At 62.1% G+C, this 221,977-nt stretch carries 226 protein-coding genes, 1 tRNA gene, 10 pseudogenes and 1 riboswitch; of the genes and pseudogenes, 109 read left to right on the top strand and 128 right to left on the bottom strand.

All coding sequences use genetic code 11. The annotated features are described in order from the left end of the window. Positions 1-223, bottom strand: a 223-nt coding sequence (locus ACWTU7_RS10810) for a hypothetical protein (protein WP_455846514.1), incomplete at its 3' end; no start/stop codon positions are given. Positions 224-898: 675 nt separating this feature from the next. Here ACWTU7_RS10810 and ACWTU7_RS10815 point away from each other — a divergent pair. Beyond that, positions 899-1,006: pseudogene (locus tag ACWTU7_RS10815) on the top strand (TniQ family protein); the annotation flags it as partial. A gap of 256 nt (positions 1,007-1,262) precedes the next feature. Here the strand turns inward: ACWTU7_RS10815 and scpB are convergent. The 3 pseudogenes from scpB to ACWTU7_RS10830 form a co-directional block, all read right to left on the bottom strand. After that, positions 1,263-1,937: pseudogene (gene scpB, locus ACWTU7_RS10820) on the bottom strand (SMC-Scp complex subunit ScpB); the annotation flags it as partial. 5 nt (positions 1,938-1,942) lie between these two features. After that, positions 1,943-2,976: pseudogene (locus tag ACWTU7_RS10825) on the bottom strand (DUF1403 family protein). A 123-nt stretch (positions 2,977-3,099) separates the two neighbouring features. Continuing rightward, positions 3,100-3,206, bottom strand: a pseudogene (locus ACWTU7_RS10830) (helix-turn-helix domain-containing protein); the annotation flags it as partial. 771 nt (positions 3,207-3,977) lie between these two features. On the opposite strand from ACWTU7_RS10830, the gene ACWTU7_RS10835 reads away from it, so the two are divergent. Together ACWTU7_RS10835 and ACWTU7_RS10840 are read left to right on the top strand one after the other, a co-directional pair. After that, positions 3,978-4,556 (top strand): hypothetical protein, encoded by a 579-nt coding sequence (locus ACWTU7_RS10835; protein ID WP_455838708.1) that lies wholly within the window; start codon positions 3,978-3,980, stop codon positions 4,554-4,556. A 65-nt stretch (positions 4,557-4,621) separates the two neighbouring features. Then, positions 4,622-5,575, top strand: a complete 954-nt coding sequence (locus ACWTU7_RS10840; RefSeq protein WP_455838707.1) for a S8/S53 family peptidase — start codon at positions 4,622-4,624, stop codon at positions 5,573-5,575. A gap of 70 nt (positions 5,576-5,645) precedes the next feature. Here ACWTU7_RS10840 and ACWTU7_RS10845 read toward each other — a convergent pair. The 3 genes and pseudogenes from ACWTU7_RS10845 to ACWTU7_RS10855 form a co-directional block, all read right to left on the bottom strand. Next, positions 5,646-5,869: pseudogene (locus ACWTU7_RS10845) on the bottom strand (Tn3 family transposase); the annotation flags it as partial. Further along, positions 5,863-6,074, bottom strand: a pseudogene (locus tag ACWTU7_RS10850) (leucine zipper domain-containing protein); the annotation flags it as partial. The pseudogenes ACWTU7_RS10850 and ACWTU7_RS10845, both read right to left, overlap by 7 nt. Positions 6,075-6,328: 254 nt before the next feature. Continuing rightward, positions 6,329-6,988, bottom strand: a complete 660-nt coding sequence (locus tag ACWTU7_RS10855; RefSeq protein ID WP_455846515.1) for a class I SAM-dependent methyltransferase — start codon at positions 6,986-6,988, stop codon at positions 6,329-6,331. Between the two features lie 195 nt (positions 6,989-7,183). On the opposite strand from ACWTU7_RS10855, the gene ACWTU7_RS10860 reads away from it, so the two are divergent. Further along, entirely contained in the window at positions 7,184-7,507 is a 324-nt protein-coding gene (locus ACWTU7_RS10860; protein ID WP_455838705.1) for a hypothetical protein, read from the top strand. Between the two features lie 287 nt (positions 7,508-7,794). Here the strand turns inward: ACWTU7_RS10860 and ACWTU7_RS10865 are convergent, their stop codons facing one another. Then, the gene (locus ACWTU7_RS10865) at positions 7,795-8,685 is read right to left on the bottom strand and encodes a host specificity protein (protein ID WP_455838704.1); all 891 of its coding nucleotides are present in this window, start codon (positions 8,683-8,685) and stop codon (positions 7,795-7,797) included. A gap of 189 nt (positions 8,686-8,874) precedes the next feature. Here ACWTU7_RS10865 and ACWTU7_RS10870 point away from each other — a divergent pair, with 189 nt between their 5' ends. Further along, entirely contained in the window at positions 8,875-9,150 is a 276-nt protein-coding gene (locus ACWTU7_RS10870) for a hypothetical protein (protein ID WP_455838703.1), read from the top strand. Continuing rightward, positions 9,095-9,493 (top strand): annotated as a pseudogene (locus ACWTU7_RS10875) (Mu transposase C-terminal domain-containing protein); the annotation flags it as partial. The gene ACWTU7_RS10870 and the pseudogene ACWTU7_RS10875, both read left to right, overlap by 56 nt. Before the next feature lie 606 nt (positions 9,494-10,099). On the opposite strand, the gene ACWTU7_RS10880 reads toward ACWTU7_RS10875, so the two are convergent. Continuing rightward, a complete protein-coding gene (locus ACWTU7_RS10880) occupies positions 10,100-10,651 on the bottom strand; it encodes an RES family NAD+ phosphorylase (protein ID WP_455846519.1) in 552 nt (183 codons plus the stop codon). Positions 10,652-10,708: 57 nt separating this feature from the next. After that, entirely contained in the window at positions 10,709-11,374 is a 666-nt protein-coding gene (locus ACWTU7_RS10885) for an XRE family transcriptional regulator (RefSeq protein WP_455846516.1), read from the bottom strand. A 453-nt stretch (positions 11,375-11,827) separates the two neighbouring features. Here ACWTU7_RS10885 and ACWTU7_RS10890 point away from each other — a divergent pair, with 453 nt between their 5' ends. The 3 genes from ACWTU7_RS10890 to ACWTU7_RS10900 all read left to right on the top strand — a co-directional run bounded on the left by ACWTU7_RS10890 (position 11,828) and on the right by ACWTU7_RS10900 (position 14,357). Beyond that, a complete protein-coding gene (locus ACWTU7_RS10890; RefSeq protein WP_455838701.1) occupies positions 11,828-12,043 on the top strand; it encodes a hypothetical protein in 216 nt (71 codons plus the stop codon). Between the two features lie 60 nt (positions 12,044-12,103). Further along, entirely contained in the window at positions 12,104-13,249 is a 1,146-nt protein-coding gene (locus tag ACWTU7_RS10895) for an acyltransferase family protein (RefSeq protein WP_455838700.1), read from the top strand. 409 nt (positions 13,250-13,658) lie between these two features. Next, positions 13,659-14,357, top strand: coding sequence for a hypothetical protein (locus tag ACWTU7_RS10900; RefSeq protein WP_455838699.1), 699 nt, complete (start codon positions 13,659-13,661; stop codon positions 14,355-14,357). A 117-nt stretch (positions 14,358-14,474) separates the two neighbouring features. Here the strand turns inward: ACWTU7_RS10900 and ACWTU7_RS10905 are convergent, their stop codons facing one another. Beyond that, a complete protein-coding gene (locus tag ACWTU7_RS10905) occupies positions 14,475-14,750 on the bottom strand; it encodes a DUF5334 family protein (protein WP_455838698.1) in 276 nt (91 codons plus the stop codon). Between the two features lie 11 nt (positions 14,751-14,761). Then, positions 14,762-15,001, bottom strand: a complete 240-nt coding sequence (locus tag ACWTU7_RS10910) for a YHYH domain-containing protein (protein ID WP_455838697.1) — start codon at positions 14,999-15,001, stop codon at positions 14,762-14,764. Between the two features lie 159 nt (positions 15,002-15,160). On the opposite strand from ACWTU7_RS10910, the gene ACWTU7_RS10915 reads away from it, so the two are divergent. Beyond that, positions 15,161-15,697 carry a hypothetical protein gene (locus ACWTU7_RS10915; RefSeq protein ID WP_455838696.1) on the top strand — a complete coding sequence of 179 codons (537 nt, stop codon included), beginning with the start codon at positions 15,161-15,163 and terminating at the stop codon, positions 15,695-15,697. A gap of 323 nt (positions 15,698-16,020) precedes the next feature. Here ACWTU7_RS10915 and ACWTU7_RS10920 read toward each other — a convergent pair whose 3' ends face one another. The 8 genes from ACWTU7_RS10920 to ACWTU7_RS10955 form a co-directional block, all read right to left on the bottom strand. Beyond that, a complete protein-coding gene (locus ACWTU7_RS10920) occupies positions 16,021-17,337 on the bottom strand; it encodes a tyrosine-type recombinase/integrase (protein ID WP_455838695.1) in 1,317 nt (438 codons plus the stop codon). A gap of 1,338 nt (positions 17,338-18,675) precedes the next feature. Continuing rightward, positions 18,676-19,092 (bottom strand): hypothetical protein, encoded by a 417-nt coding sequence (locus tag ACWTU7_RS10925; protein WP_455838694.1) that lies wholly within the window; start codon positions 19,090-19,092, stop codon positions 18,676-18,678. A gap of 149 nt (positions 19,093-19,241) precedes the next feature. Next, positions 19,242-19,379, bottom strand: coding sequence for a DUF6074 family protein (locus ACWTU7_RS10930; protein WP_455838693.1), 138 nt, complete (start codon positions 19,377-19,379; stop codon positions 19,242-19,244). An 86-nt stretch (positions 19,380-19,465) separates the two neighbouring features. After that, the gene (locus ACWTU7_RS10935) at positions 19,466-19,990 is read right to left on the bottom strand and encodes a prepilin peptidase (protein WP_455838692.1); all 525 of its coding nucleotides are present in this window, start codon (positions 19,988-19,990) and stop codon (positions 19,466-19,468) included. Positions 19,991-19,999: 9 nt separating this feature from the next. Continuing rightward, a complete protein-coding gene (locus ACWTU7_RS10940; RefSeq protein ID WP_029348650.1) occupies positions 20,000-20,545 on the bottom strand; it encodes a tetratricopeptide repeat protein in 546 nt (181 codons plus the stop codon). A gap of 55 nt (positions 20,546-20,600) precedes the next feature. Beyond that, on the bottom strand, positions 20,601-21,524 hold the full coding sequence (locus ACWTU7_RS10945) for a type II secretion system F family protein (protein ID WP_245316122.1): 924 nt from the start codon (positions 21,522-21,524) through the stop codon (positions 20,601-20,603). A gap of 45 nt (positions 21,525-21,569) precedes the next feature. Then, the gene (locus ACWTU7_RS10950; RefSeq protein WP_455838691.1) at positions 21,570-22,541 is read right to left on the bottom strand and encodes a type II secretion system F family protein; all 972 of its coding nucleotides are present in this window, start codon (positions 22,539-22,541) and stop codon (positions 21,570-21,572) included. Further along, the gene (locus tag ACWTU7_RS10955) at positions 22,541-23,926 is read right to left on the bottom strand and encodes a CpaF family protein (RefSeq protein WP_455838690.1); all 1,386 of its coding nucleotides are present in this window, start codon (positions 23,924-23,926) and stop codon (positions 22,541-22,543) included. The genes ACWTU7_RS10950 and ACWTU7_RS10955 overlap by 1 nt, the downstream gene beginning before the upstream one ends. A gap of 527 nt (positions 23,927-24,453) precedes the next feature. Here ACWTU7_RS10955 and ACWTU7_RS10960 point away from each other — a divergent pair. The 10 genes from ACWTU7_RS10960 (at position 24,454) to ACWTU7_RS11005 (ending at position 32,658) form a co-directional block, all read left to right on the top strand. Next, positions 24,454-24,672 carry a Flp family type IVb pilin gene (locus tag ACWTU7_RS10960; protein WP_029348654.1) on the top strand — a complete coding sequence of 73 codons (219 nt, stop codon included), beginning with the start codon at positions 24,454-24,456 and terminating at the stop codon, positions 24,670-24,672. A 103-nt stretch (positions 24,673-24,775) separates the two neighbouring features. After that, positions 24,776-25,816 carry a Flp pilus assembly protein CpaB gene (gene cpaB / locus ACWTU7_RS10965; RefSeq protein WP_455838689.1) on the top strand — a complete coding sequence of 347 codons (1,041 nt, stop codon included), beginning with the start codon at positions 24,776-24,778 and terminating at the stop codon, positions 25,814-25,816. 43 nt (positions 25,817-25,859) lie between these two features. Continuing rightward, positions 25,860-27,302 carry a type II and III secretion system protein family protein gene (locus tag ACWTU7_RS10970; RefSeq protein ID WP_455838688.1) on the top strand — a complete coding sequence of 481 codons (1,443 nt, stop codon included), beginning with the start codon at positions 25,860-25,862 and terminating at the stop codon, positions 27,300-27,302. 4 nt (positions 27,303-27,306) lie between these two features. Next, positions 27,307-27,573, top strand: coding sequence for a hypothetical protein (locus ACWTU7_RS10975; protein WP_455838687.1), 267 nt, complete (start codon positions 27,307-27,309; stop codon positions 27,571-27,573). 60 nt (positions 27,574-27,633) lie between these two features. Further along, on the top strand, positions 27,634-29,166 hold the full coding sequence (locus ACWTU7_RS10980; protein ID WP_455838686.1) for a TadE/TadG family type IV pilus assembly protein: 1,533 nt from the start codon (positions 27,634-27,636) through the stop codon (positions 29,164-29,166). Between the two features lie 5 nt (positions 29,167-29,171). Next, complete coding sequence (locus ACWTU7_RS10985; RefSeq protein WP_455846520.1) at positions 29,172-29,699, top strand: TadE/TadG family type IV pilus assembly protein; 528 nt, start codon at positions 29,172-29,174, stop codon at positions 29,697-29,699. 2 nt (positions 29,700-29,701) lie between these two features. After that, entirely contained in the window at positions 29,702-30,337 is a 636-nt protein-coding gene (locus tag ACWTU7_RS10990) for a TadE/TadG family type IV pilus assembly protein (protein WP_065007410.1), read from the top strand. After that, entirely contained in the window at positions 30,334-31,497 is a 1,164-nt protein-coding gene (locus ACWTU7_RS10995) for an AAA family ATPase (RefSeq protein WP_455838685.1), read from the top strand. Before ACWTU7_RS10990 ends, ACWTU7_RS10995 begins: the two co-directional genes overlap by 4 nt. Further along, entirely contained in the window at positions 31,481-32,071 is a 591-nt protein-coding gene (locus tag ACWTU7_RS11000) for a L,D-transpeptidase (RefSeq protein ID WP_455838684.1), read from the top strand. The genes ACWTU7_RS10995 and ACWTU7_RS11000 overlap by 17 nt, the downstream gene beginning before the upstream one ends. Continuing rightward, positions 32,068-32,658: a hypothetical protein gene (locus ACWTU7_RS11005; protein ID WP_455838683.1), complete on the top strand. Its 591-nt coding sequence runs from the start codon at positions 32,068-32,070 to the stop codon at positions 32,656-32,658. The genes ACWTU7_RS11000 and ACWTU7_RS11005 overlap by 4 nt, the downstream gene beginning before the upstream one ends. Positions 32,659-32,760: 102 nt before the next feature. Here ACWTU7_RS11005 and ACWTU7_RS11010 read toward each other — a convergent pair whose 3' ends face one another. After that, the gene (locus tag ACWTU7_RS11010) at positions 32,761-33,300 is read right to left on the bottom strand and encodes a hypothetical protein (protein ID WP_455838682.1); all 540 of its coding nucleotides are present in this window, start codon (positions 33,298-33,300) and stop codon (positions 32,761-32,763) included. 342 nt (positions 33,301-33,642) lie between these two features. Here ACWTU7_RS11010 and ACWTU7_RS11015 point away from each other — a divergent pair. Both ACWTU7_RS11015 and ACWTU7_RS11020 read left to right on the top strand, forming a co-directional pair. Beyond that, a pseudogene (locus ACWTU7_RS11015) lies at positions 33,643-33,852 on the top strand (HlyD family type I secretion periplasmic adaptor subunit); the annotation flags it as partial. After that, entirely contained in the window at positions 33,842-34,480 is a 639-nt protein-coding gene (locus tag ACWTU7_RS11020) for a ribbon-helix-helix domain-containing protein (protein ID WP_455838681.1), read from the top strand. The pseudogene ACWTU7_RS11015 and the gene ACWTU7_RS11020, both read left to right, overlap by 11 nt. Before the next feature lie 308 nt (positions 34,481-34,788). Here the strand turns inward: ACWTU7_RS11020 and ACWTU7_RS11025 are convergent, their stop codons facing one another. The 8 genes from ACWTU7_RS11025 to ACWTU7_RS11060 all read right to left on the bottom strand — a co-directional run bounded on the left by ACWTU7_RS11025 (position 34,789) and on the right by ACWTU7_RS11060 (position 43,060). Continuing rightward, positions 34,789-35,847, bottom strand: a complete 1,059-nt coding sequence (locus ACWTU7_RS11025; RefSeq protein WP_095517853.1) for an ABC transporter ATP-binding protein — start codon at positions 35,845-35,847, stop codon at positions 34,789-34,791. A gap of 42 nt (positions 35,848-35,889) precedes the next feature. Continuing rightward, entirely contained in the window at positions 35,890-36,711 is an 822-nt protein-coding gene (locus ACWTU7_RS11030; RefSeq protein ID WP_029348668.1) for a carbohydrate ABC transporter permease, read from the bottom strand. Beyond that, the gene (locus ACWTU7_RS11035; RefSeq protein ID WP_455838680.1) at positions 36,712-37,713 is read right to left on the bottom strand and encodes a carbohydrate ABC transporter permease; all 1,002 of its coding nucleotides are present in this window, start codon (positions 37,711-37,713) and stop codon (positions 36,712-36,714) included. Then, positions 37,713-39,050: an ABC transporter substrate-binding protein gene (locus ACWTU7_RS11040; protein WP_029348670.1), complete on the bottom strand. Its 1,338-nt coding sequence runs from the start codon at positions 39,048-39,050 to the stop codon at positions 37,713-37,715. The genes ACWTU7_RS11035 and ACWTU7_RS11040 overlap by 1 nt, the downstream gene beginning before the upstream one ends. A 62-nt stretch (positions 39,051-39,112) precedes the next feature. Next, positions 39,113-39,772: a GntR family transcriptional regulator gene (locus ACWTU7_RS11045; RefSeq protein WP_029348671.1), complete on the bottom strand. Its 660-nt coding sequence runs from the start codon at positions 39,770-39,772 to the stop codon at positions 39,113-39,115. A 21-nt stretch (positions 39,773-39,793) separates the two neighbouring features. Beyond that, positions 39,794-40,678, bottom strand: coding sequence for a dihydrodipicolinate synthase family protein (locus tag ACWTU7_RS11050; protein WP_455838679.1), 885 nt, complete (start codon positions 40,676-40,678; stop codon positions 39,794-39,796). 151 nt (positions 40,679-40,829) lie between these two features. Continuing rightward, on the bottom strand, positions 40,830-42,116 hold the full coding sequence (locus ACWTU7_RS11055; RefSeq protein ID WP_455838678.1) for a D-tagatose-bisphosphate aldolase, class II, non-catalytic subunit: 1,287 nt from the start codon (positions 42,114-42,116) through the stop codon (positions 40,830-40,832). Next, positions 42,113-43,060, bottom strand: a complete 948-nt coding sequence (locus ACWTU7_RS11060; protein ID WP_455838677.1) for a sugar kinase — start codon at positions 43,058-43,060, stop codon at positions 42,113-42,115. The genes ACWTU7_RS11055 and ACWTU7_RS11060 overlap by 4 nt, the downstream gene beginning before the upstream one ends. Before the next feature lie 246 nt (positions 43,061-43,306). On the opposite strand from ACWTU7_RS11060, the gene ACWTU7_RS11065 reads away from it, so the two are divergent. Further along, positions 43,307-44,329 (top strand): LacI family DNA-binding transcriptional regulator, encoded by a 1,023-nt coding sequence (locus tag ACWTU7_RS11065; protein ID WP_029348675.1) that lies wholly within the window; start codon positions 43,307-43,309, stop codon positions 44,327-44,329. Here the strand turns inward: ACWTU7_RS11065 and ACWTU7_RS11070 are convergent. Continuing rightward, positions 44,317-45,294, bottom strand: coding sequence for an alpha/beta hydrolase (locus ACWTU7_RS11070; RefSeq protein WP_455838676.1), 978 nt, complete (start codon positions 45,292-45,294; stop codon positions 44,317-44,319). The two genes, ACWTU7_RS11065 and ACWTU7_RS11070, sit on opposite strands and share 13 nt — an antisense overlap. Positions 45,295-45,310: 16 nt before the next feature. Beyond that, positions 45,311-46,459 (bottom strand): Gfo/Idh/MocA family protein, encoded by a 1,149-nt coding sequence (locus tag ACWTU7_RS11075; RefSeq protein ID WP_455838675.1) that lies wholly within the window; start codon positions 46,457-46,459, stop codon positions 45,311-45,313. A gap of 166 nt (positions 46,460-46,625) precedes the next feature. On the opposite strand from ACWTU7_RS11075, the gene ACWTU7_RS11080 reads away from it, so the two are divergent. From ACWTU7_RS11080 to ACWTU7_RS11145, 14 genes are all read left to right on the top strand, one after another. Beyond that, positions 46,626-47,972, top strand: a complete 1,347-nt coding sequence (locus ACWTU7_RS11080) for an ABC transporter substrate-binding protein (protein ID WP_287338515.1) — start codon at positions 46,626-46,628, stop codon at positions 47,970-47,972. 3 nt (positions 47,973-47,975) lie between these two features. Continuing rightward, complete coding sequence (locus ACWTU7_RS11085; RefSeq protein WP_455838674.1) at positions 47,976-48,908, top strand: carbohydrate ABC transporter permease; 933 nt, start codon at positions 47,976-47,978, stop codon at positions 48,906-48,908. Further along, positions 48,905-49,741: a carbohydrate ABC transporter permease gene (locus tag ACWTU7_RS11090; protein WP_029348679.1), complete on the top strand. Its 837-nt coding sequence runs from the start codon at positions 48,905-48,907 to the stop codon at positions 49,739-49,741. Before ACWTU7_RS11085 ends, ACWTU7_RS11090 begins: the two co-directional genes overlap by 4 nt. A 4-nt stretch (positions 49,742-49,745) precedes the next feature. Next, positions 49,746-50,567, top strand: a complete 822-nt coding sequence (locus tag ACWTU7_RS11095) for a sugar phosphate isomerase/epimerase family protein (RefSeq protein WP_455838673.1) — start codon at positions 49,746-49,748, stop codon at positions 50,565-50,567. A gap of 10 nt (positions 50,568-50,577) precedes the next feature. After that, positions 50,578-51,654: a Gfo/Idh/MocA family protein gene (locus tag ACWTU7_RS11100; protein ID WP_455838672.1), complete on the top strand. Its 1,077-nt coding sequence runs from the start codon at positions 50,578-50,580 to the stop codon at positions 51,652-51,654. Further along, positions 51,654-52,472, top strand: coding sequence for a sugar phosphate isomerase/epimerase family protein (locus tag ACWTU7_RS11105; protein WP_455838671.1), 819 nt, complete (start codon positions 51,654-51,656; stop codon positions 52,470-52,472). The genes ACWTU7_RS11100 and ACWTU7_RS11105 overlap by 1 nt, the downstream gene beginning before the upstream one ends. After that, positions 52,472-53,305, top strand: coding sequence for an alpha/beta fold hydrolase (locus ACWTU7_RS11110; protein ID WP_455838670.1), 834 nt, complete (start codon positions 52,472-52,474; stop codon positions 53,303-53,305). Before ACWTU7_RS11105 ends, ACWTU7_RS11110 begins: the two co-directional genes overlap by 1 nt. Then, positions 53,302-54,027 carry a ribulose-phosphate 3-epimerase gene (locus ACWTU7_RS11115; RefSeq protein ID WP_455838669.1) on the top strand — a complete coding sequence of 242 codons (726 nt, stop codon included), beginning with the start codon at positions 53,302-53,304 and terminating at the stop codon, positions 54,025-54,027. Before ACWTU7_RS11110 ends, ACWTU7_RS11115 begins: the two co-directional genes overlap by 4 nt. Further along, positions 54,024-55,061: an ROK family protein gene (locus tag ACWTU7_RS11120; protein WP_455838668.1), complete on the top strand. Its 1,038-nt coding sequence runs from the start codon at positions 54,024-54,026 to the stop codon at positions 55,059-55,061. The genes ACWTU7_RS11115 and ACWTU7_RS11120 overlap by 4 nt, the downstream gene beginning before the upstream one ends. Further along, a complete protein-coding gene (locus tag ACWTU7_RS11125) occupies positions 55,054-56,145 on the top strand; it encodes an ABC transporter ATP-binding protein (protein WP_455838667.1) in 1,092 nt (363 codons plus the stop codon). The genes ACWTU7_RS11120 and ACWTU7_RS11125 overlap by 8 nt, the downstream gene beginning before the upstream one ends. Positions 56,146-56,525: 380 nt before the next feature. Then, positions 56,526-57,518, top strand: coding sequence for a sugar ABC transporter substrate-binding protein (locus ACWTU7_RS11130; protein WP_455838666.1), 993 nt, complete (start codon positions 56,526-56,528; stop codon positions 57,516-57,518). Then, entirely contained in the window at positions 57,515-58,516 is a 1,002-nt protein-coding gene (locus ACWTU7_RS11135) for an ABC transporter permease (protein ID WP_455838665.1), read from the top strand. The genes ACWTU7_RS11130 and ACWTU7_RS11135 overlap by 4 nt, the downstream gene beginning before the upstream one ends. Beyond that, entirely contained in the window at positions 58,513-59,277 is a 765-nt protein-coding gene (locus tag ACWTU7_RS11140; protein ID WP_455838664.1) for an ATP-binding cassette domain-containing protein, read from the top strand. The genes ACWTU7_RS11135 and ACWTU7_RS11140 overlap by 4 nt, the downstream gene beginning before the upstream one ends. A gap of 78 nt (positions 59,278-59,355) precedes the next feature. Beyond that, positions 59,356-60,441, top strand: coding sequence for a Gfo/Idh/MocA family protein (locus ACWTU7_RS11145; protein WP_455838663.1), 1,086 nt, complete (start codon positions 59,356-59,358; stop codon positions 60,439-60,441). Between the two features lie 11 nt (positions 60,442-60,452). Here ACWTU7_RS11145 and ACWTU7_RS11150 read toward each other — a convergent pair whose 3' ends face one another. Together ACWTU7_RS11150 and ACWTU7_RS11155 are read right to left on the bottom strand one after the other, a co-directional pair. Further along, positions 60,453-60,746 (bottom strand): hypothetical protein, encoded by a 294-nt coding sequence (locus ACWTU7_RS11150; RefSeq protein WP_455838662.1) that lies wholly within the window; start codon positions 60,744-60,746, stop codon positions 60,453-60,455. A 422-nt stretch (positions 60,747-61,168) separates the two neighbouring features. Continuing rightward, entirely contained in the window at positions 61,169-61,705 is a 537-nt protein-coding gene (locus ACWTU7_RS11155; RefSeq protein ID WP_287330329.1) for a TetR/AcrR family transcriptional regulator, read from the bottom strand. 150 nt (positions 61,706-61,855) lie between these two features. Here ACWTU7_RS11155 and ACWTU7_RS11160 point away from each other — a divergent pair, with 150 nt between their 5' ends. Both ACWTU7_RS11160 and ACWTU7_RS11165 read left to right on the top strand, forming a co-directional pair. Next, complete coding sequence (locus ACWTU7_RS11160; protein ID WP_455838661.1) at positions 61,856-63,121, top strand: efflux RND transporter periplasmic adaptor subunit; 1,266 nt, start codon at positions 61,856-61,858, stop codon at positions 63,119-63,121. Then, positions 63,118-66,201, top strand: coding sequence for an efflux RND transporter permease subunit (locus ACWTU7_RS11165; RefSeq protein ID WP_455838660.1), 3,084 nt, complete (start codon positions 63,118-63,120; stop codon positions 66,199-66,201). The genes ACWTU7_RS11160 and ACWTU7_RS11165 overlap by 4 nt, the downstream gene beginning before the upstream one ends. 89 nt (positions 66,202-66,290) lie before the next feature. On the opposite strand, the gene ACWTU7_RS11170 is transcribed toward ACWTU7_RS11165, so the two are convergent. After that, positions 66,291-66,764, bottom strand: coding sequence for a L,D-transpeptidase (locus tag ACWTU7_RS11170; RefSeq protein ID WP_455838659.1), 474 nt, complete (start codon positions 66,762-66,764; stop codon positions 66,291-66,293). Between the two features lie 256 nt (positions 66,765-67,020). On the opposite strand from ACWTU7_RS11170, the gene ACWTU7_RS11175 reads away from it, so the two are divergent. Together ACWTU7_RS11175 and ACWTU7_RS11180 are read left to right on the top strand one after the other, a co-directional pair. Continuing rightward, complete coding sequence (locus tag ACWTU7_RS11175) at positions 67,021-67,560, top strand: hypothetical protein (RefSeq protein WP_455838658.1); 540 nt, start codon at positions 67,021-67,023, stop codon at positions 67,558-67,560. 18 nt (positions 67,561-67,578) lie between these two features. Next, positions 67,579-67,746: a hypothetical protein gene (locus tag ACWTU7_RS11180; RefSeq protein WP_084831313.1), complete on the top strand. Its 168-nt coding sequence runs from the start codon at positions 67,579-67,581 to the stop codon at positions 67,744-67,746. A 39-nt stretch (positions 67,747-67,785) separates the two neighbouring features. Here ACWTU7_RS11180 and ACWTU7_RS11185 read toward each other — a convergent pair whose 3' ends face one another. Then, positions 67,786-68,472, bottom strand: coding sequence for a winged helix-turn-helix domain-containing protein (locus ACWTU7_RS11185; protein ID WP_455838657.1), 687 nt, complete (start codon positions 68,470-68,472; stop codon positions 67,786-67,788). Positions 68,473-68,518: 46 nt separating this feature from the next. Here ACWTU7_RS11185 and ACWTU7_RS11190 point away from each other — a divergent pair, with 46 nt between their 5' ends. Together ACWTU7_RS11190 and ACWTU7_RS11195 are read left to right on the top strand one after the other, a co-directional pair. After that, the gene (locus ACWTU7_RS11190) at positions 68,519-69,298 is read left to right on the top strand and encodes a response regulator (RefSeq protein WP_455838712.1); all 780 of its coding nucleotides are present in this window, start codon (positions 68,519-68,521) and stop codon (positions 69,296-69,298) included. A gap of 57 nt (positions 69,299-69,355) precedes the next feature. Beyond that, entirely contained in the window at positions 69,356-71,443 is a 2,088-nt protein-coding gene (locus ACWTU7_RS11195; RefSeq protein ID WP_455838656.1) for a PAS domain S-box protein, read from the top strand. 135 nt (positions 71,444-71,578) lie between these two features. Here ACWTU7_RS11195 and ACWTU7_RS11200 read toward each other — a convergent pair whose 3' ends face one another. The 6 genes from ACWTU7_RS11200 to ACWTU7_RS11225 all read right to left on the bottom strand — a co-directional run bounded on the left by ACWTU7_RS11200 (position 71,579) and on the right by ACWTU7_RS11225 (position 76,678). Beyond that, a complete protein-coding gene (locus ACWTU7_RS11200) occupies positions 71,579-71,986 on the bottom strand; it encodes a hypothetical protein (RefSeq protein ID WP_095517879.1) in 408 nt (135 codons plus the stop codon). Between the two features lie 156 nt (positions 71,987-72,142). Further along, complete coding sequence (locus ACWTU7_RS11205) at positions 72,143-73,429, bottom strand: flavin monoamine oxidase family protein (RefSeq protein ID WP_455838655.1); 1,287 nt, start codon at positions 73,427-73,429, stop codon at positions 72,143-72,145. Between the two features lie 135 nt (positions 73,430-73,564). After that, positions 73,565-74,623, bottom strand: a complete 1,059-nt coding sequence (locus ACWTU7_RS11210; protein WP_455838654.1) for a dipeptidase — start codon at positions 74,621-74,623, stop codon at positions 73,565-73,567. 184 nt (positions 74,624-74,807) lie between these two features. Further along, positions 74,808-75,107 (bottom strand): GNAT family N-acetyltransferase, encoded by a 300-nt coding sequence (locus ACWTU7_RS11215; RefSeq protein WP_029348700.1) that lies wholly within the window; start codon positions 75,105-75,107, stop codon positions 74,808-74,810. Further along, the gene (locus ACWTU7_RS11220; RefSeq protein WP_455838653.1) at positions 75,100-75,735 is read right to left on the bottom strand and encodes an alpha/beta hydrolase; all 636 of its coding nucleotides are present in this window, start codon (positions 75,733-75,735) and stop codon (positions 75,100-75,102) included. Before ACWTU7_RS11220 ends, ACWTU7_RS11215 begins: the two co-directional genes overlap by 8 nt. A 10-nt stretch (positions 75,736-75,745) precedes the next feature. After that, entirely contained in the window at positions 75,746-76,678 is a 933-nt protein-coding gene (locus ACWTU7_RS11225) for a VOC family protein (RefSeq protein ID WP_455838652.1), read from the bottom strand. Positions 76,679-76,897: 219 nt separating this feature from the next. Between ACWTU7_RS11225 and ACWTU7_RS11230 the strand changes: the two genes are divergently transcribed. Next, positions 76,898-78,475: an alkaline phosphatase family protein gene (locus ACWTU7_RS11230; RefSeq protein ID WP_455838651.1), complete on the top strand. Its 1,578-nt coding sequence runs from the start codon at positions 76,898-76,900 to the stop codon at positions 78,473-78,475. A gap of 51 nt (positions 78,476-78,526) precedes the next feature. Here the strand turns inward: ACWTU7_RS11230 and ACWTU7_RS11235 are convergent, their stop codons facing one another. After that, positions 78,527-80,038: a PRC-barrel domain-containing protein gene (locus ACWTU7_RS11235; protein WP_455838650.1), complete on the bottom strand. Its 1,512-nt coding sequence runs from the start codon at positions 80,036-80,038 to the stop codon at positions 78,527-78,529. A gap of 283 nt (positions 80,039-80,321) precedes the next feature. On the opposite strand from ACWTU7_RS11235, the gene ACWTU7_RS11240 reads away from it, so the two are divergent. Next, entirely contained in the window at positions 80,322-81,242 is a 921-nt protein-coding gene (locus ACWTU7_RS11240) for a diacylglycerol/lipid kinase family protein (RefSeq protein ID WP_455838649.1), read from the top strand. A gap of 29 nt (positions 81,243-81,271) precedes the next feature. On the opposite strand, the gene ACWTU7_RS11245 is transcribed toward ACWTU7_RS11240, so the two are convergent. Further along, positions 81,272-81,472 carry a hypothetical protein gene (locus ACWTU7_RS11245; protein ID WP_029348704.1) on the bottom strand — a complete coding sequence of 67 codons (201 nt, stop codon included), beginning with the start codon at positions 81,470-81,472 and terminating at the stop codon, positions 81,272-81,274. 172 nt (positions 81,473-81,644) lie between these two features. Between ACWTU7_RS11245 and ACWTU7_RS11250 the strand changes: the two genes are divergently transcribed. After that, positions 81,645-83,162 (top strand): sensor histidine kinase, encoded by a 1,518-nt coding sequence (locus ACWTU7_RS11250; RefSeq protein WP_455838648.1) that lies wholly within the window; start codon positions 81,645-81,647, stop codon positions 83,160-83,162. A 97-nt stretch (positions 83,163-83,259) separates the two neighbouring features. Here ACWTU7_RS11250 and ACWTU7_RS11255 read toward each other — a convergent pair whose 3' ends face one another. The 3 genes from ACWTU7_RS11255 to ACWTU7_RS11265 form a co-directional block, all read right to left on the bottom strand. After that, positions 83,260-83,724 carry a hypothetical protein gene (locus ACWTU7_RS11255; RefSeq protein ID WP_455838647.1) on the bottom strand — a complete coding sequence of 155 codons (465 nt, stop codon included), beginning with the start codon at positions 83,722-83,724 and terminating at the stop codon, positions 83,260-83,262. Positions 83,725-83,736: 12 nt separating this feature from the next. Continuing rightward, the gene (locus tag ACWTU7_RS11260) at positions 83,737-84,063 is read right to left on the bottom strand and encodes a DUF883 family protein (RefSeq protein ID WP_029348705.1); all 327 of its coding nucleotides are present in this window, start codon (positions 84,061-84,063) and stop codon (positions 83,737-83,739) included. 126 nt (positions 84,064-84,189) lie between these two features. Then, on the bottom strand, positions 84,190-84,951 hold the full coding sequence (locus ACWTU7_RS11265) for a Crp/Fnr family transcriptional regulator (RefSeq protein WP_455838646.1): 762 nt from the start codon (positions 84,949-84,951) through the stop codon (positions 84,190-84,192). A gap of 249 nt (positions 84,952-85,200) precedes the next feature. Here ACWTU7_RS11265 and ACWTU7_RS11270 point away from each other — a divergent pair, with 249 nt between their 5' ends. Beyond that, on the top strand, positions 85,201-85,521 hold the full coding sequence (locus ACWTU7_RS11270; RefSeq protein WP_065007520.1) for a response regulator: 321 nt from the start codon (positions 85,201-85,203) through the stop codon (positions 85,519-85,521). A gap of 53 nt (positions 85,522-85,574) precedes the next feature. On the opposite strand, the gene ACWTU7_RS11275 is transcribed toward ACWTU7_RS11270, so the two are convergent. Beyond that, positions 85,575-86,126, bottom strand: coding sequence for an RNA polymerase sigma factor (locus ACWTU7_RS11275; protein ID WP_029348707.1), 552 nt, complete (start codon positions 86,124-86,126; stop codon positions 85,575-85,577). A gap of 3 nt (positions 86,127-86,129) precedes the next feature. After that, on the bottom strand, positions 86,130-86,324 hold the full coding sequence (locus tag ACWTU7_RS11280; RefSeq protein ID WP_029348708.1) for a NepR family anti-sigma factor: 195 nt from the start codon (positions 86,322-86,324) through the stop codon (positions 86,130-86,132). 235 nt (positions 86,325-86,559) lie between these two features. Between ACWTU7_RS11280 and ACWTU7_RS11285 the strand changes: the two genes are divergently transcribed. From ACWTU7_RS11285 to ACWTU7_RS11310, 6 genes are all read left to right on the top strand, one after another. Then, positions 86,560-87,354 (top strand): response regulator, encoded by a 795-nt coding sequence (locus tag ACWTU7_RS11285; RefSeq protein WP_065007451.1) that lies wholly within the window; start codon positions 86,560-86,562, stop codon positions 87,352-87,354. A gap of 226 nt (positions 87,355-87,580) precedes the next feature. Next, on the top strand, positions 87,581-87,748 hold the full coding sequence (locus ACWTU7_RS11290; protein ID WP_023797107.1) for a DUF1328 domain-containing protein: 168 nt from the start codon (positions 87,581-87,583) through the stop codon (positions 87,746-87,748). 151 nt (positions 87,749-87,899) lie between these two features. Continuing rightward, positions 87,900-88,934, top strand: a complete 1,035-nt coding sequence (locus tag ACWTU7_RS11295; RefSeq protein WP_455838645.1) for a sensor histidine kinase — start codon at positions 87,900-87,902, stop codon at positions 88,932-88,934. Positions 88,935-89,087: 153 nt separating this feature from the next. Beyond that, entirely contained in the window at positions 89,088-89,270 is a 183-nt protein-coding gene (locus tag ACWTU7_RS11300; RefSeq protein WP_455838644.1) for a hypothetical protein, read from the top strand. A gap of 132 nt (positions 89,271-89,402) precedes the next feature. After that, positions 89,403-89,729, top strand: a complete 327-nt coding sequence (locus tag ACWTU7_RS11305) for a hypothetical protein (RefSeq protein WP_455838643.1) — start codon at positions 89,403-89,405, stop codon at positions 89,727-89,729. Positions 89,730-89,808: 79 nt separating this feature from the next. Beyond that, positions 89,809-90,051 carry a YMGG-like glycine zipper-containing protein gene (locus ACWTU7_RS11310; RefSeq protein WP_065007456.1) on the top strand — a complete coding sequence of 81 codons (243 nt, stop codon included), beginning with the start codon at positions 89,809-89,811 and terminating at the stop codon, positions 90,049-90,051. A 96-nt stretch (positions 90,052-90,147) separates the two neighbouring features. Here the strand turns inward: ACWTU7_RS11310 and ACWTU7_RS11315 are convergent, their stop codons facing one another. Further along, positions 90,148-91,773, bottom strand: a complete 1,626-nt coding sequence (locus ACWTU7_RS11315) for a CHASE domain-containing protein (RefSeq protein WP_095518106.1) — start codon at positions 91,771-91,773, stop codon at positions 90,148-90,150. Between the two features lie 109 nt (positions 91,774-91,882). Continuing rightward, entirely contained in the window at positions 91,883-92,923 is a 1,041-nt protein-coding gene (gene xylF / locus ACWTU7_RS11320) for a D-xylose ABC transporter substrate-binding protein (RefSeq protein WP_455838642.1), read from the bottom strand. 250 nt (positions 92,924-93,173) lie between these two features. Between xylF and ACWTU7_RS11325 the strand changes: the two genes are divergently transcribed. Beyond that, positions 93,174-94,421: an ROK family protein gene (locus tag ACWTU7_RS11325; protein WP_455838641.1), complete on the top strand. Its 1,248-nt coding sequence runs from the start codon at positions 93,174-93,176 to the stop codon at positions 94,419-94,421. Between the two features lie 170 nt (positions 94,422-94,591). Here the strand turns inward: ACWTU7_RS11325 and phoB are convergent, their stop codons facing one another. The 6 genes from phoB to ACWTU7_RS11355 all read right to left on the bottom strand — a co-directional run bounded on the left by phoB (position 94,592) and on the right by ACWTU7_RS11355 (position 100,990). Then, positions 94,592-95,281 (bottom strand): phosphate regulon transcriptional regulator PhoB, encoded by a 690-nt coding sequence (gene phoB, locus ACWTU7_RS11330; RefSeq protein WP_031254097.1) that lies wholly within the window; start codon positions 95,279-95,281, stop codon positions 94,592-94,594. Positions 95,282-95,297: 16 nt separating this feature from the next. Beyond that, positions 95,298-96,005 (bottom strand): phosphate signaling complex protein PhoU, encoded by a 708-nt coding sequence (phoU, locus tag ACWTU7_RS11335; RefSeq protein ID WP_029348715.1) that lies wholly within the window; start codon positions 96,003-96,005, stop codon positions 95,298-95,300. A gap of 38 nt (positions 96,006-96,043) precedes the next feature. Continuing rightward, positions 96,044-96,859 (bottom strand): phosphate ABC transporter ATP-binding protein PstB, encoded by an 816-nt coding sequence (gene pstB / locus ACWTU7_RS11340; protein ID WP_455838640.1) that lies wholly within the window; start codon positions 96,857-96,859, stop codon positions 96,044-96,046. Positions 96,860-96,871: 12 nt separating this feature from the next. Further along, on the bottom strand, positions 96,872-98,485 hold the full coding sequence (pstA, locus tag ACWTU7_RS11345; RefSeq protein WP_455838639.1) for a phosphate ABC transporter permease PstA: 1,614 nt from the start codon (positions 98,483-98,485) through the stop codon (positions 96,872-96,874). Further along, positions 98,478-99,866 (bottom strand): phosphate ABC transporter permease subunit PstC, encoded by a 1,389-nt coding sequence (gene pstC, locus ACWTU7_RS11350; protein ID WP_455838638.1) that lies wholly within the window; start codon positions 99,864-99,866, stop codon positions 98,478-98,480. The genes pstA and pstC overlap by 8 nt, the downstream gene beginning before the upstream one ends. A 119-nt stretch (positions 99,867-99,985) precedes the next feature. Next, entirely contained in the window at positions 99,986-100,990 is a 1,005-nt protein-coding gene (locus ACWTU7_RS11355) for a PstS family phosphate ABC transporter substrate-binding protein (protein WP_455838637.1), read from the bottom strand. Between the two features lie 760 nt (positions 100,991-101,750). Between ACWTU7_RS11355 and ACWTU7_RS11360 the strand changes: the two genes are divergently transcribed. The 3 genes from ACWTU7_RS11360 to ACWTU7_RS11370 all read left to right on the top strand — a co-directional run bounded on the left by ACWTU7_RS11360 (position 101,751) and on the right by ACWTU7_RS11370 (position 103,970). After that, entirely contained in the window at positions 101,751-102,113 is a 363-nt protein-coding gene (locus ACWTU7_RS11360) for a hypothetical protein (protein WP_455838636.1), read from the top strand. A gap of 327 nt (positions 102,114-102,440) precedes the next feature. Beyond that, the gene (locus ACWTU7_RS11365) at positions 102,441-102,677 is read left to right on the top strand and encodes a hypothetical protein (protein ID WP_455838635.1); all 237 of its coding nucleotides are present in this window, start codon (positions 102,441-102,443) and stop codon (positions 102,675-102,677) included. Positions 102,678-103,085: 408 nt separating this feature from the next. Continuing rightward, entirely contained in the window at positions 103,086-103,970 is an 885-nt protein-coding gene (locus ACWTU7_RS11370; protein ID WP_455838634.1) for a hypothetical protein, read from the top strand. A gap of 149 nt (positions 103,971-104,119) precedes the next feature. Here ACWTU7_RS11370 and ACWTU7_RS11375 read toward each other — a convergent pair whose 3' ends face one another. From ACWTU7_RS11375 to ACWTU7_RS11395, 5 genes and pseudogenes are all read right to left on the bottom strand, one after another. Then, the gene (locus ACWTU7_RS11375; RefSeq protein ID WP_455838633.1) at positions 104,120-105,007 is read right to left on the bottom strand and encodes a glutathione S-transferase family protein; all 888 of its coding nucleotides are present in this window, start codon (positions 105,005-105,007) and stop codon (positions 104,120-104,122) included. A 26-nt stretch (positions 105,008-105,033) separates the two neighbouring features. After that, a complete protein-coding gene (locus ACWTU7_RS11380; protein ID WP_455838632.1) occupies positions 105,034-105,615 on the bottom strand; it encodes a VOC family protein in 582 nt (193 codons plus the stop codon). Positions 105,616-105,818: 203 nt separating this feature from the next. Next, positions 105,819-105,893 (bottom strand) — tRNA-Glu (locus ACWTU7_RS11385). Between the two features lie 90 nt (positions 105,894-105,983). Next, positions 105,984-106,392: pseudogene (locus ACWTU7_RS11390) on the bottom strand (VOC family protein). Next, positions 106,389-106,766, bottom strand: coding sequence for a fimbrial protein (locus tag ACWTU7_RS11395; RefSeq protein ID WP_455838631.1), 378 nt, complete (start codon positions 106,764-106,766; stop codon positions 106,389-106,391). Before ACWTU7_RS11395 ends, ACWTU7_RS11390 begins: the two are co-directional and overlap by 4 nt. Before the next feature lie 25 nt (positions 106,767-106,791). On the opposite strand from ACWTU7_RS11395, the gene ACWTU7_RS11400 reads away from it, so the two are divergent. Together ACWTU7_RS11400 and rpoH are read left to right on the top strand one after the other, a co-directional pair. After that, a complete protein-coding gene (locus tag ACWTU7_RS11400) occupies positions 106,792-107,892 on the top strand; it encodes an RluA family pseudouridine synthase (protein ID WP_455838630.1) in 1,101 nt (366 codons plus the stop codon). A 207-nt stretch (positions 107,893-108,099) separates the two neighbouring features. Beyond that, positions 108,100-109,011 (top strand): RNA polymerase sigma factor RpoH, encoded by a 912-nt coding sequence (gene rpoH / locus ACWTU7_RS11405; protein ID WP_455838629.1) that lies wholly within the window; start codon positions 108,100-108,102, stop codon positions 109,009-109,011. A gap of 102 nt (positions 109,012-109,113) precedes the next feature. On the opposite strand, the gene ACWTU7_RS11410 is transcribed toward rpoH, so the two are convergent. Next, entirely contained in the window at positions 109,114-109,335 is a 222-nt protein-coding gene (locus tag ACWTU7_RS11410; RefSeq protein ID WP_455846517.1) for a DUF2274 domain-containing protein, read from the bottom strand. A gap of 148 nt (positions 109,336-109,483) precedes the next feature. Here ACWTU7_RS11410 and ACWTU7_RS11415 point away from each other — a divergent pair, with 148 nt between their 5' ends. Then, complete coding sequence (locus ACWTU7_RS11415; RefSeq protein ID WP_455838628.1) at positions 109,484-109,909, top strand: hypothetical protein; 426 nt, start codon at positions 109,484-109,486, stop codon at positions 109,907-109,909. Positions 109,910-110,146: 237 nt separating this feature from the next. Here the strand turns inward: ACWTU7_RS11415 and ACWTU7_RS11420 are convergent, their stop codons facing one another. The 4 genes from ACWTU7_RS11420 to ACWTU7_RS11435 all read right to left on the bottom strand — a co-directional run bounded on the left by ACWTU7_RS11420 (position 110,147) and on the right by ACWTU7_RS11435 (position 112,653). After that, on the bottom strand, positions 110,147-111,019 hold the full coding sequence (locus ACWTU7_RS11420) for an MBL fold metallo-hydrolase (protein ID WP_455838627.1): 873 nt from the start codon (positions 111,017-111,019) through the stop codon (positions 110,147-110,149). 149 nt (positions 111,020-111,168) lie between these two features. Then, positions 111,169-111,828 carry a peroxiredoxin gene (locus ACWTU7_RS11425; RefSeq protein ID WP_455838626.1) on the bottom strand — a complete coding sequence of 220 codons (660 nt, stop codon included), beginning with the start codon at positions 111,826-111,828 and terminating at the stop codon, positions 111,169-111,171. 167 nt (positions 111,829-111,995) lie between these two features. After that, entirely contained in the window at positions 111,996-112,361 is a 366-nt protein-coding gene (locus ACWTU7_RS11430) for a cell division protein ZapA (RefSeq protein ID WP_023797070.1), read from the bottom strand. 19 nt (positions 112,362-112,380) lie between these two features. After that, entirely contained in the window at positions 112,381-112,653 is a 273-nt protein-coding gene (locus ACWTU7_RS11435) for a DUF4164 domain-containing protein (protein ID WP_023797069.1), read from the bottom strand. Between the two features lie 305 nt (positions 112,654-112,958). Between ACWTU7_RS11435 and tkt the strand changes: the two genes are divergently transcribed. The 7 genes from tkt (at position 112,959) to ACWTU7_RS11470 (ending at position 122,427) form a co-directional block, all read left to right on the top strand. Next, positions 112,959-114,950, top strand: a complete 1,992-nt coding sequence (gene tkt, locus ACWTU7_RS11440; protein WP_455838625.1) for a transketolase — start codon at positions 112,959-112,961, stop codon at positions 114,948-114,950. Positions 114,951-115,105: 155 nt separating this feature from the next. Then, positions 115,106-116,116, top strand: a complete 1,011-nt coding sequence (gene gap / locus ACWTU7_RS11445) for a type I glyceraldehyde-3-phosphate dehydrogenase (protein WP_127208478.1) — start codon at positions 115,106-115,108, stop codon at positions 116,114-116,116. A 253-nt stretch (positions 116,117-116,369) separates the two neighbouring features. Next, positions 116,370-118,259, top strand: coding sequence for a potassium/proton antiporter (locus ACWTU7_RS11450; RefSeq protein ID WP_455838624.1), 1,890 nt, complete (start codon positions 116,370-116,372; stop codon positions 118,257-118,259). Positions 118,260-118,368: 109 nt separating this feature from the next. After that, positions 118,369-119,565, top strand: a complete 1,197-nt coding sequence (locus ACWTU7_RS11455) for a phosphoglycerate kinase (RefSeq protein WP_455838623.1) — start codon at positions 118,369-118,371, stop codon at positions 119,563-119,565. Between the two features lie 138 nt (positions 119,566-119,703). Continuing rightward, on the top strand, positions 119,704-120,729 hold the full coding sequence (locus ACWTU7_RS11460) for a class I fructose-bisphosphate aldolase (protein ID WP_455838622.1): 1,026 nt from the start codon (positions 119,704-119,706) through the stop codon (positions 120,727-120,729). A 127-nt stretch (positions 120,730-120,856) separates the two neighbouring features. Beyond that, the gene (locus ACWTU7_RS11465; RefSeq protein ID WP_029348733.1) at positions 120,857-121,597 is read left to right on the top strand and encodes a DUF899 domain-containing protein; all 741 of its coding nucleotides are present in this window, start codon (positions 120,857-120,859) and stop codon (positions 121,595-121,597) included. Between the two features lie 98 nt (positions 121,598-121,695). Beyond that, positions 121,696-122,427, top strand: coding sequence for an SGNH/GDSL hydrolase family protein (locus ACWTU7_RS11470; RefSeq protein WP_127212172.1), 732 nt, complete (start codon positions 121,696-121,698; stop codon positions 122,425-122,427). Between the two features lie 14 nt (positions 122,428-122,441). On the opposite strand, the gene ACWTU7_RS11475 is transcribed toward ACWTU7_RS11470, so the two are convergent. Further along, a complete protein-coding gene (locus ACWTU7_RS11475) occupies positions 122,442-122,603 on the bottom strand; it encodes a hypothetical protein (RefSeq protein WP_077380491.1) in 162 nt (53 codons plus the stop codon). Positions 122,604-122,782: 179 nt separating this feature from the next. Then, positions 122,783-123,736, bottom strand: coding sequence for a ring-cleaving dioxygenase (locus ACWTU7_RS11480; protein WP_455838621.1), 954 nt, complete (start codon positions 123,734-123,736; stop codon positions 122,783-122,785). A 269-nt stretch (positions 123,737-124,005) separates the two neighbouring features. Between ACWTU7_RS11480 and ACWTU7_RS11485 the strand changes: the two genes are divergently transcribed. The 5 genes from ACWTU7_RS11485 (at position 124,006) to ACWTU7_RS11505 (ending at position 126,492) form a co-directional block, all read left to right on the top strand. Continuing rightward, positions 124,006-124,173 (top strand): hypothetical protein, encoded by a 168-nt coding sequence (locus ACWTU7_RS11485; protein WP_082982284.1) that lies wholly within the window; start codon positions 124,006-124,008, stop codon positions 124,171-124,173. Between the two features lie 86 nt (positions 124,174-124,259). After that, positions 124,260-124,862: a DJ-1/PfpI family protein gene (locus tag ACWTU7_RS11490; RefSeq protein ID WP_455838620.1), complete on the top strand. Its 603-nt coding sequence runs from the start codon at positions 124,260-124,262 to the stop codon at positions 124,860-124,862. 53 nt (positions 124,863-124,915) lie between these two features. Beyond that, complete coding sequence (locus tag ACWTU7_RS11495; protein WP_127210640.1) at positions 124,916-125,281, top strand: VOC family protein; 366 nt, start codon at positions 124,916-124,918, stop codon at positions 125,279-125,281. 7 nt (positions 125,282-125,288) lie between these two features. Then, a complete protein-coding gene (locus ACWTU7_RS11500; RefSeq protein WP_455838619.1) occupies positions 125,289-125,699 on the top strand; it encodes a hypothetical protein in 411 nt (136 codons plus the stop codon). Positions 125,700-125,772: 73 nt separating this feature from the next. After that, positions 125,773-126,492, top strand: coding sequence for a helix-turn-helix transcriptional regulator (locus ACWTU7_RS11505; RefSeq protein WP_008873880.1), 720 nt, complete (start codon positions 125,773-125,775; stop codon positions 126,490-126,492). Between the two features lie 173 nt (positions 126,493-126,665). Here ACWTU7_RS11505 and ACWTU7_RS11510 read toward each other — a convergent pair whose 3' ends face one another. The 3 genes from ACWTU7_RS11510 to ACWTU7_RS11520 form a co-directional block, all read right to left on the bottom strand. Next, on the bottom strand, positions 126,666-127,361 hold the full coding sequence (locus ACWTU7_RS11510; protein WP_029348739.1) for a DUF1013 domain-containing protein: 696 nt from the start codon (positions 127,359-127,361) through the stop codon (positions 126,666-126,668). Between the two features lie 423 nt (positions 127,362-127,784). Further along, the gene (locus ACWTU7_RS11515; protein WP_065011316.1) at positions 127,785-127,925 is read right to left on the bottom strand and encodes a DUF1127 domain-containing protein; all 141 of its coding nucleotides are present in this window, start codon (positions 127,923-127,925) and stop codon (positions 127,785-127,787) included. A 132-nt stretch (positions 127,926-128,057) separates the two neighbouring features. Further along, positions 128,058-129,071 carry an NAD(P)H-quinone oxidoreductase gene (locus ACWTU7_RS11520; RefSeq protein ID WP_455838618.1) on the bottom strand — a complete coding sequence of 338 codons (1,014 nt, stop codon included), beginning with the start codon at positions 129,069-129,071 and terminating at the stop codon, positions 128,058-128,060. A 187-nt stretch (positions 129,072-129,258) separates the two neighbouring features. Here ACWTU7_RS11520 and ACWTU7_RS11525 point away from each other — a divergent pair, with 187 nt between their 5' ends. From ACWTU7_RS11525 to ACWTU7_RS11535, 3 genes are all read left to right on the top strand, one after another. After that, a complete protein-coding gene (locus ACWTU7_RS11525) occupies positions 129,259-129,453 on the top strand; it encodes a DUF1192 domain-containing protein (protein ID WP_029348741.1) in 195 nt (64 codons plus the stop codon). A 76-nt stretch (positions 129,454-129,529) separates the two neighbouring features. After that, on the top strand, positions 129,530-130,777 hold the full coding sequence (locus tag ACWTU7_RS11530) for an MFS transporter (RefSeq protein WP_095517934.1): 1,248 nt from the start codon (positions 129,530-129,532) through the stop codon (positions 130,775-130,777). A 31-nt stretch (positions 130,778-130,808) separates the two neighbouring features. Next, on the top strand, positions 130,809-131,096 hold the full coding sequence (locus ACWTU7_RS11535; RefSeq protein WP_455838617.1) for an ArsR/SmtB family transcription factor: 288 nt from the start codon (positions 130,809-130,811) through the stop codon (positions 131,094-131,096). A 141-nt stretch (positions 131,097-131,237) separates the two neighbouring features. Here ACWTU7_RS11535 and ACWTU7_RS11540 read toward each other — a convergent pair whose 3' ends face one another. From ACWTU7_RS11540 to ACWTU7_RS11560, 5 genes are all read right to left on the bottom strand, one after another. Then, positions 131,238-131,606 carry a nuclear transport factor 2 family protein gene (locus tag ACWTU7_RS11540; protein ID WP_455838616.1) on the bottom strand — a complete coding sequence of 123 codons (369 nt, stop codon included), beginning with the start codon at positions 131,604-131,606 and terminating at the stop codon, positions 131,238-131,240. A 64-nt stretch (positions 131,607-131,670) separates the two neighbouring features. Further along, complete coding sequence (locus ACWTU7_RS11545) at positions 131,671-132,279, bottom strand: glutathione S-transferase family protein (RefSeq protein ID WP_455838615.1); 609 nt, start codon at positions 132,277-132,279, stop codon at positions 131,671-131,673. Between the two features lie 43 nt (positions 132,280-132,322). Continuing rightward, positions 132,323-132,778, bottom strand: a complete 456-nt coding sequence (locus tag ACWTU7_RS11550) for an SRPBCC family protein (protein ID WP_455838614.1) — start codon at positions 132,776-132,778, stop codon at positions 132,323-132,325. Further along, positions 132,775-133,134: an ArsR/SmtB family transcription factor gene (locus tag ACWTU7_RS11555; RefSeq protein WP_455838613.1), complete on the bottom strand. Its 360-nt coding sequence runs from the start codon at positions 133,132-133,134 to the stop codon at positions 132,775-132,777. The genes ACWTU7_RS11550 and ACWTU7_RS11555 overlap by 4 nt, the downstream gene beginning before the upstream one ends. 159 nt (positions 133,135-133,293) lie before the next feature. Next, a complete protein-coding gene (locus ACWTU7_RS11560) occupies positions 133,294-134,190 on the bottom strand; it encodes an alpha/beta fold hydrolase (RefSeq protein ID WP_455838612.1) in 897 nt (298 codons plus the stop codon). A gap of 96 nt (positions 134,191-134,286) precedes the next feature. Between ACWTU7_RS11560 and ACWTU7_RS11565 the strand changes: the two genes are divergently transcribed. Beyond that, entirely contained in the window at positions 134,287-134,814 is a 528-nt protein-coding gene (locus tag ACWTU7_RS11565; protein ID WP_029348748.1) for a winged helix-turn-helix transcriptional regulator, read from the top strand. 78 nt (positions 134,815-134,892) lie between these two features. Continuing rightward, positions 134,893-135,126: a hypothetical protein gene (locus ACWTU7_RS11570; protein ID WP_029348749.1), complete on the top strand. Its 234-nt coding sequence runs from the start codon at positions 134,893-134,895 to the stop codon at positions 135,124-135,126. A gap of 110 nt (positions 135,127-135,236) precedes the next feature. Here the strand turns inward: ACWTU7_RS11570 and ACWTU7_RS11575 are convergent, their stop codons facing one another. The 3 genes from ACWTU7_RS11575 to ACWTU7_RS11585 form a co-directional block, all read right to left on the bottom strand. Continuing rightward, positions 135,237-135,638 (bottom strand): hypothetical protein, encoded by a 402-nt coding sequence (locus ACWTU7_RS11575; RefSeq protein WP_029348750.1) that lies wholly within the window; start codon positions 135,636-135,638, stop codon positions 135,237-135,239. A 244-nt stretch (positions 135,639-135,882) separates the two neighbouring features. After that, positions 135,883-136,065 carry a 50S ribosomal protein L32 gene (gene rpmF / locus ACWTU7_RS11580; protein ID WP_029348751.1) on the bottom strand — a complete coding sequence of 61 codons (183 nt, stop codon included), beginning with the start codon at positions 136,063-136,065 and terminating at the stop codon, positions 135,883-135,885. Positions 136,066-136,203: 138 nt separating this feature from the next. Further along, a complete protein-coding gene (locus ACWTU7_RS11585) occupies positions 136,204-136,974 on the bottom strand; it encodes a biosynthetic peptidoglycan transglycosylase (RefSeq protein ID WP_455838611.1) in 771 nt (256 codons plus the stop codon). 79 nt (positions 136,975-137,053) lie between these two features. On the opposite strand from ACWTU7_RS11585, the gene ACWTU7_RS11590 reads away from it, so the two are divergent. Continuing rightward, positions 137,054-137,971 carry a polyprenyl synthetase family protein gene (locus ACWTU7_RS11590; RefSeq protein WP_287338454.1) on the top strand — a complete coding sequence of 306 codons (918 nt, stop codon included), beginning with the start codon at positions 137,054-137,056 and terminating at the stop codon, positions 137,969-137,971. A 25-nt stretch (positions 137,972-137,996) separates the two neighbouring features. On the opposite strand, the gene ACWTU7_RS11595 is transcribed toward ACWTU7_RS11590, so the two are convergent. The 6 genes from ACWTU7_RS11595 to ACWTU7_RS11620 form a co-directional block, all read right to left on the bottom strand. Further along, positions 137,997-138,905 (bottom strand): LysR family transcriptional regulator, encoded by a 909-nt coding sequence (locus tag ACWTU7_RS11595; protein WP_455838610.1) that lies wholly within the window; start codon positions 138,903-138,905, stop codon positions 137,997-137,999. Positions 138,906-139,182: 277 nt separating this feature from the next. Continuing rightward, positions 139,183-139,920 carry a class I SAM-dependent methyltransferase gene (locus tag ACWTU7_RS11600; protein WP_455838609.1) on the bottom strand — a complete coding sequence of 246 codons (738 nt, stop codon included), beginning with the start codon at positions 139,918-139,920 and terminating at the stop codon, positions 139,183-139,185. Positions 139,921-139,927: 7 nt separating this feature from the next. Then, positions 139,928-140,479 carry a chloramphenicol phosphotransferase CPT family protein gene (locus ACWTU7_RS11605; protein WP_455838608.1) on the bottom strand — a complete coding sequence of 184 codons (552 nt, stop codon included), beginning with the start codon at positions 140,477-140,479 and terminating at the stop codon, positions 139,928-139,930. A gap of 45 nt (positions 140,480-140,524) precedes the next feature. Further along, positions 140,525-141,397, bottom strand: a complete 873-nt coding sequence (locus ACWTU7_RS11610) for a lytic transglycosylase domain-containing protein (protein WP_029348756.1) — start codon at positions 141,395-141,397, stop codon at positions 140,525-140,527. Between the two features lie 4 nt (positions 141,398-141,401). Further along, positions 141,402-142,655 carry a flavodoxin-dependent (E)-4-hydroxy-3-methylbut-2-enyl-diphosphate synthase gene (gene ispG / locus ACWTU7_RS11615; RefSeq protein ID WP_455838607.1) on the bottom strand — a complete coding sequence of 418 codons (1,254 nt, stop codon included), beginning with the start codon at positions 142,653-142,655 and terminating at the stop codon, positions 141,402-141,404. Positions 142,656-143,035: 380 nt separating this feature from the next. Continuing rightward, positions 143,036-143,215 carry a YdcH family protein gene (locus ACWTU7_RS11620; protein WP_455838606.1) on the bottom strand — a complete coding sequence of 60 codons (180 nt, stop codon included), beginning with the start codon at positions 143,213-143,215 and terminating at the stop codon, positions 143,036-143,038. Between the two features lie 239 nt (positions 143,216-143,454). Between ACWTU7_RS11620 and ACWTU7_RS11625 the strand changes: the two genes are divergently transcribed. Further along, entirely contained in the window at positions 143,455-143,658 is a 204-nt protein-coding gene (locus tag ACWTU7_RS11625; protein ID WP_029348759.1) for a YdcH family protein, read from the top strand. A gap of 32 nt (positions 143,659-143,690) precedes the next feature. On the opposite strand, the gene ACWTU7_RS11630 is transcribed toward ACWTU7_RS11625, so the two are convergent. Continuing rightward, a complete protein-coding gene (locus tag ACWTU7_RS11630; RefSeq protein ID WP_455838605.1) occupies positions 143,691-144,494 on the bottom strand; it encodes an IclR family transcriptional regulator in 804 nt (267 codons plus the stop codon). 120 nt (positions 144,495-144,614) lie between these two features. On the opposite strand from ACWTU7_RS11630, the gene ACWTU7_RS11635 reads away from it, so the two are divergent. From ACWTU7_RS11635 to ACWTU7_RS11680, 10 genes are all read left to right on the top strand, one after another. After that, on the top strand, positions 144,615-145,496 hold the full coding sequence (locus ACWTU7_RS11635) for a transporter substrate-binding domain-containing protein (RefSeq protein WP_127208722.1): 882 nt from the start codon (positions 144,615-144,617) through the stop codon (positions 145,494-145,496). A gap of 70 nt (positions 145,497-145,566) precedes the next feature. Next, positions 145,567-146,232 (top strand): amino acid ABC transporter permease, encoded by a 666-nt coding sequence (locus ACWTU7_RS11640; protein WP_065011301.1) that lies wholly within the window; start codon positions 145,567-145,569, stop codon positions 146,230-146,232. Position 146,233: 1 nt separating this feature from the next. Beyond that, positions 146,234-146,884, top strand: a complete 651-nt coding sequence (locus ACWTU7_RS11645; RefSeq protein ID WP_095517947.1) for an amino acid ABC transporter permease — start codon at positions 146,234-146,236, stop codon at positions 146,882-146,884. A gap of 4 nt (positions 146,885-146,888) precedes the next feature. Then, on the top strand, positions 146,889-147,683 hold the full coding sequence (locus ACWTU7_RS11650) for an amino acid ABC transporter ATP-binding protein (protein WP_455838604.1): 795 nt from the start codon (positions 146,889-146,891) through the stop codon (positions 147,681-147,683). 38 nt (positions 147,684-147,721) lie between these two features. Continuing rightward, a complete protein-coding gene (locus tag ACWTU7_RS11655) occupies positions 147,722-148,183 on the top strand; it encodes a RidA family protein (RefSeq protein ID WP_455838603.1) in 462 nt (153 codons plus the stop codon). 25 nt (positions 148,184-148,208) lie between these two features. Next, a complete protein-coding gene (locus ACWTU7_RS11660) occupies positions 148,209-149,414 on the top strand; it encodes an aminotransferase class V-fold PLP-dependent enzyme (RefSeq protein ID WP_455838602.1) in 1,206 nt (401 codons plus the stop codon). Positions 149,415-149,517: 103 nt separating this feature from the next. Next, positions 149,518-150,015 carry a 5-(carboxyamino)imidazole ribonucleotide mutase gene (gene purE / locus ACWTU7_RS11665; protein WP_065011353.1) on the top strand — a complete coding sequence of 166 codons (498 nt, stop codon included), beginning with the start codon at positions 149,518-149,520 and terminating at the stop codon, positions 150,013-150,015. Next, positions 150,012-151,088 (top strand): 5-(carboxyamino)imidazole ribonucleotide synthase, encoded by a 1,077-nt coding sequence (locus ACWTU7_RS11670; protein WP_455838601.1) that lies wholly within the window; start codon positions 150,012-150,014, stop codon positions 151,086-151,088. The genes purE and ACWTU7_RS11670 overlap by 4 nt, the downstream gene beginning before the upstream one ends. Before the next feature lie 168 nt (positions 151,089-151,256). Then, positions 151,257-151,382, top strand: coding sequence for a type B 50S ribosomal protein L36 (gene ykgO, locus ACWTU7_RS11675; protein WP_006327841.1), 126 nt, complete (start codon positions 151,257-151,259; stop codon positions 151,380-151,382). 111 nt (positions 151,383-151,493) lie between these two features. Continuing rightward, entirely contained in the window at positions 151,494-152,078 is a 585-nt protein-coding gene (locus tag ACWTU7_RS11680) for a tetratricopeptide repeat protein (protein ID WP_455838600.1), read from the top strand. Positions 152,079-152,182: 104 nt separating this feature from the next. Here the strand turns inward: ACWTU7_RS11680 and ACWTU7_RS11685 are convergent, their stop codons facing one another. The 3 genes from ACWTU7_RS11685 to ACWTU7_RS11695 form a co-directional block, all read right to left on the bottom strand. Continuing rightward, positions 152,183-153,244, bottom strand: a complete 1,062-nt coding sequence (locus ACWTU7_RS11685) for an NAD(P)H-dependent flavin oxidoreductase (RefSeq protein WP_455838599.1) — start codon at positions 153,242-153,244, stop codon at positions 152,183-152,185. Between the two features lie 657 nt (positions 153,245-153,901). Then, a complete protein-coding gene (pyk, locus tag ACWTU7_RS11690) occupies positions 153,902-155,338 on the bottom strand; it encodes a pyruvate kinase (RefSeq protein WP_455838598.1) in 1,437 nt (478 codons plus the stop codon). Then, positions 155,335-155,781: a DUF1036 domain-containing protein gene (locus ACWTU7_RS11695; protein WP_455838710.1), complete on the bottom strand. Its 447-nt coding sequence runs from the start codon at positions 155,779-155,781 to the stop codon at positions 155,335-155,337. The genes pyk and ACWTU7_RS11695 overlap by 4 nt, the downstream gene beginning before the upstream one ends. Before the next feature lie 287 nt (positions 155,782-156,068). On the opposite strand from ACWTU7_RS11695, the gene ACWTU7_RS11700 reads away from it, so the two are divergent. The 3 genes from ACWTU7_RS11700 to ACWTU7_RS11710 all read left to right on the top strand — a co-directional run bounded on the left by ACWTU7_RS11700 (position 156,069) and on the right by ACWTU7_RS11710 (position 158,500). After that, positions 156,069-156,866, top strand: a complete 798-nt coding sequence (locus tag ACWTU7_RS11700) for an N-formylglutamate amidohydrolase (protein ID WP_455838597.1) — start codon at positions 156,069-156,071, stop codon at positions 156,864-156,866. Between the two features lie 10 nt (positions 156,867-156,876). Then, the gene (locus ACWTU7_RS11705) at positions 156,877-157,185 is read left to right on the top strand and encodes a DUF1244 domain-containing protein (RefSeq protein ID WP_065011291.1); all 309 of its coding nucleotides are present in this window, start codon (positions 156,877-156,879) and stop codon (positions 157,183-157,185) included. Positions 157,186-157,318: 133 nt separating this feature from the next. Continuing rightward, complete coding sequence (locus ACWTU7_RS11710; protein WP_455838596.1) at positions 157,319-158,500, top strand: MFS transporter; 1,182 nt, start codon at positions 157,319-157,321, stop codon at positions 158,498-158,500. Here ACWTU7_RS11710 and ACWTU7_RS11715 read toward each other — a convergent pair. Beyond that, positions 158,458-159,369, bottom strand: coding sequence for a LysR family transcriptional regulator (locus ACWTU7_RS11715; RefSeq protein ID WP_455838595.1), 912 nt, complete (start codon positions 159,367-159,369; stop codon positions 158,458-158,460). The two genes, ACWTU7_RS11710 and ACWTU7_RS11715, sit on opposite strands and share 43 nt — an antisense overlap. Positions 159,370-159,463: 94 nt before the next feature. Between ACWTU7_RS11715 and ACWTU7_RS11720 the strand changes: the two genes are divergently transcribed. After that, the gene (locus ACWTU7_RS11720) at positions 159,464-160,423 is read left to right on the top strand and encodes an SDR family oxidoreductase (protein ID WP_455838594.1); all 960 of its coding nucleotides are present in this window, start codon (positions 159,464-159,466) and stop codon (positions 160,421-160,423) included. A gap of 137 nt (positions 160,424-160,560) precedes the next feature. Here ACWTU7_RS11720 and ACWTU7_RS11725 read toward each other — a convergent pair whose 3' ends face one another. The 5 genes from ACWTU7_RS11725 to ACWTU7_RS11745 form a co-directional block, all read right to left on the bottom strand. Continuing rightward, a complete protein-coding gene (locus ACWTU7_RS11725) occupies positions 160,561-160,719 on the bottom strand; it encodes a DUF3309 family protein (protein WP_036267059.1) in 159 nt (52 codons plus the stop codon). 118 nt (positions 160,720-160,837) lie between these two features. Beyond that, entirely contained in the window at positions 160,838-164,014 is a 3,177-nt protein-coding gene (locus ACWTU7_RS11730; RefSeq protein ID WP_455838593.1) for an efflux RND transporter permease subunit, read from the bottom strand. 2 nt (positions 164,015-164,016) lie between these two features. Next, positions 164,017-165,198, bottom strand: coding sequence for an efflux RND transporter periplasmic adaptor subunit (locus tag ACWTU7_RS11735; RefSeq protein ID WP_455838592.1), 1,182 nt, complete (start codon positions 165,196-165,198; stop codon positions 164,017-164,019). A 398-nt stretch (positions 165,199-165,596) separates the two neighbouring features. Beyond that, positions 165,597-167,870, bottom strand: coding sequence for a molybdopterin cofactor-binding domain-containing protein (locus tag ACWTU7_RS11740; protein WP_455838591.1), 2,274 nt, complete (start codon positions 167,868-167,870; stop codon positions 165,597-165,599). A gap of 2 nt (positions 167,871-167,872) precedes the next feature. Next, positions 167,873-168,334 (bottom strand): (2Fe-2S)-binding protein, encoded by a 462-nt coding sequence (locus ACWTU7_RS11745; RefSeq protein WP_455838590.1) that lies wholly within the window; start codon positions 168,332-168,334, stop codon positions 167,873-167,875. A 122-nt stretch (positions 168,335-168,456) separates the two neighbouring features. On the opposite strand from ACWTU7_RS11745, the gene ACWTU7_RS11750 reads away from it, so the two are divergent. Further along, complete coding sequence (locus ACWTU7_RS11750; protein WP_455838589.1) at positions 168,457-169,053, top strand: TetR/AcrR family transcriptional regulator; 597 nt, start codon at positions 168,457-168,459, stop codon at positions 169,051-169,053. A 14-nt stretch (positions 169,054-169,067) separates the two neighbouring features. Here ACWTU7_RS11750 and ACWTU7_RS11755 read toward each other — a convergent pair whose 3' ends face one another. The 3 genes from ACWTU7_RS11755 to ACWTU7_RS11765 all read right to left on the bottom strand — a co-directional run bounded on the left by ACWTU7_RS11755 (position 169,068) and on the right by ACWTU7_RS11765 (position 171,887). Further along, positions 169,068-170,198, bottom strand: a complete 1,131-nt coding sequence (locus tag ACWTU7_RS11755) for a patatin-like phospholipase family protein (RefSeq protein ID WP_455838588.1) — start codon at positions 170,196-170,198, stop codon at positions 169,068-169,070. 46 nt (positions 170,199-170,244) lie between these two features. Next, positions 170,245-171,027, bottom strand: coding sequence for a 3-hydroxybutyrate dehydrogenase (locus tag ACWTU7_RS11760; RefSeq protein WP_455838587.1), 783 nt, complete (start codon positions 171,025-171,027; stop codon positions 170,245-170,247). Between the two features lie 170 nt (positions 171,028-171,197). Further along, positions 171,198-171,887 carry a TetR/AcrR family transcriptional regulator gene (locus tag ACWTU7_RS11765; protein ID WP_455838586.1) on the bottom strand — a complete coding sequence of 230 codons (690 nt, stop codon included), beginning with the start codon at positions 171,885-171,887 and terminating at the stop codon, positions 171,198-171,200. Between the two features lie 101 nt (positions 171,888-171,988). Here ACWTU7_RS11765 and ACWTU7_RS11770 point away from each other — a divergent pair, with 101 nt between their 5' ends. Beyond that, complete coding sequence (locus ACWTU7_RS11770; RefSeq protein WP_455838585.1) at positions 171,989-172,435, top strand: hypothetical protein; 447 nt, start codon at positions 171,989-171,991, stop codon at positions 172,433-172,435. A gap of 67 nt (positions 172,436-172,502) precedes the next feature. Here the strand turns inward: ACWTU7_RS11770 and phaR are convergent, their stop codons facing one another. Beyond that, positions 172,503-173,114, bottom strand: coding sequence for a polyhydroxyalkanoate synthesis repressor PhaR (gene phaR, locus ACWTU7_RS11775; RefSeq protein WP_455838584.1), 612 nt, complete (start codon positions 173,112-173,114; stop codon positions 172,503-172,505). A gap of 290 nt (positions 173,115-173,404) precedes the next feature. On the opposite strand from phaR, the gene ACWTU7_RS11780 reads away from it, so the two are divergent. The 6 genes from ACWTU7_RS11780 (at position 173,405) to ACWTU7_RS11805 (ending at position 181,742) form a co-directional block, all read left to right on the top strand. Then, positions 173,405-174,583, top strand: coding sequence for an acetyl-CoA C-acetyltransferase (locus ACWTU7_RS11780; RefSeq protein ID WP_455838583.1), 1,179 nt, complete (start codon positions 173,405-173,407; stop codon positions 174,581-174,583). A 133-nt stretch (positions 174,584-174,716) separates the two neighbouring features. Further along, positions 174,717-175,442 (top strand): acetoacetyl-CoA reductase, encoded by a 726-nt coding sequence (phbB, locus tag ACWTU7_RS11785; protein ID WP_029348801.1) that lies wholly within the window; start codon positions 174,717-174,719, stop codon positions 175,440-175,442. Between the two features lie 861 nt (positions 175,443-176,303). Further along, on the top strand, positions 176,304-179,723 hold the full coding sequence (locus tag ACWTU7_RS11790) for a helicase-related protein (protein ID WP_455838582.1): 3,420 nt from the start codon (positions 176,304-176,306) through the stop codon (positions 179,721-179,723). A gap of 14 nt (positions 179,724-179,737) precedes the next feature. Continuing rightward, positions 179,738-180,124, top strand: a complete 387-nt coding sequence (locus ACWTU7_RS11795; protein ID WP_029348806.1) for an RNA-binding S4 domain-containing protein — start codon at positions 179,738-179,740, stop codon at positions 180,122-180,124. 226 nt (positions 180,125-180,350) lie between these two features. Next, a complete protein-coding gene (gene fdxA, locus ACWTU7_RS11800) occupies positions 180,351-180,689 on the top strand; it encodes a ferredoxin FdxA (protein WP_023762879.1) in 339 nt (112 codons plus the stop codon). 471 nt (positions 180,690-181,160) lie between these two features. Then, positions 181,161-181,742 (top strand): CarD family transcriptional regulator, encoded by a 582-nt coding sequence (locus ACWTU7_RS11805; protein WP_027152934.1) that lies wholly within the window; start codon positions 181,161-181,163, stop codon positions 181,740-181,742. A gap of 103 nt (positions 181,743-181,845) precedes the next feature. Here ACWTU7_RS11805 and ACWTU7_RS11810 read toward each other — a convergent pair whose 3' ends face one another. The 3 genes from ACWTU7_RS11810 to ACWTU7_RS11820 form a co-directional block, all read right to left on the bottom strand. Beyond that, positions 181,846-182,619, bottom strand: a complete 774-nt coding sequence (locus tag ACWTU7_RS11810) for an amino acid ABC transporter ATP-binding protein (RefSeq protein WP_095517969.1) — start codon at positions 182,617-182,619, stop codon at positions 181,846-181,848. After that, a complete protein-coding gene (locus tag ACWTU7_RS11815; RefSeq protein ID WP_029348816.1) occupies positions 182,616-183,296 on the bottom strand; it encodes an amino acid ABC transporter permease in 681 nt (226 codons plus the stop codon). Before ACWTU7_RS11815 ends, ACWTU7_RS11810 begins: the two co-directional genes overlap by 4 nt. Positions 183,297-183,458: 162 nt before the next feature. Continuing rightward, positions 183,459-184,232 carry an amino acid ABC transporter substrate-binding protein gene (locus ACWTU7_RS11820; RefSeq protein ID WP_029348818.1) on the bottom strand — a complete coding sequence of 258 codons (774 nt, stop codon included), beginning with the start codon at positions 184,230-184,232 and terminating at the stop codon, positions 183,459-183,461. Between the two features lie 330 nt (positions 184,233-184,562). On the opposite strand from ACWTU7_RS11820, the gene ACWTU7_RS11825 reads away from it, so the two are divergent. Next, positions 184,563-185,426, top strand: a complete 864-nt coding sequence (locus ACWTU7_RS11825) for an RNA polymerase factor sigma-32 (protein ID WP_455838581.1) — start codon at positions 184,563-184,565, stop codon at positions 185,424-185,426. Between the two features lie 3 nt (positions 185,427-185,429). Here the strand turns inward: ACWTU7_RS11825 and ACWTU7_RS11830 are convergent, their stop codons facing one another. The 4 genes from ACWTU7_RS11830 to thiB all read right to left on the bottom strand — a co-directional run bounded on the left by ACWTU7_RS11830 (position 185,430) and on the right by thiB (position 190,803). Next, complete coding sequence (locus tag ACWTU7_RS11830; RefSeq protein WP_065011346.1) at positions 185,430-186,857, bottom strand: M48 family metalloprotease; 1,428 nt, start codon at positions 186,855-186,857, stop codon at positions 185,430-185,432. Between the two features lie 297 nt (positions 186,858-187,154). Continuing rightward, complete coding sequence (gene thiQ, locus ACWTU7_RS11835; RefSeq protein ID WP_455838580.1) at positions 187,155-187,925, bottom strand: thiamine ABC transporter ATP-binding protein; 771 nt, start codon at positions 187,923-187,925, stop codon at positions 187,155-187,157. Next, positions 187,922-189,541 (bottom strand): thiamine/thiamine pyrophosphate ABC transporter permease, encoded by a 1,620-nt coding sequence (gene thiP, locus ACWTU7_RS11840; protein WP_455838579.1) that lies wholly within the window; start codon positions 189,539-189,541, stop codon positions 187,922-187,924. Before thiP ends, thiQ begins: the two co-directional genes overlap by 4 nt. A gap of 248 nt (positions 189,542-189,789) precedes the next feature. Then, positions 189,790-190,803 carry a thiamine ABC transporter substrate binding subunit gene (gene thiB / locus ACWTU7_RS11845; protein ID WP_455838578.1) on the bottom strand — a complete coding sequence of 338 codons (1,014 nt, stop codon included), beginning with the start codon at positions 190,801-190,803 and terminating at the stop codon, positions 189,790-189,792. A gap of 43 nt (positions 190,804-190,846) precedes the next feature. Continuing rightward, a riboswitch (TPP riboswitch) is annotated at positions 190,847-190,961 on the bottom strand. 102 nt (positions 190,962-191,063) lie between these two features. On the opposite strand from thiB, the gene ACWTU7_RS11850 reads away from it, so the two are divergent. Genes ACWTU7_RS11850 through ACWTU7_RS11865 form a run of 4 tightly spaced genes read left to right on the top strand, consistent with a single transcriptional unit; the run spans position 191,064 to position 193,975 of the window. Further along, positions 191,064-191,708 (top strand): thiamine diphosphokinase, encoded by a 645-nt coding sequence (locus ACWTU7_RS11850; RefSeq protein ID WP_455838577.1) that lies wholly within the window; start codon positions 191,064-191,066, stop codon positions 191,706-191,708. A 1-nt stretch (position 191,709) separates the two neighbouring features. Beyond that, positions 191,710-193,533 carry an ABC-F family ATP-binding cassette domain-containing protein gene (locus ACWTU7_RS11855; RefSeq protein ID WP_455838576.1) on the top strand — a complete coding sequence of 608 codons (1,824 nt, stop codon included), beginning with the start codon at positions 191,710-191,712 and terminating at the stop codon, positions 193,531-193,533. 56 nt (positions 193,534-193,589) lie between these two features. Further along, positions 193,590-193,832: a type II toxin-antitoxin system CcdA family antitoxin gene (locus tag ACWTU7_RS11860; protein WP_455846518.1), complete on the top strand. Its 243-nt coding sequence runs from the start codon at positions 193,590-193,592 to the stop codon at positions 193,830-193,832. Further along, on the top strand, positions 193,832-193,975 hold the full coding sequence (locus ACWTU7_RS11865; RefSeq protein WP_455838574.1) for a CcdB family protein: 144 nt from the start codon (positions 193,832-193,834) through the stop codon (positions 193,973-193,975). The genes ACWTU7_RS11860 and ACWTU7_RS11865 overlap by 1 nt, the downstream gene beginning before the upstream one ends. Before the next feature lie 189 nt (positions 193,976-194,164). On the opposite strand, the gene ACWTU7_RS11870 is transcribed toward ACWTU7_RS11865, so the two are convergent. Both ACWTU7_RS11870 and ACWTU7_RS11875 read right to left on the bottom strand, forming a co-directional pair. Next, positions 194,165-195,820, bottom strand: coding sequence for a hypothetical protein (locus ACWTU7_RS11870; protein WP_455838573.1), 1,656 nt, complete (start codon positions 195,818-195,820; stop codon positions 194,165-194,167). A 74-nt stretch (positions 195,821-195,894) separates the two neighbouring features. Then, the gene (locus ACWTU7_RS11875; protein WP_455838572.1) at positions 195,895-197,193 is read right to left on the bottom strand and encodes an adenylosuccinate synthase; all 1,299 of its coding nucleotides are present in this window, start codon (positions 197,191-197,193) and stop codon (positions 195,895-195,897) included. Between the two features lie 320 nt (positions 197,194-197,513). Here ACWTU7_RS11875 and ACWTU7_RS11880 point away from each other — a divergent pair, with 320 nt between their 5' ends. Beyond that, positions 197,514-198,404 (top strand): DMT family transporter, encoded by an 891-nt coding sequence (locus tag ACWTU7_RS11880; protein WP_455838571.1) that lies wholly within the window; start codon positions 197,514-197,516, stop codon positions 198,402-198,404. A gap of 106 nt (positions 198,405-198,510) precedes the next feature. Here ACWTU7_RS11880 and serA read toward each other — a convergent pair whose 3' ends face one another. The 5 genes from serA to glmM form a co-directional block, all read right to left on the bottom strand. Next, positions 198,511-200,109, bottom strand: a complete 1,599-nt coding sequence (gene serA / locus ACWTU7_RS11885; RefSeq protein ID WP_127209862.1) for a phosphoglycerate dehydrogenase — start codon at positions 200,107-200,109, stop codon at positions 198,511-198,513. Between the two features lie 68 nt (positions 200,110-200,177). Beyond that, complete coding sequence (locus ACWTU7_RS11890) at positions 200,178-201,353, bottom strand: phosphoserine transaminase (protein WP_455838570.1); 1,176 nt, start codon at positions 201,351-201,353, stop codon at positions 200,178-200,180. Positions 201,354-201,553: 200 nt separating this feature from the next. Next, positions 201,554-202,303, bottom strand: a complete 750-nt coding sequence (locus ACWTU7_RS11895; protein WP_455838569.1) for an outer membrane protein — start codon at positions 202,301-202,303, stop codon at positions 201,554-201,556. A gap of 189 nt (positions 202,304-202,492) precedes the next feature. Then, positions 202,493-203,323, bottom strand: a complete 831-nt coding sequence (locus tag ACWTU7_RS11900) for an outer membrane protein (RefSeq protein WP_455838568.1) — start codon at positions 203,321-203,323, stop codon at positions 202,493-202,495. A 225-nt stretch (positions 203,324-203,548) separates the two neighbouring features. Continuing rightward, the gene (glmM, locus tag ACWTU7_RS11905) at positions 203,549-204,901 is read right to left on the bottom strand and encodes a phosphoglucosamine mutase (protein ID WP_287330312.1); all 1,353 of its coding nucleotides are present in this window, start codon (positions 204,899-204,901) and stop codon (positions 203,549-203,551) included. 603 nt (positions 204,902-205,504) lie between these two features. On the opposite strand from glmM, the gene ACWTU7_RS11910 reads away from it, so the two are divergent. Then, positions 205,505-206,215 carry a hypothetical protein gene (locus ACWTU7_RS11910; RefSeq protein ID WP_455838709.1) on the top strand — a complete coding sequence of 237 codons (711 nt, stop codon included), beginning with the start codon at positions 205,505-205,507 and terminating at the stop codon, positions 206,213-206,215. Positions 206,216-206,543: 328 nt separating this feature from the next. Here the strand turns inward: ACWTU7_RS11910 and ftsH are convergent, their stop codons facing one another. From ftsH to ybgC, 9 genes are all read right to left on the bottom strand, one after another. Continuing rightward, on the bottom strand, positions 206,544-208,472 hold the full coding sequence (ftsH, locus tag ACWTU7_RS11915; protein ID WP_065011263.1) for an ATP-dependent zinc metalloprotease FtsH: 1,929 nt from the start codon (positions 208,470-208,472) through the stop codon (positions 206,544-206,546). A gap of 123 nt (positions 208,473-208,595) precedes the next feature. Then, a complete protein-coding gene (tilS, locus tag ACWTU7_RS11920; RefSeq protein WP_455838567.1) occupies positions 208,596-210,005 on the bottom strand; it encodes a tRNA lysidine(34) synthetase TilS in 1,410 nt (469 codons plus the stop codon). Then, complete coding sequence (gene ybgF, locus ACWTU7_RS11925) at positions 209,999-211,111, bottom strand: tol-pal system protein YbgF (RefSeq protein ID WP_455838566.1); 1,113 nt, start codon at positions 211,109-211,111, stop codon at positions 209,999-210,001. Before ybgF ends, tilS begins: the two co-directional genes overlap by 7 nt. Positions 211,112-211,299: 188 nt before the next feature. Next, positions 211,300-211,806, bottom strand: coding sequence for a peptidoglycan-associated lipoprotein Pal (gene pal, locus ACWTU7_RS11930; protein WP_029348860.1), 507 nt, complete (start codon positions 211,804-211,806; stop codon positions 211,300-211,302). Positions 211,807-212,067: 261 nt separating this feature from the next. After that, positions 212,068-213,351 (bottom strand): Tol-Pal system beta propeller repeat protein TolB, encoded by a 1,284-nt coding sequence (tolB, locus tag ACWTU7_RS11935; RefSeq protein WP_240992820.1) that lies wholly within the window; start codon positions 213,349-213,351, stop codon positions 212,068-212,070. 67 nt (positions 213,352-213,418) lie between these two features. Beyond that, entirely contained in the window at positions 213,419-214,576 is a 1,158-nt protein-coding gene (locus ACWTU7_RS11940) for a TonB family protein (protein WP_455838565.1), read from the bottom strand. A 7-nt stretch (positions 214,577-214,583) separates the two neighbouring features. Next, on the bottom strand, positions 214,584-215,042 hold the full coding sequence (gene tolR / locus ACWTU7_RS11945; RefSeq protein ID WP_065011259.1) for a protein TolR: 459 nt from the start codon (positions 215,040-215,042) through the stop codon (positions 214,584-214,586). 9 nt (positions 215,043-215,051) lie between these two features. Beyond that, complete coding sequence (gene tolQ / locus ACWTU7_RS11950) at positions 215,052-215,762, bottom strand: protein TolQ (RefSeq protein ID WP_029348869.1); 711 nt, start codon at positions 215,760-215,762, stop codon at positions 215,052-215,054. Between the two features lie 292 nt (positions 215,763-216,054). After that, on the bottom strand, positions 216,055-216,528 hold the full coding sequence (gene ybgC, locus ACWTU7_RS11955; RefSeq protein ID WP_029348871.1) for a tol-pal system-associated acyl-CoA thioesterase: 474 nt from the start codon (positions 216,526-216,528) through the stop codon (positions 216,055-216,057). Between the two features lie 133 nt (positions 216,529-216,661). On the opposite strand from ybgC, the gene ACWTU7_RS11960 reads away from it, so the two are divergent. Beyond that, entirely contained in the window at positions 216,662-217,912 is a 1,251-nt protein-coding gene (locus tag ACWTU7_RS11960) for a glycoside hydrolase family 5 protein (RefSeq protein ID WP_455838564.1), read from the top strand. Between the two features lie 6 nt (positions 217,913-217,918). Here the strand turns inward: ACWTU7_RS11960 and ACWTU7_RS11965 are convergent. The 6 genes and pseudogenes from ACWTU7_RS11965 to ruvC all read right to left on the bottom strand — a co-directional run bounded on the left by ACWTU7_RS11965 (position 217,919) and on the right by ruvC (position 221,915). Next, a pseudogene (locus ACWTU7_RS11965) lies at positions 217,919-218,826 on the bottom strand (metallophosphoesterase). A 127-nt stretch (positions 218,827-218,953) separates the two neighbouring features. Further along, positions 218,954-219,991: a Holliday junction branch migration DNA helicase RuvB gene (ruvB, locus tag ACWTU7_RS11970; protein WP_029348874.1), complete on the bottom strand. Its 1,038-nt coding sequence runs from the start codon at positions 219,989-219,991 to the stop codon at positions 218,954-218,956. A 43-nt stretch (positions 219,992-220,034) separates the two neighbouring features. Further along, a complete protein-coding gene (gene ruvA / locus ACWTU7_RS11975) occupies positions 220,035-220,655 on the bottom strand; it encodes a Holliday junction branch migration protein RuvA (RefSeq protein ID WP_287093023.1) in 621 nt (206 codons plus the stop codon). A 27-nt stretch (positions 220,656-220,682) separates the two neighbouring features. After that, a complete protein-coding gene (locus tag ACWTU7_RS11980; RefSeq protein WP_455838563.1) occupies positions 220,683-221,102 on the bottom strand; it encodes a type II toxin-antitoxin system VapC family toxin in 420 nt (139 codons plus the stop codon). After that, a complete protein-coding gene (locus ACWTU7_RS11985) occupies positions 221,080-221,349 on the bottom strand; it encodes an AbrB/MazE/SpoVT family DNA-binding domain-containing protein (RefSeq protein ID WP_455838562.1) in 270 nt (89 codons plus the stop codon). The genes ACWTU7_RS11980 and ACWTU7_RS11985 overlap by 23 nt, the downstream gene beginning before the upstream one ends. Positions 221,350-221,405: 56 nt before the next feature. Next, positions 221,406-221,915 carry a crossover junction endodeoxyribonuclease RuvC gene (ruvC, locus tag ACWTU7_RS11990; protein WP_455838561.1) on the bottom strand — a complete coding sequence of 170 codons (510 nt, stop codon included), beginning with the start codon at positions 221,913-221,915 and terminating at the stop codon, positions 221,406-221,408. Between the last annotated feature and the right edge of the window lie 62 nt (positions 221,916-221,977).

Raw genomic sequence — 221,977 nt, forward strand, 5'->3', positions numbered from 1 at the left:
CATGCCCCTGCTGGCCCGCCTGCTCCGACAATTCGGCGGACGACAGATACTGTTGCAGTGGCATCCCGTCGGCCATGTCTTCATCCGTCGCCAGAACGTCGTCCGCAGGCAATCCGATCGTGCCAGCCATGTCCATCGGGTCGTTCGGCGACGGAGAGAGACCCGTCAGCTCCCGCACAAAAGCCCACATCTCCGGACTGATGTTAGTGTTTTCGGGGATCATGCGTCATTTCCTCTGTTTTCGATGTTCCGTGTCACGGCTTGATGTAACGCCACGGTGTAAGCGGGGTACGGTATCGCCAACCGGCGACGGATAGCGCGCAGCTCGTCGCCGGCGCCGGGCTCGACCGAGAGGCCGTTCCTCAATCAGGGATTCAGCTCAGCGCCTCTTTCAGGTCCGTGATCAGGAGTTAGTACGATTGCCACGGTGGCGCGCAGACCTTGACGAAACTCATGAGGACCAGCAGATGGTCGCATGCCGAGTTGCCGCCGCAGCTCCATGCGGGGCAGGTCCAGGCGCTGGCGTCGCCTCAACCGCCGGCGCCCGCTTGAAATGTGCAAGCGGCAGAAGGCCAAGGCACCTCGCCGTGGCTATCGCTGTCGATCTATTGGCGCAGGATCTTCATTGTCGGTGCAGTGCCGCAGCATGCTTTCGACCATAGCAGTGACCACGGAGGAGGTCCGGCACTCGTCCAGGAAATGGGTTGCATGGCTGTTTCCATCATTGCGTCGGGAAGGTGGTCATGGGTCAACCGTCGCTGAGATTGAGGGCGTGGCCCACAGGCAGGCCAGCTTGCTCCTGTCTAGCTGCGTGTTCGCGGGAGGCGGGCATGCAAAGGGGATATGCTACAATCCGCGTGCGAGTGCATCGGGCGATAAGCCCGGGACTCAGGCACGGGCGACCTGGATGCAGTTTTGTTCTCTGTGTCTCGCTGACGAGGCTCCGTATTTTCGTCGACAGTGGCGATTGGCGTCGCGTGTTTGCTGTTTCGTGCATGGCTGCAGGCGGCCATGATAGACTGATCGCTCGCCTCGCGAACTTCATGGACAAGCGCCAGGGATCGCCGAGGCCGGCGCTGTCACTCCCACCCGGCACCGACCTTGCGGCTTTGCTGGAAGCCTATTCCCGCGCCACCGGCGGGACCAGATCGAAGCGGCAGCGCGACCTCGCCGTCCTGCGTACATAGGATCGCTGGCCGCGAACCGCCGACTCCGGCGTGAGGGCGCGCGCTATTCATCACCGGCAATGCCAGCATCCACTTCTCGCCGTTGGAAAAGACCGGCATGATGTCACCCGCCAGCAGCTTCGCCTTCGACAGCAGGCCTGCATCCTCCAGCGCTTCGATGTCGGGCAGGTCGCGCAGTGTCTCGAAGCCGAACTGCAGCAGGAAAGCCTTGGTCGTGACGTAGGTGTAGGGCGCGCCGAGTTGCGGTGCGCGCGGGCCGGAGGCGATGAGGCCGAAGCCTCTGAGATTACCGATCAGGTCGCGGCTGATTTCCTTGCCGAAGAACGACGACAGTTCGGCGCGGGTGATCGGCTGAAAGTAGGCGATGCACATCAGCACTAGCACTTCCGCCTGCGCCAGGTCGCTCGCCCGGGGGCTTTCGCCGACGGCCGTGCCAAATGCACTGCGAATAGCGCCCGCATAGGCTGGGCGGGTGAGATGCTTCCAGCCGCCGGCGACCGCGACCAGGTCATAGGGGCGGCCGCGCAGTTCCTCGCGGATATCGTCGATCAAAAGATCGATGCTGCAGCTTTTTCCCAGGATGCGGGCGAGCGTTTCGCGGGAGACGGGCTCGCCGGCGGCAAAAATGGTCGCCTCGACGCGGTGCATCCATTCCCGCCAGCGCGCCGCCGGCGGCAGCTGATCCAGCTCCCGATCAAACAGATGGTCATCTGGCCGGCCCTTCCCTCGTCTGCGCGCCGCCTCAGCCATTGTCTTCACAGCCCGTAGATGCGAAAGGTCGGTCGACCGGACAGCTCGCGTACGGCGCCGAGCTCGACCAGCCGGTCGAACAGCCGGCGCAGGCCGCAGTCGCTCATGCCGGCGATTCTCTGCGAGGCCACGATCGCGTCTTCGGACATCAGCTTTTCGACAACGGCGGCCGCCGCCTTGGCCCTGAGTTTTGGCGCGACGACAAGCAGCCGATCGGCGCGGCGCTCGAGGTCGCTAAAGAGATCGATGGTGCGCAGCGCCGCACGCGCCTGAGCGGCAAGCAACAGTTTCGCCCGTTCCGAGGCGGCCGACACCGAGGCGGTAGCCGCCGGGAGACGGGTGCCGCCGGAATTTTTGCCCCCCGTTGTCTCGCTGCCCAGCAGCGGCACTGCATGGGTCCAGCCGAGCCGCTGCGCCAGCAACGCGTCGGCGAGCCACGCGCCGACGGCGCCTGGCAGGCGCAAGCGCTCCACCAGCGCATCGCTGCCGGTCAGCATCCCGAGCGCGCCTTCGGTGTTGGCCAGTTGTCGAAGCGCGTCGGCCAGATCGCTCGCCGTCTCGTCGACGCAGGCCAGGCCAAAATCGTCCAGCAATTCGGCCAGCGACGCTTTCGTCAGCAACCGCTCCACAGGCTCGACCTCCAGACGCCCGCCAGGCGAGGAGCAAAAGCCCGGCCGGACCGGGATTTGTCGATCTCGGGGGCAAAACATCGCCGGGGCGGGTCAGTAGCACGGCGTCGCGAAGGGGCTGCTTCATCCTCGACGCGCCCCGCCTGCCGCGCCGCTTGAGCGGCTGCGGCGAGCGCCAGCCGCTGCCGCCAGGCGCCGGCCCAGCGCTCTTGCCGGCGCACCAGCGCATCGGGCGCGCCCAGAGCGGCGCCGGCAGCGAGCGCGACCTCCTCAAGATCTTTTCCCGCAAGACTTTGCGCATCCGGAATGGCCCGGCGCAGCCATGCCGGCACCACGGCAACCGGCGCGGCCGAAAGGGCAGCAGCAAGCGTGCCATGGTGGCGCGGAGACGGTTTCGGTCTAAGAATCATCGCAAACAGGATGAATCATAGCGGCGCTTTTGGCAACGATAATAGGTAGAAAGCGCTGCGCCTGCCGTGGTCAAATAATGTCCGGTAAGCTTGCCTTATCGAACGTGCGAACTCGCCTAGAACGAGCGCCGCCAGCCCCTGCTTCTTGACCACAGACATGAGTTTCAGCGCCATCCCGCTCGGCCGCTTGGCGCCGGCTCCCACTTCTGCACGGTCATTCCGACAGTCGAACAGCGAGGTCTGCGCCAAAGCCGCCAGCTCCGAAAAACGCGCACGCCTACGCCAAGGACTGGCGGCACTTTACCTCCTGGTGCCGGACACCAGGGTCTCGAGCCTCTCCCCGGAGCCCAAGATCATCCGGCTCTACATCAGCGCCTTCGCCGGCGAGCCGAGGCAATAGCAGGGTCAAATCCTCACTTCGATTGACAGCCAAACGTTCCGTTCGAGCACGCCTATGAGATGGGCACTTCGGGTTGCCGCACTGGACCGGCATCACGTTGGCAGCCGCCGCGCTGACCACGGGCCGAAGCATGAACCCGGGGACGACCTTAATAGGAAGGCCGCGACACATCGGCCGCTCGATGACAGGTGCGAACGTACCCCAAAAACGAAAGAGACCCTATTCTAGAAGTGACGCCGGCCAATGTGGCCCAGCCGCGAGGCACCATATTTTCACGCACCAGACGCCTGACGTCAGGCTGTCGTCAAGAAGGTCTCCTAATCAGTTTCTGCCGCCGCTGTGCTGTTGCCCAACCCAACCGGCCTTTTGTGCGGCACGCCCTGCTCGCGTACTTCCTCCCCGCGGGCAGGGCGCCATTCAAGAGATCGCCGAAAAGGCAGCTCTGACAAATGAAGGACTGGAGATAAGTGGCTTTACCGAGAATGATCGCCTCGCCGCTTGGCGACCTGGCATTTGCAGCTGAGGCACTTGGAGAGTTTGAAGACTTTTCAAGCGACCACCGGGATCCTGCCGATCGACCGGAGTTTGGCTGCCGGCTGCAATGACGCGCGTAGCAGATGTGCATTCGGTTGGCGGCGGTTCCATCTTCTTCGTAATGGCAATGTTGGTCAGCGCGACGACTGCGAGCAGCCAGGAGACCAGCCTTGTCGACATCCATCAGGGTTCAGAACTCACCGAAGCCGCCCGCCGCCTGGGTCAGGGCGGTTACGAGTTGTCGGACGGCACCTGGGTGTCCTTCGATAAGTGGTTTCATAGCAGCTGGATCGACATGCGATTCGAAATGTTGACGCAGTTGTCGGACGATTTCGGTCTGCTGTGGGGCGCGAGCACGGGTCAACGTGCCGAAAAGGTCCGAATCGACCCGAGTGTGGAACTCGGCTTTGTCGTGCAAAAGCGACCGAGCCCGTCCACCACGCTTTCACTCACCGTCAGATCGATCTTGGGCGGGAACCTGACGGAACAACCTTGCACGGCTGACTACGGCGCGATCGGCGGCGTCCAAGCGGTAAATTGCCGCCTTGCGGCTTCACAACTCCAGCCTGCGCAAACGTTGAAACATCTAGCAAACCTCCACCCAAACCGACTGAAACTCGAACTTCGGTTCATGCATCAGTTCTAGTGATGATGAACGGCGTGGGCGGGACATTACGCCAATGAACAAAAATCCAGACAAGGAAGATGAATATGCGCAAGATCCAATCGTTGCCGGTAGCGCTCGTCGTCGGCCTCGGGCTCCTCCTCTGCCTGACGGCAAAAAATGGTTTCGCTGGTGATCTCAGCAATGGGGCCGCCGTCGCAGAGCCTCTAACCGCGGGGAGCAGTACCTCGGGCTGCCCACAAAATGCCGACGGCACCTTTTGTTGGATGAGCCCGGATATTGGCCAGGCGTGGGCATCAGGCTACACCGGTTCTGGTGTGTCGGTGACTATCGTAGATGACTTCACATTCGATGGCAGAATTGAAGCGGATCTCGGCCTGGGCCCAAAGAACCAGCCGCACGGGAAATGGAACGCCGAAATAGCTGGCATGGTGGCCCCCGGGGCAAACATGTTCGAGCATCACAATAACGACGAGACCCCGATCACCCTGCACGATGGCCTCAATGTCATCAATTTGAGCTACGGCGTTTTTCGTCCAGTAAGCTGGCATCCGCTTGAGCAGTCGATTGTCGACGTGGCCCGAGCGGGTACTGCCTTCATAGCGAAAGCTGCCGGCAACGACGGCTTGCAGATCGGTAGAAGCAAAAGGGATGTGGATTTCCTAGCTTCCGATCTGGTGGGAACGCCAACAACAGTCTTCGTCGGTGCGCTCGATCACAATGGTACTCCCGAGAACAAGGCTGAGCTGGCCATCTATTCGAATTACGCCGGCTCGAATCCGGATGTGCAGAACATGTTCCTGACTGTGGGCGTTGAAGGCGACAACACCGGCCTATACGGAACATCTTACGGGGCGCCTGTGGTTTCGGGCTATGCCGCCATCCTCGGCAGCAAATTCACATCAGCAACACCGATCCAGATCAGAAATCAGTTGCTGGATACGGCCAGGACCGACACGATCGTCAACTATGATCCGGAGACTTACGGCCGCGGCGAGGCCAGCCTCTCGAGGGCGCTGGCCCCCGTTTCGATCAGATAAAAGAGTGGGTCGATCACCGATCTGATATTGCTGCGACGCGTTGCGCGCCGCAAAAAATCGCCTCGTAGCAGAGTTCCGGTAGCGCCCTTGCGAGCCGGCTTTCCTTCGGAGCTGCGGAAAGCTTCTTTTCAGGATCGTAGACGGCGCGAGGGATCGCGTCGTGATCGACGCCGCCAGATGGAGCAGATCCTCCCAATGGTCGAGAATCAGAGTTGTGTTGATCAGCGCCCCGATGTGGTTCGACAGCGCCCGGTATGTATCGCCTTTCTCGAAGGTGTGGAATTTCCGGTGCCTTGAGGTTGCGCAGCTGGCCGCGAGGAGCGGCCGGCCATGCCTTGGCTGCCTTCGGTCTGGTAGCGCTCGACCCACCGCGCCACGATCTTAGGCGACACGCCATACGTCTCTGCCGCATGGGCTTTGGAAGGCTGCCTCCTATCACCGAAAGCGCCATCTCCTCTCGACGCAGAGGCGTGAGACGGGCATTCTTGTGGATGTTCATTCGGACCCTCCGGTGAGTGCTGAAGCGTGGTAACTCCAGTCTCCTCGGTTCGCTTCGAATGGGACAACCTCTCGAAAGCTCACATAGCGTACAGGGCTGAAGAAACTCCCACGGAGCCCCGAGCACGTCGGGCTCGGCGTCGTTCATGATGGCGGCGAGCTTCGGCACCTTGCGGCGGGTCTGACACACCAGTCCGCCTCAAGCTTCGGAGCATTGCAGGCGAAAGTCCGGGCCGGCGGCCGCAACCCCTTTACTCAAACGGCGGTAGCTTCGAAGAGGGCCACAACTCCCCTAATCTCGACTTTCACGTTGGAAAAGCGCTCGCCGAGTGCGGTTTCAAGGTCTTCAACTGTATCCGCGGCGTTCGAGAAAATGCCCTTCCTGTTGTAAAGGTTCATGAGCGCCCGGGCAGGCCGCGAACGCGGAACGCTGCCCTGCAGGATCGTCGCCCCGAACACACGAGCGCCTGGTGCCAACAGCGGGCGCAGATGGTCAAAGGCGACAGCCTTTTCCGGGATTGTCCCGGGGAGACAATGGAACAGATAGCAAAGCGCGGCCGACTTGAATGCCTCAATGGGCGGAAGCGGCGCAAGGATGTTGGCTTGAACCGTCTGCGGCGCGTACCTTCGGATGCGCTTGGCCGCAAGTCCAAGGCAGTCGGGATTGAGATCGAGAAGCGTGATGGCGGGATTGGAAACGGGCCATTTGGCTTTGTCGAGGAAGTAGCCGGTGCCAACCCCGACGTCGAGGTGGCGGGCAGTGACGTTGCGGTCGTAAAGCTTGCGCAACTCCCGCGTCGGGCAACGCCACAGAAGATGGTTTGAGAAACCCAACACAACCCAGTCGTATGTGCGCAGCACCATCGGCGAATAAATCGCGTGACCTGCATCGATCTCCACCCGTGTAGCCGTCATGCGCGCTCCAGTTCCTCAGAAAGCTTCAATCATGCGCTCCGTTGGCTTGGATGTCACACTGTAAGAGCAAGGGCCATGCCAGGGAACGCAGCAGTCGCTTCTTATTGAATTTGCTCAAGTCTCGCTGTGAGCGGTAGCGTTGCTTTTGTCCAGTTCCCCACAAATTTCACGGATCGAATACCTCCGGACAAATCGATGCGCTCGTCAATCAAGGGCATCAGGCACTTGCCGTCATCAGCCGCAACGAGGCAAGCCTCCCTTGAAACCGAACTGTGGCTCACCGCCGATTGGATGCAAACAACCGCGCCGGCGTATCCGAACAGCATGATGCTGCTGTGCATCGAAGAGGAGCGCGTCGTTGCCCGCGACAACACAGTCGCCTTCGCCCGGCTGCGATTGCAAGTCCCGCACAGCCGGATTCCACATCACTCCGTCAAAGCCGCGGTCAAGATCAGGCACTACCCCGATGGGACGCTCGCGGTCTTCTATGGCACGCCGCATTGCTCGATACATGCCTGACGCCTCCGCAACCTGGGACCGATATCAGGCTGGTCGAAACGGTCCGCCAACGCCACAGTGCCGACGACCACGATGCGACCAAAGAGACTGATATTCGACAGGGCCGCATCATGGATCGGCCCGGCCGTATTGTCCACGAACACGTCCACGCCATTCGGGCAGGCGGCGGGCGACTGCCTTGGCGCGTTCAGCCATCTCAAGCGTCGGATGAGATAGATGGAGCTTTGCTGAGAGCCGGAAACCGGTTCGGATCCACTTCCCTAGTCCTCAGCTCGGCTGTGTCGCGCTCACCTTGTATAATCATCTCGCGTCCGCAGCGCACGATCCCGCTCGATATTACGGTCCCGCTCGATATCAAGGCGTTCGAAATACCAGGACGCATCATCATCATCGGACGAGTCTGTCTCGACGCTTGCTTCCCTATGGTCGTCACCGCTCTTGGAAAGATATAGCGTAGGCTTGTCTGTCCGCCGCCATTCACCGTCCTCATTATTCCATTTTTCCGGATGCTGTGCAGGATCAAGGACCCAGTTATCTCCTCCCACATGAGCAAAACCCATCTGCATGAGACGGTCCTCTGCCCCACTAGCAGCAGGACGTGACAGGACCAATGGGCGTTCGCCGTCAAGCCGAAGTTGATGCTCAAGCAGGATATCACCGGCATTCTCGACAAGGGGGTGAGTAACCCGAAGAGCTACTTGGGAGGTGATATCACTTCGCCCGGGAAACTGGGCGTGAAACCGTCTACCCGCGACCCTCAAGCTGCCTTCTGTCTTCAGAAGGCCAACGCTTTTGTCGCCTAGCTTATAGCTGAAATATCGTGCCTCGGCCGCATCGTTGTTGGTGCTGGCGTAGCCTCTAGCAACGTTTGCCGCGCTCAAGGCCTTTAGCGACACGAAACCCGAGTACTCTTGCGGGTTATCGGCAATGTGCTTGATATCATCGCCATAGAAAGCCTTCACTTCTCTCCTGAAGGTGGACCTGTCGATCTCCTCGATCGGAGGTTGCGAAGTCAGGAAATATGACCGTGGCTCTCCCGAGGATGAACTTGGGCGAAGATCGGACGCCACGCCTGCAACATTCTCCGCAAAGCGGTCAATATCTGCTGCCCGATTTGATCCGTCGGCCTGGTTAGGACTTGGGGACCGGCTGGACGAGGCATTGATTCGGCCGTACATCAGATTCGCTCTCCTGTCGGTAGGTTTGAATGGCACCCGGGCTGATTACTCCCAAGCACTGAAGAGCACGCTAGACCGGGTAGCTGACCATAAGCTTACGCGTGGATTTGAATTCGTTGTGTTTTAAGCTAGGAGCCTGTCCGAGTAGTCACTGGTCAAGTTGGGACGAGTCTGATTCCTTGCGGACTTATGAGCAAGGAATTTCGCCGCTGGAAGATCGATGAGGCACAGCTTCTGCGGCCGAGCTTGCAGGATTACGTGCCCAAGAACCACCTCTCTCGGCTGATCGTGGCGCTGGTGAGTGTCGCTTTCACTTCCCGATTTCAATCGCGGAATAGTCATGCGCTGTTTAGGTTTGGGCGCTACGAAGGCCATGATTTTTCGCTAACGATTTCACTGACTGCTCATTTTGCCGAACCGATTGCACACCCCAAAACCGGCGTCCGCCGCGTCACACTCCGATGAAACATGGTTGGCGACACGTCGCGTTGCCCGCGAGCTGGACAGGATTCTCGACGGTTCGGGTCCGCGTCGGTCCGCAATCGCGCGCGCGGCAGCCGAACTGCGCCTTTCGACGCGGCAGGTCTACAATCTGCTCACACGCTACCGTGTCGACCGGACCGTGACCTCGCTCTTGCGCGGCGGGGATGGCACCCGGAAGAAGCGACTTCAGCAGGACATCGAGGATGTGATCGCGGCAACGCTGCGAGAGCAATGGCTGGTGCTCGAGGCTCCGCCGCTGGCTCCGGTCGTGGCGGAGATCCGTGCCCGCTGCGAGGAGACCGGACTGGCCGCTCCGTCCTATCTCATGCCGCGCCTGAGAGCAGTTATCAGCGCGCCCACGCTGCGCCATGCGGTACTGTCATCAGCGATCCGGGGTATGATGCCGACACTGGACTGCTCCTCGTAGGGGAACGGCTCTGGCGGCACGTCTACCCGTCTAAACGCGAAGGACGCCCTGGCGGTGCTGTCGGAACCGATCGCCGCGGTTCCGTTCGTGGGCGATAGTGACCGCGCCGCTGCCCTCGCGCTGCTGATCACCAGCGTTCTTCGCCCCAGCCTGAAAACCGCGCCCATGTTCGCGGGTCCGCACCATCTGCCGGCACCGGCAAGAGCCTAGTCTAGGCGCAATCTTGCGCATGCCGCGAGGCCCGGTATTGGCCGGTGCGACGCTACTCCGATGCGGTTCGGCGTCAGGTCGTATCCGTCGTGCGTCGCCACCAGTGCAAGGGTTCCTCCGGAACTACGCAGGCCCTCTGCTCATGTCGTATTCTGTCGCAATGCTGAACAACTGCGGGATGTCCGGGTCATTGACAGCAACGTCACCCGAAACCGAAGGTGGTGGCATCAAAAGCTCAGCGCGAGAGAATCGGCCTCCACCTCCATTCTCAAGCGCCTGTTCCGGCACCTAGTATTATTGCAGCCCGACCTTCAAGTCGCGCAGCACCGCCGCAAGCCCGGGTTCCTTGAGAAGGGGTCCGTGCCTGACCGTGCGCAGCTTCGGTACTGCCCGATCGTAGATCGCCAGATTTGTTTCACCGTTCAGCCGCGACGGGTAAATGATCCCATCTAGCTGCGCCGGGTGATGGTGAATCGCTATTGACCATCGACGCGACAGGCTCTGCTTCGAACCGCGTGCAACATCGCTGGGAATGCCCATTCGCAAGGGACCGTCGCCCCGCAAGTCGACGAGCGACAACGCCGCGGTAACCTCGACCAAAGCATAGCTGCGCTCCGTGAGGTCCCGTTCGTCGAGGAGCAGATTGCCTACCCGGCCATCGCCCTGATCACGCAGTACCGCCTCGACAAAACAGACCTTCGAGCTGCTGCCAAGATAGAGAACGCCGAAGCGATTAGCACTCATACGGCGACGAGGATCACTGAACCGGCTAGGACCCTTGCCGAATCTCAGCGGATTCTTGAAACGCGTAAGAAAGATGCGCCCGAACCGCGCACCAGCGTCGATCGTCGCGCTATCCAGCGCGACAGTCGTGAATTCCGATGGAGGATCTCGCCCAGGCACTCAGGCAAAGGTGCCGTCAGCAATGCTGTCGGCAACTGCGAGCGCCTCATCGGCTTTGCCGCGCCGCAACGCCTCGCGACCCGTCATGCCGTCGAGCTCTGGGTGGGCCTGGACGAGAAATCGATATACCGACCATGGGCCACCGCCGAGACGCTCGAAGAGACGCGGAAGGGCTGCAAACGGCTTTCCATCTCCGCCGACTTGCCAAGCTGGAAAGCGAAACCCGCGTTTGGCACCATCGAGACCCAACACCTGGTGGTTTTGGCGTTTGGTGTTGACGGTCATGCGACTGGTGCCTAGCAGCATGGCGAATTTATCCGCACTCAGCATGTCCTCTCGCGCGAGGATCATTGCGGCGTGCACCTTGCCGCGCGCACGTGCCTCATCGAGCGCGTCCGCCAAATCGTCAGCGGTATCAGTTCCCGGCTCGTCCATTGGAATGACGGTAGTGTCACCCGTTGGATCCACCTTGACGCAGAAACTTACCGCTCGACCCGCCGCTTGGCTTTCGGCCATCGCCTTGCCATAGCCAGCCAGTAGTGCCTTCACCTTGGCCGGCTTTGCCGAAATCACCTCGACAATGTTGCGCGGTGCGCGGAAAGTGACCCCCGCCACACCCTTAGGCAACGCGGCGCCTCCATTGGTTATGAATGCGGTCGTGAGCATTGCCTGCGAGGAATGCCTCGGCGACCGCTTGGGGCCGTGCCCGCTCGACTTGGTTTTGACGTTAGCCATATCGCACCTCTTGGGCTCCAATATGGTCTCGTTCGTCAATCTCGTCAAGTTCGTAAATCTCGTCACCTCCAGCTCCGTCAACTCTCAGCGGTTTTGGCGCCTTCCGGGCAGTGATCGACTAAAAGTCAGGCTTGTACCTCAGACGCGATCTATCAGCGGCGCCGAATATGTGCTCATTCCGCCCTATACGGACGATGCGGCGTCTATAGACTCTGCATATGGAAGCTCTCGCCGGGTGGCAGCCCCGGGGGGCATGCGCTGCTCGCCTCGAGGTGGAGAACCGGTGCGGCGAAGAACGGACGTTGGCAAAATTGCAGACATTTATCGCCTGCTCTCCTGTGCGCTTTCGGCCGCGAACAAAACGTTCTTGCGGCAAAGGCTGCGTTGGACTCAAATTCTTTTTATCGTCTTGCCGGCTTTGGCAATCCCATTCCAGGACCGCTGCTTTGTCCGGTTTCTGACAGCGGTGCAACGCCTATCGGCTTCAAAACACCAGCCGTGTCCGCGACCTTCGAATTGATCCAGCGTAATCAGAAGTTTAGTGGGCTTGAGCGGGGGTTGGCATGGCCGTTGCTGTTGAAGGGCAGCAACATTGACTGAATAGACAAACAGACAACTACCCCAGGCTGCGCACACGACGCGCATTAGCGATATGATCGGATGAATGCTTTGTCGTTGGGCAATAAGACGATCTCGGATCAATTGATCCGAGCGGAGAATCGGCCATGCGGCTTTGATTATCTTCGCTTATTTCTGTCAATTGCCGTCTTGTTGAGCCATAGCATAGGCATATGCTACGGATGGCATGCACCTTTGGTCATATGGCTGTGGCATGGTCCGCTGCATCCCATATTGTATTTTATCGTTCCAAGCTTTTTTGCCCTGAGTGGATTCCTAGTCGCCGGAAGCCTGGAACGTAACACCGTCCCGGCGTTTCTGACCCTCAGGTTTATCCGAATTTTCCCTGCCCTTTCCGTTGAAGTGCTGATTTCCGCCCTGTTCTTGGGCACGCTCTTAACCTCGCTCTCTCTGAGGGATTATTTTTCCCATCCAGAATTCTGGCGCTACCTCGGCAATATAGTAGGCTGGGTGCACTTTGACCTTCCCGGCGTCTTCGAGAACCGACCTCCCCCGAACCGTGTGAACGGATCACTTTGGACTGTTCCCTTTGAACTGAATTGCTATATTGCAATTGCAGCTTTGGGAATGGCTGGTCTCGCTAAGAGACCAATCCTTTTCACAAGCGCAGCCGTCTTTGGCATGCTCGCGCTTTCCGCAGAGGCAGCCTTCACTGGCTTCTTTATCGTTGGAGCCAACGCTCCTGGCGGGGTGCTAATCCTATCGTTTCTATTCGGAGCTGCAATCTATCTCGTCCGGAACGCATTGCCGTTCTCGCTTCCGCTGTTCGTTCTGAGCTTCGCGCTGTCCTTAGTGTGCTTCTACTTCGGGGCGATGTTCTACCTCGCTACACCATTCGTCGCCTACTCAACGGCATACATCGGGCTACTCAATCCAAGGCGAACGCTCCTGGTACGCGGCGCCGACTATTCATATGGCATCTACCTCTACGGCTACCCTTTCCAACAGGCAGCCTTTCAACTGCTTCCTGGCGGCACATTCTGGCTTTTGAACATCGTCTATGCCGTCCTCTCTTCAGGCGCAGCTGCGTATCTCTCCTGGACTTTTGTCGAGAAAAGGGTTTTGGATCGGCGCGCGGCCGCGCTGCTGCGCGTCGCAAAAGCCTTGGAGTGGCTTCAGTTGTTTTTCACGGCCTGTGCCAACGCCCTTGGCAGGTGCATCCGGTAGGGCGAGACGTCGGCGAGCCAAGCCTTCGCGGATCTATGTCGTTGAGCTTACCATTTTTATGTCGCCGGACTGTCCGTCCGTACAGGCTCGTTTTCCCAGGATGCGTCATGACCGGCATGTAATCGGCTCGACATAGTTTGTCCTGCCTTCTCTCTCAACAGCGGACGACAGGATGATTGGCGCAGAAGAGCACTTGGGCAGGTGCCGACTGCTTCGTACGCATACCAAGGCCGACTCGACTGGTTTGATTGGCGTTGCGTGTTGACACGAAGGAAGTGTCCACGAAGGCGCTAGTAGTGGTGGACGTCGCGACGGTCATGGCGACCGGTCGACGGGTCACTCCCACACCATATGAGGGCAGAACTTGAAAAAACGGATCGGCGCATGCGCTCTCGCTGGAGACCCGATCTTGAGCATCGACAACGTGACGCATATTCTGAAAAGTGACCAGCTTTGCCAAATGCTCACGCAAGACGAGATTCAGGTTCGCGTCCTAGGCTCGTCAAAGAACGTCCGCATTCCTGCGACCAGCCTCATATGCGCTACGGGCAACAACCTGACGGTCTACGGCGATCTAAACCGGCGCACGATCCAAATCCGGCTTGATGCTCGATGCGAAAGACCTGAGGAAAGGCATTTCGAGTTCGACGCAATCGACCTTGCTATGCGCAAGCATCCCGAGCTTGTTGCGGCGGCGCTGACGGTCGAGCGAGCCTATCTATCAGCCGGAACACCTAACAAGGCCTCACCAATGGGTGGTTTTGAGGATTGGAGCGACCTGGTGCGGTCTTCCCTGATCTGGCTCGGGTTGGCTGATTGTCGGGGCGACATCGCCGCTCAGCGGGCTGTGGACCCAGAGAAGGACGAACTTGCCGAAATCATCGAAGCACTGCCGAGTCGGCCATTCACGACGCGGGAAATAGCTTTCCGGGTTACCGACAGTCCGGCCCTGAAGGAAGCGCTTGGCAGCTTCATCGAGCGGAGTGGCGCGTTTTCATCAAAGAGGTTCGGGCGGTATCTAGCGCGATATGCCGGTACACGGATCGCGGTCATTGGATCGAGCAATTGCCTCGTGACAGCAACAGCAACAGCACTGTCTGGCGCGTAGCTGGCGAGGGTCATGATCATTTGTCATTAACGCCGGGCCATCCAGAAGCGGAGCCCCCAGGATGGTAAAGCGGCGTCTGCCGCATTGAACCGGCGACAGACATTTGGGGAGCGAGGATCAATCGTCTTCCATTTCAAAAGTGCGGTATTCGCCGCTTTCGTTGTCGTAGACCTCGACTTCCACTGTTGACCCGTACCGCCGAATGCTTTCGACGGTCACGTCTCGATATTCGCCAGCACCGCCGTCGAATACTTCGATGTCCCTGCCCGTTCTAACAAGATTACCCTTGCCAATCTCAACCGTCTCGCCGGTCGTCGTGTCCGTCCCGTCCCAAGCATATGTATCGGACGTGCCCAAAATAAATCCGATTGCGAGCACAGCACATTTGATCATAACAGCCTCGCCTAATGGCAGTGATAGTCGCCAGTTTTGTGGTTCATGTGGCACCCATTTGAGTCTGTACCGCCACCATGGCTCAACGCTGGGACAGCGCCATACGCACCAAAAAGAACACTAAGAACCAAAATCAAATATTTCATTTTTGCCTCCCTCAAAAACATGGTTATTCCGCGCATCGCGCGACGAAAGATAATCCCCCAAACAGGCGGCGGCAAATCAAAGACCTCTTCGACTTGCCGCGTCATTGTCATTTCTTGCTCGGAGGTGCCGGCTTAGGAGGCTGAGGCGGGGGCCGATTGACAGGAGGCGCGGGTGGTGGTGTTGGGTGTCTAACTTGACCGCCGTCGCCGCCGCCTTTTCTTCCGCTGCCTGGTTTGTCTGGATGAGCCGAAAGGTCACCTTGCATGAATAGTCCCCCCTTGTTCGAATGCATTAAGAGCGCAAATATCGAAATGCTGCAAGAGGTGCTTAGGGAGGCTGAAAGCTATCTTGACGCCCAACTCACCTCAGCTATCGCGGCAGACCAGCGGGCGTATACTTTTGCTGGTGCCGTCTCAGCGGCTTCGGTCATTCTTGTCGGGGCCGCCTATAGCCTGGTGACAAGTCACCCACCCGACACTCTTTTGGCGTTCACGGCTTGGGCCGTTGCCGTTTCACTATTTGTTGCGGCATGGATGGCGGTGATATCCGCGCGATCTGTCAGTTTCGAATTCGTAGGGAACCAGCCCAGCAAGTGGGCGGCAGACGTTGAAAACGGAAAGTCATTTGCTCACGCTATAGCGGAACAGTGCGCTCACTATGATGGAATGATCGCACAGAATAATTTTGTAATGGATAGAAATAGCAAGATATTCAATGGTGCCGTAAATTTGGCCCTCGTAGGGATTGGGGCAGGTGGCATCGCGTTCTTATTGTGGCTTGGTTCGTTCATCAGAACTTGAAATCTCTGCCGGATTTCCCGGATCGATTTCAGCCATATCCATGAATTTCGCAGTATGGCGGCTTGTATATGTCACTCTACTGCTAAATCTCCGCGTTGGGATAAAACTGATCCGGAAATCCGGAAATCCGGGGCTGCATGTTTTATTCGAAGCTCACTAATAAGTTATGTTCGGTGATCGTCATTGATGCTTGGGAAACCGACGTGCATACCTCACGTGCGGTATGCAGTCGTTTGAATTTAAATATCTTTTTGGCGCACCCGACGGATTCGAACCTGTGACCTCTGCCTTCGGAGGGCGAGTGGTCCATTTCGTTCAATCCGCTAGTCCTTCCCGCTCATCAAGTCAGAAAGCAGGCGCCTTCCTGGAAGTGCGGGCCAACAGCAACCGACGGTTTTCGTCTCGTTCCCTCGCGACCGACCCGCTTCGAGCATCCGACGTGAGATCGCCTCTTGCTGCTGGCGCAGGTGATCGCTCAATAGCTTGTTGCGTGTGATGTAGCCTGCATTCACGCCCGGGATCGAGTGGTTCATCAAAAGGTGAACGTCCAGCTCCGCAATGCCCGCAGCCTGGGCGATCGTGCGAAAAGTCTGCCGCAGGTCATTCCCCCATTTCGACAGATCGCTGCGCTTCTCTTTGTGTTCGATGATGTGACCGCTTTCGCTGTCGGCCGGGAACAGCCATTCGCGAGATTGCTCGCCATAGAGAGCCCTACCAATACGCATCACTCGAACCAGGCAGCGGATCATGGCGTTCGAAAGCGGTATGTCGAATGCCTTGACCTCACCACCCTTCGGCCTGGGTATGTGCAGGACCCGCGCGCGAAAGTCGACATGTTCGACCCGCGCCTTCCTGATCGCCTCAGGGCGGTGGCCTGAGAGCAACATGAACAGATGCAACTCCCGCCGAACAGGGTTCTTCAATGCCGCGAGTTGAGTGAACCAATCTTCGAGATCCGAAAGCCCCAGCGCGGAGTTGCGCCGATGTTCGGCATTCCAGTCTATGGCTGAGACCGGGTTGTCCGCCGGCAGCGTGCGGGCGACCTTGCGAGCATGATTGTAGACGGCGCGCAGCGTTCGCATACACCCATTAGCGATATAGGCGCCGTTCTCCTTGGTCAGTTTTTCGTGCCGAACAGTCACGAGGGAAGGATCATTGCCCAACTTGGAAAGCGGCTCGTCAAGCCAATCGGCCAGCAGCCGCTCGACGTGATCCCGATAGTTGTTGATCGTTCCATCGCTTCGGCCTTTGTTCTTCATATGCCCGTCACGGTATCGCTCCCAGGCAATGCGCAGCGTGGGATTCGCAATCGATGGCAAATCGACCGCCGCAGTGTCGTTGTCCTGCTTGCGCGTCCCCGCGCGAGGGTCAACGCCGTTGGCGATCTTCCCGAGAATGTCCTTGGCCTTCGCCCGCGCCGCGCGCGTTGTAAGTTCTCCAACTTCGGCAACTTTCATTCGGACCGAAAGACGCTGCCCTGCCTTCCTTCGCTCACCCTGGACAACGAATGTTTTCTGCCGTTTGCCGACAAGCACCATGAAGCCCGGGAGGTCGGTGTCTCGAGCAAAATATTGCCCCGAGGATGCCGGCTGGAGGCTGGCAATAGCGCGGTCGGTGAGGGTTAGTCGAAGGTCTGTCATGAAATTAGTACGGCATTAGTACGGCAATTGTGCGATGTTCGATCTGGCTCGATCTATTGGTTTGCCTACGCTGACATAGCCCCGCAGTACGAAACAACAACAACTTTAATAGGTTAGACGCATCGCAATCATACAACAGCGGGCATTGGGAAACAACAGGAAAGGCTGTATGACAAATTCCTAATCTGTAGGTCACAGGTTCGATTCCTGTCGGGATCACCAACAAAATCAAAAAATTGGTGATCATTTGGGCGGCCGCCATGTCGCGCCATGTTGCAATTGGCTACCGTTGATTTCCAAAGGTTTCCTGCGACTATCGGCGGATCCACGCGACATGGACGCGACATGGGGGAGGCTATGGGACTGGTTTGAGGCAGCGGGACGTTACAGCTGACGCCGGCGAGGCATCAGCGGGCCGGTTGACCTCCGCCTATCGCGCCTTGCCCGAATGACGTCGAGCAAGGGCTGGCGCGGAGGCCGGCGATAAGCCTCATGACGCTGCGCCCTCGATTTGCTACAGTGGCCAGCGCACTTGCCGCATCCCGTTCCAGTCCAGAATTTCTAGATTGGGTGAAGGGGATCGTCGCAGCTTTGCGTCACCAACTTAGAGGTATATCCAACCTTCGGAAATACCGTTGCACGTCCGGGTGTTCGCGGTCGTCCTGCCTGGGGCAGTTCAGCGCACAATGATCACCCTCAAGCGCCATGGCTAGTCCTGGAGCGCTGATGCGAAGCGGTGCGCCGTCTGATTGGCGAGGTGGAATTGAATTGCTTCACCAAGCGTCGCAACGTGTCCTCCGACAATCGATAGTCTTTGAACACCTCCAGCGCCTGCTTGACCGTAAGGGCCTCGGTGCCGGATATATGAAGCGGTCGAAGACGCTCGCCTGTTTTTGGCGCTGTTTTGGCAGGAAGACGAACGACGCTCGCTCTCATTCCTCGCGACCTTCTGACCAGCAACGAAACGCGCTGTTAACGCCGTTCGCGGGTGACAGGATGTAGGCCGCAGTTCGAAAGTGTAGTCTGCATTTAGCTGTCAGCCGCGGAGGCGGAAATGAAGTTGCTTGGGATTGCGCTCCTGTGCACGGCCATGATCGGCCTTGGAATGCCGCCCGTTCGAGCTGAGGATCAGCCGGCTCTGCCGAACAGCGAAGCAGCAACAGAGCAGCCGCCAGTTCATTGCGAGGGGCAAAACTGTCTCCCGCCGGCGGATAACCCTGTGCAGGAATGCACCGGACAAGATTGCATGCCAGCTCCGCCGACTGAACCGGGTCCGGAGATTGAGCAGGTCGAGTGAGCAGCAGCAGCGGACGATCTCTCTGTTGGCAGGGATACGGCTCATTGGTTCCCGCTCTTCCGGCCAGCAGCGCCACCACTGGCGTTCCAGACTGCGCCAACCAAATCGACGCCTAGGCTGCACGTTCGCGAACAGCCGGAACCAACGGCGACGACAAGCGGTTTACCGATCGAAGGGACTGCAATGGATGCAGGATAATGGAATTTCTGGATTTGGAATTGGCGAGAGCCCGACAACGGCTCAGCCGAGCGGAGCTCTCCCTTAGGCGTGCGAATGAAATGCTGGATGAAGACTGCGGTGTCGGCATCAATATCGCGTTGTGCAGCAGGATACGGGCTGCGCAACGTCGCGTGGCCGAGGCCAGATCGCGGTTGATGAAGATCGATCCAACCAGCGCTGACGGTCTTCGCACGGGTTGAACCGTCCCGCCCGTCGACGCCGCGATAGATCGGGGTCATGCGGCATTACCTCTTGGCCGCTGCCCGTGCCCACTTCGCAAGCAAAGTTCGCGCTGAACAGCGTCATGAAGCGCTCGCGGTTCGCGGTTGGTGGTATCCCGATTGAACCCGGCACGTTGCGTCTGTCCGCCCAAGGTCGCAACCTTGCTTCAGTAGTTCGTCGCAACGGCGCCGCGCTTGACCGAAAGCACCTCGGCAACACGTCGGACTTTGCCGACACGCTTCGCCATCGGGAAGGCGATCACCAGACAGGGCGGGTTCCAATCCAGAAGTTCGAGCTGCTTCATGCAACCCTCCTCTTGGCTCGCGCGTAAGCGCCTAGTTCTTCACCTTCATCGCCTGCCCCCGCAAGGGGGTCCAAAGCCGCCCTCCGTCAAACCGATAGCCCGGCTAGAACCATCATGTTGGTATAAAACTGAAACACTATCGTGCAGATCGCTGCGAGCGAGATCGGCACGCCAAACGGCACGACGCCTTTGCGGTCCAGGTGCTGAACGTAGAGTCGGAAAGCGCCTTGTGGCAGTATGAACGGATTTTTGACGACCATCGCCGTGGCGAGAGCGAAAACCAGCAGCAGCACTGAAAATACGACGAGGCCGCTGCCGCCTATCAGCAACGGCACCACCGTCATCAGCTTGACATCGCCGGCCCCGATCTTGCGCATGGCCCAGAACGGAAAGAGCGCAACAAACAGCAAAAGACCGGCAAGCGCGCTCAGGCCCATGTCCCACCACGACCCGGATTGCACCGATAGGAGCTGCAGCGAGCCCAAACCGAGGCAAAGCAGCAGCAGCACGTTCTGGTTGGATATCTTCTGGGTGGTGAAGTCGAGCCAGGCGATCCTTGCCAGCAAAGGAATGGCTAGTCCCTTCAGCAGCAGCGATGCGGCGAGCAACATGCTGTCGCCTTACCGCTCGAGATTCTTCACGCTCGACGACAGCAGCTGCAGATTGTTGGCCACGGTCGGATCGTTGGGCGCCAGCTCATAAGCCTTGAGGAAATTGCTGCGGGCGTCCTGCAGCTTGCCGCGCAGCAGATAGGAATAGCCGACATTGTTGTAATATTCGGGCGTCCCGCCGACCAGCCGGAAGGCTTGGCGATAGGCGTGGTCGGAGAGGTCGAAGCGGCGGATGCGATCGCTGCAGGCGGCCAGGCCCATCCAGGCACCACCATCATTGGGCGCCAGTTGTGTCGCCTTGTAGAACAAGGCGCCGGCATTGCCGTAATTTTCCGCGCGGAACTGGTTCTTGGCTTCGGCAACGGCCTGGTCCGAGGCATAGTACTCGACGTCGCTGACCGTCTTCAGCCCGTCGAAGGCATCGCCAAATGCCGTTACGTCACCTTTTGAGGGCTCGTTGGTGCGGACGACGCCGCTGGTATCAGCCGTCTGACAGCCGGAAAGCACGATAAGCAGCAAACCGGCTAGGGCTGCGAGGCGCATTGGCCCTATCATTTCGTCCCCCAAAAGAGTTCTCCGACTCTGTATTTCGACCAAAGCACATGATCGTCTAGAAGAAAATGCCCCTCATTCGGATGATCACCGGTAACATGATGACCATCAAGACGACCGGAAAGATGCAGAGCCCCAATGGGATCATCATCTTGACCGGCAAAGCATTGGCGCGCTCTTCGGCACTCAGGATTCTCTGGCTGCGCATTTCGTCGCTGTAGACGCGCAAGGCTTCCGTGAGACTAGTGCCAAGTTCTTCCGACTGCCTGAAAAGCACAGCGAGCGCCCGCGCCTCGTCAAGACCAATGCGATCGGCGAGTTCGCGCAAGGCCTCGCGCAATGGCTTGCCGGCGCGCAACTGCAAAGTCATGATCGAAAGCTGGATGCCGAGCCACCTGTGGGTGCCGGCTAGTTCACCGCTGACACGCTCGACGGCCGCCTCGAGGCTCATTCCTGCGTCGGCGCAGGTTATCATCATGTCCATGAAATCCGGAAAGCCACGACGATAGATCCGCTTTTGTGCCTTCTCGAAGCGATCGAGCAGGACGCTTGGAACCACGATGCAGGCGAGCCCAAACAAAGCAGAGCCGGCAAAAGCTACGAAAGCGGGCAATTCAGGCGGCAGGACGCGTGACAGCAGCGCATAGGCAGCCAGAAAGCCGACACAGACCGCGCCAAGCCGCGACAAGGTGTAAATGAGTGGAGCGCTCGACTGGTAAAAGCCGGCGCGAAAGAGCTTCGCGTCCAAGGCGCTGGGCTCGTCCCGCTCCTTTTCGATCGATCGAAAATATGCATCCACTGGCCGCTGCGCTGCGATCTTGGCCAGCTGCTCCTGTCCAACGAGCGAACGGCGATCGGCAATACCTTCGGCCATCAGGCTTTTTGCGACCAGCTTCCGCGTCTGCAGCGCCGGCAAGAAGACGAGCGCGCCGAACAGAAAAAGTGCCACCGCCGCCACGAAGACGGCGATGGAAACCAACATACTCAGGTTCTGGACGTTCGAAAACAAGTTACGCTTCGCCCCTGTTCAGAAATCGAAATTGACCATTCGATACATAATGAAATCGCCCAACAGCGCCCACGACCCGAAAATCAGGAACACCGGCAGGATGACCGGGTTGTTCCAGACCGTTCCGTAGTAGGCTGGGGCAAGTATCTGAAGGATCAGGAACATCGCGACCGGGAACAGTGAGATGATCCATGCCGACACTCGGCCCTCGGACGAAAGCGCCCTGATTTTCATTCGCAATTTCTGCCTCTCGCGCAAAACTGACGCCAAATTGTGTAGAATCTCAGTGAGGTTGCCGCCGGTCTTGGCTTGAATTGACAGCGACACCGAAAGCAGATGAAGACCTTCGAAGCCTACGCGTTGTGAAAGCTTGCGCACGGCTTGTTCAATACTGAGTCCAAAGGTGATTTCGTCGGAAACGATGCCGAATTCCGTGCCGAGCGGATCAGGCATTTCGCGGGCGACGAGACCAATCGCCACCGAGGCCGGATGTCCGGCGCGCAGTGAACGAACGATCATGTCCAGCGCATCCGGGAGCTGTTTCGCGAATTTCTGGATTCGCTTGTTGCGGGCGCGCCGCAGAACAAGAAGCGGCAGCACAAATCCGACCACCAGAAAAACGATGAGGGATGCGAAGGTCGAAAAACCCAAAAAGATCGACAACAGCGACGCCAATGCCAGGCCAGCGAGCAGGAAGGTCGCGGCGAAAGACAGCGGGTTTCCGGTGATACCGGACTGGGTATAGAGCCTGTTCAGCCCGATCAGGCCAAAGAGAAAGTCGCCCGAATCCGTCAGCCCGCGTTCGCGCAGCAATCCTTGCAAGGTCAGTTCGGCCGGAACGTCATCAACCAGACGCTTCATCCGGCGGTTAATCGTCCTGACTCGCGAGCGGCGCTTGGCAAAGGAAAAATACAGGGCCTCGCCAGCAAGAATCGTCGAGGCGGCCGCGAGCACATAAATGAAGTAGAGCAAAGTCTGGCCGGTGGGCATCAGAGCGCAACCTGCGGATTGAAGGCGTCCTTGGCAAAATGATGGCCCAGGGTCGCCGCCTCCGGGGCAAAGCGTGGACGGACGCCGGTAGCGCGGAAATCGCCAATGATTTTGCCCTCCGGCGTCACCTCCCGGCGGACAAAATGGTAAATCTCCTGAAGCTGGACGACATTGCCCTCCATGCCGGTCAGTTCGGAGATTGAAACAACGCGCCTTCCACCGTCCGAAAGACGCTGCGTCTGCACGATGATGTCGATGGCCGACGCAATCTGCGCTCGGATGGACTCGTGGGTCATCGGCATGCCGGCCATGCCGACCATCTGCTCGAGGCGGGAAATCGCGTCGCGTGGCGTGTTGGCATGGATGGTGGTCATCGAGCCTTCGTGGCCGGTGTTCATCGCCTGCAGCATGTCGAAGGCTTCCTCGCCGCGAACCTCGCCGACGATGATGCGGTCGGGCCGCATGCGCAGCGCGTTCTTCAGCAGTTCGCGCTGACGAACCTCGCCTTTGCCCTCGACATTCGGGGGGCGCGTTTCCAGGCGGCCGACATGCGGTTGCTGCAATTGCAGTTCCGCGGCATCCTCGATGGTGATCAGGCGCTCCTTGGCCGGGATGTAGCTAGACAGCGCATTGAGCAATGTCGTCTTGCCGCTGCCGGTGCCGCCCGAAACCAGGATCGACTTACGCGACTGCACCGCGATCCGCAGGAGGTCGATCATCGGCTGGCGAATGGAGTTGAGCGCCATCAGGCGCTCGAGCGAATAGGGATTCTTGGAGAATTTGCGGATCGACACCAGTGGGCCATCCACCGAGACCGGCCGCACCGCTATGTTGACGCGCGAGCCGTCTTCCAGGCGCGCATCCGCCATCGGCGCCGATTCATCGACGCGCCTGCCGATGGCCGAGACGATCTTGTTGATGACGCGCAGAAGGTGCGCCTCGTCGCGGAAGCGGATCGCCGTCTCCTCGATCACGCCGCGCCGCTCGATGAAGACGCGCTTGTGGGTATTGATCAATATGTCGGTGATCGACTCGTCCTTGAGCAGCGGCTCGATCGGCCCAAGGCCGAGCATCTCGTCGGCTGTCTCACTGGTCAGCCTGTCGAGCTCACGCGCGTTCAGCGGTACAGCGCGAGCACGAACGAACTCGCGAACGATTGGCCGGATTTCGTTCAGGATCTCATCCTTCGATGCCGTTTCAAGCGCGGCAAGATTGAACCGGTCGATCAGATGGCGGTGGAGCTCGACCTTGAGCGTCAGGAAATCGTCACCTGCCGCTTCGACGTCGGCTGCCGGGGGAAGCGCCGCGATCGGCAACGTCACGATCGGCTCAACCCTTGGCTCGACCCGCGGTTCGCCTGGCCCCTTGGTGAATCGGCCCAACATGACGCTTCTTCCCCGTTTAATCCCCACGCTGAAACTAAGCGTTAACCACGGATGGCACAAGCGCCAGCCGCATACCATGCATTTAATACTTCACACATAGTTAAGATCAAGCATCAGAAAACGCGAAGTTTATTTGGTCAGCGACGCTGTCCTAATGCAACACGATGGCTCGCCTTTCAATGCAAAGTGCCTTTTTTTGCCACAAAGGCGTCATGGAACTCACCTAAGGCCTTAGATATAAAGGAATATGCACCACCACTAATGCTGCCCCGCTTCCGCCATATCCACGGCCAAATTGTGAACGAATGGTTAAGGCGGATGAAAAATTCAGCCGAATCAATGTTTTGATCAGTGTTAGAGTGGCAATATTATTGCGCGTCCATGTACATGATAGTTAAGGATCCGTTAATCCCGTTTGACTCTGGTTTTCGCCGGGACTTAGATTCGAGATGACGGGGGATGCTCAGGTATGGATTTCATCCTTGGCTCGTCTCGTCGGGTTCAAACTCCAAAGGGGAGAGATTGGCATGAAGAAGCTCATGACGATGACCCGGCAGTTCCGCGACGACGAAAACGGCGCTGCCATGGTCGAATATTCCATTCTTGTCGGCATCATCGCCGCAGCAGCGATACTTGCTATCCTGGCGATCGGCGGTTGGGTGACCGGTCGCTTTACCGGCCTATGCGCCGCGCTGGAAGCATCGCCACTCGGCACCTGCAACGTGGGAACGGGCGTCGGAACCTGATCGCCAGATCACGCTCAGGCCCGGGTCCCATCCGATCCGGGCCTGAATCCAATCGCGACGGGCGAATTCCCGCACTTTAGGCTTGGGGCGTGGGGCTTGGGCTATGCGTGCTAACACACTTATCATGATCGTTCTTGCGGGCGTGTTCGGCGTCCTGGCGGTGGTGCTCGCCAATGTCTGGCTCGCCAGCCAGCGTAGTGCCATGGCGGAAGCAAACGGAATCCAGCGCGATACGGTTGTGGTGGCAGCGGTGGCGCTGAAATTCGGCGACACACTGTCGGCCGACAAGCTGCGTGAAATCGCCTGGCCTGCAGGTGCCATTCCGGCCGGAGCTTTCAAGACGACGAAAGAGGCGCTGGCTGGCGAAGGCACCAAGCAGGCGCTGCAGGCGATCAGCGCCAACGAGCCTGTTCTCGCCACCAAGATCACCGGTCCCGGCCAGCGTGCCACGCTCTCCGCGGTGCTCGGCGAAGGCATGAAAGCCGTCTCTATCAGGGTCAACGACGTGCTCGGCGTCGCCGGATTTGTCTTTCCCGGCGATCGTGTCGACGTACTTTTAACGCGCACGGCGCGTGGCGAAGGCGGCGCGGATAAGAGCTTTGTCGACGTGCTGCTGCAGAGCATGAAGGTGCTCGCCGTCGACCAGGTTGCCGACGAAAGCACCGACAGCCCGACGGTGGTGAAATCGGTCACGCTCGAGGCCAGCACCAGGGATGCACAGAAGCTTACCTTGGCCGCCGGTGCCGGCCAGCTGTCGCTGGCGCTTCGCCAGGCAGCCGCCAGCGAAGGCGAGACGACCGAACGCATCACGCTTTCCGACCTGACCGGCGACACGCCGGCCGACGTCGCCGCCAGGGAGGCCGAGCTCGCCAAGCAGGCAATAGCCGAAGCTGAGGCCGCGGCCGAGCGCAAGCGCGCGGACGACAAGATCAATGGGCTGACCCAGGCCGTGGAACGTGTGGGAAGCAGGCTCGACCTGTTGAGCAGCGCAAAACCTGCTCCGGCAGTGGCCTCAGCACCCCAGGTGCAAGAAGTAGTTAAGGAAGTGATCAAATATGTGCAGCCGGAGCCGCCGGCGCGTGCGACGATAGGCGTTTTCAGGGGTGTGAAGCTCGAATCCTACGACGTGCCGCGACAAAAATAACGCTAGGGTATTGCCGAACGAGTCGGCAAGGGGGGTAGTCTAGATGCGAATGTTTCGGGGACCACTGGCGGCTGCTGCGCTGGCCTGTTCGGTGATGCTATTGCCGATCGATCTTGCTGCTCATGCAGCCGACCGCAGGATCGATGTATCGAACCCCAGCGTCCACCGTATTTTCCTGCCCATGTCGCAGTCGGTGACGATCCAGGTGAATGCCACGCTGGGCGACATCGTCGTCGGCGACGAGAAGATCGCCGACGCCCAGCCAATGACCGACCGGACGCTCTATGTCATCGGCAAGAGTGCCGGCACCACCACCGTCAACCTCTTTTCCGAGGACAAGCGCTCGCTTGGCGTGATCCAGATCGAGGTCGGCGTCGACGTGAGCGACATGGCGCAAGCGATCCGGCAGGTGGCGCCCAGGGCGCGCATTGATATCGGTTCGGTCAACGGCAAGGTAAGGCTTGGCGGCCATGTCAAGGACGGCGCCACGCTGGCGGCGATCATGGAGGTTGCCCAGCAATATGGCCCTGACGCGATCATAAACGCAGTGACCGTCGACGACAGCCAGCAGGTTAACCTGGAAGTGCGCGTACTGGAGGCCAAGCGCAATGCTGGCCGCGATCTTGGCGTCTCAATCAGGAGCACCAACGGCAGCGGCACGACCCGCACCGGAACGGGCATAGCCGCCGTGGACGAAGACAATGTGGTGCTGGGGCCGGGCAACCTGGTCAGCGGCATCCTGTCGAACACCAACCCGTTCGGGGCGCTGATCGCCCGCGTCATCGACAGCAACATAAAGGTCGACGTGATCATCGAGGCTCTCGAGGCCAAGGGTGTGGTGCGCACCCTTGCCGAACCGAACCTCACCACTCTTTCCGGTGAGGTCGCCAGCTTCAATGCCGGCGGCGAAGTGCCTATCCGCCGCCTCGTCGACGACGAGGTCGTGATCGAATACAAGCAGTTCGGCGTCAATCTGCTGTTCACGCCGATCGTGCTCAACGACGACAAGATCAACATCAGGCTGGCGCCGGAAGTGAGCGACCTGACCGGCTTCACCAACGCCGGAGACCCGATCTTTACCAACCGGAAGCTATCGACCGTCGTCGAATTGCGCGACGGCCAGAGCTTCGCGGTCGGCGGGCTTTTGTCCAGCAAGAATACCAAGATCCAGAGGCAGGTGCCGTGGCTCGGCCAGGTGCCGATCGTCGGGGCGCTGTTCCGGAATTCGAGCAACCAGAAGGAAGAGACCGAACTGGTCGTGATCGTGACGCCGCGTATCGTGCGACCGGTAAAGCCCGGCGAGCAACTGGCGACGCCGTTCGACAAGACACGGCCCGCCAACGACCCCGAGCTTTTCCTGCTCGGTCAACTGGAAGTGACCAAGGACATGGTTCGCAAATTTGAACTGGGCGAAGGTGTCGTTGGCCCCTACGGCCACATGCTCGACCTCAAATCCAAGGACAAGATGCTCTATGTCAAGAAATAGGATCTTGCTCATCCTCTTGTGCGCCGGCTTGCTGACGGGCTGCGCCGACTATCTGAATCGCTACGATACGATGACCTTGGCCGCAGGCGACACGCAGAAATACAACTCGCTTCTGCAGACGGTCGACCCGCTCAATCCGGCCTCCAGGGACACGACAATCAAAGGCGACGGCGTGCGCGCTGCCGCTGTCGCTGAGAGCTACCGAATTCCACCGCCACCACCGCCGCCGCCAGCCATTACGGTCAATGTCGGCAACACCGGGGTTGAATAGAAGGATGCGGGTTCAGCGTCAGGCAAAGCGACTGGCGTCAGGGGAGCTAAGAGTAAGGCCATGCTGCGGATTGTTCGCGCGTTCTGGCACGATCAGAGGGGAATAGCGCTGATTCTCGTCAGTGTGACGCTGCCGGCGATCATCGGCTTTTCCCTGCTGGCGATCGACATGAGCCGGGTCAACAACCTCCACAACGATCTTCAGAAGGGCGCTGACGCTTTTGCGCTCGCGGCGGCAGCGGAACTGGACGGAAGCAGCGGTTCCTGGGCGCGGGCCGAACGCGCCATGGCGACGCTCGTAGACAATGAAAGCAACTTCTCCACGGCAGGCAGGTTCACTCTGACCTCCGGTCAGCCGGGAGGCACGCAGCGCTGCAACAGTGCTGGCAACATTTCCTGGTGCTTCCTCAAAGCGATCCCTGCCAACGACGGAACCAAGATTACAACCGCCAATCAGGCCAACTATCTTGCAGATGCCAACCTGGCTGTCGGACAGGCGGAAACGCGGTTCATCCAGGTGACAGTCGCTCCCCAAGGGTTTGCCGCGATCTTTCCCGCCTCATTTGTGACATCCGGAGCCAGCGACAGCTTCAATGTCGGGGCAGTCGCGGTAGCGGGCTTCACCTCCGGCGTCTGCGATTTTACGCCTGTCTTTATGTGCAATCCCTATGAGATGGTGAACGGGACAAACAATGCCGGGGGTTATACGCTTGAGCAGGCCGTTTCCAATCCGGCTGTCCGTCGCCGGCTGATCGAACTGAGGAAGGTCGGAAACGGGGCTGCTGCCGGTCCTGGCAACTTCGGCTTCCTCGAGCCGCCGGAAGGTGTTGGCAACGGGGCGCAGGCGCTAGCGCAGACCATCGCAACGTCGACGCCGATCGGCTGCTACAATTCCGCGAACGTAACGACGAAGACCGGTCAGAATGCCGGCCCGGTGCAAGACGCCTTCAACGTTCGTTTCGGGATTGGAGCTAACGGCAACCACTTCGACAGCCCCGAATACGGTCCGGCCGCCAATGTCCGAAAAGGCGCGATACGGACCACAGGCAGCGCCAATCAATGCCCTTCCATGAACCAACTTTCATTCACCGAAGCTGGAACGATGGGCCTTCCGCGCGATGCGACAACGCCGTATCTGGGCGGCAGGATGGGCGACGGAAATTGGAACTTCTCCGGCTATTGGAGCACCAACTTCGGTTCCGCTGCCTATCCAACCGCATGGGACACGACCAAGCCAACGCGCTATGAGGTTTATCGATACGAGATATCGAACGGGTTAGTAGCGACCGCATCGACCGGTGGAGAGATCGGAACGCCGGCCGCAGCTTGCCAACCGCCTGTCACGACAGTTGATCGTCGGTTGCTTTATGGCGCGATCCTGAACTGCACTGCACTCGAAGCTGCTGGCAACGGCCTGTCCGGCCATAGCACCAATCTCCCGGTCGAAGCCTTCGGCAGTTTCTTCCTCACTGAACCCGTGCCGTCAGCATCAGAGGACGCGTCGGTGATGGTCGAACTGGTCGACGTAACCGGCGGTGCCGGCCAGGGCACGCTTGACAATTTCCTTCGCGACGAAGCCCAGCTCTACCGGTGATGGCGATGATCGCAGCGCTGTACCATCGTCTCCACAGATTTCGACGCGAGCAATGCGGCACGGCTCTCGTCGAAATGGCGCTGATCGCGCCGCTGATGCTGATCCTGTCGGCGGGCGTGTTCGAGTTCGGCAATATGATCCACCAAAAGCTGCTGATGGAGGCCGGCCTGTCTGACGCGGCACGCTTTGCCGCGCGCTGCAACAGCCAGTTGTATACCAAGGCCGGGCTGGCGGCGATCAATTGCGCCGATATCGCCACAAACATCGCGGTGTTCGGCAATGCTGCGGGGACAGGGAGTGCGCGCATCGTCGGCTGGCAGAAGGCGAATGTGACGGTGACCATTGCCGCTTCAGGCTCGTGCCATGACGCCGTGGTCGCAGGTGTCACCCAATATCGCGCTACCACCCCACAGGTCTGCATCGTCAGGGTGGCGGGGACGTTGGCCTATAGTGGCATCGGAATGCTGTCTCTGGTCCGCATTGGCCCCATGACGCTAAATAGCTCTCACGAGGAGCGGTTGATCCGGTTCTGATCATGATCAGGGGTTTCGCAAAATCGGAAGGCGGCGCGACGACGGTGGAGATGGCCATCGTATCGACACTGCTGTTTGCCCTTGTTCTCGGCTTCGTCGATTTCGGTTACGCCCTCTATCAGTGGAACGCCGCCAACAAGGCCGTGCAGCTCGGCGCACGTCTGGCCTCGATTTCCGATCCGGTTGCCACCGCACTAGCTACAGCCGCACCGACGACGGCACCGGGCGCCCCGGTGGTTGCTGCCGCTTATGGACCCTTCGCCTGCACATATACCGCCGGCACGGGCGCTTGCAGCAATGGCGGCACATTCAATGCCGCCAATTTCAGCCGTATCTTCCGCGGCGATACGGCAGTCACCAATGACGACGCCTGTGTCCCGCTGGCGACAGACCAGCGGCCGGGTATGTGCCATTTCTTTTCAGGCCTGCGGCGCGACAATGTCGTCATCACCTATTCCGCCACCGGCTTGGGCTATCAGACCCGGCTGGGCGGGCCGGTGCCGACAATCACCGTCAGGCTTCAGAACCTGACCTTCCAGTTCTTCTTCCTCGGCGGCCTGCTCGGATACGGAAACCTCACCCTGCCCTCGATGCTCAGCACGGTCACGGGCGAAGACCTGAGGAGTACATCGCCATGAACGCCGTCAGCCCCAAGGTCCTCCCGACCAAACGAAAGCAGGTGGCGCTATTTTCGTCGGATCCGCAGTTCAAGCGCGAGGTGGCGACGCGGCTGGACGCGCTGGCCATTTACGACGTCCGGATTTCCGAGACGGTTGACTTTCTCAATGGTCCGCCGCCCGAGACGCGGCCGGGCATCGTCATCCTCGACCTGGCCAATGGCGAGCTGCTCGGCATGCCCGGCATCGTCGCGGCCCGCGCCTTGTGGGCATCCGTGCCGCTGATCGCGGTCTCCGACGAATTGACTTCCGAACAGACGCGCATCCTGGTCCGCATGAACGCCTCGGACTGGCTGCACAAGCCGCTCGACGCCAAGGAGCTGCTGAACGCGGTCACTTTCCACGACACCGGCAACCAAGGCACCAAGAGCCGCATCATCACTTTCATCAGCGCCAGCGGCGGCGCCGGCGCCACGACGCTCGCTTTGTCGGCGGCGGAATTCCTGGCGTCGAAATCCACCGAACGCGCGGCTTCGACCTGCCTCGTCGACCTCGATTTCCAGAGCGCCAATTGCGGCGCCTACCTCAACCTGTTCAACCAGTTCGACCTGGCCGGCATTATCGGCCAGCCGGAAAGGCTCGATGTCGAACTGATGGACGTCATCAGGCTTTCGCGTCCGTCCGGCCTGACCCTCTATTCATTCGAGAGGCCACAACTGCCGTTTGAGCCGCAGGGCGCCAATTTCGTGTTCCGGCTGCTGGACCTCGTCGCCTACCGGTTCGACGACATCGTCATCGACCTGCCGAATATCGAAACCCCCTGGCAGAATTCCGTGCTTTCGACGAGCGACGAGATCTTCATCGTCTTCGAGCTCAACGTCGCCTCGCTGCGGCAAGGCAAGCGGCTCTACACGAAGATCCGCGAGCTGCGCGGCAATGCGGCGAGCATCACGCTGGTCGCCAACAAGCATAAGCGCAAATGGTTCGGCAACCACTTTTCGCGCAGCGAACTCGAGAAGATCTTCAAGGCGCCGCACATCAAGTCGGTCAGCCTGGACAATGCGCTGCTGACCGACGCGCTGAACCGAGCCATCCTGCCTTCAGAAGTGGCTGGGCGGGCGCGTTTCAACAAGGACCTGAAGCGGATGTTCAAAGAGCGGCTCGATGACGCAGCCCGGTAGATACCGCATCGTCCCGAGGCTTGCCGGCGCCTGCATCATAGGCCTGGCGTTGGGGATGCCGGCCTGGGAATTCGCCCATGCCCGGTCCGCGCTGTCGGACCGGCCGCCGCTGCCGGCAATGGGGCCTAGCCTGCGCAAGGCGGTTGCTCTCCAAACCGCGGAACGGCCCGGCACGATCATCATCCGCAAGGACGAGAAGGCACTCTATCTGGTGACCCGGCAGGGCGAGGCGCTGCGCTACCAGATCAGTGTCGGGCGCGACGGCTTTGGCTGGACCGGCATCGTCAAGGTCGGAGCGAAAACGGAATGGCCGGAATGGCGCCCGCCTAAGGAAATGCGCGCCCGCCAGCCGGAGTTGCCGGAAATGGTGCCCGCCGGTCCTTATAATCCGCTCGGTGCCAGGGCACTCTATCTGCTGCGGGACGGGCGCGACACGCTCTACCGCATCCACGGCACTAACGATCCTTCGGGCATCGGCTTCGACGGAACATCGGGATGTTTCCGTCTAACCAACACCGATGTGATCGATCTTTTCAAGCGCGTCTCGGTCGGCGCAAGGGTGGTGGTCCAATGACGATGATCAGCGACCCGGATATGCCAGCGATCGACATTGGGCCGGCAACCCACACTGGAGGGCAAGCTGTCGTGGGGAAACCAAGCAATGCAAAGATGATCGGCGTTGTCGCCGTCGGCGCCTTGCTGATCACGGCGGTGAACATAACGGCCGCGGTCTATTTCTACCGCGGCATCAACGATCTGCGCTTTGTCGAACGGCGGCTGGAACAACTCGGATCGTTCGAGCAACGGATCGCAGCCCGGCTTGAGACGGTCAACAACGGCTTTCAAAGCCGGTTTGAAAAACTGGACGGTCAACTGCAGGGCAGCTTCAACGAAGTCAAAGGCAGTATTGCCCGACTTGAACAGGAGCTGCCCCTGGCCAGTGACGACGACATGTCGAGCATCGCGGAGCCTTCCGTGGTCACGACCAGCACCATGGCGGATGCAGCCACCGATCTCGAAGAAGCGACCGAACCCAGCATCGTCGAAGCGCCGCGCCCGCCCAAAAAGAGGATCGCGGCGGCGCTGCCCCCTGCCCCAAACTCGTCCTACCAGCGCATAGTGCAGCCTGACGGCAAGGTCCATTACAAGAAAATCAATTAGAAGCTACAGACATCGAGAGATCGGTTGTGCGCTCAGCTGGATTCCGAGCTGCCGTCGCCTTGTTGGCAATGCCGATCGGGAGCGCCATGGCTGTGCCCCGAGCTAGAGATCCCGCTGCAGAGCACAAAGCCGTATGGCGAGCGCTTGGGAACGCTGTCGCGCTTGGACAAGAAACGCAACATGACAGTAGGCGCAGGCTGCAGTGCCCAGAAGCAGCACCAGGCTGTTCTGCCATGTGAAATCGAGGATCAGCGAGAATGGATGGCCGCTGGGCGCGGTGAATGCCGCAATCGTGCTCGCTGTCTCAGAATGGCTGCTGGAAGCGATCATCAACCCGACGAAAAGCAGAGCGACGTGGTTGGTAAGGAAGAAGAACGCGGCCGATTTTCTCGTCCGGCAAGCCATCCAGCAGACGATCGACGCGGCGGTCACGATGGCGGCATCAAGGACCATTGAACCGCCCAGATAGAGGTCGACCTGCTGCCAGAACATCGTCGACAAAGGGCGTAGTTCAAGCCAGATCCGCCACATGACGGGGCTGGCCGGATAGGTTCCCAGCAGGAACGTCGCTGCTCGCTCCCCTGCCAGAATCAGAAGGATGAGAGCTGGAAAGGCAAAGAGCAGTAGCGGCTTGCGCGTCATGTTCCCTCGACAATCGATAAGCAGAATAGGCTGCAAAGATTGCGCGAGGCTTAATGGACGGCGCGCTCTTCCCGAATAGAGGCGCTTCTGAGCCACGGCCCCGGGGAGTCGCGGCAAGCAACATTGATCAAAGGCGCAGGCGTCCAGCCACAACCGTATCGAGCAGCCCGCTATGTGCCATTTTCGCTACATTCCCGAAACTTACCCGTTTTTGGCCGGCGCTGAATCAATAAACCCTCACATATTCCAAGAATATGGCGGATAATCTGTCAAAGCTCGGTGAGAAGGCTTGGCCATATAAAAACGTACTGAGCAGAAGCGTGGGTGGGGTAGAAATGGAACGACAGCCTGGTCGATCAAAAAACGGGGTGGGCCCTTTTACCAGGTACGTGTCACGACAGACAAATCGACGCTCGAACGGGATGGCAAGGCTTGTTCCATCATCCCGGCATGATCTGCTCAGTCGACATCAAGACGGGACGCAAGACGATCCTGAGTTACCTTTTGAAGCCGATCAACAAGGCGCGTCAGGAGGCTATGAGTGAGCGCTAGCGCCACCTCTCCCCCCACCAATCCTGATCCACTACTCCTGCCGCTTGCCAACGAGGATTTTGCACTGGAATTTCGAGTTGTGGCGCGTGGCGGAATGCGCCGCGGGATCCGCCTGGAGCGGGCTTTTTGGATATCGCTGAAGCGGATGGCTGAGAGCCGGAAATGCACGATCGGCATGCTGATCGATGAGATAGCCGGAACTCAGGCACAGAACGGCAACCTGACATCGGCAATCCGGGTAGCCTGCATACGCGGTCAGGCGGAGCAAAACGTGACGTTGAGTAAGCTCGCGTCAATAAGGACGATCAACGCCATACTGGTTGCCTGCCCCTCGCCCGCATTTGCCTTGACGTCATCGAAGAAGATCCTGACTTTCAATGTTCCGTTCCAGCAACTGGTGAAGCGCCAACTGCCTTCCGGACCAAACGACGATGCGCGGCACGACCTCAAGCTGGCGCTGGACCTCAACGTTGCCGACATTTTTGCGCGCCTCGACCTCGACGGCGACACTCCGGTCACCAGCGGATTTGCCATCGGCGTCGGCGAACGCCAGTACCGTGGTCAGTTGAGCGCCGTGCGGGCGCCGGTGATCGAGCCGGAGCTGCTGATAGCGTTCGTCTTCGGCTAGACCGGTTCCGGCAGTACTGAGCGGCAATCCTGCAAGACGCGTTGTGTAATTTTACGGGGATCATAGCCTGCTCCGAATCTTCGCCAGGAGCAACGACGCCGCCCTTGATGTCGGCCAAAATCCTCACGGTCGCCAGCCAGCCGCTCGATCGCTACGCGGGGAACCGCCGCTTCAGCCAGTCGAGCATGAGGGCGGTGACCTCCTCAGGCTTCTCCTGCTGGGACCAATGTCCGCAACCAGCGATCACATGTTTCTTGCTGGCGAATGGGTTGGTTCGCTCACGCTGATTACCCGGGCGCCTGCGCCACTCACACACGCCGGCCGGTTTTCGCGTCGAACAGGTGGGCGCATGCGCGATCGACTTCGATCCGCACCTGCGCGCCTTGCTTGAGCGGCAGCCGCTCGCGGAACAGGCAGGAAATTTCCTCGCCGGCGCAGTCGACCTTGGCGAAGATTTCCGAACCCGTGGCTTCCAGGAGCGTCACCGTTCCTGGCATGCCCTGGGCGGTTGCGCGGATATGTTCGGGGCGGATGCCGTAGACAAGCTCGCGTCCTGCAGCGTCAGCCGGGCGGGCACCTTCCGGCAGCGGCAGGATCAGCCCACCGGCGCTGCGGAACACGCCTTCCTCGATGCGGCCGGCAATGAAGTTCATGGCGGGCGAGCCGATAAAGCCGGCAACGAAGAGATTGGCCGGCTGATCGTAGAGGTCGAGTGGCGCGCCGATCTGCTCGACCAGGCCGTCATGCAGCACGACGATCTTGTCGGCCATGGTCATCGCCTCGATCTGGTCATGCGTGACATAGATGGTGGTGGTGCCCAGCCGCTGGTGCAGCGCCTTGATCTCGCCGCGCATCTGGACGCGCAGCTTGGCATCGAGATTGGAAAGCGGCTCGTCGAACAGGAAGACCTGCGGGTCGCGCACGATGGCACGGCCCATGGCGACGCGCTGGCGCTGGCCGCCGGAGAGCTGACGCGGGTAGCGCTCAAGCAGCTTTTCCAGGCCAAGGATGCTGGCCGCATTCCTGACGCGGCCGGCGGTATCGGCTGGATCGGCTTTTTTGATCTTGAGGGCAAAGCCCATATTGTCGGCCACCGTCATATGCGGATAGAGCGCATAGTTCTGGAACACCATGGCGATGTTCCGGTCCCGCGCCCGCAGATTGTTGACCATGCGCTCCCCAATGGCGATCTTCCCGCCGGAGATCGTTTCAAGTCCGGCGATCATGCGCAGCAGCGTCGACTTTCCGCATCCCGACGGGCCGACCAGGATGACGAACTCGCCGTCGGCGATATCGACGCTGACGTCGTGAATGATCTTGGTGGCTCCGAAAGCCTTCTGCACGTTGTTGATTGTTACCGATGCCATTGGATTTCTCCGGGAAAAGAGTGATGTCCAGCTACTGCGGCTTCAGCCGCCCTTGACCGCGCCGGCGGTCAGCCCCGCGACGATCTGCTTTTGCGCGAACATGGTCAGAACCAGCACCGGCAGCGTCACCACCAGCGCCGCGGCGGCGAGCGGCCCCCAGCTCACCTGCTCATAGGAGAGCATGTTGTAGACGGCGACCGGCAGCGTGCGCGTCTCGCGGCTGGCGAGCACCACGCCGAAGACGAAATTGTTCCACGAAAAGATGACGGACAGGATGAAGGCGACAACGATGCCCGGCTTGGCGATGGGCAGGGCGACCAGCCGGAAAACCTGCCAGGAGCTGGCGCCGTCGATGTTGGCCGCCTCTTCCAGCTCCATCGGCGTGGTCTCGAAATAGCCGATCATCACCCAGACCACGATCGGCACCGTCACCACCAGGTGGATGATGATCTGCGGCCAGAGCGTGCCGAGGATCCCGATCCATTGGAACAGCAAAAACAGCGGGATGAGGTAGGACAGCCCCGGCGTCATGCGGGCGATCATGATGACGACCGCCGATCTTTCGGCCTTGAGCCGCGCTATGCCATAGCCGGCCGGCACGCCGATCAGCAGCGCCAGCAATGTCGCCGTGCCGGTCACCAGAACCGAATTCCAGAGATAGAGCAGGAAATTGTTCTCCTCGAATACCTTTACATAGTTCGACCAGGCGAAACGTTCGGGGATCAGGATCGGCGGATAAGCGCCGTTATCGATCTCGAATTTCAGCGAAAGCGAGATCATCCAGAGGAAGAACAGGATCGCCGGCGAAACGATGACCAGAGCCGCGAAAAACAGGCCGATCTGGTTGACCAGACGTGAGCTCATCTATTTGCCCTCCGTATCGTTCCACTGCGAGCGTTGGCGCAGCATCAGGAGGATGAAGGACAGCGCCACGATGACGATGAAGAACACCACGGCCATGGCCGAGCCATAGCCGATGTCGTAGTAGGAGAAGGCGGTGTTGTAGAGATAGATGTTGATGGTTTCCGACGCCGTGCCCGGCCCGCCCTGGGTCATCGCATAGATGATGTCGAAGCTCTTCAGCGCATCGATGGTGCGGATGATCAACGCAATCATCAGGAACGGCGCGATCATCGGCAGAGTGAGGTAGCGGAATTGCTGCCAGGCATTGGCACCGTCGATCTCGGCGCTCTCGAACGGCTCGCGCGGTACCGAGGCCAGCCCGCCCAGCACGATCAGCATCACCAGCGGCGTCCACTGCCAGGTCTCGACCGCGACCAGCGAAGGGATGACCGTTTTGGCGTTGAATATCCATTCCTGCGCTGGGATGCCGACCAGCGATAGAAGGTAATTGAGCACCCCGAGTTGGGGATGGAACATCATCGTCCAGACCAGCGCCACGGCAACTGGCGTTGCCATCATCGGCATGACGAAGACGCCGCGCAGCAGGCCGCGCAGCGGAAACCTGGCGTCGAAGATCAGGGCGGCGACAGTGCCCAGGAGCATCGGCGCTGCCACCGACAGGGAGGTGTAGGTCAACGTATGAACAAGGGATTCCCAGAATCGCGGGTCGCTGGCCAGACGGAGATAGTTTTCCATCCCGGCAAAGCTTCGCGATTGGCCGAGCGTCCAGCGGTTGACGCTCATCCAGAGCGTGAAAGCCCAGGGAAAGACGATCACGGCGCCAACGACGACGAGCGCCGGAACGACGAAGGGCCAGTAGTTGGGAGCCAGTCGGACCGACTGGCTCTCCTCGATGGCTTGCGTCGTCGCGCCGCTGCGTTTCGTCGTCACCTCGGTGCGACCCGTCGTCACCTCGGTGCGATCCGTCGTCACCCCGGTGCGTTCAGGGGCGATGGTCGACATCAGCCCTGCTCGCTCCTGTCGAGAACCGGCTGGAACTGTGCGGTGGCCTTCTTCAGCTCCTCGGCAGGATCGGCCCCGGCAATCATGTTGGTCAACGCCACGCCGTAGATGTCGCGGAACTCAGTGACCGGGATGATCACCGGCAGCGCCAGCCTGCTGATATTGCCGGACTGAACCACGGCATCGAGCCAGCTTGCCGGCATGGTGACGCCTTCGCGCACCTTGGGATCTTCCAGTACCGACTTGCGGAAGGGCACGCCGGCGCCGGCCTGGAGCAGGCGCGCGCCCATGGCCGGGGAAACCGCCCACTGACAGAAGAGATAGGCAGCTTCCTTCTTTTCGCTGGAGGCGGTCACGCCGAGGCCGTCGCCAAACGTCCCGGAGGCATGCGCCTTGGGCCCCTTGGGCATGACCCCATAGCCGACCTTGCCGACCACGCGCGACTTTTCGGGATTTTCCATCGGCGGGGCAAAACCCACGCCATCGAACCACATGCCGATCTTGCCTTGCAGGAAGGCGGACTGCGCTTCAGCCCAATTGAAGCCGGTGACGCCCGGAGGGGCGGACTTGGTCATCAGCCTCTGGTAGAGGGCAGCGGCCTCGATCGCCTCGGGCGTTTCGGTGCGCAGCTTGCCCTTGTCGTCGAGCGGCGTCATGTCGTAGCCGAGCATCAGCGACGTCCACACCGGCGTGTTGGCATTCTTGAGGCCGCGGGCGACGAAACCGAAAGTGTTGGTCGACGGATCGGTCAGCGCTTCGGCGGCGGCCACCAGCTGGTCGAACGTTTCAGGGTATTTGAGGCCCTTGGCCTCGAACAGCTCCTTGTTCCAGTAGACGATCCAGTAGTCCACCGAGAAGGGCAGCGACCGCAGCACGCCCTGGCTGTCCTTGGCGAAAAGCATGCCGGCCTCGGCGAAATCGCTTTCGACCAGCCCAGGATCGGTCAGGGTCGGATCGGCCAGATAGCCTGATATGTCGGCCAGCCAGCCACCCTTTTCGAACTGGCGCTTCTGCACGTGATAGCTCAGATGCACGACATCGAAGCTCGGCTTGCCGGAGCTCAGTTCGATCACCGTCTTCTGCCGCTGCTGTTGTTCTGGCGTCGCCTCGGCATTGACCTTGATGCCGGTCAGCTCCTCGAATTCGGCGATATATTTCAGGATGGTGTCGCTGCGCGGGCTTTTCACCAGATTGACGTCGAGCGTCGTGCCGGCAAAGCGCTTCCAGTCGACGCTGGCGGAAAAGCTCGGGCGAAGGCCGGCCAGGCCCGCGGCGGCGAGCGCCGTGGTTCCTGCAAGGACTTGCCTTCTTGTTGGCTTAAACGGATTGGACGACATTTCTTCCTCCCTGGGTTGCTGTCGTTGTGGGTAGTGTCGCGGCAGCCGCGAACCATACGTCCTCAGATCTGGAGCGCCAACCGGCGCGCGTTGTCGATATGCCGGCTGATCGCCTCGACCGCCTTTTGCGGGTCGCGGCTCTCGAGCGCTTCGATCACCGTCAGGTGCTCCTGCATCACCGGCACGACGCGCCCGTCGATACGGAAACGCTCCTGGTGGATTAGCCTGATCTTTACCGAATTGACCAGATACGCCTTGGCGATGATCTCGTTGCCCAGCGCATCGATGAAGGTGTCGTGCATGGCCCAATCGATGTTCTGGGCCCTGGCTTCCATTTCCGGCGTCGGCGCCTGCGACAGCGCTTGAGCCAGCATGTCCTCATGCTCGTGCCGCAGGCGGGCGAGCTCGGCGTCGGAGGCGTTGACGGTGAACAGCGCCACCGCTTCGCGCTCCATGAACAGGCGAAATTGGAAGGCCTCGCGGATCAGGTTGATGTCGATATGGGCGATCTGCATGCCGCGCTGCGGGATGGTCGTCAAAAGCCCCTCGGCCTCGAGACGCGGCACGATCTCGCGGATGGCGCCAAGCGGCAGCCCGGTAAAGGCAACCAGTTCACGCTGCGACACGAACTGTCCCGGTCGCAGATCGCGGGCCAGCAAATGCCGCGTGAAGCTGGCATAGGCTTTTTCCCTTAGGGTGGCCGGTTCGCTGCTGTCGTCCATTTCAGCGCTTCCCTTTGCCAATCAGGCCGGCTCTGTCGCAAACAGCCTGTCGTAGGCGGCAGCAAGCTGTTGCCGCCCTTGCGAAGCGATCGGCTCCAGCGGCGGACGGACCGCCAGCCAGCGCTCGTCGCCGGTTTTGCGCGCCACCATGGCCTTCACCGCCGGGATGACCGGATATTTGAGCAGTTCGAGCACGAACCTCTCGACACGAGCATCGTCGCGCCCGTCCTCTGCCATGGCGCGGATTTCGCCGGTGACGAAATTGGCCATGCCGGAGATGGCGCCCTGCCCGCCCTGGCGCACGCTTCTGGCCAGGTGCCGCTCGTCGCCGATCAGGATCACCAGGTCGCCATGGGCTCTTAGCAGCGCCTCGCTGTAGCTCCAGTCGCCACCCGAATCCTTGACACCGGCGACCACGCCGGGAAAGGCGGCACGCAGCCGACCGATCAGGCTGAGCGGGAGCGGCACCATGGTGACAGAGGGGATGTTGTAAAGCAGGACCCCGCGAGCCAGCGGGCCGAGCGCGGCGAAGACGGCCGAAAACCATCCGAACAACCCGTCCTCGCCGACATTTTTGAAGTAGCTCGGCGGAGCCAGCAGGATGTTGCGGACACCGCACTGCAAGGCATGTCGCGCCTGTTCGGCGGCGTCTTCGGCCGCATCGACCAGCACGCCGGCTACCAGTTGATGCGCCGGAATGCCGGCGGCCAGCATGGCCTCGGTGACAGTCCGCCGCTCTCCCGTGCCCACCGAGGCGCCTTCCCCGGTGGTGCCGAAGAGCGTTGCGCTGCTGCAGCCGGCGCCAAGGCAAGTCCGGGCTTGCGCGACCATTGGAGAGATGGCGATTTGCCCGGATGCCTCGAAAGGCGTGGTGAGGGCAACCGAAAGACCAAAGCGCGAAGCCACTGCAATTCTCTCCAGATTTCGATGTTCAGGCAGTCTTAGCACGCTAACATGTTAGTTGTAAATTGCGGGGGCGCCCTTTTCGAAACGACATCGAATATCGGCGTGAAGGAAGCGAATTTGGGCGGGATGCCGACTTTCCGTCAGCGGATCCCTACTGTCCGGTCGCGTCCGCGTAGAGATCGAGGACTCGGGTGATGCTGCCGATCAGAAGGTCGTGCGCGAGGGGCTTGACCCGGCCCGCCGCAACCTCAGCGTCGAGCTGCCCCAGATATTGGCTGATCAGAGGCCGGGGAATGTCCTTCTCGCTCAGCACATCCAGCAGCGTCTGTGTCGCACGCTGCGCCGCCGGCGTCGGCCAGTAATAGCGGATGCGGTCACTGAACGAGAAATGCCGCTGCACGCGCTGCTCTTCCGGCGTGCCCGGATAGTATTTCTGCCAATTTCCCGGCGACGCCAGCATGAAGCGTTCCGTCGCGGCAGGCAGGCTTTCGCGCGAAGGGTCCGGCGCGAGCACATCGGCGATATGGCTGAGCCCATACAGCGCTTCGCGAAGCGCGAAGGTCAGCCAGGGGCCGACCTTGAGGATAGCAAAACCGTCGCGCACGAGAGCGTTGAGCGCTTCGGCCGGCTGGTAGTCAGTCGAATGCGCTTCAAACACAAATTGCGGCATGCGGTCGAGCACAGCTACCAGTTCGGTCGCCTTGGCCGGCGCATAGGGCACGATCTCGGTGTTGCCGAATTCGACGCCGGGCTGGACGACGACGCCGACCGCACGGGCAAAAGCGACTTCGAGGCCGGCGCGGGAAAACGCTCGGGCGTGTATCTCCACGGTGCGCAAAGCATCGTCGGGCGCCGTCACATGCAGATGGTCGAGTGCCTCCAGCGCACCGCCGGGCACCGGCACTTCGGTGCCGATGATGTAGACGGGTTTTTCACCGCCCGCCCGCTCCACTGCCGCCTCGGCGATTGCCGCAAGTTCGGCTGCGCGTGCGGCGATGATCTCATCGGCAAGCACGGCTGGATCATCGGCGCAGGCCATGCTCGTATCCAGATGCATCTTGGTGAAGCCGGCGCTCGCATAGGCATCGATCATCGCCCCCGCCTTCTTCATAGCGTCGGTCGCGGCCATGTGCTTCCAGGGATTGGGTCCGAGATGATCGCCGCCAAGGATCATGCGATCGACTGGGAAGCCCGCTTTCTGCGCATGCGCCTCGACGAAGCTGCGGAAGCCGGCGGGCGTCATCCCGGTGTAGCCGCCCTCGTGGTTGACCTGGTTGCAGGTGGCCTCGATCAGCACATCCGCGTGCCGCGCCAAACCGTGACGCAGGGCGGCCTCGATGACCAGCGGGTGCGCCGAGCAGACCGAGGCGATGCCGCTTCTCTCGCCTGCAGCGCGCCTGGCCGCAATGTTCGCAAACCTTCGCGTCGCGGCACTCACTGCGCGCTTTTCCCTGTGGCGATGAAGGCCTCGACCGCTTCAAGCGGGAAAATGCCCTCCATCGGCCCCTTGCGGGTGACGGCGAGCGCACCGCAGGCATTGGCGATTCGCAGAGCCTCTGCGGGAGCTGCCCCGCGCAGCCAGAACGAGACGAAAGCAGCACCGAAACAATCACCCGCGCCGGTCGGATCGACCTCGTCGACGGCAAAGCCGGACGAGGCGATCACACCATGGCGATCATGATAGGCGGCGCCGGCGGCGCCTTTCTTCAGGACGATGCAGGACAGGCCACGGGCCAGCAATTCGTCGACAGCCCTCTTCTCGTCCTTCGCCGATGAAAACAGGAAGAGCTCCTCGCCGCTCGGCAGGAAGATGTCGGCTCGCGCCAGCACATGATCGAGCGCTGCGCGCATGCCGGACGCCTGCATGATCTCCCGGCGAATGTTCGGATCGAAGGACACGGTTCCACCCCCGGCCTTGACGGTCTCGATCGCCGACAGCGCGACCTTGATGGCGCGGTCGGAAAACAGGGATGAGCCCATGACATGGACGTGATCGGCACTGGCGAGCAGCTTTGTTGCCGCCCCATCGGTCTCGATCAGGCCGGAGGCGCTGTTGCGGATGTTGAAGACAAAATGCCGGCTGGCATCGGCCCGGTAGGCGACGAAGGCCGTGCCCGTCGCATGGCCCTTGTGAACCGCGATCGCCGACACGTCGGCGCCCAGCGCCCGCAGCCGGCCTATGTTCAGCCTGCCGAAATCATCATCGCCAACGGCGCCTATGAGACCGGCCGGCTGGCCGAGCGCCGCCGCCTGGCCGATGAAGATGGCGGGCGCTCCGGACGGGAAAGGCCCAAGCAGCGGACCAGGCTCGAGAAAGCTCTGGTCGATCCGCTCGGCCATGATCTCGACCAGAATCTCGCCGGCACTGACCAGCTTCTTCATCTCGCGGAATCCCTCCCGGCGTTTCGCCCCAGCCTCGCTTCGGATGAACCGCGCGAGCAGTTTCCGGGTGATACGAATTTCGAATTCGCCCACTGGAAGTGAATACGGCTTGTGCTTTTTCGCGTCAATTAATAAATTTACGCATGGAAACTGCTGGAATTATCTGTAAAGTTTCGATTTGCGGTTGCATGCTGGCGCACAGTAGGTAGGGAACCGGGCAGCGCTGAGGAACGGCGCGAGGGATCAATGCCGATGACGCACAAGACGATGGAGGATTTTGCTCGCTCTTGCGGCGTCTCCAGGCCGACATTGTCGAAATATTTCGACGATCCGACCAGCGTCAAGCCAGCGACACGTCAGCGGATCGAGGTGGCGCTGCGCTCGTCCGACTACCAGCCCAATCTCTTTGCGCGCAACCTGAACCGCAAGCGGACCCGCAGCATCGGCATTGTGGTGCCGACGGTCGCCGATCCCTTCTATTCCGAGATGGTCAGCCGAATCGAACTCAGGCTGCGCGACGAAGGCTACTGGCCGATCGTGATCTCCTCGCACGGCTCGCGCGAGCTCGAAGTGGAAGCGACGCGAACCATTCTTTCGCTAAAAGTTTCCGGCGCGCTGATCGCGCCGCTCGGTCTGCGCTCCGACCATCGCACGCTGGAGAAGCTGACGCAGACCATACCGATCGTCTATTTCGACACCTATCTGGAGGGCGACACGCCGTTCGTCGGCAACAACAACAGCCAGAGCGTCTCGACCATCGTCGATTATCTCTGTCGTTCCGGTGATGCCCCGGTCTATTTCGACATCCCGCACGTCAACCACAATTCGCGCGAACGCCTGGACAGCTATGTCGGCGCCATGCAGCGGCTCGGGCATGAGCCTGCCATCATCGGCAATACCGATGACTACACCTGGGATTTCGAACGGATCGGCTACGAGCAGATGGAGGCGATGCTCGCCCGTGGCGGCCTGCCGGGCAAGACCATTCTGTGCGCCAACGACCGTCTCGCCTTCGGCGTGATGGCCGCCGCCTACTCGCAAGGCCGCAAGGTCGGCCGCAGGGGCGATTGCGACCTGCGGGTCGCAGCCCATGACGACCATCCGCTGAGCCGCTACACCTGCCCTGCCCTCACCACCATGGCGCAGGACTTCGCTTCGATGGCAGGACGCAGCGTGGAGACGCTGCTGGCCTTGCTGGACGAGGACGACGCGACAGTTTCCCCCAAGGTCAGTCTCGACGCGACGCTGGTCATGCGTCAGTCGGCCTGAGCGTTTCCAAAGACAGGATCGAAGCCGCGCCATGCGGCAACCGCCGCGCCAACCGCTTGCCGTGCCACCGGACCATGGCGGCCCATCGAGACGAAGCCGTGGATCTGGCCGGGCCAGCGCCGCACGACAACCGGCACCTCGTCATCTTCCAGACGCTTCGCATAGGCCTCGCCTTCGTCGGCGAGAATGTCATGACCAGCGATTGCGACAAAAGCCGGCGCTGCGCCGGCAAGGCTTGCGGCCTTGAGCGGCGACACGCGCCAGTCGTCGATATCGCCGGCATGGTTGATATAGTGGTCGCGGAACCAGGCCATGGTCGCCGATGTCAGGCCATAACCGTCGGCAAAGCGGCGATAGCTTTCCGCCGCCTGCGAGGCGTCCGTGTTCGGATAGAACAGCAGTTGCGCAGTCGGCGGGTTCTTGTCGCCGCGCGCAAGCAGGCAAAGCACGGTAGCGAGATTGCCGCCGGCGCTGTCGCCGGCGACAGCGATCCTTCTCGCGTCGATGCCGAGATCGCCCGCGCCATCTTGCATGAAGGAAAGTGCGGCGCGGCAATCTTCGATGGCCGCCGGAAATTTGTGTTCCGGCGCCAGCCGGTAATCGGGAGAGACGACGACGCAGGCCGCCATATTGGCAAACCACCGGCAAATCTCGTCATGGGAGTCGAGATTGCCGATCACCCAGCCGCCGCCATGCAGATAGAGCAGCGCCGGGGCAGCGGCCCCGCTCACGCCGTGTCCGCGATAGATCCTGAGCGTCAACGGGCCGCCGGGTCCGGTGATGGTGCGCTCGGTTAGTGAGCCGACCGGCTCGCGCTCGCCCTGGAGAGCCGGAAAGCCCTGCTTATAGGCGCGGCGCGCTTCTCCGGGCGTGCCGGCTTCGAATGGCGGGGCAGCCGCCTGCCGGTCGAGGTCGAGCACGTGCCGGGCCTCCGGATCGAGCAAGGGCGAAAGCGATGTCGTCATCGTAAGCGCTCCGATATCAGGCAAGCAGGCTAACCGCTTCGTCCTCCTGGAGGAGCTGCGGCTGATCGACGGTTGCGTTGACGGCGACGGACTCGCGGCTCGCTCCCGAAGCAAGAATCGCTTCCATAATCTCCAGTACATGCAGCGCAAGATCGCCGGACGCACGCGGCTTTCTTCCGGTTGCCAGTGCGCGCGAAAGGTCGGCGACGCCGAGCATTCGGTAGTTGGCTCGGTCCGGCGCGGCATAGGGCCAGTTGCGCGCGCCATAGAGTTCGCTCTCACTGTGGAAGTCGGCCCAGTCGGCCCCACGTTCCGACAGCGAGACGGTGCCGCCGAACGTGTCCGGATCGGGCAGCCTGAGCGAGCCTTCGGTCCCATGCAGCTCGATCGGATGGTTAGAGTGCCTGAAGACATCCCAGGAGGCACCGAAGGTGACGGTGGCGCCTGAGCGGAACTCCAGCAGCGACAGGATGTTGGTCGGTGTGCCGACCTTGAAGCTGGTGTTCCGATAGGGGCCTTCGGCAGTGATCAGCCGCTCCTCCTGGCCTCGCGTCGCCATCGCCATCACGCTGGCCACCGGTCCGAGCAAATTAACAAGCATCGTCAGGTAATAGGGCCCCATGTCGAAGACCGGTCCGCCGCCCGGCTGATAATAGAATTGCGGATTGGGATGCCAGTGCTCCATGCCGCGCCCCATCATGAAGGCGGTGCCGGTCACCGCGCGGCCGATTGCGCCCTCATCCATGAGGCGGCGTGCCCGCCGTCCGGCGGCGCCGAGGAAAGTATCCGGAGCCGAACCCAGCAGCAGCCCGCGCTCCGCCGCCTCGGCGACAAGGCGCCGGCCGTCGCTGGCCGAGGTCGCCAGCGGTTTTTCGGTGAAGACGTGCTTTCCCGCCGAAAGCGCCGAAAACGAAATGTCAAAGTGCGCCGCCGGGATGGTCAGGTTGAGGACGAGGTCGATCTCGGGATCGGCCAGGAGCGCATCGACGCTGAGAGCCCGGATGTCGTATTCGCTCGCACGCAGCGCCGCCATGTCGGGCGATATGTCGGCACAGGCGCGCAGCTCCACCTCACCGAACAGAGCTGCATTGCGTGAATAAGTCATCGAGATGTTGCCGCACCCGACAACGCCAATGCCGAGCTTAGCTGCTGATTTTCCTGGCATTTTCCACTCCACCTCCCGACGTCGCAGCGCTCTGGCTGAACCAATGCACCAGCAACGGATCAGATTCGAAAGCCGCTTTACAGCATTTTAAATGTTGACGCGCGTAAAATTTTTATGGAACATGCGGAAATGCTGGCTGGGAGGCTGCCAGCGCAAGGAGGAGAAAATGACTGACATCAAAAAAGGGCCGGTCTCCGGCTCGAAGCCTGTGGCGCATGTGACGATCGCCGACCGCCGGCAGTTTCTCATCGGCAGCGCCGGGCTGCTCGGCGCGGCGACACTTGGCCTCGGCACCGGGCTGGGCGTTCGCCGGGCTCGCGCGCAGTCGCGGGCCGAAATCAGCTTTGCCAGCGCCGCCTTCTTCGGCAAGGAGACCTTCGGCGACCTGATCAAGGCCTTCAACGAATCGCAGGACCGCGTTCTGGTCAAGAACATCGAGCTGCCGCCGCCGAGCTCATCGACGGAAGTCTATCAAGGCCTCGTCCAGCAGCTCGCCCGGCGTACCGGCACGCCCGACGTCTTCAGCCAGGACGTGATCTGGATCGCCGGCTTTGCCGCCGCCGGCTGGGCGCTGCCGCTCGATGAGTACTTTCCGGCGGACAAGCGCAGCGCCTACTTCTCCGGGACCCTCAATGCCTGCACCTACGACGGCAAGCTGACTGCCCTGCCCTGGTTCATGGATTCGGGTATGTTCTATTACCGCAAGGACGTGCTGGAAAAGCATGGCGGCAAAGTGCCGGAAAACTGGGCCGACATGGCGACCATCGCCGCCGCCGCGCAGAAGGCCGGCGACGTCGATTTCGGCTATCTCTGGCAGGGCAAGCAGGCCGAGGTTCTGGTCTGCGACGCGGTCGAGATCATCACCTCCAACAATGGCGCGATCCTGGCGCCTGACGGCAAGTCATCGCTGATCAACCAGAAGGCCGCAGTCGACGCGATCCAGTTCCTGCACGGCACCATCGCCACGAGCAAGATCAGCCCGCAGGACGTCCTGTCCTGGGACGAGGAGCCATCGCGCCAACCGTTCACCTCTGGCAAGGCGATGTTCATGCGCAACTGGTCCTATGTCTATCCGATCGCCCAGGACGCCAAGGCCTCCCAGGTGGTGGACAAAATCGGCGTAGCACCGCTGCCGTCCTTCCCCGGCGGCAAGAGCTCGGCCTGTCTCGGCGGCTACCAACTAGGCGTCAACGCCAACTCGAAGCAGCGCGAAGCCGCGATCGAGTTGCTGACCTGGCTTTCGTCGACCGAAACCCAGCATCGCATCGCCCTAAACTTCGGGCTCGCGCCGACGCGCCCGGCACTGTTCCAGGACGAGAAGATCAAGACCGAACAGCCGTTCATGGCGAGCCTCGAGAAAGTGTTCACCGGCGCCACCGCCCGGCCGATCACGCCCGAATATGCGAAGGTGACGCTGGCCTTGCAGTCGGGCATCTCCAAGGCGCTGGTCTCAGGCAACGTCCAGGCCGAGATGGACGCGCTGGCGACGCAAATCGACCAGATCGTCGGCTGAACCATGACCGCGGCGGCCACTGTTGCTGGCATTGGCCGGCCGCGGCGGTTTGGCAAGGCGCTTCCAGTCTCATTGTGGGCTTTGCTCCTGCTGACACCGGCTTTCGTGTCGCTGGCGTCGGTTTCCTTCTACCCGATCATCAGCGGACTTTATCTCTCGCTCACCAACACCTCGCTGATCACCCAGGAGAACGAGTTCTCGGGCTTCTCCAACTATGTGCAGCTATGGGGTGACGCCCAATTCTGGAATGCCTGGTGGCACACGATGTGGTTCACTACGGCATCCACGATACTTGAGACCGTCATCGGGCTCGGCATGGCGCTCATCCTGTGCGAGGCCTTCAAGGGCCGCGGCCTGGTTCGCGCCGCCATGCTGGTGCCTTGGGCGATGCCCACCGTCGTCACCTCCAAGATGTTCGGCTGGCTGTTCGACGGCCAGAACGGCATTATCAACTATATCCTGCTGCATGCCGGGCTGATCGATCAGAACATCAACTGGTACGGCTCGCCCGACACGGCAATGATGACCATCATCATCGCCGATGTCTGGAAGACCACCCCGTTTATGGCGCTATTGCTTTTGACCGGGCTGCAGACAGTGCCCAATTCGCTGATCGAGGCGGCGCGTATGGATGGCGCAAAAGGCTGGACCACCTTCTGGTACATCCGTCTGCCGCTGCTGATGCCGACATTGCTGATTGCCGGCCTGTTCCGCGCGCTTGACGCCTTTCGCGTCTTCGACCTCGTTTACGTGCTGACCGGCGGCGGCCCGGCCGATTCGACCGAAACGCTGTCGACGCTGTCCTACAAGGTGCTCTTCTCGACGCTGCAATTCGGCTATGGCTCCGCCGTCTCGACGGCGATGTTCGTCACCGAAGGCATCATCGCACTGGTATTCTGCCTCTATCTCATCAGGCAGATCAGGAGGGCGCAATGAACGACGCGCGTTCACCGCTGCAGACGATCGCCATCTATCTTGGCGCCTTGCTCATCCTTGTCTGGTCGGGTGGCCCATTCCTCTGGCAGTTCTCGACATCGTTCCAGCTCGACAAGGCGCTGACATCAGGTTCGCCATCGTTAATCCCCGCGCCTTTTACGCTCGAGCACTACTACAACGCCTTCATCGAGAAGCAGCTGCACCGCTATGTCTGGAATTCGCTGGTGGTCTCGCTGGCCACGACATTCCTGTGCCTCTTCGTCGGATCGCTGGCCGCCTTCGCGCTGTCGCGGCTCAACGTCAAGGGCCGCTTCGGCATCCTGATGGTCATCCTTTCGGTGTCGATGTTCCCGCAGATCGCGCTGGTCGGGCCGCTCTATCTCGTCGCGACCAATCTCGGCCTGCTCGACACCTATACGGCGCTGATCATCACCTACCTGGCGCTCGGGCTGCCGCTCGTCACCTGGGTGCTGTTCGGCTATTTCGAGACGCTGCCGCGCGAGATCGATGAGGCGGCGCGCATGGACGGCGTCAGCGTTCCCGGCCTGCTCTGGCACATCATCCTGCCGATGTCGCTGCCGAGCCTGGTGACCACAGGCCTGCTCGCCTTCATCACCGCATGGAACGAATTCCTGTTCGCCCTCGCCTTCACCTCCAACATCGATCGCCAGACGATCCCCGTCGGCATCGCCAACTTCACCAACCTCTATTATGTGCCCTGGGGCGACATCGCCGCAGCTTCGGCCGTCGTCACCGTCCCTTTGATCGTGCTGGTGCTGTTCTTCCAGCGGCACATCATCGAAGGGCTGACGCAGGGCGGCATCAAGGAATGAAAGGATGAACGTGAAAGACCTGAAAGTCGGCTGCCAGACTTTTACGTGGGAAATGCTCGGAGGCGGTTTTGCCGGCGGTCCGGACGATCTGCTTAAAGCGATCGCTGACGGTGGTTATGCCGGCATAGAGATCACCGACACGATGATCGGCCGCTATGCCGACAGGCCGGCGGAATTCGCCATGGCGCTGGAGTCGGCTGGCTTGACGCTCGTCTCCTTCGCTTTCGGCTCGAATAGCGGCTTTACGCTGAAGGACAATATCGGCGCCGACCTCGAAACGGCGCAGCGCTGGATCGATTTCGCCGCCGCATTTCCTGGCGCGCTCGTCTCGATGGGCTCGGCTACCTCGGTTTCCGAAGGACCTCGTGACGACAAGTTTGCCATCGCGGCCGAGGTCTACAACAGGGCCGGCGAACTCGGGCGCAAGGCCGGCGTCGACATCGCCGTCCATCCCAGTTCCCACCACAACACGCTGCTATTCGACCGTGCCGACTACGACCGGATTTTCGCACTGATCGATCCGTCGCTCGTCGGCTGGGTCCCCGACACCGGCCACATCTTGCGCGGCCATGAAGACATGATCGACACGCTCACCACATACCGGGACCGCATCCGCTACATCCACCTGAAGGACGTCGATGCCGGCGGCAAATGGGCGATGCTCGGCAAGGGCGTCTGCGACACCCAAGCTGTGATCGATGTCGCCGGTGCCGCGCCACATTTCAACGGTTGGCTGGTGCTGGAAGAGGAATCCGAGACCGCCGCCGCCGATCCGGCCGCCGCGGTCAAGACCAACCGCCAGACCATGCGCGACTACGGCGCGTGAGGAAGAGATCATGATCCGGAAGCAAGACCGTCGTCTTCGTGTCGGCGTGCTCGGCTGCGGGCCGATCGCGCAGTTCGCCCATCTCGAATCCTGCGTGAAGGCCAGGAACGCTGATCTCTATGCGATTTGCGATGCCGCCCCCGACCTTCTGGCGCGCATGGGCGCGACCTATGAACCCGAGAAGATGTACGCCGACTACGATGAGATGCTCGCCGACCCGCAGCTGGAGGCGGTGATCGTCGCAACCTCCGACGCCTACCACGTTCCGATGTCGATCAAGGCGCTCGAGGCCGGTAAGCACGTGCTGTGCGAAAAGCCGATCGGCGTCTCGGTCGAGGAAGGCGAAACGCTCGCCGATGCGGTTAAACGCTCCGGCAGGGTGCTGCAGGTCGGTCACATGAAGCGCTTCGACCCGGCGCTGGAAGCGGCGCGCGATTTCGTCCGCGACGAGATCGGCGAGATCCTGGCGCTAAAAGCCTGGTATTGCGATTCCACCCATCGCTACACCAACACCGACGCGGTCCAGCCGCTGCCCGTCACCAGCAAGCTGGCAAGGAAACCTAGCGGCAATCCGAAAGCCGATCTCAGGCAGTATTTCATGCTCGCGCACGGCTCCCACCTCGTCGACACGGCGCGCTTCCTGTGCGGTGAGATCGTCGCGGTGCGCGCCCGCCTCAACGAGCGTTTCGGCGCCTATTGCTGGTTCGTCGAAACCGAGTTCGCCAACGGCGCGCTTGGCCATCTCGATCTCACCGTGGCTGTCCGCATGGACTGGCACGAGGGCTTCCAGCTCTATGGCGAGAACGGCTCGGTAATCGCGAAGACCTTCAATCCGTGGTATTTCCGAGCGAGCGAGGTCGATATCTTTCACGAGAAGGATGCGACGTCGCGAAAGCCGCTGGGCGCCGACGGGCATTTCTTCAGGCGCCAGCTCGAAAGCCTGGCCGAGACCGTCCTCGACGGCAAGCCGATGCGCGGCGCCAACGTCGAGGACGGCCTCGCCTCGATCCGCGCCATGGTGGCGATCGCCCGCTCGGTCGAAACCGGTGATCGCGTCGAGATCGCTTCCGTCACGGGAGCGGTCTGATGCAGATCGGGGTGTTCGCCAAGACCTTTCCTGGGAGCGAGCCGGCCGGCGTGCTGGCAGCGGTCCGCGACGCGGGATTTGCCGTCACCCAGTTCAACCTGGCCTGCGCCGGCCTGCCGTCGATGCCGGATGCGGTCCCTGTCGATGGCATCAACGCCATCGCGGCCGCGTCGAATGCTTCCGGCGTCACACTAGTGGCGCTCTCGGGCACCTACAACATGGCCCATCCCGACAGGACGGTGCGCGACGACGGCCTGCGCCGGCTTGGCGTGGTGATCAAGGCGGCGGCAGACCTTTCCGTTCCCTTGGTCACGCTGTGCACGGGAACACGCAACGCGGACGATCAGTGGGCGTATCACCCCGAGAATGCTGCCCCTGAGGCATGGGACGATATGGCGAGCGAGGTCGAAAAGGCGCTGCAATTCGCTGAGCGCCACGGCGTCGATCTCGGCATCGAGCCCGAACAGGCCAACATCGTCACCTCGGCGTCGGAAGCGATGCGCCTGATCGCCAGCATGGGCTCGAAACGGCTGCGCATCGTGCTCGATCCGGCGAACCTGTTCGAGCAGGCGAGCCCCGCCGAAGCACGCGCCATCGTGGCCGCTGCGGTCGAGCACACAGCCGGCCATGTCGCCATGGCCCATGCCAAGGACCGTTTAGCCGATGGCCGCTTCACTACGGCCGGCCGGGGCGTTGTCGACTTTGCGGATTTTGTTGCCCGCCTAAAGGTATCAGGCTTCGACGGGGCGCTGGTCACGCACGGCCTTTCAGCCGACGAAGCGCCTGAGGTTGCCCACTTCCTCAAGGGGCTGATCTGATGGCGCGTCTTGCAACTCTGCTTCGCGATGACGCCGCGCTTCAAGTCTCCGACCATGGCGACGGGCTTGCGGTCATCTTTCAGCACGGGCTGGGCGGTGGCGAGGCGCAGGTCGCCCAGGCTTTCCCTTCCGGGCCGAGGTTGCGGCGCCTCACGCTGGAATGCCGCGGGCACGGTGCCTCTGGGCTCGGCAGCAGTCGCCCGTTCTCCCTGAGCATGTTCGCGGATGATGTTCTGGCCGCCGCCGATCAGGCCGACCTCGATCGGTTCGTCGCCGGCGGCATTTCCATGGGCGCCGCAATTGCAACCCGCCTCGCCTGCCGTCATCCGGACCGTGTCGCGGGCCTGCTGCTGGTGCGGCCGGCCTGGACGTTCGACAGTGCGCCTGACAACATGCGGCCGATCGCCGAGGCTGCCGGCCTCATTCTAAGACACGGCCCCGACAAGGCCAGGACGATCTTCGCGCAATCGGAAACCTCCGCGCGCCTGCAGCGCGACGCGCCCGACAACCTTGCCTCGCTGTTCGGCTATTTCGACCGGCCCGACGCCGCGCCATTCGCACAGGTCCTCGCCGACATTGCCGCCGACGGCCCAGGCGTTTCCGCGAGTGACGCCGCGGTGCTTGGCATTCCCACGCTGGTCATCGGCAATGCCATGGATGCGGTGCATCCGCTGTCGGCGGCCCATACGCTCGCGGCGGCCATCTCCGGCGCGACCTTTGCCGAAATCTCTCCCAAGGCGCTCGACAGTGTCAGGCATTTCGCCGAGCTGCAGGCCGAGATCACGACCTTCCTTCACGCCCACTTCAACATCCGGAGCCTCATTCCGTCATGACGATGAAAACCCTGTCCGGTCCCGCTGCCATCGCCGCCTTGCCGCGCAACCGGCTGCTCGGCGAGTTTTCGCTGTGGTCGGCGGACCTTGCCAATATGGAGCGCGACCTGAAGCGCATAGAACCTCATGTCGACCTGCATCACATCGACGTCGCAGACGCCCGCTTCACCCCCGGCTTCCTGTTCTTCCCGGATCTGGTGAAGCGGATTGCCAGGCTGACGGCAAGGCCGATCCATGTGCACCTGATGGTCGAAGCCGAGATCGTCGAAGAGCAGACGCGTCAGTTCATCGAGGCCGGCGCCGACCTGGTCAGTGTGCACGCCGAAAACGGCGAGGCCAGCCTGCGCGCCGTGCGGCTGGCGCATGAGCTCGGCGCCGAGGCCGGCGTGGTGCTCAGGCTGGAAACGCCGGTCGCTGCGGTCACCCCATTCCTGCCGGAAGTCGCGTTTGTGACGCTTCTTGGCACATCCATTGGCGTCAAGGGCCAGAGCCTTTCCGACCAGGCCTGCCCACGCCTGATAGAGGCGCGTACACTGATGCGGCAAGCCGGCCGGGAGGCGGACATCATCCTGGCTGCCGACGGCGGCATCCGCCACGAGACGGTGCCGCGCCTGCGCGCCGCCGGGGCCGAGACTGTGGTGCTCGGATCGCTGGCATTCGGCGACCTCGACCTCGCGCAGCGCATGGCCTGGCTGCATGGACTGAAGGTCGCCGCCTTATGACAAGACTGGCCCTCGCCTTCGATCTCGGCGGAACGGAGCTGCGCGGCGCGTTGGTCGAGAGCGGCGGCCGCGTTGTCGCGCAGGTTTCGGCGCCGACGATGGCGATCGCGGGATCGGATGCGGTGATCGGGCAGATCATCGCACTGGCCGGGGCTCTTCTGACACAGCGCCCACAAGCGGATGTCGTCGGCATCGGCATCGGCGCGCCGGGACCGCTCGATCCCAAGGCTGGGATCGTGATCGCACCGCCGACGCTGGCCGGCTGGCACGACGTGCCGTTGATCGACATTCTCGGCAAGCATTTCGGCCTGCCGGTGCGGCTGGAAAACGACGCCAATGCGGCCGCGCTGGGCGAATGGCGCTTCGGCGCCGGCCTGGGCACCGGGTCGCTGGTGTTCGTCACCGTATCGACCGGCATCGGCGGCGGTGTCGTTGCCGACGGCCACATCTATCACGGCCGGCGCGGGCTTGCCGCCGAGATCGGCCACATGACCATCACCGGCGAGGGCGACCGCTGCTTCTGCGGCGCTGTCGGCTGTTTCGAGGCGGTCGCCTCCGGAACCGCGCTCGGGCGGCGTGCCACGGCGCTGACAGCGCCAGGCGACGGCTCCCTGCTCAGGCGCCTTTCGGCCGATGGCGACGTTTCGGCCAGGCACGTCGTCGAGGCCGCACGTGCCGGCGATATCAGTGCGCTCGAGCTGATCGAGGCGGAAGCCAGGTGGCTCGGCATCGGCTTCACCAACCTGCTTCACCTCTATTCGCCGGACCTGATCGTCATGGGCGGCGGTCTCGCCAACGGCTTCGACCTGCTGGCTCCAGCCATCAGGGCAACCGTCGAGCAGCGGGCGATGCCGGCCTACCAGGATGTGCCGATCGTGCCTGCGCGGCTCGGCGACCGCGCAGGGCTGATCGGCGCGGCCAGTCTGATCCTGTGGGAAGGCGAACCGGGCGCGCCATTGGCGATGGCGCAGGACGAGGACAGCAAAGACGGTGCGAACGAAGATGCCGTCGGCAGGGAGGCAAGCCATGGCTGAGCTCAAGCTGCGCGGCGCGCGCAAGTCCTACGGATCGGTCGAGATCATCAAGGGCCTTGACCTGGACGTCGAGGACCGCGAATTCGTCGTCTTCGTTGGCCCGTCCGGCTGCGGCAAGTCCACGCTGCTGCGCATGATCGCCGGCCTGGAAAAGATCACCGCCGGCGACTTGCTGATCGATGGCGTGCGCGCCAACGACATCGATCCGTCCGAGCGTGGGCTCGCCATGGTGTTCCAGTCCTACGCGCTCTATCCGCACATGATGGTGGCCGAGAACATGGGCTTTGCGCTGAAGATCGCCGGCGTCTCCGCCGCGGAAAAGGAACGCAAGGTGCGGGAGGCCGCCGAGGTGCTGCAGCTTTCGCATCTCCTCGGCCGGCGGCCGAAGGCGCTTTCGGGCGGCCAGCGGCAGCGTGTCGCCATCGGCCGCGCCATCGTGCGCAATCCCAAAGTGTTCCTTTTCGACGAGCCGCTGTCCAATCTCGACGCCGCCTTGCGGGTGAGCATGCGGCTCGAGCTGATGCGCCTGCATGAACACCTGGCCGCGACCATGATCTATGTCACCCACGACCAGACCGAGGCCATGACCATGGCCGACAAGATCGTCGTGCTGAACGGTGGCAGCATCGAACAGGTCGGCTCGCCGCTCGAACTCTATAGCCGGCCGGCCAACATTTTTGTCGCCAGCTTCATCGGTTCGCCGAAGATGAATCTGTTGAAGCTGAAAGTGGCCGCGACTGGGCCCAAAGGCGTCTCCGTTACCTTGCCGGACGGCCAGGCGCTGACCGTCCCGGTTGCCGCCGGTGCAAGCAAATCTGGCGACGAGCTGCTGCTCGGCATGCGGCCGGAACATCTCCGCATCTCGGCGAGCGGACAATTCAAGGGGCGAGCCGTGCTGGCGGAGCGGCTTGGCAGCCTGACCATCCTGCATGTTGAGATCGCGCCTGACATCACGCTGGTCATCCAGGCGGAAGGTGGCGACAGGACGCCGTTGCACAGCCCGATCGCGCTCGACATCTCGCCATCGGCCTGCCACCTGTTTCGCACCGATGGTCCGGCGCTGGCGTCTCTGCAATCGGCGTGAGCCGTGGGCCCATGGTTTGAAACCAGAGAACTGACGACGCCGGCATCGAGCCTGCTTCGACCCCTACAGTGTCGATTTCTGCTGCATCGCAGCACATCAAAAACCGCTGCACACCATTTTAAAACTTGACGCATGTCAAATTTTTCTAAAACATGCGATAATGCTGGCGAGGCCTTGGCCAGCGCTCTGGGAGGAGAAATGCCTGACACGGAAAATGGCCCGGAACGGGTCTTGAAGCAGCGAGCTGCACGGCAATCGCCGATCGGTCGGCTGTCTGCCATCGCAAGCGCCGGGCCGGCCTTCGTCGCGCCCTGCACAGCCATTCCATTCGCCGAACGGGTTAATTGCGACACAACCAACATTTAGGAGGAGCAAGAAACATGCGTATATTCAATGGCCTGACGCTTGGCGCAGGTCTGTTTGCAACCATCGTCTCCATGCCGACCCAGGCCCAAGACGCGGCGAAAGTCGCGGCCATCGTCAAAGGTCTCGACAACCCCTTCTTCCAGTACATGCAGAAGGGCATCGAGGAGCAAGCCAAGGCCGATGGCGTCGGCGTTACCGTGCAGGCGGCCGCCAATATGGGCGACGCAACCGGGCAGGCCGACCGGCTGACCGCCATGGCCATGCAGGATTTCGACTGCTACCTGGTCAACCCGATCAGCGTCTCCAACCTGGTGCAGGCGCTGGTGCCGGTCGCGCAGAAGAACAAGCCGATCGTCAACATCGACAGCACCATCGACGCCGAGCAGGCCAAGGCCGCCGGCTTCACCATCTCAACCTATATCGGCACAGACAACGTTGCCGCCGGCGTGCTGGCAGGCGAGGAGATGCTGAAGCTGGTTCCTGCAGGCTCCAAGGTTGCACTGGTGGCGGGCATCGTCGGCGATGTCGGCAGCAATGCCCGCATCAAGGGTTTCAAGCAGGCTGTCGAAGGCAAGCTCGACGTCGTGGTGATGGTGAGCGCCGACTGGGACCGTGAGAAGGCCTTGACCGCCGCGACCGACATCCTGGCCGCGCATCCCGATCTCGCCGGCTTCTTCGCCGCCAACGACATCATGGCGCTCGGCGTCCAGCGCGCCGTGCAGACATCGGGCAAGGACGTCAAGGTGATCGGCCTCGACGGCATCGTCGACGCGCTGAAATCGGTCGCGGCCGGCGAACTCGCTGCGACCGTCGCCCAGTACCCCTATGTTGTCGGAGCCATGGGCGTGGAAGCCTGCGCCGTGGCAGCCAAGGGCAAGGAACTGCCCGCCAACGTGCCGGCGCCGGTGCTCCTGATCAACAAGGACAATGCCGAGGCTTCGCTGAAGAGCTTCCCGCGCCCCGGCGGAGACTATCCCGATCCCTTCCGCGAGATGTTGCAGCAGTGAACGCTCCCGCTGAGAACGCGTCCTCGCGGGAAGCGGGCGCGGCGGAGGAGAGCCGTCCCTCCCTGGCGGCTCTCCTCCTGGATCCTTCCTTCTGGGCCGACTGGGCATCCGTCGTCGGCCTCGTCGGCCTCGTCGTCGTGTTCGGCATCGCCCAGCCGGTCTTTCTCAGCGTCGCCAATTTGCAGGCCCTGCTGCTGGCTGCGGCGATCCTGGTGGTGCTGTCGATCGGCCAGACCTTCGTCGTGGCCACCGCCGGCATCGATCTTTCGCTGGCTGCCGCGGTCATGCTGGGCGCCATCATTCTCGGCCTCGTCGATGCCGCGGGCTATGGCATCTTCTTCGCCTGCGTACTGGCCGTCGCCGCCACCAGCGCGGTCGGTTTCCTCAACGGCGTGCTCATCACAGCCGGGAAAATACCCGACTTCGTGGTGACGCTCGGCACGCTTTCGGGCGTCACCGGCCTCGGTCTGATCCTGTCGGGCGGCGAGCCGATAATGGTTGGCTCGACCTTCCTGCTGCGGCTGGCCTCCGGTTCCTTCGGGCCGTTCGGCTATCCCGTCTGGGTGGCGATATCAGCCGTTCTGGTGGCGCATATCGCGCTCTTCCATACCCGCTTCGGGGTGCATCTGCTGGCGACCGGCGGCCAGACCGAAAGCGCCCGCTCGCTTGGCATCCGGACCGACCGGGTCAAGATCGCCGCCTATACGATATCAGGATTCTGCGCCGGCATCGCCGCGCTGCTTCTGGTGGCGCGCATCGGCTCGGCCGAACCGCAGATCAACACCAGCCTTCTGCTCAATTCGGTGGCGGCAGTCGTCTTGGGAGGCGTCAGCCTGTTCGGCGGACGCGCCAGCATTCTCGGCCCGGCGATCGGGGCGCTGATGCTCACCGCTCTCGTCAATGGGCTGACGCTGCTCAGCGTTTCGGCCTTCTACCAACCGCTCGCCGTGGGCGCCATCGTGGTGCTGGCGGCACTGATCATGCGGTATCAGAAATGAGCGCCGTCAATCACTCGCCGTCGGCCGACGCGATCCTAGCCTGCGAAGGGCTAAGCAAGCATTTCGGCGGCATCCGCGCCTTCACCGATGTCGCCTTCCAGGCCCGCCGTGGCGAGGTCACCGCTGTCATCGGCGACAATGGCGCCGGCAAGTCGACGCTGATACGCTGCCTGGTCGGCGTCCATGTGCCGGATGGTGGCGAAATCTTCTTCGACGGCCGGCTGCACCCCTTCGCTAATCCCGACGAGGCGCGCAAGGCCGGCATCGAGACGGTGCACCAGAACCTCGCGCTGATCGATGAATTGACCGTCGCCCAGAACCTGTTCCTCAACCGTGAGATCGTGCGCCGGATCGGCCCGTTCGCCCTGCTCGACCGCAAAGCGATGAAGCAGCAGGCGCGTGCCATGCTGTCGCGCCTGTCGATCAACATGCCTTCGGTCAGCCAGCGCGTGCGGCGCCTTTCGGGCGGGCAGCGACAGGCGATCTCGATCTGCCGCGCCGCAGGTTCCGGCGCCAAGCTGGTGGTGATGGACGAACCAACCGCGGCGCTCGGCGTGCAGGAGACGGCCAATGTCGAAGCCCTGATCCGGCGGCTGCGCGACCAGGCCGTCAGCGTCATCCTGGTCAGCCATAATTTCGATCAGGTGCGGCGCCTGTCCGACCAGATCTGGGTGATGCGGGCGGGACGGATGGTGGCGACGGTCCGATCGTCCGAGACCACCGGCAACGAACTCGTCGCGCTCGTCACCGGCGCAGCGTGACGGGCGGCCGGGCCGAGTCGCACCTGTCGCTGAGACGAGCTGTTGGCTGAAACAATTGGTTTGCAAAGGGAGTTTGCAGTGGCGGTGATCCGTGTCGGACTTGTGGGGCTTGGAGAGGTCGCTCAGTCGATCCATCTGCCGGTGCTGAGCGACCAGCGCGACCGCTGGCTGATATCGGGCGTCTATGATGTTTCGCCGAGCCTGGTGACGCTGTGCCGCTCCGAATACCCGACCGCCGCAATCTTCGATTCGGCCGAGGCGCTGATGAGTTCGCCGGATATCGACGCGGTTTTCATCCTCTCGTCCGACGAGACCCACAGCCGTTTCGTCCGTGCCGCCGTCCAGGCGAACAAGCATGTCCTGCTGGAAAAGCCCGCCTGCCTGACGGTGCGCGAAATCGACGAATTGCTGGCTCTGACGACAAACTACGCCAAGACGATCTTCGTCGGTTACATGCGCCGCTACGCTCCAGCCTACCTGGCGGCGATGGAGGAACTGCCTGACTTCGCCGATATCACCCATGTCCGCATCTTCGACCTGATCTCCGAGGGCCGGCATTTCCTGAAAAAGAGCCAGAATATTCTCTATCCCACCGACATCGATCCGGCCCTTTTGGCACGCGGCGCCGGGGAGCGCGAGGCGCTGATCCGCGAAGTGGTCGGCAGCGATGCGCCCGCCGATCTCGTACGCGCCTATCGCGGCCTGACGGCGCTGAGCTCGCACCACATTTCGGCGATGCGCGGGCTGCTCGGCGAGCCGGTTCGTGTGCTCGCCGCGCATCGCACCAATGGCGGCGCCAACACCAGCGTGACCTTCGACTATGGGCATTTCGCCTGCTGCTACGACGCAGTGGTCGACGATCTCGGCCTGTTTGATGCCATGATCGAGGTGCGCTCGAAGACCAAACGGGTCCGCATCATCTACGACACGCCCTATATCCGCAGCCTGCCGACGCGGCTCGAAGTGACGGAAGCCGGTCCACTAGGCGCGGTGACCAGGACCTTCGGGCCGCTCTATGGCGACGCTTTCTCGAATGAACTGGAGACCTTCCATCGCCACATCACTGACGGGACAAAGCCGCTGACCGACCTCGCGGACTCCCGTCGCGACCTGGCGCTGATGGCCGACATCATCGCGCGGATGAAGGAGACTGGGGGGCGCTGAATGCCTGCCCCCTATTTCCCGCAGTGGTGATCGTTGATCTTGTTCAACGCATTCGCGTCGGGCCCGACCCTGTGGTAGGAGCAGGCTCCGGCGGCTGTCGTGACCAACTGCTGGTCATAGTAGCGCGGGCCGCCGAACAGAATGTCGATGATGTCGCCTTCGGCGGGAACGTAGCGTTCCGATTGAACCCGGTAGTCGCGGTGCCGATGGTCGCGGTATTTGTCCCCCGCGAAAGCCGAGGCGGACATGCTGCAGCCTATCGCGAAGGCAGCGAGCGCGCGGATCGCAAAGCGTTGGGTCATCATCGGCAATACCCTTCTGGCAGTTCGGCTTTCTACCATATAGCCAAAATCGCCAGCCGAACAAAAGTTCCCTGAACGGCGCCTTAGGCCCAGCGCGAATCCATCAATAAGGTGCTGGGCTACGATGCGGCCGCCGCACTCGCAAACGACGCCGCCAACAAGGAAAAGTTCGGCGCCGTGATGAGCCAGTAGCCAGCCCGGTAGCCAGTGGTGTCGTGCGCGCCGGAAATCCTACCCGGGCAGTCCGTGCCGGTATGGCGCGGGCCCGCTGCTTGTGCTCGACCGGTTCGGGCGGCGGTTTCCGGCCGGTGTGTTGCCCTGGCGGTAAACCGCCTCAGGTGCTCGGGATAATCCAGGCCATCATCAGCAAGGTCGTTCACGGTGATCTGCCTTGCCGCAGGTGCTTCGCTGGCCTACGCGGCAATCTATCCCGCGATCTCAAGCAAGGACGATACCAGCAACCGGCGTTCGTCCTGTGAAAGGACGTCCGAGTCGAAGAGGTTCATGCTGCGAAGTCCTTCGATGGCGAGGTAGCAGACCAGCAGCGCCTTGAGGTCCGGCGTCTCTCCCTTGAGCCGCTCGAAAACCTGCCGCCTGAACAATTTTATCGGCGTCAGGAAATCGGGATCCTCGGCGATCGCCGAAAATATCCAGGAAGCCGACGGTTTCGATTCCTCGGCATGTTCGGCCGAAAGCTTGATGTAGGTCGCGAGCGGGCTTTCGCCGCTGACGCCGGCCGTGCGGGCGGACTCCAGCGCCTGCTCGAAGGCGCGCAGGTATTCCTCCACCAGCGCCTGCATCAGTTTCGCCTTGGTCGGGAAATTGTACAGCAAGCCGCCTTTCGACACGCCGGCTCGGCTGGCGACGGCGTCCAGCGACAGGCTGCCGGGCCCCGTCTCGCGTGCCACATCGGCGGCGGCAGCGAGTATCCTGTCGCGCGAATTTGTTCTTCGGGCCTTCATCAGTCGCTTCCCATACATTAGCCTACGCGGAATTGACAAGACCGTCCAGACGGTACAGTAAGATCGCCGTCATTTGAAATCGGGACCAGTCACAGGTATGTGTTTCGGTCATCCGACTGTTATGCCGGGCCATGGCCAAGGGGACTGTTCGTGATCAAGCGTTTCATCATTGCCTTCGTTCTGCTCGTGCTGGTGTGTGGCGGCATCGTCGGCTTCAATTTGTTCCGCGACAATGCAATGCAGCAATTCTTCGCCACGATGAAACCGCCGGCCGCGACCGTGTCGACGATAATCGTCAAACCGACGAGCTGGACGCCGGGCGTCGAGGCGATCGGCACTGTCAGGGCGGTCCGCGGCGTCGACCTGAGCGTCGAAACCGCCGGCATCGTTAAGGACATCCTGTTTCACGCCAATCAGAAGGTTGAAGCCAACGCGGTTCTCCTTCAGCTCGACGATGCCGCCGAGCGCGCCGATCTCGATGCGACGAAGGCGCAAGCAGCGCTCGACCAGACGGCGTTGACACGCGCCCTTGAATTGCAAAAGCGCGGTGTCGGCTCGGAATCGACGCTCGACACGGCGCGGGCAACCGCATCGGCTTCCGCTTCGCAGGTCAACAGGCTGCAGGCGGTGCTCGAACAGAAACTGCTGACAGCGCCCTTCGGCGGCACAGTGGGTATCCCCAGGATCGATCTCGGCCAGTATCTCTCACCCGGCACTTCCGTAGTGACACTGCAGGACCTAGAAACGATGCGGGCCGATTTCTCGGTTCCCGAACAGCAGCTTCCGCTGCTGAAGATCGGCCAGAAGGTGCGGCTGGGCATTGGTGACGGAGAGCTGCCGTTCGGCGGCACCATCCGCGGTATCGACCCGAAGATCGACCCAACCAGCCGGCTGGTGACGGTCAGGGCCGAGGTCGCCAACCCCGAAGGCAAGCTGACTCCTGGCCAGTTCGTGCAGGTGCGCGTCGAATTGCCCGAGGAAAACAACGTGCTAACGGTGCCGCAGACCGCGCTGACCTCCAGCCTCTACGGTGACTTTGTCTTTGTGGTGCGTCCGGCGAAGCCGGCCGCGGCCAATGGCGCCGCCCCTCCTGCTGCGGCAAAGCCGGAAGAAAAGCCCGCCACGGATACTGCGAAGCCCGCAGCCGAAGCGCCCGCAGCAAAACCCGGGGAAAAACCGGCTGCAACGCCGGCCGAATCGACAGCGGAAGAACAGAAACCGCAGCTCGTACTTGCCCAGGTGTTCGTCAAGCCCGGCCGCCACAATGCCGGCCTGGTTGAGATCCTGGAAGGTATTGCGCCCGGCGACGAAGTCGTTACCGCCGGCCAGAACCGGCTCTCCAACGGCATGTCCGTAGCCGTCGACAACACGATCGACCCGACCAAGCCGGCGAACCAGCAGGCAGCCCAGCAATGAGCTTTTCCGACCTCTTCATCCGCCGTCCGGTCCTTTCGACCGTGCTCGCCTTGATGATCCTTCTTCTGGGTTTCCAGGGCATCTTCAACCTTTCGATCCGGCAGTATCCGGAGGTTGAAGAAACGGCCATCACGATCACTACGACCTATCCCGGCGCCAGCGCCGACCTGATCCAGGGATTCATTTCCGCGCCGATCGCCCGTGCCGTCGCTTCGACCGAAAACATCGATTATGTCACGTCGGCGAGCCGGCCGTCCTTAAGCACCGTGACGGTGCAGATGAAACTCGGCTCCAACCCCGACGTCGCGTTGAACGAAGTCTTGTCGAAGGTACAAGGCGTGCGCGGCAATCTGCCAGACGAGGCCGAAGACCCGGTGATCGTCAAGGGCACCGGCGAGCAGTTCGCGATGATGTACATCTCGATGCAGAATCCGAACATGACGCCGGAACAGCTCACCGAATATATCGAGCGCGTCGTACGGCCGCGCATGTCGACGGTCGAGGGTGTCGCCGACGTTCAGATCTTCGGGGCCGCCGAATATTCGATGCGCGTCTGGATCGACCCGGTCAAACTGGCGGCGCGCGGCGTGACGGCGGCGGAAGTGCTGACTGCCATCAATGAATCGAATTTCCTCTCCGCGCCCGGCAATACCGAAAACGAATACGTCGCCTCCTCGATCACCGTTCGCTCGACGCTGCAGACGCCGGAGGCTTTCGCCGCCCTTCCGCTCCGTTCGAAGGACGGCAATGTGGTGAGACTGCGCGACGTGGCGGGCGTCGAACTCGCTGCGGCGAACACTGACACCAGGGTCACTTTCAACGGCAAGCCCGGCATCTTTCTCGCCATTTTCCCGACGCCGGCCGCTAATCCGCTAACGACAGCGGAGGCGATCCACGACATTGTGCCGACGATTCAGGAAACGCTGCCGCAAGGCATGACGATCGAGATCGTTTACGATTCGACCGAGCAGATCAGCGCCTCGATCGAGGAGGTGTTCAAGACCATCGGCGAGGCGGTCATCATCGTCGTCGTCGTCATCCTGCTCTTCCTCGGCTCGTTCCGCTCGGTGCTGATGCCGATTGTGACCATTCCGCTGTCGCTGATCGGCGTCTGTTTCCTGCTGTTTTCGTTAGGCTATTCGATCAATCTTCTGTCTTTGCTGGCCATGGTGCTGGCGATCGGCCTCGTCGTTGACGATGCCATCGTGGTGGTAGAAAACATTCACCGCCATATGGAGGAAGACGGTTTGTCGCCGATGCAGGCGGCCTTCAACGGCATGCGGGAGATCTCGTCCGCCGTCATCGCCATGACGATAACGCTGGCCGCCGTATTCGCGCCGCTGGCCTTCACCGGCGGCCTGACCGGCGCACTGTTTCGCGAATTCGCAGTGACGCTTGCCGGCTCGGTGGTGCTTTCGGGTGTCGTTGCCCTCACCGTCACGCCGATGATGTCGGCACGCATCCTGAGGGCCGGCTCGCACAGCCGCTTCCAGCGTATTGTCGACAGCACGTTCGGGCGCGTCGAAAACATCTATGAGCGGCTGGTCAGCGGCTCGTTGAAATACCGCCCGGTGACCCTGATGATCGTCATCGCACTGGTGGCCACGACCGGCTTCATGTTCACCAAGACCGCGAGCGAACTGGCGCCGGAAGAAGACCAGGGCTTCTTGCTGTCTATTGTGAACGCGCCGCGCTATGCGACGTCGGACTACACCGAGACCTATGTGAACCAGATTCTCGGGCTGGTGAATAATATCCCCGAAACCAGGGCGCGGTTCTCCGCCGTCGCGTTCCAAGGCCCGACGAACAACGCCTTCGTCGGCTTCGCATTCAAGGACTGGGCCGACCGCACGCGCAGCTCGAAGGAACTTCAGGAAGACATCACGGGTCGCCTCAGCAAGGTTGCGGGCGTCGAAGCTTTCGTCTTCGCACCGCCGACGCTACCCGGCTCCGGCGGCGGCCTGCCGATCACGATGGTGGTGCGCTCGACCGGCGACGCCTCCCAGGTGTATGAGGCGGCCGAGGACATCAAGAACAAGGCGCAGGCCTCCGGTCGCTTCCTCGCCGTGCAGAATTCGATGTCCTACGACGCGCCGCAAGTGACGGTGACGATCGACCGCGACCGCGCCGCGGCGCTCAACCTGCCGATCGCCGACATCGGCCGGACGCTGACCCTCTTGGTCGGTGGCGCTGAGGTGGCGCAATTCGACCGCGAATCCAACAGCTACGACATCATCCCGCAGGTACCGCAGAACTTCCGCGACAACCCTGAAAAGCTGGCCGAGTATTTCGTGCGCAGCGCGTCGGGCGAGATGGTGCCGCTCTCGGCGGTGGTGAAGATCTCGACCAATGCATCGCCGGCCGCGATCGAGCAGTTCAACCAATTGAACTCCGCCACGATTTCGGCTCTGCCATTGCCCACCGTCACCACCGGCGACGGGCTGAAGACCATCGAGGATATCGCCAGGGAAAGCCTGCCCGATACGTTCTTCATCGACTATACCGGCCAGTCGCGGCAGGAGAAGGAACAGGGCTACACGATCATCATCGCCTTCGCGGCAGCCGTTCTGGTCATCTATCTGGTGCTGGCGGCGCAGTTCGAAAGCTTCCGCGATCCGTTGATCATCATGATGTCGGTGCCGCTGTCGATCTTCGGCGCGATCGTGCCGCTCAATCTGGGGCTGGGAACGCTCAATATCTACACGCAGGTCGGCCTGATCACGCTGATCGGTCTGATCACCAAGCACGGCATTCTTCTGGTCGAGTTTGCCAACCAGCAGCGCGAGCTCCACGGGATGCGGCGGCGCGATGCGATCGTCGCCTCGGCCAGGGTGCGGCTAAGGCCGATCCTGATGACGACGGCTGCGATGGCGCTCGGCGTGGTGCCGCTGATCATCTCCAGCGGCGCGGGTGCGGCGGCGCGCTATTCGATGGGCCTGGTGATCTTCACCGGCATTCTGGTGGGGACCATGTTCACCCTGTTCGTGGTGCCGATGTTCTACACCTTCATTGCCAGCAAGGACCTGCCGCATCACGCCGAGAAGCCGGACCCGAAGCTGATGCCGGTCCCGGTTGATTGATTGACAAAAAGGCCGGGGATTTCCGGCCTTTTTCTTGGGCAGTGATGTCCGACCGCAACGTATTTAACAAGCGGATCGTCTTTGCTTACCTATTTGACGATGACGATCCTGGTGTTGGCCGGACCGAAAATCTCGACCAGCTGGTAGAAATCGGCGGCGTCGACCGGATGCAGCCGCACGCAGCCATGCGAGGCCGGCTGGCCGAGGCGCTTGACGAAATTGGTCGCATGCACGGCGTAGCCACCCTTGAAGAAGACCGAATGCGGCATCGGCGCGTTGTCATATTTCCTCGAATACCACATTTGGTGCATGCGGGTCGGCTTGAACGAGCCGGTCGGGGTGACATGCCCCTTGGCGCCGGTCGAGACTTTCCACGCGAAGGTCGGCCGCCCGTCGACCAGGACTTGCATCGTCTGCTGCGAAAGCGAAATCCGCGCCACTATCTGATTGGCAGCCTGATTGGCAGCATGGGCAATGCCGTTACCGGCGCCGAACAGAAGAACCGCACCCGTGAGGGCGGCGGCAGCGATGTTGATGAGCTTGGCAGAAATGGCAGCGTACATGATGTCCCCCGTCTGCCGGATATGGCCGGCTCCAATTCGATGACCGGCTTATCGTTGGGTCACGTTTCGGATTGATTTCGCACGGCAGACGTTTCTGTTTCGGATGTGTTTCCTATGGTTAACAGCCCAAAGCCCATCCGAGGGATTTGTAGGGGTGAACCCAATGACATGAAGCCTCGGCTGCTCGAGCCCGGACTCGCGAAAAGGTACTGCCATCTCCAAGTGAAAGTGCGCTCTTCCCTCATATGAAAGAAATTTGACTTGGCTCGAAACCAATCTGCAACAAAGCGCGGACTCTAGCGGCATGATCTGGATACAGGCCACCCGCAGAGTTGACCGAACGAAAACAGCCGGCACAAACGAAGATGAACATGCAATAGAACGCGATCTCCTGGCTCTTCAGGATAAGCATAGCCGCAGCGATGATTGGCGGCGTCGGCACTTCGCCGGCAGCCCGACGACGAAGCTTGCGGGGATGACTTCAAGCGAAGTTTCGACGCTGCATGCCGCACTGTTTTTCGCCACGGGTCTGGATCGTGTCCAGTCTGCGCATCAACCGGCTCAAGGCCCTCTGGCGGGTCGGTTTTGGGCTGAAGAAGATGCGCGGCCCCTCCGGCAACTTGCAGCCGAGAGGACCGAAGGCCCGCGCCGCGACGGGGGGCTCCGCTGGCGGCGCGGGCGCTTCGGGGGTTTCCCTGAAGACATGATCCCGAACCGAAAGACCGCATCGCGACAAGTGGTGCTGGTTTTCGGGAAAAGATTGTGCCCGAAAACAGGCCATACGCAGCAGATCTGAATTTGGGGAACGGATACGATGAACACGAAATTTGCAGCTTCGGTGCTTTCCGCACTGCTCTACGCACAGGGCCTGCTCGGCTTTGCCGGCCTCGCCACCGTGCTTCTTAGGGATCGTGCCCATGCGAGCGAATTCGTCGCGGCCAGCGAAATGCCGTCAGGTCCGTCGGTTCTTGTGGTCCGCTGAGCGCCTGGGCCTGTGGGCAATATGGTGAGGGCCAGGGCCTCAGTCGGCGAACAGCGTCGGCGGATCGAACCGGTAGCCCGCACCCCTTATAGTGGTGATGGTTTCGGTGTCGAGCTTGCGGCGCAGCCGCACGATGCGCGAATCGATCGAGCGGTCGAAGGCATCGGCATTTTCGGCGGGCGCGGCGGCAATGATGTCGTCGCGCGTCAAGACCTTGCGCGGACTGGCCAGGAACAATCTGAGCAGCGCCACCTGACCCGGCGACAATTGTTCTTCCGTGCCGGAGCGATGCATGACCATGGCCGACCGGAGGTCGACCGTCGCGTTCTCCAGCACGACCAATTCCCCGGCGTTTCTGCCGCGCCGTGCCAGCAAGCCGCCGATACGGGCGGCGAGTTCCCTGACATTGAGCGGGCTTTCGACGACGTCGGCGGCGCCGAGTTCGAGCGCCAGCACCTTGTCGACGAGATCGGCCGGCCGGCAGATCAGGATGAAATCCGGCCCGCCCTCGCCGCCATGGCGCCTGAGCAGATCACGCCCTTCCGCCTGGCTGAGGCTGTCGCCGACGACGACGACATCGATGCCCTTTCCGGAAAGCAAGGATTCAGCCTCCCACGGCTGCCGCACCGCGCGCACGTCATGACCACGCCGTTCGAGATGGTCGGCGAGATCGGTCGCGACCACTTCGGCGACGGAAACAAGCGCGATGACGGATCGTGCAGCCATTTTTTTCCACCCTGCAACCGGCAACCCAAGATGAGTGCTGGACATGATGTTTATACCCAATCTACTTTCCGCTGAAAGCGGGAGCGACAGCATAGTGCGGGCACGAATTGTCATCGTCGAGGACGAGCCGGATCTGAGAGACGCGGTCGCCGAGTATCTCGGCGCCAGCGGCTACGATGTCGCGACGGCCGAGAGTGCCAGCGCCGCGCGAACTTTGCTGGAAACGCAGTCGTTTCATCTGGCCATCCTCGACATCGCCATGCCAGGCGAGGACGGCCTGTCGCTCGGCCGCTGGCTGCGCTCGAAAATGCCTATCGGCATCATCTACGCCACTGCCGCCGGCACCGCGCTCGACCGCATCGTCGGGCTGGAACTCGGCGCCGACGACTACATCGTCAAGCCTTACGAATTGCGCGAGGTGCTGGCGAGGGTCCGCAGCGTGCTGCGCCGCGTGCCGCAGCCGGCCGAACCACAGGGCGCCAAGGCCGAAACAACTGCCAACCGCCGCTTTATGAGCTTCGGCCCTTTCCATGCCGATCTCGACGGCCGGTTCGTCACCGGCACCAATGGGACGGTCATCGACATGGCCAAGAGCGAGTTTGACGTGCTGGAGGTCTTCCTGACGCGCGCCAACCGTTTGCTGACGCGTGCGGCGATCTCCGAGGCGATCGGCTTCGTGGAAGATCCTGAATCGTCACGCGCGGTCGATATCCGCATCATGCGGCTGAGAAAGAAGATCGAGGCGGACCCGGCCAATCCGAAATTCCTGCGCACAGTCCGCGGCGAAGGCTATATCTTCTCGCTGCCGACCGGCGAAAGCAACTGAGCGGCGCGACCACTGGTAACCACTCTCGGTGGCACGACTGTGAAATGACGGCTGACCATGACGGCTGAAGCAGCACGCAGCGATATGCACGGCGTCAGGCAGGGCGCGGCGATGGCGGCTGTCCATGTCGTTCGCCGGCTTCGCGAAGCCGGCGACTGGCAGCGCGAGATGGACAGCATCCTTGAAACGCTCTGCGGGGCCATGGATTGCCAGCGCGGCATCCTGTTTCGGCTGCGCGAGCTGCCGGGCCAGGGCTTTGCCCAGTCGGTCGCGGCTTACTGGATCAACCCCCGATTTGGTGGCGAACTGGCGTCGCCAACGGTAATCATGCAGTCGGTTGTCAATTCGGACCCACTGCTGGAACGGTTGGCGGAGGACGAGCGGCAAGGCAAGATCTTCGCGGGACACACGCGCGACCTCGAAGGCTTTCTGAGAACCGACTTCGAAAAGCAGCACATCAAGTCGTTCCTGTCGGTGTCGGTCTTTGCGCATGGCCATCTGTGGGGCACGCTGGCGGTCAACGACTGCGTGAACGAGCGCGAATGGACCGACGAGGAAGAGGCAACGCTGCACATCGTGGCATTGGCCATCGGCGACGCCATCGAACGATCGCTTTCCGATGCCCATGCCAGCGAAGTCATCCGACGCACCATGTTGCAGGCCTCGCTCGACGCCATCATAGTCATCGACGAGACGGGTTCGATCATCGAGTTCAATCCCGCCGCCGAAAAGATGTTCGGCTATCAGCGCAGCGACATCCTCGGCAAGGACCTGCTCGACACCGTCGTTCCGGAATATTATCGCAAGGGCTATGTGTCGGGCGCCGAATACATGTCGGGCCGCGGCGCGCCGATGGTCGGCCAGCGGATCGAGACCGTCACCCAGAATGCGGCCGGCGAGGTCTTTCCGATCGAACTGACGGCGACTGAGATGCGAGTCGCCGACCGCCGCCTGATCTTCGGCTCGATCCGCGACCTTCGCGACAAATTGCGCGCCGAGGAGGAGATCGGCCGCCAGCGCGAAAAGCTGCACCAGAACGAGAAGATGGCGGCGATGGGCTCGCTGCTTGCCGGCGTGTCACACGAGCTCAACAACCCGCTTGCCGTGGTCGTCGCACAATCGACGCTGTTGCACGAGTTCGCTTCAGACCCGCAGACCAAGGTGCGCGCCGAAAAGGTGCGCGCCGCCGCCGAGCGTTGCGGCCGCATCGTCAAGAGCTTCCTCTCAATGGTCCGCCTGCACCCGGCGGCGCAGGCCGAGACGGACCTCAACCAGGTGGTCCGCGCGGCACTCGAAGTGACTGCGTACGGCGCCAGGTCGACCGGCATCATTATCGATACCGATTTCGCCAGCGGCCCGCTGCTGGCCATGGCCGACGCCGACCATGTGACGCAAGTGGCCGCCAACTTCCTCATCAACAGCCAGCACGCTCTGGCCGGCATCGGCGGCGACCGGCTGATCAAGGTTCGCACGTTTCGCAGCGATCGCGGCAATCCCTGTTTCTCGGTTGAGGACAACGGGCTGGGCGTGCCGGAAGCGATTCGCTCTCGCATCTTCGAATCTTACTTCACCACCAAGCCGGTCGGCGTCGGCACCGGCATCGGCCTGTCAATCTCGAAATCGATCATCGAACGGCACAATGGCAATGTCTGGTTCGAGGAAGTTCTGCCGAGGGGCGCCCGTTTCGTCGTCCAGTTGCCGGCGATCTCCGCCGGCGCGGCCGCCGCCGGCGAAACCCCGTCGCGCTCGAGCGGATTGCGTCACGCGCTGATCATCGACGACGAACCGGATGTCGCCGCCTCGCTCTCCGACATTCTGGAGTTGATGGGCATCAAGTCGCGGATCGTGCCGGCGTGGGCATCGGCCGCCGCGACCTTGACCGGCCACATGCCGCCGGACATCGTCTTTTCCGATCTGCGCATGCCCGGCACCAGCGGCATATCAATCTATCGCGAACTGCTCGCCGAAAACCCTGATCTGGCGCGGCGCTTCGTTCTGGTCACCGGCGACCTGATCGGCGCAAAGGCCGAAATCGAAGCATTGCCGGCGCCGCAGCGTCCGCAGATCCTGGAAAAGCCGTTCAGCACGCTGGACGTGCGCGGCGTGCTGTCGGCCATCGCAGAGCAGGCGGCATTGGGCAGCTAGAACTTCGGACTGGTGGAAATCGGCTTTTGAAAAAATCCGATGCTCAAACGAAGGATTAGAGGCCAGAGAAAAAAACTCCCGCCCGAGGATGCGGCGGGAGCCTGCCTGGAGCGCTGGAGGGTCGCTTGGGGGGCATCAAAAAACGTTCGGCGTATCGGTCAGCGGCGGGGCATTGGCGATCACGCGGACCGCGCGAGCCTTGTGAATGCCGGACTGCTCGGCGATGACGCGCAGGCAGTCCGCACTTTCGGCGCCCCAGGCTTGCCCCTTGCAGACAAAATCGATCTCCGGCATCGGCAGGCGCGCGGTCTTTGTCGTGGTCGGCGCGCCGTCGACGATATTTGCCGGCGGGTTCAGTGAAGCAAAGGCCGGACCAACCGTCGGCGCGAACGCCATGCCGACGAATGCGGCGGCGCCCAGCACCACGAACAGCGCCATCGGATGGTCGTTGGCGCGCCGGCGCAGCGCCAGCTTCGGCCGCCGATCGTTGCGCTCCGGTGCCTGCAGGCGGTCATTGTAGGCAGTCTGGATTTTCGTATGCATCGCCATTCCCTTCGTTGATCTTCTTTTTTTACGGAAACGAACTTAGTCGCACCTTGTAACGGACGAACGACGCACGGAAACTGACCGTGTAACAGATTTGAAACCGGAATTCGGGCAGTACCGGGCGCTTCGCCTGCGACCATGAGGCGCTTTTGACTATTGCGGATTAAATTCCGAGAGGATTTTCTGTGCAGCAATGCGCCCAGCCACGATTGCGCCTTCGACATAGCCCGGAAATGACGGAGACAATTCCGAGGATGCGAAATACACTGGCGGCGCGCCGGCCAGGATGGTTTGTTCGGCGTCGGTGGCACTCGTATCGATGATGAGATCGCTGTAGCCGCCGCCGCTCCAGCGATCATCGGTCCAGTCGCGACAGCTGAAATCGGTGAAGCTGCCTGCGTCCGTGCCGAGCGCCTCCTTGAGCCGCGCGGTAACCTCCGCGCGCAACGCGGCATCTCCCAATTCCCGCCAGCGTAGGGCAAGCGGCCCGCCGACGAAGACGACCAACGCAGGGTGGCCGCCATCCTTGCTGACGTCACAGGCAAAAAGGGCTGGCGGATCGCGCCACATCACCATGCCGCTCAAGCCCTTGGCGCGCCAAAAGGCTGTGGGGTAGCGCACCTGCATTTTGATCACCGCGCCGCTTTGCCAGACACCGAGGGCCTTTTCCAAGGCAACCGGCAGCGGCGGCGCGAAATCCAGCTTCGAAGCCACCATCGGCGGCATGGCGATCAGCGCCGTTCGCGCCGTGATCGAGCCCGTCGTCGACGCGAGACGAACTCCTCCCAGTCTGCGCTCGATCGTTCTGACGGGCGTGTTCAATCGCAGGCGGTCGCCGAGATCGCCGGCCAGATCATCCGCCAGAGACTGCATGGTTTCGTGCACGAAATACTGCAGCTCCGACACCTCATTGGTGATACGGCGGTCATTGTCGATGAGGTGCCAAAGCGGCAGTTTTTCGAGCGCCTGGCACCACAGGCCTTCGATCATCGAGCGAAAAGCCGCCTTGGCCTCACGGGGATCGTTCTGGCGATCGAGCCATGCGGCGACGGTCAAGCCGGCAATAGTCGGATCGCCCGGTGCAATCGCGTTCATGCGGTCGCGGATCGCCATCGAGGCGTAGTAGAGTCGCTCGGCTTCCTGTTCGCCCGTCAGCGGCTGGGCAATGACTTCGCCCTTAACATAGGTCTCGACCAACGTCTTACCGTGCGTTTGCACCAAGGCCATCAGTTCCGGCATGTCCTCGCACAGGAACTGACCGCCGCTGTCGATCCGCTCGCCAAGCCCATTCCACTTGGACTCGACCCGCCCGCCGACGCGGCCGCGCGCCTCGAGCAGCACAAAATCAATGCCGGCCTTGTTCAATTCATGCGCGGCTGACAGGCCGGTAAAGCCGGCGCCGACGATGGCGACATCGGTTCGTACGGTCTGGCGCTTCAAGAGCCGGCCCTGAAGTTCTCGAAGTCCGCAATCATCCGCGGCTTGAGCTCCGGAGACAACGGTCTTGTCGAGATCATCAAAACCCGCTCGATCGATATATTGCAGGTCGCTGGCTACTCTGCCGGGCGACACGCTTTACCCGATGGTCTTTTCCAGCATACTGATCCAGTTGCGATAGGCGATCTTCTCGATCAGCGCGCGACCGAAGCCGCGCTCGGCGAACGCATCGAGCAGCTTCGGCAGGCCTGTGACGTCGCCGATCACAGCCGGGATCATGGCGCCGTCGAAATCGGACCCGAGGCCGACGCCGTCTTCGCCCAGCGCCTGCAGCAGTGAATCGACATGGCGCACCATGATGTCGAGACTGGTATCGGCATTCATCCTGCCGTCCTCGCGCAAAAACCCGGTGGCGAAATTCAGCCCGACCAAGCCACCCGACTCGCGGATCGCGCCTAGCTGCCAGTCCGTGAGGTTGCGGGAATGGCCGCAGATCGCATGGACGTTCGAGTGGGTCGCGACCAGCGGGGCGTCACTGATCTCGGCGACGTCGCGAAACCCCTTTTCGTTGAGATGCGAAAGATCGACCATGATGCCGAGCTGGTTGCAGGCCTTGACCAGTCCCTTGCCGGCAGCGGTCAGGCCAGGTCCGGTGTCGGGCGTCGACGGGAAACGGAACGGCACGCCGTGGCCGAAAGCGTTCGGGCGGCTCCAGACCACGCCGAGCGAGCGCAGGCCGGCCGCATGCAACACGTCGAGCATCGTCAGTTCGGGGTCGATCGCCTCGACGCCTTCAATATGGAACACCGCCGCGATCGACCCTTGCGCCATCGCATTTCGCACGTCGCCGGCGCTGCGGCAGACGGAGAGCGCCGACGCTCGTTCCAGCCTGAACAGGATCGAGGCCATGGCGATGGTGGAAGCGAGCGCGTCGGCGCGCGGAATTTCGGGAGGCAAGGGCTCGGTATCGCTCGGCGCAGGTGGAACCGCACTGCGCTTGGATTTCTCGACCGGCGGCGGAAAGATCGCGAACATGCCGCCAGCAAAGCCACCCTTTTTCGCGCGCGGCAGGTCGATGTGGCCACCCTGCGTTCCCTCGATGAACAGCTTCTCAACATCCGCGTCCTTCGACTGATAGAGCCTGAGCAGCGTATCGTTGTGGCCGTCGAAGACGGGAACGAGGTCGGTCTCGGTCATCAAGGGATCATTCGGTTCGATTGGTCGGGCGGCAATATACCTACTTAGGCAAGGCAATACCCACTAGGCAAGACAGCCCACTAGGCAAGACAGGCGATCTGCGCAAATGCCACAGCGATGGATGCCTTGTGGCTGCCCGCCCTCAACCGTCATCGCGTGCGGAGGCCTATGGGTAGGACCAGCGCTATTGCTTCAGCACGTCGGCCCATTCCTTGTGACGATGGAACTGGGCGTTGGCGAACGGACAAAGCGGGATGATCTTCTTGCCCGCCGCGCGCGCGTCCTCGACGGCTCGGGTAACGAGGCGAAGCCCGGCGCCCTGGCCGCGAAACGCATCCGGCACCTCGGTGTGGTCGATGATGATCTGGTGCTCGCCGATCTTGGTGAAGGTCATCTCCGCCTCGGCGCCATCAGGCCCGCGCAAGAGATAACGGCCCTTGGAACCGCGATCCTCCAGTTCGATCTCCGGCAATTGGTCAAGCATTGCTTACGGCTCCTTCTATCGGCTTAGCGGACAGGAACCGCCGCGCCGCCTCGATCTCGTTCGACTGCACCTCATGGCCGCCGTCGTGCCACTCCACTGTGACATCGGCGCCATCGGCGCGCAAATAGGCCTCCAGCCGCGACGTCAGATTGGGCGGACATATCGGATCGCGCCTGCCTGCTGTGACCAGGATGCGACGGCCGGCGAGACTTCCCTCGATCTCCGGTTCGAACGGGATCAGCGGATGCATCAGCACCGCCGCGTCGAACAGAGAGGGCGCCGCGAACACCACCGACGCCAGGATGTTGGCGCCGTTGGAATAGCCGAGCCCAAGCACCGACGAGGGTTTTGCCGCCTCGACATGCGCCTTGACGAAACCGACCATCTTGTCCGTCGCCCGCGCCAGGTCGCCCATGTCGTAGACGCCCTCGCCGGTGCGGCGGAAAAAGCGCGCGGCACCGTGTTCCGAGACATCGCCGCGCGGCGAGACGATGGTCGCCTGCGGCGCGAGATCGCGCCCGAGCGACAGAAGCTGACTCTCGTCGGCCCCGGTCCCGTGGAAGACGAAGAGCAGCGATCCATCAGGCGAACCGGGCAGTGCTTTGTAGATGTAAGCGTCCTTACTCATGGCCTTGTCCTCAGTCTTCCAGCTTCTGCAAATGTTGCTCGAGATAGGGCCTCAGATGCCGGTGCTGCGACGGCAGCTTCAGCGCCTCGCCGAGATGGGCGGTGTCCTCGTCGCGGTCGAAGCCGGGCTCGTTGGTGGCGACTTCGAACAGCACGCCGCCCGGCGTGCGGAAATAGATCGCCCAGAAATAGTCCCGATCGATCACCGGCGTCACCTGATAGCCGGTGTCCATCAGCGCCTTGCGCACTTCGAGTTGCTTGGCGCGGTTTTCGACAGCGAAGGCGACGTGGTGGACGGAGCCGGCGCCGAGATCGGCAAAAGCGGCGCCCGGCAACGATTCGATATCGACGATATTGGCGCCGTTGCCGTTCTTCACCGCCAGCCTTTTTACAGTGCCGGATGTGTCGACTTCCTCATAGCCCATGAATTTCAGCAGCTCTTCGGTGGCGCCGCCATCCTTCAGCCTAAGCGACACCGAGTGGAAGCCGCGGATCGCCTCGTCGGAGGGAACATCGCCCTTCGCCCACGGCGTCCGGGTGTCTGCCTTGTTCTCGACCAGCGCAAACCCGTCACCATCGGGACCAGCGAAGCCAAGGCGCTTCTCACCGAAGCTCTCTTCGCGCGACAGCCCGGCGACGCTCTCATCGGCAAATCGCTTTTCCCAGTAGGCGAGCGTGCCTTCGGGCACCGAATAGACCGTGGTGCCTACTTCGCCAACGCCGTGGCGACCCTTGCCGATATTGGGGAACGGAAAATAGGTCATCACCGAACCGGGCGTGCCGAGCTCGTCGGCATAATAGAGATGGTAGACATCCGGCGCGTCGAAATTGACGGTTTTCTTGACCCGGCGCAGGCCGAGCTTTTTGGTGAAAAACTCATTGTTCTGACGCGCATCCCTGGCCATCGAGGTAACGTGATGCAGGCCTTTGATCTGGTTGAGCATTTTTCCTGCTCCTTTCCTTGTCCTGTGCGGCCCATGCCGCGGTCCACGCCTATATGAGAACCGGCCAGCCGGCGGCAAAGGGCCGCAAACACAGATGGACTGTGCTCTATAAGTGAACAATAAGGCGGCTTTTGTTCACGATTTGGCGAATACCTGAGGCTTGCGTCGCCACAAAAATTCGGCTCCATGAGCGGCACGTTTTCAATGAAGGATACAGCATTGGTCAGAAAAGACAGGCGCCCGAATGTTCTCCTGATCACCTGCGACCAGTGGCGCAGCGACTGCCTGTCGGCGGCAGGCCACAAAGTGGTGCGGACGCCGAATGCCGACGCGCTCGCCGCCGAGGGTGTGCTGTTTCGACAGCATTATGGCGGCGCGGCGCCCTGCTCGCCGGCACGCGCCTGCCTATACACCGGCCTCTACCAGATGAACAACCGAGTTTGCCGCAACGGCACCCCGCTCGACGCCCGTCACGGCAACATCGCGCTCTCGGCGCGCAGCCTCGGCTATGATCCGACGCTGTTCGGCTATACCGACGTATCGCCCGATCCGCGCACGCTGGCGCCGGGCGACCCGCGGCTAAAAAGCTACGAAGGCGTGCTGCCCGGCTTCACCGTGCGCCAACTCCTGCCGGAGCACCAGAAACCGTGGCTGTCGTGGCTCAAGGCGCGCGGCATCGATAGCAGCGCCGGTTTTCCCGACATCCATCGCCCAGCGGACGAGATTGGCGCCAGGACCGACGGCGCGGTGACAAGCGCGCCGCCCGTCTACTCGAAGGACGAAACCCCTGCTGCTTTCCTGACCGGCGAATTCGCCCGCTGGCTTGACGAACAGGAGCGCGATACACCGTGGTTCGCGCATCTTTCCTTCCTCAGCCCGCATCCGCCCTTCATCGTGCCGGAGCCTTACAACAGGATGTATGATCCTGCCGAGGGACCGGCTTTCCACCGCGCCGTGAGCTGGCAGGCCGAGGCAGAAAGCCATCCCTACCTTGCCTATAACCTTGACCTGCAGGAGCGTTCGAATTTCCGCCCCGGCGCCGAGGGCAAGGTGCGCGACTGGGGCGACGACAATTTTGGCCGCATCCGCGCGCTCTATTACGGCATGATCTCGGAGGTCGACGCACAGCTTGGCCGCATCTGGCAGGCGGTCAAGGGGGCGGGTGCATGGGATGACACCATCGTCGTGCTGACCTCCGATCATGCCGAGATGATGGGCGACCATTACATGCTGGGCAAGGGCGGCTTCTTCCACGGCAGTTATCATATTCCGCTGATCATCCGCGACCCGCGTCGCCGCAAAGCGGCCGGCGCCAAGGTCGATCGCTTCACTGAGGCGGTGGACATAGCGCCGACATTGCTCGCCCTGCTTGGCGAGGAAACCCCGCCGCATCTCGACGGACGATCGCTGAAGCCGTTCCTGGACGCCGTCGAGCCGGGGGACTGGCGCGAGGCCGCGCATTGGGAATTTGATTTCCGCTCGGTTGCCGAAGGTGATGCCGAGCGCCATTTCGGCATCGGTCCGCGCCAGTGCAATCTGGCCGTCATCCGCACGAAGCAATTCAAATATGTACATTTCGGCGGCGGCCTGCCGCCGCTGCTGTTCGACCTGGAGCAGGATCGAGACGAACTAACCAATGTCGCTGCCGATCCGGCCTATCTGCCGGTCCGGTTGGAGCTTGCCGAAAGGCTGCTTGCCTGGCGGGCCGAACATCTCGATCAGTCGCTGGCGCTTGCCGAACTGACCGACGATGGCGTTGCCGGCCACGTCGCACCGCTGCCAACTTTCCAATCATAAAAAGGCCCGCGTCGTCGCCGGCGCGGGCCTTTCGGGGTCAATGAATGGGGCTTAGCGCATGATCATACGCTGTTCGTCGCGTTTTTGCGTATAGGTGCCCTTGTCATAGGCGACCTGCGCCTCAAGCTGCTCCTTGGTGAAGTTCGTGTAGAGATAGCGGTTGCCATCCTTGTCGGTCATGAATTTAAGATTTTCCATGCCGACAGCCACTTCCTTCTCGCCAACGCCCAGGAAACCGCCGACGTCGATGATGACGGCGTCAACCTTCTTGTCACCCGTCAGCACGACGTCACCAATCTCGCCGACGTTGACATCATTGGCGCCGTAGACGGTGGTTCCAACCAAATCTTCGGACCGGATTTCGTTGATCGGCATTTCGGTCAGCGCCGACTTGTCGATCGCCGCGGTCTGCGTCTGGTCGGGGGTTGCGTCAGGGGTTGCTGCAGCCGGAGCCTCGGCTGTCTTGTCCGCCGGTGCTGGAGCAGCGGGGTCAGGCGTTGTTGCCGGGGCCTGCGCCGTCTTGTCTGCCGGTGCCGGAGCAGCCGGGTCAGGCGTTGCCGCCGGGGCCGGCGCTGTCTTGTCCGCCGGTGCCGGAGCAGTGGTGTCAGGCGTTGTTACCGGGGCCTGCGCTGTCTTGTCCGGGGCTGGGGCCGCATCGACAGCAGGGGTGGTGGTCACCGGCGCCGGCGTCGCCGCGTCAGTCGATGCTGTAGTCGCCGGGGCGGGATCATAGGCCTCGCGATTGAACTCCGGCAACGCCTCCAGGTCTTCCTTGGTGGTCTCGGCCACCAGCCAGCGATCGCCGTCCCTTTCCGCCCACTTCGCCTTATCGAACTCGTAGGCGACATTCTTTTCGCCAACCTCAAGGAAGCCGCCGACGCCAATGATTAGCGACTCGGCCTTGCCGTCCTTGGCCAGAACGATGTCGTTCACGTCGCCAATGTTTTGAGCGTCGTCGCCAGTGCCGTTGTAGACGGTTTCGCCGATGATATTGGTGGCAAGATTACCGTCGGCACGCTTCACAGGTTCGGCCGGAGCTGCGGTGCTATCGGCTGGAGCAGCCGGAGCGTTCTGTGCGGTGGTTTCCGTCGTGCCGGAAGGAGCGGCAGGAGCCGTAGCCGTGGCCGCAGGAGCCGGATCGAAAGCGCTGCGGTCGAAGTCCGGCTGAGCCGTCAACTCATCCTTTGTGGTTTGCGCAATCAGCCAACGGTCGCCGTTCCGTTCGGCCCATTGCAGCTTATTGTAGTCGAAAGCCACGTTCTTGGCGCCAACGCCAAGAAAGCCGCCGACGCCGATGATGACGGATTTTGCCTGACCGTTTTCATCGAAGACGACGTCGTCGACATTGCCAATGTTCTCGGCATCGTCGCCTGTGCCATTATAGACCGATTCCCCGATGATGTTGGTCACCAGGCTGCCTTCGGCGCGCGCAACGGGAGCCGCAGGAGCGGTCTCCTGGACCGCCGGGTCCTGCGTCGGCGCCGGGGTTGTGGCCGTCTGCGCATATGCACCGGTCGCAAGCAGCGCTGCGAGTGCGGTGGTGGTCAAAAGGGTGCGGATCATTTAATCCTCCTGCGTTATCTCGTTCGCGCCGCGAGCATGGGAGATCGGTCGCGGCGTTACATATTCACAACGTCGTGACCGCGCGGTTGTTCCGACACCATGGTGAGCGTCGTGAAAAAACCACCCGAAACGCGCTCACTCATGCCCTCGGCCGGTGAGATTCGCTCCTGTATTTTCGTTAGAGCTGCGGAACTTTTTTTCAGCCGCCCCGTTCCAGCCTATGGCTGGGTCTGTCCTCGCCGATGATTATCCAATGGTTGCCAAGAAAAAACGGAGTGGGGGGATGCGATTTGCGGCGGTGCTGAACCAGGAGGGTGGCACCCTGCGCACGATTGATCTTTCCGCCTTCACGGACCGGATGCGCCAGACGTTGGAGGCAGCAGGTCACTCCATCGATATCGACATCGTTGCCGGCAAGGACATCGTCGCTACGCTGGACCGCATCGCTTCGAAGCACAGCGTCGACATTGTGCTGGCCGGTGGCGGCGACGGCACCATTTCGGCCGCGGCTGCTCGGTTGATGGGCAGGAAGAAAGCACTTGCCATTTTACCGGCTGGCACGATGAACCTGTTCGCGCGCGGGCTTGGCATCCCACAGACCCTTGACGCGGCCGTGAAATCTCTTGCCGACGGCGAGGTGATCGCAGTCGATATGGCAACAGCCAACAATAAGCCATTCGTGCATCAGTTCTCGATCGGCATGCATGCCAGGATGGTTCAGCTTCGCCAGACCATGGAGTTTGGCTCGCGGTTGGGAAAGATGCGGGCTTCAGTCAAGGCTGCGTGGGCGGCGATCAACAACCCGTCGGCAATGAAGGTGACGCTGACCATCGGCGAATCCGAGATCGTGACGCGCACCACCGGGATCGGCATCACCAACAATCTGTTCGGTGAGGGTCACCTGCCCTATGCCGACAATCCCGCCGGCGGCGTGCTCGGCATCTATGTCACGGTGGCGCGGCGGCGTGGCGAACTGCTCAGGGTCCTTTTCGACATGGCGCGCGGCAAATGGCGCGACAGTGAGCATGTGGAAATCCACCAGGCTGACAGGGCCGTTTTGAAAGTGCACTCTGCTGCCAAGAACTTCCGCGCCGTCATGGACGGCGAACTGGTCAGGCTTGACCCCGAAACGACGATCGAAATCCATCCTGGCGCGCTGAACGTTCTGGTCCCGGCGCGCGCTGTCCAAGCGAAGGCAGCGTGATGCAGTCCGGCACAGTCGATCGGATGGCTTCAGCCTTTGGGAATCTCGCCCTGTTCGCCCCTGGGAAGCTCGCCCTGTTCGGTTGTCGACGTCTTGTCTATCATGTTGCCGTAGATCTCTGCGATGCCCCAGGCGATAAACGCCAAAAGCAGCGCGGCGATCAAGATACGGAAAGTGTGCCACCCCCAGCGTCCCTGGCGGGCTTTGTCTTCAGGAACGATCCTGGGCATGATCGGCCTCCATCTCGTTTGGCGCTGGCATGTCGTTTGGCGCTGGCGGGCGCGGCTGGCAAAACGTGGTTGGGTAACGGTTCCTCAAGGCGAAGGTTCCGGTTTCAGACGCAGGCAACTGCGAGAATGGCTGCAAGCCGATGCACTTGGGGGCCTTGTGGATAGCAGGGTAGTGAAAAAGCCGAATCTGCCGGTCGACGTCCTTAGTGTGGTAAGGGCGCAGGACCGGCTTGCAGTACTGCACGGTCTCGACGCCCTCGACACGGCGGCCGATCGTGACTTCGACCATATTAGCGGTCTTGCCGCCGCGGTGATGCTAGCGCCCATCGCGCTGGTGACGCTGGTCGATGTCGAGCGGCAACGGTTCAAGTCCTGTGTCGGCCTGGATGAGACCGAGGCCTCGACAGATGCATCTTTCTGCGCCCATACCATTGCCGCCGGCGACCAGCCGATGGTGGTGACCGATGCGACCACGGATTCACGCTTCAACGCCAGCCCGCTGGTCACTGGCCAGCACCATGTCCGTTTCTATGCGGGTGTGGCGATTGTGGTGGCCGGCGCCCGGATCGGCACGCTCTGCGTGCTCGACCGGAAGCCGCGCGCGTCGCCGTCAGCCGCCCAGCTCGAACAATTGACGGCGCTCGCCAGCCTCGCCGCCAGCCTGTTCGCATTGAAGGACGCCACCCGCAACGGCGCCAGCATCGCTGCGGCGCTGGCGCGCGAGGAAAAACGGCGCGGCATCGCGCTCGATGCCGCCTCGCTCGCAAGCTGGGCATGGGATATCCACACCGATATGATCGAATGCGATGTCCGGTTGTCCGAGCTGTTCGGCCTGCCGCGCTCGAATCGGCTGAGGGCGCGCGATATCCTTGCCGCCATCGACCCGCGTGATGTCTACCAGACCGAGACGCGCTTTCGTGACGCGCTGACCGGCAGCGACGATTATTTTGGCGAATACCGCGTCAAGGGCTTCACTCCGCCGCGCTGGCTCGCGACGCGCGGCCGTGTCATCGAGCGCGACGGCGACGGCAAGCCGACGCTGATCTTCGGCGTCAATTACGACATCACCGAACGCAAGCTCGGCGACGAGCGGCAACGGCTCTTGCTGCGCGAGCTGAACCATCGCGTCAAGAACACGCTGGCGACGGTGCAGGCGCTGGCGACGCAGACCGTTCGCCATGCGCGCCAGCCCAGCGAATTCCTTGAAGCCTTCAGCGCCAGGCTTCAGGCGCTGGGCGCCGCCCACAGCCTGCTGTCCGACCGCGAGTGGCGCGGCATTGGCATCCGCGAACTCGTGCAGATCGAGGTCAAGCCGTTCGACACCGCCGAGCAGCCGCGCATGACGATCTCAGGCCCCGATCTGCTGCTTTCGCCCGACCAGGCAGTCGGGCTTGGCCTGATTCTGCATGAACTGGCCAGCAATGCGCTGCAATACGGAGCGCTATCGGCGGCTTCGGGCAAGGTCGATCTCGACTGGCAGGCAGAGGGCCGGAAAGGCGCACGGCGCCTGGTGCTGACCTGGCGCGAAAGCGGCGGGCCTGAAGTTGCCTCGCCCGAACGCCACGGCTTCGGCTCGATCCTGATCCGCCGCAGCCTGGCCAAGGTCATCTCCAGCGAAGTGACCCACGAATTCCGGCCGGAAGGCGTATTCGCCGAAATATCGATGCCGCTGGAGGATCTGCCGAAGTGACGGCCCGGCCATGATCCCGAACCGAAGGTCCGCGTCAGCGAAAAGTGCAGCCCGGTTTTGGGATTAGATTGTGGTCAACAAGAAGAATCGCTTCGAGCTATTTCGCTTCGCCGGCATCCGGATCGTCGGCATCGGACTTCACGTTCTCGCGGTAGATGGCGTAGGCGGCGAGTGCGATCGCTGGGCCGAGTATGGTGCCCAGGCCGCCTTTTCCCTTGAGTAGCGCCGGCAGCGCGGCGAGCGCGGCCGTGATGCCGACCGCCTTCATATCGGCTTGGCGCCTCCGCGCCCGGCGTCGGGCGCGCGCGCCGGCCGACAGCTGATGGAAGAGCAGGAGAAGCCCTGTGATCACCAGGAAACCGACCCCAAAACCGAGGCAGGCTGCCATCGGCCCGTAGCGCCCCGCCACCCAGACATAGGCCGCTCCGACCAGGAAACCGACGCCGCACAGTGCGGCAAGTGCTGCGAGCGCATAGACGATTGCAGCCGTGCGCGCGCGGCGCACGGCTGCCACGGCTTCACCCGAGGCGAGCCCCGAGATCAACGATGCCAGCATTCCCATCTGGGCTGAGGCTTAGCGGCGCGCGAGAAGCGCGAATAGAAAGCCGACGCCTGCCGCGATCGCCAGCGACGTCACCGGCTTTTCGCGCACGCTCGCCACCACTTGGGCTTCGAGGTCCCTGGCGTTGCTGCGCATATTTTCAAACGCTGCTTCGCCTTGGGCGCGCAATTGTTCCATTCCTTCCGCGGCAACGCGACGAGCAGCCCCGTAACCATGTTGGCCGGTCTCGGCCAGCTGTTCGGTGAGTTTCTGAATGTCGACTTTCAACTGCCTGATATCGGCTTCAAGGTCCGAATTCGTCCGGCTTTCGTTCGGGGACTTTCCTGCGGCAGTCGCCATCACTTGACTCCTTGCGTTTGCTCGGGTCGAAACGCTCGACCCACCCCAAGGTTCCGAAATCGGAACAACTCCCATGAAAGGGTGTTTCCGCAAGCGAGTCCAGCCCGGCACGTCTCCGGTAGCCGCTCAGATCAGCGGTCGGCGAGCTTCGCTCAACCCTTGCCAGCGGGCGAGTTCCTTGAGCCTTTCGTTGTCGACCACCTCGCAGCCACCGTCGCGCCAGAAGATAAGCTTGCGGTCCATCAGCTTGCGGATCGTCTTGTTGGTGTGGACCAGCGACAGGCCGAGGGTATCGGCGAGATGCTGCTGCGTGATCGGAATCTGCACGGGCGTCCTGCCGTTCAACCCGACCACCCTGGCGCGGCTGGAGATGAACGCGATGAGATAGGCTGCACGCTCGAGCGCGGTGCGTCTGCCAATACTGAGCAGGTTCTCGTCCAGCATGCGCTCCTCTCGCGAGGCGATCCAGGTGATGTCGTAGGCGAGGCCCGGATGGCTGCGGTAGAGTTCGGGAAGGGCTTCCCGCTCGAAAACGCAGAGCAGCATCGGCGACAGCGCTTCCACGGAATGCTGCATTTCTCCCATCAGACTGCCTTGCAAGCCGATGAGATCGCCTGGCATGGAATAGTTCAAAATCTGGCGGCGGCCATCCGACAGCAATTTGTATCGGAAAGCCCAACCCGACAGCACCGTATAGAGATGGGCGCTGTGGCTTCCCTCCACCAGAACCGTAGCTCCCTTGTCGACGGCCAGTTCGCCCTTCTTGACCGCGTCGACGAAGACAAGTTCCTGCGTCTCGAATGCCCGGAACGCCGGCAACGGCCGCAGTGGGCAGTTCTCACATGAATACCGGCGGGTGGAAAAAGAACGGCCGTTCTGGCCAGGCATTTCAATCCCTCTTCGAAAGCGGCCCTCTTCCGGAAGGCGATAGCAAACGCCCTGCAGGCATCGAGGTTCCGCCATCCGCGACGGGCATGTCTTTTTTAAATGACAGCATGCCAAATAACTTTAAATGACAGGAAGCCAAATAGGGATCATGATTCCTCTGTTCCCTGCGCCCCATGGAGACATTGCCACGTGCCCCCCTTGCTGGACGGATTGCGGATTCTTGTTCTGGAGGATGAATTCCTGATCGCCATGGATGTCGAGCAGCTTTGCCGCGACTACGGCGCCGGCGACGTGATCATAGCCCGCAATCTGGGTGAGATCGATCGGAAGAGCGTTGCCTCGCAATTCGACGCCGCCATCGTCGATCTCATGCTTGGCGGCGCTTCGACGCTCGATTTCGCTTCGCGGCTGCGCGAATCGGGCGTGCCTTTCGTCTTCGCCTCGGGCTATTCCGACATGGACGAAATCAAGGTATCCTTTCCGGATGTCAGATTGGTCACCAAGCCTTATTCGGGAGACGATCTCGTGGAGGCAGTGGCGGCGGCGTGCGGGCGCGGCCCTCTTGTTTGATGTCCGGAAAACCGGGACCGATATTACCGGGGCCCATATTGTCAAGGGACAGTTCAGGCGGCGTTCGACCCCGTCACCTGAGCCGATATCGCATCCGGGCCAAACTCGTCATCACCGGAAATCTTCAGGATTTCCTGCAGCCGCGTGCGGGCGCGGCTGACGCGGCTCTTGATCGTTCCGACCGCGCAGCCGCAAATCTCGGCGGCTTCCTCGTAGGAAAAGCCCGACGCGCCGATGAGGATGATGGCTTCGCGCTGGTCCTCGGGCAATTGCTCGAGCGCGCTACGAAAGTCCTTGAGGTCGAGCTGGCCGTGCTGGGCCGGATGGACGGCTAGCCTGGCCGTCATGATGCCGTCGCTGTCCTGCACCTCGCGGCCGCGCTTGCGCATCTGCGAATAGAATTCGTTGCGCAGGATGGTGAACAGCCAGGCCTTGAGATTGGTGCCCGGCTCGAAGCTTTCATGCTTGTCCCAGGCCTTCACCAGTGTTTCCTGCACCAGATCGTCGGCCTTGTCGGCGTTTTGCGTCAATGACACGGCAAAGGCCCGCAGGCTCGGAATCGAGCCGAGCAGATCCGTCTTGAAGCTCTGGGAGACGGCCGCCATGCCTCAGTCCTTTTTCCGTGCAGGTTGGGCCTGTTCCAATTGGCTGAGCAATTGGGCGAAGCGATCCGGCACGTTGTCGGAGACCAGTTCGTCGTAATATTGTTTGAGTTTGCGGCCGATTTCCGAGTTTGGCCCGAGCGGGTCGCCCGAAGCTGCCCGGCGCCTGTTTGCAGCGCCAGCCGTGGTATCTTTCGTCATCTCTTCATTTCGCCCTTTGTTCCCAGTACCCTGCCGCCCTTCAATACACGACGCAAAGCAGGCGGTCCCCTCGTCTGGTTGCCCGTCCCGACCTCAAACGCCGTCCTCTTATATAAGTTCCAAACGGTCGGAACTTTTTCGGAAAGCCGGCGTTTATGTTTTCAGGGCTAATTTCGGGGCTTGTAATCACCTTGGCCTGCAATCTATCCAATTACGTCAGAGGGAGACGTCCATCATGAGCCTGTCCGCAACCATCGCTCCGCACCTGCCGTTCCTGCGCCGCTTCTCGCGGGCTGTTTCCGGATCGCAGGAGAGTGGCGACGCGCTGGTCGCCGCGATGCTCGAAGCCATCATCGCCGACGTCGACATCTTTCCGGACGCGTCGAACGACCGCATCGCGCTCTACAAGGTATTCGCCAGGCTGTTCACCTCGGTCGCCATCCGCGTTCCGCAAGAACATCCGCAGTCGGCGTGGGAACAGCGCGCCGCCGCCAATCTGAACGCGATCTCACCCCGTCCCCGGCAGGCCTTCCTGCTGGTCGCCGTGGAAGGTTTCAGCGAAGACGAGGCGGCGGAGATTCTCGACGTCGACGATCAAGAATTCTCCGAACTCCTCGCCGAGGCCAGCAACGAGATTTCCCGCCAGGTGGCAACCGATGTGCTGATCATCGAGGACGAGCCGCTGATCGCCATGGACATCGAGCAAATGGTCGAAAGCCTGGGCCATCGTGTCGTCGGAACTGCGCGTACCCACGCCGAGGCGGTGGCGATGTTCACAAAGACGCGGCCGAAGATGGTGCTGGCCGACATCCAACTGGCCGACGGCAGTTCGGGCATCGAAGCGGTGAACGAGATCCTGTCGTCCACGCCGGTGCCGGTGATCTTCATCACCGCCTTTCCCGAGCGCCTCCTGACCGGCGAGCGGCCGGAGCCGGCCTTCCTCGTCACCAAGCCGTTCAATCCGGATATGGTCAAGGCCCTGATCAGCCAGGCGTTGTTCTTCGACCGGCACGCGAAAGCCGCTGCATAGGACCGGGCAGGCCCGGCCTCGCGCTGCCCCGTTTCCACGGGTCGCCCATTTGCCACTGATCGAATGACGCCGGCCCCTTGCGGCTGGCAAACGTCACTCGAACTTCCCCTGCGCATGACGATTCAATTCGGGCCGGAAAGATTTCCAGGGATCGTCTTTTTCGGGAAAAGGTGGAACAAACGGCAGTGAAAGACGTTTTTGCCGTACCATTTGAAGGAGATGGATCATGCTTTACTGGGCGCTCGTGTTTCTCGTCGTCGCGATCATTGCAGGCGCTCTTGGTTTCGGCGGTATAGCCGGCACCTCGGCAGGTATAGCACAGATATTGTTTTTCATCTTTCTCGCTTTCCTGATCATCTCGCTTATTGCGGGCTTGTTCAAACGCGCGTCGTGAACTGCGATCCAACACTGGGAACCGCACCCCTCAAGCGGTTTCCAGCTACCGCCGGGCAGTGTCCTTCAACGGGACGCCGCTCGGCGGACTTCTTTTGGGAACCCATTTTTCCGTCAGCCGTTCAGCTTGGATCGGGTGGGTGAAGTTACCGATGCAATCCAGAGCCGGAGACATGAAAGACAGCGGACGGAGCGATGAGATCATCGCTCTGCATTCCGCTGACAGCGAAATGCAGCTTGGTCGGGCCCTTCTCCATGCGCTGCACAATGCCGGCATTTCGGTTCTCTATCAGGATCGCGAGATGAGAACCGTCTGGGCCCGCAACATGCGCCCGCCATGGGCTTCCGATACTGCCGATAGCAACGGCATGCTGCCCCTGGTGCATGCGGAACGCATCGGTGCCGCCAAGCGCAACGTAGTCGCATCCGGCAATCCGGAACATCTTGAGCTCAGCATTCCCGCCGACGATGGCGTTCGCTGGTTCCAAATATGGGTAGACGCTGATCACGACGACGGCGGCGCCGTTCAGGGCGTCGTCACCACTATGGTCGAAACGACCGAGCAGAAACGTCGCGAGCAGACCCTGAAAACGCTGCTGCGCGAGGTCAGCCACCGCTCGAAGAACCTTTTGGCCATCATCCAGAGCATCGCCACCCAGACCAGCCGTTATTCGGACACGCTCAGTGATTTCCTGACACGCTTTCGCGGCCGGCTGCAGTCGCTTGCCTCATCCCAGGATCTGGTGACCTCGTCCAACTGGCGGGGAGCGGCACTGCGCGAACTGGTGTCCGGCCAGGTCGGCCGCTACGGAGCCGACCCCTTGCGCAGCCTGCGCTTCCAGGGTGCAAATCCATACCTCAACCCCAATGCCGCCCTGCATATAGGCTTGGCCATGCACGAACTTGCCGTCAATTCAGTCAGCTATGGCGCTCTGTCGCGAGCCGACGGATTCGTCGAGGTGACGGCCGATCTGACGGCTGCTTCCGCTGGCGAGACCGCACTATCGCTGACATGGGCCGAAGCCATCGGGGCCAATGACAATCAGCCCAGCGAGAAGCGTTTTGGCAGCGTCGCGCTCGAGCGCGTCGTGCCTGCGTCGTTGAACGGAACGGCGACGCTTGAAATCACCGGGGACCGCCTCGAGTATCGCCTTGTCGTTCCTCGCGGCAATTTCGAGACGGATTGACCGGACAACAGCCGAGCCAAAGAGGGCTGGGGCCAAGAGGCCTGAATACCGGCCGCGCCGGCCTTAACCACCTGTTCACCATAAAGTCCGAAGCTGTTCAGACACCGATCCGCATGACGTTTTCGATCGCAGTCTGCTGCGCAGTACGGAGGAATGGCTTTGACGGTTGCCGACATCAACAGGCTGGAACAGGCCGCACGCGTTTCGATGGGCGGGTTTCAGGATCTCGAAGCATCCGCGATGCCGTCGCCCCGTGCTTCCCACCCGACCCCCGGCCTCGCCGCAATCGGGGTGGCTGCGGTGGTCGTCCTGGCCGCCGCGTTCCACTTGATCTAGAGCGTCGGACCCAAAGTGGCGGGCGGCTTGTGCTTGCCTCATGTCGACCTGTTCTCCAATCAGTCGCGCCAGCCGGCATCGCAGGAACTTTGACGAATATGGCCCGTTCTTATGGCGAGAGGATTATTCGCCATGGAACACATCGCTGCCGTGTTGCTTGTCATTGGCTGTTCTAACGCGATGACGGAATGTCGTGAACTGCCCGTATCGGTGGGTGTTTTCGAAACCGCTCAGGAATGCGCCGCCGAGCGTCCGTTTGCCTTGAGCAATGTGCAGGGTCAGGCTCCGCGCATAATTGCCAAATGCCTTTCCGTCGATCCGGCACTTGAGGATGATTACGATCAGATCGTCTGGAATGTGCGTCCGGACGGCACGCTCGACGCTTCCGTGGAGATTTCCAATCTTGAGGTTGCTTCGACCGGCGCGCGCCCCGAAAAAGATTCTCTTAGCCAACAATGAAATCGATCGGGCAAAACCCTTTTTCGCATGGTAAGTGACGGGTGGAGCTCAAGTGAGGACAAAAGCGAGGAGTGACCCTATGCGGAAGATGATTATTGCCATGGTTGCCGTGGTCGCGGTCAGCGGCTGCAGCACCACCGAGCGGGATGTCGGCGTCGGCGCCGGTGTCGGTGCTCTGGCCGGCGGCCTGATTGACGGCGGCAAGGGTGCGCTGGTCGGCGCAGCCATCGGTGCCGGTACCGGCCTGCTGGTGCGCAACCTGCGCAATGGCTATTGCCAGTACCGCGACAATCGTGGCCGTCTGTTTACGGCTCGCTGCTGATCCGTTTCAAACGCATGAGGCAATAGAAGCGGAGACCGGACGAGCCGGTCTCTGTTTACTTTCGCCTTCGAAAACGGTCGGTTCGCGGCAGCGTTTTCAGTCCGACAGTGGGATCCTGATTTCCACTCTCAATCCGCCATCGTGAAAATCGCGATTGATCGTACCGCGCAATTCGCGCGTCACGTTCAAATCGATCAGCTTGGTGCCAAAACCGGTTTTGGCAGGTGCTTCAAGCTTCTTCTGGCCGACTTCGCGCCAGTTGAGAACCAGCGTCCGGTCGCGCCAGCGGCCCTCGACCGACCAGGCGACCTTGAGCGCACCGACCGAGTTGCCGGCTTCGCCATATTTCAGCGCATTCGTCGCCAGTTCATGAAAGGTCAGGCCGAGCGCTTGCGTCGTTGTCTCGTCGAGCAGCACCTCTGGCCCCGACAATATCCCCTCAGGAAGCTCCTTGCCGAATACCTGACCAAGCTCGATGCGCAAGAGATCGCCGAGGTCTGCCTTCTGCCAGCGCGAGCGCGTCAGCATGTCCTGGGATGCCGCCATCGCTTGCAGCCGGGCCGAAAAAGAGGACGAGAACTCGTGGACGTCGGTGGCGTGCGATGCCGTCTGGCGCGCGATCGCCAGCACCCGCGTGATCGAGTTCTTGATGCGGTGCTTCATCTCCTGCAGCATCAGATCTTTTTCGAGCAGGCTTTTTTCCGTCGTCTCATGAAGCAGCGAGACCGCGTCATAGGCCCGCTCCTGATAGCGTGCCACCAGCGCGATGGTTCCCGCGAGCAGCAGCCCGAACAGGCCGAGCATCACCGGAATGGCGCGCGAGGAGGGTTGCGAGAAGGCGCTTGTCGGCCTGAACAGGACGGTCCATGGACGTCCGGCGATGGTGATCTCGCGAGAAACCACCAGCCTGTCACCGAAGATCGACGCCGGCGGCGTTTCCGACTGGAACAAAAGATGGTCGGCATCAACCTTGCCGTCATAGATTTCGATGTTGACCGGCAGCAACGGCGTCCGGCTGAGCGCGGTCTGGAACAGATCGCGAGCGCGAAAGGCCGCGTAAAGAAAGCCTGATGTCGTGGATCTGGTCGCGTCGACGCCGTCCGGCGCGGTTTCGACATTGAGCCGCACGAAGACCAGGAAGCCGGTAAAGGTCTGCGCAGCACCTGTTTCCTTGCCTAACTGCGCGCGCCCGCTCGCGTGCTGCTGGTTATCGGCCATCGCCTTTTCGATCGCCTCACGCCGCACCGGTTCTGTGAACATGTCGTAGCCGATGCTGGATTGATTGGAAGGGTCCAGCGGCTCGAACAGCGTGATGGGCGTCCGCCAGGGCAGCGTCGTCGTAGCCGGATAGATCGGATGGCTGGCGCCATAGTCGTGCAGGATGGCACGCTCGACCGCTGCCTCGTCGCCGGGTCTCGTCAGCCGGAGAAAGCCGATGCCGCGCAGGCCGGCGAAATTGTCGTCAATATCGAGCGCGTTGAAGAACGCCTTGAACTCGCCGCGCGAAATCCCACCATTGCGCGCCTCGAACAGCGCATGGGTCGATCGCAGCAGCGACAGATGCAGGTCGATGCGGCTATCGATCCGGTTGAGCGCATCGTCCGCCGTCGCCTCGAACTTGATGCGCGCCGCTTCCTGCGTGGCGAAATAGGCGAATCCCGCCATCGTCAGGCTGATCAGCGCGACGGCGATGAAAGCGACGATCGGAAAGAACTTCTTCAAATTGCTGCTGCGGCCCATGGTTCCCCATCTTATGAGCAAGTCCTCGCGTCAACACAATGGCGCGGCCAAACCATCATGACCGCTGGCACAGCTTCTTGCGAAGGCCGGATCAGTTGCAGACCGGGACCGTGCCCGCCGCCACGCCGGCGCAGACCTCTTCCTTCTTGATCCAGCCCGCGTCGACGACGACGTTGAGATTGTCCTTGGTGACGGCAATCGGCGTCAGGAACAGCGACTTGACGACATTGCCGCCCGGCGTGGCGAAGTCCTTGACGCCGGCAATGTCTGTCATCTGTTTGCCGTCGGCCAGTTGCGAGGCGATCTCGGCGGCGTTCTTGCCGAGCTCGCGCGCGTCCTTCCACACCGATACGGTCTGTGTGCCGAGCGCGATGCGGTTCAGCGCGGCATGGTCGCCGTCCTGGCCCGACACCGGAACGGATCCGGCCAAGCCTTGCGCCGTCAGCGCCGCGACGACGCCACCAGCGGTGCCGTCATTGGCGGCAACCACCGCATCGACCTTGTTGTCGTTGGCGATCAGGAACTGTTCCATGTTCTTCTGGGCGTTGGCGGGAAGCCAGCCGTCCGTATAGGCCTCGCCGACATTCTTGATCTTGCCGCTGTCGATGGCATCCTTGAGCACTTCCATGGAGCCGGCGAACAGGAAATCGGCATTCGGATCGGCGCCCGAGCCCTTGATGAAGACGTAATTGCCTTCCGGCGCCACCTTGAACACTTCGCGGGCCTGCATGCGGCCGACTTCCTGGTTGTCGAAGGTCAAATAGAAGACGTCCTTGTTCTCGATCAGCCGGTCATAGCCGACGACTGGAATGCCTTCGTCCAGCGCCCTCTGCACCGCCGGCCCGATGGCCGAGGCATCCTGCGCAAGGATGATCAGCGCGTTGGCGCCCTGCGAGATCAGGCTCTCGACGTCGGTCAGCTGCTTGCCGGGATTGGACTGTGCATCGGCGGAAATATACTTGTCGCCGGCGGCCTCGATCGCCGACTTCATGGCGGCTTCGTCGGTCTTCCAGCGCTCTTCCTGGAAATTCGACCACGAAACACCAATGACCTTGTCCTTCGCCTGTGCGACCGACGCGAGCGTCAGCGACATGGCGACCCACGCCAGAATGGCGGCTGTGAATCTCTTCATGATATTCCTCCTGCGCCGCGTACGGCGCGACCAACTGGCCCGAAGGCCTGCACAAAGGCTTTTTCGAGACTCGAAAAAATATTGATCCAACGCCGAAGCACTGTACATGAATTCTGATGGATTTTGGTGTCCTGCCGGCTTTTTTTCGAGCCTCGGAATAAACAATGACAGGTCCTTCTGCTTCTGCCAGTATTTGTCGGCCCGACGGCTTCCGATTCATGAGCGGCCGCGCCAAGGAGGAAGCGAAACAATGTCGGTTGGGATCCGCCATGACGATTTGCGCCGGCGCAACCGGGCGATGGTTATTTCGGCCGTTCGCCGCGCAGGCCAGCCGTCGCGGACCGAGATCGCCGCAACCACCGGCCTCAGCCATTCGACCATATCGGCGATCTCTTCCGACCTGATCCAGGAAGGCATCCTGGCCGAGAGCAAGGCGAGTGAGACCGTTTCGCTGAAACGTGGCAGGCCGCAGGTTGGCCTCAGCCTCAATCCGGAAGCCGCTGCGGTATTGGCCGTCGTATTGTCGCTGAATTTCCTGTCGGTCGCTGTCATCGACTATGCCGGACAAGTGGTCGCCGAGGAACAGCGCCGGCTGGACACGCTGACCATGTCGCGCGACGAGCTGATCGACGAATGTGTCGCCATCGTCCGGCGCCGGCTCGAAGACCCCGACCTCGAGGTCCAAAGCGTCGCCCGCATCGCGCTGGCGATCCAGGGTATTACCGATTCCCATGCGCGCGCCATGTTGTGGTCGCCGATCACGCCGCAGACGAACATCGCCTTCGCCGACATTCTGGAACGCGAGTTCGGCATCCCGGCCATCATGGAGAACGACTGCAACATGATGGCCGTGGCGCTGCGCTGGCGCGACCCGGATCGCTACCGCGACGATTTCATCGCCATCCTGCTCTCGCATGGCATCGGTATGGGGCTGGTGCTGAAGGGCGAACTGTTCACCGGCACCCATTCCTCAGGCGGCGAATTCGGCCACATGATTCATCGGCCGGGCGGCGCGCTTTGCCGCTGCGGGCGGCGCGGTTGCGTCGAGGCTTATGCCGGCAACTACGCTATCTGGCGCAACGCAAGGCGATTGAGCGAGAACGCCGAGCCGGTCGCCGATGTCAGCGACGCCGAGATGCGGGCACTGGCGGCCCGGGCGCGCGAGACGGACGGACCGGAGCGCGAAGCCTACCGCAAGGCCGGCGAGGCGCTCGGCTTCGGGCTCGGCAGCCTGTTCGCGCTGATCGATCCGGCGCCGGTCGCCATGGTCGGTGCCAGCGCTGCCGCCTTCGACCTGATCGAGCCGGCCCTGCGCGAGGCCATCGCCCAGACCGCCGGCGGCCAGCATTCAGGTTCGATTTCCTTCGACACCGAGCCGAACGAACTGCCGCTGATCCGAGAAGGCTGCGCCATGCGGGCGCTGAGCTTCATCGACCAGGAGATCTTCGCGCCGAGCATCCAGGCACGAGCCGGCTCGGTCGGAAAGAACGTGGCTTGAACTCGAAGGCAGGGCTCCCCGGCGACTTGGGGTGGTGTTGAGATTCAGGTCAGGCCGAGTCGAGAGTGGGTTCCGAGAACCGGAGCGGAGCGTACTTTTTGGTACGTGAGCACCGGAAGCGCAGGAAGCCGGCGTTCGCAGGCCGGCATCACCTGAATATCAGCACATCCCTAGTCTTCCCTGATCGCATAGCCCGCGCCGCGGATGGTGCGGATGACATCGGGCATGCGGCCGTTGTTGACTGCCTTGCGCAACCGGCCGACATGGACGTCCACCGTGCGCTCGTCGATGTAGATCGTCTCGCCCCAGACATTGTCGAGCAACTGGCTGCGCGAGAAGACCCGACCCGGGTGCCGCATCATGAATTCGAGCAGCCGGAATTCGGTCGGTCCGAGCCGGATCTCACTCTTCTTGCGATAGACCCTGTGCGATTCGCGATCGAGCATGATGTCGCCGACCTTCAGCACGCTGGACAGTACTTCCGGCTTGGCGCGGCGCAGCAGCGCCTTGACCCTGGCCATGAATTCCGGTGTCGAGAACGGCTTGACCAGATAGTCGTCGGCTCCGGTGGAAAGGCCGCGAACCCGGTCACTCTCCTCGCCGCGCGCGGTCAGCATGATGATCGGCAGCCGCTCGGTTTCGGGACGCACCCGAAGGCGCCGGCAAAGCTCGATGCCCGAAACCGCCGGCACCATCCAGTCGAGCACCAGAAGATCGGGCACATTTTCCTGCAGCCGGATTTCGGCCTCGTCGCCGCGCGTCACCACCTCGACCTGATAGCCTTCGGATTCCAGATTGTAGCGGAGGAGGACGCCCAGCGGCTCTTCATCCTCCACCACCATGATGCGCGGCGCGATCATCGGCCGGTCACTCCTGTCATGTCGCCGGCGCCGACATCGTCGTTTCGTCGAGCTTCGGGCGATCCGCCGGCAATTGCTGCCCGGTCACGACAAAGTAGGCGTTTTCGGCGATGTTGGTGACATGATCGCCGATGCGTTCGAGATTCTTGGCGCAAAACAGAAGATGCGTGCAGGCGGTGATGTTGCGCGGATCCTCCATCATGTAGGTCAGGAGTTCGCGGAAAACCGCCGTGTACTTCACGTCGATCTTCTGGTCGTCGGCGCGCAGCTCTTTCAACGCGCCGGCATTGCGCGACACATAGTGCTCGACCACCCCGCGGAGCTGCACAAGAACGAGATCCGCCATCGCGTCGATACCGTGCGACAGATTACGCGGCGTGGCGCTCTGCCCGACTGCGCTGACCCGCTTGGCTATGTTTTTGGCCAAATCGCCGATGCGCTCGAGATCGCCGGCCATGCGGATTGCGCCAACCACGGCGCGCAGATCTTGCGCCATCGGCTGCCGCTTGGCGATCAGCGTGATCGCGCTATCGTCGAGTTCGCGCTGCCGCGCATCCATGATGGCGTCGTCCGAGACGACACGCTGCGCCATCGCATTGTCTGACGCAAGCAACGCGCGGATCGAGGCTGCGACCATCGCGGCGGCGAGCTCGTCCATGTCGCGGATCAGCCTGTCGATGTGCTCCAGTTCCTCGTCGAAAGATGCGACGGTGTGTTCACCCATGATCCTGTCCTCGTGTTCGAAATTCGCCGCCGGACCGCTCAGCCGAACCGGCCGGTGATGTAGTCCTGGGTGCGCTTGTCGTCGGGATTGGTGAACATCTTGTCGGTTGCGCCCTCCTCGACCAGGTAGCCGAGATGGAACATCGCCGTGCGTTGCGACACGCGGGCTGCCTGCTGCATCGAGTGGGTGACGATGACGATCGTGTAGTTCTGGCGCAGTTCGTCGATCAGTTCCTCGACGCGGGCGGTGGCGATCGGATCCAGCGCCGAACAGGGCTCGTCCATCAGAATCACTTCCGGCGACACGGCGATGGCGCGCGCGATGCACAGGCGCTGCTGCTGTCCGCCGGAGAGACCGGTGCCCGCCTCGAGCAGGCGATCCTTGACCTCGTTGAACAGACCGGCTTTCTTCAGGCTCGATTCAACGATGCCGTCCAACTCGGACTTGCTCCTGGCCAGGCCGTGAATGCGCGGACCGTAGGCGACGTTTTCATAGATCGACTTCGGAAACGGGTTCGGCTTCTGGAATACCATGCCGACGCGAGCTCGCAGCTCGACGACATCGATTTTCGGGTCGTAAACATCCTCGCCGTCGAGCGTTATCTTGCCGCTCACCCGCGCGATATCGATCGTGTCGTTCATTCGGTTCAGGCAACGCAGGAAGGTCGACTTGCCACAGCCCGATGGGCCGATCAACGCCGTCACCTGGTTTTCGCGGACATCGAGGTCCACGTCGAACAGAGCTCGCTTCTCGCCGTAATGAACAGAGACCTTTTCGCCCTTCATCTTGATCGAAGGGGCATTGGTTCCGCTGCTCAGTTTCTGTTCGACGCCGGCTTCCGTCATGATGTTCATTTCCTCTACCCCTTACCAGCGCCGCTCGAAGCGCCTGCGCAGTATCACCGCAATGGCGTTCATGATGACCAAAAACACCAGCAAAATCAAAATCGCCGCCGAAGTCTTCTGCTGGAACCCGGCTTCCGGGAAATCCGCCCACATGAAAATCTGCACCGGCAGGATCGTCGCAGGATCGGTGAAGCCGCCGGGAATGTCGACGATGAAGGCGACCATGCCGATCATCAGCAACGGCGCGGTTTCGCCGAGCGCATGCGCCATTCCGAGGATGGTGCCGGTCATGATGCCCGGCATCGCCAGCGGCAGGACGTGATGGAATACGGTCTGGACCTTGGACGCTCCGATGCCAAGCGCTGCCTCGCGGATCGACGGCGGCACGGCGCGCAGCGAAGCGCGCGAGGCGATAATGATGATCGGCAGGGTCATCAGCGCCAGCACCATGCCGCCGACCACCGGGGCTGAGCGCGGCATGCCGAAGAAATTCAGGAATACGGCAAGTCCAAGCAGGCCGAAGACGATCGAAGGCACCGCCGCCAAATTGTTGATATTCACTTCGATCATCGTCGTCAGCCGGTTCTTGGGCGCAAATTCCTCAAGATAGATCGCCGCTGAAACGCCGATCGGGAAGGCGATGGCGAGGGTTACGATCATGGTCAGGAACGATCCGACGACTGCGCCCCAGACACCGGCCAATTCCGGCTCGCGGCTTGCCCCGGTGAAGAAGAAGATCGAGTTGAACCGGCTTTCGATCAGGCCGGCGCTCTTCAGCGTGTCGAGCCAGACGATCACCTTGTCCGAAATCTTTCGCGATGCTTCCGGCGTCTCGATGACGCGCAGGAATGCCTGGCCGCTCGCGGCCGGCGCCGTGCTGTCCAGCGCCTCGATCACCGTGCCCTTTGCGATCACCGTGCCGTTGGCCGCAGGCGACAGCGAGGTCAGCTTGACCGTGCCGCCATTGAACGCGACCAGCAGCGACGACGCGCCGCTCGTCAGCGTAAACATGCCGTTTTCGCCCTCGGTCGCACCATGGCCGCGCGCCAGCGCCAGCATGGCATCGTCGCCGAAGGTCAGATCGATGTCACCGCTGGTTTGCGAAGGCGTGACGCTTGTCGAAATCGCTTCGTCCGAACCGACGTCGGCAAGCAAACCCTTGAGATAGAGGTCGGCAAAATCGTCAAGTGGAACCGCATAGTCCACCGTTCCTCCGAGCATCCCCGGATCAGCCGCAATATCCTTGCGCAGGAAGACGCCTGTGCCGGTGGAAATCAGCCCGCGCAGCAGGCGCTTGTCCTGGCGGCTCGTCACATCCGGAAATTTTGCCGTAAGCGCTTCCTGCGCGATGGCGTCGTAGTTTACTTCGTCGAGTTTCGCCGGGTCGACCTTGGCCGCTGAAAGATCGATCGGCAGTGTCACATAGTTCTGCCGCAGCGCCGGAATCGCCTGCGTGACGATCGTCGACAGGAGCAGCACAAGGAATAGGCCGGCCAACGCGACGGCTCCGGCGCCAAGCCATTTGAACCGCGTTTCCGTGCGGTAGCGGCCCTTCAGCCGCGCCTTCGCGGCATCGTCGGTATGAATGCTGACCGGCCGTCCGACGGCGCCGAATGACGAGATCGCATCAGTCATATTGCTCTCGGTATTTCTGGACGACGCGCAAAGCGACGATGTTGAGGGTAAGCGTGATGCAGAACAGCACCAGGCCGAGTGCGAAGGCTGCAAGCGTCTTGGCGCTGTCGAACTCCTGGTCGCCGACCAGCAGCGTCACGATCTGCACGGTCACGGTTGTGACCGCTTCGAGCGGGTTGGCCGTGAGGTTTGCCGCCAGCCCCGCCGCCATGACCACGATCATTGTTTCGCCGATTGCGCGGCTGACGGCAAGCAGCATCGCCGAAACGATGCCCGGAAGGGCAGCAGGAAGGACCACCTTGCGGATGGTTTCCGACTTGGTCGCGCCGAGGCCGGCGGAACCGTCTCTCAGGGATTGCGGAACGGCGTTGATCACATCATCGGAAAGCGAGGAAACGAAGGGAATGATCATGATACCCATGACCACGCCTGCGGCGAGCGCAGATTCGGACGCGACGTTGAGGCCCAGGCTTTCGCCGATACCGCGGAAGTAGGGCGCAACCGTCAGCGCGGCGAAGAAGCCGTAGACGACGGTCGGAATGCCGGCGAGGATTTCCAGAACCGGCTTTGCGACCGCGCGGACGCTTTTGGAGGCGTAATCCGAAAGGTAGATCGCAGCCATCAGCCCGATAGGCGCAGCTACCAGCATGGCGATGAAGGTGATGAGCAGCGTGCCGGCAAAGAGCGGCACCATGCCAAAGATGTCCTCGTTGACCGCCCCGGCTTCCGCTCCGGCGCCGGTGAAGGCGCTCTGCGGCGACCAATGCGTGCCGAACAGGAACTTGTAGAACGGCACCTGTTGGAAGAACCGCAGGGATTCGAAGATGAGCGAGAGAACGATGCCGACCGTCGTCAGGATCGCGACCACCGAACAGGCGATCAAGAATGCGCGAAGAACGCGCTCGACCACGTGGCGCGCCCGGTAGGCCTGTGCGATGCGCGAATAGGCCCAGTAAAATCCGGACGCGGAAAGCACGAGCGAGACGGCCCAGATGATCCAGGTGCTGGTCGTATGGATCGATTTGTAGACGGCGGCAGCCGCCTCTTTCGTGGGATCGGCGAAGCCGACAAGCCCGCCAAAGGCCATCGCGCGAGCGTCGCGGATGAAAGCTTCGACCTGCGGAATGCCCATTCCCGACAATTCGGTGGAGAAGCGGTCGGCAATGATCGACGATTCAATTCCCGGCGTGACCAGCGACCACAACAAGATCGCAAGCAGCGCGGGACCGGCAGCAAAAAGCGCCAGAAACATGCCATGTTGGCCAGGCAGCGAATGCAATCGCGCGACGTCGCCATTGACACTGACAATGGCGCGGGTCCGGCCGATCCAATAGGCCGCCGCGGCCAGAACCAACAGAAGAACAACGAGATAACCGACCATGATTCAGGACGTCCCCTCGACCGCCGGTCATTCACCGGCTCAAAGCACGGGACCTATGATCCCGCGCTTTGTGCTTTAGGATATGAGGGGTCAGAGCGGTACGCTCGGACCCCGAAACATCAGGAGCCCATGCCCTTCAGGGCCTTGGCGTTTTCGGCCGACTTGGCGCGCTCGGCGTCCGGCAGCGGGATCAGGCCCTTGTCGGCCAGATAACCATCAGGACCCCATGCAGCCTCCGAGGTGTACTCGGCGATGAACTCCTGCATGCCGGGGATGACGCCGACATGCTCTTTTTTGGCATAGACAAAGAGCGAGCGGGAAACGCCGTAATCGCCGGATGCGATGTTCTCGAAAGTCGGCTCGACGCCGTCGACCTTGTGGCCCTGCAGCTTGTCGGCGTTCTGGTCAAGGAACGAGAAGCCAAAGACGCCGAAGGCATTGGGGTTGGCTTCCAGCTTCTGGACAATCAGATTGTCGTTTTCGCCGGCCTCGACAAAAGCGCCGTCTTCGCGGATCTCGCCGCAGCCCTTTTCATTAGCTGCCTTCACTTCTTCCTGACAGGCCGCATCCATGACGAGTTCGACGAACGCATCGCGCGTGCCGGATGTCGGCGGCGGGCCAAGCACTTCGATCTTTGTCGCGGGAAGCGACGGATCGACATCCGACCAGTTCTTGTAGGGGTTGGCGACGACCTTGCCGTCAACAGCGACGTTCTTGGCGAGCGCCTTGAAAATCTGTTCCTTGGTCAGATCAACGACAGTCCCCGCCTTCGAATTGGCCAGTACGATGCCGTCGAAGCCGACCTTGATCTCGACCGGCGTCACGCCGTTTGCCTTGCAGGTCTTAAGCTCGCTGTCCTTGATGGCGCGCGAGGCATTGGTGAAGTCGGCGGTATTCTCGCCGACGCCCTGGCAAAACAGCTTCATGCCGCCCCCGGTGCCAGTCGACTCGACGACCGGGGTCTTGATCTTTCCGCTCTGGCCGAGCTTTTCAGCGACGGCCGTCGTGAAGGGGAACACTGTGGACGAACCGACGATTTGAATCTGATCGCGCGCGGCGGCATAACCAGCCGACGCGGCGAGCGCAAGCGCCGCGGCCGACGCCGTAAGGAGGAAATTTTTCATGTGGCCTGCTCCTGTTCGGAAAATGGTCTCTCGGCGCCATTCCTTCGGCGCCCGCTGAGGCCAATAGCCCCCGATTATTACAGTCACATGACAGTTTGATGTCAGCCCGGTAACCGCCGCACAGCCATGTCGAAAAGGATGGGACGCGGGTCCCGCCGGCACAGCCGTGGTTTGCCGCTGGAATCAGCAGCTTGCACGATTTGCGGCCGGCATTTGCCCTCGACAGGCGAGACAATTGGCGCCGAAAAAGAAAATCCGGGCGGGAGCGCGTTGCATGCGGCCAAGGAGGTCATGGCCGCGCCATCGCCGAAACAGGTCCGTTGGGGTAAATCTGACCCTGCTTCTTGCCGGCGGTCGCTGCTCCCGCCCGTAACTGGAGGAGCGGAACTCGAATGCGCTTATTGTCCCAACCGGACGCACGCTTTGATATGGTGCGATCGCACCATAGTCTTGTCCGCAATGCCTCGCCGAATCACGGCTTACAGCCTGACGCGGATGCCTAATCCCGCGTTGCGCTGGATTTCAGTCCGCGCCGACCTTTTCGAGCAAGACGCCCTGGGGCTGATGGGCTTGGGCAGGTCATCGTCCATGCCCGCCCCCCAGTCGCGCCAGGGACGCTGCGGCACTTTTGATTTTGCGCATGATCCCCGGCGAAATCGATTCCGATTCTCCGGGTCATGCGCTAGCCTTGCCCGCAGTGTATTCCGACGGTTGTCGGTAGAACCGAAGCCGCGTTATAAATCCCGCAAGGGTGTTGCCGATGTTGGGACGGATCCTGGCTTTTTTCCTGTGCCCGATGCTGCTGTTGGGGAGCGGCTGCTCGCGCAGCTACGACGGCACCGTCGTCATTCCAAGGCCGCTCGACGTCCGGCGGTTCTGGGACAGGCCGCCGCAGCAGGCGCAAGCCGAACAGCCGCAGTTGCTGCAGACCGATGTCTTTCCGGTGGCGCCCGAAACGCCGGAAAGAGCGGCGGCCCGCAGAATCAGCACCCCCGTGGCGCCGAGAAGGCAAATCACCAGGATTTCCAAAGATCCGCCGACGCCGTCATCCGAGCCGGCAAAACCGCTCACCTGCAGGAACGTCAGTCAACCCGGAAAACGGGTCCGCATGGTTTGCGAATAGCCAGCCGGCATTCAGACGGTGGCAGCTAAAAAGATGCGCCCTAAACACGTGCTGCGCACCTGACGCAGCGGTTCGGTCATACGCGCACGCGATCGCCGAAAGCATGTGCTGACCGGTGGGTTTCGGGCTGCGCGATCGGCGTTACCGCCGCCACGTTGAAACCTTATCCCGCCCTCGACGTTAACGGCTATTGCAGCGCCGCGCGTACCTTTGGACGCACAAAGCACGTTGTGATTTGGCGCATGGTCCTGAACCGAAGGCAAGCGGAGCAGAGATTGATCCCGATCTTTCTGGTGATGCGCTGGATGGTCAAAGGAGACGGCACACATGTCGATTCACTTCACGGTCTCGGACCTGACCAGAAATCTGTTTCACTCGCCCAGAAATCTGTTTCACTCGCTGAGACTGGACCATGAGCGCGCGCCGAGACCTCTCAGCCCTGAGCAAAGTCTTTTGCTGGAATGCTACCTGGCCGGCCAGATTCCGGAATCGGCCTGGAGCGACTACGTCTTCGAGACGCCGGAGTTGGCGCGCCATGTCAATGCGAGACGCAGGCAACACTGATATCTCGTGGACCGGGATTCGGGTCCGATCGCTTGAGATGCCGCAACCCCGATGTTTGAAGGCTTGACGCCCGACGACAATCGCCAAGTCAGGCGCGGTTTCCCCTGGAACAATAGCCCTTGAAGCAAAAAGGCCGGCACATGGCCGACCTTTCCTTCCACCTCGACCGCGCCAGTACATCCGTGGTCGCGAGCTGGAGGTGAATTGCCGATCAGTAGATAGGGATTTGGTTAACGAATCCTTAACCGACGGGAGCTGCTCATCGACGCGTCATGGCCAATCTGATCTGCGTTTTCGTGATGAGTGCGGAAAGTCGTCTTTAAATGCGGCACATATTATTAATCGTTGTACACCACGTGTTAGCGTGTGAAGCATGCCTAGTAACTATCGTATTCTGGAACTCGATTTATGGCCGTACTTGGCGCCCTCCCTCCCGACGTCCACTGTCGACCAATTCGCGAAGCTGATTGGGAAGGAGTGGTCGACTGCCTGTGCCGGGGTTTTCCGGAGCGTGACCGGAGTTACTGGATACAGGCGCTGACCCGTTTGTCGCTGCGGCCTGCCGTCGCCGAATTCCAACAATACGGTTTTGCTTTGGAGAAGGCTGGTCGGATCGTCGGCGTTGTGCTGACCCTTTATACCCGTTATCGCAGGCAGGAAGGCGACGAAATCCGCTGCAATCTTTCAAGCTGGTCCGTTGACGCAGAATTCCGCCCCTATGCCATCAAGCTGATAACGGCGGTTCTCAAGCAAAGAGACGTGACCTACACGAACGTTTCGCCGGCGCCCGCGACATTAAAGCACAATTTGGCGCTCGGCTTTCGCCTCTTTTCCAGCGGACAATTTGCCTTCCTGCCGGCGTTTAGTTCGGTGCAGCGGTCCTGTCGCGTGCTTGAAGCTCGTTCCGATCTTGCCGAAATGGCCATGCTGTCCGACAGTGAGAGATACATACTCTCGGAACACGCCGCGCTGGGCTGCCTGTCATTGATTTGCATTTGCGACGGAGCAGCGTTTCCTTTCGTATTAATGCCGCGCCGGACATTGCGCGGTCTTATCCCATCCTATCAGGTCATCTATTGCCGTTCCCTCGCGGATTTGAGCCGGTGCGCCGGTGCTGTGGGGCGCTTTCTCTTGCGAAGCGGCATCCTGCTGTGCGTCGTCGACGCCAAGGAGCCGATTGCAGGCCTGTTCGGGTGGTACCGCCCCAACAGGGGGCTGAAGTACTTCAAGGGTCCCAGGCCACCCTCGCTCGGAGATCTGACGTTCACCGAGCTTGTAATATTCGGTCCCTGAACGCCAAGCGCAACGCCGCCCCGATTTGCAGCAATGCCGATGCCTCTAGCCTATCTATCCGGCGGCCGGGCGGTGTTCTCGGCCTATGACTGCAGCCCTGTCGCCTGAGGGGCAAGCTCGATGCGCTCAACGCAGTCAGCCAAAACGCCTCACGCCTCGGCCTGCGACTTCACATAGGCGATATAGCCGCGCACGTCGGCGGCCGGCTCGGCATAGGCTTTGCCGAGCTTCTTCTCGATCGCCGCCATGTACTCCTTCGCCCATTGCGGCAGCGCATAGTCGATGACGGCCAGGAATTCGAGCGTCGCGGCCAGGCGAATGTCGGCGATCGACGGATTCTTGCCGCCGATGAACGGCTTGCCGTTCCTGAAGAAGCTGTGAAAGACCTCCAGCGGCTCGGCTATCGCGGCTATAGCGGCCTTCTGGGCTTCCGACTTCTTGTCGGGATGAGCGTCGCTGTGGCCGACCTCGCCGGCATATTGCGGGAAGTTCAGCGCAGGATAGGTGGCGCGCGCCACATAGGGGTAGAGCGTGCCGATCAGGTAGAACATGGCGCTGTCGATCATTGCCCGCTTGGCCGGCGCCTTGGGATATAATTTCTCCAGCCCATGCTTGTTGGCGAGATACTGCATGATGGCGCAGCTTTCCCACAGGACGCCTCTCGGCAAGCCCTTGTCCTCGATCATCGGCGTCAGATGCGCCGGGTTTCGCGCCATGTATTCAGGCGAGCGTGTGTGGCCCCATACGTCGGTCTCGGAATGGTCGAGCCCGGCCGCGCGCGCAAACACCCGAACGCTCATATTGTTGACGCTCGGCTTCAGCATGCTGAGCGTCAGCCCGGCTTTTTTCGCTGATTTCGCTTTGGCCTTGGCCGCGGGCTTCGCGGATGCCTTGCCTGCAGGTTTTGCGCCGGCTTTCGTTGCCGACTCCGCGGAAGCTTTCGGCGCCTTGGCCGCAGGCTTTGTCGCCTTGGCAGCTGGTTTTGTGGCGGCCTTGGCAGCCGGCTTCTTCGCACTCTTCGTTGTCGTCTTTGCCATTATGGTCCTCCCTCGGGTTGCTGTCGTCAGTATGGATTTTTCGGCGCGCGGTCCTCCGACAAGGTCGCGCGGGAGCGCTCGACAAGCGCCTGGATCGCGTCGGCGAGATGCACTTCGGCGATTGCGTAGTCGCCGCGCGCGACGCGAATCTTGTGCGCCTGCATCAGCACGTCGGCATGGGTGAAGCCCGCCGGCGGCTCGAAACGGTAGGAGGCGAGTTCGATCAGCAGGCCGAGCGGATCCTCGAAATAGATCGAATCCATAAAACCGCGATCCTTGACGCCGCTGTGCTTGATGGCGCGCTCGTCGAGCCGGGCAACCGCCTGCAGGAAGGTGACGCGCGACACCGCAAACGCGATGTGATGGACGCAGCCCGTATCGGTCGGCGTGCGCCGCTTGACCGGCGTGCGGCTCTCATCGGTGAAGATAGTGATCAGCCGGCCGTCACCCGGATCGAAATAGAGGTGGCTTTCGCTGGCCTTGTCGAGATTGGGCTGCTCGAAGATGAAAGGCATGCCAAGCACGCCTTCCCAGAAATCGATCGAAGTCTGGCGCCCGGCGCCGACCAGCGTGATGTGATGGACACCCTGCGACTGCAGTTTCTGCATTTGGCCCTCTCTCCCTGCGCTCTTCTCTTCCCGACGAGCTTGGATCTATTCGCTGCGCGACAAATTCATCTCCGGCGGCGTTCTGCACCTTTGGCCCCTATTTACATGACGCGATGCTAATTCAATTGAGGGGGCCGCGCCAGAAGCGGTGACTGCGGCCGTGACCGACAGCGATGCCAGGTACGCAAACGTTTTGAGATCCTTGGTACGCCCAAGGGGAATCGAACCCCTGTTCCCGCCGTGAGAGGGCGGTGTCCTGACCGCTAGACGATGGGCGCGTTCAAGAACCGGCGATATAGGCTGACGGCTGGGAAAAAGCAACTGGGCTTCGGACAGTCGATGATGCTGGAAAAATATCCGTTGCAGTCCTATCGTTTTGGCTCGATCAGGTCCCAGAGATTTCCATGGAGATCGGCGAAGACCGCCACCGTGCCGTAGGCCTCGTGGCGAGGTGCCTCACGGAATTCGACGCCCTTTTCGAGCATTGCCGTGTGGTCGCGGACAAAATCGTCGGTTTCGAGAAGCAAAAAGACGCGGCCGCCGGTCTGGTTGCCGATGCGGCTTGTTTGCGCATCATCGGCCGCTTCGGCCAGCAGCAGCCGCGCGCCTTGTCCGTTGGCCGGCGCCACCGTGACCCAGCGCTTGCCGCCGCCAAGATCGACGTCTTCGATGAGCAAAAAGCCCCAGCTTGCCGACGTACCAGGAGATCGCCTCGTCGTAATTTGCGACGACAAGCGCGACGGTGGCCACACGGCGATGTTCGTCGAATCCAGTCATTTGTTACGGATCGAAAAGCGACCGACAATGCGGCGCTCAGTGATGTCGTAGACAAAGATGGCGCGGCTGCCGTCGGCAAGTTCCGCATCGATGGAGAGGCGGTTGCCGGAGAGCGACTGGCTAATGAGCTTGGCGCCGACCGGCAGCACGACGTCGCCGGTCAGCGGCTCGCCGGCCGGCACCTGGATGTCGCCGGCAAGTGATGGGGCTGCAGGTGGCGCGGTGCGCGTTTTGTAGACAAGGGCCGCGATCACCACCATAAGGGCGAGAAACAGCAGGCCAAGATTGATGGCGACGAAGCGGACGAGCTTCTTGCGCACCTTTTCAACCTCGGGGTCGAGCGGCTTTTCCTCGTCTTCGTCGGCAGCAGCCATGGCAAAACATTCCGGAGCGATTTCGATGAGCGCTCATAACGAAGAGGCCCCCATATTGATAGAGGATGGATTAATAGGGAATGGATTGATGGAGGGCGGATCGCCAGACGGTAGATCGCCAAACGGGGGATCGATCGTGCTGGAAGCGGGTCCCGATGCGGCCGGCCAGCGCCTCGACCAGTGGCTGGCGGGCAAGCTCCGCCCGGACATGGCGCGCAGCCGGGTGCAGATGCTGATCAGACAAGGCGCCGTCAAGGTCGGCGGCCAGCCGGTCAACGAGACCAAACGCAAGTTGGCGGCCGGTGACCGCGTATCGGTCGATATGCCGGAGCCGGAGCCGGCGGAGCCGCAAGGCGAGAACATCGCGCTCGACGTCCTCTATGAAGACAATGAATTGATCGTCATCAACAAGCCGCCTGGGCTTGTCGTCCATCCCGGCGCCGGCAACTGGACCGGCACGCTGGTCAACGCGCTGATCCACCATTGCGGCGACAGTCTTTCCGGCATCGGCGGTGTGCGGCGGCCGGGCATCGTCCATCGCCTGGACAAGGAGACCAGTGGCGTCATGGTCGTCGCCAAGACCGATCGCGCCCATAAGTCATTGTCGGAGGCCTTTGCCGATCATGGCCTGACCGGCGATCTCAAACGCGCCTACCTGGCGCTGGTCTGGGGCATACCGATGAGACCGACAGGCACGGTCGACGAGCCGCTCGGCCGCGCCGTCGACCGCGTGCGCCGCGCCGTGGTGCCGGAGGGCCGCGACGATGCCCGCCGCGCCGTCACCCACTTTACCGTGATCGAGCGCTTTGGCGAGCAGCAAAAGCAATTTGCCACGGCAAGTCTGGTCGAATGCCGGCTCGAGACCGGCCGCACCCATCAGATCCGTGTCCATATGGCCCATATCGGCCATCCGGTCGTCGGCGACCCCGATTACGGCCAGGCCTTTCGCACTAAGGCGAACCGGCTGCCCGAGCCGCTGAAGGGCCGGGTGAAGGCATTTCCGCGACAGGCGTTGCATGCCCGCCTCCTTGAATTTCGGCATCCGACGACCCATTTAACGATGAGGTTCGAGGCGCCTGTACCGAGGGATATGGAGGAACTCGTCGACGGCTTTCGCAAACTCTGAACCGCCTTCCATCCATTCAAAACCTGATCGGCAAAAACCTGACCGGCGTTGTTCACTTTGGCGTGACACACTGTTTCGTGTTGAACCAATGCTGTCCTTTCTGGTTTTGTTCCTATATACACCGGTTGTCGCGAACGAGCCTTTGGCGTTCGCGATATATGCCCGCCACGTTTCGGGGGCACCACTCCAAGAGAGAGGGGCGCTATCATGGCCCAGTCATTACCCAGTATCGTTTCCGGCGAAGGCGGCCTCAGCCGCTACCTGGAAGAAATCCGTCGCTTTCCGATGCTTCAGCCGCAGGAAGAGTACATGCTCGCCAAGCGTTACGCCGAGCATGAGGACACCACGGCTGCACACAAGCTGGTCACCAGCCATCTTAGGCTCGTCGCCAAGATCGCCATGGGCTATCGCGGCTACGGCCTGCCGATCGGCGAGGTGATCTCGGAAGGCAATGTCGGCCTGATGCAGGCCGTCAAGAAATTCGAACCGGAGCGCGGCTTCCGGCTCGCCACCTATGCCATGTGGTGGATCAAGGCCTCGATCCAGGAATATATCCTGCGCTCGTGGAGCCTGGTCAAGATGGGCACGACCGCCAACCAGAAGCGCCTATTCTTCAACCTGCGCAAGGTGAAGGGCAAGATCCAGGCGCTCGACGACGGCGATTTGAAGCCCGACCAGATCACTGAGATCGCCACCCGCCTCAACGTGTCCGAGGCCGAGGTGGTGTCGATGAACCGCCGCCTGTCGGGCGACGCCTCGCTCAACGCACCGATCCGGGCGAGCGAAGGCGAGTCCGGTGAGTGGCAGGACTGGCTTGTCGACGACCACGAAAGCCAGGAAGAGGCGCTGATCGAGCAGGACGAGCTGGAAAACCGGCGCGGCATGCTGTCGGGCGCTCTTGCCGTGCTCAACGAGCGCGAGCGGCGCATCTTCGAGGCGCGCCGCCTGGCCGAGGAGCCGCTGACGCTGGAAGAATTGTCGGCCGAGTTCGACATCAGCCGCGAGCGCGTGCGCCAGATCGAGGTGCGCGCCTTCGAGAAGGTGCAGGACGCGGTCAAGACCGCGGCCAAGCGCCAGATGCAGGCGCTGCGCACCATCGAGGCGCAGCCGGCGGCGTAACGCTCCGACGGAAAAATAACGGCGGCGTCAGGTAACTGGCGCCGCCTTTTTTATGGGGTCCTCCGACTGCCGGGAGAATTGTCCCTTGGTGTCATGTTTTAGCTAGGATTGCCGGTTCCGCCGCACCTTCGCGGACGCACGATCCGTCGCGATAAACCGCTCAGTCATCGGTGCGATCAGCCTGGCCGGATCATAGCGGCAATATAGCAATTTTCCCCAAGACCTGGAAACCGCAACGCTGCAAATTGTGGCGGCAATGTTCCGGCGCCGACACGGGCTTCCGTCGCGAAATTCCACAAGGCGGCGCTTGCGGCAGGCCAGCACGACAATGGGCCGCCGGGGCTGTGCTGGGCAGTTGAGCTCGTCTATTTGGAAACCAAGGCAGTATGACGATGACGATTTCTCCTTTTCTCACCGCCCTCGGATCCGAAGGTCCCCCAGCCGACCGAGCGAAAGACATGGACCTGTATGGATGGCTATTGGAAGCTGGGAAATGGACTCGGTCCACTACCTCCACGACGGCACAATCCAGAAATGCAATGGAGAATGCCATTTTGGCTGGGTGCTCGAAGGCCGCGCGATTCAGGACGTTTGGATCAGGCCCAAGCGCCCTGCGCCGTCCACGATGTATGGCACGACTTTGCGCATCTTCGATCCTGGAATCGAGGGATGGCACATCGTATGGAACGACCTGCTCAACCGAGATCACTCACGCCAGATCGGGCGGGCCGAGGGAAAGGACATTGTCCAGCTCGGCAATGACTCGCGCGGTCAGAAAACTCGATGGCGTTTCACTGAGATCACTGCCAACAGCTTCCATTGGATCGGCGAGGAAAGATCTTTCGAGAGCGATCCTTGGCAAATCACGTATGAATTAGCCCGCCGAACAAAACCCTGAAGCTAGAGTAGCTGGCGTCTGTGCCGCTCCTCCTCCGGCTGCCGCCACTTTCTCCCCGTATGGCGACGGGGAGAAGAGGCAGATCGCACCGCCGGCACTCTTTTTGCAACGTCGAAAATTGGCGAAATCGTCAGCGAAAGCGTCCTTCTCCCCGTTATACGGGGAGAAGTGCCCGGCAGGGCGATGAGGGGCGGGGCCGAGTTTAAAATAGAGTTGTAGTGCCAGCGACCCATCTCATCACAAGCAATCGAGCGGAAATTTCAAATACCGGCGGCCGTTGGATTCCGGTTCCGGCAAGCGCCCGCCATTCATGTTGACCTGCAGCGCGTGCAGGATCAGCCTCGGCATCGGCAGCGTCCTGTCGCGTGCCTCGCGCAACGCTACGAAATCGGCCTCTGTCCTGCAGCCGGCAACATGGGTGTTCTTGGATTTCTGTTCCGCAACAGTGCTCTCCCACAAGGGTTCGCGCCCCTCCGCCTGGTAGTCATGACCGACGAACAGACGTGTCTCGTCCGGTAGCGCGAGGATATCCTGGATCGAGCGCCAGAGTCGCGCGGCACTGCCGCCGGGAAAATCCGCTCTTGCCGTGCCGCTGTCCGGCATGAACAGCGTATCATGGATGAAAGCGGCGTCGCCGATCACATAGGTAATCGAGGCCAGTGTGTGGCCCGGCGAAAAAAGCACCTTTGCCGGAATGCCGCCGACCGAGAAGGTCTCGCCATCGGCAAACAGCCTGTTCCACTGCGATCCGTCGGCAGGAAAATCCGGCCAGTTGTAGATCGCTTTCCACAATTTCTGGACGTCGATAATCTTGTCGCCGATCGCCGTAGGCGCTCCTGTCTTCTCGTTGAGATAGTGCGCCGCCGAGAAATGGTCGGCGTGGGGATGCGTGTCGAGAATCCATTCGACGACCAGCCGTTGATCTCTAATGAACTCGAGCATCGCGTCGGCATTCTTCGTCGCCGTGGCGCCGGATTTCTCATCGAAATCAAGAACGGGATCGATGATTGCGCATCGTCGCGTCTGTGGGTCGGCGACGACATACTGGATGGACCCGCTCGGCTTGTCGTAAAAGCCTGCCACCTGCAGCTTGGCCGATGTCGCGTCCAATCTCGGCTCCCTCAACGCCCACCCGGCAGGAATGGTTTTCCCTGCCGGGGTAAAAGAAGAGCATGGTCGTTCGCCAGCGCCACGCCGTCAAGCACCGCATGCTTCGCCGAGGCAAAAAGGCCGAAAATCCTTCCGTGCCGTCTAGCCGCTCAGGCTGAGGGCTGCTTGGTCTTCCGGAGATACGGCAGGATCGTCTCGTAGGCGCCGAAACGCTTGATCGCGTCCTCATTGGAAACGGCGGCGGTGATGATGACGTCCTCGCCCTGCTTCCAGTTCGCCGGCGTCGCCACCTGGTGCTTGGCAGTCAGTTGGATGGAATCGATCGCACGCAGGATCTCATCGAAGTTGCGGCCGGTCGTCATCGGATAGGTGAGAACCAGCTTGATCTTCTTGTCGGGGCCGATGACGTAGACCGAACGCACCGTCGCGTTGTCGGCGGGCGTGCGCCCTTCCGAGGTTTCGCCCGCACCCGCCGGCAGCATCTCGTAAAGCTTGGCGACCTTGAGGTCCTTGTCGCCGATCAGCGGATAGTTCACCGATTGGCCGGTCGCCTTCTTGATGTCATCCTGCCATTTGCCATGGCTTTCGACCGGATCGACGGAAATGCCGATGATCTTGACGTCGCGCTTCTTGAACTCGCCTTCCAGGCCGGCCATCGTGCCGAGCTCGGTCGTGCAGACCGGCGTGAAATTCTTCGGATGGCTGAAAAGCACCGCCCAGCCGTCACCGATCCATTCGTGGAAGTTGATCGTCCCTTGCGTGGTTTCCGCCGTGAAATCCGGCGCGATATCGTTGATACGAAGGCTCATGACGTGTCCCTACCCTGTGATTGGAGCCGGCATTGACCGGCGTTGCTTTTGCCTTTCTACCACTCCCGCGTCATCCTTCAAACGCCTGTTGCACCGGCATCGAGGCCGGCGGCGAAAAATTTTCATTGCTTCTCGGCAAATGCAGCAGGAATTTTGGCTGCGCTGGCTCAGGCCTTGTTCACCGCCAGCGTCGTCGCCAGATCTTCCATGCGCTGGGCGAGCGCGCCAAGCGCTTGGGTCAGCACCGAATCGTTCTTGTCGGCCTTGGTCAGCGCGTCGTCACGCGTCTTGCGCAGCGTCAGCACTTCGCTTTCCATGCCCTTGACGCGTTTTTGCAGTTCCGAAAGCTCGTCCATGACCATGATGCCGGCCATCACGGTCAGCCGCTGGTCGCCGATCTCGCCGAATGAGTCTTTCAGATGCGAGACATAGCGGTCGAAGCGCTCGGCAAGGTCGATCAGATGCTCTTCCTGGCCCTCGTCGCAAGCCATGCGATACTGCTTGCCGTCGATGGAAACCGTGACTTGTGCCATTGGCCTACCTGTCCAGTCCCTATCTGTCCAACACGGCGCGGATGGTTTCCATGGCGGTCACCAGCCGACGCGACACTTCCTTGTTGGCGTCTTCCAGCCGTTCGGCGCGCGCTTCGGAATTGTCGAGTTCCTGCGCCAGCCGCGAGCGATCGGCGTTCATGCGCTGCACCTCCGCCTCGGCTTCCGTATAGTCGCGCTCGTGCTCGAGCTTGGCCGCGACGGCATTTTCCAGCCCCTCGATGGCCTTACCCAGCCTCGCGATGACTTCTTTGAGTGTCGTTTCCCCGGTCATGGCTTTCGTCCTGCGCCCTGCCCATCACCGAATCATCCACGTTCAGAACGCGTTATGTCTGAAACATTACCCGCCGTGTGAAGCCAACGTCAATAAAGCTCTCGCGGCTGTCCCCTGCTAACGCTAATGTAGAGCCCCCAAGGCCCTTCTGGCGCCATCACAAGACCGGCAAAAGCGCCGGTTTATTGACTAACAAGATCGGCGAAAGCGCGCCGGTTTGTTGACTAAAAAGCCGCGCCTGCTATGTGTCGCGCACGCTTTTCAAGGGCGCTCCCAAGGCCCCAACCCCCCACACTGGAGGAAGCATGACCTCGCGTGAACAACATGACCGGATGGCCAATGCGATCCGTTTTCTTTCCATGGACGCCGTCGAGAAGGCCCAGTCCGGCCACCCCGGCCTGCCAATGGGCTGCGCCGACGTTGCCACGGTGCTGTTCACGCGTTTCCTGAAATACGATCCGAAGAACCCGCACTGGCCCGATCGAGACCGTTTCATTCTGTCGGCCGGCCACGGTTCGATGCTGCTCTATTCGCTGCTCTATCTGACCGGCTATGAAGACATCACCCTCGACCAGATCAAGCATTTCCGCCAGTTGGGATCGAGGACGGCGGGTCATCCCGAATATGGCCATGCCGCCGGCATCGAGACGACGACCGGCCCGCTCGGCCAGGGGCTTGCCAATTCGGTCGGCTTCGCACTCGGCGAGCGCATCATGAATGCCGCTTTCGGCAACGACCTCGTCGACCATTACACCTATGTACTGGCCGGCGACGGCTGCCTGATGGAAGGCGTCTCCCAGGAAGCCATCGCACTTGCCGGGCATCTCAAGCTGAACAAGCTGATCGTCTTCTGGGACAACAATAACATCTCGATCGACGGCCCAGTGTCGCTGGCCGACAACACCGATCAGGTCGCTCGCTTCCAGGCGTCCGGCTGGAACGCCAGCCACATCGACGGCCAGGACCCGGAAGCGATCGCCTATGCTATCGAGGCGGCGCGCCATTCCGACAAACCGACGATGATCGCCTGCAAGACCACGATTGGCTTCGGAGCGCCGACCAAGGCGGGTACCAACAAGGCGCACGGTTCTCCGCTCGGCGCAGAGGAAATCGCCGGCGCCAGGAAGTTCTTCGGCTGGGACTATCCGCCCTTCGAGGTTCCTGCCGACATCCTCAATGCCTGGCGCGACGCCGGCAAGACGGGTGTCAAGGCACGCACCGACTGGGAAGGCCGCCTTGCCGAGGCCGACGCCCAATTGCGCAGCGAATTCGAGCGCCGCATCAGTGGCACGTTGCCAGCGAATTTCGACGCCGTCCTCACCGACTACAAGAAGAAACTCGCCGCAGACAAACCGAAGGTCGCCACCCGCAAATCGTCGGAAATGGCGCTCGAGATCATCAACGGCGCGGTGCCGGAAACGATCGGCGGCTCGGCCGACCTGACTGGCTCGAACAACACCAAGACCAGCCAGACCAAGAACATCACATCAGACGATTACGGCCAGCGCTACGTTCACTACGGCATCCGCGAGCACGGCATGGCGGCCGCCCTCAACGGGCTGACGCTGCATGGCGGCCTCATCGCCTATGGCGGCACGTTCATGTGCTTCTCCGACTACGCCCGTCCGGCGATGCGGCTTGCCTCGCTGATGGGCATCCGCTCGATCTTCGTCATGACCCATGATTCCATCGGCCTCGGCGAAGACGGCCCGACCCATCAACCGGTGGAGCATCTGGCCGCACTGCGTGCCATCCCGAACCACAATGTCTTCCGTCCGGCCGACGCGGTCGAGACCGCCGAATGCTGGCAGCTGGCCATCGAGCAGGAAAAGACGCCTTCAACGCTGGCGCTGACCCGGCAGAACCTGCCGACCGTGCGCAACGACTTTGTTGCGGAAAACCTCAGCCGCCAGGGCGCCTATGAGTTGGCTGGCGCCAATGGCGATGCGGCGGTGACGATCTTCGCTTCGGGCTCCGAGGTCGAAATCGCGCTGGCGGCGCGCGAGGCGCTGGAAAAGCACGGCCATCCGACCCGCGTCGTCTCGGTGCCGTGCTTCGAATTGTTCGACAAGCAGAGCGCCGACTATCGCAAGAAGACGATCGGCAACGCGCCGATCAAGATCGCGATCGAAGCCGGCATTCGCCAAGGCTGGGATTATTTCATCGGCACCGACGGCATCTTCATCGGCATGACTGGGTTCGGCGCCTCTGGCACGATCGAACAGCTCTATCCGCATTTCGGCATCACCGCCGAAGCGACGGTGAAGGCGGCGGAAGCCCGCCTGCGCGGCGAGTAAAAGCCAGGCGCCCGCGAAACCGCGCATAGTGGTTTTGCGGGCAGCCTCCGTCTGGTGGACTTAAATCCAACCCATCGACGGCTGGATTCTTTGCCAGCCCGCCGTTATGAAGCTGCGGACTTGATCTTCGGCCTCCAACTCCCAGGGAGAGAAAAATGACCGTCAGAGTTGCCATCAACGGATTCGGCCGCATCGGCCGCAACATCCTGCGCGCCATCCACGAATCCGGCCGCAAGGACATCGACGTCGTCGCCGTCAACGACCTCGGCCCGGTCGAAACCAACGCGCATCTGCTACGCTTCGACAGCGTGCATGGCCGCTTCCCGCATGAAGTGACGGTTGACGGTGACCAGATCACCGTCGGCACCGAAAAATTCAAGGTCACCGCGATCAAGGACCCGACGCAGTTGCCGTGGAAGGAGCTCGGCATCGATATTGCGCTCGAATGCACCGGCATCTTCACCGCCCGCGACAAGGCCGCCGCGCATCTGACCGCCGGCGCCAAGCGCGTCCTCGTCTCGGCGCCGGCGGAGGGCGCCGACCTCACCGTCGTCTATGGCATCAACCATGACAAGCTGACCAAGGACCACATCGTCATCTCGAACGCCTCCTGCACCACCAACTGCCTGGCACCGCTGGCAGCCGTGCTGCATGAGGCCGTCGGCATCGAGAAGGGCATGATGACGACGATCCACTCCTACACCGGCGACCAGCCGACGCTGGACACCATGCATAAGGATCTCTACCGCGCCCGCGCCGCGGCCCTGTCGCAGATCCCGACTTCGACCGGTGCGGCCAAGGCGATCGGCCTGGTGCTGCCCGATCTCAAGGGCAAGCTCGACGGCATCTCCATTCGCGTGCCGACCCCGAACGTCTCGGTTGTCGATTTCAAGTTCATCGCCAAGCGGCCGACGACCGTGCAGGAGATCAACGAGGCGGTGATCGCCGCCTCCAACGGCAAGCTGAAGGGCATCCTCGCCGTTACCCATCACCCGAACGTGTCGATCGACTTCAACCACGATCCGCATTCCTCGATCATGGCGCTCGACCAGACCAAGGTCATGGACGGCAACTTCGTTTCGGTGCTGTCCTGGTACGACAATGAATGGGGTTTTTCCAACCGCATGGCCGACACCGCAGTCGCCTTCGGCAAGACCATCGCCTGATCGCAGAACCATCTTCTCGCGACTTGGAAACGCCCGGCTCTGTCCGGGCGTTTTCATGAGAGCGCCCAGCGCCCTTTTGGATGCGCAAACGACGCTCTAACGGTTTGTTTGGCAAGACTGCGCCTTGAACGCCAAAACACTCAATAATCAGCGGCATAGGGCAAAAAACCACCCTCACGCCTTGCACCGGTCATGTCTTCGCCTCACTCTCCCGTAAAGCGAGAGGAACACGAATTCGAGGGGCAATTGGCGGATGGAGCATGCGATCTATCTCGTGACGCTGGTCGGCGCCGCACTGGTCGTCGCCGCCGCGTTTTCGAGCCTGATCGCCTTCCGCTTCGGCGCCCCTCTCTTGCTGCTGTTTCTCTGCATTGGCCTGGCCACGGGAACCGACGGCCTCGGCATCCAGTTCGACAATGCGCGGCTGGCTTATTTTGCCGGCTCACTGGCGCTCGCGGTCATCCTGTTCGATTCCGGTTTCGGCACGCCGCTCAACGCATTGCGCCAGGCGGCCGGACCGGCACTGTCGCTGGCGACCATCGGTGTCCTTTTGACCACTGGCCTGTTCGGCGTCGTCGCCTATTATCTGCTCGATCTCAGCTGGCTGGAATCCTTCCTGCTCGGGGCTGCTGTCGCCTCGACCGACGCGGCAGCAGTGTTCTTCCTGTTGCGCGCCGGCGAGATCAATTTGCGCGAACGCGTGCGTTCCACGCTCGAGGTGGAATCCGGCACCAATGACCCAATCGCCATCTTCCTGACCATCAGCCTGGTCGAGATCACCGCCGCCAACGCCAGTCCCGAGGCCAGGGTGCTGGTTACGGATCTCGTCCTCGGCTTCCTTCTCAATATGGGGCTTGGCGCCATCGTCGGCATTTTCGGCGGCCTCGCCATCGTGCGTCTTGTCGACCGGCTCAATCTCGACCACGGGCTGCTGCCGATCTTCGTGCTGACGCTGTCGCTGATGGTGTTCGCCGCCGCCGGCGCCATTGGCGGCTCCGGTTTTCTGGCGGTCTATATTGCCGGCCTTATTGCCGGCAATTCCGACATTCGCGCCGTCACCATCCTCAAGCGCTTCCAGGACGGCATGTCGTGGCTGGCACAGATCATCATGTTCCTGGTCCTCGGCCTGTTCGCGACGCCCTCGCAATTTCCGGCGATCCTGCTGCCGGCGGTGCTGCTGGGCCTGTTCCTGATATTCGTGGCGCGGCCAATCGCCGTCTGGCTTTGCCTGATGCCGTTCCGTCTGCCGCGCCCGGAAGTCGCCTTCGTCTCATGGGTGGGTCTGCGTGGCGCCGTGTCGATCCTGCTCGCCATCACGCCGCTGCTTGGCGGACTTGAGAACGGCCGTCTCATCTTCAACACCGCCTTCATCGTCGTGCTGGTGTCGCTGGTCATCCAGGGATGGACCGTCGGACCGCTGGCACGCCGCCTCGGCCTGATCGTGCCGGCCCGCCTAGGCCCGTTGGACAAGGTCGAGCTCGAATTGCCGGGCTCCGCCCATCACGAGCTTCTCGCCTATCGCGTAGCACCCGGCAGCCCGGTGGCGCGCGGCGAGCGCATTCCGCGCTGGGCCCGGCCGTCGCTGGTGCTGCGCGACGGGCGCTCGATGCGCTTCCAGGACATGGGCAGGCTCGCCGCCGGCGACCATGTCTACATTTTCGTGCCGGATCGCTATCCAGCCCTGCTCGACAAGCTGTTCGCCAGCCGGGCCGTGGTCGATCCCGAGGACGCGGACTTCTTCGGCGCCTTCGCCGTCGATCCGGCGCGCTCCGCCGCGGAACTTGAAGCCGCTTACGCGCCGGGCCTGACCGAGGAGGAACGCAAGCTGACCGTCGGCGACCTGGTGACGGAGCGGCTCGGCGGTCATGCCGAATATGCCGACCGCGTGCTGATTGGTCCGATCGAGTTGATCGTCCGCGATGTCGACGACAAAGGCAAGATCACGGGCCTCGGTCTTTCCCTCGAGCCGACCGCGCCGGTGGCACGGGTGCCGGTGTTCCTGAGTGCTGGCGAGATCGCCGACCGCGTCGCTGGCTTTGTGCGCAATTGGCGCAAGCGGATCAAAAAGCAGAGTGCCGAGGCGCCGGACGACGCGGAACGGTCTCCACAGCCGGCGGTGGAAAGGGCAACCGACGAGGGCTGACTGCTCCCGACACATGCCGTGTCATATTTTCCGCGTAGCACCATAGCAGGTCTTGCATCGTCGTTGATGCGGGGTAAGGTCCCGGCGATTTTTCGCGAAAGGGAACAGCATGGCCGGCTTCAAGACACTGGACGACATCGGCAACATCGACGGCAAGCGTGTGCTGGTGCGCGTCGACCTCAACGTTCCCGTCGCCGACGGCAAGGTGACCGACGCCACCCGCATCGAGCGCATCGCGCCGACCATCGCCGAGCTTTCCGGCAAGGGCGCCAAGGTCATCCTGCTTGCCCATTTCGGCCGGCCCAAGGATGGACCGTCGCCCGAATTCTCGCTTGAGCCGATCGCCAAGGCGAGCGCGAAGGTGCTTGGCTGCCCTGTCGGCTTCGCGCCGGATTGCATCGGCGACGCAGCGGCAAGCGCCGTCGCCGCCATGAACAACGGCGACGTGCTGCTGCTCGAAAACACCCGCTTCTACAAGGGCGAGGAGAAGAACGACGCGGCCTTCACCGAAAAGCTCGCCGCCAATGGCGACATCTTCGTCAACGACGCCTTTTCCGCCGCCCACCGCGCCCATTCGTCGACGGAGGGGCTTGCACACCTGCTGCCGGCCTTCGCCGGCCGTACCATGCAGGCCGAACTCGACGCGCTGGAAAAGGGCCTCGGCAATCCCGTCCGCCCTGTCGTCGCCATCGTCGGCGGCGCCAAGGTGTCGAGCAAGATCGACCTCCTGATGAATCTGGTGAAGATGGTCGACGCGCTGGTCATCGGCGGCGGCATGGCCAACACCTTTCTCGCCGCGCGCGGCACCGATGTCGGAAAATCGCTGTGCGAGCATGATCTCGCCGGGACCGCCAAGCAGATCATGATCGAGGCGGCCGAAGCCGGCTGCGCCGTCATCCTGCCGGTCGACGGTGTCGTCGCCGGGGAATTCAAGGCGGGCGCCGCCAGCGAAACCGTCGCCATATCAGAGGTGCCGGCCGATGGGATGATCCTCGATGTCGGCGAAAAGACCGTGAAGACCGTTGCCGACTGGATCGACCGCGCTGCGACGCTGGTCTGGAACGGTCCGCTCGGCGCCTTCGAGATCGAACCGTTCGACCGGGCGACGGTGGCGGCAGCCAAGCACGCCGCGGCCCGCACCAAGGCCGGCAAACTGGTCTCGGTGGCTGGCGGCGGCGACACGGTGGCAGCACTCAACCATGCCGGCGTCGCCGACGACTTCACCTATGTCTCGACCGCCGGCGGCGCCTTTCTGGAATGGATGGAAGGCAAGCCGCTGCCCGGTGTCGATGTGCTGAAGCGCTGAGGCCCTGGGGCGACAGGCGAACGAGGGGCGTTTGCGCCTTTCAATCGATTCGAGCTTTCCGCTTGGAATGGTTCGACTTGAACCTGCCTTGCTCTAGTGGTCTGCTAGGTTGGAACAAACGGTTCAGGAGGATGCACAATGAGCGAACGTCTCGAGGACATTGCCGCCGCGATGGTGGCCGACGGCAAGGGTCTTTTGGCCGCCGACGAAAGCTCCGGCACCATCAAGAAGCGCTTCGACGTGATCGGCGTCGAATCGACCGCCGACAGCCGCCGCGACTATCGCGAGATGATGTTCCGCGCCAAGGAGGCGATGACCAGATACATCTCCGGGGTCATCCTCTACGACGAGACTATCCGCCAGAAGGCCGCCGACGGCACGCCGCTGGTCGACATGATCAAGGCGACCGGCGCCATTCCAGGCATCAAGGTCGATGCCGGCGCCAAGCCTCTCGCCGGTTTCCCTGGCGACACGATCACCGAAGGCCTCGACGGCCTGCGCGAGCGGCTCGCCGACTACTACAAGCTCGGCGCCCGTTTCGCCAAATGGCGTGCGGTGATCGACATCGACGTCGCCAAGGGCGTGCCTTCAGCCACGTCGATCGGTTCGAATGCGCATGCGCTCGCCCGCTATGCGGCGCTTTGCCAGGAGGCCGGCATCGTGCCGATCGTCGAGCCGGAGGTGCTGATGGATGGCGCCCATGACATCGGCACCTGCTACGAGATCAGCAAGGCAACGCTGACAAAACTCTACACCGAGCTCTACGCGGCCCGCGTCATCCTCGAAGGCACCATCTTGAAGCCGAACATGGTTCTCGCCGGCAAGAAGTCGGGCAAGACCAGCAGCCCCGAGGAAGTCGCCGAAAAGACCATAAGACTGTTCCGCGAAACGGTGCCGGCCGCAATCGGCGGCATCGCCTTTCTCTCGGGCGGGCAATCGGACGAGGAGGCGACCGCCAACCTCAATGCCATCAATGCCATCGGCCCGCATCCATGGAAGCTGACCTTTTCCTATGGCCGCGCCTTGCAGGCGGCGCCACAGAAGGCCTGGAGCGGCAAGGCGGCCAACGTTGCCGCTGCCCAGGCCGCCTTCGCCCACCGCGCCCACATGAACCATTTGGCCGCACTTGGAAAATGGCAGCCGGACCTGGAACAGGCCGCCTGACCGGTTTTTTCTGCCTTCGTCCGAACCCGGGCCATGTGCCCGGGTTCAATTATGCTCCAAAAAACCGAAGGCCGTGTCGGCTTGCGTTGAGCCCCAAACGTCCTTGGGCTCAAAGAGGAGCAGACTCATGCCAAACAACAAGATCGTTTCACGGGAAGACTGGTTCCAGGCGCACAAGGCGCATCTGGCCCGCGAGAAGGAATTGACGCGATTTCGCGACCGCATCGCTGCCGAACGGCGGGAATTGCCCTGGCTGAAGATCCGGAAGGACTATGTCTTCGAGACCGAACAGGGCCCGAAGAAACTGGCCGGCCTATTCGGAGGCGCAAGCCAGCTGATCGTCTACCACTTTATGTTCGGGCCGGGCGCCGATTATCGTTGCGAAGGGTGTTCCTTCCTCGCCGACCATATCGACGGCGCCAACCAGCACCTCAAGCACCACGATGTGTCGCTGGTCGTGATCTCGCGGGCGCCGTTGGCCGAATTTCTGCCCTACAAACAGCGCATGGGGTGGAAATTCGACTGGGTGTCGTCCTACGCGTCGGACTTCAACTTCGACATGCAGGTTTCCTTCACCGACAAACAGATCCAATCAGGCGACACGACCTACAATTTCGAGCAGCGCGCGCTGAAATCGAAGGACCTTCCCGGCATCAGCGTGTTCTACAGGGACGAGAACGGCGACATCTTCCTGACCTTCATGTCGCGCTCCAGGGGCGGCGATCCGCTGATCGGCGCTTATCACTATCTCGACCTGACGCCGAAAGGCCGCAACGAGACAGGTCCCTACCACAGCCTGATGGACTGGGTGCGGCTGCACGATGAATACGCAGACAGGCACGAGATGCAGGACGCCTGTTACCATTGACGACGGGCAGCCGACGCAAGATCTTTCGCCTTTAGCCCGATATGCGCTAAGTGCTGCTCGCCACGCCTTTAACGGACTTTCCCCATTAACGGTTTGCGATGCAGCGCTTTCTTGCCCTCCTCACCTGGCTCGCCTTTCCAGTCTATGTCTGGCAGGGACTCGGCGTGCGCCGCCGCACCACCCGCATGCTGCCGGCGCAAGGTCCGGTCATGCACGAGATATCAGGCCAGGCGCCAGCGATCTCGCTTCTGATGCTTGGCGATTCTTCCGCCGCTTCGGTCGGCATCGGCAATTCCGAGTACGGGTTGGCCGCGCAATTGGCCGAGCTGATCTCGCAACGCACTGGCCGTGCGGTGCGCTGGCGGGCAGCCGGCTTCAACTCGGCGACCTCAGGCCAGATCCGCGACCATGTGCTGCCCAATCTGTCGGCTGATCCTTGGACGCATATCGTGCTCGCCATCGGCACCAACGACACCAAGAACTTTCACTCGGTGCCACGCTTCAAAAGCGATTTTGGCGGCCTGCTATACGCGCTGCGAGCCAAATGGCCTGAGGCGCGCGTGGTGTGGTCGCCGGTGCTGGAATTCACCCGGGCGCCGGCAATGCCGCCGCTGCTTGGAACGATCCTGGAGATCCGCGCCGCCGAGATGAACCGGATGGGCGAGCGCCTCTGCCTCGAACGCGGCGCAGTGCCGGCGCCGCGCCTGCCGATCACCGATGCCGAAGCCGGTTTTGCCTCCGACGGATTTCATGCCTCGGAAGCCGGCTACCGGGCCTGGGCGGAACATCTCGTCGACCTGGTGCTGGCCAACGAACCACGCGTAGCGTAGCGAGGCCGCCAGCTCTACGTCCAATGCCCCAGCGCCGCTGTTATCGAAATCGCCGCCATCGCCAGCACCGCCAGCTTCCAGAAATCGCTGCGCCGCTTCAGCCCCGGCCAGCCGAGCGGCTTGATCAGCTGGATGACCATCATGGCAATGATAACGAGCGCGAGGAGTTTCGACATGCCGCTTTTTGACTAGCGCATCGGCCCGAAAATCGAAATCGATTTTCGGAAAGCACGAGGCGTAGATTCAAAGGTGCTGGAGCGTCCTTTGCGCGTCCAGAAGACGCGCGGCGCTCTAGTATCACGGCCGGCTGTCACAGCGCTCCGCTCATGCCAGATCGCCATAGCGCTGAGGGGTGCTAGGCCAGCGGCTTGAGGCCGGCCTCGATCGAGGCCCGCTTTGGTTCGAGGAAGGGCGGCAAGGCCAGCCTTTCGCCCAGCGTTTCCAGCGGCTCGTCGGCCGTAAACCCGGGGCCGTCGGTGGCGATCTCGAACAATATGCCGTTCGGCTCACGGAAATAGAGCGAACGGAAGTAGTATCGTTCGACTTCACCGCTTGACGGCAGGCGGAATTCGGCCAGCCGTGCCGTCCATTGATGCAAGGTCTCCCGGTCCGGCGCCCTGAACGCGACGTGGTGGACCGCCCCGGCACCTTGCCGTGCCGGCGCCAGGCCCGGCTGCACCGCGACATGAAGTTCCGCCGCCGGGCCGCCTTTTCCCATCTCGAAGACATGAACCTGGCCCTGACCATCCGGCGAGACATAATCCCGCGCCTTGTGCATGTTCATGACCCTGGTCAGCACCGCTTCGGTGTTGGTGATGTCGGGAACGCTGATCACGATAGGCCCGAGCCCGCGTATCTGGTGCTCGATTGGGACCGGGCTTTGAGCCCAGGGATGACTGTCGCCCTTGCTGCCATCGCTGACGAGACGCAGGCGCTGGCCTTCTGGATCTTCGAAATCCAGCGACGGGTAACCGCCGACATCGCCGATCTCTCCCGTCGCCACGGTCTCGCCGGACAAGTGCTGCTTCCACCAGGCAAGGCTTTTGGGGCTGGCGACCCTCAGGCTGGTCCGGACGATGCTGTTGGTGCCGCGCCGTTCGCGTCCGACCGGCCAATCGAAGAAGGTAAGATCGGTGCCAGGCGTCGCCTCTGCGTCGGCATAGAAAAGGTGATAGGCCGACGTGTCGTCCTGATTGACCGTCTTCTTGACTAGTCGCAGGCCCAAGGTCCTCGTGTAGAAACGAAGGTTTCCGGGCGCATTCGCGGTGATAGCGGTCAGGTGGTGGATTCCCGTCAGTTGCAGGCCCATGGTCGTCTCCTTGGTTTACGGAAAATTTTTCTCCTTCAATATCAGAACGCCGACCCTATCGCAGAAGGATGCGAATTCCGACAGTCCGTCGCTGCAAGCTGAACGATCTCGACGCTGATAGCGACCTGCGATGAACAAGCCGGCGTGCCGCGCACCGGCGAGCTCGGGAAGGCAAAACCGGCAGCATCACCGAAGCCATCATTCTACTGACAGACTGCTGTCAGGAGGGGTGTGCGATAGTGTCTCCATCGAAAGAGAGGAGACCAGCTATGAACGGTTTTACCATTCTGCGCAGCGTGCAGCACTATGTCGGCAAGATCAGGACGATGCGCAACGAGATCCGCACCCGGCGTTTCATGAACGGGTTGCCGCAAAGCATCCGCAAGGACATCGGTTGGCCGGATAATTACGAAGGCCGCCACGGCCGCGGCCATTGAGGCGATTTCTTCGCAGCAGCAGTTGGATGCGGACTGCCACGGCGCCCAGATAAACAGGTCCGGCGGACGGAAAGACGGAGCAGGAAATGTCCGAACAGAAAACCATCGGCGTTCTTTTCATCGATCGCTTCGCCGACTGGGAATACGGGCTGCTGGCGGCTTCGGCGGTCGAATGGTTCGGCGCACGCGCGGTGTCGCTGACGCCGAGCGGAAAGCCGGTGACTTCGGCCAGCGGATTTATGCTGACGCCCGACCGTTCCACCGAGGTTGATGAAAACACCGATCTCGACGCTGTGGCGGTCATCGGCTCCGACCAGTGGGTCGATGCCCCGCCTGATGTCTCCCGGCTGCTGACAGCGGTCGCAGCGCGTGGCGGCGTGGTCGGCGGCATTTGCGCCGGCACCTTGGCACTGGCACGTGCCGGCTTGTTCGACAAGGCCAAACACACCAGCAATGGTCGTGACTGGATCAACGAAAAGGAACCGGGTTACCCGGGCGCCCAGAACTATCAGGACGTGCCCTATGCGGTCGCCGACGGTCGCATCGTGTCCGCACCGGGTTCGGCTCCCGGCACGTTCGCTCTTGCCTATTTGAAGACGCTCTATCCCCAGAGAAGCAGCGACCTTGCTGAGATGCGTATGCTGTTCGCCAAGGAGTACGCTGAAGGGGAATATGCTGAAGCCTCCTGACAGTATGGTGTCAGGAGCGGCGTGCAATAGTCCGGCAGTATCAGGAGACAGACATGGCCTTCATCCCTGCAAAAGCTTCGGCATGGTTCGAGATTCCTGTCACCGACATGGATCGGGCGCGCGCCTTTTATGGGTCGGTGCTCCAGAACGATCTCATTCTGGAGGAGAGCGGCCCGAACCCGATGGCCATGTTCGCCGCCGAGGACCGAACGGCCTCCGGGCACATCTACCCAGGGAAACCCGCGGCACCGGGAAATGGCCCGACCATCCATCTGTCGGTTGCCGCACCGATCGAGGACGCCATGGAACGGGTGAGGCAGAACGGCGGGCAGATCGTCTCGCCGGCGATCTCCATTCCGGCCGGCACATTCGCTTATTGCCTCGACCCGGACGGCAACAGCTTTGGGCTCTTCGTTTAGGTGGCGCATGGTAAAGAGCTGGAACGACAGGCTGAACACGCGGGGCACCAACGGTATCAAGCCGACGCCGCGCACTGTTGGCGACGTCGTCGAAGGCCAGCCGATGCTGGTGCCGACGGCACGGCAGGTCGATGATTTCATCCGCTCCATCCCAGAGGGCGTGGACATGGACGTCCGCGCATTGCGCACCGCGCTCGCCATCGAGCACGGTGCCGAAGTGACATGTCCGGTCACTATCGGCTATCATCTGCGCATTGTTGCCGAGGCCGCCAACGAGGATCTGGAACGCGGCATGACGCTTAGCGACATCGCGCCGTTCTGGCGGGTGCTGGATGCAAAGACGCCGACAACAGGGAAGTTGTCCTTCGGCGCGGCTTTCGTCGCCGCGCAGCGCAAGCGCGAAGGGCTCGAACCATAATGCATGTCGCCCAAAAGTGGGAACCGGTTTTGGCAAAACGACATGCATAGAAACAACACCGAGGGACCATACGATGCGTCGCGCCGACAGGCTCTTCCAGATCGTGCAGCATCTGCGCGGTGGCCGTCTGGTCACCGCCCAGAAGCTGGGCACGTGGCTCGAGGTTTCCGAGCGAACCATCTACCGCGACATCGCCGACCTGCAGTCGACGGGCGTGCCGATCGACGGCGAGGCCGGCGTCGGCTACATGATGAGGGAGGGTTTCGACCTTCCGCCGCTGATGTTCACGCGTGACGAGATCGTCGCGCTGGTCGCCGGCGCCCGCATGGTGCGCGCGTTTGGCGGCGCTGCCATGGCGCGGGCCGCCGACGAGGCGCTGGTCAAGATCGGCGCCGTGCTGCCCGATGCAGAAAAGGACCGCATCGCCCGCACCGAAATCCACACGCCTATGTGGGTGGTGAGCGACGCCGCCCGCGAAGCAATCGACCTGATCGAGCGCGCAGTGGAAAAACGCCAGGTGCTGACTATCGACTATTCCGACGAAGCAGGCCGCGGCACCGCGCGCGACATCAGGCCATTGGGCCTGTGGTTCTGGGGCAAGGTGTGGACGCTGGTCGCCTGGTGCGAGATGCGCGACGATTTCCGCGCTTTCCGTATCGATCGCATCGCTTCGGTGGTCATAGCCGGCCGCGTCTTCAAGCCGGAGCGCGGCAAGCAGCTCGCCGATTTCTATCGTGCGGTTGAGCGCAGCGAGGATTACGGCATGGCACCGGACCGAGCCGCGCGAACCTAAATTAGGTGACGTCTTCCCCCTCCCCTTGTGGGAGAAGGTGGCCGAGCGAAGCTCGGTTGGCTGAGGGGTGCTGGACGGATCGCGGCGTTGGCGTTTCTTCCAACGGCCTCTTCCGTCTGGCGCTGCGCGCCAATCCACCTTCTCCCACAAGGGGAGAAGGCAGGTGCCCTCACCTATTCCTCGTCGTCCTTATCCTCGTCCTTCGACTTCAGCGCCGAAAGCTTGGCGAAGACCGCGTTGGCGTCGAGCTCCGCATCCTCATCCTTTGGCTTCTCCGCTGCCGGCACGAGGCGCTCGGTCAATGCCGCCGGCAGCAGCGTATCGCCGGCCGGCTGTGCCTGCTCGCGGCCACGCGAGGCGCGGTTGACTTCCATGTCGAGGTCGATCTGCGAGGCGAGACCCAATGTCACCGGATCCATCGGCTGCAGATTGGCCGAGTTCCAGTGCTTCCTGTCACGGATCTGGTCGATCGTCGACTTGGTGGTGCCGACGAGGCGCGCGATCTGCGCGTCCTTCAGCTCGGGATGGTTACGCACCAGCCAGAGGATGGCGTTGGGCCGGTCCTGGCGTTTCGACAGCGGCGTGTAGCGCGGACCCTTGCGCTTGGATTCCGGCACCCGCACTTTGGGGTCGGACAGCTTCAGCCGATGGTTCGGGTCCTTCTCGGCACGTGCAATCTCGTCGCGGGTCAGCTGGCCGGTCATGATCGGGTCCATGCCCTTGATGCCCTGCGCCGATTCGCCATCGGCGATCGCCTTGACCTCGAGCGGATGCAGTCCGCAGAACTGCGCGATCTGCTCGAAGGAGAGCGCGGTATTGTCGACCAGCCAGACGGCGGTCGCCTTGGGCATCAGCAGCGTATTGGCCATTATGAGATATCCTTCTCGTTCGCCCGCGTTCCCGCGCGGGCGGTGGTTTTAGAGCCACCAAAATGGGAAATTCGCTGCGTATATAACCACTCCGTTGCCGTTTCGCAACGGTTTTGGAAGGTACTGTCGTAAGCATGGCTGCAGGACCGGAGAATGCAGAAGCTTGTGGGAGTGTTACGCCGCTGGGGGCGTGGAGCTTTTTGCAGCATCTTGCCGGCGCCTTCGTGGCACCGATCGATCATCGCAGCTGCTGCTGCACGGACTTCAAAACGACAAAACCCGCCGGACAGGGTCCAGCGGGCTCGGAACCGGCGACGGGAAACCCGTCTGCTGCGGGCTCTGGCTTCTAAAGCATGATCTCGGACCGAAGCACCACGTCGCGAAAAAGCGGCTTGATGCTTTCAGGCGAGATCACGCTTGAGATCAAAGCGCCTTGCGGGCGATCCTCTCGATGTCACCACGGTTGATTCCGAGGTCGTTGAGCTGACGGGCGTTCAGGCGGTTCAGTTCGCGCACGGTTTCATTGTACATGCGCCAGTTACGGAAAGCACGGATCGGGTTCATGGTAGTCCTCCATCGTTTCGATGGCGCTCAAATAGGCATCGTTGATGAAAAGTTGAACAGACGCTTTTGCATGGCCGCAATGCGTTTGTTGCATTGCACAATTAAGCCTTTGTTCAGCTTGTTTGCCGACCGTCAGCCGACATCGAGCACGATCTTGCCGATGTGGTCGCCGTCCTCCATTCGCTCATGCGCCCGCCACGCTTCCTTGAGCGGGAAGATCATGTCCATGACGGGCGCTACCTTGCGGGTGCCTAGCAGCGGCCACACCTGCGCCTCCAGCGCCGCGGCGATCGCCGCCTTGACTTCGACGGTGCGCGGCCGCAGCGTCGAGCCGGTGTGGGTGAGCCGCTTGACCATCATCTTCGAGAAATCGGCGCTTGCCACCGCCCCGCTCTGCGTGGCGATCTGGACGATGCGGCCTTCCACCGCCGCGGCCTCGTAGTTTCGCGCCACATAGTCGCCTCCGACCATGTCGAGGATGACGTTGGCACCCTTGCCGCCGGTCGCGTCCTTGACCGCCGCGACGAAATCCTCCTCACGGTAGTTGATCGCGCGGTCGGCGCCAAGCTTCAGACAGGCGTCGCATTTCTCCTGGCTGCCGGCGGTGGTGATGACATAAGCGCCGAAGGCCGAGGCGAGCTGGATCGCCGTGGTGCCTATCCCGGACGAACCGCCATGGACGAGCAGCGTCTCGCCGCCCTTCAGGCCGCCGCGCTCGAAGACATTATGCCAGACGGTGAAGTAGTTTTCCGGTACCGCCGCCGCTTCCGTGTGGGTAAAGCCGGCGGGCAGCGGCAGCACGCTGCCGGCATGGACCTTGACGTATTCGGCATAGCCGCCGCCGGGTGTCAGCGCGCAGACCCGGTCGCCGACACGCCACCGTGATATCTCGTCGCCAAGAGCTGCAACTTCGCCCGACGCTTCGAGGCCCGGCAGGTCCGACGCACCGGGCGGCGGCGGATAGACGCCCTTGCGCTGCTGCACATCCGGCCGGTTGATACCGGCAGCGCGCACCCGGATCAGGATTTCGCCGGGACCGGGCACGGGCACGTCGCGCGTTTCCGGTTTCAGCACTCGCGGTCCGCCGGGTTCCGAAATCGCAATGGCCGTCATCTTCGCCGGAATTTTGTTCTGTCCACTCGCCATGAATTTTCCCGTCTCGCTTCGCCAGTTTCTTCCAGCTGCCGGTTTTCTTGCCGACTGTTTGCATCCATGTCCCTGCCCTATGTATGCTGATTGCCAAATCAGGCAAATGGCCACTGCAGCGTCGGGCGTTCGAATTGGACGCGCAGAGCTAGCAGTTGATTTTTTTGCGCATGAGCGAGGAGCAACGATGGCGATCTTCGACGACGAACCCAAAAAGAAAGCCCGCCCGCATGAGATCGGGCAGGATCTGTCGCTGCTTTCCGTCGATGAACTGTCCGAGCGGATCGCCATCTTGCGCGACGAGATCGCCCGTCTCGAAGCCGAGCTCAAGACCAAGAGCACCACCAAATCAGCGGCCGAGGCGCTGTTCCGCCGCGGATAGTTTCCAGAGCCGAAGCGCCCGCCGCCGAAAAGCTCGAAACTTCAGACCCTCCCTAAATTCCAGCCGGATCAGCTAAATGTTTGCAAGCTACCGACCGATCCTCTCGCTGCTTCGCGGCACCGCTTTCCTGCTGGCGGCGACCGGACTGCACGGGCTGCTGTTGCCGCTGCGCGGCCAGTTGGAAGGTTTCTCGACCGCATCGCTCGGCCTGATGGGCACGGCCTGGGCCGGCGGCTTCGTCACCGGCTGCTTCTTTGCGCCGCGCCTCGTGCGTCGAGCCGGTCACGTACGCGCTTTCGGCGCCTTTGCGGCATCGGGAGCCATCATCGCACTGCTCACCGGCCTGATCATCGACGAATATGTCTGGATCCTGCTGCGCGCCTTCACCGGCTTCACCATGGCCGGCGCCTTCATGGTCATCGAAAGCTGGCTGAACGAGAAGTCCACCAACGAGAACCGCGGCACCGTCTTCGGTCTTTACATGATGGTCACCTACGCCTCGATCATGGGCGGCCAGATGATCGTTGCCGGGGGCGACGTGAAGTCGGCCTCGCTGTTCATGATCACCGGTATCCTGTTCTGCCTATCGCTCATTCCGACCGCGGTGTCGACGGCTTCGCACCCCAAGCCGCTGCAGGACGTCTCGCTCGACGTCAAGGGGCTCTATGTCAATTCGCCGGTGTCGGCGATCGCCTGCGTTTTGATCGGCATCGCCAACGGCGCCTGGGGCACGCTTGGTGCCGTCTATGGCGCCCGTATCGGCATTTCCACGGCCGAGATCGCGCTGATGATGAGCTTGGTGGTCGTCGCCGGCGCAGCCATGCAACTTCCGGCCGGGCGTCTTTCCGACAAGACCGACCGCCGCTTTGTGCTGGCGGGCCTGGCCTTCGGCGCGGCGCTGTTCGCCCTCGCGGTCTTCCTGTTCGAACCGCGCTCCGGCGTCTTCGTCATCGTCTGCACCGCCGCCTACGGCGCTTTTGCCTATACGCTATATTCGATCGCCGTGGCCCATGCCAACGACCACGCCCGGGCCGAGGATTTCGTCAAAGTGTCGGGCGGCCTGCTGCTGCTCTATGGTTTCGGCACGATGATCGGTCCGCTGCTGGCCGCCGGCCTGATGGGCTGGATGCGGCCGGAAGGCCTGTTCCTTGCGACGGCCTTCGCGCATCTTTGCCTGGCGGGCTATACGCTGCTGCGCATCAGCCGGCGCGCGCCGGTGCCGATCGAAGACCGCGACGCCTTCAAGACGCAACCGGCCGAGCGCTCGATCACGCCGGAAGCATTGCGGCTCGATCCGCGCAGAAAGCCTGAAACCAACGGTTGAGATTTAGAAAACTTTGCCTCACAAATAAGGCATGATGTTTTCCGACGCCTTCATGGCGATTGCCGATCCCAACCGGCGCTATCTTTTGGAAGAGCTCCGGCGCGGCCCGAAGACCGTCAACGAACTGGCCGCCGGGTTGCCGGTCTCGCGTCCGGCTGTTTCGCAGCATCTAAAGGTGCTGCTCGACGCCGGACTGGTCAATGCCAAGCCGGAAGGGACAAGGCGCGTCTATACGGTCAGCAATGCCGGCTTCCTGAAGCTCAACATCTGGCTCGACCAGTTCTGGGATGCAGAGCGGCTTGGCTCGCCAGGAAACTGAGTTGCGCCGTGACGTCTTGGCCGTGGCGCACCAAGCGCGTCGAGCAGCTCGCCTGTGTCATGTTGCGAGTGCCGAGATCATCGTGGCTGTCGAGAAGGCATCCCTGCCCGGTCCTACCGCCTGGCAAGCCGATGAACTAGCTCAAGGTTGTTGCGGGACGAAAACGCCGTCCTTGTAGGTAGCGCCGAAATAAACCTCGACGCTGCGCAGCCTACCGTCCTGGAACGAATGCAGTTCGGTGTTGCGGAAGACCTTGCCGTCGAGCGTTTCGCAGCGATAGAGAACGAAAGCATCGTTGCCGTCCTCGCAAATCCTCTCGACGGCGATCGACTTGAACAGTGTGCTGTTTGGCCAGCAGCGCGCGAAGTAAGTCGCGCGGTCGATGGCGTTGTCGTAAGGGCTGGTGAAGGTGAAATCGTCTGTCAGCACCGCCTCAATGACGCTGCGGTCGTTGGCCTGATAGGCGGCGAAGTAACTGCGGATCAAGTCCGATCTGATTTTGACAGGCATGGCGAAAGCTCCTTTGGATTCAGGTGCTGGCGTTGAGCCGCACATCGTCCCATTGAACGGCAGCCTAAGCGTTCCAACTTGGACGTTTCTGAACACGGTCGAGCCAATGATGGACATTGACGAGCGCGTCCGGAATGTCGGTTCCGAAGAAAGCGCCAAGCCACGCTGCGACGGCGGCGGTGATATCGGCGACGGAATACTGGTCACCGGCGATGAACGAACGGCCATCGGCGATCTCCCGGTCGAGCCACGCCCACTTTGCCGGAACGGCTTCTCGCTGCGTTTCGGCGAAAGCCGGGAACTGCACGAGCCGCTCCGCAAACATGGGATCGGAATGCTGGGCAATGCTGCCGATCGTTCCGAAGATCTCGATCTCGGCGCGGCGGTTCCACATTTCGACCTTGCCCTGGCTGACCGCGTCCGAGCCGAACAGTGCCGGCGTCGGATGAAGCGCCTCCAGATAGCGGCAGATGGCGATACTTTCGGTGATCACCGTGCCGTCGTCGAGCACGAGCACGGGAATCTGGCCTAGTGAGTTGAGCTCAAGGAATTGCGGCGACTTGTGCTCGCCTTTTGTGAGGTCGACATTAACCCGCGGAACGTCGATGCCTTTCTCAGCCATGAAGATGCGAACGCGGTAGGAATTCGGACCGATGCCGCAGTAGAGTTTCATACTATCCTCCCAATTCTGCTGGTCTTGGCTTGGGCTGCGGCGCTCACGCGCATTCTACCCGCAGGTTGTCGAGCATCTGGCTCCAGCCGGCCTGATGGTTTTCGGGCTGATCATGGCCATCAAGAAAGGCGCCTTGCTCGGTCATCACCAGCCGGCAGCCTGCGCCTTCTCGACGGAATTCAACCGTCAGCAGGCCGACAAACAATCGCTGGCCGCTGCTGGTCATGCCGCCAGCCGAGACGATGCGTTGGTCGCGCACGATGTCGAGGTAGCGCGTCTCGTTCACATAACTCTCGCCGCCCTTGGGTCCGAAACGGCTGAGCGCAATGCCGCCCACCTGGAACTCGAAGCAGTCAATGCTGGTTTCCCACCCCTCGCCGGGCGAGCCCCAGCGCTGCAATGCGGCGGGATCGGACCAGGCGGCGAACACCCGCGCCGGCGAAGCGTCGTAGCTGCGTTCGAGCACTATGGTCGAATGGACGACGGAGCGTTCGCTCATGTTGGCCTCCTCAGTTTCCTTCCGTTTCGTCCTTTTGTTTCCGCAAGAAAGGCGCCGAGCCGGTCGAGCCGCTGTTCCCAGTTTAGGCGCCGTTCGTTGATCCAGTGTTCGGCGGTCCTCAGCGCCTTCGGCTCGATCCGGCAGGTGCGCACCCGGCCGAGCTTTTCGGTGCGGACGAGGCCGCTCGCCTCCAGCACGTTCAGGTGCTGGACGACCGCCGACAGCGACATCGCCAGCGGCTCGGCCAACTGGCTGACCGAGGCGGAGCCGCGCGACAGCCGCTCCACCATGTGCCGCCGCGCCGGGTCGGCGAGCGCCTGGAACATCAGGTCGAGTTGGGCGCTATCTTGCAGCATCGGGCTTAACCGTTGTTGCAGGGGAAGAGCTTGAAGTAGGACATTGTTTCGCTCGTTCCTTGGTGGTTCGCCGCTGCGTGGTTTTACGGAGGGCTGAAACACTGAAGTGGTTACTTAACTATTGCCACGGAGATAGTGTGTCAAGGTCCGGCTCCGCGCTTATTTGGCTCGGGCATGGGTGACGATGGCACCAACGATCGCGGCCCAGTCGTCGGGATGCAGTTCATGGCCGCCGCCCTCGATGCGGACAAGCCTCGCGCCGGCAACCGCCTCTGCAAGAGCGGCGCCATGCTCGACCGGAAAAATTGGATCCGCGGTGCCGTGGATAACGAGGAGCGGAACCTTCAACTCGTGCAGGCGACCCCTCCAGTCTTCGCCGCCCCGATCTTCGCCGCCCCGATCTTCGCCGCCCCGATCTTCACCGCCCCGATCTTCACCGCTCGTGAGCAGGAAGTGATTGGTCGCGCTCAAGAAGCCGCCGGATCGGTCGTAATCCTGTTCGACGAACGCCCTCGTCAGCTTCTCGTCGAATGGATGCGCGGTGCCGGCGATTGCGTGCGCGTCCTGGACCATGAAGTCGACCACCTGGTCACGGTTCGACCAGTCGACTTTCGCGCCTTCGGCGGAATGCTTCATATAGGCGTCGGTCATCCCTGGCAGATGCGACGTGTCGATCCCGATTGGCGAAGTGCTGATCGCCGTAAGCGAGATGACCCGCGACGGATGTTTCAGCGCGACAAGCTGCGCGATCATGCCGCCCATCGACATGCCGGCCACATGCGCTTTCGCGATGCCATAACTGTCTAGTACGCGGATGGCGTCGTCCGCCATGTCGACGAAAGTGTAAGGCGGTTCGCCCGGCGCATATTTGGTCGAACGGCCGGTATCGCGATTGTCATAGCGGATCACGAACAGACCCTTGCCGGCCAATTTCCGGCAGAACGCCTCCGGCCACCAGAGCATCGAAGCCATGGCGCCCATAATCAGCAGCATCGGTGGATGCGTGGGATCGCCAAATGTCTGGGACGCGATTTCCGGTTCCACTACCTTCGTCATCTTCGCAGTCTCCTCCTAAACCGATTGCTTTTTGCAATCAGTTGCACGATAATAAGACTGATACGATAATGCAACCGGTTTCTATCGGAGAATCGCATGAGCATCGATCGCCGGTCTGGGTGCCCGATCAATCTGTCGCTTGAAGTGTTTGGCGACCGGTGGAGCCTGATCATCCTTCGCGACATGATTTTCGGCGGCAAACGCCACTTTCGCGACCTGCTCAACGGGTCGCTGGAAGGAATCGCTTCCAACATACTCGCTGACCGGCTGAAGCGGCTGATGGAGCTCGGCATGCTGACCAGGGCGGACGATCCCACCCACAAGCAGAAGGCAATCTACAGCCTGACCGAAATGGCGATCACGCTGGTGCCGATCCTGGCGCATCTCGGCGCCTGGGGTCGCGTCTGGCTGCCTGTCAGCGAGGAGCTCTCGATCCGCGCCGAGCTTCTGGAGAAGGGCGGCCCGCCGATGTGGGAAAAGTTCATGGACGAACTGCGCCACGAACATCTGGGCACGCCTTCCGACACGCCGCCGGATGCCACCGTGCGTGCCACCCTGCGGGCCGAATATGAGGCGATTGCCGCCCGAAAGGCGCCGGGCGCCAGGTGCGATTCCCGCGCCTAACCAACTTATTTTCCCCATTGCAGGTCGGCTCTGCTATTAAAGGAATGAAAACTATAATTTACGGGATTGGAAAAGCCCTTGGTTGAGAACTCTAAGGATACTGCCCGCGCGCGGGCCGATTTGCGTTTCAAGAAGCAGGAAGAGGCAGCCACGGTTCGCCAGAAGGCGATGGCGGAATATGTCGCCGAGAGCGACGCCCGCCAGATAAAGACCAACAAACTGAGGGCGCTCCGCCTTGCCAAAGAAGCGGAAGACCTCGCCAATGCGCCGGCTGCTCCGGTGAAGAAGCCGGCGCGCGCCAAGAAAAAATAGGGCTGGTTCCGGCGTATCCGACGTGTCGGGCGGGCCTGTCCTGCCCGTTGTCGGCAGGTGCTGACATCGAGGCGGTTGACTCACCGCCGACCCAGCTTGCGGCGAGGCCTCTAGCCCATGTTTATGTCACGAGTGGCCGCTCGCATCGACACCGAGAAGCCGGCCAGGACGTCGACCAGTGCGATGACCATCAGCGTGAAGAAAACCGAGTGCGCCGCGCCCTTCACCAGCAGGAACTCGACCAGGAACGCCACGAAGACGAAAGTCGACAACAGGTGGTCCATGATCGAGGCGTTGGTCGTGCGCGTCGATTTTACGATTTCGATGAAGAAGAGAAGCAGCCCGATCAGCACGATCAGATCGCCGAGCGTCATCGAGAACACCCCGCCCGACATCATGCGGATCGAGAACATTTGGCTTGCCCAGGGATCGTCGCCGCCGCCGAATATTCCCAGAAGCCCGAGATTATAAAGGACGAAGGGCACGATCAGCAGCGGGATGGCACCGAACATCAGAAGGCTCCGGTTGGACAACCTTCTCTAGTATGCGCTCGGCGTTCGCCGTCAAGAATTTTCGTACGCGACCGCGAACACGGACAAAGACCGTGCGAAATAACAATGTCAGCCGGCACGGCTGCCGTCCGGTACGGCTGCTGAGCTCTCTGAAATTGGTTCGGTGGGCGATCATCTCCGCCAAATGCAAAAAGACCGGCGCGATGGCCGGTCTTCGGGAGTCACAAAACCGTCGAAAGCGTTCTCAGCTTTCCTTCGGTTCCAGAACCTGGCGACCGCGATACATGCCGGTCTTCATGTCGATATGGTGCGGGCGGCGCATCTCGCCGGAATTCTTGTCCTCGACATAGGTCGGGGCCTTCAAGGCATCGGCCGAACGGCGCATGCCGCGCTTCGACGGAGAGGTTTTTCGTTTCGGTACGGCCATGGATATGCTCCATTACATGGTCAAAATGCCCCGGCTGCCCTCGTGAAAGGGCCGCGTCAGGGGCCGGAATCTGAGAAAGTCGGGTGCCTATACACGCCCTGCGCCGTTTTGGCCAGCGTCGCCGCAAATTTTTTTAAGCTAACGCAGACAGCCGACATAGGCGCCGGACCGGCCCGCGCGCCGCTCGATCAGCGCGGCCAGCCGTCTCAGCCCCGGTCCGGGCTTCGCCGGGTTGCGCGCGATTGGGTTCGGCAAGGTGACGGCAAGCAGCGCCGCCTGGCGACGCGACAATCGTTTTGCCGAAACCCCGAAATGGTGCTGGGCGGCGGCCTCGATGCCATAGATGCCCGGCCCCCATTCGGCGATATTGAGATAGATTTCCATGATGCGCCGTTTCGACATCACCATGTCGACATAGACGGCCAGCGGCAGCTCGACGACTTTCCGGACCGAACCCAGCGGCCGCGACCAGAGATAAAGGTTCTTCACGGTCTGCATGGTGATGGTCGAGGCGCCGCGCGTCATCTCGCCGGCCAGCGCATCGTCGACGACGCCCCTCAACTCGCCAAGGTCGATGCCGCGATGGAAACAGAACTGCCCGTCTTCCGACATGATGACCGAATTCGCCAGCGCCGGCGCCACATCGTCGATCGAGACCCAGCGCCGGTCATAGCCGGAAAACGTCGCCAGATCCTTCAGCATCAGTGTCGATACCGGATGAACGAACGGCGGGAGATAAAGAAAGGTCAGCACCACCGGCATCAGCGCCAGCACGACGGCGACGGTGAAACCGCGCCGGACCCAGTGCCGGGGCCAACGTTTGAGACCGATGCGGTTGCCGCGTTTCGGCCTCACCATGTCCAGCCCTTCGGTTTCGTAATCGACGATCGGTTCCGCCAAGCCGCTCAATCCATGCTGCTCCCTGCCCCCGGCATAATGGCGCTTGGCTTCTTGCGCAACGTCTGAGTGTCGGCTACCCGTCCCCGGCATGACGAAAGACGATCAAATGCCGTTCGAGGCAGCGCTTGTCGCGCGCACAGGTCCGGTCGAGGCGCTGCTCAGGCGACTGCTCGACGACCGCCCGCTTTCAGGCGAGATCGCGCGGCCGCAACGTCTGATGGAGGCGATGCGCCACGGCGTGCTGAACGGCGGCAAGCGCCTGCGCCCCTTCCTGGTCATGGAAAGCGCCGCGCTGTTTTCCGCGGACGGCGAGGCGGCGCTGCGCGTGGCGGCGGCGCTCGAATGCGTGCATTGCTATTCGCTGATCCATGACGATCTGCCGGCCATGGACGACGACGATTTGCGCCGTGGCCAGCCGACCGTGCACAAGGCCTTCGACGAGGCGACCGCTATCCTCGCCGGCGACGCCTTGCTGGCGCTCGCCTTCGACATCATTGCGGACGAAGCGACAATGCTGCCGGCCGAGCGACGGGCGGCGCTGGTGCTGGCGCTGGCCCGCGCTGCCGGAGCTGGCGGCATGGTCGGCGGCCAGATGCTCGATCTCGAAGCCGAGCGTATCAGGCCGGACGAGGCCGGCATCATCCGGCTTCAGGCGATGAAGACCGGCGCACTGATCCGCTTCGCCTGCGAGGCGGGCGCAATCCTTGCCGGCGCGCCAGCGGCCGACCGTGAAAGACTGGCGGAATTCGGCTCCGCGATCGGGCTTGCCTTTCAACTTGCCGACGATTTGCTCGACCTGACGGCGGACGCGCACCAGATGGGCAAGGCAACCGGCAAGGATGCAGCCGCCGGCAAGGCGACGCTGGTGGCGCTGCACGGCCCCAATTGGGCGCGGGGCCAGCTTCAGGGCCTCGTCGACCAGGCCCACGCCTTGCTTCATCCCTATGGCGACGAGGCCGTGCTTCTGAAGCAGGCAGCCGAATTCGTGGCGGCCCGCAACAGCTGACGCTGTTCCAAGTTGTACTCGCGTCCTATGGCGCGCCGTGTAGCCAAGGAGGGTTGGCGAATTGTTCCGCCAGGAAATCCACGAACACGCGCACACGCGGCGACAGGATTCGGCCTGGCGGATAGACGGCGCAGATTGGTGGTCCGTCATGATGATTGTATCCGGTGAGCAATGCGGTCAGTCTGCCTACTCTGATATCCGGTCCAACCAATATCTCCGACATGCGGACGATGCCGACACCGGCGAGCGCCAGCCGGCGTAGCGCTTCCGTGCTGTTGGCCTCTATCGGGCTGCGGATACGCATGCTTTGCGGACCGTCCGGGCCATCGAATTCCCAGATGTTGAGGCCGCCGCGTGATGTGATGCCAAGACATGTATGATGTTGAAGATCGCCTGGCGTCATCGGGATACCGTGTTTTTCGAGATACCGAGCTGACGCGCAAATGACACGGTGATTGGGCGCCAGCCGCCGCATCACCAGCCTGGAATCGCTCTGGGCGGCAACGCGCACGGCGACGTCCGTTTCCTCAGCCAATAGGTCGACAATCGCATCTGTGAACATTAGCTCGAGCTCGATGGCAGGGTAGCGATCGATGAAGGCCGGTAACATCGGCACGATCAAACGATGGCCGAAGGCGCTTGGAAGACTGACCCGCAGCCGGCCGCGCGGTTCTGCGCCGGGTTGAATCGCGATTTCAGCCTCTTTGATGTCGTTCAGGATACGGCGAGCGCTATCGGCATAGGTGCTGCCTTCCGCCGTCAAGCTGATCCGCCGCGTCGAGCGTTGCAGCAATCGCACGCCAAGGCGGGACTCAAGCCGCCCGATGATCTTGCTGACGGCCGATGGGCTCATCCGCAGCCGGCGTGCCGCCGCCGAGAAATCACCTTCCTCGACAACCGACAGGAACACACCCATCGTTTCTGGCCGGCCCATGTCATCTATTCCAATTCGTCACAGATGAACGGAAATTATCATAGATTATCGGCACGCGCGATACATAATATCATTTCCTCTTCAGCATCTAAAATACCGGCGAGGAGGTGCGCGATGCGTTCAGAACAGCCAAATCTGCGCGATGCTCACGAGTTGCATCGGTGGGCACGTCGCGAGCGCAGCGCCGCAATTGGCCGGTTATGTCTTCGTATTATCCGCGTGCTCAGTCGGTCACGTCAAAGGATGGGGAACCGCTCAAGGCGAAGCAACGTCCGGGCTAGCGCAACCGGCCGATCGGAATGATTTCCGGCGATGTCGGACCGTATGGCTCGCCACGCCAGTTGCCGAGCCATGCTTCGACGACCAGCCCGGTCTCGTCCAGCATCTGCGCAAGGCTTTCCTTTACCGGGAAGGCTATTTTCGATTCGGCGCTGAGCACCCGCCCGCTATCGGAGATTGCGTAGTGGGTCGAGTAAGTGACGACGCCGGTAGCGGGATCGCGCCGAAAATCGTTCCACGCTCTTACAGTGCCCAATCTTGGATGACTCAGTTCCCGTTCGGACCGGTCCGGCGTCCACTCGAGCCATTCCTCCGCGGCTGGATTTCGCGTGTCGAAGATGAAGCGTCCATCGGCAGCCAGATGAGCAGCGATCGTGGCAAGCACCGCCTCTCGATCTTCTGGCGTCAGAAACACCTGGAAGGCGTGCCCGGTCAAAATCACCAGATCGAAGCGTCGTCCGAGCCGGACGTTGCGCGCATCGGCCTCGACCCAGTCGACCCTCTGCCCGCCGGCTCTGCGGCGCGCGATGTCGAGCATCGCCGGCGCGGGGTCGACGCCGGTCACGCTGCGCCGATCGGCGAGCGCGGCGGCCAATTGCCCGGTACCGCAGCCGAGATCGAGAACCGAGCCCGCGTCCTTGGCAAAGCCGACGCAATAGTCGAAGTCCACGCCACCTTCGTTCTCGATATCATAGAACTGGACGAGGTCGGGATCGCTGTAAAGATGGTCGGTCATTGTGGGCCTATAGCTGGAATTTTGCTTTTATGCGCCTGGCGCACTCCAGCGGCGTGAGCGTGCTGGTGTCGATTTCGAGATCGTAGCTGATATCCTTGTGCACGCGGTCATATTGCCAGCGCGACAGCCCCGGCAAGCGGTCGGCCCGCTGGATTTCGCGAGCCTCGAGAACGTTCAGCGGAGCAAAGACGCCGACCAGGCATAGATCGAAATCCGACAGCAACCTCAGATACTTCGGCATCTCGCCGTCGCACAGCACATTATCGACAATGAGGTTGTTGCCTTGTGCCGCCATCGCCGCGATGGCGTGCCGCATGCCTCGCATGGTTCGCTCACCGACCGGCCCGGTTTTGATGACGACCTGCGGCCTGCCGTCTTTCGCGATCGCTTCATAGGCGAAACCGTCGGCATGGTCCTGGAGGGCCTCGGGCAGCATCTCGACGAATGCGTCCATCTGAACATGCAGGAAGGGCTCGGTAGTCATCGTCTGCAACGCCTTGGCGATCGAGCTCTTGCCGGCGCTACCGACGCCGTTGAGAAGGATGATCTTGGCGGTCATGTTTCCAGCCCTTTCAGGTTCGACGAAGCGGCCGCCATATCGCCTTTACCGATTCCGCACCACAATGCATGCACCGCCGACGCTTTGCAGTTTCTGGCAGATGTTGTTGGCCTTGGCTTTGGAGTCGGCGCCGATCCGGACCGCATAGATGCCGCGTCTGCCGATCGGCGTACGCACCCGGCTGACCACCGGATCATGCCCGCCAAGCAAGTCCGGAAACCGGCGCTTCACGCTGTTCCATTGACTGAGCGCCGCGGCGCGGCGGAAATTGCCGGCCACCTGCACGCCCCACGGCTTGATATTGATCGACGCCATGGCCACGGTTCTGGACTTGATTACCGGCAGCTTGCGGCAGGCGACCGCGAAGCTCGCTTTCTTGTCGAGCGGCTGGATGGTGCCGGCATAGGCGATGTCGGTGAACCTGTCGGCCGGCTCGCCCATGATGTCCAGAACGTAGTTTTCGGTCTCCATCGGCAGGAAGCCACCGGAACTCAGCCAGCGCGATACCCGGCTTTCACCGGCATTGTAGGCGGCGGCGGCCAGGCCCAGATTGCCGAAGCCGGTTTTCATTTCGGCGAGATATTTTGCCGAAGCCGGGATGGCCTGCTCGATATCAAAGGAATTGGCGAGGCCGCGTATCTTGGCGGTACCCGGCATGAACTGGGCGATGCCTTCGGCGCCGACCGGACTGACCGCATTGGGATCGAAGCGGCTTTCTTTCCAGATCAGCCGGGCAAAGAAGTCCTTGGGCAGGCCGTTTTGATATGCATGGGCCTCGATCAGGTTGCAAACCCGGTCGAGCAGCCGCTGTTTGGCGGGGCGCGGCGGATCGGCGTGGGCGGCTGTCGCCCAGCCGAGCCCGCCAAGCAAAACCAATCCACCAAGCAAAACCGGCGTCGCCCAGGGGAAGCGCCGCATCGACCTACTCCGCCGCGGCCTTGCCAGGTTGACCAAACCGCTGCTCGATATAATCGGCGACCATTTTTTCGAAGTCGGCGGCAATCGAAGGGCCGCGCAGCGTCGCCGCTTTCCTGCCGTCGACGAACACCGGCGCCGTCGGCGTCTCGCCGGTACCGGGCAGCGAAATGCCGATGTCGGCATGCTTGGATTCACCTGGACCGTTGACGATGCAGCCCATCACCGCGACCTTGAGGTTTTCGACGCCCGGATATTTTTCACGCCACACCGGCATGTTTTTGCGCAGATCCGCCTGGATATTCTGGGCGAGTTCCTGGAACACGGTAGAGGTCGTGCGACCGCAGCCGGGGCAGGCGGCGACGATCGGCACGAACTGCCGGAACCCCATGGTCTGCAGGAGTTCTTGCGACACCTGCACCTCGCGCGTGCGGTCGCCATTCGGCTCCGGAGTCAGCGAGATGCGGATCGTATCGCCAATGCCTTGCTGGAGCAGGATGCCCATCGCCGCGGACGAGGCGACGATGCCTTTCGAACCCATGCCGGCCTCGGTGAGGCCGAGATGCAGCGCGTGGTTGGAGCGGGTGGCAAGCTCGGTGTAGACGGCGATCAGATCCTGCACGCCGCTGACCTTGGCCGACAGGATGATCTTCTCGCGGCCAAGGCCGATCTCCTCGGCCATTTCGGCCGAAAGGATCGCCGACTGCACGATCGCCTCGCGCGTTACCTCCTGCGCGGTCAGCGGAAAGCCTTGGCGCTGGTTGTCGTCCATCAGCCGGGTCAGAAGCTCCTGGTCGAGCGACCCCCAGTTGACGCCGATGCGCACCGGCTTGTCGTACCGGATCGCCATCTCGACGATCGCCGCGAACTGCCGGTCCTTCTTGTCCTTGAAGCCGACATTGCCCGGATTGATGCGGTATTTGGCCAGCGCCTCGGCGCAAGACGGGTGGTCGGCGAGCAGCTTGTGGCCGATATAGTGGAAATCGCCGACCAGCGGCACGTTAATGCCGAGCCGTTCGAGCCGCTCGCGGACGGCGGGCACGGCGGCAGCACTCTCGTCGCGATCGACGGTGATGCGCACGATCTCGGAGCCGGCGCGATGCAGCGCCGCAATTTGAGCGACTGTCTGGTCGACGTCGGCGGTGTCGGTGTTGGTCATCGACTGAACGACGACAGGCGCACCCCCGCCGACCATCACGCCGCCGACATCGACACCGACCGATGTACGGCGCGGGAAGGGTGAAGAAAAATATCCGGTCATGGCCGGCTGCCCTTTGTTAGCGCCGAATTCCGGAATCGGTTTCCGGAAACAATCATGCGCAAAAATCAAAATACAGCGTCGTTTGCGCGTCCGAAAGGACGCGCGGCGCCGTAGAAGGTCCCGGCATGAGGTGGAGGAGCAAAGATGGCTTGTCAATGGCGACAGGCAGGCAGACCTGTCAAATCGACCGCCGGATAAATAAAGAAACGCTCCGGCGGCATTGGTTGCCACCGGAGAAGATGGTCGCGCGCAAAGCGCGCAACTATCCCTGCGCATGACCCCGAAATCGGAATCGATTTTCGGAAAGGGTCATGCGCCAAATCAGAAGCACTACAGCGTCCTTTGCGCGTCCAAAGGACGCGCGGCGCTGTAGAAGAGCGTCAGTGCGTGGTCCGTTTCGCCTTCAGTTTTTCAATCTCGTCCTTGAGCGCCAGCTTGCGCCGCTTGAGATTCACGATTTCGAGGTCGTCGACCGATGGATGGTTCATCGCATCATCGATTTCGCGTTCGATGTCGCCGTGTTTCCGCTGCAGCTCATCAAGATGGGATGCAAGAGACATGATTGGTTCTCCCTTTCATGGTTTCCTCGATTGCAGCCGTCAAGGCGCGTCCACCGCAGGCTCGCTTCTGTGACGGCATCATGACAGTGTGCCACTATCGGGCATCGATGTCGAATGCTGCGTGGTAGCATTCCACGACAATACGAAATGTGGTATTGGCTGCGCGCCGGTGCAAGATACCTCCGGCCCCGCCCAATCAGGCCCATTTTTGGGCGCCGCAGACGTGCAGACGGTAGATAATGTCCGAACAGGAACAGGCCGATATCCGCCTCGAATATTCTCGGCTGAAGCAAGAGCACGCCGATTTTGACGCGGCGATCAACGCGATGATCGCCATCGGCTGCGACCCTCTGCAGATCCAGCGCATGAAGAAGAAAAAGCTTTTCCTGAAAGACCGGCTGATGGCGCTGGAAGACCGGATCATCCCCGACATCATCGCGTGAGCGAATCGACTTACCGTCGCGGCAAATCCTGCTCATCCCGCGATCGAAAGCCTTGCGGCGCGTTCGCGCAGCAGGGCAATGAGATGGCCGGTCTTCTCCTCGGAAGTGTCGATGGGAACCACCAGGCATATCGTCGCCTCGACCTTGCCGGCAGCTGAAAAGACCGGCGCGGCCAGGCATTTTGTATAGGCGTCGACAAGACCGGAGGTCACACAGTAGCCGGCAGCCCCGGCCGTGACGATATCTTCTATGAAATCGTCCAGCAGCAATCTGCGGCCGTCCGGCAGGACGAGATCGTCCTCAGACACCATGTCTTCGATCACGGCCCGTTCGAAACCGGCGAGAAGCAATCGCCCGGACGCGGTCCAGGGAAGCGGTATCTGCAGACCTGTGGCCGAACTGATCCGGAACGGCCTGGTGCCCGGGCTTGAATGGACAATCGTATAGCGGCCGCTTTGCAGCATGCACAATTCAGAGGTCTCGCCTGTCTCGCGCGACAGATTGTCGACTTCCTGACGCCCTCTCCTGAGCAAGTCGTTGCCGCGCACATAGTCCATTCCGTAGAGATAAAGCTTCTTCCCGAAATAGACCCGATTGCCGTCGACGGCCATTTCCAGCAGGCCCGCATCCACGAGCGAGCGCACAAGCGTGTAGATCGTCGAGCGTGGCGCATTCACTCCTTTGGCGAGATCCCCAATCCCGATCGCTCGCTGGTTCGCGTGAAGAAACTCCAGGATATGGAGCACCCGGTTGAGACCCTTCTCGCGGGAACTCGCAATCTTGTCTTCGCCCGGACCAGCTTCCGACCGCGCTGCCAAGGCATTGCCATCTTGCATTACTGATTCCTGATGTTAGTATCTGTCTTGTACAGGATACATGTGTCTTTTGTAAGAGACAATCCAGCAGATCACTGACGCATGTATCGGCAAGGGGAACACAACACGAAGGAGGTCGCCGTGAACGACACATCCAAAAGACGTGAATTTCTGAAACTGGGAATGGCAGGGCTTGCAACGGCCGGAGTGGTGGGCGCAGCAGCAACGATCGATGTTCAGAAGGCGGCAGCGCAAGCTGCACCGGACAGCCTGCTGCGCACTGTTCTTGAGCGCGGCAAGGTGATCGTCGGCACCGGCAGCACCAACGCGCCCTGGCACTTCGAAAACGATGCCGGCGAGCTGGTCGGCATGGACATCACCATGGGGCGCATTCTTGCCAAGGGCCTTTTCGACGATACGACCAAGGTCGAATTCGTCATGCAGGATCCGGCACAGCGCATTCCGAACGTGACCACCAACAAGGTCGACATCTCGATCCAGTTCATGACCATGACCGCCCAGCGCTCGCAGCTGATCCACTTCTCCCGGCCCTATTACGTCGAAGGCATCGCCTTGCTGACCCTTCCGAACGCCGAAAACAAGACCTTCGACAAGCTGCTTGCCGGCGGTTCGGCGACACGGATTTCCATCCTGCAGAACGTCGATGCCGAGGCAAATGTGCGAATCGTCCTGCCGGAGGCGCAGGTGATGCAGATAGACACGCAGGCCAACGTGCTGCAGGCACTGGAATCGAAGCGCGTCGACGGCGCCGCCGTCGATCTGTCGACGGTCCGCTGGCTCGCCTCGCGTAATCCGGACAAATACTTCGATGCCGGCAAGAGCTGGTTCTCGATGCTTTACGGCGCCGCACTTCGGCAAGGCGACCTCGACTGGCTGACCTTCGTCAACACGACCTTCACCACCGCCATGTTCGGCCATGAGACGGCGCTCTATGACGCAGCATTCAAGGACTATTTCGGACAGGAGCCGCCGGCGCGCCATCCCGGCTTCCCGGTCATCTGATGCAAGCTGGCGGAAGGGCCGCGCGCTTCCGCCTCCTTCTCGTCGACGGCCCTCGATATCACAGGGACACATGGGCTATACCCTAAACTTCAACCTGATCTGGCGGCATTTCGACAAGCTCTGGGGAGGGCTGCTGCTCAGCCTCGAGCTGGCCGTGATCTCCATCGCGATCGGCATCGTCATCGGGCTGCTTCTGGCGGTCTGGTACGTGTCGGCCGGGCGTGCGGTGCGGACCGTCATCGCCGCCTATGTCGAGTTCATCCGCAACGTGCCGCTGATCCTGCTCGTCTATCTCGTCTTCTACGGCCTGCCGACGGTGGTCGACATCGCCTACAGCGCGCAGACCTCATTCATTGCCACGCTGTCGCTCTATAGCGGCGCTTATCTGGTCGAGGTGTTCCGCTCGGGGCTCGAAGCGGTTCCGCGCGGACAGCTCGACGCCGGCAAGGCGATCGGCCTGACGCCCTGGCAAAGGCTGGTCCATGTGCGCCTGCCGACGATGTTGCGGATAACGCTGCCCGCGCTTTCCAACACGTTCCTATCGCTGTTCAAGGACACGTCCGTTGCCTCGGTCATTTCGGTGCCCGAGCTCACCTACGGCGCCCAGTGGATCAACTTCAACACCTTCCGCATCGTCGAGGTCTATCTTGTAGTGACGGCGATGTACCTCTTGACCGGCTATGCGCTTCTTTATGCGCTTCGGCTTGTCGAGCGCCGGTTCAGGGCGGCGCATTAGGATGCTTGGCCAGATCGCCTATGCCTTGCCTTTCCTGGCCCAGGGTTTTGCCGTGACACTATGGGTGTCGCTGCTGGTCGTGGTGTTGTCGCTCGTCGCCGGCGTGATGATGGGCGTCGGCCTTGTCTATGGCCCGGCTCCGCTGCGCTGGGCGGTGCGGATTTTCAGCGACACCATTCGCGGCATTCCGATCCTGGTGCTCATCTTCTTCGTCTATTACGGCCTGCCTGCCGTCGGCATCCATCTGGAATCCTTCTGGGCAGCCGTGCTGGCACTCACCCTGTTCAAGACGGCGCAGGTCATCGAGTATCTGCGCGGTGCGGTCGGTTCCATACCGAAGGGGCAGTCCGAGGCGGCGATGGCGATCGGGCTGACCTTTCGCCAGCGACTGGCTTACGTCATCTTCCCGCAAGCGTTCAGGCGCTTCCTGCCGCCTTGGATCAATGGCGTCACCGATGCGGTGAAGGGCAGCGCGCTGGTCTCGCTGCTCGGCATCACCGACCTGATGCACGCCATCAACCAGGTCATCGGCCGCACCTACGAGGCGATGCCGCTCTACATCCTCGGTGCGGTCATCTACTTCGTCGTCAATTACGCCCTCTCCCTGGCCAGCCGACGGTTGGAGCGGCGTTTCTCCTTTATCCGGGAATAGCAAGATGTCCATCGCCCCGCCCGCCAATCTGGCGCTTCTCGACATCTCCGACGTTTCCAAATCCTTTGGATCCGTCGAGGTCCTGCGCTCCGTCAGCCTGCAGGTGACACGCGGCGAGGTGGTGACTGTCATCGGACCTTCCGGCAGCGGCAAGACCACGCTGCTGCGCTGCGTCAACTTCCTGGAGAGCTACGACAGCGGCTCCATCCGCATCGACGGCAAGGAGGTCGGCTTCCGCGACACGGGAACACGCCAGCGCCGCAGCGAGCGCGACCTGGCGAAGATGCGCGCCGAAACCGGAATGGTGTTCCAAAGTTTCAATCTGTTTCCGCATCTGACGGCGGCCGGCAACATCATGCTTGGCCTGCGCAAGGTGCGCGGCAAGAGCAGTACCGAAGCACGTGCCATTGCCGAGCACTGGCTCGGCCGGGTCGGACTTGCCCACAAGGCCGACAGCCTGCCGGCCGAGCTTTCCGGCGGCCAGCAGCAGCGCGTCGGCATCGCCCGGGCGGTGGCGATGGAGCCGAAAATCCTACTACTCGACGAGATAACATCCGCGCTCGACCCGGAACTCGTCGGCGAGGTGCTCGAGGTCGTGCGCAGCCTGGCCGAGGACGGCATGACGATGGTGATGGTCACGCACGAGATGGCCTTTGCGCGCGACGCCTCGAGCCGCATCGTCTTCATGGCGGATGGCGGCGTCAGCGCCGCAGGCCCGCCTGCCGAGATTCTGGGCACCGAGATCAACAATGAGCGTCTCCGCAGTTTCCTGGCGCGGTTTCGTGCCTCGCATTTCTGACATCCGGACGGCGAAAGCTGTCGCAAGGAGCCTTTTTCATGACGCCTTACATCCGGCTCGCCGAATTGGGCCTGACGCTGCCCGAGCCGCCGGCGCCGATCGCCAACTTCGTCACACACGCCGAAAGCGGACGGCTGATCTTCCTCTCCGGCCAGGGGCCGTTGCGCGTCGACGGCACGCTTTGCACCGGCAAGGTGGGCGAGGACGTCACTGTTGAAGAGGCCTATAAGCATGCCCGTCTCACCGGCCTGAACCTGCTCGCCGTCATGCACGCCGCGGCAGGCGACCTCGGCCGCATCGTGCGCGTCGTCAAGCTGCTTGGCTTCGTTAACGCGATCCCGACCTTCAGTGACCATCCGAAAGTGGTCAACGGCTGCTCCGATCTTTTCGCCGCTGTCTTTGATAATATCGGCGGGCACGCCCGCTCGGCGATCGGTGTCGGCTCATTGCCGGGCAACATCACTGTCGAAATCGAGGCGGTGGTCGAGATCGCCGCCTGATGTCTACCAAATGGGATCCGCAAAAATGAAAACCTATTCGGCAAACGGCTCCAACACGACAATTCGCGAACGGCTCGGCCTCCGCCCGATCATCAACGTTTCCGGCACGATGACAGCGCTCGGCGCCTCGATCATCGTCCCGGAAGCGATCGCCGCGATGTCGGAGATCGCGTCGCAGTGGGTGGAGATGGATGACCTGCAACGCGCCGCAAGCACGGTCGTCGCGCGCCTCACCGGAGGCGAGGCCGGCTTCGTCACGGCCTGCTGCGCCAGCGGCATCACCATGGCGATTGCCGGCACGATGACCGGCACCAACCTTCTCGCGATCGAGCGGCTGCCCGACGATACGGAGGGCCTCAAGTCCGAGGTCATCGTCCAGCTCGGCCACATCGTCAATTACGGCGCGCCGATCGACCAGTCGATCCGGCTTGCCGGGGCCAGGGCCGTACCGGCCGGCACGGTCAGCGTGACGCAGGACTATCATGTGCGCGAGGCGATCCACGACCGTACCGCGGCAGGCCTCTATGTCGTTGCGCATCACACCGTGCAATACGGCATGCTTTCGCTCGAGGAGTTCTGTGAAATCTGCCATGCCAGGGGCGTCCCGGTGATCGTTGACGCCGCCTCCGAATACGATTTGCGCGGCTTTCTCGCACGCGGCGCCGACATCGTCGTCTATAGCGGGCACAAATTCCTCAGCGGACCGACAAGCGGCATCGTCACCGGGCGCAAGGATCTGGTGCGGGCCGCCTATCTGCAGAATCGTGGCGTTGCGCGGGCGATGAAAATCGGCAAGGAAAGCATCGCCGGCACCATGGCCGCCCTGGAGGCCTGGGAGCGGCGCGACCATGCCGGCATCCGCAAGCGGGAAGAAGTGGCTTTGCATCTGTGGAGAGACGCATTGCAAGGGCTGCCCGGTATCGCCGCGCATGTCATTCCCGATCCGACCGGCAATCCGCTCGACCGCCTGCAGGTGTTTGTTAAGCCCGAAAGCAGGTTCACCGCCGCTGGCCTTGCCTCGGCGCTGGCGGCAGGTTCGCCTCCCGTTATCGTACGCAACCACGAGGTCGAGCGCGGTCACTTCTTCCTCGATCCTTGCAACCTTCATCCTGGCGAGGCGGAGATCGTCGCCGAGCGCCTGCGGGCAGTGTTGAGCGCAAGTGACCGTCCTGCGGATGCCATGAAGTCGGCTCGCAAGGATAGCGCCGGCGCCTTGCGCTGGCCGGATTAGGGAACGATGGCGCCATGCGCCCAAATGCTGCGCAAAGGCATCGCATGCTTGCCGTCGATCCCGAAGTCCGCTAATGCGCGCCTTTGCCGCCGGGAGCAGAAGCTTGGACGATCACCGCGCCGACGTCGCCATCATCATGGGCAGCCAGTCCGACTGGGCGACGATGCGCCACGCCGCCGAAACGCTGGAGGCACTGGGCATCCCGCACAAGCGGCTGATCGTTTCGGCTCATCGCACTCCCGACCGGCTCTATGACTTCGCCAAGGGCGCCAAGGCCGCCGGTTTTCGGGTGATCATCGCCGGCGCCGGCGGTGCGGCGCACCTGCCGGGCATGACGGCGGCGATGACGCCGCTTCCCGTTTTTGGCGTGCCGGTAGAATCGAAGGCGCTTTCCGGACAGGACTCGCTGCTCTCTATCGTGCAGATGCCGGCCGGCATCCCGGTCGGCACGCTGGCCATCGGCAAGGCGGGCGCCACAAATGCCGCCCTTCTGGCCGCGGCCGTGCTGGCGCTGACCGACGAAAAGCTCGCCGCCCGGCTCGATGCTTGGCGCGCCGCCCAGACCGCCAAGGTCGCCGCAGAGCCCACGGACACGCCATGAGCCTGCCTGCCGGATCGACCATCGGCATCATCGGCGGCGGCCAGCTCGGCCGCATGCTGGCCATGGCCGCCGCCCGCCTCGGCTACCGCACGGTCGTGCTGGAGCCGCAGCCGGATTGCCCGGCGGCACAGGTCGCCAACCGGCAGATTGCCGCCGCGTATGACGACACGGCTGCGCTCGCCGAACTGGCGGCAGTCAGCGCCGTCGTCACCTATGAGTTCGAGAACGTGCCGGTCATGGCCGCCAGCGCGCTTGCCGTCACAGTCCCGGTCTATCCGCCGGCAAGCGCGCTGGAAGTGGCGCAGGACCGGGTGGCGGAGAAGAAATTCCTCAACGGCATCGGCATTCCCACGGCAGATTTCTGTCCCGTCGACAATGACGACGAGTTGACGGCGGCGCTGAAAAAGTTCGACGGCAGCGGCATATTGAAGACGCGGCGCATGGGCTATGACGGCAAGGGCCAGCGCGTGTTCCGCAACATGGAAACGGGCGGCTTTGCCGGCACCTGCGAGGCGATGGGCAACGTGCCGTTGATCCTCGAATCCTTCGTCGACTTCGAGCGGGAGTTTTCGGTGATCGCGGCGCGCGGCATGGATGGTTCGCTCGCCGCCTACGATCCGGCAGAAAACGTCCACCGTGACGGCATCCTGCACCGCTCGACCCTGCCGGCCAGGATAGGGTCCGAAACCGCCGCTGCAGCGCAGGCGGCGGCGGCAAAAATACTTGCCGCGCTCGATTATGTCGGTGTCATCGGCATCGAGTTCTTCGTCCTTACCGACGGCGCGCTGCTGGCCAATGAGATCGCGCCGCGCGTCCACAATTCCGGCCACTGGACGGAAGCCGCCTGCATCGTCTCGCAGTTCGAGCAGCACATTCGCGCCGTCGCCGGCCTGCCGCTGGGAAATCCCGGCCGCCATTTCGACTGCGTCATGGAGAACCTGATCGGCGACGATGTCCTGCGCGTCCCAGCCCTGCTCGCCGAGCCTGATCTGATGCTGCATCTCTACGGCAAGGCCGAAGCGCGCCCCGGGCGCAAGATGGGCCATTTTACGCGAATGAGCCGTCACCGTTGACGCTATTGGACGGCGTCGCTCTAATGCCTTCGATAGGGCAGAAACCCACATGTCTGGTTGACACGGGCAAGACTCCTCGTTTATGAGCCACGCACAAGTTGAGAGGCGCGCTTTCCGAGCGCGCCTTAATAATTCGGCCCAAGCGGGCCCAGACCGACGGGCAAGACCATGAAGATCAAGAATTCGCTCAAGGCGCTCAAGGCGCGTCACCGCGACAACCAGCTGGTTCGCCGCAAGGGCCGCGTGTACATCATCAACAAGACCGCTCCGCGCTACAAGGCGCGCCAGGGCTGAGTCTTTTCGCGTGGGGGCGCCTGCCTCCGCGCTTGCATGATTTGCCGGCCTGCCGGCCCTTTCACGCTAAATTCAGTTTGACGATCTGCTGTCCGGGGTTAGATTCCGGTCATGCGGATTCTCTTTGCATTCTTCGCGGCGCTTTTTCTTTTCGGTTCCGCCTCGCTTCCGGCTCAAGCGGACGATGCGGCGGCCCCTCCTGTTGCCACGGCCAGGGAGGCAAGGCTCGACCAGCTGTTTGTCGACCTGAAGCGCGAGCGCAATGAGAAGGCCGCCGAGCGCATCGCCGCGCGCATCTCGCACGAGTGGTCGCAATCCGGCAGCGCCTCGATCGACCTGATGATGCAATGGTCGCAAACGGCGATCGAAGACAAGAAGTTCGACGTGGCACTCGACTTCCTTGACCAGGTGGTGACTTTGCAACCGGCCTTCGCTGAAGGCTGGAACCGGCGCGCCACCGCACATTTCATGATGCATAATTTTGGGAAATCGATGTCGGACATCGACCGCACGCTGCAGCTCGAGCCGCGCCATTTTGGCGCACTGTCCGGCCTGGCGCAGATCATGGCCGTAACCGGCCACAAGCAGTCGGCGCTGGAAGCGTGGCAGCGCGTGCTCAGTATCTACCCGATGATGCGCAGCGCGCAGGATCAGGTCGGCACGCTTTCGGAAGAACTTGCCGGCGAAGGTATTTGATTCCGCTAGTCTAGACTGAAAGTCTGGTGAGACCGTCGCGTCAGCCCAGTTCAAGGGCGTATACCCGGTTTCCTGCTACCGATGTCGCTCCGCAGGTGGCATTGTCAGTGCCGATATGAACCAGCTTCCGCGACGAGTTTTTCCACAAGGGCAGCCGCCGGCAGCTCCCGCGACTTCGCAACGCCCTGCCCGGCCCAAATGGGCAAGAAATCAGCCCGCCTGCTTTCATCCGCTGCCATTGAAAGCGGCAAGACCAGGCTCGCCTGCAACGGAAACGCCAGTGCTGCATCTTCCTCGCCAGCCATCTCCATCACAAACCGGTTGCGCACGACGCGCGCCGGGCGGCCAGTGAAGCTGCGGGTCACCGCCGTGCTCTCGTCAGTGGCCGAGCGCAACGACGCACGATAGACTGGCTGCACATTGGCCTCGGGGCACGCCAGGAATGCCGTGCCGATCTGCACACCGGAGGCACCGAGTGCAAAGCTGGCAGCAATACCGCGACCGTCGAAGATGCCGCCGGCTGCAATTACAGGCACGCGCACGGCATCAACGATCTGCGGCACCAGCGCCATCGTGCCGACTGTGCCGATAGCAAGGTCACCGGTGAATGTGCCGCGATGGCCACCCGCCTCGTATCCCTGAGCGATGATAGCGTCCACCCCCGCAGCCTCAAGCTGCTGCGCTTCTGAGACGGTGGTAGCCGAGCACAAGAGAGCACAGCCGGCCTCTTTCAGCTGCTGCACAATTTTGGCGTCGGGCAGGCCAAAGTGGAAGCTGACCACCTTTGGGCGTAGTTCGAGCACAATGTCGAGGCGCTCTTGATCGAAAGTGGGAAAGGGCTCGCCCGGCTGGGGCACGGGCCCGATGCCGACCTCGTCGTAGTAGCCGTGAAGGCGATCGCGCATGTGTTGAGCCGCCTCATCATCATGGGCTGGCAACGGGTGCGCAAAGAAGTTTACATTAATCGGACGATTGGTAGCGCGCTGTGTCGCCGTGAGTTGCTCCCGAATAGCGGCCCCTGGCAGAATGCCACATCCGAGCGAGCCAAGCGCCCCGGCATTGCTGACTGCCGCCGCGAGGTCCGGCGTGGCGATGCTGCTCATCGGCGCTTGGACAATCGGGTGCTCAATCCCCAGGAGCTTCAGAAGATCGGTGCGAATCCACATTGGATCACCTCCTCTTTTCCTCGAAGAGACTACCTCAACTGACTTCAAGCTCAAGTACGATGGGACCTACGATCTGCTTCAAACCGGGTGCAGTCTGATGCAAACCGCGGAGATGATCCCTAAGTCAGGCCTGAAGCTGATGATGCTGGCTGCCGACATATTCAAGCCGCGCACCGTCCGGTCAGTGAAATCAGCAATCTCGTCGCTTCACCTATCTCGGCACTGCTTGTCGGTGAGCGCGACGTGTGGTTTCCTGTCCAGGATTGGGGTTGTTAGGCATCATGATTGCAGCTTATATCGACGAATTTATAATGTTTTGCGTCGGCCTATGGATGTCGGGCATCGGCTACGGGTTTCTCCAGATGCCAAACCAACCCCAGGCTGGACAACGGGCCTGGTTGGCACGCCTTCCCAGCCATTTCAAATGGATGGGGCCGCTCTTGCTGATAATCTCGATCGTACTCGCCGTCGCCTCGCGGACTTGATTCGGTCGCGGCCAGAACGTCGCTGCGCTCATGGTCTCATAGAGGCAAGGCGTCAGCTTGGTGAATTCGCCGGTGAGCGGCTTAAAGCCCGTCGCGTTTGAAGAGATTCATGCGACGCGCTTTGGATGTTTGTTTTCATCCCAAGATCGCTGCGCATTTTGGGCGACTTGCATTAGCCTCTGGCCTGCACGTCCGACCCGACATAGGCGATGCGCAGCATGTTGGTGGAGCCAGGCGTCCTCAGCGGCACGCCGGCCGTGATGATGACCCGATCGCCCGGCTTGCCGAACCCCTCGTCCAAAGCGATGCGGCAGGCGCGGTCGACCATGTCGTCGAGGTCAATGGCGTCGGGCGAGACCACGCAATGCGTGCCCCACAGAAGCGAGAGCCGCCGCGCCGTGTTGACGATCGGCGACAGCGCGACGATCGGCACCTGCGGCCGCTCGCGCGCAGCGCGCAGGCCGGTCGTGCCCGACGCCGTATAGCTGATGATCGCCGACAGTTTCAGCGTCTCGGCGATTTCGCGGGCGGCGAGCGAGATGGCGTCGGCGCCGGTCGCTTCCGGCTCCGAGCGCTGCGCATTGATGATGCCGGCATAGGTCGGGTCGGTTTCGACCTTGCTGGCGATGCGGTTCATCATCGCCACTGCCTCCACCGGGTAGGCGCCGGCCGCGGACTCGGCCGAGAGCATGATGGCGTCGGCGCCTTCGAACACGGCGATCGAGACGTCCGACACCTCGGCGCGGGTTGGCACCGGCGCGGTGATCATCGATTCCAGCATCTGCGTGGCGATCACCACCGGCTTGCCGGCGCGGCGCGCGGCGCGGGTGATCTGCTTCTGGATGCCGGGCACGGCTTCGAGCGGCATTTCGACGCCGAGATCGCCGCGGGCAACCATCAAGGCATCCGAAAGTTCGATGATCTCGGGCAGCCGGGCGACGGCCTGAGGCTTTTCGATCTTGGCCATGATGAGCGCCCGGCCGCGCGCGATCTTGCGCGCTTCCGCCAAATCCTCCGGACGCTGGACGAATGACAGCGCCACCCAGTCGACGCCGGTGGCCAGCACCGCATCGAGATCCCTGCGGTCCTTTTCGGTCAGCGCGCCGACCGGCAGGTCGGTGTCGGGCAGGCTGACGCCCTTCTTGTCGGAGATGCTGGTGCCGGCGACGACGATGCAGACGATCGCCTTGCCGTCGCTCTTCACCGCCTTCAGCTCGAGCTTGCCGTCGTCGATCAAAAGGCGGTGACCGGCCTCGACCGATCTCAGGATTTCCGGGTGGGGCAGATAGACCCTGGTCGAATTGCCGGGCTCGGGATTGTCGTCGAGCGTGAAGGTCTGGCCGAGTGTCAGCGTCTCTTTGCCGTTGGCAAACTTGCCGACCCGCAGCTTGGGCCCCTGCAGATCGGCGAGAATGCCGATCGGCCGGCCGACCGCTTTCTCGACGGTGCGGATGCGACCGACAAGTGTGCGCATCAATTCATGATCGGTGTGGCTCATATTGATGCGAAAGACGTCGGCGCCGGCTTTGAAGAGCTTCTTCAGCATGTCCTCGGAGGAGGAGGCCGGACCGATAGTGGCGAGTATCTTGACCTTGCGGCTGCGTCTCATTGACTGTTTGTTCCCGGGGCGGCTGGAACGCCCCCCGTTGTGGGGTCATCGGTCAACTGGACCATCCAGCTTGCCTGCTCGCCCGTGTCATATTCCTGGAATCCGGCGCGCTGGAAGCCCCGGGCAACGCAATCGGTAACGCCGGCGATCTTGAACTCTTTTTCGGCCACGCACATGTTGATCGGGCCATCCCAGCGCCCGCCGCGCTCGGCGTCTTCTGCATAAAGATAGTAAAATCTTGATGACAGCGGCCCTTCGATCAGCGTCTTGCAGCTCGATCCCTCGATGTGCCACCAACCTTCGGTGATCCAGCCGGCTTTGGCGCGATAGCCGATGCCGACGCCGACCAGGTTCTGCGTGGCGTTGCAGACACGGAAGTCGGCGCGCGCCGGCGAGGCCGCAACCATGGCGGCGAGGCCCACAGCAAGGGTGAGGAGCGGCATGGCGAAGGCATAGCGCACGCGCGGCCTGCCGGCGGAATCCATCCTGAAATCCCTCAAGAACCACATTCGCATCTCTCAACGCCCCTTTTCGGAAAAGTCCGGGCGCATGTCAACGCGCCCTTTTGCTCAATTCCAATCGATTTAGAAAGGCTTCGGCGCACGATCTTTTGCCTTCCGCCAGATTTCCGCAGAAACCGTGGCCAAACGACGGCATTGCGTAATCATCCCCTTCGTGGAATGACGATACCATCCTCCCCGGAAGCCAGCGAACAGACCATTTCCCGCCGATGACCCGATCCACAGTTTTCGCGCCTTTCGACATCGTCGAGGGCGACCGCAAGCGAGGCATCGTGCTTTTGGCCGATCACGCCCGTCGCGACTTGCCGGAAGAGTATGGCAGCCTCGGCTTGCCGGCGGCGGAATTCGATCGCCATATCGCCTACGACATCGGTGTCGAGACGGTGACGCGCGAACTGGCAGCTTTGCTCGGCGTGCCGGCGGTACTCGCCAATTTTTCGCGACTTCTGATCGATCCCAATCGCGGCGAGGACGATCCGACGCTGATCCGCCAACTCTATGACGGCACCGTCATTTCGGGAAATTATCCACTTGCCTTGAAAGAACGTGAAAGGCGGCTCGACCGCTTCTATCGGCCCTATCACGATGCGGTCGGCGCTATGATCGCCTCGTTGGCACAGGCTTCCGCAAGCGCGCCCTTCATCTTTTCGGTACATTCCTTCACCCCATTCATGCAGGGATTCGTGCGCCCTTGGCATGTTGGTGTCTTGTGGGATCGCGACGACCGGGTGGCGCAACCGCTGATCGAAATGCTTGCCGAGGACAAAAGCCTTATCGTTGGCGACAACGAGCCCTATGACGGCGCATTGCGCGGCGACACCATGTTCAGGCATGCCATAGTCAACGGCTTTGCCCATGCGCTGATCGAAATCCGTCAGGACCTGATCGCCGGTCGGAAGGATGCGGTCGCCTGGGCCGAACGGCTGGCGCCGATCGTTGACGCGATCAACCGCCGTCCCGATATACATCACGTCAAACGATTCGGCTCGCGCACCGGGCCGCTGTAAGGAGGTTTCGATGACGGAACTCAGCGACGCGCAAAAACGCGATTTCGAAGCCGCCGCCTTCCGCCGGCTGGTCGCGCATCTGCGCGAACGCACGGACGTGCAGAACATCGACCTGATGAACCTCGCCGGCTTCTGCCGCAACTGTCTCTCCAACTGGTATCGCGACGCCGCGGAGGCCGAGGGCGTCGATCTCAGCAAGGACCAATCGCGCGAGATCATCTACGGCATGCCCTATGCCGAATGGCAGGCGCTCAACCAGACTGATGCCTCCGATGCCAAGAAGGCGGAGTTCGAGGCAAGAGGCCCCAGGGATCACTAACCGATCGGCTCTCATCAACCTCGAGTTCAAGCGAGTCGCTTTGGCCCAAGCACTTTCAAGAACGAGCGCTTGACCGAGGATTGAATCGATCTAATTTGCCGCGCGAAGCTATTGTGGCACCGGATTCTACACGATGGACACGCTAAAAATCATGCAGACCGCCATTCGTGGACGATGGGCCGTGGCGGCCATCTTCCTCGCCAATGGTTTTCTGACCGGCGCTTGGGCGCCGCAGATCCCGGTGGTCCTGACCCGGCTGGATATCAGCAAATTTACGCTTGGCCTGCTGATCTTGCTGTTCGGCGCCGGCGCGGTCACAGCCATGACTTGGTGCGGCCACCTGATCTCCAGGCATGGTTCGCGCACCGTGCTGCGCTGGTTCGGTCTCATCGGCAGCTTCGGCCTGCTGGTTGTGGCGCTTGCCCCCAACGTACCGCTGGCGGCCATAGCCATGTTCATCTTCGGCGGTTCGATCGGCGGCATGGATGTCGCTATGAACGCCAATGCGGTCGTGGTGGAACGGCGGTTGTCCCGCGCCATCATGTCGTCCTCGCACGGCTTCTGGAGCCTTGGCGGTTTCGCCGGCGGCGCTCTCGGCGGCTTCGCCATCCAGAGCTACGGTCATCTCGCCCATGCGATGGTCGTGACGGCTCTCGCTTTCGCAGTGATTGCAGTGGCAGTCCGCTACCTGATCGCCGAGGATAAGCCTCAGGTGACCAACCATCACAAATTCGCGCTGCCTGGAAATCCGCTGGTCTATCTGGTCGGACTGATGGCGCTGCTGACGATGATCTCCGAGGGTGCGGTGCTCGACTGGGCGGCGCTTTACCTGCAACAGGAACTCGGCACCGACCTTGCCATAGCGGGTTTGGCCTACGCCGCTTTTTCCGGCGTCATGGCCGTCATGCGCTTCGCTGGCGACGGAGTCCGCAACCGTTTCGGTGCCGTGACGACGCTGCGCGTCTCGGCGCTTGTCGCCGCCGCCGGCATGCTGGTGGCCGGGCTGGCGCCCTCGCCCTGGCTCGCCATCTCAGCCTTTGCCTTTTGCGGCTTCGGCATCGCCAATATGGTGCCGATCCTGTTTTCGGCCGGCGGCAACCAGGAAGGCATGACGTCCGGCACCGGCATGAGCGTCGTCACCACCATGGGCTATTCCGGCATTCTGGTGGCGCCGTCGGCAATCGGCTTCATCGCCGAGCATTCAAGCTTCGGTCCGATCTTCGTGGCTTTGTCGGGACTGCTGGTCGTCGTATTTTTGATGGCCGGGCTCGCTCACCGCGCCGAATTCGCGCCCGACCCAGCACCAGCCGAATAGCGTTTCAACTCCTCAAAGAGGAAATCCGCGACACGGCGGATGCGCACGCTGGTGCGCACGTCCCGGTGCATGGCCAGCCATACCGGCAGCGTCGGCAGCGCGAGGGCCGGCAGCAATGTCTCCACCAGCGGATCGCGATTGGCCAGCGGCTCCTGGCCGAAGCCGATGCCGTTTCCCGCCCGCACCGCCTCCCAAAGCACGATTTGGTTGTCGGTCCTGAAGCGGAAGGCATTGCGGGTGAGCGGGACACCAAACTGGGCAAAGCCGCGAACGATCTCATCGCTGCGGTCGAAGCCGATCAGATCGTGGCCGGCAAGATCGCCGGGTTCGCGCGGACGGCCACGCCGGTCGAGATAGGATTTTGCCGCGCAGGCGCGGAGCGGAATGTCTGCCACTTTACGCGCCACCAACTCGTTCTGCGCCGGCTTCACCATGCGGATGGCAATGTCTGCATCGCGGCGCAAGAGATTCTCGACCTGGTTCGACGCGACGATCTCGACCTCGATGCCGGGTTCCTCGGCGCCCAGCCGAGCCGTCATCTCGGGCAGGACATAGGCAGCCACCACCTCGCTGGCGGCAATGCGTACCGTGCCTTCGATCGCCTCGACCGATCCCAGCGCCAATAGCGAAAAGGCGCTTGCCTGCTCGCTCACTGCCCGGCCGCGTTCGTAGAGCGTGCTGCCGGCTTCCGTCAGCGCATAGCCGCGCCGCCCGCGCCGGAACAGGGTGACGCCGAGCGCCTGCTCCAGCTCGGCGATATGGCGGCCGAGCGTCGGCTGGCTTGCAGCCAGCTTGCGCGCGGCAGCGGACAGGCTGCCGGCTTCCGCCACTGTGACGAAACTCTTGATCAGGTTCCAGTCGACTTCCATTCAAAACTGAATATCACGTCGCAAAATTCAGTCAATTTCTATTCGTTTTCGGACGGATCATATTGTGACTGTAACGCAAACACGGAGACGAAAAATGACTAAGATCGCAATTCTGGGTGCCAATGGCCGGCTCGGCCGCGTGGTGGCCAAGGCCTTCATCGACGCTGGCTATGAAGTCCGCGCCATCACCCGCAGCGGTAAGATCGCGGCAGAACTCACAGGCGCCATTGCCGTCGCCGGCGACGGGCTCGATCGCGAAGCGCTTATCCGCGCCACCGAAGGCGTCGACATCATCTTCGACGGCCTCAACCCGATCTACACCGACTGGGGCAAGTGCCTGCCGATGGCCGAGAATGTCATGGCCGCGTGCCGGGCGAACGACGCATTGCACCTCGCTCCGGGCAACGTTTACAATTACGGCTCGCCGATGCCGGAGGTCATCACCGAAGACACGCCGTTCCACCCGACGACCGAAAAGGGCCGCATCCGCGTCGCCATGGAAGACCTCTTTCGCCGCGAGGCCGAAGCGGGTCGAGTGCGCACCATTCTGCTGCGGGCCGGCGATTTCTTCGGCGGCACCGGCAGCGGAGCGTGGTTCGATCTGATCGTCGCCGCCAAGATGGACAAGGGCGTCTATACCGCTCCCGGGCCGGTCGATCTCGTGCATGAATGGGCCTACCTTCCGGACTTGGCCAAGGCGTTCGTCGGGCTAGCCGAGAATCTCGACAAGCTCGGCTCCTACGAAGCGCTGAACTTTCCCGGCCACGCCGTTACCGATCTCGAGATCAAGGCGGCCGCGGAAAAAGCGCTCGGGCGCACGCTGAAACCGACGTCGATGCCGTGGTGGGTGCTGCGCGCTGGCAGCCCGTTCGTGGCAATGTGGCGCGAGATCGTCTCGATGTCCTATCTGCGCTTCGAACCGCACCGGCTGGTCTCGGCAAGGCTGGAAGGCATCATCGGCACGATCCCGCATACGCCCTTGCATAAGGCGGTGGCAGGCGCTCTCGATGATCTCAGTGTCGCCACGATTGACGGCGTTTCGAAAGCTGCCTGAAAACGGAAAGTGGTCACTACCCAGCGGATGATCCGAACCGAAGGCTCGGAAAGGACCAAGCGAAAATCAAATGCTACAGCGCTGCGCCCTCAGAAGGCGCGCAGCGCTGTACGTTGTCGAGCGCACCAACTTCCGGGTCAAATCCTGCCCATCAGCAGCAACACCAGCAGCACGATCAGGATGACGCCGACGATGCCGGAGGGACCATAACCCCAGGAACGCGAATGAGGCCATGCCGGCACCGCGCCGATCAGAATGAGGATCAGAATGATGACGAGAATGGTGCTGAGCGTCATGAGAAATTCCCCGCTTTGAGGTGTCGCATGACAGACAATGCAAAAGGCCGCTGGGTTGTTCCCGGCGGCCTTTTCTTTGCGCGATCAGAATACGCTCGGCACTCCAAGCAAAGTTGGCCTATTCGGCGGCCTTCGGGAAGGCGATCGCCGGCTCGTCAAGCGAGCCCGGTCTTGCGGGCGTCTCGACAGTCGCACCGACTGTCTTGCCGCGCCGGAACACCCGACGGAAGAATGCATAGAAGCGGCTGTTCTTACTGCGCGTGAACACCATCAGCATCGACGGTGTCACCACCAGCGTCAGCAAGGTGGCGAAGGACAGGCCGAAGACGATCGCCGACGACAGCGATATCCACCATTGCGTCGACGGCGCGTTGATCGTCGTCTCGTGATGGAAGATTTCGAGACCGAGGCCGAAAGCGATCGGCAGCACGCCGAGGATCGCCGACACCGCCGTCAGCACGACCGGCCGGGCACGCTCACGGCAGGTCTGCAGCACCGCGTCCATCTTGTCCCAGCCCTCTTCGCGCAGCCGGTCATAAGTGTCGATCAGCACGATGTTGTTGTTCACCACCACGCCGGCGAGCGCGATGACGCCGATGCCCGACATGACGATGCCGAACGCCTCTCCTGTCAAAAGCAATCCGAGGAACACCCCGACCGTCGCCATAACCACGCAGGACAGCACCAGCCAGACGCTGGTGAACTTGTTGAACTGCATCAGAAGCACCAGGAAGATCAGGAAGATCGCGGCACCGAAGGCCTTGCTGAGAAAGGCGCTGGCCTCGGCGCTGTCCTCGTTCGAGCCGGCGAGCTTCCAGCGTATGCCGCTGCCGAGATCCATATCGGCGACCGCCCGGCTGACCTGCTGCTGGACAGAAGCGACTTGCTCGCCGGCGGCGACATTGGCCTGGACAACCACGGTGCGCGCGCCGTCGATGCGGTTGAGGATACCGACGGTCGGCTCGGGCTTGCGCACGACGAAATTCGAGATCGGCACCGAACCTTGCGAAGTCTGCACCCTGAGGTCATCGAGTGTCGACAGCGTGCGCCGGTCCTCGGGCAGCCGCAGCCTGATGTCGACGGCGTCGTCAGCACCGGCTGGCCGGTATTCACTGAGCTTCAGCCCGTTCGTCACCAGTTGCACAACCGTTCCGACCGAGGTCGGGCTGATGCCGTATTGCGCCGCCTTGGCGCGATCGACGTCGAGCGCCCAGTCGACGCCGGGCGGCGGCAGGCCGTCGGAAATGTCGATGACGCCGGGCACCTTGGCAATGCGCGCGGCGACGGCGCGCGCCTTGTCGTCGAGACCTTTCGGGTCGACGGCCGAAAGCCTGATCTGGATCGGCTTGCCGGTGGGCGGGCCGGCCTCGGGCACGCGAACCTCGACGTCGACGCCGGGAATGCCGGCCATGACGCCGCGCAGTTCGTCCAGGATCGCGTTCGCCGATTTGCGCTCGCGCCAGTCGACGAACTCGTACTGGATCACGCCGACCACGTCTTCAGGAATGTCCTGGCCGCCGCCTTGGGTCTTGCCGACACGGGTATAGACCGATTTCACGCCTGGCCAGCCAAGAAGCCGGTTCTCGGCGGTCTTCGTGGCGGCATCCATTTCGGCGAGCGAAAGGTTGCCGCGGGCGTGCACATAGAGCAGGCCGTAGTCAGGCTCGACATTCGGGAAGAACTCGACGCCGGCGCCGTATTTCGAATAGGCAAAGCCGACACCGAACAAAAGGCCGACGGTGAGCAGAAGTACGGTGATGGGAAAGCGAACCGCCTGCTTGACCACGGCCATGTACCAGCCGTCGCGGTTGTCATTCTCGTGATGTGGCGGTGCCTTGGCGAACAGGGCGCCGAGCGCCGGCGCAAAGACCAGCGCATAGAGCATCGAGGCCGAAAGCGTGACGATCAGCGTGATCGGCATGTATTTCATGAAATCGCCGATGATACCCGGCCAGAACAGCAGCGGCGAGAAGGCGGCGATGCGCGTCATCGTCGCGGCGATAACCGGTCCGGCCATGCGCTTGGCGGCAAGTGCGAAGGCCTCTGCCTTAGGCATGCCTTCGCTCATCCGCCGCTCGGCGAATTCGGTGACGATGATGGCGTCGTCGACGAGCATGCCGACCGCCAGGATGAGGCTGAACAGCACGATCATGTTGATCGTGTAGCCCATCATGGCCAACAGCAGAATGCCGATCAGGAAGGACGATGGGATGGCCAGTCCGATCAGCAGCGATGCACGGCCCGAGAGCGCGTAGAGAATGACGATGAACACCAGGATCACGGCGATCATGACGTGATTCTGCAGATCGCCGAGCAACTGGTTGACGAAGACCGATTTGTCCTGCGTGTAGGTGACGTGCATACCTTCCGGCATGGTTTTTATGAAGGCATCGGACACGGCCCTCACCTGGGCGATCGTGTCGATCAGGTTGGAGCCGATGCGCTTCTTCACCTCGATGGCGATCGCCGGCTTGCCGTCGAGACGGGTCACCGTCTCGGCGTCCTTGAAGGTGGAGCGGACGGTGGCGATATCCTTGGCCTGCACCACGGCATTGGGGCCGGCGACGATCGGAAGCGCCGCCACGTCCTCCGGCGTCTCGATCAGCGACGGCACCTTGACCGCGTATTTGCCCTCGGATCCTTCGATGTTGCCGGCGGCGACAAGACTGTTGGAATCACCGACAGCACCGATCAGTTGCTCGAGCTGCAGCCCGTAGGAAGACAGTTTCATCGGATCGATGACGACTTCGACGAGATCGTCGCGGGCGCCCTGCAGCGAGCCCTCCAGCACGCCAGGCACTTCCTCGATGCGGTCGCGCAACTCGCGCGCCGCCGCCGTCAGCATGCGCTCGGGCACTTCGCCCGACAGGGTCACGACAAGGACGGGGAACTCGGAGACGTTGACTTCGGAGACTACAGGCTCCTCGGCAGCCTGCGGCAGGTCGGCCTTGCCATCCTGGACCTTGCTGCGCGTGTCCTGCAACGCCGTCGCCAGATCCGTCTGCGGGTGGAATTCGACCAGCACGTAACCGCCGCCCTGGAAGGCGGCCGAACGCATCTCCTTGAGACCTTTGAGGCTTTTCAGCTTGGCTTCCATCGGCCGCAGCAGAAGGCGTTCCGAATCCTCAGGCGAGATGCCCTGATAGATCAGGCTGACATACATCATGGGAATCGGAACGTCGGGTTCCGCTTCCTTCGGTGTCGACTGATAGGCGACCGCACCCGCAAGGATGAGGAAGACCAGGACCGAAATGGTCAGCCGGGCGTTGTTGATTGCGAGTTTTACGATATCCATGATTACTGCGTCCCGGCCGTCGCTTCGCCCAACAGCTTTTGGATGGTCGCCCGGTCGGCCTCGACCGGCTTGACCACTTCGCCTTCCTTCACCAGTTCCTGGCCGGCGACGATGATGCGCGCATCGGCGGGGATGCCGCCGAGCACTAGGCCGGTTGGCGTGTCGTCGACCAGGTCGATCGGGAAGAACACGACCTTGTCGTCCTTGTCGACGGCGCGAATGCCGAGGTCGCCCTTGTCGCCCAGCGTCACCACGGAGCGCGGCAGAATGACGGCGTCGGTCGGCTGCGCGCTCAGCGCGATCTCGGCGGTCATCCCGGCCGGAATAGTGCCCTCGGGGTTGGGGATTGCGATCTCGACGCGGAAGGTGCGGGTGGCGGACGAGGCGTCGCGGCTGATATAGCGCACGGTGCCCTCGACATTCTGGCCGCTGACCAACCGGACATTCGCCTTGTCGCCGATCTTCAGATAGCCGAGATCGCGTTCGCTGACCTCGCCACGGGCGATCACCGGATCAAGGCTCAGAATGGTCGCCACTTCGCCGCCCTGCATCACGGAACTGCCAAGCTCCACCGGCACTCGGTCGATGACGCCGTCGAAGGGCGCCTTCACTTCGTTCCGGTCAAGCTCGGCTTGCGCCGTCTCCAGCAGAGCCTGCGCCGAGGTCAAATTCGAGCGCGCCGTATCGAGCTGCAGCTTGGGCAGATTGCCGGTTTTCGCCAACCGCAACGCCGCATCGAGTTCGGCCTGACGCTGAACCAGAAGCTGCTTGGCGTTGCTGACCGCCGAAAGCTTTTCCTCGGCTGCCAACATCAGCACGAGGTCGCCGGTCTTGACGCGCTGTCCCTGTTTGACCGGAAGCTTGTCGATGACGCCGGCGACGCGCGTCGCCAGGACCGCGCGCTTATCGGCTTCGGTCAGTCCGGAAATGCGTATGGCGCGCGCATAGGTACGCCTGGGCGGAGTTATGGTCGCGACGGTGCGCAGGGGCGCCTTGGGCTGTCCTGCCTCACTGGGCTTGGCCTTGCTGGCGTCAGCCGCCTTTGGCTGCTCGACCTCCCCCGCGTTGAGCTCGTTGTCGGCGGCCGCGCTGCCGACGGACGAGAACTCGCCCGTCACCATCCATGCAGCGAACCCGACAAGCACAACAATGGCTGCAAGCTTGTGAAACCTGTATTTCGGCATCGTCGTTTTTCCAGTGCGCGGGGTTCGGCCAGGCCGCGTCTTCTAACTCGGGCGCGTCGCCGATATGGGTGCGCGCAAGGCCGTGTTCAACTTGCCGTGATCGGCGAATGAGCTTCTACATCAAAGTTGCACCGCAATATAGTCAGAAAAGTTGATGGGTAATACTTCGCTGGGCAGGATGCGCCCGCCGCCATGAGGCGCGCCGGATCAGCGCAGCCGTTCCGTCTGGCACATGGCGGTCGGCGCAGCGCGGATGCGAAAGCAACCTAGACCGCGACCCTCGGACGAACCCTTGGCTGCATCAACCGTCATCGTTGCCGTGCCTTAGGCTTTCCTCTGCCGCTGGGGAGGCGCTATCGAAACGGCATGGCAGCAGCTGTCAGCATGATGGAAATATTTCATGCAAAGGTCACCTCCTTCGACAAGGGCAGTGTCCGGATGCGCTTGCCTGTCAGCGCGAAGACGGCGTTGGCGAGTGCCGGTGCCGCCGGCGGCGTGCCGACTTCGCCGACGCCGCCCATCTTGTGAAAATTCTCCAGGATAGCGACTTCGAACGCCGGGCACTGGAAGATGCGCATCGCATCGTAGTCGTGAAAATTCGACTGGTCGACCATGCCGTCGGCGAACGTAATCTCCTGACCCATCGCCGCCGACAAGCCATAGACGGCGGCGGAGATGAGCTGCGCCTCGATGATATCAGGATCGAGTGCGGTGCCGACATCGGCGGCGATCCATACCTTCTCAATGCGGATTCCGGACGGCGTGTCGGCGACCTGGACGATCTCGCCGACCCAACTGCTGAAAGACAGCGTGAACGCGATGCCCTTGGCCTTGCCGGCGGGCAGCTCTTCTCCCCATTTCGCCATTTCGGCGACCTTCTCGATCACCTTCACCGCTGCCGGATAGGCAGCCATCAGCTTCTTGCGCAGATCGACCGGGTCGGTTTTCCCGGCGACTGCGATCTCGTCCAGAAATCCTTCATGGAAGAAACCGTTGATCGAACTGCCGACCGATCGCCAGGAGCCGACGGGGATCGAGACGGGTGCGGCGACGCCGGTCACCCGGTAATTCGGGATCGTATAGGGCTGGTTATGGGCTCCGTCGACGATGGACTTGTCGGGCCCGAGCGGCGATATCGAAGGAAACAGCCGGCGCAAGGTGCTGGCTATCAGCGATGGCGAGGCGATTGTCATGTCGACGGCAATCGGCATGCCGTCGTTGCCAAGCCGCGCCTGGAATTTGCCGACAGAAGCCGGCCGGTAGGCGTCGTGGCGCATGTCCTCCTCGCGCGTCCAGATCACCTTGATCGGCCGGCCTGCCGTTTCTTTCGCCATCAGTGCGGCACAGAGCGCATAATCCACCTCGACACGTCGGCCGAAGCCGCCGCCCATGAAGGTGGTGTGGACGTTGACATTGTCCTGCTCGATGCCGACAGCATTGGCGCAAAGCTGCCGCACCAAGGTCGGCGCTTGGTTGCCGCACCAGATGTCGAGGACGCCATCCTTCAACCGCGCCGTGGCGTTCATCGGCTCCATCGTCGAATGTGCCAGATAAGGCACCGCGTAGTCGGCCTCGACGATCTTTTCGCGCGGCGCGTCGGCGAAGGCGGTATTCACGTCGCCATCGTCGCGCATCACCGACCCTTTTGTGCCGAGTGCCCGCTTCAGCGCCTCTGAAATGCCGGCGCTATCCAGCGGATATTCGGGACCGGCCCATTCGGTGTCGATCGCCTCCGCCGCCTTGAACGCCGTCCAGGTGTTTTCGGCGATGATGCCGAAGCCGTGGCCGTAATTCGTGTCGATCGGCACGATTTTAATCACGCCAGGCATTTTCTCGGCCTTGGAGAAATCGGCCTTGACCGGCTTGGCCCAGAAACGCGGGCTCATCTTGACCGTGCCGTACAGCAGGTCCGGCAGCGTCACGTCGATGCCGAAGATCGGCGCCCCGGTCACCTTGGCCAGCATGTCGATGCGTTTTTGCGGTTTGCCGAGCAGTTTCCAGTCGGCTTTGTCCTTGAGCCTGATATCAGCAGGCGGCGCCATTATCGCAGCGGTCGCGGCGACCGCGCCATACGTCATCGACTTGCCCGACGCCTTGTGCAGGATCGAGCCATTGGCCGTTTCCAGATCGGCAGCAGCTATACCGAGCTTTTGCGCGGCTGCTGCAATCAGCATCTGCCGCGCGGCGGCGCCGGCTTGCCGCATCTTGTCGAAACCGTCGCGCGTCGAGGCCGAGCCGCCGGTGCCCTGGAGGGCGAGAAATTTTCCGGCCACGCCCATGCCGGCGCGCACTATTTCCGCCGTCATGCTTTCGTCGAAGAAGGCGAACGGACCGCCCTCTTCCAGGATCGCCGCATTGTAATAGGCGTAGGAGGCCGGGCCGTGCTCGACCTTGACCTGTCCGAGGTCGACATCGAGCTCTTCGGCAACCATGGCGGCAAGCGTCGTCGAAATGCCTTGGCCCATCTCGGCACGCGGCGCGATGATGGTGATCGTGTTGTCGGCGCCGATCTTCACATAGGGGTTGAAGGTCGCTTCGTCAGCGGCGAGATCGCCCTCCAGCGGATTCGGATAGGATTTGCGGTAGTAATAGTAGCCCACGGCGACACCGCCCGCGATGGCAGCCGCGCCGATGAGAAACGTGCGGCGGGCGATCTTTCCGACACCGGCCATGGTCAGATCCCCGCCGTCTTGAGGACGGCCGCTCGTTTGATCGCCGCGCGGATCTTCGGATAGGTGCCGCAGCGGCAGAGATTGCCGCCCATGGCGTGGTCGATGTCGGCCCCGGTCGGCTCGGCAACCTCGTTGAGCAGCGCCACCGCGCTCATGATCTGGCCGGCCTGGCAGTAGCCGCATTGGGCGACCTGCACTTCCAGCCATGCCTGCTGTACCGGATGCAGTCTGCCTTCGGTGCCGATGCCTTCGATCGTGGTGACTGTGCCGGTGACCTCACCGACCGGCAATGAACAGGAGCGCACCGGCTGGCCATCGACATGCACCGTGCAGGCGCCGCAGGCGGCAATGCCGCAGCCGAACTTCGGCCCGGTCTTGCCCATGAGATCGCGCAGCGCCCACAGCAGCGGCATTTCGGGATCGGCATTGATGTCGAATGCCTGCCCATCGACGGTGAGGCGCATGGGGATACCCTTTGTTGTCGTCCGCAGCCCAAGGCGAAAGGCCGGTCGGCCATTTCGTCCGCATACATCTTGACAAATTACGTCATTTTGTCAACAGAGCTTTTGCAGGATAAAGTCGCGCCATGCTCGAGATCGAGAACATCGCCACCAACCCCAAGCGCGCCCGCATTCTGGACAGCGCGATGAAGGTGTTTCTGGCCTATGGTTTCGCTCGCACTACCATGGACGACATTGCGCGTGCCGCCGACATGTCGCGGCCGGCGCTTTATCTCCAGTTCAAGAATAAGACCGACATTTATCGCGCCATCGCGCTGATGCTGCTTTCCCGCTCGCTCGAGCAGGCGAAAACGGCGCTCGCCGGCGAAGAACCATTTGCCGAGCGCACGATGCGGGCCATCGACGAGGCACTGATCTCGATGACGCGGGCCGTCAATGCCTCGCCGCATGGCGCCGAACTCCTTGACATGAAGTCGAGCCTCGCCGATCTGATCGGCTGCTGGCGCGGCCGGTTTGCCGAGCATATCGCCGCAGCGATCCAGAGCGAAGCCGAACGCAATGGCGTCGACCTCACCGCCAAGGGCTTGTCGGTAAAACTGCTCGCCGACATGCTGCTCGACGGGCTGGATGGCATGAAGATGCGTATCAGCGATCCGGACGAGCAGCGGCAGGCGGCGGCCGCGCTGATCAAGGTGATCGATCTGGCCTTGCAAAAAAGCTGACAATCCAAAACGCCTCAGGCTTGGCGACGCGCTGCCTCGGGCTTGTTGCGGGCCGCGAGGAACTCCTTGACCCGCCGGCCCGGTGCCGGACCACGCATCGGCTTGAAGCCGTCGTCGAGCTCGCCTGAGAGATCAAGCGTCGGCCGTTTGCCGACGGCGTCGTAATTCTCCTCCAGCCAATCGCTGGCGGCAGTGCGGCCAAGGTCGCGCAGATAGGTCAGGAACGCCCATTCGGCATTGACCTTGGACGATGCCGACAAATCCTTGAACGCCTCGTCGGCATCGATGCGGTGCATGCGGATGTCGCGGTATTCGCCATGCGGCAACCGGCCGGCGGCGATCAGCTCCTTGACGAAGGCGATCGAACGGAATTCGCGCAGCAGCCCGGCATTGAAAGTGATCTCGTCGATGCGATTCTGGATTTCATTGGCGCTCTTCGGCGTGCCCTCGCGGACCACCGGATTGATCTGCACCAACAGCACGTCCTCAGTGGCAGCCGTCTTGAAGAACGGGAATAGCGCCGGATTGCCGCCATAGCCGCCATCCCAGTAGGGCACGCCCTTGATCTCGACGGCGCGGAACAGCTGCGGCAGGCAAGCCGACGCCATCACCGTGTCGAGGTCGATCTCGCCATCGGAAAAGACGCGCAACTGCCCGGTCTCGACATTGGTCGCGGAGATGAACAGCTCAATCGACTTGCAGGCGCGCACATTGCCGAAATCGATCTCCTGTTCGATCACGTCGCGCAGCGGGTTGAGGCCGAGCGGGTTGGCGACATAAGGCGAAAACACCCGCGACATGGTATCGAAAAAGAGATAGCCCGGCGTATTCTCGATCGACCAGTTGCCCCAGGCCACGTCCCACGGCATGCGCTGTACCGGGCTGAACCGGCCCTTCAGCGCCACCGCGCGCCAGAAATCGTCGAGCTTCTGCCGCGCCCCCTCGACGCCGCCTCGGACGAAGCCGTCGGCCAGCGCCACCGCGTTCATCGCGCCGGCGCTGGTGCCCGAAACCGCCGCGACGTCGAGCCGTCCGTCCTCCAGCAGCTGGTCGAGCACCCCCCAGGAGAAGGCGCCGTGCGAGCCGCCGCCCTGCAGCGCGACGTTGATCTTCTTGGGCTCCTCCACCTTGCCGTTTGTCGTCATGGCGTTGCCCTTGATTTGTCGGCCAGATTTGTTTCGCGCAGCAAATTCACTGGGCGGTCCAGCCGCCGTCGACCGAAATATGCGTGCCGTTGATCTGCGCTGCTGCATCCGAACACAGGAACACCGCGGCAGCGGCAACTTGCTCGACCGTGACGAATGCCTTGGTCGGCTGCTTTTCGAGCATGACCTCGCGGACCACAGTGTCGCGGTCCATCTTGTTCGCCTTCATCTGGTCGGGGATCTGCGCCTCGACCAGCGGCGTCAGCACATAGCCGGGGCAGATGGCGTTGCATGTGATCTTGTCGCGCGCCAGTTCCAAGGCGACGGTCTTGGTCAGCCCCATGATGCCGTGCTTGGCCGAGACATAGGCCGACTTGAACGGCGAGGCGACCAGCCCGTGGGCCGAGGCGATGTTGACGATCCTGCCGCCGCCGGCTTGCTTCATCAGCGGGATCGCGGCGGCGATGGTGTGGAAGGCCGACGACAAATTGATGGCAATGATCGCGTCCCACTTCTCGATCGGAAATTCTTCCACCGGCGCGACATGCTGGATGCCGGCATTGTTGACCAGGATGTCGACCGAGCCGAATGTCTCGGCTGCTTTCACGATCAAAGCTCGGCATTCGGCCGGCTTCGACATGTCTGCCTTGATGTACGCGGTCTTCACCTTGTGATGTTTGGCGATCGCATCGGTGATGGCCTGGTCGTCGGCCGTGTCGGAAAAGGAATTGACGACGATGTTGCACCCTTCCGCTGCGAGCGCATGGGCGATGGCCAGCCCGATGCCCGAGGTGGAACCGGTGACGATGGCGGTTTTTCTGCTGGGCAAGGCGAAATCCTTCAGTGGGGTGCTAACGGAGACATATTGCAGTGCAGCATATATGTCTCATGTGGCGCAAGAACAGCGGCGTGATGCACGCAATGACATGAAATTTTTGTCATGAAGAGGCCATTCTCACCCGAAGTTGTGCGCCTGAACAGGCTGTGTGAGACAGTGTGTCAGCGATCCCCGCAAGCCACTTCGGGGTGCTCGTAAGGTTGCGTTTTGGAATTGGTCATCCGGCTCATGAAAAGGTGGAGAGCTCTCCGCACGGCGAGGGATGGCGGCTCGGACGGATGCCACTCCGGGAAATGACCATCGATTGCCATGCGTGCCAATCCGTAGACAAATGCGCGCGCGGCAAGCACCAGATGATCGAAGTCGGTGTCCGGAGCGAGCCGACCTTGTTGCTGCGCTTGGATCAGCAGGTCGATCATCTTCCGGCGAATGGCTTCATTCTGATCACGAAGACTATCCGACGCGTCGAAATCAATCAGCGTTCGGGAACTGATGATCTGGAAATGCGTGGGATTGCTGATCGCCCATTCCAGATAGCCCTGTCCGATTGCTTCGAAGGCCACAATGGGATCTGCGCTGTCGATTTTGGACTGCGCACTGGCAACGGCCTCGGTCAGCCGGTTCATCGCCTGTTCGGCGACTGCGGTCAGCAATGCTGATTTCGACCGAAAATGGCGGAATGGCGCGCCGGGCGAAACGCCGGCACGCTTTGCGGCCTCGCGCACAGACACATGCTCTGCTCCGCGTTCCTCGATGATCTCCACGGTTGCCGCGATCAAGGCCTCGACCAGATTGCCGTGATGATAGCGCTTGGGATTGGCGGCTTCGCTGGAATCCGTGGTGTTGGTCATGCCCTTCCAGTAGCACGAGGCCGAAATGTAATCACCGATTATTTTCTTGCGCCCCAGCGATTCATATGTAATCAGTGATTACAACATCAACGGAGGTTACCATGCTTCGCATCATCGCAACGACTGCCCTCGCTTTCTCCCTATTGTCGCTCGGGTCTGCCCAGGCCGAAGATCGGCCAACTCTGGAAATCGTCTGGCCGGTGGCCGGTTCGGTCATAGAACTCGGCAATGATCCCGAAAGGGCGATAGGAATCGTGGTCAGGAGCAACTTCACGCTGCTGCCAGCGGGTGAATGCGACGGCGTCAGCCAATGCGGCCACGTGCATATGAAGATCGATCCCGCCGGAGATACCTGCAATATCGCCGGCAAGCCGTACAACAGCATGAACAGCGACTTTGGCGGCGATCTTATCAAGGCTCGTTTCGGCCATTGTCCGGATGCCGCCGGCAAGCACGTGATCGGCGTCCTACTTGCCGATGATCATCACAAGCCCATTCTTGTGGACGGCAAACCCGTTACCGCGCTGGTGACGGTGACGACGAAATAGCGTGGCAGAGATGTTCTGACACGGTCTGCTGATGGGAGATTTCGGCCGGGTTTAGTCCAGCCGGCGATCAGGACATCGTGTCGAGCTTGCGCTGCATGGCGGCGATCTGTTCCTTCAACTCCTGAAGGTCGTCGGGTTTATCCGACGTTTCTTTCCTGGCCGGCTCCGCCGACGCTGCGGAAGAGCCATTCGAGCCTGCAGGTGGGAAGGGCGTGAACAGGCGCATGGCATTCTGGAACATCTCCATGTTGCGGCGCGTCTGCTCTTCCAGCGCCTTGATCGGCGTGGCGATCTTCATCATGTCCAGCGGCGACTTGCCCAACGCACCCTTCATCTGCTCGCGGAAGCGTTCCTGTTCCTTTGCGAAGGCGATCATCGACTGCTCGAGGAAGCTCGGCACGATCATCTGCATCTGGTCGCCGTAAAAGGCGATCAACTGGCGCAGGAACGGAATTGGCAGCATGTTCTGCCCATCCTTGTTCTCCAGTTCAAAGATGATCTGGGTCAGCACCGGATGCGTGATGTCGTCGCCGGTTTTGGCGTCCTGGACGGTGAACTCCTCGCCCTTCTTGACCATTTCGGCAAGGTCCTCGAGCGTCACATAAGTGCTGGTGCCGGTGTTGTAGAGGCGGCGATTGGCATATTTCTTGATGATAATCGGTTCGTCTTTCGCGGCCATCAGCATCCTCCCAGGACACCGGCGCACTTGTGTAAGCTGCCGGTAACGATTGCGCCTCTTCAAGGATATGCGCAAAAGCGTCGCAATTCCAAGTGGTTTGTGCAGTGCGGGATCAATTAATGCTGCATGGCGGGCAGAAAATGCTGCGCAGCAATGGGCGGGCTGTTTCCACCACGAGGCGCAACCTGCTTGCGGCGCATGGCCAGCGTGCCCATTTCCGGTTTGACTTGGACCATTGAAAGGGCAAGAAAAGCCCTGACGATACGATACCTCGAAGTCTGGAGAAGAACATGTCCGCTGCCATCGTTGTCGCCAGTGCGGCGCGCACGCCCGTCGGTTCCTTCAACGGCGCCTTTGCCGCCACCCCGGCGCATGAGCTTGGTGCCGTTGTCATCAAGGAACTGCTGTCTCGTGCCGGTGTCGAGCCGGCGGAGGTCGACGAGGTCATCCTCGGCCAGGTGCTGACCGCGGCTCAGGGCCAGAACCCCGCCCGCCAGGCATCTATCAATGCCGGCCTGCCAAAGGAAACCACCGCCTGGGGCCTCAATCAGGTTTGCGGCTCAGGTCTGCGCGCTATTGCTCTCGGCATGCAGCAGATCGCCACCGGCGATGCCAAGGTGATCGTCGCCGGCGGGCAGGAATCGATGTCGCTGGCCCCGCACGCTCAACACCTGCGTGCCGGCGTCAAGATGGGCGACTACAAGATGATCGACACCATGATCAAGGACGGGCTGTGGGATGCCTTCAATGGCTACCACATGGGCAACACGGCCGAAAACGTCGCGCGCCAGTTCCAGATTACCCGCGAGGACCAGGACCGGCTCGCATTGGCCTCCCAGAACAAGGCAGAGGCCGCGCAGAAGGCCGGCAAATTCAAGGACGAGATCGTGGCTTTCACCGTCAAGGGCAAGAAGGGCGACACCATTGTCGACCAAGACGAATACATCCGCCACGGCGCCACGATCGACGCCATGACGAAGCTAAGACCGGCCTTCGATAAGGAGGGCACCGTGACCGCCGCCAATGCCTCCGGCATCAATGACGGCGCCGCCGCCGTGCTGCTGATGACCGAAGCGGAAGCCGAAAGGCGCGGCATCACGCCGCTGGCGCGCATCGTGTCCTGGGCGACCGCTGGCGTCGATCCGCAGATCATGGGCACCGGGCCTATTCCCGCCTCGCGCAAGGCGCTGGCCAAGGCCGGCTGGTCGGTCGGCGATCTCGACCTGGTCGAGGCCAACGAAGCCTTCGCCGCGCAGGCCTGCGCCGTCAACAAGGACATGGGCTGGGATCCGTCCATCGTCAATGTCAATGGCGGCGCCATCGCCATCGGCCACCCGATCGGCGCCTCCGGTGCCCGAATCTTCAACACGCTGGTCTACGAGATGCGCCGCAGAAGTGCCAGGAAAGGCCTTGCCACGCTGTGCATCGGCGGCGGCATGGGCGTTGCCATGTGCGTGGAAGCGCTGTGAAGTCATATGCGGAGCGTCGTGAAGACAAGGTGAGCGAGCCGTGAAATAGTCGGTGGCGAACGGGGCTCAATCGCCGTTAGAGCGTTCCCGGTTTCGTCGCCCGCCATTCAGGAAAAAAAAGAGGGAGGACATCATGACAAAGATAGCACTCGTCACCGGTGGGTCGCGCGGTATTGGCGCCGCGATTTCGATCGGCCTGAAAACCGCCGGCTACAAGGTTGCCGCGAACTACGCCGGCAATGACGAAGCGGCGCAGAAATTCAAGGCAGAGACCGGCATCCCGGTCTACAAATGGTCCGTCGCCGACTACGATGCTTGCGCTGCCGGCATCAAGCAGGTCGAGGCCGATCTCGGTCCGGTTTCCGTGCTGGTCAACAATGCCGGCATCACCCGCGACGCCATGTTCCACAAGATGACGCGCGAGCAGTGGAAAGAAGTCGTCGACACCAATCTTTCCGGCGTCTTCAACATGACGCACCCGCTGTGGGGCGGCATGCGCGACCGCAAGTTCGGCCGCGTCATCACCATCTCCTCGATCAATGGCCAGAAGGGCCAGACCGGCCAGGTCAATTATTCGGCCTCGAAGGCCGGCGATATCGGCTTCACCAAAGCGCTCGCCCAGGAAGGGGCGCGGGCCGGCATCACCGTCAATGTCATCTGTCCCGGCTATATCGCCACCGAGATGGTCAGGGCGATGGACGAGAAGGTGCTCAACGAGCGCGTTATCCCGCAGATCCCGGTCGGCCGCCTCGGCGAGCCGGAAGAGATCGCACGCTGCGTCGTCTTCCTCGCTTCCGACGATGCCGGCTTCATCACCGGCTCGACCCTAACCGCCAATGGCGGCCAGTATATCACCTGAGGCGTCGGCCCTCGCTGGTAGCTGATGTACCGGGCCGACGCCAACACGGCCAAGACCGAGGGCTGGGAGCCACACAATCGCGGCTGTCAGGCAACAAGCTTCAGCCCTGGTTCGGCTGCAGGCTTGGTCTGGGCGATCGGCTCGCGCGAAGGTGCCGGCAGGCGGGCAAGCGGTGGCACACTGGTCCTCGTGCAGCGACTGCGCCGACGATGGACGCGACGCCGACCTTGTGCCGAAGCGGCACGCAAAGTTAACGGCGGCCGCACAGCCTGTGCAAAACCTGTTCCCCGCCTGTGGATACCCGGTGGAAAACCTGTTCACGACACTACATATTGGGGTGAACAAACCGGGAAACTCCCGCCAGCGCTGATTCGTCGCCGTTTCGTTCCGGCTTTGAGCGGAAGGTTAACTACAAAAGGCTGAAAACATCCCCAAATGGTTAAGGCGCGTTAGGAAAGATCAATAATTTCAAAATGTTGGATGACACCCGCCGACCTGCTGTCGATCGTTCATCGGCAAAGGTTAACGGCGAGTCAGCCCTGCATGAAACGGGCCATTTCGGCGATTCAGCATGTGGTGAGACTCGCCGGCGAAAAATCCAGATGTAGCCGTGAACAAACCCTGAATCCGCGCGAGTCAGCGATTCGTAGCCGATTCGTTCCAGACTCGTTCCAACTGTTAAATCGGAACGCCCTACTGTCTAATCGGAACAGATTATCGAAGCTGAGGGGAGCCTTCGAGCTGCCGTCGGAACATTCCGCTTTCGCTTCGCGCCCGAAATCCCTATGTGTCGCTTGTCACACGCGCCAGCATGGGGCGCGCTCCCGACAACGCGAGGCAGAGAGCCTTATTTCCAGGTCGATGAACATCCAGCCGAAACACACTGAACCGCTGATCCTGTCGGGCCGCGACGTGACCGCCGTGCTCGGGCCGACCAACACCGGTAAGACCCATCTCGCCATCGAGCGCATGGTGGCGCATGAAAGCGGCATTATCGGCCTGCCGCTCCGGCTCCTCGCCCGCGAGGTTTATACACGCGTCTGCGAGAAGGTCGGCGCTCACAAGGTGGCGCTCATCACCGGCGAGGAGAAGATCCAGCCCGACGGCGCCAGATATTCGGTCTGTACGGTGGAAGCCATGCCGCGCGAGACCGACGCCGCGTTCGTTGCCATCGACGAGGTTCAGCTGGCCGGCGATCTCGAGCGCGGCCACATCTTCACCGACCGCATCCTGCATCTGCGCGGCCGCCAGGAGACACTGCTGCTGGGTGCGGCCACCATGCACGGCATCCTCCAGCGTCTGCTGAAGGGCGTGTCGGTGGTGACGCGGCCACGGCTGTCGCATCTCGCCTATGCCGGCTCGAAGAAGCTCACCCGCTTGCCGCGACGTACGGCGATCGTCGCCTTTTCCGCCGACGAGGTTTATGCGATCGCCGAACTGATCCGCCGCCAGCAGGGCGGTGCGGCCGTCGTGCTCGGTGCTCTATCGCCCCGCACCCGCAACGCGCAGGTGGCGCTGTTCCAATCGGGTGATGTCGATTATCTGATCGCCACCGATGCGATCGGCATGGGCCTCAACCTCGATCTCGATCATGTCGCCTTCGCCCAGAACCGCAAATTCGACGGCTACCAGTACCGCAATCTGACGGCGGCCGAACTCGGCCAGATCGCCGGCCGCGCCGGCCGGCACATGCGCGACGGAACCTTCGGCGTCACCGGCCAGGTCGATCCACTGGATGAGGAACTGGTCAAGAAGATTGAAGCGCATGATTTCGACCCGGTGAAGGTGCTGCAATGGCGCACCGCGCGTTTCGATTTCGCCAACCTCGACGCGCTGAAGCGCTCGATCGAGACCAACGCCCCGGTTGAAGGCCTGACGCGCGCGCTGCCGGCGGTGGATGCGCAGGCGCTCGAGCACCTGTCCCGCGACGAGGACATTCGGGCGCTTGCCACCGACGCCAGGCGCGTGGCGCTGTTGTGGGAGGCCTGCGCCCTTCCCGACTACAGGAAGATCGCGCCAGCCCAGCATGCCGACCTGATCGCCTCGATCTATATGGACCTTGCCAGGCATGGCCATGTCGACGAGAACTACATGGCCGAGCAGGTGCGCCGTGCCGACACCACCGAGGGCGACATCGACACGCTGTCGCACCGGATCGCCCAGATCCGCACCTGGACTTTCGTTTCCAACCGGCCCGGCTGGCTGGCCGATCAGGCACACTGGCAGGAAAAGACACGCGAAATCGAAGACAGATTGTCGGATGCGCTGCATGAGCGGTTGACGAAACGCTTCGTAGACCGCAGGACTTCCGTCCTCATGCGGCGCCTTAGAGAAAATACCATGCCTGAAGCCGAAATCAGCCCAACCGGAACCGTCCTCGTCGAAGGCCATCATGTCGGCGAGTTGCAGGGGTTCCGCTTCACCGCCGACCAAAGCGCCGGCGGCGAGGACGCCAAGGCTGTGCGTGCAGCAGCCCAGAAGGCGCTTGCAGCCGAATTCGAGGCGCGGGCCGAACGCTTCGGCGCCTCGGCCAACGGCGACATCGCGCTCGGCTCCGACGGCACGTTGCGCTGGATCGGCGCGCCGATCGGCACGCTGGTAGCAGGCGACGAGCCGCTGAAGCCGCGCCTTGTGCTGCTGGCCGACGAGCAGCTCACCGGACCCGCCCGCGATAAGGTCGCGGCCCGCGCCGAGCGCTTCGTCAATTTCCAGATCGAGTCCCTGCTGAAGCCGCTGGTCGACCTCAAGAACGCCGAGCAGATCACCGGCATCGGCCGTGGCATCGCCTTCCAGCTCGTCGAGCATTTCGGCCTCATCAACCGCCGTGACATCGCCGAGGAGATGAAGTCGCTCGACCAGGAAGGCCGCGCCGCCCTTCGCCGACTCGGCGTGCGCTTCGGCGCCTACCACGTCTTCGTGCCCGCGCTGATCAAGCCCGCCCCGGCTGGACTGGTGACGCTGTTGTGGGCGCTGAGGAGCGACGGCAAGGACAAGCCCGGCTTTGGCGACGTGGTTCACGCGCTGGCCTCCGGCCGCACCTCGGTGGTCATCGATCCCACGTTCGACAAGACCTTCTACAAGCTGGCCGGCTACCGCAATCTCGGCCGTCGCGCGGTGCGCGTCGACATCCTTGAACGGCTGGCCGACCTGATCCGGCCCGCAACCAATTGGAAGCCGGGCCTCGGCCAGCGCCCCGACGGCGCCTATGATGGTCAGTCCTTCATGGTGACGCCGCCGATGATGTCGATCCTCGGCGCCACGGCCGACGACATGGAAGAGATTTTGAAAGGCCTCGGCTACCGGGCAGAGCCGAAGCCGGCGGTCGAGGTGAGGGCGCGGCTCGAGGCACAGGACAATGCCGCGCGCGAAGCCGCCGCGGCCAAGCAGGCGGCGGAAGAACAAGCCGAGCAGGCCAAGGCAGCCGAAGCCGCGATTGCGGACGCAGCCGCCGAGGCGCCGGCCGGGAGTTCTGAGCCGGATGCAGTGGCAAAAGCCACGGCCGAAGCCCCTGCGGAACCCTCCACCGAAGGTGAAGCGGAGCCTGTCGCGAAAGCTCAGCGGGAAACTCCGGCTGAGGTCACGGAAGAGGAGCTGCCTGCAGCCGAAGCCGCAGCCGAAGCGCCTCCGGTATCAGCGGCTCAGCCAGAGGCAGAACTCGAAACCGCCGAGGTTGAAGTCGCATCGGCGGAGCCGGCCTCCGAAGCCTCGCCTGCAACGGAAGCAGTGTCGGCCGAACCTGCCGCGACGGCGGAAGCCGCCACCGGCGAGGCTGCTCCCCAGGCCGAGAAAGAAGCCGAGGAACCAAAGCCCATTCTGTTGTGGCGGCAGGGCCGCTTCGACCAGCGCCCGCGCCACCGCCACCATGACAACCGGCCCCGTGATAGGGACAATCGCCCGCGCAACGGGCAAGCCGCGCGCGATGGCCGTGGCGACGCACCGGCAGATGCCACCGGCGGACAACCGGTCGGCGCTCCAGGCAGCCGGCCCGCCCATGAAGGACGCCGCGAAGGCGCCGGCAAACCGCGCTTCGACCGCAGCAAGTTCAAGCCCAAGCCCCAGGGCGAGACGGGAGAGCGGCGCGACGGCAAGCCGCAGGGCGAGCGTTCCGATCGTCGCGAAAGCCGGCCCGACTGGAAGGGCGGCAGGCCGGAGGGCAAGGGTGGCGCGCCCGGTGGAAAGCCCGCGTTCCAGACGAAGCCGCGCGAGGAGCGTCCCGTGCGCTTCGACCCGGATTCCCCCTTCGCCAAGCTCGCCGCGTTGCGCGACCAGCTGAAGAAGTAGGTTCGCTCGCTCCGATGGTCGCTGATGCCCGCCAGCGCATCGACAAATGGCTGTTCTTTTCGCGTGCGGTGAAATCGCGCTCGCTTGCCGCGAAGCTGGTGGTGGCCGGACGCGTCCGCATCAATCGCGACAAAGCAGCGCAGGCCTCCGATCTGGTCCGCGCCGGCGACGTCCTGACCATCACTCTCGAGCGGCGCATCTTCGTCTGGAAGGTGCTCGGCACGGGAAGCCGGCGCGGCCCCGCAGAGGAAGCGCGCTTGCTCTATGAGGATATGTCGCCACCGCCGGTGCCAAAAGGCGAGGCCGTTCCCGATGCGATTCCCGCACTGCGCGATGCCGGCAGCGGCCGCCCCACCAAGAAGGAACGCCGGGAGACCGACCGGCTGCTCGGCGATGACTGACGCATAACTGGCTTTCGAGCATGGCCCGTCTGGAATTCCATTCCGGAAACGCCGGTATCGCGCGCAATGGCTGCTCTTGCAAGCGGCGGGCAAAGACGTTACCTCACCAAAAAAGCCTATCGCATTGGGGAACACGATGCGTGAATTCAAAGCGTTAGAGCGTGCATTTGTGCGTCCGATTGGACGCACCTCGCTCTGATAAAACGTGACGTCCCGGAGCCGACTGATGACCTATGTCGTGACCGATAACTGCATAAAATGCAAATACATGGACTGCATCGAGGTCTGTCCGGTCGACTGTTTCTATGAGGGGGAGAACATGCTCGTCATCCATCCCGACGAGTGCATCGACTGTGGCGTCTGCGAGCCGGAATGCCCGGCCGACGCGATCAAGCCTGACACCGAGCCGGGGCTCGACAAATGGCTGCAGATCAACACCGAATATGCCGATAAATGGCCCAACATCACCGCCAAGAAGGAGCCTCCGGCCGACGCCAAATCCTTCGATGGCGAGGCCGGCAAGTTCGAGAAGTATTTCTCCCCCGAGCCCGGCGAGGGCGACTAGCGCCTGACTCCGAAAATCGGAATCGATTTTCGAAAAGTATCATGCGCAAGATCAAAACTGTCACAGCGTCCCGTGCACGTCCAAAACGGGCGCGTGGCGCTGTAACGGCGACGCCGATTTGATCGTCATAACGCGGCGTAATAGGCACCGCACATTAACTGCCCTGATAGGCGGAGATCGCGCTTGACCTTCGCGCGTGCAGCAAAGCCTTGATTCTTCCGACTTTTTGTGCTACATCAGCCAAACATGCCGGTGACACAACGTCGATTTATGGCGCAAACGCCCCAAATCACTGAAAGGTGAATTTCTCAATCCGGACCAGAGTGATCTGGGGCAGGCAGTCGCAATTATGCGGCTTGCTGACCTCGGCTATTCCGGTGGTTTCGTAGTTGTGCGGCTAACGATCGGTTACCCGATCGCGCGAGTTCGGCCGGCAGAATGCCGGTACCACACCAAGGAGTTCATGGCGTAATGGCAACAATCACCCCGCAGAAGAAGTCCAGCGCAGCGCGTCACGGTTTTAAGACCGGCGAGTACATCGTCTATCCGGCGCATGGCGTCGGCCAGATCGTCTCGATCGACGAGCAGGAAGTTGCGGGCCACAAGCTGGAACTGTTCGTCATCGACTTCCAGAAGGACAAGATGCGTCTGAAGGTTCCGGTTGCCAAGGCGACCTCCATCGGCATGCGCAAGCTGTCGGAAGAGGATTATGTCGATCGCGCGCTGAAGGTCGTGCAGGGCCGCGCCCGCGTCAAGCGCACCATGTGGTCGCGCCGGGCTCAGGAATATGATGCGAAGATCAATTCCGGCGATCTGATCTCGATCTCGGAAGTGGTGCGCGACCTCTACCGCGCCGACAACCAGCCGGAGCAGTCCTATTCCGAGCGCCAGCTTTATGAGGCGGCACTCGACCGCATGGCGCGCGAGATCGCGGCCGTCAACCGCATGTCGGAAACCGAAGCGGTGCGCCTCATCGAGGTGAACCTCAACAAGGGTCCGAAGCGCGGCGCCAAGGCCGACAACGAAGAAGCCGAGCAGGAAGAAGCTGCCTGAGCGCTTCTCGCCTTCGAATTGGAAAAACCCGGCCTCGCGCCGGGTTTTTCTTTGTATGCATGTCGCTATCCCAAAACCGCTGCGAACTTTTGGGCGACATGCATTAACCTTCGCCTCCTCCTTCCTTCTCTGCCTCCTGCTTCAGCGTCGCGATGAACCGCCTGGTTCGCTGGCGCTCCGGATTGCTGAACAGGACCGCGGCGGGGCCTTTCTCGACGACGCTGCCGGCGTCGAGGAACACCACCTCCTGCGCGATCTTCGATGCGAGGCGCAGGTCGTGCGTCGCGATCACCATGGTGGTCCCCTCGCGGGCGAGCTGGCTGAGCACGTCGACCACCTCCTGCGCCAGTTCCGGATCGAGCGCCGAGGTCGGCTCGTCGCACAACAGCACTTTCGGCGATGGCGCCAGCGCCCTGGCGATCGCAACGCGTTGCTGCTGGCCGCCCGACAGCGTCGCCGGCCAGGCATCGGTCTTATGCGCCATCCCGACCTTTTCGAGCAGAGCGAGCCCCCGCTCGCGCGCCCTCGCCGTCGGCCATTTCAGCACCGTCACCAGCCCCTCCATGACATTCTCGATCGCGGTGCGGTGTGGGAACAGCTGGAAATTCTGGAACACCATGCCCGTCTGCAGCCGCAGGCGCCGGATGGCCGTTGCGGAAACCTTGCCGCCAGGGTGGAATTCGAGCGCGTCGTCGCCGATGCGCACCGTGCCCGAAGTCGGGATCTCAAGCAGGTTGATGCAGCGCAGAAGCGTGCTTTTCCCGCCGCCCGAGGGACCGACAAGGGCTGTGACGCTGCCTTCCTCGATGGTGACGGTCACGCCCTTCAGCACGAGGTTGTCGCCGAAGCGCTTCTCGATGTCGGTGAGGCCGATCATGAACGCGCCTCCAGGAAGCCGCCATAGCGGTTAAGCCGCTTTTCCAAGCGCGTCTGCAATGCCGACAGCACCGAGCTCAGCGCCAGATACAGGGCCGCCGCCTCGATATAGAGGATCAGCGGCTCATAGGTGGTGGCGACGATCCGCTGCGCCGCCTGGAACATTTCCGGCACGGTGATGGCGGCGGCCAGCGATGTATCCTTGACCAGCGAGATGAAGGTGTTGGACAGCGGCGGCACCGCGACGCGGCCGGCCTGCGGCAGTATGGTGCGCCGCATCGCCTGGCTCCAGGTCATGCCGATCGAGTAGGCCGCCTCCCACTGCCCCTTGGGCACTGAGCCTATGACGGCGCGGATGATTTCCGACGTATAGGCGCCGATGTTGAGCGTGAAGCCGATCAACGCGGCTGAAAAAGCGTCGAGCAGGATGCCGACCGAGGGCAGGCCGTAGAAGATCAGGAAGAGCTGCACCAGAAGTGGCGTGCCACGGAAGATCCAGACGTAGAAGCGGACCACGGCGACCAGCGGCTTCGGGCCGAACAGCCGGACAAGCGCCGCAACCAGCCCTACGAAGAGACCGAATGCGAACGACAGGAGCGTTAGCGGAACGGTGAAGATCAGCGCGGCCCATAGCAGCGTCGGCAATGAGTCCAGCATCAATTGCAGCCAGTGCGGCACGAAAACCCTCCTTGCGAGATTGCCGCCCAAAAAAAGCGGCCCGGCAGCATCGAGGCGCGACCATACGATCGTCATATCACGCGAAAAGCGGCGGCCGTCAAAGACGGCTCGCCGCGATGCTTGCCATGCGGGCCGGCAACCAACCCGCTCCGTGCGATGCGCTTACTTCGAAACGTCCTGGCCGAAATAGGTGTCGGCGATCTTCTGGTAGGTGCCGTCGGCCTTGATGTCGGCCAGTGCCTGATTGATGGCGGCGACCAGTTCCGGATCGCCCTTGCGCACGATGACGCCGGAATAGTCGGCGTTTTCTTCCTGCGCGGCGATCTTCACATTGGCGTCGGGCTTTTGCTTCTTGAAATCGAGGAAGGACAGGCTGTCGTTGATGGTGGCGTCGGCGCGGCCGGTAAGAAGCAGCTGGATCGATTGGTCGAAACCATCGGTGCCGACGAGCTCGGCGCCGTTCGTTTCGGCGAGTTTGCCGAAATTCGAAGTCAGCGACTGCGCCGCCTTCTTGCCCTTAAGGTCGGCAAAGCTCTTGATATCGGTATTGTCGCCGCGCACGATCAGCACCGCTTTGGAAGCGATGTAGGGATCGGAGAAATCATACTTGGCCTTGCGCGCCTCGGTGATGCCGACCTGATTGATGACGGCGTCATAACGCTTGGCGTCGAGGCCGGCGATCAGTCCGTCCCATTTGCCTTCGAGGAATTCGGCCTTGACGCCGAGGCGCTCGGCAATCGCCTGGGCTATCTCGACGTCGAAGCCGACCAATGCACCCGAGGCATCATGATAGGTGAAGGGGGCATAGGTGCCTTCGGTGCCGACCTTAAGGACGCCGACCTGCTTGATCTGATCGAGATTTGCGCCGGCATGGCCTGATGTGACGGCCAAAACCTGCAGTGTTCCGGCGACGATAAGCGATTTGAGCCATTTCATTTTTCTGTGATCCCGTCCTTGGCCGGCGTCCGGCGCATTTGTTGAGCGCCGGAAACTGACAGATGCAGGCTGGCGAAATAAGGAACCGGATTTCAAAAATTAGACGCTTTTGAAACCCAATTCTCAAAACGACATCGAGTCACGCCAACCGACCGCGTAGCGACCGCCGCAACGAGCTTTCGCCAGTGCAATCCACGCGACATCAACGGCGGAACCATTCACCCGCATGGCACGTTCTTGGCTGTTGTAGGGCGCGGCGTCGCCAATTCAACCCGATGCCAGCTCAGGGTCGAGCGATCGCACCGCAACGCCCGGAACAGGGAGCGTGGCATGATGGAAGATATGGCAGGGCGAACCATGGTCCGCGCGGCGATGAAAGCCCCCTATCTCGAGCGCGACGAGGAGCATCTTCTCGCGCTGCGCTGGAAGCAAGAGAACGACCAGCAGGCGCTGCACCAAATCGCCATGGCGCATATGCGGCTGGTCATTTCCATGGCCTCGAAATTCCGCCACTACGGTCTGCCGCTCGGCGACCTGGTCCAGGAGGGCCATGTCGGCCTGCTGGAGGCAGCGGCCCGTTTCGAACCGGAGCGCGAGGTGCGGTTTTCGACCTATGCGACGTGGTGGATCCGCGCCTCGATGCAGGACTATATCCTGCGCAACTGGTCGATCGTGCGTGGCGGCACCAGTTCGGCGCAAAAGGCGCTGTTCTTCAATTTGCGGCGCCTGCGCGCCCGCTTGGCGAACGGCGCCGAGCCGATCTCGAATACCTCGCTCTACCGAGAGGTGTCGGTGGCGCTCGGCGTCCCGGAGGCCGACGTGGCGATGATGGACTCCCGCCTTTCGGCACCGGATAGCTCGCTCAACCAGCCGCTCGCCGACGATGCGGGCGCCACCGAGCGAATGGATTTCCTGGTTTCTGACGATCCTTTGCCGGACGAGGTCGTAGGCGACACAATCGATGTCGAACGCCGCTCTGTCTGGCTGAAAACGGCGCTCGGCGCGCTCAATGCCCGCGAGCTCAGGATCATTGAGGAGCGCCGGCTGAGCGACGAGGGCGCGACGCTCGAAGCCCTCGGCGAGGCGCTCGGCATCTCCAAGGAGCGCGTCCGCCAGATCGAGGCACGCGCCATGGAAAAGCTCAAGATAGCGCTGGTGAAGCAAAACCCCGAGTTTCTGGCGACAGCCGCCTGAATCTTATTTGTCGGTGATGATCTTGACCTTGTCGCCGGCGGACACTGCTGCACCGGGCGACATCGCGTTGAGCACCCTGAACAGGTCCAGCTTGCGATCGACGCCGACCATCTGCGCGGCGAGCGACCCCATGGTCTGTCCGGGCCGCACCGTGACAACGCGGATATGCAGCGGCTTCAGCGCCGCTTTCTCGGTTGCGCTCAAGATACGGAAGGAGCCGCTGACCGAGCGCGCCACGGCATCCAGCGAGGTGCTTGCGGAAGGTGCTGCGGTCAACAGCCGGTAGACCTGACCGCCGGCGCGGATCACCGCGATGTCGAACTGCCAGCCCTCGGCGCTGGCATGCGCCGTCGCCGCCTCGTTGCCATTGATCGTTTCCTGGCGCACGCTGCTTTCGTCCAGACCGGCCACCCAGCCACTGCGGATGTAGTCGGTCAGCGAGCGGCTCTTGTCGATCGAAACGCCGTCGAAGCGGATCGCTATGTCGCCTGGCCCGGTTGCCGTCACCGCCGCGGCCGAGTTGTCGATGATGAAGCCATCGGGCACCGAGAACGACACGCCGAGCCCTGGATGCAGGAAGGTTTCGCCACGCACATAGCCCTCCTCCGGTGTGTCGCCGTAGAGCAGGCCGTCTATACCGGCGAGGAAGGCGTCGCGGTCGCGCGTGCCGACGCCGGGCGCACCGAACTGGCGGGCATGACGCTGCGCCAGATCGATGCGTTGCGGAGTGTTGGGATGCGTCGCCAGGAAGTCGAGGCTGGCGTCGGTGGCGCCGCTGATAGAGCGGAAATCGGTGTAGGCCGACATGGACTGCAGGAAGCGGCCGGCGGCAAAGGGATCGAAGCCCGCCTCGCCGATCGACTTGATGCCGATGCCGTCGGCCTCAAGCTCCTGATTGCGCGAGAACTGGGCAAGCCGCAGCTTGCCGCGGATCAGTGCCGCCTTGGCGGTCGGGCTGTCGCCGAGCACATCCGAGACGACCTTGGTTGCAAACCCCTCCTCAGCCTCGAGCTGCTGGCGCTGCAAGCCGTGGTTTGCAGTGACGTGGCCCATCTCATGCGCGATGACCGCGGCGAGCTCGGCCGAATCGTTGGCCAGCGCCAACAGGCCGCGCGTGATGTAGAGATAGCCGCCCGGCAGCGCGAAAGCATTGACGTTGGGCGAATTGAGGATGGTGATGCGGTAGGTCTGGGTCGGGTTGGCGGACACCACGGTCAGGCTGCCGACGACCTTGGCGACCATGCGTTCGAGCTTGGGATCGGAATACTCGCCGCCATAGGTGGCGAGGATGCGCGGGTGCTGCGCCTTCGCCATTTCGGCGAGCTTGCTGTTGGCGGCGACATTGTCGACCGTGATCGGTTTGTTGGAAGGCTGGAAGCCGGATTCCTGAACGTCCGGAGGCGTGAACATCTGGCAGCTTGCCAGCGCCATGGCAAAGCCGGCCAGCGCGAGGAAGCGCGCCAGCGGTTTCCTTCTCACTCTGTCGGTGCCGGTCGGCAGAACAGCTTCCTTTCGGGTCTCAGCACATGGCCCCGAAAATCGGGCATCGATTTTCAGAAAGGATCATACGCACAATCAACTGCCACAGCGTCCTTCGCGCCCACAAGCACGCATGACACCGAAGTGGCAAATCACAACCTATGCCGGACCAGTATCGGAGGACCTAGCCACACTACTTTGACCATGGCAAGCAAGCACCACATCGCCTGAAGCCGGTTTGGCCGTAAATTATGTCCGCTTCCGGGCAACATCTCGTGATCCCGCGCCAAACGGACCTGCACCGATATAGTGCCGGAAGGCTTCCGGTCCAGCCTTGGTAAAAAAATCGGCGACAGTCCCGGTTGCGGCAACCGTGGCATTGTCCAGGAACACCATGTCCTGGCCGATACGGTGGGCGTCCTCCGGCTGATGCGTGACGAACAGCACCGTCATGCGCCGCTCTGCATGAACGTCGGCTACCAGATCGAGCATGTCGTCGCGCAAGGCCGGTCCGAGCGAGGCGAACGGTTCGTCGAGCAAGAGCACCGGCCGGTCGCGCACCAGGACGCGCGCGAGCGCGACGCGTTGCCGCTCGCCACCGGAGAGTTCGCGCGGCAGGGCCTGTTGCTTGCCGGCAAGGCCGACGCGCTTGAGCGCCGCGGCGACCGCAGCGTGGTCGGCCTCGGTCAGCCTGAGCGACGGTGAGCGGCCAAGGCCGACATTTCGTTCGACCGAAAGATGGGCAAAGAGATTGTTTTCCTGGAAAACCATCGACACCGGCCGCGCCGAAGGCGGTTTGGCGCCGAAATCGGCGCCGCCGATCAGCACGCGGCCCGATCGCGGCGTCTCGAAGCCGGCCACCAGATTGAGCAGTGTCGATTTTCCCGAACCGCTCGGCCCCATGATGGCGGTGATCTTCGAGGCGGCGAACTCGACATCGAATAAAAACGGCGCTTCGCCATAGCTGAACGAGACCTTTTCCAGCCGCACAGCCGTACCGCTTTCGCTGTTGAGCGTCATGATTTTTCTCCCCGTCCCAGCCAGTCCGCGGCCAGGACAAGTGCGAGACAGAGCAGGCCAAGCAGCAATGCCAGGCCTGCCGCGTCCATGGTGCGGTAGCTGCCCATGCGCGACAGCAAGAGATAAGGCAGCGTCTGCAGGGAGTCGCTGCCGAACAGGGCAATGACGCCGAGATCGCCGAGCGACAAAGCCATCGCGAACGCGAAACCGGTGGCGAGCGGCCGCCGCAGCGACGGCCAGTCGACCAGCCGGAACCGGTCCCAGCCCGAAATGCCAAGCAGTAAACAGAGCCGTTCGTGGCGTTCGCTCGCCGCATCATAGCCGGGGCGAATGGCGCGGATGGCAAACGGCATCGCCATCACCGCGTTGACGGCGACGACCATGACAGGAGCGATGGCAAAGACATCGCTGAAAGTACGCAGGAGAAGGAACCAGCCGGCGCCGATTACGATGGGCGGCACGACGAGGACGAGGCCGGCGCCGGTATCGGTGGCGTATTCGAGCAGCGCCTTGGCCTCGACGCGACGCCTCAAGGCCAGCGCCCGTCGTGCCATGACGAGCGACAGCGACAGGGCCACTGAAAGCAGCGCCGCCAGCAAGGCGAGCACGGCGCTGGTCAGCGTTGCCTGCCGAACCGCGCGCTCGGCCGCCAGCCGGCCGAGATCGGCGCCAAGGCCTGACGTCACCGTGGCCGCCATCGGCCCGGCGACGAACAGCAATGCCAGAACGATCAATGCTGCGTTCAGCACGGTCTCGGCCGTACCAGCCGAAAGAGACCGGGGCGGTGCCACCGGCAGGTTGGCGTCGCCGACGGTGTTGGCGCCAAGCCGCATCAATGCAAGCACCACGATGAAGGTCAGCGCGATCTGCAGCAGTGTCAGCGTCACCGCGCGGGCAGGATCGAAATCGAAACGCAGCGCTTGATAGATGGCGACCTCCAGTGTCGTCGCGCCCGGCCCGCCGCCCAGCGTGAGCACGATGGTAAAGGATGTGATGCAGAGCATGAAGACAAGCCCGGCGACCCCTGGCAATGCCGCACGCAGCGTCGGCCATTCAATCAACCGGAATGCGGGTCTGGCGCCCATGCCGAGCTGGCTCGCCAGCCGCCACTGGTCGGCCGGCACCGTCGCCAGCGCCTCGAGGAACAGCCGCGTCGCCAGCGGCAGATTGAAGAAGACATGGGCTACGAGGATGCCGGACAGGCCGTATATGCCCGGCCAGCCCTGACCGCCAATCGCGGTGAGCACGCCGGCGAAATAGCCGGCACGGCCATAGAGAGCCAGAATGCCGAGTGCGGCGACGATGGCCGGCAGCGCAAGCGGCACGGCGAAAAGCTGCAGGATCAAGGCACGACCAAAGAAGCGCGGATGCCGCGACAGCGCCCGCGCAACGAACAGCGCCGGCACGACGGAAAGCAGTGTCGACAGCAAAGCCTGCCACAGCGTGAAACGGGCGACACGGAAGAGGTAGGAATCGAAAGTCGACGCGGCGCCGGTCGGGTTGCGTGTAGCTTCAAGGATGAGCCCGGCGAACGCTGCGCCGATCAGCAGCGCAACAGCGGCAAGCGCGATGGTGCCGGCGGTGACGCGGGGATCGGCAGGATATCCGATATGCATGCCGCCCTGCCTGGTTCAACGATCGTCGAAGCAGAAAATATGGCTGAGGCCGAGTTCCCGCCCACGCCCCTCTGTGCTGCCGGACATCTCCCCCTCAAGGGGGGAGATTGGCAGCTTTACCCTCGCCTCAATCTTTCGACTGTTGCGATTGGCGAAAGCGGAAGTGACATCCGATCTCCCCCCTTGAGGGGGAGATGTCCGGCAGGACAGAGGGGGGCGCCGTAGAGTGATCATCTTTCAATCACAAGCTACTTGCTCATCACCGACAGCCACTCGTCGACCCAGGCCTTGCGGTTGGCGGCGACCTCTTCGGGGCTGAACAGCAAAGTCTTGGTCGGCTTGACGAGCTTGTCGAAGGCCGGATTGAGCGGCTTGTCAGTTTTGCCGGCAGGAAACATCCAGTTGGTCTCGGGGATGACATCCTGAAATTTCGGCCCGGTCATAAAAGTCAAGAACTGTTTCGCCAACGGGTTCTTCGCACCCGTGGTGGTTATGCCGGCAACCTCGATCTGCAGATATTCGCCCTCCTCGAAGGACGCCGCCTGATAGCGTTCGGTGTTTTCGGCGACCATGTGATAGGCCGGCGACGTGGTATAGGACAGCACCATCGGCGCCTCACCCTTGGTGAACAGGCCATAGGCCTCGCTCCAGCCCGGCGTCACGGTGAGCACCTTTGCCTTAAGCTTGGCCCAGGCTTCCGGCGCCTTGTCGCCATAGACCGACCTCACCCACAACAGCAGGCCGAGACCGGGCGTCGAGGTGCGCGGATCCTGGATAACGATCTTCTCATCGGCATTGCCCTCGACCAATTCCTTCAGGCTCTTCGGCGGGGTCTTTAGCTTTTCGGTGTCGTAGACGACGGCGAAATAGCCATAGTCGAACGGCACGAAAATATTGTCGCTCCAGCCACCCGGCACATTGACGTCGATGACGACGCCATGCGGCGAAAACAGGCCGGTGGCCTTGGCTTCGGCCGTCAGATTGGTGTCCAGGCCAAGCACGATGTCGGCCTTGGTTGCGGCGCCTTCCAGCTTGACGCGGTTGAGCAGGGCGACGCCGTCGGCGACCGCGACGAATTCGAGAGTACAGCCGCATTCGGCCTCGAAGGCCTTCTTCACCGCGGGGCCTGGACCCCAGTCGGCGGTGAAGCTCTCATAGGTATAGACGGTGAGTTTTTCCTGCGCGGATGCCGGCCCGATGCCGGCGAGAACGGCCGCTGCAAGCAGCATTGCCGAAACAAGAGTGTATAAAAACGTGCGCATCGGCGCCTCCTTCGTTCACGTTGAAAGGAATTGAGGCGTCGGGCTGTCCGAAACGTCTAATCCCTCCGCCGGTACAAACCGGATCAGGTTCAGCGGGTTGGCATGGTTGCCTCTCAGCTGGTCCGCGAAAATCGCGTCCAGCACCCCGTTAGAGCGTTTCGACACATAGGCCCGGCCCAGGTGTGGCGCAAGCGGAAGTTTGCCGGGCATCCGGAACGCGGCCTTCCGTTTCGCAAGCAGGGCTGGTAAGGGCCACGCATATGAGCAAATTCACCATCCTGCTTGGCGGCGATCTTATCCGCACGCCGCTGCTCGACCGCCAGGTCGCTGGCACGCGTGTCATCGCCGCCGACGCCGGCATGAGCCATGCCCGGACGCTGAGCCTGACGCCGGAACTCTGGGTCGGCGACTTCGATTCGGTGCCGGCGGATTTGCCGGACGAGCTGGCCGCCGTGCCCCGCCAGGTGTTTCCGGCAGAAAAGGACAAGACCGACGGCGAACTGGCTATCGCCGCCGCGCTCGAACGCGGCGCGACCAGCCTCGTGCTTGCCGGCGCGTTCGGTGGCAAGCGGACCGACCACGCCTTCTTGCACCTGGCGCTCAGCGTCCGACTGGCCGAGGCAGGGACGGAGGTGCTTTTGACCAGCGGCGCACAGGAAGGCATCCCCTTGCTTCGCGGGAAGGTCGGCTTCGACTACGCCGATGGCACGCTGTTTTCGATTCTCGGCTTTTCCGACCTTTCCGGCCTGAGCGTGACCGGCGCCAAATGGCCGCTGAACCATATCGAGATGGCGTTCGGCTCGTCGCTGACCATTTCCAATGAGGTCAAGGGCCGGCTCGAAATCGCGTTGGGCAGCGGCCGCGCGCTGTTGCTCGCCCACCCACTCCCGCTTACCGAAAGCTGACATGGCGCCGCCACTTCTCAATCTCGACGGGATAAAACTGACTTTCGGTGGCACGCCGCTGCTCGACGGAGCGGAACTGACGGCGTCGGCAGGCGACAAGATCGCTTTGGTCGGCCGCAACGGCTCGGGCAAGTCGACGTTGCTCAAGATCGCTGCGGGATTGATCGAGCCGCAGGACGGCGAGGTGTTCCGCCAGCCTTCGGCGACAGTGCGCTACCTGCCGCAAATGCCCGACATGGATGGTTTCGCCAGCGTCCGCGCCTACGTCGAGGCGGGGCTCGGACCCGCCGACGATCCCTACCGCGCCACCTATCTGATAGAGCATCTCGGCCTGTCCGGCGAGGAACCGCCGAATGATCTCTCCGGCGGCGAGGCGCGCCGTGCTGCCCTTGCCCGCGTCATGGCGCCGGAGCCCGACATTCTCCTCCTTGATGAGCCGACCAACCATCTCGACCTGTCGGTCATCGAGTGGCTGGAGGAGGAGCTTGGCCGCACCTCTTCGGCGCTGATCGTCATCTCGCACGACCGCCGTTTCCTCGAGCGCGTGTCACGCGCCACTGTCTGGCTCGATCGCGGCCAGACCCGCAGGCTCGACAAGGGCTTTGGCCATTTCGAGGAATGGCGCGACAACGTGCTGGAAGAAGAAGAGCGCGAGCAGCACAAGCTTGGCCGCCAGATCGTGCGCGAGGAGCACTGGTTGCGCTACGGCGTGACGGCAAGGCGCAAGCGCAACATGCGCCGGCTCGGCGAACTGCAGACCCTGCGCCAGCGTTTTCGTGGCCATCGCGGCGCCGAGGGTGCGGCGACCATGGTGGCCAGCGACGCCGCCGAATCCGGCAAGCTGGTGATCGAGGCCAAGAACATCGAGAAGAGCTTTGGCGATCTTACCGTGGTCAAGGGCTTCTCGACCCGCATCCAGCGCGGCGATCGTGTCGGCCTGGTCGGCCCGAACGGCGCCGGCAAGACGACGCTGCTGAAGATGCTGACCGGCGAATTGAAGCCGGATTCAGGCTCGGTGCGGCTCGGCACCAATCTGGAGATCGCCACGCTCGACCAGAAGCGCGAGACGGTTGACCCGGCCGAAACACTGGCGCGATACCTCACTGACGGGCGCGGCGAGAACCTTGTCATTAATGGCGAGCAGCGCCACGTCGTCTCCTATATGAAGGATTTCCTGTTCAAGCCGGAACAGGCGCGCACGCCGGTGCGCGAGCTTTCGGGCGGCGAGCGGGCGCGGCTGCTGCTCGCCCGTGTGCTGGCGCGGCCGGCAAACCTGCTGGTGCTCGACGAGCCGACCAACGATCTCGACATGGAGACGTTGGAACTGCTTCAGGAACTGGTCGCCGGTTTTGCCGGTACCGTCATCCTGGTCAGCCACGACCGCGATTTCCTCGATCGCACGGTGACCAGCCTGATCGCGCCGGACGGCGGCGGCCGCTGGATCGAATATGCCGGCGGCTATTCCGACATGCTGGCGCAGCGCGGCGGCACCAGGCTGGACAACCGCAAGGCACGGCCGCCAAAGGCGGAGACCAGCGAAGTGGCGGCGGCAGGCGGGACCGAAGCAGCTGCGCCGAAGGGTCCAGCAAAGAAACTGTCGTTCAAGCAGAAATTCGCGCTGGAATCACTGCCGAAGAAGATCGAGGCGGTGAACGCCTCGATCTCACGGCTGGAGAACAACATCGCCGACCCGGCCTATTACGAGCGCGACCCGGCCTCATTCCAGAAGACCATCGCCGCGCTCGGTAAGGAGCGCGCCACGCTGGCAGCGCTCGAGGAGGAATGGCTGGAGCTGGAGATGCTGCGCGAGGAGATGGAGGGGTAGGGAATTCATGCGTGTTCTTATGCGCCTATCTTATGCGCATGAATGGGAGCTGCTCCATGTTTCAATCGACTCCAAAAGGCCGACGAAAATCGGTCAATACCTCCATCGATTCCAGATTGATCGAAGACGCCAAGGCGCTCGGTATTAACATATCTCGCGCCGCCGAGGAGGGTATCGCCAAGGCGATTTCAGCCGAAAAAGCGCGCCCGTGGCAGGAGGAAAACAGGGAGGCGATCGAGAGCTCTAACGACTATGTGAGGCGCAACGGACTGCCACTGGCCAAGTACCGATCGTTTTGATGGCGCGTTACGATTTCTACCGGAGAGCTGAAGGCGACGGCTATCTGCTCGACGTTCAGGCTGATCTTCTTAAAAGTCTAAACACAAGGGTTGTCATCCCGTTGATGCCGCCCAACAGGCCCCGGTGCCGGGCCGCCGGCTAAACCCCACCTTCACGATCAACGGCAGTGACCATGTCATGGTCACTCAATTCATATCAGCCTTGATGGGCTTCTGAATTGCCTGCTGCCGAAGGAAATCTTTCCAGTCGTCACGACGACATCGTGGCCGCACTCGACATGCTGTTCCAAGGTTTTTGAGCCAAAGGGAGCGTTGAGGCTGGTGAGCCGGCCTCAGCCCGCCGTCTTTGTTTGCCAGGCCTTCAGCGCCTCGTCGAACACCTTCTCGCCGGGAATGCCCTTTTCCATGGTGAGCAGCGCCCGCCGTCCGGTCTTGTAGACGACCGGCACGTCGATCCAGTTCTGCCCCCGGAGCAAGGTCAGATTGGCGTCTTCGTCCGCCTTGGTGTCGTTGAGAGCGACCAGGAAGAAGCCGTCGGCGATCTTGGCCGGGATGCCGATCAGCGGGCTGCCGGCATCCTGTTCAGAGCCCTTCATGGCGACGCGCAGGATATTGTCGACGCCGCCGCCGTCGAAACCATCGGGCGTCAGGAAGATCATCTCGATGATGTGGCTGGCCGGCAGCGTCTGGTCGGTGTTGCGGCGGATGGTCATGCGCAGCTGCACGTCCTTGCCCGGAATGCTCGCTTCGGCGCGGATTGCCGGCTCGGGCGGCAGATTGCCGCCGGGCGATTCCTGCACCAGCGACCAGACGATGCTGCCGGGCTCGGCCGAGCCTTGGGCGGTGCTGGTACGCTCCTCGTAGAAGATTGCCTTTTGGCCGACCGCCAGCGCGGTTTCCGCAGGCGCGGCTGTCGGCGCGGCCGGCGCAGCACCCGGGGCCGGCGCTGCCGGGGCGGCTGCGCTATCGGTCGGCGCCGCCGGCGCCGGCGTTGCTTCATCGGCAGGCGGTGTTGTGGGGGCAGCGCCCGGCGTGGCGGGCGCAGTCGTGGCTGGCGTATCGCCGGCCGGCGCTGTAGGCGCAGGTGCGGCCGGCGGCGGTGTGGTCAGTGCTGCGACGGATTCGCCCTCTCCGATACCGCTTTGTCCTGAAGCGGGGCCGGGATCGACCTCACCGCCCTCCGGTGTCAGCCGCTGGGTGAACTTTGTGCCCTCGGCATCCGTTGGAGCCGCGGCGGCCGGGGGCCTTGCCGCGGCCTCGGGAGCCGGCTCGGCCGGGGTCGGCTTCACCAACGGTTCTATGGTTGCAACAGTCGTGCTGTTGAGACCCATCATATTGCTGAACGCGTCCTTGTTCAGCCAGACGCCGTACCCGCCGCCGGCGATGACGAGCAAAGCGACGACAGCGGCGATCAGCCCGCCATAGCTGCGCTTGCGCTCGGCAGGACGCAGACGCTGAAAGGTGTCCGGCGCCGGCTCCTCGTCGTTGGGAAAGACATCGTCTCGAAACGTATCGATCTTCTCGTCCGCCGCCGGAAAATCCGCGTCCGAAGGCACCGCATCGGTGCGCTCTGGCGGAGAAGCAACGGATGGCGGTTTTTGCCAATTCGGCGCGGCTTTGGCGGCAGGCGCCGGCTGCCACGTCGGCTCGGTCTTTGCCGGTTGCCATGCCGGCTCGGCCTTTGCCGGCTGCCGAACGTGGCTGGGTTGGTTCTTGTTGCGGTCGATGGAGGAGAAGATATCCTCCAGCTCCGACAGCGGATCGGATGCCGGCGCAGGCTTGGCGTACTCCCGCTCGACGCTGGCGATGGCGTCCTCCAGGGTGCGCTTATGCTGGGCAACGACCGAAGGCGCCAGCGGCGGTATGTTCTTGGCCAGCTTGTCCGCGATCGTCGAACGGGCCTTGTCATAGACCCTCGCGCGTATCTCCGGCGTCGGGTTGTCGAGTTTATCGAGCGTCTTTTTCAGAGCACCAACAAAATCTGCCATGCTTCAGTTGACCTGCATTTCGTTTCTGGGCCGGCCCCCGCAAATCGGCCGCGATGCCCGGAACGGCTGAGAATCTAGTCTTGAAACGGATCGGTCACAAGTATTGTGTCGTCCCGTTCAGGGCTGGTGGAAAGGAGTGCGACCGGCGCGCCGATCAGCTCCTCGATGTGACGGACATATTTGACTGCCTGGGCCGGCAGATCGTTCCAGCTTCTGGCGCCGGCGGTGGTGCCTTTCCAGCCCTCCAGCGTCTCGTAGACTGGTTCGACGCGCCCCTGCGCACCCTGGCTGGCCGGTAGATAATCGATCGCCTCGCCATCGAGACGGTAGCCGGTGCAGACCTTAATCTCGTCCAGCCCGTCGAGCACGTCGAGCTTGGTCAGCGCAATGCCCTTGATGCCGTTGACGGCCACGGCCTGACGAACCAGCACGGCATCGAACCAGCCGCAGCGGCGCTTGCGGCCGGTGACGACGCCGAACTCATGGCCACGCGTGCCCAGGAACTCGCCGATCTCGTTCTTCTGTTCGGTCGGAAACGGACCTTCGCCGACACGCGTCGTATAGGCCTTGGTGATGCCGAGTACATAGCCGATGGCACCCGGGCCGACGCCGGATCCGGCGGCGGCTTGACCAGCTACCGTGTTGGACGAGGTGACGAACGGATAAGTGCCGTGGTCGATGTCGAGCAGCGTGCCTTGCGCGCCCTCGAACAGGATGCGTTCGCCGGCGCGGCGCTTGTCGTCGAGGATCTTCCAGACACGGTCCATATAGGGCAGAATCTCGTCGGCGACCGAAATCAGCTCACTCATGATTGCGTCATGCGTGACTTCGGCGTGGCCGAGCCCACGGCGCAGCGCATTGTGGTGCGTCAGCAGCCTGTCGACCTTCAAGGGCAGCGTTTCCAAATCCGCCAAATCCATCACCCTGACCGCGCGCCGGCCCACCTTATCCTCATAGGCGGGGCCGATGCCACGACGGGTCGTGCCGATCTTCGTCCCGGAATTGGTGGCGGCGTCTTCGCGGAATCCGTCCAGCTCCCGGTGCAAGGACAGGATAAGCGCGGTGTTTTCGGCTATTTTCAGGCGCTCCGGCGTCACCTCGACGCCTTGCGCCTTCAATTTCGCCACTTCCGCGACGAAGGCGTGCGGATCGAAGACGACGCCATTGCCGATGATGGACAGCTTGCTTTGCCGCACCACCCCGGACGGCAGCAGCGACAGCTTGTAGACCTTGCCGTCGACGACCAGCGTATGGCCGGCATTGTGGCCGCCCTGGAAGCGTACGACGACGTCGGCGCGTTCCGACAGCCAGTCCACGATCTTGCCTTTGCCCTCGTCGCCCCATTGCGAGCCGACGACCACCACATTGGCCATGTTTCTTTTCCCTTGAGGCGCCGCTCGGAGCGGCTTGAAATAGTTCGAAACGACAGGCTTCTATCGCATAGGCCCGAAAATCGGAATCGATTTTCGGAAAGCACGATGCGAACATTCAAGCCTTGAGACGCGTACTTTGTCCGTCCAGTGGACGCACGTCGCTCTATAACGTCAAGACCGGGCGAGCGCGACCATTCTTTACCGCCGAAAGCGCCCTCAGGCACAACAATTTTCGCCTTTGACATCATTTACTTGGGCGAACCACCACAATAGGTCGGCAAAAGACCCTTCGCCTGCCCTCCCGGCCGGAAATTTTAGCTATGCATCGAACCGCCTATCTGTTCCTGCTGTTCACCACCTTGCTGTGGGGCGGCAACTCCGTGGCCGGCAAGCTGGCGGTCGACCACATCTCGCCGATGACGCTGGTCTTCCTGCGCTGGGTTCTGGCCGTTCTGATCATGCTGCCGCTCGGCTGGCGAACGCTGCGCGAGGACTGGCCGGTGGTGCGCAAGCATTGGTTGCTGCTTGGCGGGCTCGGCGCTTGCGGCTTCACCTTCTTCAACGCGATCTTCTACACGGCGCTCAACTACACGACGGCGATCAACGTCTCGATCGAGCAGGCAGCGATACCGATCGTGATCATCCTCGCCAATTTCGTGCTGTTTCGCCTGCGTGTGAACCGGGTGCAGATCGCCGGCGTCGTGCTGACGATTGTCGGTGTCGCCCTGACAGCCAGCCATGGCGATCTGCGCCAGCTTCTCAAGCTGGATCTCAACTTCGGCGACGCCATCATGCTGATCGCGGTGCTTTGCTACAGCTTCTACTCGGTCGGGCTGCGGCTGAAGCCGGCTATACGCTGGCAAAGCCTGATGCTGGCGCTGTCGATTGCCGCACTTGTCACCTCGCTGCCTTTCTTCCTGTGGGAACTGGCCGCCGGCAAGGTCATCGTGCCCGATGCGCGCGGCTGGGCGATAGCGTTCTACACCGCGATCGGTGCCTCAGTCGTCTCGCAGATCTTTTACATCAGGGGCAACGAACTGATCGGCGCCAACCGGGCTGGCCTGTTCATCAACCTGGTGCCGATCTTCGGCACGCTCCTGTCGGTGTTGATCGTCGGTGAGACATTCCAGCTCTATCAGGGACTGGCCCTGGTGCTGGTGCTTGGCGGTATCAGCCTTGCCGAATACAGCGGAAGGAAGATGGCGATTTAGCCGGCAAATATTCGACGCCGCATGGGGATGGTGCAATCCAGAGCCTTTCAGCCACATTGTCGAAGCGCCCCGCGTGCTTGTAGAGCACGCGGGGCGCGGGCATTATTCAGGCGCCCACATCGAAATGCAGCCGCTTGGCGGAGTCGATCGACTTGTGCGCCCGCACCTGTTCCAGCACGTTTTCCGGGAACGGCGCATCGAGATAAAGCAGTGCAATGGCATCGCCGCCAGGCCGGTTGCGGCCGAGCTGGAAGTTGGCGATGTTGACGCCGTTCTCGCCGCAGACCGTGCCGAGCAAGCCGATGATGCCGGGCGCATCGGCGTTCGTCGTGTAGAGCATGTGCTGGCCGACCTCGGCGTCGAGGTTGATGCCCTTGATCTGGATGAAGCGCGGCTTGCCGTCCGAGAAGCAGGTGCCGGCAATCGAACGCGTCCTATGCTCGGTCTTGACCGTCAGCTTGATGTAGCCGTCGAACACGCCGGATTTGTCGCGCTTGACCTCGGCGACGATGATGCCGCGCTCCTTCACCATGATCGGCGCCGACACCATGTTGACGTCGGAGACCTGCGGCCGGATCAGCCCGGCAAGAGTGGCGCTGATCAGCGCGCGCGTGTTCATCGTCGCGGTCGAGCCGTCGAACAGTATCTCGACCTCCTTGATAGGATCCTCGGTGACCTGGCCGACAAAGGCGCCGAGCACTTCGGCAAGCTTGACGAAAGGCTTCAGGCGCGGCGCTTCTTCAGCGGTGATCGACGGCATGTTGATGGCGTTGGAAACAGCGCCCTTGATCAGATAGTCGGCCATCTGCTCGGCGACCTGCAGGGCGACATTCTCCTGCGCCTCCATCGTCGACGCACCGAGATGCGGCGTCGCCACCACGTGCTCCATGCCGAACAGCTCACTTTTCTCCGCCGGCTCTACCTCGAACACATCGATGCCAGCGCCCGCCACCTTGCCGCTTTTCAACGCCGCGATCAGGTCGGCCTCGACGATCAGCCCGCCACGGGCGCAGTTGATGATGCGCACGCCGGTCTTCATTTTGGCGATCGCCGCGGCGTCGATGATGTTGCGCGTCTTGTCGGTCAATGGCGTGTGCAGAGTGATGAAATCGGCGCGGGTGAACAGCTCGTCCAGTTCGACCTTCTCGACGCCGAGCTCCTCGGCGCGGCTGTCCGACAGGAACGGGTCGAAGGCGATGACGTGCATCTTCAGGCCGACGCCGCGCGTGGCCACGATCGAGCCGATATTGCCGCAGCCGATGATGCCCAGCGTCTTGCCGGTGATCTCGATGCCCATGAAGCGGTTCTTTTCCCATTTGCCGGCATGGGTCGAGGCATTGGCTTCCGGTATCTGGCGGGCCAGGGCGAAGATCATGGCGACGGCATGCTCGGCGGTGGTGATCGAATTGCCGAACGGCGTGTTCATGACGATGATGCCCTTGCGGCTCGCCGCCGGGATGTCGACATTGTCGACGCCGATGCCGGCGCGGCCGACCACCTTGAGCCTGGTGGCGGCGTTGATCAGCTTTTCGGTGACTTTGGTCGCCGAGCGGATGGCGAGGCCGTCATACTGGCCGATCACTTCGAGCAGCTTTTCCTTGTCCTTGCCGAGGTCGGGCAGGTAGTCGACGTCGATGCCGCGATCCCTAAAGATCTGAACGGCAGTGGTGGAGAGTTTGTCTGAGACGAGAACGCGGGGCGCCATGGCGGCCTCCTTCAAATGAGATTTGATCCGTTTGGGAATGGGCGGCCCCGAGGGCCGCCACGGGAAACTCAGGCAGCCGCCTTGAGCGACGCCTTTTGTGCGGCAAAGGCCCAGTCGAGCCACGGCAGCAGCGCTTCGAGGTCGGAGGTCTCGACCGTCGCGCCGCACCAGATGCGCAGGCCGGGCGGCGCATCGCGATAGGCGCCGATATCGTAGGCGACGCCTTCCTTGTCGAGCGTCGAGACGATGCCCTTGGCGAACGCCGCTTGTCCGTCGGGATCAAGCGCGGCGACATCCGGGTCGGTGAAGGAAAGACAGACGGACGTGTTCGACCGCGTCGCCGGGTCGGTGGCCAGATGGCCGAGCCATGCGGATCTGTCGACGAAACCGTCGATAACGGCGGCATTGGCGTCGGCGCGGGCAATCAATGCGTCGAGGCCTCCGATCGACTTCGCCCAACGCAGCGCGTCGAGATAGTCCTCGACGCACAGCATCGATGGCGTGTTGATGGTCTCGCCCTTGAAGATGCCTTCGATGAGCTTGCCGCCCGAGGTGAGGCGAAAGATTTTCGGCAGCGGCCAGGCGGGCTTGTAGCTTTCCAGCCGCTCGACGGCGCGCGGGCTGAGGATCAGCATGCCGTGCGCACCTTCGCCGCCCAGCACCTTCTGCCAGGAGAAGGTGACGACATCGAGCTTCTGGAAATCGAGCTTTTGCGCAAAGGCCGCCGACGTCGCGTCGCAGATGGTCAGGCCCTTGCGGCTGGCCGGAATGAACTCGCCGTTCGGCACACGCACGCCTGATGTCGTGCCGTTCCAGGTGAAGACCACATCGCGGTCAAAGTCGATTTTTGTCAGATCCGGCAGCGCGCCGTAACCGGCTTCGATCCTGCGAACGTCGGCAAGCTTCAGCTGCTTGACCACGTCGGTGACCCAGCCGGAACCGAAACTCTCCCAGGCGACCATGTCGACGCCGCGCTCGCCGAGCAGCGACCACAGCGCCATCTCGACCGCGCCGGTATCCGACGCCGGCACAATGCCGATGCGATAGTCTGCCGGAACCTGGAGGACCTCTCGCGTCAGCTCGATCGCCTGTTCGAGCTTGGTCTTGCCGATCTTGGCGCGGTGCGAGCGTCCGAGCGCGGCATTGGTCAGCGCCTCGACCGACCAGCCGGGACGTTTTGCACAGGGACCTGAGGAAAAATTGGGATTTGCCGGACGGAGTCCGGGCTTCGTACGCGTCGTCATTGTGGTCTATCCTTCCAGATAGTGGCCCCTCGTTGGGGAGGGGTGGCCCACGGATGGCGATATGCGTTCAGGCGTCAGGCGTCAAGGGGAAAGTTTTTGTCGCTGGCAGGATACTGATCACCTGTGAAGAGAATGTCGTGGGCCTCGAAAACGAGGGCGGACCCGAAGATCCGCCGTCTTGATTGTCGCCCGCGCAGCTCCTACCAGAGGTCGTAGCGCAACCCGAGCTTAACCTGATGATTGCTGATCCCTTTGTCGATCGGATAGGAATTTAGACTCTCGGCAGTCGCATATTCGGCGTCGGGCGCGGAAAAATACTGATAGCCCAGATCGACGGAAACATTCTTAGACACTTGATAGGCAAGGCCCGCATTAAGCGTATAGGCAAAGGAATACTGGGTCTTGTCGTCCTGCAGAACAAAATCGTCGGTAGGGTCATTGTTGTCGGTGAAATAGCTCGCCGAAAGCTTGCGATTGCTCTGGACGATTCCGATACCCGCGCCGAGATAGGGCGTAATCCCGACATAGGTGCCAAGATCGACATAGCCATTGAGCATGCCCGAGAAGGCGTAGTTCTTCAGGGACGCTGATGCCACGGTCGTTCCGTCATCATAGCCGACGCCGATCTTGTTGCCGGGCAGATAGCCGAAATTGAGTTCGGCCCGCAGATAGTCGTTGAAATGGTAGCCGAAGCCGATGCTGGCAAAGATCGGATCCTCATTGTCGCTGAAGCTCGCCGGTGTGAAGGCGAAGTCCTCATCTTCGAAACTCTTTTCCGGCAAATAAGCGACATCGCCCCGCAGATACCATCCCGAACCGACTTCGACCGGCACATAGTCCGGCGCCTGGTCGACATAGATCGGCGGATCGTAGTCGGCGCCAAGCGCTTGAGACAGCGGCATCAGGGCGATTGCTGCAAGCGCCAGCGCTATGCGCGATTTGAATGTCATGATCCCTGGCTCCCGAAGGTGGCGCCATTCGCGATCGCGAGCGCCGTTTCAGAGCATTGTTAACCATAGTGGTTAAGTGGCGGTTAAGGATAACAGCACGTTAGCGATTTGATTTTGATGCGCTTTCCTGACTCAAACGAAAACCGCCCGGCTTTCGCCGGGCGGTCCGCAACCCTGCTCTCGAAGCGATTACTTGGTGTAGACCGGTTCGGGTTCGTAGGCGATCGGCTCCGGCTGGGCGCAGCCCGAGTTGCCGAACTGGTAGCGCAGGCCGCCGCGCACTTCGTGCACATTGATGCCTTTGTCATGGCCCGGACCGACGCCACTGGCGAAGTCGAACATCTTACCGCCTTCGATATGGCTGTAGCGGTAGCCGACATCGAGCTTGACACGATCGGTCAGGCAGTAGGATGCGCCCGCCATGGCGGCATAGGCAAAACGCCAGCCTTTGCCGCCGCTATGCTCAAACGAACCGTCCTCAGTGACGTTATGCAGCGTATCCCACTTGACCCAGGCACCGCCGATGCCGGCGCCGACATACGGCGTGATGCCATGCCAGGTGCCGATATCGACATAGGCGTTGGCGAGAAGCAGCAGCGCCGTATAGGACGAGGTGTCGGTCGAAGTGCAGGGATCTCCATCAAGGCAGATGCCGCTGGTCGAGCCGCGGAAATCGGATTTGCTCATCCAGTCCGCGGTCAGGTCGGTGCGAAAATGCTGGTTGATCTGGTAACCGACGCCGGCGCCGGCCGAGAAGGCGCCCTCCAGCTTGCCGCTGTCAAAGCGGCCGGTGCCTGGATCCGGCCCGTAGGTGATGTAGTCGCCGCCGCGGAACTTCGACCAGTGATAGTCGATGTCGCCGCGAATGTACCAGCCGCCATATTCGACCGGCTGCTCGTAGGCGGGCGGCGGCGGGGCCGGCTCGACCACGGGCGGCTCGACGAAGTCGGCGGCGAACACTGGTCCGGCCACGCCCGCGAGCAGCGCGGCAAAGAGGGCCATTCTTGCTGTATTGAACATGCTTGTCACCCCTGAGAACCCTCGGCACAGCGAACGCGTCCGAATCTGATTGGCTTCAGTCGTGGATAATGAATTGGAAAAGTTAAAACGCGTTTAACCGTATCGCTTAACCATGTGCCTCTAAATCTTTCAGAGTTTTCGCGGCATTTCTGCGGAGAATTTGCGTGCAAGCCAACGAAAAAAGCCCGCCGGAGGCGGGCTTTCAAACTGGCAAAAGCTGCAGGATCAGGCGGCGCTGCGCGTTTCCGAAATGACCTCGACGATATCGTTGACGACGGCCTCGACCAGTTGCTGATCGTCGCCTTCCGCCATGACGCGGATGAGCGGTTCCGTGCCGGATGGCCGGATGACCAGGCGCCCGGCCTTGCCCAGGCGGTGCCGTCCATCTTCGATCGCCGCCTTGACCAGGGCTTCCTCGAGCGGCTTGCCGCCGGAAATGTGGACGTTCTTCAGCAGCTGCGGCACCGGCGCAAACTTCTTCGACAGTTCGCTGACCGGCCGGTTCTGCCGCTTGATGCAGGCGAGCACCTGCAGCGCCGAGACGAGGCCGTCGCCGGTCGTGGAAAAATCGGACAGCACGATGTGGCCCGACTGTTCGCCGCCGACATTCAGCCCGTGCGCACGCATGTGCTCGACGACATAGCGGTCGCCGACCTTGGTGCGGTGCAACTGCAGGTTCATGTCGCCGAGGAAGCGTTCGAGGCCGAGATTGGACATCACCGTCGAGACGACGCCGCCGCCGGCCAGCCGTCCGCTCTGATGCCAGGACTCGGCGATCAGCGCCATGATCTGATCGCCATCGACGATTGCGCCGTTCTCGTCGACGATGACGACGCGGTCGGCATCGCCGTCGAGCGCGATGCCGATATCGGCGCGCACTTCGTGGACCTTCTTCTGCAGGCCGGCCGGATGGGTCGAGCCGCACTCCTTGTTGATGTTGAAGCCATTGGGCTCGACATTGATAGCGACGACCTCGGCGCCGAGTTCCCACAGCGCCTCGGGCGCCACCTTGTAGGCGGCGCCGTTGGCGCAATCGACGACGATGCGGAGGCCCGAAAGCGACATCGAGCGCGGCAGCGTGCGCTTGGCGAATTCGATGTAGCGGTCGTGGACGCCGTCGACGCGCTTGGCGCGGCCGAGCCCGTCCGAATCGGCGAGCGCCAGGTCGATATCCTTGTCGAGCATCCCCTCAATTCGCTCCTCGATCTCATCGGAGAGCTTGTAGCCATCTGGGCCGAACAGCTTGATACCGTTGTCGTAGTAGGGATTGTGCGAGGCCGAGATCATCACGCCGATGTCGGCGCGCAATGAGCGCACCAGCATGGCGACCGCGGGCGTCGGAATCGGGCCGAGCAGGAACACGTCCATGCCGGCGGCGCACAGACCCGACACCATCGCATTCTCGATCATGTAACCGGAAAGCCTGGTGTCCTTGCCGAGCACGACGCGGTGGCGATGGTTGCCGCGCTGGAACGAAAGGCCGGCGGCCATGCCGACCCTCATGGCGACCTCCGCCGTCATTGGAAACCTGTTGGCGCGCCCGCGAATGCCGTCCGTACCGAAATAACTTCCTGCCATGCTAGCCAGCTTCCCGATGGTTCTTTTCCGGCACGTCATGCCATAAATTGGCCCGCGCCCTATCATCACAATGCATGATTATAGGTCACCAATCCTTAGAAAATTGTTGGTTTGTGTGTTTTGTGTCACGCTCGTGCGTGGATTTTCAAGTTTCCTGCCTGGTTGCGGCAGCAGCGTTCAGGAACTTCAGACTGCATCTGGATTCTTTGTTGTCTCAGTCAGTAGGCACTGAACTCGCAATCCGCGGGTCGAGTGGCCCTGGATCGGGCATTCAGTTGCGCCGCAGCGGCGACACTCGATCCAACCCGCCATGTCAGCAGTCCCTCACTGTGGGCCGCTCTATGCGCGCTTTCCGTGCAAAAGCGCTCGGGAAAATCTACCTGGCGGACAGGAGCTGGCTACGACTTTATCGAAATAATGCACTTTCCGACAGCTTTTACGCCATTTAGCCTCTGGCGCAACCAGCCGTTGAGTGCTACTGCTTGCTTGGTACATATCGTGAACATCGGAGGGAGAAGACGCATGCTCATCCATCGACTTGCCACTTTGACGGGTCTCGCCGTCGTGACTTTATTCCTGACGGCGCCCGCCAATGCGCTGACCATGACTGAATGCAGCACCAAGTATAACGCGGCAAAGGACGCCGGAACACTTGGCGGGCAGAACTGGAACCAGTTCCGCAAGGCAGAATGCGGTACCGACGCCGCCGACGCCACGCCAGCCGCAGCGGACAGCACCAGCGCTGCAACTACCGACGCGGCACCGGGCCTGACGGCGGAAGAATGCAGCACCAAATACCAGGCTGCAAAGGCCGCCGGCACGCTGAACGGCACGAAGTTGAGTGACTTCCGCAAGAGCGAATGCGCCGCCGGCGCCAGCGCGATGGTGGAACCCGCCGCAGCGACGACCAAGGCAGCGGCGACTGCCAACGCGGGCAACGGCCTCAGCAGGGCGGATTGCAGCGCCAAGTATCAGGCGGCCAAGACCGGCAACACGCTGAACGGCATGAAGTGGAACGACTTCCGCATGAGCCAGTGCGGTGCCGGGGGTTCCGACGACGACACCATGCCGGCAGCCGATCAGGCAAGCCTCACCAGCCACCCGGAAACGCCGACCGTCACCGCTCCCCAGGGTGTGACGTTTCCGAAGGCGATCTCCACCAAGTATAGCAGCGAAACCCCGGCGAAGGGCCGCATGCACACCTGCCGCGACCAGTACCACGCCAACAAGGAGGCCGATACGCTGGGTGGCCTCAAGTGGATCCAGAAGGGTGGCGGCTTCTACAGCCTTTGCAATGCCGCGCTGAAGAGCTGATCGGCAGTAACACCTGAAGACAGGAAGGCCCGCCAACCGCAAGGTTCGCGGGCCTTCCTGTTGCCGGCGATAAATTGTGCCGGCAGTGCTGAAGGTTTGTAAACGCGGAGGTGACGGCCGGTCTCCCCCTTGCGGGGCCCGTGCGGGGGAGACCGGCCCTCATCACGGCCTCCGCAAACCTTCAGCGTCTACCTCCCATGTGGAGAAGTCCCGGCACCGGGTGAAGCGATGGAGTTTTCAGGCCGCGACCGACTGTTGGCAGCCCTCCAATGAAAACGCCGCGATCAACACCGCGGCGATTTTCGAAATCAATCTCCTGAGCCGGACCCTAGCTTGACGGCTGAGGCTCCATGCCGCCTTCGGGCTCCGGGCCCTTCTTGCGGCGGCTGCCGGACTTCGGCACGGCCGAGCCACGGCTCGGTGGCGTGTCGTCGCCGAGATCGCGGGCGGGCTTGTGGCCGGCGATCAGCTGCTTGATCTCCTCGCCGGACAGCGTCTCATATTCCAACAGCCCCTGCGCCAGCGCGATCCATTCCTTCTTCTTCTTGGTCAGGATGGATTTCGCCGTCGAATAGGCCTCGTCGATCAGCCGGCGCACTTCGGCGTCGATGATCTGCGCCGTCTCTTCCGAGACGTTCTGCGTGCGCGCCACCGAATGGCCGAGGAAGACCTCTTCCTGGTTATCGCCATAGGCGACATGGCCGAGCTTGTCGGAGAAGCCCCAGCGCGTGACCATGGCGCGCGCCAGCTTGGTTGCCTGCTCGATGTCCGAGGAGGCGCCCGAGGTGATGTTCTCCTTGCCGAACTTGAACTCCTCGGCGACGCGGCCACCCATCATGATGGCGAGGCGCGAGATCATGTATTTGTAGCTCATCGAATAACGGTCGCCTTCCGGCAGCTGCATAACCATGCCAAGCGCCCGGCCGCGCGGGATGATGGTCGCCTTGTGCAGCGGATCGGCCGACGGCACGTTCAGCGCCAGGATGGCGTGGCCGGCCTCGTGATAGGCGGTGAGTTCCTTCTCGGCCTGGGTCATCGCCGACGAGCGGCGCTCGGCGCCCATCATGATCTTGTCCTTGGCGTCCTCGAACTCGGCCATGGTGACAAGGCGCTTGTTACGCCGCGCCGCCATCAGGGCGGATTCGTTGACGAGGTTCATCAGGTCGGCGCCGGAAAAGCCCGGCGTGCCGCGTGCGATCACCTTGAGGTCGACATTGGGCGCCAGCGGCACGTTGCGCACATGCACCTTCAGGATCTTCTCGCGGCCGACGATGTCGGGGTTCGGCACCACCACCTGGCGGTCGAAACGGCCGGGCCTGAGCAGCGCCGGGTCGAGCACGTCCGGCCGGTTGGTGGCGGCGATCAGGATGATGCTTTCGTTGGATTCGAAGCCGTCCATTTCGACCAGCAACTGGTTCAGCGTCTGCTCGCGTTCGTCGTTGCCGCCGCCGAGGCCGGCGCCGCGATGGCGGCCGACCGCGTCGATTTCGTCGATGAAGATGATGCAGGGCGCATTCTTCTTGGCCTGGTCGAACATATCGCGGACGCGGCTGGCGCCAACGCCGACGAACATCTCGACAAAATCCGAGCCGGAAATGGTGAAGAACGGCACGTTGGCCTCACCGGCGACCGAACGGGCAAGCAGCGTCTTGCCGGTCCCGGGAGGGCCGACGAGCAGCACGCCGCGCGGGATCTTGCCGCCAAGCCGCTGGAACTTCTGCGGATCACGCAGGAATTCGACGATCTCTTCAAGATCTTGCTTGGCTTCGTCGACGCCGGCGACGTCCTGGAAGGTGACGCGGCCATGCGCTTCGGTCAAAAGCTTGGCCTTCGACTTGCCGAAACCCATGGCGCGGCCGGAGCCGGATTGCATCTGGCGCATGAAGAATATCCAGACGCCAAGGATGAGGATCATCGGCAGCCAGGAGATGAGATAGCCGAACAGCGAATTGGAACCGTCGGATTCGGGGCGCGCGTTGATGGTGACGTTCTTGTCCTGGAGTCTCGAAACCAGCGACGGATCACCCGGCGAATAGGTCTGGAAGCCGGTAGAGGTGTCGGTATACGTGCCCGAGATGCGGGCACCCGCTATGGTCACCGTCTTGACCCGGCCGGCTGCGACATCCTGCAGGAACTGCGAATAGGGGACATCGCTCGCTGCTCCGCGCGTCTGCGGCGTCTGGAACAGATTGAAGAGAGCGATGAGCAGGACCGCTATGATCGCCCAGAGCGCGAGATTGCGATAATTCGGATTCATCAATTGTCCCGTTGGTGTCCGCTGGCGGACACGCGTCGTGAGAGGAAACTTGGGTCTAACATAGGGATGGCGCCTTCCCTTGCCAAGCAGAACAGCATGTCGCGGTTAAGCTTTCGCCCACGATCAACCGGCAGTGTGGCCGCTAAAAGGCGTGGCAGGAAGAAGCGGCGCGCCGATCAGCGCGGCGACCGTTCCGGCCGGCGCCAGGTCGAAGGACGGCAGGAAGCGGGCAAAGGGCGCGACCACCGGGCATGCCGCCATTCCCGGCAAGACCGGGCTGTCCTGCGCCGAACCGAGGCATTCGCCAAGAAGTTCACTTGCGCGCCACAGCACCGGCTCGGCCGCCAGGGCCGCGCGGACAAGGCTTGGCGGCGTGCCGTCGTCGGCAATTGGCCGTTTTGCGGCACGAGCCGCACCGAGCGGCGCGATCAAAAGTGCACCTGGTTCGTCGTCCAATGTGATCCTCCAGCGGCCGTCCCAGAGGGCATTGTCCACGGCAGGAGCAGCGGGCGGCAGGTTGCGGGTTTCGCGACGCAGGAAGATGCCGGCACGCCGTGCATCGACCACCGTCCGCGACAATGTGGCGCAAAACGTGGTCGCGAAAAATGGGGTTGTGCCAGATGGTCCGGCCCTCAGCCGATCGAGCAGCGCCTTGCTGCGAACCTGGTCGGGCAGAAAGGCAACGCCGCCGACAGTCGCCAGCAGGATGCGCAGCGCATAGACGGCCGCCGCCTCGTCGCCGGCCGTCGCAAAGCCCGGATCGAGACGGATAAGGCCGGCGGTGGGCCTGCTGGCAAAGCCGCGGATCAGCGCGGCCGCGCGATGGCCAAGCTGTTCGCGCTCCACGGCAGCCCGCGCGGCCAGCGCCACCGCGTCTTCCACGCGCTGGGTACCATTGCGGTCGGCAAGTGCCGCGCGGATACGCGGCCTCTCGAAAGCCTCGTCCTCATTGGTCGGGTCTTCGACCCAGCCGACATTCGCGCGCTGCAGGACTTCGCGCAGCGCCGCCCGCCGTGTGCCGAGAAGCGGCCGTGCGATCCAGATCCGCCAGTCGTAAAGAGTCGCGGGCGCCATGCCGGCGAGACCTCGCCCATCTTGGCGTGCCCCATCCTCGCGTGCTTTCCGCATCAGCACGGTCTCGGCCTGGTCGTCGGCAGTGTGGCCGGTCAGGATCAGGCCGATACCTTCCGCCTGCGCTGCCTCGGCCAGCAGCCGGTAGCGTGCCTCTCGCGCGGCAGCCGGCAGGCCGGTCGACGGCTTGCGCCTGGACCAGACCAGGGTGCGGTGGGCAATGCCGCGCCCGACGCAAAGCCTGGCCACGGCTTGCGCTTCCGCTGCCGAGCCCGGCCGCAGACCGTGATCGATCGTGACAGCCAGCAATTTCGTTGCGGGCGCGGTACGGTCGAGGTGATCTTTGAGGAGAAGGAGAAGGGCGGTCGAGTCGCTGCCGCCGGACACGGCCGCAACAGCGCCGTTGGTAAAGTCGATCTGCGAAAAAACCGAATGGTCAGGCTCGGTTTCTAGCGTCAGCACGCCGCGAGCGCCCTTTCCTGCTTGACGCGTTCCTTGAGCGTGCCGGAAACGTTGGGATAGCGCTTACCGATCTCGCCGAAAGTGGCGCAGGCCACGTCGCGCTGATTCAATCCGACCAGCGAGACACCGAGCTTCAGCAGCATGTCGGGAGCCTTCTTGGCCTTCGGATAGTCCTTGCTGGCGGCGAGGAAAGTCTCAGCCGCGTCGCGGTATTTCTGCTGGCCGAGCAGCGACTCACCCAGCCAGTAATGCGCGTCCGCCGCCTTGGCGTTCTTGGGGAAGCGGGCGATGTGGTCGCGAAAACCCTGTTCGGCAGTGCTGTAGTCGCCCGACAGGATGAACTGGTAGGAGTTGCGGTAAAGCTCCTCGGGGTCGTCGGTGGCGGGCAGCGCCGCGACCACCGTGTCGTCGGACTTGCCGGCCTGCGTGCCAGCACCTTGGTCACCGGGGGCTTGGTCGCTGGTGGCAGGGGCAGTGTTCTGCACCGGTGCATGTGCCTGCGTGTTGCCGTCGGCGTCGATCACATTGCCGTTCTTGTCGACGGTGATGGTGCCGAACGTCTTCGGCGGCGTGCCCGGGATCACCGTGCCGGGTTCGCCCGTCGGCGATTCGACGATGACCTCCCCGCTCTGGTCGCCGGCGGGCGGTGAGCCCGCATCGGCCGGCGCGTGCGTGGCCGGAGCCTCGGCGACGCTGCTGTTGGTGTTGGTGGTGGCGTCCGACTTCTTCTGCTCGGCCGGTTGCTGCGCGCCTTGCGAGCCGCCTTCCAGCTGCTGGAAGCGGAACTCGTTGTCTTCCTGCTGCTTGCGGATCTGCTCCTGCATCTGCAGCACCTGGAAGTTGAGCTCCTCAATCTTGCCGTTCATCTGGCGCAGCTGTTCCTCCAGCGCCGTAGTGCCGGTGCCATCCTGGGCGAATTGAACCTGATCCGGTTTCTTTCTTTCGCCGAAAACGCCGGGCAAGTTGATCTTCGGCAAATGGAAGGAAAAGCCGCCTTTCGGCGGTTGTTGCTCGTTGCCGCTTGCCCCCGTACCGCCACCAAGTGCGGCGACGCTTGATACGAGCAGCAGCGCAAGCGTGCCGCTCAAGACCGATCTGAAATGCATGTGCCTCTCGCCGTGAAATTGTTTGCCTGTTGCATGCCTTCCGATCGGAGTGGGACCGTCTGGCGCCTCGGCTCTTAGCAGGACGCAGGACTTCGGCCAAATTTTGTTTCAAGTCCCATATACGGGCGCCGGACATGAAAAAGGCGGCCGCGGCCGCCTTTCGCACATATGTGTTGCATTTCTGCCGATCAAGAACCGGCGCCGCTGATCGTGGTGACGGCGCGGCGGTTCTGCGACCAGCAGGAGATGTCGTCGCAAACCGCGACCGGACGCTCCTTGCCGTAGGAAATGGTCTTCAGGCGCTGGGCGGAAACACCCCTGGCGACGAGGAAGTCGCGGGTGGCTGCGGCACGGCGGGCGCCGAGCGCCAGATTGTATTCGCGCGTGCCGCGCTCGTCGGCATGGCCTTCGATAACGATGGCATACTGCCTATACTGGTTCAGCCACTGGGCCTGGCGCGAAAGCGTCGTCTGCGCGTCGGCGCGGATCGAGGACGAATCCGTGTCGAAGAAGATCCGGTCGCCGATGTTGACGGTGAAGTCCTGGGCCGAACCGGGCGTTGCCGCTCCGGCACCGCTGAGACCGAGATCGGCGGCGCTGTTCGGGGTTTTTTTCGAAGCGCAACCGGCGATGGCGAGCGACGCCACCAGCGCGATCATCACCGGGTTTCTAGTAAGTGCTGCGATACGGCCCATGCCGCCTCTCCTTCGCAATTCGAGTGATTTCGTTGATCGTCCAGTAACCACGTTTGGGTTAACCGGCGTTCAAGAAACACGGTTAAAATTTGGTTTCGGCTGCCGTCCGCAGCCGTTTTGCCAGAGGCCACCAGAGGGGGCAACATGTGCGCGGACCCTAGGCGGAAATGCGGCTAAAACGCGACCAAGCCGTGGAAAGGAGCGAATTGAAGAATTGAGGAATCCCGTCGTCTCCATCTCTTCAATTCTTCATTTCCTCGCTTACTCGAGCAGCGGCGACCAGGCCGGGTCCGACGCGAAATTCGCGGTCGGGATCGACTGCTCGTTGCGCCCAGTGAGATCGACCGAAACGAGTTTCGGCCCGCCGGCTGAATCGCGGAAGAACATCAGCACCCGCCCGTTGGGCGCCCAGGTCGGCCCCTCCTGCTGGAAGCCGGTTGAAAGGATACGCTCGCCCGAACCGTCGACGCGCATGACGCCGATCTGGAATTCGCCGGCAGTCTGCTTGGTGAAGGCGATGAGATCGCCGCGCGGCGACCATACCGGCGTCGAATAGACGCCGTCGCCGAAGGAGATGCGGGTCTGGCCCGAACCATCGGCGCCCATCACATAGATCTGCGCGCGGCCGCCGCGGTCGGAGGTGAACACCACCTTGCTGCCATCCGGCGAATAGGACGGCGAGGTGTCGATGGCCGTCGAATTGGTGAGCCTGGTCGTCGAGCGGCTTCTCAGGTCCATGGCGAAGATGTTGGAATTGCCGTCGTCGCGCAGCAGGCTCATGATCACCTTCTGGCCGTCGGGTGAAAAGCGCGGCGCAAAGGTCATGCCGGGAAAGTCGCCGACCAGTTCGCGCTGCCCGGTCTCGATCTGCAGCAGATAGACCTTCGGCTGGCCGCTTTCGTAGGACATGTAAGTGATTTCCTGCCGGTTTGGCGAGAAGCGCGGGGTCAGCACGATCGACCTGCCATCCGACAGATAGCGAACGTTGGCGCCGTCCTGGTCCATGATGGCGAGGCGCTTCTTGCGCGCGTTCTTTGCGCCCGATTCGTCGATGAAGACGACACGCGTGTCGAAATAGCCCTTCTCGCCGGTCAGCCGCTCATAGATCGCATCGGCGATGATATGAGCGACGCGCCTCGTATTGGCGTCGTTGGCGAAGAACTGCTCGCCCGACATCTGCTGGCCGGCAAAGGTGTCCCACAGCCTGTACTGGGCGCGGACGCGGCCATCGGCCTCCTTGCTGACGCTGCCGGTGACCAGCGCCTGGGCATTGATCACCTTCCAGTCCTCGAAGCGGGGCGTGGCATCCGGATTGGAGATCTTTTCGATGAAGGCGCTCTTGTCGATCGGCGCGAACAGGCCGGAGCGTTTCAGGTCTGCGCTGACTATGCCGGAAATCTCCGCGCCCAACGCATCGCCGCCCTGGAAATCGGTGATGGCGATTGGCAGCGGCTCGACATTGCCTTTGTTGACGTTGAGCTCAACGAGCGCCCGTGCCGGCAAGGTGGCGGCGGCAGTCATGCCCAGCGCCATCGCTACGATCATCAGGAGCGGCTTGAGGATGGATTTCATGTCTTCTCGCTTCTCTTCAATGATTCTACGGGCGCCAGACCTATAGGCCCAGCATCTCCCTCGGATCGAACGTGACCCGCACGTCGGCCCAGATGTCTTGTTTGCCTGCGGGAACCTGCAGGCCGGCCACATCGCATTTCTGAACCGCGCGAACGGCACTTTCGTCGAACGGGCGGCTTCCGCTCGACTTTTCGACAGATGGCCGTCCGTCCAGCTTGCCGGAGGCGTCGAGGTTGAACCGGACTACGACGATGAAATTCTCGGAACCCTCGAGCCCTACCGGCAGGGTCCAGCAACCACCAAGCTGAGCCTCCAGCGCCCCCTGCTCCGACCTTGAAAGCTTCTGGCCCTGATTCTTGTCCCCGCCGAGCGATGCCTGCTGGGTTGAACGCTTGGCGCCGCCGCCGGACGGCTTCCGCTTGTCGAGCAACGCGGAAATCTCGTCGGCGTTGAACTGCTTCTCTTCCGATTTCGGCTTGGACGAGGCCTCCTTGGCCGGCTTGTCGGCGTCCTTGCGCTCCGGCGCCTTGGCGCTTTCGGCCTGGGCCGGCTGCGGCTTCGGCCGCGCCTGCGGCGCAGGCGCAGAGTCCGGAAGCTGCGTCGTCTCGGTGGGCGGCTCCTTGGCAATGGCCTCGGCGACGGCGTCCGGCTTGACCTCAGGCTGCGGGTCGATGGCGGCGGTCTTGTCTTGCGGCGGCGTCGGCGCCGGTTCCTTGGCCGGTGTCGGTTTTGGCTCCGCCTGCTTGACCGGTTCGGGCTTGACCTCTTCCTTCGGCTGCGGCACCGGAGCGACCTCGGTCGCCGGTATGGGCTTTGGCTCTTCCTTCGGCTTCGGCACGTCCTCGGGCTTCGGCTTTTCTTTCGGCGTCGGCGCGGGCGGCGGCGCCTCAGCCTTATCGACTGGCTGGGGCTTGGGTTCCGGCGTCGGCGGCTTGTCGGTATCGACGCTGTTTTCGCCGACCGTCTGCGCGTCGGCCACGATGTCCGGACGCTGGGTCGGCAATGGAGCCGGCTTTTCGCTCACCGCAGCTTTCTTGTCGCCTTTCTGTATCTGCGCGATCGCTTCCATCGGCACGATTTCGACCGCCAGCGACTCGGCATCGGACGCCGGCAATGCAGCCGGCGCCGACAGCGTGAACAGGCCGAAGCCGATCACGACCGTATGCAAGATCACCGATGTGGTGAGGCCGGTCCTCATCTTGCGTCTATTGATCCTGTTCCTGCAGTGAAACCAGGCCGATATTCTTGTATCCGGCGGCCGAGATGCGGGCCATCACCTTCATGGCGGTGCCATAGTCCGTCGACTTGTCGCCGCGGATGAAGATGCGCTCGTCATAGCCGGTCTTCGAGATCGCCTGCAGCTTCGCCACCAGTTCCTCAACCGGGATTTCGGTCTCCTGGAGATAGATCTGGCCGGCGGAGTTGATGGAGACCGTGATCGGCTGCGTGTCGACATTCATCGCCTTGGCCTGCGTGTCCGGCAGGTCGATCGGCACGCCGACCGTCAGCAGTGGCGCGGCGACCATGAAGATGATCAGCAGCACCAGCATCACGTCGACCATCGGCGTGACGTTGATTTCCGATATCATCGCGTGATGGCGGCCGCGCCGCCTGTGGCCGCGACCACCGCGTCCCCCGCCACCCGCGCCTACGGACATTCCCATGATTGTTCCTCAGGTCTTCTGCGCGACTTTTTCATCGATTTGGCGCGAGAGTATGGCGGAGAACTCGTCCGCGAACCCTTCCATGCGCACGGCGATCTTGCTCGCGTCCGACGACAGCTTGTTGTAGGCGATGACGGCGGGGATGGCCGCGAGCAGGCCTATTGCCGTGGCCAGCAGCGCTTCGGCAATGCCGGGTGCGACCACCGACAGGCTGGTATTCTTGGATGCGGCGATCGCCTGGAACGAGGTCATGATACCGATCACGGTGCCGAACAGGCCGATGAAGGGCGCCGCCGAACCGGTGGTGGCGAGAAAGCCAAGCCGTCCTTCCAGCTTTTCCATTTCGCGGGTCAGCGCCAGGTCCATCGCCTTGTCGATGCGGGTCTGCAGGCCAAGCGGCGATTTCGCGCCCTTCTCGAAGCTCTTCTTCCATTCGCGCATGGCGGCGACGAAGATGGCGCCCATGCCGGTCGTTTTGCGGTCGGCGAGCGTGCGGTAGAGCTCCTCCAGCGACTGCCCGGACCAGAACACCTGTTCGAAGCGATTGAGCGCGAGCCGCATGCGGCCATAGGCGACGAGCTTGTCGACGATGATCGCCCAGGTCCAGATCGAGGCGCAGAGCAGCCCGATCATGACCAGCTTGACCACCCAGCCGGCCTGCATGAACAGCGCCCAAATCGACAAATGCGCGCCCGGTTCGGCGAGTGCGATATTTTCCATGGTTACGTCCTTAAGATTTTCCGGGCACGGCTGGCGGCTGGCCCATGGGCATCCCTTGTCGTCCGTTCGCGCAACGCTTGCGGAATAACCCCAAAATGCACCGTTGACGGCCTTTTCGGGGCAAATGTTGGTGAAAGGAAGGCGCTGGATTCCTCCAATCTTCACCACTCTCTTCATGAACCGTTATGGTTAAGGATGGGTTAGGACGTGCAGCGCGGCGCATTGCCGCGTCTTGAGCGAGCCGCCAGGTATCGTCAGCGGATCACCGGCGTCAGTAACCTACCGATTTGAACTACCGATTTGTCTTGGGCATGAAGGTTGCGATCCATTCCTTCGGAAAACGTCTTGGCCGGCCGCTCTCGCCGATGATCGCCGCCTCGACCCGCGCCTCGACCAGTACCTCGCCGCCGCGCTTCAGCTGCTGCGCCATGAAGATGCGGGCGCCCGAAATGTCCTCCGTGCGCGTCTCGATGGTCAGGATGTCGTCCATACGGGCAGATCCGCGGAAGTCGATCTCCATGCGCCGTACCACCCAGACTGTTCTTTCGCCGTGCTTGCCCTCGGCGAGCTCGGTGTGATGGACTCCGGCAAGCCTGAGATAGTCGGAACGACCACGCTCGAAGAATTCGAGATAGCGCGCGTGATAGACGACGCCGGAGAAATCGGTGTCGGCATAATAGACCCGTGCCATCAGCCGGTGGCCGAATTCCGTCAGCGCGCCGGAAAGCCCGCCGCAGAGCGCCGCCGATTCACCATGATCATCCATTGCGCTTTCCTTTTCGGGCCTGACCGGGCACCTAAAGCGCGACGCGCTTTAAGTGGTTGTTTCCGTGCGCGTCGTTGTCCCAAAACCGCTACACAGTTTTGGGCGACACGCATTAGCTTGGCGCAAGAACCCGATGGCACTGTTGACGGCGATGATCAAGACCTTGATGGCGGCGCTGCTTGTTCTGGCCGCGCTGGTGCTGCCGGGCCAGGCGGCGAGCTTTTCGATGAAGCGCGGCCTCAATCTCGACCAATGGACGACCTGGCCGGGCGAGGAAAAATGGAGCGACCGGCAGGCGATAATGCCCTATCCGGAATGGCGCAAGTTCCTCAATGACGATGACCTCAAGGCGCTGAAGAGCGCTGGCTTCGATTTCCTGCGCATGCCGGTCGATCCGTCGCCATTTCTGTCCGGCGAGACGTTAGCGCTGCGCGACGGGCTCTATGCCAGCGTGCTGGACTCGGTGCGCATGGTCAATCGCGCCGGACTGAAAGTGATCGTCGACATGCATCTGATCCCCAGCGGCAGCAGCCGCAAGATCGGCATGGGCGAGGTGATGGGCGACCCGAAAACCTTCGAAGCCTATCTCGAAATGGTACGCAGGATGGCGCGCACGCTGGCCGATGAGGATCCGCGCCAAGTCGCCTTCGAGCCGATGAACGAGCCGGTCGTCGACTGCGACGCCGACGGCACCAGCTTCTGGCCGGAGCGCCAGCAGAGACTGTTCGCGGCGGCGCGTTCGTCGGCCACGAAGCTCACCCTGATCCTGACCGGCGCCTGCTATTCCAATGCGGCATCGCTGGCAAAGATCGATCCGAAGGCGATCCCGGACGACAATATCATCTGGACCTTTCACACCTACGACCCGTTCCTGCTGACCCATCAGGGCGCGACCTGGGCCGGCGATTTCATCCCCTATGTGACTGGCCTGCCCTATCCGCTCAGCGCCGTCCCGCGTGCCCAGCTGGAGGCAGCGCTCGATACGATCCGCGCAAGGATCAAGGCCGAGGCGCCATGGGCGCGGCAGAGCGGCTTGCTTGCCTATCTCGACGAGCAGGTCGCCAGCATGGACACAGATGAGAAGCTGCTCGAGACGATGAATGCACCGTTCACCAGGGTCGAGGCCTGGGCAAAGGCCAACGGCGTCAGACCGGAGAACATCACGCTGGGCGAATTCGGCATGATCCGCCAGGAATACGGCAATGCCCAAGTGATGCCGGCCGAATACCGCGCCGCTTATATAAGGGATATGATCGCGCGCGCAGAAGCCCATGGCTTCTCGTGGTCGGTCTGGAGCTATGGCGGCGCCTTCGGCATCGTCGAGGCGTTTGATGGCGACAAGGCCGAGCCGGATGTGATGGACGCGATCAAGTCACTTCATTGAAGCGGTTCAGGCTGAATCCAGTTCGATCGAAAGAATCTCTGGGCGCATCCCAAAACGCACCGGCAGGATGCTGAAACCGAGCCCTCCGGAGACGATCAGGTTACGGTTCTCCTCCACGACATGGCCATAGGCAAAACGGTTGCCGAAGCGGGATGGCACGACTGGAGAATAGCCGATCAACCGCACCTGTCCGCCATGGGTATGACCGGAAAGCGTCAACGATACCCGTGACGGGACCTTCGGGAATATGTCCGGCTCATGCGCCAGCAGGATAACAGGAGCCTTGTCGCGCACCTTTGCCAGCGTGCCATGCAGGTCGTCCAGTCCTTCGAATCTGCTGCGGCCCCAGGCCTTGCCCGGCCGCAGCGCAAGTTGGTCCGCAAGTCCGGCGACCCAGAAGCCATGCCCGTCTTTTCCAGGCGCACCGCATCGTTTTCCAGGACCGGGATGCCGGCACTTTCGAGCGCCCTGCGCGCCACCGTCGGGCCGAACCCGGCTTTCTGCGCAGAAAAGTCCTCCCACCAGTCGTGATTGCCAAGGATTGACCACACGCCGAGCGGCGCCTTCAGTCCTGACAAGGCCGGCGCCCATTCGGAGGAACCCACCCGGTCCGAAACCAGGCGTGTGCCGGCTGCATAGTCGCCAAGCAGGACAATCAGATCCGGCTGCAGGCTGTTCGCCCGTTCGGAAAGCGACCTAATCCGCTCCGGCGTCATCCATGGCCGGCAAGCATGGATATCGGCGAGAGCGACGACGCGAAGCCGCAATCCCGCAGGCCAGTTTGGCGGCGTCAATGAATAGCGCTTTACATGCGTCGACAACATCGGCTCAAGGCCAACCGCATAAGCGCTGAGCGACACGGCCGAGAAGAACGAGCCGCCGATGAGGCGCAGGAAGCCACGTCTGGTGATCATCGCTCAGCTCCGTCGTTCGTGGGACGGACGGTCCCACAGCGAAGCGTTAGAGCCCGCAAATGCGCCGGCAAGCTGACCAGGATTAGGAGATTTTGCGCAGGAATGAAGCCGCAACGCCGCGCGGACGCTACTCTTCCTGGAACAGGCTGATCTGCTGCTGCGCCAAGTCCTTCGGCGCATCGAGGCCGAGATGCCGCCAGGCATTGGCGGTCAGCACGCGGCCGCGCGGCGTGCGCTGGATGAATCCCTGCTGGATCAGATAGGGCTCGATGATGTCCTCGATGGCGTCGCGCGGCTCGGAAAGCCCTGCCGCGATCGTCTCGATGCCGACCGGCCCGCCGCCAAAATTCCGCGCGATCATCGAGAGGTAGCGGCGGTCGAGCGCGTCGAGGCCGAGCGCATCGACCTCCAGCCGCGTCAGCGCTTCGTCGGCGATCTGCCGGTCGACATGACCGTCGCCGGCGACGGAGGCAAAATCGCGCACGCGGCGCAACAGCCGGCCGGCGATGCGCGGCGTGCCACGCGCGCGTCGCGCGATCTCCAGCGCGCCGTCGTCGCCGAGCGGCATGCCAAGAATGCGGGCGCCGCGCCGCACGATCTGCTCCAGTTCCTCGACGGAGTAGAAATTGAGACGGACCGGGATGCCGAAGCGGTCGCGCAGCGGATTGGTCAAAAGACCGAGCCGGGTGGTGGCGGCGACGAGGGTGAAACGGGCTAGGTCGATCTTGACCGAGCGCGCCGCCGGCCCTTCGCCGATGATCAGGTCGAGCTGGAAATCCTCCATCGCCGGATAGAGAATTTCCTCGACCGCGGGGTTGAGCCGGTGGATCTCGTCGATGAACAGCACGTCGCGGTCTTCGAGATTGGTGAGCAGTGCTGCGAGATCGCCGGCCTTGGCGATGACCGGGCCGGAGGTCGAGCGGAAATTGACGCCGAGCTCGCGCGCCATGATCTGCGCCAGCGTTGTCTTGCCGAGGCCGGGCGGCCCGACGAACAGCACATGGTCGAGCGCCTCGCTGCGGCCCTTGGCGGCCTCGATGAACACTTTGAGATTGGCCCGCACCGCCGCCTGGCCGACAAAATCGCCGAGCGTCTGCGGCCGCAAGGTTTGCTCGGCATCCTCGCCGCGCTTATCGGGAGCGATGAGGCGTGGCGAAAGGCTCATGCCGCTTTCCTTGCACAGGGTAGGGAACGGGACAAGCACAGTCTCACCGCGCCAGTTCCTTCAGCCCGAAGCGGATCAGCTTCGATGCATCCGCATCCTCGCCGGCGCTTTTCAGCGCAGCCGCCACCGCATTGGCGGCGATGTCGCGCGAATAGCCGAGATTGACCAGCGCCGAGACGGCGTCGGTGATCGGCGCCGGTGCGACGCCTTCGCCGAGTTCCTGCTTCAGGCCGATGGTGCCGGAGGCAGTGCCCGCATAGGCTGGCGCCTTGTTCTTCAGTTCGGTGACGATCCGCTCGGCCACCTTCTTGCCGACGCCCGGCGCGCGGCTGACCATGGCAATATCACGCAGCGCGATAGCATTGGCGAGATCGGCCGGCGCCAGCGTCGACAGAATAGCCAGCGCCACCTTGGCGCCGACGCCCTGTACATTGCTCATCAACAGCCGGAACCATTCTCGCTCCAGCACCGACTGGAATCCGTAGAGTCGCAGCATATCCTCGCGTACATAGGTCTCGATGAACAGCACCACCGCCTCGCCGGGGGCCGGCAAGGCGGCCAGCGTGCGCGTCGAGCAGTGGGCGACATAGCCGACGCCGTGCACGTCGATGATGCAGAAATCCTCGTCGATCTCGTCCAGCGTGCCTTTGAGCTTGCCGATCATGCCAAAGCTCTCATGGATACAGGCCCCTCATGGATAGCTTTCAGGAGACATGATATCGAGATCCGGAAAGTAGCTGCGGTAGCGCGCGGCATCGCGCGTCAGCAGACGATGCCCAGCGACAACCGCATGGGCTCCGATAAAGAAATCCGGCAGGGTTCGTTCGCGGACCCCGCCAGCGCGGCGATAGCGGGAATGCGTTACACCGGCGAGGAATGCCGCTTCCCATGGCAAGAGTTCGCGATCCATCTTAAGCGTTTCGACTGCTTTACGGAGTGCCGGCTCGGTCGCTATCAGCGGCGCGAGTTCGGACCAGACGATTGTATTGATGACGAGTGTACCATCGCGCCGGCATGCTGTGATCGCTGACGCCGACCACTTCGTCCCCTGTCCGGCAGGACCCCAAACATCGATCAGGACATTTGTGTCAATCAATGTCGAGATCTTCACGTGGACCCCTCAGCCACTCCATATACTCGTCCGTTGTCATGCCTCCCAAGTCCAACGTGCCGGCCATATGATCGAGCAGCTGGCTGAATTTGCGAGAGGCCTCTTCTTCGGAAATGTTTTCGTTGACCGCAACAACACGAGCGCCGTCGTCTGTGGGCACGAACTCCACCTCGGAGCCCGGGCCAATCCCCAAATGATCCCGTACCTCCTTCGGGATCGTCACTTGGCCTTTGCTTGTCACGCGCATGGTAATACCTCGTTGGTATTACTTATTGCCGAACCGAGAACAGGTCAAGAACAAACTTATCCGGCCAGCGCCATCCTATAGGCAACGCTCTGCCGGTGATGAGCGTGGCAGATGGCAATGGCTAGGGCGTCGGCGGCATCGTCGGTGTCGAAAGTCGCCTTCGGCATCAGCACCTTGACCATCATGTGGATCTGCTTCTTGTCGCCGTGACCGACGCCGATCACCGCCTTCTTGACGGCGTTTGGCGCATATTCGGCAACGACCAGGCCGGCCAGCGCCGGCACCAGCATGGCGATGCCGCGCGCCTGGCCAAGCTTCAGGGTCGCTGCCGCATCCTTGTTGACGAAAGTCTGCTCGACCGCCGCCTCGTGCGGCATGGCGGCATGCAGGATCTCGGCGAGCCCATCATGCAACTGGCAAAGGCGCCTCGCCAGCGCCGCCTTGTCATCGGAACGCACGGTGCCGGAGGCGACGAAGCGCAGCGAATTGCCGAGGCTCTCGACGATGCCCCAGCCGGTACGCCTCAGCCCCGGATCGATGCCAATGATGCGAATCGCTTCCCCCATTCGCCAAGTCTACCCTTGGCGGGCAGCGATGCCAGCGAAATGTGAACAAACCAGAAACAGGG

The sequence above is a fragment of the Mesorhizobium sp. BHscii genome (assembly GCF_053848065.1).

Coding starts and splice junctions, on each gene's coding strand:
- ACWTU7_RS11890 (WP_455838570.1), bottom strand. CDS start 201,353: ATGACGACGCGTACGAAGCCCGGACTCCGTCCGGCAAATCCCAATTTT.
- ACWTU7_RS11590 (WP_287338454.1), top strand. CDS start 137,054: ATGACGAAAGACGATCAAATGCCGTTCGAGGCAGCGCTTGTCGCGCGC.
- tolR (WP_065011259.1), bottom strand. CDS start 215,042: ATGGGAATGTCCGTAGGCGCGGGTGGCGGGGGACGCGGTGGTCGCGGC.
- ACWTU7_RS11810 (WP_095517969.1), bottom strand. CDS start 182,619: ATGATCGGCCTCACCGACATCGAGAAGCGCTTCGGCGACAACCTCGTG.
- pstC (WP_455838638.1), bottom strand. CDS start 99,866: ATGGTCGGTTATCTCGTTGTTCTTCTGTTGGTTCTGGCCGCGGCGGCC.
- ACWTU7_RS11210 (WP_455838654.1), bottom strand. CDS start 74,623: ATGACCGAGACCGACCTCGTTCCCGTCTTCGACGGCCACAACGATACG.
- ACWTU7_RS11530 (WP_095517934.1), top strand. CDS start 129,530: ATGTTTGCAAGCTACCGACCGATCCTCTCGCTGCTTCGCGGCACCGCT.
- ACWTU7_RS11465 (WP_029348733.1), top strand. CDS start 120,857: ATGCCAAACAACAAGATCGTTTCACGGGAAGACTGGTTCCAGGCGCAC.
- phaR (WP_455838584.1), bottom strand. CDS start 173,114: ATGGCCGCGAAAGACGAACCGATTATCATCAAGAAATATGCCAATCGC.
- thiP (WP_455838579.1), bottom strand. CDS start 189,541: ATGCATATCGGATATCCTGCCGATCCCCGCGTCACCGCCGGCACCATC.
- ACWTU7_RS10955 (WP_455838690.1), bottom strand. CDS start 23,926: ATGTTGGGCCGATTCACCAAGGGGCCAGGCGAACCGCGGGTCGAGCCA.
- ACWTU7_RS11035 (WP_455838680.1), bottom strand. CDS start 37,713: ATGTCGACCATCGCCCCTGAACGCACCGGGGTGACGACGGATCGCACC.
- ACWTU7_RS11550 (WP_455838614.1), bottom strand. CDS start 132,778: ATGAGCGAACGCTCCGTCGTCCATTCGACCATAGTGCTCGAACGCAGC.
- pal (WP_029348860.1), bottom strand. CDS start 211,806: ATGGGCCGTATCGCAGCACTTACTAGAAACCCGGTGATGATCGCGCTG.
- ACWTU7_RS10980 (WP_455838686.1), top strand. CDS start 27,634: ATGCTGCGGATTGTTCGCGCGTTCTGGCACGATCAGAGGGGAATAGCG.
- ACWTU7_RS11115 (WP_455838669.1), top strand. CDS start 53,302: ATGACGATGAAAACCCTGTCCGGTCCCGCTGCCATCGCCGCCTTGCCG.
- ACWTU7_RS11805 (WP_027152934.1), top strand. CDS start 181,161: ATGGCAACAATCACCCCGCAGAAGAAGTCCAGCGCAGCGCGTCACGGT.
- thiQ (WP_455838580.1), bottom strand. CDS start 187,925: ATGACGCTCAACAGCGAAAGCGGTACGGCTGTGCGGCTGGAAAAGGTC.
- ACWTU7_RS11430 (WP_023797070.1), bottom strand. CDS start 112,361: ATGGCACAAGTCACGGTTTCCATCGACGGCAAGCAGTATCGCATGGCT.
- ACWTU7_RS11295 (WP_455838645.1), top strand. CDS start 87,900: ATGCAATCCAGAGCCGGAGACATGAAAGACAGCGGACGGAGCGATGAG.
- tolB (WP_240992820.1), bottom strand. CDS start 213,351: ATGATCGTAGCGATGGCGCTGGGCATGACTGCCGCCGCCACCTTGCCG.
- pstA (WP_455838639.1), bottom strand. CDS start 98,485: ATGACTGATGCGATCTCGTCATTCGGCGCCGTCGGACGGCCGGTCAGC.
- ACWTU7_RS11490 (WP_455838620.1), top strand. CDS start 124,260: ATGTCCGAACAGAAAACCATCGGCGTTCTTTTCATCGATCGCTTCGCC.
- ACWTU7_RS11545 (WP_455838615.1), bottom strand. CDS start 132,279: ATGAAACTCTACTGCGGCATCGGTCCGAATTCCTACCGCGTTCGCATC.
- ACWTU7_RS11285 (WP_065007451.1), top strand. CDS start 86,560: ATGAGCCTGTCCGCAACCATCGCTCCGCACCTGCCGTTCCTGCGCCGC.
- ACWTU7_RS11290 (WP_023797107.1), top strand. CDS start 87,581: ATGCTTTACTGGGCGCTCGTGTTTCTCGTCGTCGCGATCATTGCAGGC.
- ykgO (WP_006327841.1), top strand. CDS start 151,257: ATGAAGATCAAGAATTCGCTCAAGGCGCTCAAGGCGCGTCACCGCGAC.
- fdxA (WP_023762879.1), top strand. CDS start 180,351: ATGACCTATGTCGTGACCGATAACTGCATAAAATGCAAATACATGGAC.
- phoB (WP_031254097.1), bottom strand. CDS start 95,281: ATGATCGCGCCGCGCATCATGGTGGTGGAGGATGAAGAGCCGCTGGGC.
- ACWTU7_RS11215 (WP_029348700.1), bottom strand. CDS start 75,107: ATGCTTGACCAATTGCCGGAGATCGAACTGGAGGATCGCGGTTCCAAG.
- ACWTU7_RS11100 (WP_455838672.1), top strand. CDS start 50,578: ATGATCCGGAAGCAAGACCGTCGTCTTCGTGTCGGCGTGCTCGGCTGC.
- ACWTU7_RS10885 (WP_455846516.1), bottom strand. CDS start 11,374: ATGCTCACGACCGCATTCATAACCAATGGAGGCGCCGCGTTGCCTAAG.
- ACWTU7_RS11260 (WP_029348705.1), bottom strand. CDS start 84,063: ATGGCGACTGCCGCAGGAAAGTCCCCGAACGAAAGCCGGACGAATTCG.
- ACWTU7_RS11830 (WP_065011346.1), bottom strand. CDS start 186,857: ATGGCGCTGGCAAGCTGCCAGATGTTCACGCCTCCGGACGTTCAGGAA.
- ACWTU7_RS11095 (WP_455838673.1), top strand. CDS start 49,746: ATGAACGTGAAAGACCTGAAAGTCGGCTGCCAGACTTTTACGTGGGAA.
- ACWTU7_RS11900 (WP_455838568.1), bottom strand. CDS start 203,323: ATGTTCAATACAGCAAGAATGGCCCTCTTTGCCGCGCTGCTCGCGGGC.
- ACWTU7_RS10960 (WP_029348654.1), top strand. CDS start 24,454: ATGAAGAAGCTCATGACGATGACCCGGCAGTTCCGCGACGACGAAAAC.
- serA (WP_127209862.1), bottom strand. CDS start 200,109: ATGGCGCCCCGCGTTCTCGTCTCAGACAAACTCTCCACCACTGCCGTT.
- ACWTU7_RS11695 (WP_455838710.1), bottom strand. CDS start 155,781: ATGCCGCTCCTCACCCTTGCTGTGGGCCTCGCCGCCATGGTTGCGGCC.
- ACWTU7_RS11395 (WP_455838631.1), bottom strand. CDS start 106,766: ATGGCTGCTGCCGACGAAGACGAGGAAAAGCCGCTCGACCCCGAGGTT.
- ACWTU7_RS11705 (WP_065011291.1), top strand. CDS start 156,877: ATGACGGAACTCAGCGACGCGCAAAAACGCGATTTCGAAGCCGCCGCC.
- ACWTU7_RS10865 (WP_455838704.1), bottom strand. CDS start 8,685: ATGTACGGCCGAATCAATGCCTCGTCCAGCCGGTCCCCAAGTCCTAAC.
- ACWTU7_RS10835 (WP_455838708.1), top strand. CDS start 3,978: ATGACGCGCGTAGCAGATGTGCATTCGGTTGGCGGCGGTTCCATCTTC.
- ACWTU7_RS11720 (WP_455838594.1), top strand. CDS start 159,464: ATGACTAAGATCGCAATTCTGGGTGCCAATGGCCGGCTCGGCCGCGTG.
- ACWTU7_RS11625 (WP_029348759.1), top strand. CDS start 143,455: ATGTCCGAACAGGAACAGGCCGATATCCGCCTCGAATATTCTCGGCTG.
- glmM (WP_287330312.1), bottom strand. CDS start 204,901: ATGGCAGGAAGTTATTTCGGTACGGACGGCATTCGCGGGCGCGCCAAC.
- ACWTU7_RS11225 (WP_455838652.1), bottom strand. CDS start 76,678: ATGCTCAACCAGATCAAAGGCCTGCATCACGTTACCTCGATGGCCAGG.
- ACWTU7_RS11185 (WP_455838657.1), bottom strand. CDS start 68,472: ATGGCTGCACGATCCGTCATCGCGCTTGTTTCCGTCGCCGAAGTGGTC.
- ACWTU7_RS11910 (WP_455838709.1), top strand. CDS start 205,505: ATGACTGAATGCAGCACCAAGTATAACGCGGCAAAGGACGCCGGAACA.
- ACWTU7_RS11030 (WP_029348668.1), bottom strand. CDS start 36,711: ATGAGCTCACGTCTGGTCAACCAGATCGGCCTGTTTTTCGCGGCTCTG.
- ACWTU7_RS11065 (WP_029348675.1), top strand. CDS start 43,307: ATGCCGATGACGCACAAGACGATGGAGGATTTTGCTCGCTCTTGCGGC.
- ispG (WP_455838607.1), bottom strand. CDS start 142,655: ATGACCGGATATTTTTCTTCACCCTTCCCGCGCCGTACATCGGTCGGT.
- ACWTU7_RS11235 (WP_455838650.1), bottom strand. CDS start 80,038: ATGATCCGCACCCTTTTGACCACCACCGCACTCGCAGCGCTGCTTGCG.
- ACWTU7_RS11165 (WP_455838660.1), top strand. CDS start 63,118: ATGAGCTTTTCCGACCTCTTCATCCGCCGTCCGGTCCTTTCGACCGTG.
- ACWTU7_RS10985 (WP_455846520.1), top strand. CDS start 29,172: ATGATCGCAGCGCTGTACCATCGTCTCCACAGATTTCGACGCGAGCAA.
- ACWTU7_RS11725 (WP_036267059.1), bottom strand. CDS start 160,719: ATGACGCTCAGCACCATTCTCGTCATCATTCTGATCCTCATTCTGATC.
- ACWTU7_RS11040 (WP_029348670.1), bottom strand. CDS start 39,050: ATGTCGTCCAATCCGTTTAAGCCAACAAGAAGGCAAGTCCTTGCAGGA.
- ACWTU7_RS11515 (WP_065011316.1), bottom strand. CDS start 127,925: ATGAACCCGATCCGTGCTTTCCGTAACTGGCGCATGTACAATGAAACC.
- ftsH (WP_065011263.1), bottom strand. CDS start 208,472: ATGAATCCGAATTATCGCAATCTCGCGCTCTGGGCGATCATAGCGGTC.
- ACWTU7_RS11540 (WP_455838616.1), bottom strand. CDS start 131,606: ATGCCTGTCAAAATCAGATCGGACTTGATCCGCAGTTACTTCGCCGCC.
- ACWTU7_RS11435 (WP_023797069.1), bottom strand. CDS start 112,653: ATGACCGGGGAAACGACACTCAAAGAAGTCATCGCGAGGCTGGGTAAG.
- xylF (WP_455838642.1), bottom strand. CDS start 92,923: ATGAAGAGATTCACAGCCGCCATTCTGGCGTGGGTCGCCATGTCGCTG.
- ACWTU7_RS10930 (WP_455838693.1), bottom strand. CDS start 19,379: ATGAAGCAGCTCGAACTTCTGGATTGGAACCCGCCCTGTCTGGTGATC.
- gap (WP_127208478.1), top strand. CDS start 115,106: ATGACCGTCAGAGTTGCCATCAACGGATTCGGCCGCATCGGCCGCAAC.
- ACWTU7_RS11770 (WP_455838585.1), top strand. CDS start 171,989: ATGCTTCGCATCATCGCAACGACTGCCCTCGCTTTCTCCCTATTGTCG.
- ACWTU7_RS11355 (WP_455838637.1), bottom strand. CDS start 100,990: ATGAAAAATTTCCTCCTTACGGCGTCGGCCGCGGCGCTTGCGCTCGCC.
- ACWTU7_RS11255 (WP_455838647.1), bottom strand. CDS start 83,724: ATGGGAATGCTGGCATCGTTGATCTCGGGGCTCGCCTCGGGTGAAGCC.
- ACWTU7_RS11790 (WP_455838582.1), top strand. CDS start 176,304: ATGAACATCCAGCCGAAACACACTGAACCGCTGATCCTGTCGGGCCGC.
- ACWTU7_RS11375 (WP_455838633.1), bottom strand. CDS start 105,007: ATGGCAAAGACGACAACGAAGAGTGCGAAGAAGCCGGCTGCCAAGGCC.
- ACWTU7_RS11360 (WP_455838636.1), top strand. CDS start 101,751: ATGTTGGGACGGATCCTGGCTTTTTTCCTGTGCCCGATGCTGCTGTTG.
- ACWTU7_RS11280 (WP_029348708.1), bottom strand. CDS start 86,324: ATGACGAAAGATACCACGGCTGGCGCTGCAAACAGGCGCCGGGCAGCT.
- ACWTU7_RS11565 (WP_029348748.1), top strand. CDS start 134,287: ATGAGCATCGATCGCCGGTCTGGGTGCCCGATCAATCTGTCGCTTGAA.
- rpoH (WP_455838629.1), top strand. CDS start 108,100: ATGGCCCAGTCATTACCCAGTATCGTTTCCGGCGAAGGCGGCCTCAGC.
- ACWTU7_RS11765 (WP_455838586.1), bottom strand. CDS start 171,887: ATGACCAACACCACGGATTCCAGCGAAGCCGCCAATCCCAAGCGCTAT.
- ACWTU7_RS11640 (WP_065011301.1), top strand. CDS start 145,567: ATGGGCTATACCCTAAACTTCAACCTGATCTGGCGGCATTTCGACAAG.
- ACWTU7_RS11600 (WP_455838609.1), bottom strand. CDS start 139,920: ATGACCGACCATCTTTACAGCGATCCCGACCTCGTCCAGTTCTATGAT.
- ACWTU7_RS11825 (WP_455838581.1), top strand. CDS start 184,563: ATGATGGAAGATATGGCAGGGCGAACCATGGTCCGCGCGGCGATGAAA.
- ACWTU7_RS10915 (WP_455838696.1), top strand. CDS start 15,161: ATGAATAGTCCCCCCTTGTTCGAATGCATTAAGAGCGCAAATATCGAA.
- ACWTU7_RS11505 (WP_008873880.1), top strand. CDS start 125,773: ATGCGTCGCGCCGACAGGCTCTTCCAGATCGTGCAGCATCTGCGCGGT.
- ACWTU7_RS10895 (WP_455838700.1), top strand. CDS start 12,104: ATGAATGCTTTGTCGTTGGGCAATAAGACGATCTCGGATCAATTGATC.
- ACWTU7_RS11000 (WP_455838684.1), top strand. CDS start 31,481: ATGACGCAGCCCGGTAGATACCGCATCGTCCCGAGGCTTGCCGGCGCC.
- ACWTU7_RS11895 (WP_455838569.1), bottom strand. CDS start 202,303: ATGACATTCAAATCGCGCATAGCGCTGGCGCTTGCAGCAATCGCCCTG.
- ACWTU7_RS11370 (WP_455838634.1), top strand. CDS start 103,086: ATGGCCGTACTTGGCGCCCTCCCTCCCGACGTCCACTGTCGACCAATT.
- ACWTU7_RS11455 (WP_455838623.1), top strand. CDS start 118,369: ATGGCCGGCTTCAAGACACTGGACGACATCGGCAACATCGACGGCAAG.
- ACWTU7_RS10855 (WP_455846515.1), bottom strand. CDS start 6,988: ATGACGGCTACACGGGTGGAGATCGATGCAGGTCACGCGATTTATTCG.
- ACWTU7_RS11400 (WP_455838630.1), top strand. CDS start 106,792: ATGAGCGCTCATAACGAAGAGGCCCCCATATTGATAGAGGATGGATTA.
- ACWTU7_RS11670 (WP_455838601.1), top strand. CDS start 150,012: ATGAGCCTGCCTGCCGGATCGACCATCGGCATCATCGGCGGCGGCCAG.
- ACWTU7_RS11745 (WP_455838590.1), bottom strand. CDS start 168,334: ATGCGCCTCACCGTCGATGGGCAGGCATTCGACATCAATGCCGATCCC.
- tkt (WP_455838625.1), top strand. CDS start 112,959: ATGACCTCGCGTGAACAACATGACCGGATGGCCAATGCGATCCGTTTT.
- ACWTU7_RS11425 (WP_455838626.1), bottom strand. CDS start 111,828: ATGAGCCTTCGTATCAACGATATCGCGCCGGATTTCACGGCGGAAACC.
- ACWTU7_RS11075 (WP_455838675.1), bottom strand. CDS start 46,459: ATGCCAGGAAAATCAGCAGCTAAGCTCGGCATTGGCGTTGTCGGGTGC.
- ACWTU7_RS11555 (WP_455838613.1), bottom strand. CDS start 133,134: ATGCTGCAAGATAGCGCCCAACTCGACCTGATGTTCCAGGCGCTCGCC.
- ACWTU7_RS11525 (WP_029348741.1), top strand. CDS start 129,259: ATGGCGATCTTCGACGACGAACCCAAAAAGAAAGCCCGCCCGCATGAG.
- ACWTU7_RS11820 (WP_029348818.1), bottom strand. CDS start 184,232: ATGAAATGGCTCAAATCGCTTATCGTCGCCGGAACACTGCAGGTTTTG.
- pyk (WP_455838598.1), bottom strand. CDS start 155,338: ATGAGACGCAGCCGCAAGGTCAAGATACTCGCCACTATCGGTCCGGCC.
- ACWTU7_RS11195 (WP_455838656.1), top strand. CDS start 69,356: ATGACGGCTGAAGCAGCACGCAGCGATATGCACGGCGTCAGGCAGGGC.
- tolQ (WP_029348869.1), bottom strand. CDS start 215,762: ATGGAAAATATCGCACTCGCCGAACCGGGCGCGCATTTGTCGATTTGG.
- ACWTU7_RS10905 (WP_455838698.1), bottom strand. CDS start 14,750: ATGATCAAATGTGCTGTGCTCGCAATCGGATTTATTTTGGGCACGTCC.
- ACWTU7_RS11485 (WP_082982284.1), top strand. CDS start 124,006: ATGAACGGTTTTACCATTCTGCGCAGCGTGCAGCACTATGTCGGCAAG.
- ACWTU7_RS10990 (WP_065007410.1), top strand. CDS start 29,702: ATGATCAGGGGTTTCGCAAAATCGGAAGGCGGCGCGACGACGGTGGAG.
- ACWTU7_RS11300 (WP_455838644.1), top strand. CDS start 89,088: ATGGCTTTGACGGTTGCCGACATCAACAGGCTGGAACAGGCCGCACGC.
- ACWTU7_RS10910 (WP_455838697.1), bottom strand. CDS start 15,001: ATGACGCGGCAAGTCGAAGAGGTCTTTGATTTGCCGCCGCCTGTTTGG.
- ruvC (WP_455838561.1), bottom strand. CDS start 221,915: ATGGGGGAAGCGATTCGCATCATTGGCATCGATCCGGGGCTGAGGCGT.
- ACWTU7_RS11870 (WP_455838573.1), bottom strand. CDS start 195,820: ATGGCAGATTTTGTTGGTGCTCTGAAAAAGACGCTCGATAAACTCGAC.
- ACWTU7_RS11740 (WP_455838591.1), bottom strand. CDS start 167,870: ATGGCCGGTGTCGGAAAGATCGCCCGCCGCACGTTTCTCATCGGCGCG.
- ACWTU7_RS11120 (WP_455838668.1), top strand. CDS start 54,024: ATGACAAGACTGGCCCTCGCCTTCGATCTCGGCGGAACGGAGCTGCGC.
- ACWTU7_RS11150 (WP_455838662.1), bottom strand. CDS start 60,746: ATGATGACCCAACGCTTTGCGATCCGCGCGCTCGCTGCCTTCGCGATA.
- ACWTU7_RS11795 (WP_029348806.1), top strand. CDS start 179,738: ATGGTCGCTGATGCCCGCCAGCGCATCGACAAATGGCTGTTCTTTTCG.
- ACWTU7_RS11735 (WP_455838592.1), bottom strand. CDS start 165,198: ATGCCGAAATACAGGTTTCACAAGCTTGCAGCCATTGTTGTGCTTGTC.
- ACWTU7_RS11535 (WP_455838617.1), top strand. CDS start 130,809: ATGATGTTTTCCGACGCCTTCATGGCGATTGCCGATCCCAACCGGCGC.
- ACWTU7_RS11200 (WP_095517879.1), bottom strand. CDS start 71,986: ATGCATACGAAAATCCAGACTGCCTACAATGACCGCCTGCAGGCACCG.
- ACWTU7_RS11460 (WP_455838622.1), top strand. CDS start 119,704: ATGAGCGAACGTCTCGAGGACATTGCCGCCGCGATGGTGGCCGACGGC.
- ACWTU7_RS11240 (WP_455838649.1), top strand. CDS start 80,322: ATGCGATTTGCGGCGGTGCTGAACCAGGAGGGTGGCACCCTGCGCACG.
- ACWTU7_RS11060 (WP_455838677.1), bottom strand. CDS start 43,060: ATGAAGAAGCTGGTCAGTGCCGGCGAGATTCTGGTCGAGATCATGGCC.
- ACWTU7_RS11265 (WP_455838646.1), bottom strand. CDS start 84,951: ATGCCTGGCCAGAACGGCCGTTCTTTTTCCACCCGCCGGTATTCATGT.
- ruvB (WP_029348874.1), bottom strand. CDS start 219,991: ATGAGCCTTTCGCCACGCCTCATCGCTCCCGATAAGCGCGGCGAGGAT.
- ACWTU7_RS11960 (WP_455838564.1), top strand. CDS start 216,662: ATGGCACTGTTGACGGCGATGATCAAGACCTTGATGGCGGCGCTGCTT.
- ACWTU7_RS11470 (WP_127212172.1), top strand. CDS start 121,696: ATGCAGCGCTTTCTTGCCCTCCTCACCTGGCTCGCCTTTCCAGTCTAT.
- ACWTU7_RS11700 (WP_455838597.1), top strand. CDS start 156,069: ATGACCCGATCCACAGTTTTCGCGCCTTTCGACATCGTCGAGGGCGAC.
- ACWTU7_RS11220 (WP_455838653.1), bottom strand. CDS start 75,735: ATGAGTAAGGACGCTTACATCTACAAAGCACTGCCCGGTTCGCCTGAT.
- ACWTU7_RS11620 (WP_455838606.1), bottom strand. CDS start 143,215: ATGTCTCTTGCATCCCATCTTGATGAGCTGCAGCGGAAACACGGCGAC.
- ACWTU7_RS11880 (WP_455838571.1), top strand. CDS start 197,514: ATGCATCGAACCGCCTATCTGTTCCTGCTGTTCACCACCTTGCTGTGG.
- ACWTU7_RS11475 (WP_077380491.1), bottom strand. CDS start 122,603: ATGTCGAAACTCCTCGCGCTCGTTATCATTGCCATGATGGTCATCCAG.
- ACWTU7_RS10860 (WP_455838705.1), top strand. CDS start 7,184: ATGCGCTCGTCAATCAAGGGCATCAGGCACTTGCCGTCATCAGCCGCA.
- ACWTU7_RS11090 (WP_029348679.1), top strand. CDS start 48,905: ATGAACGACGCGCGTTCACCGCTGCAGACGATCGCCATCTATCTTGGC.
- ACWTU7_RS11500 (WP_455838619.1), top strand. CDS start 125,289: ATGGTAAAGAGCTGGAACGACAGGCTGAACACGCGGGGCACCAACGGT.
- ACWTU7_RS11685 (WP_455838599.1), bottom strand. CDS start 153,244: ATGTGGATTCGCACCGATCTTCTGAAGCTCCTGGGGATTGAGCACCCG.
- ACWTU7_RS11660 (WP_455838602.1), top strand. CDS start 148,209: ATGAAAACCTATTCGGCAAACGGCTCCAACACGACAATTCGCGAACGG.
- ACWTU7_RS11155 (WP_287330329.1), bottom strand. CDS start 61,705: ATGAAGGCCCGAAGAACAAATTCGCGCGACAGGATACTCGCTGCCGCC.
- ACWTU7_RS11415 (WP_455838628.1), top strand. CDS start 109,484: ATGGCTATTGGAAGCTGGGAAATGGACTCGGTCCACTACCTCCACGAC.
- ACWTU7_RS11275 (WP_029348707.1), bottom strand. CDS start 86,126: ATGGCGGCCGTCTCCCAGAGCTTCAAGACGGATCTGCTCGGCTCGATT.
- ACWTU7_RS11325 (WP_455838641.1), top strand. CDS start 93,174: ATGTCGGTTGGGATCCGCCATGACGATTTGCGCCGGCGCAACCGGGCG.
- ACWTU7_RS11130 (WP_455838666.1), top strand. CDS start 56,526: ATGCGTATATTCAATGGCCTGACGCTTGGCGCAGGTCTGTTTGCAACC.
- ACWTU7_RS11715 (WP_455838595.1), bottom strand. CDS start 159,369: ATGGAAGTCGACTGGAACCTGATCAAGAGTTTCGTCACAGTGGCGGAA.
- ACWTU7_RS10970 (WP_455838688.1), top strand. CDS start 25,860: ATGCGAATGTTTCGGGGACCACTGGCGGCTGCTGCGCTGGCCTGTTCG.
- ACWTU7_RS11045 (WP_029348671.1), bottom strand. CDS start 39,772: ATGGACGACAGCAGCGAACCGGCCACCCTAAGGGAAAAAGCCTATGCC.
- ACWTU7_RS11680 (WP_455838600.1), top strand. CDS start 151,494: ATGCGGATTCTCTTTGCATTCTTCGCGGCGCTTTTTCTTTTCGGTTCC.
- ACWTU7_RS11450 (WP_455838624.1), top strand. CDS start 116,370: ATGGAGCATGCGATCTATCTCGTGACGCTGGTCGGCGCCGCACTGGTC.
- cpaB (WP_455838689.1), top strand. CDS start 24,776: ATGCGTGCTAACACACTTATCATGATCGTTCTTGCGGGCGTGTTCGGC.
- ACWTU7_RS10840 (WP_455838707.1), top strand. CDS start 4,622: ATGCGCAAGATCCAATCGTTGCCGGTAGCGCTCGTCGTCGGCCTCGGG.
- phbB (WP_029348801.1), top strand. CDS start 174,717: ATGACAAAGATAGCACTCGTCACCGGTGGGTCGCGCGGTATTGGCGCC.
- ACWTU7_RS11650 (WP_455838604.1), top strand. CDS start 146,889: ATGTCCATCGCCCCGCCCGCCAATCTGGCGCTTCTCGACATCTCCGAC.
- ACWTU7_RS11985 (WP_455838562.1), bottom strand. CDS start 221,349: ATGCGCGTGACAAGCAAAGGCCAAGTGACGATCCCGAAGGAGGTACGG.
- ACWTU7_RS11110 (WP_455838670.1), top strand. CDS start 52,472: ATGGCGCGTCTTGCAACTCTGCTTCGCGATGACGCCGCGCTTCAAGTC.
- ACWTU7_RS11865 (WP_455838574.1), top strand. CDS start 193,832: ATGGCGCGTTACGATTTCTACCGGAGAGCTGAAGGCGACGGCTATCTG.
- ACWTU7_RS11645 (WP_095517947.1), top strand. CDS start 146,234: ATGCTTGGCCAGATCGCCTATGCCTTGCCTTTCCTGGCCCAGGGTTTT.
- ACWTU7_RS10925 (WP_455838694.1), bottom strand. CDS start 19,092: ATGACCCCGATCTATCGCGGCGTCGACGGGCGGGACGGTTCAACCCGT.
- ACWTU7_RS11085 (WP_455838674.1), top strand. CDS start 47,976: ATGACCGCGGCGGCCACTGTTGCTGGCATTGGCCGGCCGCGGCGGTTT.
- ACWTU7_RS11860 (WP_455846518.1), top strand. CDS start 193,590: ATGTTTCAATCGACTCCAAAAGGCCGACGAAAATCGGTCAATACCTCC.
- ACWTU7_RS11495 (WP_127210640.1), top strand. CDS start 124,916: ATGGCCTTCATCCCTGCAAAAGCTTCGGCATGGTTCGAGATTCCTGTC.
- ACWTU7_RS10935 (WP_455838692.1), bottom strand. CDS start 19,990: ATGTTGCTCGCCGCATCGCTGCTGCTGAAGGGACTAGCCATTCCTTTG.
- ACWTU7_RS10995 (WP_455838685.1), top strand. CDS start 30,334: ATGAACGCCGTCAGCCCCAAGGTCCTCCCGACCAAACGAAAGCAGGTG.
- ACWTU7_RS11875 (WP_455838572.1), bottom strand. CDS start 197,193: ATGGCCAATGTGGTGGTCGTCGGCTCGCAATGGGGCGACGAGGGCAAA.
- ACWTU7_RS11125 (WP_455838667.1), top strand. CDS start 55,054: ATGGCTGAGCTCAAGCTGCGCGGCGCGCGCAAGTCCTACGGATCGGTC.
- ACWTU7_RS11025 (WP_095517853.1), bottom strand. CDS start 35,847: ATGGCATCGGTAACAATCAACAACGTGCAGAAGGCTTTCGGAGCCACC.
- ACWTU7_RS11780 (WP_455838583.1), top strand. CDS start 173,405: ATGTCCGCTGCCATCGTTGTCGCCAGTGCGGCGCGCACGCCCGTCGGT.
- ACWTU7_RS11755 (WP_455838588.1), bottom strand. CDS start 170,198: ATGACGACAAACGGCAAGGTGGAGGAGCCCAAGAAGATCAACGTCGCG.
- ruvA (WP_287093023.1), bottom strand. CDS start 220,655: ATGATCGGCAAGCTCAAAGGCACGCTGGACGAGATCGACGAGGATTTC.
- ACWTU7_RS11940 (WP_455838565.1), bottom strand. CDS start 214,576: ATGAGGACCGGCCTCACCACATCGGTGATCTTGCATACGGTCGTGATC.
- ACWTU7_RS10870 (WP_455838703.1), top strand. CDS start 8,875: ATGAGCAAGGAATTTCGCCGCTGGAAGATCGATGAGGCACAGCTTCTG.
- rpmF (WP_029348751.1), bottom strand. CDS start 136,065: ATGGCCGTACCGAAACGAAAAACCTCTCCGTCGAAGCGCGGCATGCGC.
- phoU (WP_029348715.1), bottom strand. CDS start 96,005: ATGGGTGAACACACCGTCGCATCTTTCGACGAGGAACTGGAGCACATC.
- ACWTU7_RS11010 (WP_455838682.1), bottom strand. CDS start 33,300: ATGACGCGCAAGCCGCTACTGCTCTTTGCCTTTCCAGCTCTCATCCTT.
- ACWTU7_RS11105 (WP_455838671.1), top strand. CDS start 51,654: ATGCAGATCGGGGTGTTCGCCAAGACCTTTCCTGGGAGCGAGCCGGCC.
- ACWTU7_RS11710 (WP_455838596.1), top strand. CDS start 157,319: ATGGACACGCTAAAAATCATGCAGACCGCCATTCGTGGACGATGGGCC.
- ybgC (WP_029348871.1), bottom strand. CDS start 216,528: ATGGATGATCATGGTGAATCGGCGGCGCTCTGCGGCGGGCTTTCCGGC.
- ACWTU7_RS11575 (WP_029348750.1), bottom strand. CDS start 135,638: ATGTTCGGTGCCATCCCGCTGCTGATCGTGCCCTTCGTCCTTTATAAT.
- ACWTU7_RS11610 (WP_029348756.1), bottom strand. CDS start 141,397: ATGCGGCGCTTCCCCTGGGCGACGCCGGTTTTGCTTGGTGGATTGGTT.
- ACWTU7_RS11850 (WP_455838577.1), top strand. CDS start 191,064: ATGAGCAAATTCACCATCCTGCTTGGCGGCGATCTTATCCGCACGCCG.
- ACWTU7_RS11605 (WP_455838608.1), bottom strand. CDS start 140,479: ATGACCGCCAAGATCATCCTTCTCAACGGCGTCGGTAGCGCCGGCAAG.
- ACWTU7_RS11365 (WP_455838635.1), top strand. CDS start 102,441: ATGTCGATTCACTTCACGGTCTCGGACCTGACCAGAAATCTGTTTCAC.
- ACWTU7_RS11180 (WP_084831313.1), top strand. CDS start 67,579: ATGAACACGAAATTTGCAGCTTCGGTGCTTTCCGCACTGCTCTACGCA.
- ACWTU7_RS11005 (WP_455838683.1), top strand. CDS start 32,068: ATGACGATGATCAGCGACCCGGATATGCCAGCGATCGACATTGGGCCG.
- ACWTU7_RS11170 (WP_455838659.1), bottom strand. CDS start 66,764: ATGTACGCTGCCATTTCTGCCAAGCTCATCAACATCGCTGCCGCCGCC.
- ACWTU7_RS11480 (WP_455838621.1), bottom strand. CDS start 123,736: ATGGGCCTGCAACTGACGGGAATCCACCACCTGACCGCTATCACCGCG.
- ACWTU7_RS11080 (WP_287338515.1), top strand. CDS start 46,626: ATGACTGACATCAAAAAAGGGCCGGTCTCCGGCTCGAAGCCTGTGGCG.
- ACWTU7_RS10950 (WP_455838691.1), bottom strand. CDS start 22,541: ATGCCCACCGGCCAGACTTTGCTCTACTTCATTTATGTGCTCGCGGCC.
- ACWTU7_RS11140 (WP_455838664.1), top strand. CDS start 58,513: ATGAGCGCCGTCAATCACTCGCCGTCGGCCGACGCGATCCTAGCCTGC.
- ACWTU7_RS11070 (WP_455838676.1), bottom strand. CDS start 45,294: ATGACGACATCGCTTTCGCCCTTGCTCGATCCGGAGGCCCGGCACGTG.
- ACWTU7_RS11595 (WP_455838610.1), bottom strand. CDS start 138,905: ATGGGCCGGCCAGAAACGATGGGTGTGTTCCTGTCGGTTGTCGAGGAA.
- ACWTU7_RS11560 (WP_455838612.1), bottom strand. CDS start 134,190: ATGACGAAGGTAGTGGAACCGGAAATCGCGTCCCAGACATTTGGCGAT.
- ACWTU7_RS10920 (WP_455838695.1), bottom strand. CDS start 17,337: ATGACAGACCTTCGACTAACCCTCACCGACCGCGCTATTGCCAGCCTC.
- ACWTU7_RS11305 (WP_455838643.1), top strand. CDS start 89,403: ATGGAACACATCGCTGCCGTGTTGCTTGTCATTGGCTGTTCTAACGCG.
- ACWTU7_RS10945 (WP_245316122.1), bottom strand. CDS start 21,524: ATGTTGGTTTCCATCGCCGTCTTCGTGGCGGCGGTGGCACTTTTTCTG.
- ACWTU7_RS11380 (WP_455838632.1), bottom strand. CDS start 105,615: ATGCAGAAACTGCAGTCGCAGGGTGTCCATCACATCACGCTGGTCGGC.
- ACWTU7_RS11310 (WP_065007456.1), top strand. CDS start 89,809: ATGCGGAAGATGATTATTGCCATGGTTGCCGTGGTCGCGGTCAGCGGC.
- pstB (WP_455838640.1), bottom strand. CDS start 96,859: ATGAACATCATGACGGAAGCCGGCGTCGAACAGAAACTGAGCAGCGGA.
- ACWTU7_RS11750 (WP_455838589.1), top strand. CDS start 168,457: ATGCTCGAGATCGAGAACATCGCCACCAACCCCAAGCGCGCCCGCATT.
- ACWTU7_RS11270 (WP_065007520.1), top strand. CDS start 85,201: ATGGATGTCGAGCAGCTTTGCCGCGACTACGGCGCCGGCGACGTGATC.
- ACWTU7_RS11855 (WP_455838576.1), top strand. CDS start 191,710: ATGGCGCCGCCACTTCTCAATCTCGACGGGATAAAACTGACTTTCGGT.
- ybgF (WP_455838566.1), bottom strand. CDS start 211,111: ATGCATTTCAGATCGGTCTTGAGCGGCACGCTTGCGCTGCTGCTCGTA.
- ACWTU7_RS11520 (WP_455838618.1), bottom strand. CDS start 129,071: ATGGCGAGTGGACAGAACAAAATTCCGGCGAAGATGACGGCCATTGCG.
- ACWTU7_RS11190 (WP_455838712.1), top strand. CDS start 68,519: ATGTTTATACCCAATCTACTTTCCGCTGAAAGCGGGAGCGACAGCATA.
- ACWTU7_RS11730 (WP_455838593.1), bottom strand. CDS start 164,014: ATGGATATCGTAAAACTCGCAATCAACAACGCCCGGCTGACCATTTCG.
- ACWTU7_RS11510 (WP_029348739.1), bottom strand. CDS start 127,361: ATGGCCAATACGCTGCTGATGCCCAAGGCGACCGCCGTCTGGCTGGTC.
- ACWTU7_RS11630 (WP_455838605.1), bottom strand. CDS start 144,494: ATGCAAGATGGCAATGCCTTGGCAGCGCGGTCGGAAGCTGGTCCGGGC.
- ACWTU7_RS11655 (WP_455838603.1), top strand. CDS start 147,722: ATGACGCCTTACATCCGGCTCGCCGAATTGGGCCTGACGCTGCCCGAG.
- thiB (WP_455838578.1), bottom strand. CDS start 190,803: ATGCGCACGTTTTTATACACTCTTGTTTCGGCAATGCTGCTTGCAGCG.
- ACWTU7_RS10940 (WP_029348650.1), bottom strand. CDS start 20,545: ATGATAGGGCCAATGCGCCTCGCAGCCCTAGCCGGTTTGCTGCTTATC.
- ACWTU7_RS11245 (WP_029348704.1), bottom strand. CDS start 81,472: ATGCCCAGGATCGTTCCTGAAGACAAAGCCCGCCAGGGACGCTGGGGG.